Genomic DNA, 180,351 nt, shown 5'->3' with positions numbered 1-180,351 from the left:
GTCCGCGGCCAACGGTCAAAACCGCCGCCTGCGCATCCCTTCTCACAACACGGTATCAACGATATCCAAGATCCCGCGGCCCTCAGGAGAACCGCAACACCCCGCGCCCAACCCCTTCAAGGAGTGGGCCGCCAGGGCCGAAACCGATGAACCAGAAATCCGGAGACGAAGCAAACAGCGCCGAGTGCTTGGCGCCGTTTTGTGGATCGTCATCCGTTTTTTGATCCGTCGCTGCCGCGTTTGTCAGCGGCGCTGCGTCGGCGGAGCGGTTTATAAGCGCACCCCATCGAACGGCGCAAGCCCTTTTTGCATTTCCATGAAAAATTCTTCACGGAGCGACTTATCACCGTAGACCAAGCTGGAATCGGTGTATGTCCGTCCCTCCCCGGATCGAGCGTCCCGCCATGACGGTGCGCAGGGCCGGGGAAAGAGACGGTCCTGGCACGCACAACCAATTGACGCAGATACCCCTATCGGGTTGACAGTGACAAAAAGGGTGCGCATGGTCGCCTATAGAAAGTGGTAGCTCCTTGGGCGGCCGAACAGCCCGCCGCCACGACGGTCCGAAACGTGTGAGGAAGCAAATAGGAGGATGACGGTGCGTTCGAGGCTCGGTGGCCTTCCCACGCTCGCCCTGGTTGCCGCTGGTCTGGCAGGGCTCCTCTCCTACACGGTCGCACCGCCCGCCTATGCGGCGGGCGGGCGCACGGCCCCGCCGGAGCGGGTCGCCAAGGAACCTGCAAAAGAAGCCAGTGACGACGACGAGCGGTCCTCGTCCGCGCACCGTCACATCCTGTCCGTCGGACGCGGCGATACGCTGATGGACATGCTGACCGGGGCCGACGTCCCGGCGGACGAGGCGACCAACGCCATCGCGGCCCTGCGCAAGGTTTATGATCCACGCAAGCTGCAGGTCGGCCAGCAGGTCACCGTCCTGTTCGAGCCGCGCCGTGGTGGGACCAAGCGATTCGTCGGGCTGGAATTCCTTCCGGACGTGGTGCGTTCCGTCTCCGTCTCCCGCAAGGGCGACACCGCCTTCACGTCGAGCGAATCGGAGAAGGCGGTCACCCGCCAGCCGGTCGCCGCGCAGACGGTGATCCGGTCGAGCCTGTTCGAAGCGGGCAACGCCGCCGGCGTGCCGGTGTCGGTGATGATGGCGCTGATCCGCGACTATTCCTATGACGTGGACTTCCAGCGCGACCTCCAGCCGGGCGACCAGTTCGAGGTTCTGTATGAGCGGCTGGTCACCGCCGACGGCAAGAACGCCGGCGAAGGCGACGTTCTCTACGCAGCGCTGGTGCTGAGCGGCAAGGAGTACCCGATCTACCGGCACAAGAGCCGGGACGGCCGCATCGACTACTACAACCGCGACGGCGAGAGCATCCGCCGCGCCCTGCTGCGCACGCCGATCGACGGCGCGCGGATCACCTCGGGCTTCGGCATGCGCCACCACCCGATCCTCGGCTTCAGCAAGATGCACAAGGGCATGGATTTCGGTGCACCGACCGGCACACCGATCTACGCCGCGGGCGGCGGCGTGGTCGAGGAGGTCGGACCGAACGGCGCCTACGGAAACTACATCCGCATCCGCCACAACACCCAGATTGCCACGGCCTACGCCCATCTGAGCCGGATCGCCAAGAGCACGCGCCGCGGCGCCCGCGTCGACCAGGGCGACGTCATCGGTTATGTCGGTACCACCGGCCGGTCCACCGGGCCGCACCTGCATTACGAGGTGCTGAAGGGCGGCCAGCAGATCAACCCGAAGAGCATCGACCTGCCGACCGGCGACAAGCTGGAGGGCCGCGAGTTGCAGGCCTTCGAACAGACGGTGCGGTCGCTGGAGAAGACCTTCGAGCAGGCGCGCAGCGGCCTCCAGCTCGCCCGCACGCCGGGCCCGCACGAGGACAAGGGCTGCACCAAGGCGACGACCTGCTGAGGCGTCGCCTTCCTACTCCTGGTGAAGAAAGCGGCGGATGGCGCTGGCGAGGATCTGGACGCCCCTTTCCTCGTCATCCGCCATCTTGCGCAGCCGGTCGCGCATGGCCTGAACCTGCGGCTTCATCTGGGCCGCCTTGGCGATGGCCAGTTGCGCCTCTTCCGGTTTCATGTCGTTGTCGGCCATGGCCTGCTCCTTCTGCTCGCAACCAGGATGAGACAGTCGGCGCCGTCTTTCAACGGTCCGCTCACTAACGAAACAGGCCGGCGCTCTCCACAGCGTGGCCGCCGGTCCCCAGCTTGAACTCCGTGACGCCCGGCGCGCTGTCCGGATTGATGCCGCCGAGGTCGAGCCAGCCCACGCCGCGCGCCTTCAGCGCCAGAGCCGCCCGCCACAGCACCAGCCGCATCGCGCCGCTCTTGCGCCCCGACTCGCTGGACCAGCCGATCTGGTAGGTGGCCGAGCCGCCATGGATGTAGAAGAGCGCGCTCGCCGCCGGGCCGGCCTTGCCGGACCGGTCCTCCAGCGCGGCGGCCATCAGCACCCCGTCGCCCTTCCCTCCGCCCTTCAGCAGCCCGTTGCGGATGCGCACAGCCAGCGCGCCGGTCATCGGACGGAACTGCTTGCTCTGGGCCTGCTCATGCTCCTGCTTCATCAGCCAGGGAAGGTTCTTGGCCTCCCAGTCGAGGTCGATGACCAGACCGGCCTTCTCCGCCCCCTTCAGCCGCTGGCGCCAGTCGCGGGCCATCGCCGCCCGCAACTCGTCCTCGCCGCGCGACAGGTCGAGCCAGACCGTGCGGTAGCCGGGGCCGAAGCGGCGGAAACCGCAGCGTTGCAGCATCGCCTCGGCCTCCGGGCCGGCGGCCAGTTCGGGAAGCAGGCTGGCGCGGTTCAGCGGGTTGTCGGGGCAGGCCCGGCGCAGCAGACGGAAGACCGCCTCCTGGGTCGCCATGTCGGGCTCCACCCCGTCGAGCCACAGCGGGCCACGATGGATCTGGCGCTGATGGAACAGGCGCAGCGTCCGCCGCTCCAGAAGCTGCACGATCCCGATGGGCGCGCCGTCGCGCCGGATCAGGCCGAGCCGCGGCACGAAGCCGTGGGTGCGCCCCATGGCCCCGGCGTAGGCGAAGCATTGCGGCAGGGTGGAGCGGGGAACGCGGGCGAAGAGCGCGCCCCACTCCCCCACCGTTCCCTCGTTCCACAGGATGGTGACGGCGTCTTCGGTGGAGGTCGGCATCGGCGGGTCCGGCCTCAGGCGGGCGGCAGGGCCGAGGTGGCCTCTTCCAACTGGGCGAAGCTCGGCCGGTATTCGGGCTCCAGCACGTTTCGCGAGTATTCCACCGAAATGGCCGGGGCGTAGCCGGACAGGTGCGCGATCAGGCCGATCTTCATCGCCTGATAGTATTTCCCTTCGGCGTGGTAGATGTTCTTCAGGCCGCTGGCGATCGGCGCCAGGAAGCCGTAGGCGACGAGAATGCCGGTGAAGGTGCCGACCAGCGCGCCGCCGATCAGCTTGCCCAGGACTTCCGGCGGCTCGGTGATCGATCCCATGGTGTGAATCACGCCCAGCACCGCCGCCACGATGCCCAGCGCCGGCACGGCGTCGGCCACCGCCTGGATGGCGTCGGCGATCCGCTGGTGCTCGTGGTGCATGGTCTCGATGTCCTCGTCCATCAGGTCGACCAGCTCGTGCGGGTTGTCGGCCCCCAACGACATCAGACGCAGATAGGTGCAGAGGAAGGATATGGCGTGGTGGTCGCCGTAGAATTTCGGGAACTGCTGGAAGAGTGGTGAGTCCTCTGGTTTCTCGATGTGTTGTTCAAGGGCGAGCAGCCCTTTGGTCTTCGCGATCTTGAAGACCTGATACATCATGGTGAGAAGTTCGAGGAAGTCATCCTTCTTGTATTTTGGCCCTTTGAAAAGGTGGCCGAGTTCCTTGCCGGTGTGGGTGACCACCGCTTTTGGGTTGCCGATCAGGAACGCGCCGGCGGCGGAGCCGAGGATGATCATGAACTCGAAGGGCATCCACAGCACGCCCAGGTGACCGCCGCCCAGGACGTAGCCCCCGAAGACGCTGAACACCACGACGCCGAAGCCGATCATCACGAACATGTCTTCCGTCCTCCAGCGTCATTTTCCGTGCCTTGGCCGGTCCGCGTCGCGGAGCGTCGGCCAGGCGGGCGTGCTTGCGTTCTGCCGGCCCAGTGACGCAGCAATCCCTTGAGTTTTTGTAAATCCCCCGGCGTCGGACGCGATCCTAGCCGTGACAAAGGGTCGTGTCACGAAAGGAGTACCCGAAAAGCGGCCCGCTGCGGCGCCCTACGCAAAAGAAAAGGGGCCGCCCGCGGGCGGCCCCTCTTTACGCGCTCCGACAATTGGGCGAAGGCCCGCTCAGCCGATCCGCCAAGTGTCCGGAGCCTCCTCCAGACGCTTGAGGAGCGCCACGCGCTGCTGCTCGATCTCGTCCGGCAGATGGCTGCCGAAGCGGTTGAACAGTTCCTCCTGGTCCTTGGCCTCGGCCTCGGCCTCCTTCCGGTCGATGTCCATGATCTTCCGGAACTTGTCCTCGGCGAAATCGAGACCGGCCCAGTTCAGGTCCTGGTAGCGCGGCATGTAGCCGAACGGGCTCTCCGCCGCATCGACCGCACGGCCGCGGACGCGGTCGACGATCCAGCGCAGGACGCGCATATTGTCGCCGAAGCCCGGCCAGACGAACTTGCCGTTCTCGTCCTTGCGGAACCAGTTGACGCGGTAGATGCGCGGCAGGTTCTCCACCTTGCCTTCCATCGCCAGCCAATGGTTCCAGTAGTCGGCCATGTTGTAGCCGCAGAAGGGCAGCATGGCGAAGGGGTCGCGGCGGATGGCGGCCTGGCCGACGGCGGCGGCGGTCGCCTCCGAGCCCATGGTCGCCGCCCAGTAGACGCCCTCGCGCCAGTTGTAGGCCTCGAAGACCAGCGGGAAGGTCTTGGACAGGCGGCCCCCGAAGATGAAGGCGGAGATCGGAACGCCCGCCGGGTCCTCCCAGGCCGGATCGATCGACGGGCACTGCGCCGCCGGAGCGGTGAAGCGTGAGTTCGGGTGCGCCGCGGGGCGGCCCGACGCCGGGGTCCAGTCGTTGCCCTGCCAGTCGATCAGGTGGGCCGGCGTCTCGTCGGTCAGGCCCTCCCACCACACGTCGCCGTCGTCGGTCAGCGCGACGTTGGTGAAGATGACGTTGGAGTTCAGCGTCTTCAGGGCGTTCGGGTTCGACTTGATGCTGGTGCCCGGCGCCACGCCGAAGAAGCCGGCCTCCGGGTTGATGGCGCGCAGGGTGCCGTCCGGCTGCGGCTTCACCCAGGCGATGTCGTCACCGATGGTGCGGACCTTCCAGCCCTCGAACTGGGCCGGCGGCACCAGCATGGCGAAGTTGGTCTTGCCGCAGGCCGACGGGAAGGCGGCGGCGACGTAGGTCTTCTCGCCCTCCGGGCTCTCCACGCCGAGGATCAGCATGTGCTCGGCCAGCCAGCCCTGCTCGCGGCCCATCGAGGAGGCGATGCGCAGCGCGAAGCACTTCTTGCCGAGCAGGGCGTTGCCGCCGTAGCCCGAACCGAAGGAGACGATCGAGTGATCGGCCGGGAAATGGACGATGTACTTGTGATCGGCGTTGCACGGCCACGCCACGTCCGGCTGGCCGGGCTCCAGCGGCGCGCCGATGGAGTGCAGGCAACGCACGAAGTCGCCGTCGCCCAGGATGTCCAGCACCTTCTGGCCCATGCGGGTCATCATGCGCATGTTCACCGCGACGTACGGGCTGTCGGAGATCTGCACGCCGATGTGCGCGATGTCGGAGCCCAGCGGTCCCATGCTGAAGGGCACCACATACATGGTGCGGCCCCGCATGCAGCCCTCGAACAGGCCGTCCAGCTTCGCCCTCATCTCCGCCGGGGCGACCCAGTTGTTGGTCGGGCCGGCATCCTCCTTGCGCTCGGAGCAGATGAAGGTCCGGTCCTCGACGCGGGCGACGTCGCCCGGATCGGAACGGCAGAGGTAGGAGTTCGGGCGCTTGGCCTCGTTCAGCTTGATGAAGGTGCCCGATTCCACCATCTCGGCGCACAGGCGGTCGTATTCCTCCTGCGATCCGTCACACCAGTGCACCCGCTCGGGCTTGCACTTGTTCGCGATCTCCTCGACCCAGGCCAGGAGCTTCTTGTTCCGCGTGCGCGTTGTTCCGGTCATCCTTTGCCTCTCAACTCGTCTCCGGGTTCGCCGCCCCTGGTATCGGGGGCCGGCGCCCGGAGGTCTGGACGGCTGGCCTTTTCGGCCCTTATCGAAGCCGTCCTTGTTCGGTGGCGGTGTCGTTCCGCCGGCTCAAACCACCGCAGCCCGGCCTGCAGGCCGGACGGCGGTCATCCCGACGCGCCCCCCGGGCGCGCCCGATGTCCTGATTGGCAAGAGAGGGGTGGCCCCAGGGCCACAAACCCAAAACGGCAACGGGTCGGTCCGTTATGGTCCACTGACGTTTTCTCCTGGTTGCGCTCTTTTTTGCGCGCCGCTTGCCGCGGCGTCGTGGTTAGCCGTCACGATCGTCCGAATCCACCGGGTCATCCGCCACGCCGGGTGCGCTGCCGGGCGCATTCTGGCGGGCCTGCCGGGCGAGCCCGGCGAGAGTGACCCTAGCGTCTTCGGGGTTTTCCACGCTGTGATCGAAATCAACCCGCGCCATTTCGCCGCTGCGGCGCAGGTCGCAGCCGTCGGGGTCGATGCCGGTCATCGCCCAGGGCTCGGCGCCCTCGGCGGAACGCCCGGCCAGAACCGTGACGTAGAGCCGCAAGGCGTCGGCGTGGTCGGCGTTCATGTGGGCCAGGATGGCGCCCTCGGCCTCGGCCAGCGCCGCGGGGACGCCGGGCAGCAGCAGGTCGGCGCGGTCGAGCCACCGCACCCGGCCGAAGCCGGCCACCAGATGGGCACGCTCCACCGCCACGGCGTAGACGCTGAAATCGGTGAAACCGGCGTAGAGCGCCGCCCCGGGATGGCGTGCCAGGAAGCGCGCGCGGTGGCGCGGCTCCTCCGAACGCTCGGCCCGCCCGAGCACGGACAGGCGCGGCCCGGACAGCGGCTCCGCCAGCCCCGCCGTTCCGTCGAACAGCAAGCCGACGCGCGGATCACGCGCGATGTTCTTCGTGTGGTCGGCGAGCGTGGAGAGCAGGAGAAGGGGCGTGCCGTCGAGGTCGAAGGCCACCTGGACCAGCGAGGGATAGGGCCAGTCGCCCCGGTCTGCGGACCGGCCGTCCTGCTGGGCGTCATCCGCGCGGAACGCGGTGGACAGCGCCGCGAGCCCGGCACCACGCATCAGGCGCCTTGCGGCACCTCCCGTTCGGCCGCCAACGTCCGATGACGCCGCGGCGCCCGGCCCCGACGGGGTCGGACGGATGGGGGACTCGTCGGAACTCATGCCCTGAAACGAATGCGTTCTCCCGCGCAGCACCGTTTCCCCGGCGCCGCATTGGTGCCATATTGGCCCAGACAAATAGGTTGGGAAAAGCGAAAAGTTGGCTTTTCATGCCTTTGCGCCGCCTATAGGTCGTCGTGGAGCATTCGGAAAGCCCGCATTTCGAAATAAGACGAAACCATTCTTCCGTAGTAAGCGACATCAACGGCCCGGCCATCCGCTTCAGTTGGCCGCCGGCACAGGCCGTCGCCGAAAACGGGGCGTGTGATTGGGAACGCGAACGACATGTCTCACACCGTAGCGTTGGTGGATGACGACCGGAACATCCTGACCTCCGTTGCCATGGCGCTGGAAGCGGAGGGCTTCGAGGTGCGCACCTACACCGACGGCGCCGAGGCGCTGCGCGGCCTGACCCAGCGCCCGCCCGACCTCGCCGTGCTCGACATCAAGATGCCGCGCATGGACGGGATGGAGCTGCTGCAGCGCCTGCGCCAGACGAGCCATCTGCCGGTCATCTTCCTGACCAGCAAGGACGACGAGGTCGACGAGCTGATGGGTCTGCGCATGGGCGCGGACGACTACATCAAGAAGCCCTTCTCGCAGCGCCTGCTCGTCGAGCGCATCCGCACCCTGCTGCGGCGCGAGGCGGCGACCCGCGACAAGAGCGCGCCGGAACCCGGCGTGCTGCTGACCCGCGGCCCGCTGGTCATGGACGGCGCCCGCCATTCCTGCACCTGGAAGGGCCAGCCGATCGACCTGACGGTGACCGAGTTCCTTCTGGTGAAGGCGCTGGCCCAGCGCCCCGGCCATGTGAAGAGCCGCGACCAGCTCATGGACGCCGCCTACGGCGAGAACGTCTATGTCGACGACCGCACCATCGACAGCCACATCAAGCGGCTCCGCAAGAAGTTCAAGGCCATTGATTCCGACTTTGCGCAGATCGAAACGCTCTATGGCGTCGGTTACCGATACAGGGAGTGAGGTCCGCGCGCCGGACCACGCCCCCTCCCCGCCCGTCAAGCCCGGCGCCGCCCCGCGCGCCGCGTCCCGGCGCCGGGTGCGCGGCGTGCCGTCGCCGCTGACCCTGCGGATTCTCGCCGTCAACGTGCTGGCGCTGCTGCTGCTGGTCGGCGCCCTGCTCTATCTCGGCCGCTACCAGGACCGGCTGGTCCAGGCGGAGCTGGACGCGCTGGAGACGGAGGCGCGCATCTTCGCCTCGGCGCTTGGCGAGGGCGCCGTGCAGCGCGCCGCCGACGAGCCGGAGGCGGGCCAGGAGAGCTACGAGCTGTCGCCGGAGTTGGGGCGCCAGATGATCCGCCGGCTGGCCCTGGCGACGGAGACTCACACCCGGCTCTACGGCCCGGACGGGCGCCTTCTCTCGGACAGCCGCGTGCTGACCGGCTCGCCCGGCAAGATCGAGATCCAGGAGCTGCCGCTGCCGCCCTCCGGCGACCCGGCGTCGCGCGCGGTCAACGAGTTCTACGCCCGCTTCATCGACGTGGTGCCGAGCCGGGAGAACCTGCCGCTCTACCGCGAGCCGCCGGGCCACGCCGCCGAATCGGCGGCCCCGCCGCCCAACGTGGAGCGCGCGCTGGCCGGTGAGAACAGCGCGACCGTGTGGCGGCTGGCCTCGCCCGTCGCCCGCTCCAACCTGCTGCTGACGGTCGCCGTCCCGGTCCAACGCTACAAGGAGGTGCTGGGGGCGGTGCTGCTGTCGCGCAGCGGCACGGTGATCGACGAGGCGATCCGGTCGGTGCGCACCGACATCCTGCGCGTCTTCGCGGTGGCGCTTCTGGTCACGGTCCTGCTGTCGCTCTATCTGGCCGGCACCATCGCCCGGCCGATCCGCAAGCTGGCCCAGGCCGCCGACCGGCTGCGCACCGGCCATGGCCGCCACACCGAGATTCCCGACTTCACCCGCCGCGGCGACGAGATCGGGGAGCTGTCCGGCGTGCTGCGCGACATGACGGCGGCGCTGTGGGCGCGCATGGACGCCATCGAGCGCTTCGCCGCCGACGTCGCCCACGAGATCAAGAACCCGCTGACCTCGCTGCGCAGCGCGGTCGAGACGGTCAGCCGCATCCAGGACCCGGCCCGCCGCGACAAGCTGATGGCGATCATCGCCGACGACGTGCAGCGGCTGGATCGGCTGATCAGCGACATCTCCAACGCCTCGCGCCTGGACGCCGAGCTGTCGCGCGCCGCGCTGGAACCGGTGGACATCGGCGCGATGCTGCGCACGCTCGCCGACATCCACCACACCACCGCGGAGGACGAGGAAGACGAGGATGGGGTGGAGGCCGCGCCGGGCGTCGTCATCGAGCCGCCGCCCGGCGGGTCCCTGACCGTGAAGGGACTGGAGGGGCGGTTGACCCAGGTCTTCCAGAACCTGATCGCCAACGCCCTGTCCTTCTCGCCGCCCGGCGGGCAGGTCCGGCTGGCGTCGCGGCGCACCCCGGACGGCGCGGTGGAGGTGACGGTCAGCGACGACGGCCCCGGCATTCCGGAGGGCAAGGAGGAGGCGATCTTCGAGCGCTTCTACACCGAGCGGCCGGCCGGCGAGAAGTTCGGCACCCATTCGGGGCTCGGCCTGTCGATCTCCAAGCAGATCGTCGAGGCCCACGGCGGCACCATCCGGGCGGCCAACCGGCTGGGGCCCGGCGGGGAGACGATCGGCGCCGTCTTCACCGTGCGTCTGCCGCGCCCCTGACGGAGGCGCGGGAGAGATTTCCACATGGTGGATGCGGCATAGTTGCAATTTGAGAAAAGACGTATGGACAAAGTCGTGGGTGCGGCGGATGCTCAATTCCGGTCATTCCCGCGCCTGCGACGGCTGGCCTTTCGACAACCGGACGTCACCAACCGGAAGAGGGGCCATGCAAGACGCCACGTCGGACGCCACGTCGGACGCTAAGCCCGACCTCAAGCCGATCGCCCCCCGCCCGATCGGCGAGCCCGCCGCGGCGTCGGCCCGGGTGATCGATTTCCGCCGGTACCGGCTGGCCCGCCTGATCAACGACGCCAGCGTCCAACAGGGCGAACTGGCCCGGATGATGCGGGCGTCGGCCAACGAGCGGACGCAGCTCGCGCAGGCGCTCCAGGGCGCCCAGAGGCATCTGGCGACCATCGCCGACAGCTACAGCCATCTTCTGACCCGGCTGGCCCGCGAGAAGGATTTCCGCACCGCCTGCCAGGAGGCCGCCGAGCTGAACGACCTGGACGAGATGATCCGGCGCCGCGACGCGCTGGCCAGCGAGCTGCTGGACATCCGCCGCACCGGCAGCCCCCGCCTGGGCCTGATCTCGGGCTGCGACCGGCCGGGCTGAAACGGGGAACCGGGCGCCGGCCGGCGGGCCATGGCGGTTGCGCCAGCGCATTGGAGGCGGATCGGGCGGGAAAAGGATGCATTTTCGGCATCCCATTGACAGAACCGGCGGCACGCCTCACCTTCGCGGGATCATGGCAACGATTCACGGCACCTGCGTCCTGGTCGGCCCATGGAGGGACGGCCATGGAAACGGCGGCAACCGGGGCGGAACGCCCGTCGGCGTGCTGCTGCGGGGTCCGTCGGGCAGCGGCAAATCCGATCTCGCCCTACGGATGATCGACGCAGGGGGGCTGTTGGTGGCCGACGACCGGGTGGAGCTGCGCGTGGACGATGGCAGGGTGATGGCGACGGCGCCGGCGGCGCTGGCCGGACTGCTGGAGGTGCGGGGGGTCGGTATCCTGCCGATGCCCACCGCCGCGGAGGCGGAGATCGCTCTGGTCGTCGATCTGGTGCCGCGCGGCGCCGTGGAGCGCCTGCCCCACGAAGAGACCACCGCCCTGCTCGACCGGACCGTGCCGCGCCTCGCCCTCTGCCCCTTCGACGCCTCGGCGCCGGCCAAGCTGACACTGGCCGCCGCCGCCGCGCGGGCCGGCTCGCTGGGAAAGGTGCCCAACCTGCCATGACCGATCGCCATTCCTTTCAGGACCAGCCGATGGAGCGGCCCGGGGGACAGGGCGGGCAGCTCGTGCTCGTCACCGGCATGTCCGGCGCCGGCATGTCCGTCGCGCTGAAGGCGCTGGAGGACCTCGGCTACGAGGCGGTGGACAACCTGCGCCTCTCGCTGGTCCCGGCGCTGCTGGAACAGGCCGACCCGCGCCGGCGCCCGCTGGCCCTGGTCATCGACAGCCGCACCCGCGACTTCTCCGCCCACGCCATGCTGGAGGAGGTCGAGGCGCTGAAGGCCCATGAGGAGCTGGACGTGCGGCTGGTCTTCCTCGACTGCGGGGACGAGACGCTGCAGCGCCGCTTCACCGAGACGCGCCGCCGCCACCCGCTGGCCATCGACCGCCCGGTGCCCGACGGCATCCAGCTCGAACGCACCATGCTGCTGCCGCTGAAGCAGCAGGCCGACGTGACCATCGACACCACGCAGCTGTCCATCCACGACCTGCGCCGCATCCTGGCCGGCAACTTCCAGATCGGGACCCAGGCGGCGCTGCAGGTCTTCGTCACCTCCTTCTCGTTCCGGATGGGGTTGCCTCGCGAGGCGGACCTCGTGTTCGACGTACGCTTCCTGACGAATCCCCATTATGATCCGGATCTGCGACCGCTGACCGGCCTGGACCCCCGTGTGGCGGCGCGGGTGGAGGGAGACCCGGATTTCGCCGAATTCTTCCGTCATCTGACGGACCTGTTGCAGCCGCTCCTGCCGCGCTACAACCAGGAGGGCAAGAGCTACCTGACCATCGCGGTCGGCTGCACCGGCGGCAAGCACCGCTCGGTGTTCGTCGCCGAACGGCTGGCGGCGTGGCTGGACGGGCTGGGGTTGAAGGTCGGGATCAGCCACCGGGAGTTGGAACGGCAGGCCCCGCGGGCCGGCTGACAGCCGAAGGTTGGGGCCCGGGGGGAGTTGGAGCGATCCGGATAAGGGATCGTTCATAAGTACCGCCATAAGAATGTGGCTTCGGGGGAGGCTCCAGAATTGAAGGATGTCCCATGATCGGTATGGTTCTGGTAACCCACGGGCGCCTCGCGGAAGAGTTCATCGCCGCGCTGGAGCATGTGGTGGGTGAGCAGCAGCAGGTGCGGGCCGTGTGCATCGGCCCAGACGACGACATGGAGCAGCGCCGTCAGGACATCTTGAACTCCGTGGCCGACGTGGACGACGGGTCCGGCGTCGTCGTGCTGACCGACATGTTCGGCGGGACCCCGTCCAACCTCGCCATCTCCATCATGGACAAGGCGAAGGTCGAGGTGATCGCCGGCGTGAACCTGCCGATGCTGATCAAGCTGGCCAGCGTGCGCCGCCAGGAGACGCTGACCCACGCCGTGACCGCCGCGCGGGAGGCCGGTCAGAAATACATCAACGTCGCTTCCTCGCTGCTGTCGGACGGGTGACCCGATGAGTTCTCCAGACGAGAAGGCGCCCGCGCAAGGCGCCCCCGACGGCGACGGGCCGACCCCGGAGAGGAATCCCGAGATCTGCCAGACCGTCACGATCAGCAACCAGCGCGGCCTGCACGCCCGCGCGGCGGCGAAGTTCGTGAAGCTGGTCGCCACCTTCGACTGCGAGATCGAGGTGCGGCGCGGCGAGACGCAGGTGTCGGGCGAGTCCATCATGGGCCTGATGATGCTGGCCGCCGGCCCCGGCACCTCGGTGGAGCTGTACGCCTATGGCCGCGAGGCCGAGGAGGCCATGGCGGCGCTCGTGGATCTGATCACCCGCAAGTTCGATGAAGACTGACGTTCCGGCCGCCGGCCAGGGACGGTCGTTGCGCGGGCTGGGCGTTTCGCCCGGCATTGCCATCGGCCCGGCCCACGTGGTGGAGAGCGGCGCCGTCCGCGTTCCCGAATACACGCTCGCCGCCGATCAGGTGGAGGCCGAGGCCGCGCGCTTCGCCGACGCCTGCGGCAAGGCACGCCGCCAGATCCGCAAGCTGAAGGCCAAAGCGCTGACGCTGCCCGGCTCGGCGTCGGAGGAGATCGGCTTCCTTCTCGACGCCCATCTGGCGATGGTCACCAACTCCCGCCTGACGCGCGGCGTCGAGCGCCGCATCCAGCAGGAGCTGGTCAACGCCGAGGCCGCGGTCCAGGCGGAGATCGCCACCATCGCCCAGACCTTCGCGGGCATGGAGGACAGCTACCTCGCCGGGCGGATCGCCGACGTGCGCGAGGTCGGGCGGCGGCTGATCCGCAACCTGATGCGCCACGAGTATCAGGCCTTCTCGATGCTCAACCCCGGCGCGGTGATCCTGGCCGAGGAGCTGACCCCGGCGGACACCGCCCTGCTCGACCCGCGCCGCGTCGCCGGCTTCGCCACCGTGCTCGGCGGCGCCGAGGGGCACACGGCGATCATGGCGCGCTCGCTGGGGATTCCGGCGGTGCTCGGCGTCGGCGGGCTGCTGGCCGGGCTGAAGAACGGGATCACGGTCATCGTGGACGGGGTGCAGGGGCGCGTCATCATCGACCCCGCCCCCGAGGTGCTGGAGGACTACCGGCAGCGCCGCGCCGAGCGCGAGCGCGAGCGCGAGCAGCTGAAGGGCCTGCGCAAGCTGCCCGCCATCACCCGCGACAACACCGCGGTGACCCTCCAGGCCAATCTGGAGCTGCCGCGCGACCTCGACCACGCGCTGGAGAACGGGGCGCAGGGCATCGGGCTGCTGCGCACCGAGTTCCTGTTCATGAACCGCGACCAGCTGCCGGACGAGGACGAGCAATACACCGTCCTGCGCTCCATCATCGAGGGCATGGGCGGGCGCACCGTCACCGCCCGCACGATGGATGTCGGCGGCGAGAAGCTGGCCGGTTGGATGGCCGGGCGCTACGGCGAGCCGGCGAACCCGGCGCTCGGCCTGCGCGCCGTCCGGCTGGGCCTGCGCGAGCCGAAGCTGCTGGAGACGCAGCTCGCCGCCATGCTGCGGGCCGGCGTCCACGGGCCGCTGCGCATCCTGCTGCCGATGATCTGCTCGGTCGCCGAGGTGCAGCGCGTGCGCGAGATGATGGGCCAGGTGGCCCGCCGCCTGCGCCGCCGCGGCGTTCCCATCGCCGACCCGCTGCCGCCGGTGGGCGTGATGGTGGAGGTGCCGGGCGCGGCCCTGTCCGCCGACGCGCTGGCCTACGCCGCCGACTTCTTCTCCATCGGCACCAACGACCTGACCCAGTACACGCTGGCCATCGACCGCGGCGACGAGCAGGTCGCCTCGCTCTACGACCCGCTGCACCCGGCGGTGCTGCGCCTGATCCAGTTCACCATCGAGGCGGCGCTGCGCGCCCGCATCCCGGTGTCGATCTGCGGCGAGATCGCCGGCGATTCGCGCTACACGGCGCTGCTGCTGGGTCTGGGCGTGCGCGACCTGTCAATGGTGCCGCCGGCCATCCCCCTGGTGAAGCGGCGCATCCGCAAGCTCGACCTCCAGGAGGCCACCCGCCGCGCCCGGGTCATCATGGACCAGAGCGACAGCGGGCGCATCGCCGCCCTGCTGGACGACTTCAACGCCGTGGGCTGAGATGGCGGCCGAGGCGGCCGGCCGTCGCGGCCGCCGCCTCGGACCCGTCACCCCCAACTCATCTCGCCCTTGGCGACCTTGGCCCCGATGTCGAGCGCCACGCCCATGCCGAGGCCGGGGAAGCGCGCCTCCATGGCCGCCTTCAGCGCCGCGGAATCGGCGGCCTTGGGCACTTCCTCCTCGAAGGCGAGCAGATACCGCTTGGTGAAGGCGATGCCGGAGGCGTCGGTGGCGGCGTCCGGCGCCATATGGCCGGGAACCACGATCGCCGGCTGCCGCGCCGCCATCCGGTCGAGGTTGGCGATCCAGGCCGCGCGGCTTTCCACCGTCGGCGTGTCGGCGGTCCAGACATGAACGCCGGAGAACACCAGCACCCCGCCAACCGCCGCGCTCAACGACGGCACCCACAGGTAGCGGCGGTTGGCCAGCCCGTCGGCGGTGACGATCTCGACGTTCCGGCCATCCACTGTCAGCGTCGGGCCGTCGAACACATCCGGCAGGACGATGTCGGCCAGCGCCTGCGGCCCGTTCTCCTTCAGCCGCGGCCCCCAGACCTCCAGCTTCTTGGCGACGTTGCCCTTGATCGCCGCGACGGTCGCCGAGGCGGCGATCACCTTGCTGTCGGGGAAAGCCTCGCGCAGCGGCTTCAGGCTGAAGTAATAGTCGGGGTCGGACTGGCTGATGTAGATGGCGGTCAGCCGCTTTCCGCTCGCCCGGACGGCCTCGACCATGGCCCGCCCGTCCGCATAGGTGAAGCCGCCGTCGATCAGCAGCGCCTCCGACGGGCCGGTGAGGAGCAGGGGCGCCCGGAAGAAGCCGTTCGGCCCCGCCGGAAAATGTTTCCAATTCAGCGCGGTGTCGCCGGCCGCGGCCGCGGAGCCGCTGCGGGCGGCGAACGTGGCCGCGCCGAGCGCCAGGGTGGCCGTCATGAAGGTCCGTCTGGTCAGCATGGTACGTCCCCGCCGTCAGGCCACGAGTTGAGCGATTTGCGCGTCCGCGTCGCGAAAGGCCTTGTCCACCATGTCCGGCCCGCGCGACATGCCCTCGGCGTAGACGAACCGGACGTCGGTGATGCCGATGAAGGCGAACACCTGCGTCAGGTACTGGACCGGAATGTCCGCCGGCGTGCCGCGGTAGACACCGCCGCGCGTCAACGCGATGTGGACCGTCTTGCCGCTGACCAGCCCGACCGGACCAACCTCGGTGTAGCGGAACGTGACGCCGGGCCTGACAATGGCGTCAATCCAGTTCTTCAGATGCGCGGAAATGTTGAAGTTGTACATCGGGGCACCGATCACGATGACGTCGGCGGCCAGAAACTGCCGAATCAGCGCATCGTCCTGGGCGGCACGCGCGGCCTGCTCGGGGGTGCGCACGTCCGGCGCCGCCATCCGGGCGGCCACGGCGACGTCGTCGAGCGCGGCGACCGGCTCCCTGGCCAAGTCCAGGACATCCAGCGTCGCGCCGGGGTACCGCCCGGCCAGGCGGGCGGCGAGGCTGTCGGCGATGCGGGTCGAGGCCGCCCCGGTGCTGCGGGCGCTGGAATTGATCTGGAGAATCTTCATGGCAAAACCCCTGTGCGGTGATGAACGGGCAAGCAGGCCCCCGGGCGGCGGCCATCGGCACGCCGCGGGCGAAGGCGCTGCGGGAAACGGAAGAGAGTGGATGGCGTGGTGACCCGTCAGGTCGAGGCGGCGGCCTCGATCAGCGAAACCACGGCGTCGGGATGCGCGATCGGCACCATGTGGCTTGAGGCGACCTCGACGAGCCGGGCCCCCACCCGGGCCCCCATGCGGGTCGCCATGAAGCGCTGCAGGTCCGGCGCCAGCGCCCGATCATCGGACGTCAGCAGATACCAGGACGGCGTGTCCCGCCAAGCCGCGGCCTTGCACGTCTCGGTGAAGGACGCCATGGCGATCGGCCGCTGCGTCGCCGCCAGCACCCCGACGCGTTCCGGAGCGACATCCCCCGCCAAGCCCGGCCCGTAGCCCGCCGGGTCGAACCAGAGCAGGCCATCCGCGTCCGGCCTGGCGCCCCGTATGCCGGGGGACTCCGGTCCGTGCCTCTGCAGGTCGGCGACCGACTCGCCGGCGTCGGGGGCCAGCGCGGCGATGTAGACGAGACCATGGACCTTTTCCGCGGCCCCCGCCCCGCCGATCACCGCCCCGCCCCAGCTGTGCCCGACCAGGACGACCGGACCGTCCTGGCGGTCGAGCGCGCGCCGCGTGGCGGCCACGTCGTCGGCGAGCGACGTCAGCGGAAGCTGGACCGCGGTGACGGTGAAGCCCTTGGCCTGAAGTCGGACGATCACGCCGCTCCAGACATTGCCGTCGGTAAAGGCGCCGTGAACCAGCACGATGTTGCGGATGGTCATGGGGGTCGTGTCCGTCGATCCGGTTCGCGCCTGCGCCGTGCCGGACGGCGAGTCGCCGACGGACAGCGCCAGCGCTCCGGCAAGCACCGCCCGGCGGCATGGTCTGGCAACGGCGGAAGGCTTGGTCATGCCGCAGCGCTTAGACACCGCGCCGGGCCCGCCCCGGCTCGATGGCTTCGAAGAGGTTCGCCGGGGTGCCGAACAGGGCGTCCGACCGGATGGGGCGCCATGTCTGCCCACCCCCGGCCAGCAGCGCGGGCACGCCGCGCAGCCCGAATCGCTGCATCTCGACGGCGGCCGCCGCGATCCGCGCGCGGCAGGCCTCGGCCAACGCGGCGTCCTGCCCGGCGAGCAGGGCGGCCGCTTCCCGCAGCCCTTCGGCAACCAGGACGGCGCCCACCGCCTCGATGACGGAGGTGTCGACGCCATCGACATAGCGGGCACGCTGGATGGCCTTGAGCGCGTCGATCTCGCGCCGCGGCTCGGTCAGCCGCACGGCGGTCAGCGCCAGCGTGGACGGACCGGAGTCGAACCGCGCGGCGCCGGTCAGCACGCGGGCTCGGTAGGCCTCGGTGAAGGGAAGGCCGGTCAGCGCGGCGATCCGCTGGTCGTTGGCCCAGGCGTAGGCGGCGAAGCCGGGGTCCATGGCCCGTGCGCCGTCGCCGGCGAACAGGCCGGTCGGCATCAGGGTCAGGTCGATGCCGGGATCGGCGCGCAGCCGATCGAGCATCGGCGCGGCGCCGTAGCACCAGCCGCAGAGCGGATCGAACAGATAGCGGACCTCGACCATCGCAACCCTCCGGAATCAGCGTCGGCCTCTGTTGTACAAAACCCCTATTGATCGGAAAACAGCGACAGACGATAAGAACTGTGCGCTTTTTGCTGACAATCGGAGCCGGGGCCCGCGCATGGCCGAACCCATCAACCTGAACCGGCTGGCCTACTTCGCCGCCGTCGTGGACACGGGGTCCTTCACCCGCGCCGCCGAACGGCTGGGCGTGAGCAAGACCGTGGTGAGCCAGCAGGTGGCCCGTCTCGAAGCGGACGTCGGCGTGAGCCTGCTGACGCGGACCACCCGCAGCGTGCAGCTGACCGAGGCCGGCCAGGGCTTGCACGCCCGCTGTCTGGCGATCCTGCGGGAAGCCGACGAGGCCTTCGCCGAACTGTCCGACGCGGCTCAGGAACCGCTCGGGACCCTGCGCGTCACCGCGCCGAACGACTTCGGTTCCTTCATCCTGGCGCCGGTGGCCGCCGCCTTCACCCGCCGCCATCCGAAATGCCGCGTCGATCTGGTGATCACCGACGCGAAGCTCGACCTGATCGGGCAGCGGTTCGATCTGGCCATCCGCGTCGGCTGGCTCGACGATTCCAGCGCGCTGGCCCGCCGCCTCGGCACCTTCCGGCAGATCGCCGTCGCCCATCCCGCCGTTGCGGAGCAGCGCCCGGTCGCGGTCCCCGACGACCTCCCGTCCTGGCCGTTCATCGCCAACCTGTCGCTCAAGGACCCCGGCCTGTGGACCTTCCGGCGCGGCGCGGAGGAGCGGACCTTGCGGGTCCAGCCGATCCTGAGCGTCAACGCCACGCCGGCGGCGCTCGCCGCGGTGCAGGCCGGCGGCGGCTTCGCCGTCCTGCCCGAATTCCTGGTGGCGGAGGAGATCGCGGCGGGCCGGCTGGTTCCGCTTCTGCCGGACTGGAGCCTGCCGTCCGGCGGCATTCACGCCGTGTATCCGGCCACCCGCTTCCGCCCGCTGAAGGTCAGGGCCTTCGTCGACATGCTGCGCGACACGCGGAACTGGCCGACGCGCCTGCGCTGGGACGCCCAGCCGCAGCCCTGATGCGCAATCCAGAGCGAAACCCGCCCCAATCGAACGATCGCACCGGTTGTTGACAACTCCGCATTGTGGAATACTGGCACGCCCATCCGTTGAGGCGTGACGTCCGGCGGACAGACCAGAACTGGCGGGCCCCCGTCTTCAGAAACCTGGGTCTTCAGGAACACGGAAAGGCATGCAGGATGCGCTCTGGACAACGGAACGGCGGCGGTGCGCCTGAGGCCGCCTTCGATCTGAACATGGCCTTCGATCGGCGCGACACGCTGTTCACCCGGGCCGCGGAACACATGTCCGACATGGTCGCCAACCCGCCGAGCGGCCCCCACGCCTTCGACCTGCTGAACGGCGGCCTGCGCGAGTTGTCGAGCCTGATGATCCGGCAGTTGCCCCTGACCACGGCCCGCGAGGCGCGCCTTGCCCACACCCTCTGCCAGGAGGGGATCGTCGAAGACACGAAGGCCCTGGCCCTCGGCGAGGGCGTGGCCCTGTTCCTCGACCGGCTCCAGGCCGCCGCCGATCACGCGGGCATCGGGCCGGCCGCGGACCGCGGTCCGGAGTCGGACGTCCTGACGGCGGCGCCCGCGCAAAGCCTGGACGGGGTTCTCGCCACGCTGCGGGCGTGCCGCGCCGCGATGGTGGACGGGGAGACCGGCGCGGAGCGGCTGGCCCCGCTTCTGGACGAGGCCGTGGCGGCCGTGGAGTGCCTGGCGCTGCGGGACGCCGTCGCCCGCTTCGACCACGCGGCCGACGCCTTCGAGGCCGCGATGCCGAAGGCCCTGCCGACCAAGCCGACCGACCGCATGCTGGCCGCCGGAGCCAAGGCGGGGAGCGTCGCCCTGGACGCGGCGCGGCGGATCTATCAGGCTATGGCGTCGGAGTTTCTGGCACCGAGGAAAGGGGTCGGGAAGTGACGGTCGCTTTGCCCATCACGACGCCGTCGACGGGGTTTCTCAAGGATCGCATCGCCAAGCCGCTTGCCCGGGGACTGGTGACGATCCTGCGCGGCCGCCGCGGCGACCGGCCGCCCGAACCGGCGGAAACCCGCGTCGACATCCACCGCCAGCCCCTGCGCACGGCGCTGGACTGGCATCTGGAGATGATCGCCCTGTGGAAGCGGCATCCCACCTTCGGGCCGGGGCTGCACGACGACCTGAAAGGCACGGGCCTGCTGTCCCGTTGCGTCATCCTGACGGCGCAGGACGGCGGACCGCTGTGCTTCCGCTACATCGGAAATCCGACCCGCCGGGTCTTCGGCGACCGCTGGGCCGACCAGAACATCGGCAAGCCCCATCTCGAGGACGTGCACAGCGCCTACGCCCGGGCCATCGATGCGCAATACCGGGAAGCGGTGGAAGGCGGGGAGCCGGTGTACAACCATCTGGTGATCACCGGGCTTCCCCGCCCGCCGGTCAATTACCGGCACCTCCTCTTCGGCTGGTCGCTGGGCCAGCGCCGGCAGGCCCTGCTGGCGCTGATCGATTCCTGACGCGGATCGACCGCCCCATCACGCCGTCCGATTACGCCGCCTGGGCGAGGTCCGCGGCGATCTGCGCCAGATCGCCGAGGAACTGCGCGCGGCTGAAGCGCACGAGATGCATCGGCAGCGTCTTCAGGCCGATCTGGTTGTAAGTGATGGCCGGCTCCTGGTCGATGTGGCGCGGCCCCATCTTGCGCTCCGCCCACACCGGGACGATGTCCGGGTCGACGACCGAGATGAACCAGGTCGGCGACCACAGCAGCCACGCCGCCAGCTTGTTCACCCGCTGGCAAATCGGGAACAGGCCGCGGCCCTGGAAGTCGGGCCGCGTCCACCCCGCGTTCGTCCACACCACCTGACCGCGCGTGCTGTTGGCGGTGTCGGAGGTGCAGGTGCACCATTCGCCGGCCGGCGCCTGGGTGGCCGGGTCGTCGTAGAACACCGTCATGGCGTTGAAGCGGTCACCGATGGATTGCGCGCTGCAATCGTAGAGCAGCCCGGCCTGGGCGGTGACCACGTCGCCGGAGGCGGCCGTCCCGCCGATCCAGAAGGCGTTGGCCGGAGTCAGGGAGCGGCAGGCCGGATGGGCCGCGGGAAGCATCGGCTCCCAGGAGCCCGCGGCCACCGCGGCCTCGTTGACGCGCACCAGCGCCGGCATGTCGAACACGACGGAAAGCGCGACCCCGCGGCCAGCCGCCAGACCGACGAGCTCGTCGCGGGCGGCCTGGAGCAGGCCGGACAGGGGCCCCGACGGGATGGGGAGAGCCGACAGGGCGATGGAGGTCCGCTGCGTGCCGATCAACTGGGTGCCGGTCAATTGCGTGCTGATAAACATGGATGTCTCTTCCGTGGGTTGGAAAGGATTGGCGTCTGCCGCCAAGCGGGGCGCGATCCGCCCCGCACATCCACATCATCGTCTCCGCGAAACGAGTATTACTACTTTTGCGAATGCCCCTGTCCGGCACCGCGCGGCGCGCCCGATCCACCGGATCGGACGCGCCGTCCTGTCCCTCAGCTTCCGAGCAAGCCGCTCACTGGCCCTTGCCGTCCGAGGACACCGCGGCCGCCTCGCCGGAGGAGGCCGGCGTGGAACCACCGGCCCCCTTCGCCGGGCTGCCGGGCACCCACCAGCGGCGGGCCTCGCCGTCCGCACCGTCCGGCGCCCCATCCGTCGCCGCATCGGCGCGGGTCTTCAGCATTGAGAAGACGATGGAGCCGCCGACCAGGAAGGCCGTGATGCCCAGCGCCACCGCCGTCGGCATCTTGTAGATGTCGATCATCAGCATCTTGGCGCCGACCACCACCAGAACCAGCGACAGGCCGTATTTCAGGTAATGGAAGCGGTGGATGACCGAGGCCAGCGCGAAGTAGAGGGCGCGCAGGCCGAGGATGGCGAAAACGTTGGAGGTCCAGACGATGAACGGGTCGGTGGTCACCGAGAAGACCGCCGGAATGGAGTCCACGGCGAAGACCAGATCGGTGAACTCGATCAGGATCAGCACGAGGAACAGCGGCGTCATCATCCGCACGCCGTCGCGCATCACGAAGAACTTCTGCCCCTCGTACCCGTCGGTCATGCGGAAGCGGGAGCGCATGAACTTGACGATCCGGTTGTTCTCCATGTCCGGCTCGTCGTCCACCGACATCAGCATCTTGATGCCGCTGAAGATCAGGAAGGCGCCGAAGATGTAGATGATCCAGTGGAATTCCTGGATCAGCGCCGTGCCCGCGACGATCAGCACGCCGCGCATCACCAGCGCGCCCAGGATGCCCCAGAACAGCACCCGGTGCTGGTACTGCGGCGGCACCGCGAAATGGGTGAAGATCAGCGCGATCACGAAGATGTTGTCGACGCTCAGGCTGTATTCGATCAGGTAGCCGGTCAGGAACTCCAGCCCCTTCTGCGACCCTTGGAAATGAAAGACGCCAGCCGCGAAAATCATCGCCAGCGTGGAATAGGCCGCGCAGCGCATCAACGCCTCGCGGCCGGAGATCACATGGGATTTCTTGGAAAATACACCAAGATCAAAGGCCAAAAGCACGCCAACGAAGACGGCGAAGCCGGCCCACATTAAGACAATCTGGTCCATGGAACTGTCCCTTGCTTCATGCACTCCGCTCCCGCAAGCGGAGACGTCGATCGTCACATGAGCAGTCCGACATCACCGGTGCGCCACGGCGGGACGCATCGGCCAGAGGGGCCCGGACTGGAATCGCGGCCGCAAGGTCTGCGGCCGACGGAAAAGCGCGCGCAACGGCTCGGCCGAGGCGCGTCAGGACACCCGCCTCCATCGTTTGCCGTGGAGGCGTGGTGGTTGGTCAGGATGTTGGTTCGCTGCGGTCCATGCCGATGTCTCCCAAAGGCCCGTCGGGGACCGTCGTCCGGCGGTGGACCTTGTGGGGGAGCGGGACCCAGGGGGAAGAACAGGGCCAGCTTCCGCAAGGCCGCGCCAAGGCGACGGCTCTATGGGAAGTCCGACATCACAGCGCCGGGCGACGCTGCCAGAGGGGCCCGGACCTCACCCGTCATGTAGTCAGGCCCCCTCCCGGCGACAAGAGGGGGGAACGGCGTTTGCGGACCGCGATCGGTGCGATGGCCACAAGCAACGACACCATCCACCTGATCGCCCATGGGTTGTCGGTTTTCCCGCCGGATGCCGGCTTTGCGAATTCCACATCGCCCATGGATGATTCCGCACCGGTGGGTTGTTTGTAGCGATTGACGGTAATTCACGGCAGGACACCCACAACGATGCGGCGCTCCATTTTGCTCGGCTGCCTGCTGGCGGCCGGATTGGCCGGTTGCGGCCCGCGTTTCGAGACGGTCGCAAGCTATTTTCCACCGGTCAGCGAGGCGGGAAAGCTCTGTGTCGCCCAGTGCAAGCAGGCACAGACGATCTGCCAATCCGCAAAGGAGTTGGCCGTTCAGACCTGCCGGGCCGAGGCGACGACCCGCGCCCAGGGCGAGTATCAGTCCTATCTCCGGTCTCTGCCCAAGGATGCGGACAAGAAGAAGATCAGGACGTTCAGCGACTTCGACCGGAGCCCCAGCTGCTACAGCGAGCTCACCTGCTCCGCCGACTACGACGATTGTTACAAATCCTGCGGCGGCCGGATCGAGGCGCAAACCTATTGCGTCGGCAATTGCAAGGAAATGGTGCCGCCCATGCCGGATGGGTCCGCGGTCGGGCCGAGAACCACGCTCTGACACCGGTCGGGCGAGGACGGGCGGATTGCGGCTTGACCGGAGCCGTTCCGCCCGCGTAGCTTCGCACCCGACGGTTGCCCGAAAGGGCTGAAAATGGGAACACGGTGCGGACCCCGCGGCGAAACGCCGTGCAAGGGTCCAACGCCGAGGCTGCCCCCGCAACTGTAAGCGGCGAGTCGTCCATCGGAATGCCACTGGGATCGCGATCCTGGGAAGGCGATGGGCCGACGATAACCCGCGAGCCAGGAGACCTGCCGTCAGTCGTGGTCACACGCGAACACGTTCGGGCGGGGTGCACCGAAGGTCGTCGAACCGGAACTCCGTTCGCGGAGCGTCCGGTGGGACTTCGTTCGCGGTGACGTGCCACCGGCGTCCCGCCCGAGGTCTCAATGAGTGTCCGCGTTCCCCGCCTTCACCGGACGGCGTCCTTCGCCGCCCTTCTGGGAAGCCTTGCCCTTCCCGTGTCGGCCCTCCCCACGTCGGCCTTCGCCGACACCACCATCACGACGCTTCCGCCGGTCTCGGTGACCGCCAACCGCGTCCCCACCGCCGCCGAGGAAACCGGCAGCGCCCTGACCGTCATCACCCGCGAGGAGCTGGAGCAGCGCCAGACCCAGCTGCTGTCCGACGCGCTGCGCGCGGTGCCCGGCGTGGCCGTCAACCGCACCGGTCCGATGGGCACCCTGACCCAACTCCGCATCCGCGGGTCGGAAGGCAACCAGACGCTCGTCCTGATCGACGGGATCGAGGTGAACGATCCCGCCGCCGGTTCTGAATACGATTTCGCCAACCTGCTGGCCGGCGACGTGGAGCGCGTCGAGGTGCTGCGCGGCCCGCAGAGCGCGCTTTACGGCTCCGACGCGGTCGGCGGCGTCGTCAACATCGTGACCCGCCGCAGCTCCGGCGCCCCCCGGTTCCGCGCCGCCGTCGAGGGCGGGTCCTTCGGCACCGCCGCCGGTCGGGCCTCCTTCGGCACGGGGAACGACCGCTACGACCTGTTCCTCAGCGGCCAGGGCGTCACCAGCGACGGCGTGTCGGTCGCCGACAAGCGGCTCGGCAACCCGGAGAAGGACGGCTACCGCAACGGCACGCTGACCGGAAACGCCGCCGTCCGCCCGACCGAGCGCAGCGAGATCGCGGTCACCGGGCGCTACACCCGCTTCCGCACCGACACCGACGGCTTCGTCGGCGGGCGCGGCGCCGTCGATGACGGGACCAGCACCGCCGGAGAGCAGTATTTCGGGCGCCTCCAGGGCAAGATCGCCCTTCTCGACGGCAAGTGGGAGCACATCGTCGGCCTGACCCATGGCCGCCAGCAACGCGACTACCGCGACGCCGCCAAGACGGTGACCAGCCGCTACGACGGGCGCAAGACCAAGGCCGACTACCAGACCAACCTGGCTCTGAGCAGCGGCCCCGCCGACCATGTGCTGACCGCCGCCGTGGAGCGTGAGGAGGACAAGGCGATCAGCCGCAGCGCCTTCTCCAGCTTCGACCGCTCCATCGGCTCCACCGGGCTGGTGGGCCAGTACAAGCTGGGGCTGTTCGACCGGCTGACCCTGACCGGCAGCGTCCGCCACGATGGGAACGACCTGTTCCGCGACGCCACCACTTGGCGCACCACGGCGGCCTACCGGATCGAGGAGAGCGGGACCAAGCTGCGCGCCTCCTACGGCACCGGCGTCAAGAATCCCACCCTGTTCGAGCTGTACGGCTACACCGCCACCTACGCCGGCAACCCAACCCTGAAGCCGGAACGGGCGCGCGGCTGGGACGCCGGCTTCGATCAGGCGCTGTGGGGCACGCGGGCGTCGGTGGACGGCACATGGTTCGACCAGCGCATCCGCGACCTCATCACCGGCACCGGGCGGACCTCCGTCAACATGCCGGGCGAGTCCCACATCCGCGGCTTCGAGCTTGGCCTGTCGGTGGAGCCCATCGACCGGCTGACCGTCCGCGGCTCCTACACCTGGACCGACGGCGAGGATTCCACGGGGGCGGAGCTGGTGCGCCGGCCCGAGCAGCTCGCCAGCCTGACCGTCAATCACCGCTTCCTGGAGGACCGGGCGAACGCCAACCTCGGCGTGGTCTACAATGGGCGGTCCAGCGACTGGGCCTACGATCCCTTCTACAACCGGCAGGTCGTGAACCTCGCCCCCTACACGCTGGTCAACATGGCCGGCTCCTATGCGCTGTCCGAGGGGGTCGAACTCTTCGGGCGCGTGGAGAACCTGTTCGACCGCCGGTATCAGGAGGTCTGGACCTACGGCGCATCCGGCAGGGCCGGGTATCTCGGGCTGCGGCTGTCGCTGTGAGGCCCACCCGTCTCGGGCTGGCCGCCGCTCTCCTGCTGATCGCGGGAGGGCCGGCGGCGGCCTGGGAGGCGCCGCGCGCAAAACCACAGCGCATCGTCTCCCTGAATCTCTGCGCCGACGAGCTGCTGTTGCGGCTGGTCGGGCCGGAGCGCCTCGCCGCGGTGACGTGGCTGGCGCGCGATCCCCGCGCCTCCACCGTCGCGGCGCTGGCAGCGCGGGTGCCGGTCAACCACGGGACGGCGGAGGAGATCCTGCCGCTCAACCCCGACCTGATCGTCGCCGGGCGCTACACCACGCGGGTCGCGGTCGGGCTGCTGACGCGGCTGGAGGCACCTCTGCTGGAGCTGGACGTCCCGCAGAGCGTGGCGGGGGTGGCGGAGCAGATCCGCGGCCTCGCCCGCGCCGTCGGCGAGCCGGACCGCGGGGAGGCCCTGGTCGCCGACCTGCTCTCCCGCCTCGACGCCCTGCCCCCCGCGGCGCCGGGACCGCGCCCGACCGCGGTGGTGCTGCGCCCCAACGGCTTCGTCGCCGGGTCCGGGTCGCTGGTCGATGAACTCCTGACCCGCGCTGGACTGGAGAACATGGCCGACCGCCTGCCGCTGGGCAGCCAGGGCGCCCTGCCGCTGGAGGCCATCATCCTGGGTGGCGCGGACGTGTTGATCGTCGACGCCGCACCCGACGCGCCGCCGTCGCTGGCCGGCGCCCTGCTGCTACATCCGGCCCTGAGAGCCATGAAGCGTCAGGTCCGCACCCTGTCGCTGCCCTCCCGCCTGTGGACCTGCCCCGGCCCGCAGATCGCCGAGGCCGCGGAACGGCTGGCTGCCGCGCGGGAGGCCCGGCCATGACGGCTGCCGCAACGTGGGAGTCCCGCATCCCCTACCCCGCCCTGGTCGCCGGGCTGACGGGTCTGGCGCTGGCGCTTTGCGCGGTGTCGGCGGCGGTCGGCTATGTGCCGTTCGACCTGGGCGCCGCCCTGTCCGACTGGCTCGCCGGGCGCCCCACCCTGGGTGCGCTGGTGCTGGCCGAGCTGCGCCTGCCGCGCGCCCTGCTCGGCCTGCTGGTCGGCTTCAGCCTGGGGCTGACCGGGGCGGCGATGCAGGGCTGGCTGCGCAACCCGCTGGCCGAACCGGGGCTGGTCGGCGTGTCGAGCGCCGCGGCGCTGGGCGCGGTGATCGTCTTCTACAGCGGCCTGTCCGCCGCGCTGTCGCTGGCCCTGCCGCTCGGCGGCATGGCCGGAGCGGTCACCGCCGCGGTGCTGCTGAACCTGATGGCGGCGCGGGGGGCCGGAACGACGGCGCTGGTCATCGGCGGCATCGCCATCAACAGCCTCGCCGGGTCGCTGACCGCGCTGGCCCTCAACCTCGCCCCCAACCCCTACGCGGCGCTGGAGATCGTGTTCTGGCTGATGGGGTCGCTGGCCGACCGCGGCACCGACCAGCTCTGGCTCGTCCTGCCGCCGATGCTGGCGGGCTGGGCGCTCTGCCTGTCCGGCGCCCGCGCGCTCGACGCGCTGACGCTGGGGGAGGACGCGGCGCACAGCCTGGGCTTCGACCTCACCGGGCTGCGCGTCCGGCTGATCGCCGGGGCGGCGCTGGCGGTGGGCAGCGCGGTGTCGGTCACCGGCGCCGTGGGATTCGTCGGGCTGGTGGCGCCGCACCTGATGCGCCCCCTGGCCGGGGCGCGGCCCGGACGGCTGCTCCTGCTGGCCGGTCTGGCCGGGGCGTGCCTGACGCTGGCCGCGGACATCGCGGTCCGGCTGATGCCGACGCGGCCCGAACTGAAGCTGGGCGTGGTCACCGCCCTGATCGGCGCGCCCTTCCTGATCGTCCTGATCGCCCGGCTGCGGCGGGAGGAGGCGTGATGCGCATCGAAACCCACGCCCTGTCCGCCACCGCTGGCGGGCGCGCCATCCTGACGGACGTCACGCTCACCATCGAGCCCGGCGCCTTCACCGGGCTGATCGGCCCCAACGGCGCCGGCAAGACCACTCTGCTGCGCCTCCTCGCCGGTCTCGCCGAGCCGGCGGCTGGCCGCGTCACCTTCGACGGACGGACCGCCGCGCAGACCGGACGCCGGGCGCTCGCCCGCGGCATCGCCTATCTGCCGCAGAGCGGCCCGGTGCATTGGCCGCTGCGTACCGAGGCGCTGGTGATGCTGGGCCGCCTGCCCCACCGCGGCCCTCTGGGCGGGATCACCGCGGCGGACCGCGCGGCGGTGGAGCGGGCGCTCGCCACCGCCGACGCCGCCCACCTGCGCGGGCGGATCGTCGGCACCCTGTCGGGGGGCGAGCGGATGCGCGTCCTGCTCGCCCGCGCCCTGGCGACCGAGGCGCCCGTGCTGCTGGCCGACGAGCCGGTCGCCGCCCTCGACCCCGGCCACCAGCTCGCCTGCATGGCGCTGCTGCGTGACGCCGCCCGCCGGGGGAGCGGCGTGGTGGCGGTTCTGCACGACCTGACCCTGGCCGCCCGCTTCTGCGACCGGCTGATCCTGCTGTCGGGCGGCGGCGCGCTGGCCGACGGGCCGCCCGGCCGGGTGCTGACCGACGACCATCTGCGCGCCGCCTACGGCATCGCCGTCCAGCGCGGCGAGGCCGGCGGCGAACCCTTCCTGCTTCCCTGGCACGCCCTGCCATCCCCGATGCCCAAACCGGAGACCCCTTGATGAGCGATCTGACGTCCCTGCTGCGCGACGCGCTGAACGACCCGGCCACCGGCTGGAGCCTCGGCGCGTTCGGTGCCATCGCGGAGTTCATCCGCGACCCCGACGAACCCGTCACCCTGCACGCGGATGGCCCGGAGCTGGAGGCGCGGACCGCCCGCGGCGGGCTGCGGCTGCGCCGCACGCCGGCCATCCGCCCAGTGCCCTACCGGACGCGCAGCGGCGGGCTCGCCGTGGCCCTCTGCCTGCCCCGCCACGTCGGCGCGATGAACCGGCGCCGCGTGGTGACCGAGCTGGGCCCCGACCACGCGGCCATCGCCGGGGCGGACCGCGGCGCCCTGTTGTTCGACCTCGGGCTCGACGTCTTCCAGACCGACGTCTGCGTGCGCAGCGCCGACCCCGCCACCATCGCCCGCCTGCGCGCGGTCGTCGGGACGGAGTTGTTGGCGCCGGGCAACCCCCTGCCGCCCGACCTGCCGGCGCTCAGCCCCGACCGCGTCTTCATCGGCCCCTTCGGCCGGATCGAGGTAAGCCAGCCGATCCCGCCGCCCGACGGCCGCAGCCCGGAGGGCCCGCACACCCACGTCCTGCCGAAGCTGCTGGCCCACGGCCGGACCCACGCGGCGACCGTCCCGATTCCGGACGGCTGGGTGCCCAGCCTGTACCTGTCGCCGTCCGCGGAGTCCTTCGCCGCGTGGGAGCGGCTGGGGCACTGAGGACCGTTCGCTTACAAATCCGGCGGGGTGCGGGCAGGCAGGTGCAGGGTCGCCAGGGTACCGCCGCCGGTGCGCGAGGCGATGGTGAAGGACCCGCCCAGCCGGTCCGACGCCAGATTGTCCACGATGTTCAGGCCGAGCCCGACCGAGCCGGTGCCGCGGCGGGTGGTGAAGAAGGGCTCCAGGATGCGCCCGGCGGTCCCCTCCGCGATGCCGGCGCCGTCGTCGGCGACGGACAGCAGGACCGTGTCCGGCCCCGACGCCGCGGCCCCGACCGTCACCAGCCCGTGCCGCCCACCCGGAAAGGCGTGCTCCAGCGCGTTGCGGACGAGCTGCTCCAGGACCGCGGACAGGATCGCCGGGTTGCTGACCATGCGCAGGTCGGCGGGGCAGTCCACAGCCATGCGGTGCCCCAGCGGCTCCCACTGCGGGCGCAGGCTCTCCGTCACCTGCTCCAGGAAAGGGCGCAGCGCGATGGTCTGGCGCAGCCCGCCATGGTCCGCCGCCACCCCCTTGAAGCAGCGCACGATCTCCCCGGCGCGGGCGATGGTGCCGGACAGCAGGGCGGCCAGTTCCCCGGCGCTCGCCAGGAAGCGCTCCAGCTCGGCGCGGCGGAGCTGGTTGGCGGCCAGCCGCTCCGTCATCGCGGCGACCCGGTCGCCGAGGTGGGACGCGCTGCCCAGCGCCACGCCGATGGGCGTGTTGATCTCGTGCGCCACGCCGGCGACCATCTGGCGAAGCGCCGCCATCTTCTCGCGCTGCGCCTGGGCCAGCTTGCGCGTGCGCTCGCGGACCAGCGCCTCCAGATGCTCGTTCTCGTCCTTCAGGCTGCGGTTGGCCCGGCGCAGCGACAGGTGGGTGGCGACGCGGGCGCGCACGATGGCCGGGCTGAAGGGCTTGGTCACGTAATCGACGGCCCCGGTCTCCAGCCCGAAGGCCTCCTCCTCCGGGCTGGACAGGGAGGTGATGAAGATCACCGGGACGTCGGCGGTGGCCGGGTCGGTCTTCAGCAGCCGGCACACCGCGTAGCCGTCCAGCCCCGGCATCATCACGTCGAGCAGCACCAGCTCCGGCGGATCGGCGGAGGCCAGTTCCAGCGCGCGGCGGCCGGAGGTCGCGAAGCGCACCTCGTGCCGGTCCTCCAGAACGCTGGCCAGCGCCCGGATGTTGGCCGTGTCGTCGTCGACGATCAGTATGTGACCACCGCTCACGGTGTCGTCTCCCGGTCCCGTTCCCTGGTCCACGCGGCGGCGAGCCGCTCCAGCGCCGCGCGGGCGGCGGCGAACTCCAACGCCTCCACCGCCCGCCCGACTTCGTCCATCGCCTCGTCATGGCCGCGCCCGGCCAGCAGGCCGCGCACAGCGGCGAAGCGCGCCGCCGCCGACAGGCTGCCGCTGCGCAGCGCCTCCTCCAGCGCGCGCAACGCGTCCTCCAACCCGTCCGGACGTCCCGGCGGGCCCACCGGGACGTCCGGAGACGGCTCCAAACCCACCTCCACCGCGCGCAGCGCTTCCGCCGAGGCCAGCGCGGGGCCGAGCGCGGCGGACAGCGCGGCCACGAGCCCCGGCATCGCCTCCCACCGCTCCTCGCGCGCCGCCAGTTCCAGCGCCGCGGCGGCCTCGCTGGCGGCCATCGCGCCGACCGTTCCGGCGCTGCCGCGCAGCCCGTGGGCGAAGCGCTCCAGCGCCGGTCCGTCACCCGCCCGGCGCAGATGCTCCAACCGGACCGGCGCGTCGCCGTAGCGGTCGAGAAAGTCGAGGATCGCCCGGCGCAGCGTGCGCGCCCGCCCGTTCATCCGCGCCAGCGCCGGGGCGAGGTCGAACCCCGCCAGCGCGTCGGGAAGCCCGGCCCCCGCATCGGTCTCCACCGCCGGGGCGAGCGGCAGGGTCCGCGGCCGCCCGAACGGCTTCAGCCAGCGGTTCAGCACGGCGACGAGGCGGTGAGGTTCCACCGGCTTGGCGATGTGATCGTCCATGCCCGCCTCCAGGCAGCGCCGCCGCTCTTCCTCCAGGGCGTGGGCGGTCATGGCGATGATCGGCAGTCGGTCGGGACCCACATGGCGGCGGATCGCCCGCGCCACCGCGAAGCCGTCCATGTCCGGCATCTGGACGTCGGTCAGCAGCGCGGCGTAGCCCGCCCCCGGTTCCAGCGCCAGCCGCACCGCCTCGCCGCCGCTGCCGACCGCGGTGACGGACAACCCGGCGTCCTCCAGCAACTCGCGCGCGACCATGCGGTTCACGGCGTTGTCGTCGGCGACCAGCACGCGCAGGCCGCGCAGCGGTTCCTCCACCAGCAGCCCGGCCAGCACGGGATCGGCGAGCGCGGGCAACACGTTTATGGAGCCGTCCTGCACGCCGACCGTGACCGCGAAGCGGAAGGTGCTGCCCAGGCCGGGCGTGCTGTCCACGGCGATGCCGCCGCCCATCATGACGGCCAGCCGTCGGCTGATCGCCAACCCCAGCCCGGTCCCGCCGTAGCGCCGGGTGGTCGAGCTGTCGGCCTGGGCGAAGGGCTGGAACAGACGGGCGACCTGCTCCGCCGTCATGCCGATGCCGGTGTCGCGCACGGCGAAGCGCAGCTCGGTCTCCGCATCCTCCGTCCCGCGCGGCGCGGCGCTCACGGCGAGGACCACGCTGCCGCTCTCGGTGAACTTCACCGCGTTGTTGACGAGGTTGAGGAGCACCTGCCCCAGCCGCAGCGGGTCGCCCAGCAGGGCGGTCGGCACGTCCGGAGCGACCTCCAGCCGCAGGGCCAGCCCCTTCTCCTCGGCGGACAGGGCGGCGGTGCCGGCCACCATGTCGAGCACGGCGGACAGGTCGAAGGGCACGCGCTCCAGCGTCAGCATGCCCGCCTCGATCTTCGAGACGTCGAGGATGTCGTTGATGATGCCGAGCAGCGCCGTGGCCGAGGCGCGGATGCGCGTCAGGTAGCCGCGCTGGCGCGGCGGCGGCCCGGCGCGCAGGGCGAGGTGGCTGAGGCCGAGGATGGCGTTCATCGGCGTGCGGATCTCGTGGCTCATGTTCGCCAGGAAATCGCCCTTGGCCCGCGACGCCTCCTCGGCGCGGTGGCGGGCCTCCTCCACCTGTTGCTGGCGGCGCGCGATCTCGTCGAGGAAGTGGCGGATCGAGCGGGAGATGGTGGCGATCTCGTCGGTGCCGCCGTCGGGCAGCGGCGTCTCCCGCCCCTCGACCCGGTCGAGCACCGCGTCGTTCAGCCGGACCAGGCGCAGGGTCAGGAAGCGGCGCAGGTACAGATACACGCCGAGCGCCACCAGGAAGCCCAGTGCGCCCAGTCCGACCAGGATGCGGTTCTGGGTCGCGGCCAGTTCGGACAGACCGTCCGCCTCGTCCGCCGCCGCCGCGTTGATCCGTTCGAACAGCGCGTGGGCGATCTTCACGACCTCCTCGACCATCACCAGCACCTGGTTGGTCAGCGCCTTGCTGCGGGCGATGGCCGCCTGCCGCTCCATCAGGCTGGGCAGCAGGCCGGTGGGGCCGAGCAGCGCCACCTCCAGCCGCCGGTGCAGGGCGGCGAAGCGCTCCGCCTGCTCCGGCGGCAGCCCGGCGTGGAGCGCCGGCAGGGCCGACAGCGCCGCCGCCGCGTCCTTCTGGGCGCGCGCGATCTCGCGCTGGAAGCGGCTGTTGCCGGCGTGGGTGCTCTCGTTCAGCACGCGGTTGACCGTGTTGGTCCAGGCGGTCAGCGGCCCCAGCCGGTCCGGCGGCAGGGTCGGCAGCACGGCGGCGACCAGCGCGCCGGCCTCCGCCGACAGGCGGCGGGTCTCGTCCAGCGCGTCGTCGCTGCGCGCCGCGGCGTCGATGCGCTCGGCGACCAGCCGGTCGAGGTCCGCCAGCGTCGGGACGAGCGTCCCCAGCACGCCGGCCAGCGTGGCGCCGCCCTCGATGTCGGACAGGGCCTGGGCCGACCGGGTGACCGCGGTCAGATTGGCGGTCAGTTCGGCCAGGGTGACCCGCCGCTCGGGGTGGCTCGTCGCCCCGCCCAGCCGGGTCGCCTGCGACAGAACCTGCTGCAGGCCGCCGTTCAGCACCGCCCCGGTGGTGATGCGCGGCAGCGCCCCGTTGGACAGGTCCGACAGGGCGTGGCGGAACTGCGCGAGGTCGTAGAGCGCCGCACCCGACACGCCCAGAAGCACCCCCACCATCACCAGCAGGCCCAGCCCGACGCGCCGCCCGACGCCACCCCGGAAGGGCGCGCGCGGGACCGGCGCGGTCGAGGCGGGCGGGCTCGTCATCAGCGCTCGGTGATGCGGCCGTCGATGCGGGGCGACACCGTCCCGCGGTCGGTCAGATGCTGGGCCATGATCTCCCACAGCAGCTTGCCGCCGCTCCCGGGGGCGGCGCCGGGCGACTTGAGCATGCCGTAGCCGTCGCCGCCCTGGGCCAGGTAGTTGGGCAGGGCGACCGAATAGCGGACGTCCGGGTCGAGCGGCTTGCCGCCCACCGTGACGGAGACGACGCGGCTGCCCGCGGGCTGCTTCAGGTCGTAGACCACCGCCATGTTGGACGGGTGGAGGAAGCTGCCCTTCTGGTTGTCCACCCCGGCGACGCTGACCTCCAGCGCCTCGCGCAAAGCCTTGCCGGGCAGCGTCACGGCGATGATGGTGTCACGGAAGGGCAGCTCGCGCTGGATGTCGCGGCGGGTCAGCACGGTCCCCGCCTCGTACTGGCGGTTGCCGCGGATGTTGCCGCCGTTGATGAAGGCGACGTCGGTGTTGAAATGGCCGCGCATGGCGTCGGCGATCAGCGAGGCGAAGGCGTTCTCGCCGGTGCGCACGGCGGCGCGGCGGGTGTCGAGCGGGGTCGCCGTCGTCCCGATGTTGATGTCCAGCAGCTCCGACAGCCGGGCCAGATAGACGCCGACCCGCTTTTCCATCGCCGCATCCGGCGTCAGCCCGGCGAGCGGCACGATGTCGGCGCCGGCCAGCGCGGGCGGCGCCTTGCCGTCGCCGTCCAGCCGCAGGACGAAGGCCGACCCCTTCACGTTGACATGAACGCCGAAGAGCTTGCCCTTATCGGCCTCCAGCACGTCCTTGCCGGTGGCGGAGAGCTGGAGCAGCGCGTCGATGGCGGGCTCGCCGCGCAGCGCCTCCACCGCCTCCGGGGCGTTGTCCAGAATGGCGACCACATAGTTCGCTCCCTGGGCGCGCAGGGCGCGGGCCTCCGCCGCGATCGTGGCGGGCGGGCGCACCTCGATGTCCGGCACGATGTACTGGACGGTCAGCTCCGGCGAGATCGCCGAGACCACGCCGATCTTCCCCACCGGCGTGTCGAGCAGCGCCGACGGCTCCAGCCCCTCCATCACCTTGCCGGTGTTGCGGTCGATGGTGGTGGCGCTGACGAAGGGGAAGCGCGCCTCGTAGCTGCGCAGGGTCAGCTCGTCCTTGCCGAAGCCGAGGTCGCGCTTGGTCACCGCCATCATGTCGGGCTGAAGCTCGTTCAGCAGGTCGATCATGTGGGCGCCGCGGTCGAAGGTGGACAGAACGCCCGCGGTCAGCGACGCGCCGCCGTGCAGGAACAGCGTGTTGCCCTCCGCCCGCTTGGTGCCCAGCAGCGTGGCGAGGTTGGCGAGCCCGCCCTCGCCCTCCACCGGCTCGATGTCGGCCATCGTCGAGGTGAAGACGATCGACAGCTCCGCCGCCGACGCGGCCGGCGCGACAGCGCCGAGCGCCGCGACGGCACCAGCGGCCAGGACGGCCCGCCAGCCGGAAAAACGCCCCGCCCCACCATTGCCGCGCTTCGGCATGGTTACCCCCTCCTGCCATCCCTGTTCCTTCAGGATGGTTCTTCCCGTATTCCGGCGGGGAAGTTCAAGGCATATCCACGCAGGCCGATGAACATTGCGGTGACAAAAAATCTCCTGTTGCAACAAGGGACAAAGGGACAACCGGATCAGGCCGCCCCGTCCTGCCAGGGGTAGGCCAGCGGAGCCTCGCGGAAGGCGAAGCGGTCGAGATGGCGCTCCAGGGCGCCCTTGAGGGCGGTCAGATGCTCGTCCGAGCTGGCGTCCAGCCGGCACTCCAGCGCGTCCGGCCGGGCCTGGAGCGTCAGGGTGGCGTCGCCCGGCCAATCGGCGCCGCGGGCGTTGTGCGGGAAGACGACGCTCCCCGCCTCCGGCGTGTACTCCACCGTCAGATTGTGCGCCCAGTGCTTGCAGAGCTGCTGGAGGTAGCGGCTGCCGTTCGGGGTCGCGACGCGGACGCTGCTGGCGTGTCTCATGGTGATCCTTCTGTCTGGTGCCGATGATTCAGGCCGGTGATTCAGGCTAGTGATTCAGGGAAGACGCTCGATGCGCTGGGCCGCCTCGTCGAGGATCGAGACGGCGGCGTGCACCGTATCCGCATCGACGCCCTCGCGCCCCAGCCGGTGCATCAGCACGGCCTTCAGGTTCTCCATGGCGCGGCGGATCGGGGCGCCATCGGTGTGGGCCCGCCGGGTCGCCAGGGCGGCGAGGCGGGCGAACAGCGCCTCGACGGTGGCCGCGTCCTGGGCGAGCTGGGCGGTGCCGTCCGGGGTCACGGCGAAGGGTTTGCGCGCGCCGTCGGCGTCCGCCTTGGCGATGTGCCCCATCTCCTCCAGCAGCGACAGCGTCGGGTAGATCACGCCGGGGCTCGGCACATAGCCGCCGCCGGTCAGTTCCTCGACGGCGCGGATCAGGTCGTAGCCGTGCCGCGGCTCGTCGGCGATCAGCTTCAGCAGGACCAGCCGCAGCTCCGGCGCCTCGAAGACGCCGCGCCGGCCGCCGCGGCCACCCCGCCGCTCGTGACGCTCATGGCCCCAGCCGCCCTCCGCGGCGTGACGCCCACCGCCATGACGGGGACCGCCGCCATGGGGGCCATCGCCGTGCGGGCCGGGATGATGGCGGCGCATCCGGCCGCACCAGGGATTCGGAAAAAACTTCATGACGGGTGCTCTCCTGTGTTTCGATATGTTAAAGATATATCGTGACATGTCGAAACACAAGTCCCCGACACGCTTGTTCCCTCTCCCGCCCCGGGGGCGGGAGAGCGGATATCCCCAGCCACGCCCGTCAAGCATACTGCGAATGCGAGCAATTCGCATTGACGATCCGCCGCGTTCGGGACCACAGTGCGCCCGCCCATCCGGCATAGGCCGTCCCGGCAAAGTTGAAGGAGAGTCAAGGATGAAGCTGACCCGACGCCACGCCCTCGCCATGACCGCCGCCATGGTCGGCCTGGCCGCCTTGGCGCCCGTCCCGGGTTACGCCCAGGACATGACGGTGCGGCACGCGCAGGGCGAGACCCGGCTTCCCGCCAAGCTCGACCCCGTCCTGGTCTTCGACATGACCTCGCTGGACACGCTGGACGCGCTGGGCGTGGCGATCGCCGGGGTGCCCACCGGGCTGAAGCCGAAGCATCTCGCCAAGTATGACGGGCCGTCCTACGCGAAGATCGGCACGCTGTTCGAGCCCGACTACGAGGCCGTGAACGCCGCCGAGCCCGGCCTGATCATCGCCGGGGGTCGCTCCGCCCCGAAATACGCCGAGCTGTCGCGCATCGCGCCGACGCTCGACATGACGACCGACCAGACCGACTTCCTGAACAGCGCCATCGCCAACGCCGAGACGCTGGGCCGCATCTTCGGCAAGACCGCCGAGGTCAAGCGGAGGCTGGACCGGCTGCGCGCCTCCATCGCCGAGTTGAAGACGGTGGCGGGCAACGCCGGCAAGGGTCTGCTGGTGCTGACCACCGGCGGCAAGATGAGCGCCTACGGGCCGGGGTCGCGCTTCGGCATCCTGCACTCGGAGTTCGGCGTCCAGCCGGCCGCCCCCGACCTGAAGGTCGCCAACCACGGGCAAGCCATCTCCTTCGAATTCATCCTGGAGACCAACCCGGACTGGCTGTTCGTGATCGACCGCGACGCGGCCATCGGGCAGGACGGCACCCCGGCCCGGCAGTTCCTCGACAACGACATCGTCCGCCGCACCACCGCCTGGCAGAAGAATCAGGTCGTCTATCTGAACGGCGGCAACTGGTACCTCGTCGGCGGCGGGCTGCAGGCGCTCCAGCAGGACGTGGACCACCTCCTGGCGGCGCTGTCCCGGAAGTCCTGAGCCGTGAAGCCCCTCCCGCTCCCCATCGCCACGCTGCCGCTGGCCGCCATGGGCATCGGCCTGCTGGCGGCCTGGAGCCTGTTCGTCGGCGTCAGCGACGTCAGCCTTGCGACGCTGTTCGACGGCGGGGCCACGGACCAGGCGACGCAGGTGCTGCTGGTCAGCCGCCTGCCCCGGACGCTGGCGCTGATCCTGGCCGGCGCCGCCATGGCGGTGTCGGGCCTGCTCCTCCAGATGCTGGTGCGCAACCGCTTCGTGGAGCCTTCCACCGCCGGCACCGCGGAATCGGCCATCTTCGGCATGATGATGGTCTCGCTGCTGGCGCCGGGGATGCCGGTGCTCGGGCGCATGGCCGTCGCCAGCCTGTGCGCGCTGGCCGGGACGGGGCTGTTCCTGGCGATCCTGCGGCAGGTGCCGCTGCGCTCGCCGCTGGTGGTGCCGCTGGTCGGCATCATGCTGGGCGGGGTCATCACGGCGATGACCGAGTTCATCGCCTACCGCCAGGACCTGATCCAGTCGGTGCGCGCGTGGGAGACGGGGGATTTCTCCGCCATCCTGCTCGGCCGCTACGAGCTGCTGTGGCTGAGCGCCGCCCTGACCGGCGTCGCCTATCTGGCGGCGGACCGCTTCACCGTCGCCGGGATGGGGCGGGACGTCGCCACCAACCTGGGCATCGACCATCGCAAGGTGATGGCGCTGGGGCTGGTCATCGTGTCGATGACCACCGCGGCGGTGATCGCGACCTGCGGCATGATCCCCTTCCTCGGGCTGATCGTTCCCAACGTCGTCAGCCTCGTCCGCGGCGACAACATGCGCGGGTCCCTGCCCTGGGTCGCGCTGATGGGGGCCGGGCTGGTGCTGGCCTGCGACATCGCCGGGCGGCTGGTGATCCACCCCTACGAGATCCCGATCGGGACGATGATGGGGGTGATCGGCAGCGCCCTGTTCCTCTATCTCCTGCTGCGGAGGAACGGCCATGCCGGCTGACCGCCGCATCCTCTCGCCGACGGTCGTGCTGGGCGGCCTGTCGGCGCTGACCCTGCTGTCGATCGCGCTGTTCATGACGCTGGGCGCGCGGGGCAAGTGGGACTTCATCCTGGCCTTCCGCGGCACCAAGGTCGCCGCGATGGTGCTGGTCGGCTACGCCGTCGCCGTATCGACCGTCCTGTTCCAGACGATCACCAACAACCGCATCCTCACCCCCTCGGTGATGGGCTTCGACCATCTCTTCCGGCTGATCCAGACGGTGCTGGTCTTCCAGTTCGGCAGCGGGCTGGTGGCGTCGCTCGACCCGCGGCTGCGCTTCGGGGTGGAGGTGGCGTCGATGGTCGTCTTCTCCGGCCTGCTCTACTGGTGGCTGTTCAACGGGGCGGGCCGCGGCGACAACCGGCGCAGCCTGCATCTGCTGCTCCTCGTCGGCATCGTCTTCGGCGTGCTGTTCCGCAGCGTCACCGGCTTCCTCCAGCGCGTCATCGATCCCAACGAATTCCTGACCGTGCAGGACCGGCTGTTCGCCAACTTCAACCGCGTGGACGTGCAGCTGCTGGCCGTGTCGGCGCTGGTCGTTCTGGCGGTGTCGCTGGCCGGCTGGCGGTGGATGCGCACCTTCGACGTGCTGGCGCTGGGGCGCGACGCGGCGATCAACCTCGGCGTGGAGCATCGGCGCGCGGTGATGGGGGTTCTGGTGATGGTGTCCATCCTGGTGTCGGTGTCCACCGCGCTGGTCGGGCCGGTCACCTTCTTCGGGCTGCTGGTCGCCAACCTCGCCTATCTGGTGGTCCGCTCGCACCGGCACGCGCTGATCCTGCCGGCGGCGGTGCTGCTCGCCGTGCTGACGCTGGTCGCCGGCCAGCTCGTGCTGGAACGGGTGTTCGGCTACAACGCCGCGCTCAGCATCGTCATCGAGTTCGTGGGCGGTCTCGCCTTCCTGTTCATCCTGGTGCGGGGGTCGGCCCGATGATCGACGTCAAGACCGTCACGAAGCGCTACAACGGCACCGTCGTCGTGGACGGTGTGTCCCTGTCCCTGCCGGCGGGCGGGGTGATCTCGCTGATCGGGGCGAACGGGGCTGGCAAGTCGACGCTGCTGTCGATCATCAGCCGCCTGCTGCCGATGTCCTCGGGCACGGTGGAAATCGACGGGCTGGACGTGACCACCACGCCGGGCGAGGTGCTGGCCCGCCGCCTGTCCATCCTGCGCCAGGACAACCAGATCATGTCCCGCCTGACGGTGGAGGACCTCGTCGCCTTCGGCCGCTACCCGCACAGCAAGGGCCGCCTGACCGACGAGGACCGCGGGCACATCCGCAACGCGTTGCGCTATCTGGACCTGGAGCCGCTGGCCGGCCGCTTCCTGGACGAGCTGTCGGGCGGCCAGCGCCAGCGCGCCTTCATCGCCATGGTGCTGTGCCAGGACACCGAATACATCCTGCTCGACGAGCCGCTGAACAACCTCGACGTCAAGCACGCCGTGGCGATGATGAAGCTGTTCCGCCGCACCGCCGACGAGTTCGGCAAGACCATCGTGCTGGTGCTGCACGACATCAACTTCGCCTCCTGCTACTCCGACCGCATCGTCGCGATGCGCGACGGCCGGGTGGTGCACCAGGGGCCGCCGGAGGTCATCATCACGCCCGAGGTCATCCACGACGTCTACGGCGTCGAGGCGCAGGTGATGGAGAACGCCGGCCAGCGCATCGCGCTGTATTATCAATAGAGCCTTTTAGAGGCGCGGCGGGTCGAAGATCACCGAACGGTCGATGTCGGCCAGCCGCGCCCGCCCGCTCAGCGCCATGGCGACATCCAGCTCGGTCTGCAGGATGGTCAGCATGTGGGCCACCCCCGCCATGCCGCCGACCGCCAGGGCGTGCAGCACCGGCTGGCCCACCAGCACCGCGTCGGCGCCCAGCGCCAGCGCCTTCAGGATGTCGGTGCCGCGCCGGATGCCGCCGTCCGCCAGGATCGGCAGGCGGCCCGCGGCGCGGGCGGCGACCAGCGGCAGCACCTCCGCCACCGCGGGCAGCGTGTCCAGCGTCCGCCCGCCATGGTTCGACACGATGATTCCCGCCGCTCCGGCCTCGACGGCGGGGTCGACGTCGTCGGGGTTCATGATTCCCTTCAGCAGCACCGGCAGGCGCGTCTCGGCGCACAGCCAGCGCACCGTGTCCCAGGTGGCCGCGGCGTGCAGCATGCCCTGGAAGACCGGGCTGCCGGGGCGCGACGGGGTGAAGCTGTCCGGCGCCAGACCGGCCAGATTGACCGGGGCGATGCCGTCCGGCAGGCGGAAGCCGGCGCGCTGTTCGATGTTGCGCAGGCCGCTGACCGGCGCGTCCACCGTCAGCACCAGCGCGCGGTAGCCCGCGGCCTCCGCCCGCCGCACCAGGGCCAGCGTGTCCTCCGGCCGGGGCTGGGTGTAGAGCTGGAACCACAACGGCCCACCGGCCGCCGCCGCAACCTCCTCCAGCGTCACGCTGGCCTGGGTGCTGACGGTCATCCAGGTGCCGGTGAGGCCCGCCGCCTGCGCGGTCGCCCGCTCCCCGTCGCGATGGACCAGCCGGTGGAAGGCCATCGGCGCGATCAGGATGGGATAGGGCATGGCCTGCCCGAACAGCATAGTGGCGGCGCTGGCCTGCGACAGGTCGCGCAGCGCCCGCGGCATCAGGCGCATCCGGTCATAGGCGTCACGGTTGGCCTGCCGGGTGATGCCGTCCGCCCCGGTTCCCGCGATGTAGGCGCGCGTCGCCGCATCGACGCGGGCGGTGAAATGGCGCTCGTAGTCGTAGAGCGAGACGGTGTCGGCGGGAACGCTCATCGCGGATGTCCTTCAAACGCATGTGCCGCCAAACCCCTCTCCCGTCTCGGGAGAGGGTGCCCGCAAAGCGGGCGGGTGAGGGTAAAGCCGAGAATCAAAGAGCCAATCCTTGGCTGTACCCTCACCCTTCCCGCGCTTTGCGCGGGCCCCTTCCCTCTCCCGGGACGGGAGAGGGACAGCTGCCCTCCGCCAACTCACCAGCCCGTCGCGCCAACGCGCGCAGGCGCGGGTCGGGCTGGTCGGCCAGGGCGGCGGCCATGCCGCGGTAAAAGTTGGGGAAGCCGGTTTCCAGCGCCCGCGCGAACCACGCCAGCGCCTCCTCCGTCCGCCCATCCTGGAGCAGCAGCCGGGCGTGGTTGAAGCGGCCCCAGCAGTCCCCGCCCTCCGCGGCGGCCTGGAAGAGCTGGCGGGCGCCCGCCCCGTCCTCGGCCACCGCCCGCCCGGACTCATGGAACAGGCCCAGCATGTTCAGCGCCTTCACGTTGCCCCGGCGGGCCGCGGCGGCGTAGAGCCGGTAGGCTTCGGCGTCGTCCGCCGGAACGCCCAGGCCGCGGCAATGCAGATCGGCCAGATTGAACAGCGCCCAGGCATCGCCCAGATCGGCGGCCCGGCGGTAATGAGCGGCGGCCAGGACGGGATCGGCGGGCACGCCCCAGCCGTGCTCGTGGCAGCGCCCCAGCATGTTGACGGCGCGGGCGTCGCCGCTGCGGGCGGCGATGCGGAACCACTCCACCGCCCGCGCCCGGTCGGCCCCGCCGCGATCGAGGCACTGCTGCCCCAGGGCGAGTTGCACGTCGATGATGCCCGGCCCTTCCGTGGAACAGGCAGCGATCCCGGCCATCACACCTCCGCCCAGCGCCGCAGCAGGTTGTGGTAGTGGTTCACCAGGGCCAGCACGGACGGGTGCTGGTCGCCCAGCTCCCGGCGCAGGTCGATGATCGCGACGTCGAGGTCGTAGAGCATCGCCCGCAGCCCGTCGTCCTTGACCAGCGACTGCGTGAAGAGGAAGGAGGCCCAGCGCGAACCGCGAGTCACCGGGGTCACCCGGTGCAGGCTGCTGGACGGGTAGACCACCGCGTGCCCCGCCGGCAGCTTCACGCCCTTGGTGCCGTAGGTGTCCTCGACGACCAGATCGCCGCCGTCATACTCGCCGGGATCGCTGAGGAAGATCGTGGTGGAGACGTCGGCCCGCATCCGCATGCCGCCGGTGCCCGGAATGGCCCGGATGGCGTTGTCCACATGGTTGCCGTAGGTCATGTCCAGGTCGTAGCGGTTGAACATGGGCGGCAGGACGCGCAGCGGCAGGGCCGCGGAGTTGAAGGCCGGGTTGCGGCCCAGCGCCTTCAGGATGACCACGCCCAGCTCGCGGGCGGTGTCGCTCTCCTCCGGGATCTGCAGGTTGTTCTTGGCCAGCACCGCCTGGGAGCCCGCGGTGACGCGGCCGTCGACCCACGGCGACGCCTCCAGCACGGCGCGGCAGTGGGCGACCTCGTCGGCGGTCAGAACGTCGGGGATTTGCAGAAGCACGGAGAGGAATCCTTTTGCAGAAGAAGAAGGCCGGACCGGCCCCCGGAGGATGGTCCGGGACACGGTCCGGCCTACGCGGGGGTCTCCAGGCCCGGCCACAGGCCCGGCCTGGAGACCCCCGCGGATTCTATGGTTTGCAGATTTTCCGAGCCCGCCCATGTGGGCTCGGAAAATCTGCTTGCCCGGGATCAGAAGGTGACGCCAGCGGTCAGCATGAAGGTGCGCCCCGAGGCCGGCACCGCGCGCGAGGCGTTGAAGGCCGAGGCGTAGTTGCGGTGGTCGGTCAGGTTGTAGGCGTTGAGCGCCAGGGACAGGTTGTTGATCTCGTAGGACACCACGCTGTCCAGCGAGACCGTCTCCGGCACGCGGCCCGTGTTGGCGCTGTCGGCCCAGTATTCCGAGGCGTACTGGATGCCGCCGCCGACCATGACCTTGCCGGGCACGACGCCGGGGGCGAACTCGTAGGTCGACCACAGGCTGGCGTTGTGCTTCGGCACGTTCGGGGCCTCGTTGCCGACGACCGCCGCGTTGGTGCGCGACTCCCTGATCTCGCCGTCGAGGTAGGCGTAGCTGGCGTAGACGCTCCAGCCCTCGACCACCTTGCCGCTCACCCCGGCCTCGAAGCCGCGGATGCGGGTGCCGAGACCGGCCTCGGAGAAGCCGTCGGTGACCGTGCCGGTGGCCGGATCGACCGAGTAGGTGTTGCTCTTCTCGATCTGGAACAGGGCGCCGTTCAGGCCCAGCCGCCCGCCGAAGAAGTCGGCCTTGCCGCCGATCTCGTAGAGGTCGGTCTTCTCCGGGTCGAAGTCGCGCCCGTTGCGCGGGGTCTCCGCCGTGCCGTTGGTGAGCTGCGCGGCGATGTCCACGCCGATCGGCTTGTTGGAGCGCGCGTAGGAGACATAGAGCGACGCGTCCTTGGTCGGCTCGTAGATCAGGCTGGCCGACGGGCTGAGCGTCCGGGTGCTGGCGCTGCCGCCCGCCACCGTCGGGTCGGAGGCGCGGAAGGTGCTGCGGAAGTAATCCCAGCGCAGGCCGCCCTGCACCGACAGCTGGTCAAACAGCCACACCCGGTCGGTGACGAACAGGCCGGTGTTGGCGACGCTCGATTCACGCACGCCGGTCGCCGGGTAGGTGAGGAAGGCGTTGGCCGGGTAGCTGTGGCTGGGGTTGCGGATGGTCTGGGTGTTGGTGCGGTTGACCCAGGTGCCGCCGCGCCGCTCGTCCTTCTGGTAGCTGAGGTCCAGGCCGCCGTTGACCTTGTGGTAGAGGCCGAGGAAATTGCCCTCCGCCTTGGCGCCCGCGACGTTCTGGACGCCCCAGCCCTTCTGCTTGAAGGCCAGGCCGCCGCCGGCGCCGTAGGCGATCACCGGGTTGCCGCCGTTCAGGAAGAGCGTGCTGCTGGCCGCGGTCAGAGCCGCCGGGGCCGTGGAGACGAAATCGCGCTCGTAATGGCTGTAGCGGCTGTCGTTGTAGAAGGACAGGCTCTTGCTGACCTCATGGGCCAGGGTCGAAGTGACGACGTGGTTCTCGGTATCGTCGCGGTCCTGGTTGCGGACGTAGGACGTGGACCGGTCGAGCCCGAACTCGGGCGCCGGACGGAACGTGCCGTCGCGGCCGCGGATCATCGGCACGCCCATGTCCGGGATCTTGTCGCCGTCGAGGTAGGAGTAGTTCAGGTGCCAAGTCGTCGGGGTGCCCAGCCCGACGCCGAGGTCGGCGGCGATGCCCTTGCGCTTGGCCTCGACCTTCTCGCGATCGGCGACGTCCTGGTCGTGGTACAGGCCGTTGACGCGCAGCGCCGTCGTCTCGTTGATCGGCTGGTTCACATCCACCGTGGTGCGGTAGGTGGGGCCGGAGCCGACCGACTGCTCGACCTTGTAGCGCTTGTCCAGCCCGGCCTTCTTGGTGCCCTGGTTGATGACGCCGCCGGAGTTGCCGACGCCGAAGCCGTTGCCCGACGGGCCTTTGAAGACCTGCACCGTCTCGGTGTTGAAGACGTCGTGGGTGTAGACGCCGAAGTCCTTCAGGCCATCGGTGTAGATGTCGCCGCGGGCGGTCAGGCCGCGGATGCGGAACTGGTCGCCGTTCTGGCCGCCGTTGCCCTCGCCGGTCGAGATGGTGATGCCGGGGACGTTGCGCAGGACCTGCTCCAGCGTCGTCGCGCGCTGCTGCTCGATGATCTCTTCCGGAACGACGTTGACGACGCGGGGCGTGTCCTTGACCGTGTCGGGCAGGCGGGAGATGCCGGTGGGCTTGGCGTTCACGTTGCCGGTGTCGGCCGGGCGGTCGGCGCCGACCCGCACCGGGTCGAGGACGGTGGCGTCACCGGCGGCGGCGCCCGGCGCAGGCGCGGTCCCCGAACCGGCACCCGCACCGGCCGTCTGCGCCTCGGCGACCGTCGCCAGGGTGGAGAAGGACATCGCCAGCCCCGCCGTCGCGGCGGCGCCGGCGATGATGGGTCGGAGGCGGTCGGGGACATTCGATTGCAACATGAGGCTCTCCCGGAAAATCGTCGTGGCGGATGCGCCGATCAGCGGCGGCTATCTACCAAGCGGGGCGGCGCCCCCATCAACGCCGATCATTCAGAATAATTCTAAATTGCAAAATCACCGTCATTCGACCCCAGTGCATTCAGGGATATGCTGTTCGGCGGAGCCCTGTGACGCTCCGCCACGGGGACCGCACGGACCCCGGCGGTGACATAATTTGTTAAATTTTATCAGTGACTTAAAGCGTCTGTTCAGACGCTTTCAAAGACAGCGGCGGGCATGGGCCCTGCCGGACTGTTGCAAAGAAGCAACTGCGATAATAAGAATTATTCTCAATATGCGGGCCCGCCGCCGGCCAAACGTCTTTCGTACGTCAGCTCGGATTCCGCGCCGTCACGGCGGTCCGGCCGAGGCGGGCCTTCCACAGCCCTTCGGCCAGCCGCAGGGCGTCGGCGAAGGCCGGTCCGGTGGCGCCGGGAAGGGCGAACAGGGCGAAGGCCGCGGTGCCGATGATGATCCGCTCGGCCCGCGCGTCGCGCACGGCACCGGTCCACACCCCCTGCCAGTATTCCAGGCTGGTGCCGCGCGGGCGCGGTGTCGGCGGCGGCTCCTCCATGCAGGCGGGCAGGATGAGGTCCTCCGCCTCGCCGTTGACCAGACGGTGGATGGAGGAAGGGCGGAAGGGCGTGAACTGGGCGACGTCGCGCACGCTGCCCAGCACGGCCATGTGCTTCCAGCCGAGGATGCGGGCGGCGTCGCGGTGCAGTTCCCGGTAGGTCGGCTTGGCCGCGCCCAGCAGGGAGGTCTTGGCCTTGGCCGGCTTCAGCAGATGCACGGCCTCGAACACGGCGGAGCGGGTCTGGGTCAGCCGGTGCAGCCCGATCAGCCGGTAGATCTGCGGGGACAGGGCGGCCAGCGGCGCGTAGGCGATCCGCTGCGCCGCCAGCGCCGCCGCGATCTCCCGCGCATTGGTGCAGACCGGGATGCCGACGGTGGGCGCGATGAACTCGTACCGGCCGGAGGCCGCGCTGCAGCCCGTGCCGCCGTGCAGCAGCACCCGAGGCCCGGCCTGCGCGACCAGCCGCGCCGCGTGGAAGAACCAGGGCGGGTTGTGGTAATTGGGCGAGGTGAAGCAGGGCCAATCGATGTCCGCCTGGATCGTCCGGCCAAGCCCGGCGGCGACGTGCGCCCGCATCGCCCGCACCATCCCGGCCAGTTCCGGCGCGGTCGAGCCTCGCATCCGCATCATGCCGAGAAGCGCGCCGACCTGCACCGGATCGGCCTCGCCCGCCAGGATGATGGTCATCGCCTCCTCCGCCTCCTCGGCGGTCAGCGGGCGCCCGTGGCCGCCGCCGGCGACGCCCAGCACGCCGATGTGGCGGGCCAGACGGTCCTGCGCGGGGGCGTCCGGCGCGATCCCGTCCAGCTTGGCGTCGATCTGGGCCGGGGACGGCTGTCCCTCCAGCAGGCCGGCGGGCCGCACCTGGAGCGGCGGCGCGTCGATGCCGGTCGGCACATTCCAGCGGGGGTCGAAGGTCTCATCGACCACGGGGCGTTCCACCAGCGGCTCGAACAGGGCGTCGATCCCGCGGGCCAGCGCCTGGACGCGCGGGCGCAGCGCTTCGGCGAAGGGCGTCGGCACCAGACCGCGGCCCGAGCGGATGAACAGGGGATCGCCGAACTCCTCGCGCATCTGCGCCAGAAGCCGGCTGAGCGCCGAGGTCTGCAGACCGAGGTCGCGAGCGGCCAGCGTGACGTTCCGTTTCGACAGCAGCGCGTCCAGCGCGACGATCAGACGCCCACGCGACAGCCGGTTCTCCGGGTTGCCGGGAGCCGTCTGGCGCGGACCGGACGTCTCCGGCTCCGGACGCACCGCGGCGTCCTTCCTTTTGACCGTCATGTGATTTCAGCCCGAATGCGGTTGCCTGGCCGGTTCACGGCTGCATACCATGATAATGATACGCATTTGCATGACAACGCAACACGGCTGGCCCGCTCCCCGCGCCCCGCGACGGACGGGGCCGGAGGCTTGCGGTCCTTTAGTCCTCGGACTCCACAGGCTTGGGGGCTGCGGCCTGCTCCGCCTGGATCCGCTCGACGATGCGGGTCAGCGCCGCCGCGTCGAACGGGCTTTCCATGTTCAGGTCCTGGGCGAACTTGCGGATCACGCCGATGGCGCGGCGCCGGGTCACGATGTCGACGTCGCCGGGCCGCGTCCGCTCGACCACCGGTCCCTTGTAGTAGCCGCTGCCGACGCGCCACTGGCGCTGGCCGTCCGCCCGCCATTTGGTGCCGTCGGACAGCACCATGCAGCGGTTGCCCTCGGTGAAGGCATCGACGGTGGCGATCCTCTCCGGGCCGGTCTGGCTGTTGTGGATCGTCACCTGATCCCCGACCCTGAACGCTGTCATGCTGTGAACATCCTCTGTCAATCAATCGCTGTCCGACACCGGACCGCCGGAACGGAACCGCACGCCCTGGTCGCTCTCGCGCCGCTCTTCCACCGCGGCCATCAGCCGCGACTTCGCGGTGGCGCGGCTGTCCGGCGCGCCGTCCGGCGGCGGCTGGCCCGCCGCGTGCCCCGGCGTCTGGCTCCGCGCGGCGGAGCGCACGCCGTTCAGCGCCGCCAGGAAGCCGGTGGCCGGACGCATGGTCCGGCCGCCGCGCAACCCCGGCGGAGGCGCTGCCGGCGTTCCCGTTGCCGGCGTTCCTATTGCTGGCGGCGGCGACGGTTGCGGAATCGCCGCGGCGACGGGAAGGGGGCGGAACGCGGGGACGGCCTCACGCTCCTTCTCGGCCTCCACCTCCTCATGCGGCGCCCGCCGTTCGGCGGCCTCAGCATGGGCGAGGCTGGTGGCGCGCTCCACGACCAGCGTCCGGCATTCGCCGTCCAGCGTTTCGTAAACGCGCTTGGCCTCGTTCAGTTCATGCAGGTCTTCCGTTTCCAGCGTGCGGTCCAACGCGCTGGACAGCAGCCGGAACTCCAGCACCCCCGGCACCCGCGCCTCGTCCACGGCGCGCTTCAGCACGCCGACGGCCTGCAGGGTTTCACGGTCCAAAGTGCCTTCGCGCATCGACATGCTGTGGGTTGATCGGCGGGATCACCCGAAATATCGGCTGAGAACCGGTGGGGTCAAGTGCGATCCGGCACCGTTCCGGTTTCACCCTCCGGTTCGACGGCACCGCGTCTTTGCAGCCACAGGGCGACGAGCCAGCACAGCGTGGCCCAGCCCGCCCCGACGCACCAGCCCGCCAGAACGTCGGTCGGCCAATGAACGCCCAGATAGACCCGGCTGCACCCGACCAGCAGCGTCACCGCCATCGCCACGACGAGCACATAGGCCTTCTGCCGCCGCCCCTCGACGAAGCGGGCCAGCATGGCGCCCAGCGTCAGGAACACGACCGCCGACAGCAGGGAATGACCGCTGGGGAAGCTGGCGGTGAAGACGATGTCGCCATGGGGGACGATGTCCGGGCGCTCCCGCCCGATCTGGTTCTTCAGCAGGCTGCTGATCGCCATGCCGCCGCCGACCGACAGCAGCACCAGCAGCGACGCCCCGCGCTTCCCCTGAAGCAGCAGGAACCCCGCCGTCACCGCGGTGATCAGCGACAGCACGGTGATGCTGCCCAGCGCGGTGACGTCGCGCGCCGCGTTGTGAAGCCAGGGCGGCCCCAGCGGCATCGCCGGATCGCCGGCCACCCGCAGCGCCATCAGCACCGCACGGTCGAAGGCCGCCGTCTCGCCCTCGATCACCTCGCCGGCCAGCAGCGCGAAGGCCAGGATCAGCCCGGCGCTGACCGCCATGCCGACGAGAAGCCGCAATTCGTGCCGGCCGAGCCTCGTCCAGAAGCCGGGTGCCCTCAATCCTGCCAGCGCCATCGCCCGTCCCCTGCCTCCCGTCCGTCATAGACCGGTTATGGGAACGCCGGCCCGCACGGAAAAGGTCCGCCGGGCCGGAACGGCTGCGGCCAAGCGGTCGCCCGCGAACGATTGGCCCGCAAACATAAAGATATCTTTATGCTTGCGGGGTTCCGAATGCGCTGCTACACCAACGCCACAGCGGGCCGGTGCGCCCGCCCCTTTTCATTGCTGTCCCGCAAACAGCCCCCCAGGAGACCCCCCGATGGCCGCGCCCGCCAACTTCACCGACTTCAAGGTCAAGGACATCAGCCTCGCCGAGTGGGGCCGCAAGGAAATCACCATCGCCGAGACCGAGATGCCCGGCCTGATGGCGCTGCGCGCGGAGTTCGGCGAGACGAAGCCGCTGGCCGGCGCCCGCATCGTCGGCTGCCTGCACATGACCATCCAGACCGCCGTGCTGATCGAGACGCTGACCGCTCTCGGCGCGACCGTCCGCTGGTCGTCCTGCAACATCTTCTCGACCCAGGACCAGGCCGCCGCCGCCATCGCCGCCGCCGGCATCCCGGTCTTCGCCTGGAAGGGCGAGACGGAGGAGGAGTTCTGGTGGTGCATCGAGCAGACCCTTCGTGGTCCGGACGGCTGGACCCCGAACATGATCCTGGACGACGGCGGCGACGTCACCCAGATCATGCACGACAAGTATCCGCAGATGCTGGCCGAGGTCCGCGGCCTGTCGGAGGAGACCACCACCGGCGTCCACCGTCTCTATGAGATGATGAAGAAGGGCACGCTGAAGGTTCCGGCCATCAACGTGAACGACAGCGTCACCAAGTCGAAGTTCGACAACCTCTACGGCTGCCGCGAGTCGCTGGTCGACGGCATCAAGCGCGCCACCGACGTGATGGTGGCCGGCAAGGTCGCCGTGGTCGCCGGCTACGGCGACGTGGGCAAGGGCTCGGCCGCCTCGCTGCGCTCGCAGGGTGCGCGCGTCCTGGTGACGGAGATCGACCCGATCACCGCGCTCCAGGCCGCCATGGAAGGCTATCAGGTCGTCACGATGGACGAGGCCGCCCCGCAGGGCGACATCTTCGTCACCGCGACCGGCAACGTGGACGTCATCACGCTGGACCACATGCGCCAGATGAAGGACCGCGCCATCGTCTGCAACATCGGCCACTTCGACAGCGAGATCCAGATCGAGGCCCTTCGCAACTACAAGTGGGAAGAGGTCAAGCCGCAGGTTGACGAGGTCGTCTTCCCCGACGGCAAGCGCCTGATCGTCCTGGCCCAGGGCCGTCTGGTGAACCTGGGTTGCGCCACCGGCCACCCGAGCTTCGTGATGAGCGCCAGCTTCACCAACCAGGTGCTGGCCCAGATCGAGCTGTGGACCAACGCCGCCAGCTACGAGAACAAGGTCTACGTCCTGCCGAAGCACCTGGACGAGAAGGTCGCCCGCCTGCATCTGGACAAGATCGGCGCCAAGCTGACCACGCTGTCCGCCAAGCAGGCCGAGTACATCGGCGTGAAGGTCGAAGGCCCGTTCAAGCCGGACCACTACCGCTACTAAGCGGTTCCGGACGGATCGGAACGGAAAGGGCCGCCCCAGTGGGCGGCCCTTTTTCATGGGGCGGATGCGGCGCCCCGGCCAGACGATGGCCAGGTCGTCGTCTCAGCGGCGCCGGCACAGATCGTCGATCAGCCCGCGGATCGCCGTGTGGACCGCTTCCATGCGCGGCACCAGCGTGCCGCCCGCTGAACGGGCCCAGGCGTCTTCGAACGCCCCCATCAGGATGGGGTTGCCAGGCCCGGCGACGCCGGGAACGCCGACCAGATCCCGTGCGAGCGCGGCACATTCCAAAGCGACCTGCTCTTCGGTGGCCACCCTCAGGCCCAGCCGCTGGAAGAGGTCGCGGTCGCGCTCGACGGCCCGGGAGGAGATCTGCCCCCACAGGCGCCCCACCAGGGTCGCGGCGAAGGCCGCCCGGAAGAAGCCCCTTCCCACCCCCTGGAAGTCGAAGGAGCCGTCGATGGGATTGGGCATCCCGTCCACCCACGCCTGATCGGCAAGAACCGTCTGGTAGGTGATCCCCGAACAGGCGCACAGCAACGCGTAGGCGCGATCCGACGTGCCGGGATCGCGCCGCAACGACCGCAAGGTGGTTTCGTAGGGCGACGAAAAAGGGCTGGCTGGCGATGCTGCGATCCGCGATGTCGCGCGTCAGAGCGTCAGCCAGGAAAAAGTTGAGGTCGCTGGGGTCCAACACACGTCCGGCAGACGCGATCACGGCAATCGCGTAAGCGTGCGCGACGGGCTCGCGCAGATAATCGACGTGTCTCCCCATGAAGGATGGCGTTACCCGATGCGGTTCCGGTTGATGTGCTGGCCCAACGCTTGGCGCACCCCCGCCGGAAGAAGGGCATCGAACATGGTGACCTTTGCCCCCTCGCCCGGCATCATGCGCTCCGGACGGGGCGCGTTCAGATAGGCGGCACCAAGGCTTTGCGACGTCGACTCACCGGTCCGTTCGGTCCGTGTCGGCGCGACGCGGGAGTTTGTGCGGATCGCGCCTTGGGTCGGAGTGTCTGCGGCGGAATCGTTCGTCTCTTGGAAGGCCGAAAGAGCCATTGCGCACCCGCCCCCGGAAAAAAACAAAAAGGTTTCCCACTCGGGAGCACCCTGACGATCGATCAAGGCTAATCCGAACTTGCGGGTGCCGCAACACTGATTTTCATCTTATGCGCCGCGGTAAAAGGCCCTGGGCAACCCCAAGGCCCCGCCACCCCGACCCGCCATCCGGATTAGGCCGCGCCGGACGGCGTGGGTCGCATCAGCGCCGCACCATCGGCGCCAGATCCTTGCGGATGCCGGCGTCCAGCCGAGCGTTCAGATCGTCCATCATGCGGCGGACGAGGTCCTGCAAGGTCGCCTCGCGGTCGGCCACCGAGATGTTCTCCGGCACCGTGGTGGAGTGGGTCACCGTCGCCTTGGTCATGCCGCGGAAGGTCGATTCGCCAGGCAGCTCGCCGTTGACCTCGACCTCGATCCGCCCGTCATAGCGCTGGGCCTGATCGTTGGTGAAGTAGCCCTTCACCCCGCCGGTCTTGGGAAGCTGGACCTCGACGATGCTGGCGTCGCGGATGGTGACGCGGACGCGGCCCGGCCCGCCCGCGGCCTGGAGCCGCTCATTGGCCCAGCGGCGCACCGCCTCGGCGGGCGGCAGGGGGATGCGCTGGTCGACGGTGGTGCCAGCCGGCCGGTGGGCGTCCACCACGTCGACGCCGCCCGCGTTCAGGACGATCGGGCCGAAGTTGGAATAGTCGATGGGCCGGGCCGCCGGACGCGGCGGCGTGCTCTGGCAGGCCGTCAGGGCCACGGTGGCGAGAGCGGCGGCGAGAACGAAACGGCGGGTGGGCATGATCGCTCCGGTTGGACAGGACGTCGATAGAACGAAAAACGGCGCGGCACTATAGCCGCGCCGCCTCATGAGCGCATCCGGAACCTGGAGCCGCTTACTTCGCCGTCCCGTAGACCCGGTCGAGGTCCGCGTCGTCGAAGTGATAGGCGGTGGAGCAGAACTGGCAGACCACCTCGACGCGCCCGTCGTCGATCTTCAGATCCTGCACCTCGTCCCGCGGCAGGCGGGACAGCATGTCCGACACCCGCTCGCGCGAGCAGCGGCAGCCGAAGCGCAGGGCCTTGGGCTGCCACACCCGCACGCCGTCCTCGTGGAACAGGCGGAACAGCAGGTCGCGGGCCGGCAGCTCGGGGTCGAGAAGCTCGTCGCCGGTGGTGCTGGACAGCAGGACCATGGCGCGGCGCCACGCGTCCTCGTCGCCGGAGCCGAGCACCTTCTCGGTGGCGTCCTGCGGCAGGCGCTGGATCATGATGCCGCCGGCCCGCCAGGCGCCCTTGCTGCCGTCCGGCAGGGTCTCCTGGTCCACCGACACGGTCAGGCCGGTGTCGATCTGCTCCGACTGGCGGAAATAATGCTGCACGCAGTCGGCCAGCGTCTTGCCGTACAGCTCGACGATGCCCTGGTAGCGCTCGGTGTTCGGCCCCTGGTCCACGGTGAAGGCGATATGGCCCTTGCCGAGCAGGGCCGGCGCCGGGGCGATGGCCACGTCGTCGGCGGCCTTGGCCAGCGCCTCCTCGTCGAACTGGGCGTAGGCGCGGATGTCGCCGACCGAGGTGATGTCCGCCACCATCAGCCGGACCGGCCCGTCACCCTTGGTCTGGAGCGTGAAGATGCCGTCGTACTTCAGCATGCTGGACAGCAGCATGGCGAGCGTCATCGTCTCGGCCAGGAAGCGGGCGACCGGTTCCGGATAGGCGTGGCGGGTCAGGATTTCGTCCAGCGCGGGGCCCAGCTTCACCATGCGGCCGCGCAGGCGCGACGCCTCGATCTGGAAGGGCAGAACGAGATCGTCGGTGATCGGTTGGACGGAAGGATCGTCCATGATGTCCTCGAAGTTACGACAGGCCATGGCCCGGCGCCGCCATCCCGCTCATCGCGGGGGGCGGCGCCGGGCCATGACTCCAATTCCAAGGGCTCTCAGCCCCAAGTGCTCTTAAATAGTGGCGCCGAGGCACCATGCCAGTATGGCCTTCTGGGCGTGCAGGCGATTTTCCGCCTCGTCCCAGACGACCGAATGCCGGCCGTCGATCACCCCGTCGGTCACTTCCTCCCCGCGGTGGGCGGGCAGGCAGTGCATGAACAGGGCGTCGGGGGCGGCGAGCGCCATCAGCGCCTCGTTGACCTGATAGGGACCGAGGATCGCCGCCCGCTCGTCCACGTCGGTGTTGTGCATGGAGGCCCAGGCGTCGGTGACCACGCAGTCGGCGCCGCGCACCGCCTCCTCCGGCGAGGTGGTGACGGTGATCCGCCCGCCCTCGCGCTTCACCCAGTCGAGCAGCTCCGGCGCCGGACCGTAGATTTCCGGGCAGCCGAGGCGGATTTCCACGCCGAGGCGCACCGCCACATGGACCCAGCTCACCGCCACGTTGTTCACGTCGCCGATCCAGGCCACCGTGCGCCCTTCGATGGGGCCGCGATGCTCCTCGAAGGTCATCACGTCGGCCATGATCTGGCAGGGGTGCGACTGGTCGGTCAGGCCGTTGATGATCGGCACCGAGGCGAACTCGGCCAGCTCGTGCACGCGCTCCTCACCCATGGTGCGGACCATCACCGCGTCCACATAGCGGGACAGCACGCGGGCGGTGTCGCCGATGGTCTCGCCGCGGCCGAGCTGCATGTCGTCGGGCTTCAGCACCACCACGTCGCCGCCGAGCTGGCGCATGCCCACCTCGAAGGAGACGCGGGTGCGGGTCGACGGCTTCTCGAAGATCATCGCCAGCGTGCGGCCCGCGAACAGCGAGCGGTAGGCCGGGATGTCCTTCTTGATGGTCGCGGCCATGGCGAGGATCTGGCGCAGGGTCGCCTTGTCCAGCCGGTCGATGTCGAGGAAATGACGGACGGCGGACATCACACCAGCTCCTTGGCGGTCTTGGCGAGGATGGCCACGGCCTCCTCCACCTCGGCCTCGCCGATGTTCAGCGGCGGCAGCAGCCGGACCACGTTGTCACCGGCCGGAACGGACAGCAGGCCGTTGGCGCGCAGCTTCGCCACCACGTCGCCGACCGCCGGGCCGCAGGCGAGGCCGAGCAACAGCCCCTTGCCGCGCATGCCCGTGAAGACCGCCGGGTTCTCGGCCACCAGCCCGGCCAGCCGGTCCTGGAGCAGGCCGCCGATGCGCTGCACATGGTCGAAGAAGCCGGGCTCCAGCACCTTGTCCAGCACGGCGTTGCCGACCGCGGTGGCCAGCGGGTTGCCGCCGTAGGTCGAGCCGTGGGTGCCGGCGGTCATGCCCGACGCGGCCTTTTCCGTCGCGAGGCAGGCGCCGAGCGGGAAGCCGCCGCCGATGCCCTTCGCCACCGCCATGACGTCCGGCGTGATGCCGGCCCATTCATGGGCGAACAGCTTGCCGGTGCGGCCCATGCCGCACTGGATCTCGTCCAGGAACAGCAGCAGCCCGTGCTCGTCGCAGATTTCCCGCAGGCCGCGCAGGAACTCCACCGACCCGACGCGGATGCCGCCCTCGCCCTGGATCGGCTCCAGGCAGATGCCGGCGGTCTGGTCGGTCACGGCGTTGCGCACCGCCTCCAGGTCGCCGAAGGGCACGAGGTCGAAGCCGTCGAGCAGCGGGCCGAAGCCCTTGATCAGCTTCTCCTGCTGCGCCGCCGAGACCGCGGCCAGCGTGCGGCCGTGGAAGGCCTGCTCGAAGGTGATGATGCGGGTGCGGGCCTTGTCGCCCTTCTCGTAATGGTATTTGCGGATCAGCTTGGCGCCGCACTCCCACGCCTCGGCGCCCGAATTCGTGAAGAACACGGTGTCGGCGAAGGTGGCGGCGGTCAGCCGCGTGGCGAGGCTCTCCTGCCCGGCGACCCGGAACAGGTTGGAGGTGTGCCACAGCTTGTGCGCCTGGGCGGTCAGCGCCTCGACCAGATAGGGATTCGCGTGGCCGAGGACGTTCACCGCCACACCGGCGGCGAAGTCGAGGAATCGTCGCCCGTCGGTCGCGTACAGATACGGACCTTCGCCGCGCTCGAACACGATGTCGGCGCGGGCATATGTGGGCATGACGACCGGAATCACAGCGAAAACCTCCGAATGAGGAAAGCCCGGCGGACACCCTCGCCCGCCGGGAACCGTCGAATATCAAGATGTCACTTCACGCTGTCAACGGATTGGCTACGCCAACCGGCTGAATTCGGCCGAATTCGGGCGGATTTACGCCTTCAGCTTGTAGCCCGTCTTCAGCATGCGCCAAGCCAGCCACCACAGGCCGCCGTTGACCGCCAGCATGACGAGAATCCCGATCCCCAGCGTGCCGTCCGACCGCCCGATGAAGCCGTAGCGGAAGCCGTCGATCATGTAGAAGAACGGGTCGACATGGGCGATCCACCAGAACACCGGCGGCAGCGTCTCCACCGAATAGAAGGTGCCGGACAGGAAGGACAGCGGCGTCACCACGAAGTTGGTCACCGCCGCGATGTTGTCGAACTTCTCCGACCAGATGCCGCCGACCAGCCCGAGCAGCGACAGCAGCATGGAGGCCATCAGGGCGTGGAAGATCACGAACTCCGGATGGGCGATGCGCACCGGCACGAAGGCCCAGATGGCCAGGCCGGTGACCAGCCCGACCAGCAGGCCGCGCGTCACCCCGCCCATGACGAAGCCGAAGGCCAGCTCCAGCGGGGCCATCGGCGGCATCAGGATGTCGACGATGTTGCCCTGGACCTTCGCGATCACCACGGAGGAGGAGGTGTTGGCGAAGGCGTTCTGGGCCATCGCCATCATGATCAGGCCGGGGGCCAGGAACTCCAGGTAGGGCACCGTGCCGATCATCCGCACCGCCCCGCCCAGCGCCAGCGCGAAGACGGCGTAGAACAGCAGGGTGGTGACCACGGGCGCCCAGACGGTCTGCTGGTGCACCTTCAGGAACCGGCGCACCTCGCGCGCGTAGAGGGTCCACAGGCCGACCCAGTTGACGGCGCCGACCTGGCGGGGCATGGGAGGGAGAGGATGAGTCATCGCACCACGATCAACAGGATTGGACCGGACTTTAGGGCGCGGCGCCCGTTCCGGCAACCGCCCCCGGACGGGAGACAGCCATGACCCGCGACCAGCCGCCGGCCCGCAAGCCGCCGCGCCTCGTCACCGCCCAGTATCTGGAGAACGCGGCCCTGCACTATCTCCAGCGCTTCGCCAGCTCCTCGGCCAGCCTGCGCCGCGTGCTGATGCGCAAGGTCGACCGTTCCGCCCAGGCCCACGGCACCGACCCGGCGGAGGGGGCGCGCTGGGTCGAGGATCTGATCGCCCGCTACCTGCGCAGCGGCCTGCTGAACGACACGGCCTACGCCGAGATGCGCGCGGCCAGCCTGCATCGCCGCGGCACCTCGACCCGCGCCATCCGCGAGAAGCTGTCCGCCAAGGGAATCGGCCGCGACGAGGCCGACCGCGCCCTGGAGTCGCTGGACGAGGAGGTCGAGGGCGACCTGAACCTGACCGCCGCCCTGGCGCTGGCCCGCCGCCGCCGCCTCGGCCCCTACCGCCTGCCGGAGAAGCGCGCGGAGTTCCGCGACAAGGATCTGGCGGCGCTGGGCCGCGCCGGCTTCGCCTACGACATCGCCCGGCGGGTGGTGGACGCCGAAGACCCCGACTCGGTGGAGTAACCCCGTCCCCGCCGCGGCCCGTTCGCCCCGCCCGGCTGTTGTTCGGCAAACGCCACCGGTTCGGGACAGCAGACATGCGCCACGCCGCCCTCGCGGGCCTCACCCTCGCCGCCGGGCTGCTGGCCCTTGCAGGCACCGCCAGCGCGCAGGACGACGAGCGCATGGCGCTGTCGTCGGAGCTGCCGATCACCGTCGAGGACGCCGCCGCCATCGAGAAGGGCAGCGTCGACGTGAAGGTCCGTGCTTTCTTCGACCGGCTGAAGGGGGACGGAGGGCGCAACCGCCTGACCTTCGACCCGGAACTCCAGGTCGGCGTCGCCAACGGCCTGGCGCTGAAGGTCAACCCCGGCTACCGCGTCGGCAACGCCGACGACGCGCAGCAGGGCGACGTCAAGTTGTCCGCCGAATACAACATCCGCGAACCCTCGCAGGGCTGGCTGGGCCTGTCGGTGGAGCCGCTGGTCAGCATCCCCTACGGGTCGGGGAGCAAGACGACGGAGGCTGGGATCACCGGGCGCCTGACCCAGCCGCTCGGCACCGCCGCCGGCGCGCCGCGCCTGCACGCCAACCTGTCCTGGCGGCATCTGTTCGATCCTGAGCCGGGCGAGCGCGACAACCGCTTCATCATGGCCGCCGGGATGAACGCCCCGGTCGGCCCCGCCACCGCCGTGGCCTTCGACGTGGTGCGCGAGCAGTCGCAGGAACGCGGCAAGGCCGACAATTTCGTGGAGGCCGGCGTCCGGCATCTCGTCGGCGAAGACCTCGCCGTGGGTGCCGGTGTCGGCGTCGGATTCGGCCCCGATTCGCCGCGCTACCGCCTCCTGCTGGGCGTGCAGCGATCGTTCTAGACTCGCTGTCCGGACACGACAAAACGCGCGCAAAGCCTTTCGGCGATGCGCGCGGCACTCTCAACCGGGGTTCGGTGCAACCGAGAGTCGGAGTCGTCCTGGTGTGGGGCTCAGCACCCGGCCGCGGAGTTTGCCGTTCCGCGGTGACATCACCAGAATCGCCTGGATGCGCTCCGGCGCCTCCAGGCGGTCAGCCTCAGGCCGCGACGGCCTGCTGCTTGTCCTGGGCCTTGGCGATGCGGCGCTTCAGGCGGCGCGCTTCCAGGCTGAGGACGTCGTCCTTCGCGTCGAGCAGGAAGGCGTCGAGGCCGCCCTTGTGCTCGATCGAACGGATCGCGTTGGTGGAGATACGCAGGCGCACCATCTGACCCAGAGCGTCGCTCAGCAGCGCGGTTTCCTGCAGGTTCGGCTGGAAACGGCGGCGGGTCTTGTTGTTGGCGTGGCTGACGTTGTTGCCAAACTGCGTGCCCTTGCCGGTCACGGAGCACCGACGTGCCATCGGAGTGATCCTTTATTTTAGCAAATGAAACCCGGTCCCGGGCAGCATACCGCCCGAAGGAGGCGGCGTTATAGTCGAACAAGCGCGCGCCCGTCAAGGAAGGAAGAGACGGGCGCGCGCCGATCGACGGTCCCCGGGCCGGCGGGGACCGCGATCCGGTGGAATCACTCGGCGGCGGGAGCGGCGGCCTTCTTCTCCTCAGCCTTCGGGGCGGCCTTGGCCTCTTCCGGCTTCGGCGCGTCGGCCTTGGCGGCTTCGGCCTTGGGCGCCTCAGCCTTCACGTCCGCCTTCTTTTCCTCGACCTTCGGGGCGGCCTTCACGTCGGGCTTCGGGGCTTCCGCCTTGGGCGCCGGGGCGGGAGCCGCCTCGACCTTCGGCGTTTCGGCCTTCACCGGCTCCGCCTTCGGAGCGGGCGCCTCGGCCTTCGGGGTCTCCGCCTTGGGAGCGGCGGCCTTGACCGGAGCCTTGCGGGCCGCCGGAGCCTTCTTCGGCGCCGGGGCGGGAGCCGCCTCGGCTTTCACCTCGGCCTTCTTCTCCTCAGCCTTGGGCGCTTCGACCTTCGGAGCCTCCGCCTTCGGAGCGGGAACCGGCGCCGCGACCGGGGCGGCCACCGGAGCAGCCTTCGGAGCCGGGGCGGCCGGAGTCAGGGCCACCGGGCTGACGCCCAGTTCGGCGGCGATCTTCGAGGAGACGTCGAGGACGGTCTGCACCTGGTTGACGACGCGGGCCTGGGCGACGGTCGCCCATTCGCGCTGCACGGCGACGAGGTCGGCCGGGCTGCGCACCTTGGCGAATTCGCCGGCGAGCTGGGTCGTCTCGCCGATGCCGGCGGTGACGCCGTCGAGCAGGCGGCGGCAGCCATCCTGCATCACGCCGGCGACGCGGGTCGTGCGGGCCGCGTAGGTCCCGGCGTTCACCTTGCCCAGCGGCGACAGGGCGAGAGGCCCATTGGTCAGGGGATTGAAGCGTTCAAACAGATCGAGAAAGTTGGCGGCCATGTCCTAAGGTCTCCCGTTGGCGACTCGACGCGGAGGCGGTGTCGGACAAGTCAACTCCGGCTCATACCCCAGGAGACTGCGGGCAAACCTCTCGCCCAAGCGCCACGGTGGCGCTCCTTTTCCGCCCACGCCACCTTATGCACGGGAGAATCGCGGCGCAACGGAAATGTTGCGGTGCAGCATACCCGAAAGGACCTACTCCACCGCGCGTCCGAGGAACTTTTCAAGCAGAACGCGTGCAGCGGCGGTGGGGGTGATGGCGCCGCCGGTGACGCGGGATTCCAGCGCCGACAGATCGGCGCGCACGGCCGGATGCCCCTTGAAGGCGTCGACCAGCGTCTCGCGGATCTCGCTCCACAGCCAGGCGCGGGCCTGCTCGGCGCGGCGCGTGGCGCGGACGCCGGACGCCTCGGTGATCGCCTTGTGCTCCCCGATGGTCTCCCACACCGAGTCGATGCCGGCTTTCGTGATGGCCGAGCAGCTCAGCACCGGCACGCGCCAGTCGCCGTGGCGCAGCAGGGTCAGGGCGTGGCGGTAGTCCGCGACGGTATGCCGCGCCGTGTTGGCGAGGTCGCCGTCCGCCTTGTTGACGACCACGAGGTCGGCCAGCTCGACGATGCCCTTCTTGATGCCCTGAAGCTCGTCGCCCCCGGCGGGCAGCAGCAGCAGCATGAACAGGTCGACCATGTCGGCCACCGCCGTCTCCGACTGGCCGACCCCCACCGTCTCAACGACGATCACGTCGAAGCCCGCCGCCTCGCAGACCAGCATGGCCTCGCGCGTGCGGCGGGCCACACCGCCCAGCGTGGCGCCGGCGGGCGACGGGCGGATGAAAGCGTTCGGTTCGCGCGACAGGTCCACCATGCGGGTCTTGTCGCCCAGGATGGAGCCGCCGGTGCGCTGCGACGACGGGTCGATGGCCAGAACCGCCACCTTGTGCCCCCCCGCGATGACGTGCTGCCCGAACGCCTCGATGAAGGTCGACTTGCCCACCCCCGGCACGCCGGAGATGCCCACCCGCACCGAGTTGCCGGTGTGGGGAAGGAGAGTCTCCAGCAGGGCGTCGGCCTGGGCGCGGTGGTCGCGCCGGGTCGATTCGATCAGCGTGATGGCGCGGGCGAGCGCGCGGCGGTCACCCCGCAGCACCGCGTCGGCGAGCGCGGCGGGGGTGGTGAGGGCGGGGGCGGGAGCGGTCGTCATGGCAGGACCCTAGCGGGCGCGGCGGGCGCGGTGAAGCCCCTCTTCGATCCGCTGCGTCGATCGGTCGGCTTCGATGAGCGTCACGCCGCCTTCGCGGCCAGCCCGTCCAGCCAGACCTCCAGCGCGGCGAACAGGGCGACCGCCGTGGCGCAGGCGGCCTGCGCCGATTCGGGCGTCTCCAGATCGCTCTCCAGCCGGGCGAGCAGCGCCTTCCACCGGCCGGCCATGTCGATCCCGGCCGAGGCCAGGAAGCGCGCCCCGCGCGTGGCGTCGAAGCCCAGCGCGCGGGAGACGTTGGGCAGCATCGCCCGCCCACCATGGGCGGAGCCGTCGAGCACGTAGCGCGCCGCCAGCCGCGCCGGCAGGCCGTCCAGCGCCGGCAACGCCGCGGCCACCGGTAATGAGTCCGCATCCACCCCCAGATCGGCGAGATCGGCGCGCAGCAGGTCCAGCCGCTCGGCCCCCTCGCCCAACGCCCTCTCAATGGGGGCGTTGAAGCCGTGCAGGGCGATCAGGGCGTTGCGATACTCCTCCACGGTGATCGTCGGGCTGGTCAGCGGGCGCAGGACCGCCGCGCGGTCCAGCCGTTCATGAATGTCGCGGGTCGCCTCGCGCAGCGCCTGCCGTACCGGTCCCAAAGGGATGCTCCGTCGTGATGATGAGGTTAAGTGGGGGCGAGGACTTCCGGAACCGGTTCCGGCCCCTGGGAGGATTCCTGCTGCCGCGCCCACAATGCGGCATAGGCGCCGCCGCGCGACAGCAGTTCCATGTGGCGTCCCCGTTCGATCACACGCCCGGCCTCCATCACCAGGATCTCGTCGGCGTCGATCACGGTGGACAGGCGGTGCGCGATCACGAGCGTGGTGCGGCCGCGGCTGACCTCGCGCAGGTTCGCCTGGATCTCCCGCTCGGTGTGGGTGTCGAGCGCCGAAGTCGCCTCGTCGAACAGCAGGATCGCCGGGTTCTTCAGGATGGTGCGGGCGATGGCGACGCGCTGCTTCTCGCCGCCGGACAGCTTCAGCCCGCGCTCCCCCACCGTGGTCTCGTAGCCGTCGGGGAGCGCCATGATGAAGTTGTGGATGTGGGCCAGCCGGGCCGCCTGCTCGACCTCCGCCGGGCTGGCGCCGGGGCGGCCGTAGGCGATGTTGTAATAGACCGTGTCGTTGAACAGCACCGTGTCCTGCGGGACGATGCCGATGGCGCCGCGCAGCGATTGCTGGGTCACCTCCCGGATGTCCTGCCCGTCGATCAGGATGCCGCCGCCCGACACGTCGTAGAAGCGGAACAGCAGCCGTCCGATGGTCGATTTGCCCGCCCCGGACGGCCCGACGATGGCCACCGTCCGCCCGGCGGGCACGGTGAAGCTCACCCCCTTGAGGATCGGGCGCCGCGGGTCGTAGCCGAACTCCACCCCGTCGAAGCGCAGCTCGCCCCCCGTGATGTCCAGCGCCGGTGCGCCCGGCCGGTCGGCCACCTCGCGGTCCACCGACAGCAGCGTCACCATCGATTCCACGTCGATCAGCGCCTGCTTGATCTCGCGGTACACCACCCCGAAGAAGTTCAGCGGCTGGTAGAGCTGGAGCAGGTAGGTGTTCACCAGAACGAAGTCGCCCAGCGTCATCGTGCCGTTGACGATGCCGCGCGCCGCCATGCCCATGACAACCGCCAGCCCCAGCGAGATGATCGCCGACTGGCCGATGTTCAGCAGCGACAGGCTGCGCTGGCTCTTGACCGCCGCCTGCTCGTAGGAGGCCAGCGCTTGGTCGTAGCGCCGGGCCTCGTGCCCCTCGTTGCCGAAATACTTGACGGTCTCGTAGTTCAGCAGGCTGTCCACCGCCTTGGTGTTGGCCTTGTTGTCGGTCTCGTTCATGGCGCGGCGGAACTGGATGCGCCATTCCGACACGAAGAAGGTGTAGGCGATGTAGCTTCCCACCGTGGCGAAGGTCGCCAGCGCGAACCAGCCGTCGAACATCCGCCACAGGATCACGCAGACCAGCGTGATCTCGACCAGCGTCGGCACGATGGAGAACAGGGCGTAACGCAGCAGCGTCTCGATGGCGCGGGTGCCGCGCTCCAGCGAGCGGGTCAGGCCGCCGGTCTGCCGCTCCAGATGGAAGCGCAGCGACAGGGCGTGCAGATGCTGGAAGACCGACAGGGCGACCTTGCGGATCGTGCGCTGGGCGACGTTGGCGAACACCGCGTCGCGCAGTTCCGCGAAGACCAGCGACATCACGCGTGCCAGCCCGTAGGCGACGATCAGCCCCAGCGGGATCGTCACCAGCGCCCCGGCGTCGCCCGGCGACAGGGCGTCGACCGCCCGCTTGTAGAAGAGCGGAACCCAGACGTTCGCCACCTTGGCGCCGACCAGCAGGACCAGCGCCACGACGACGCGCAGCTTCGTCTCGAAGGAATCCTGCGGCCACAGATAGGGGACGAGCGAGCGCAGCGCCGCCATGTCGCCGGTGCTGGACGCGGCCTCCGCATAGGACGGGGCCGGGCTGGGGTTGCTGGTGCGGCGGCGCATGGGGGAGTCCGGGAAAAGGGTCGGTTGCCAAAAGCGGCTGCCCTAACCTAGGGCCACATGCGCCGCCAACCAAGGAAGACGCGCCGTGCGCCCGCTGCATGGCGGTCGATCGGGTCTCCCCGGTGGAACGGACGGGAGACCGACTCCGAAAAATTGCACGCGGACGAATGGATAAAACCGTATTAGACTAAAAGCCTATCTCCGTCGGCGAGGGCTGCGGAGCGATTGCCGCATAGGGCCGAACGTGCTGAAAAACCTCTCCCTGACCGCCAAACTGTCCCTTCTGAATGTGCTGGGGCTGTTCATCCTGGCCATCGTGCTGACTCTGGCCTCCAGCCATGTGCTGAGCGACCGCAGCGCCGCCTCCGCGCAGGAGCAGCGGGAGCGCAGCATGGCGCTGGCCCACATGCTGCTGAAGCAGAACGGCGCCGACTACAGCATCCGCGACGGCGCGCTCTACGTCGGGTCGGTGCGGGTTGACGGCGACACCCGCATGGTCGACCAGATCCGCGAGCTGACCGGCGGTGCGGCCACGGTGTTCCGCGGCGACACCCGCGTCGCCACCACCGTGCAGAACCCCGACGGCAGCCGGGCCAACGGCACCAAGCTGGGCGCCGGGCCGGTCTTCGACAGCGTCATCACGCAGCGCAAGCCCTACCGCGGCGAGGCCGACATCCTGGGCGAGCGCTACTTCACCTCCTACGACCCGCTGCTCGACGCCTCCGGCTCGGTGGTCGGCGTTCTGTTCGTCGGGCTGAAGCGGGCCGACGTGATGAGGGTTGTGGACGAGGTGGAGCGCGCCATCCTGGTGGTGGCGCCGCTGGTCACGCTGGCCTTCGGTCTGGTCAGCTTCTTCCTGGTCCGCCGCCAGATGGGCGCGGTGCGGGCGATGAGCGCGACCATGCACGACCTTGCCGCCGACAAGCTGGACGTCGCCGTTCCCGGCCTCGACCGCGGCGACGAGATCGGGCAGATGGCCCAGGCGGTTCAGGTGTTCAAGGACAACGCCATCCAGAAGAAGGCGATGGACGAGGCGGAGCGCGCCCGCCTGGAGGCCGAACGCCGCGCCGACGAGGCGCAGCGCGCCCGCGAAACGGCCATCGGCGAGGAGATCGCCGCGCTGATCGACGGGGTGTCGAAGGGCGACCTGTCGCGCCGCCTCGACCTTTCCGGCAAGGACGGCTTCTACCGGACCATGTCGGCGGGCATCAACCGTCTGACCGACACGGTGGAGGCGGTCATCGCCGATCTCGGCGCGGTGCTCAGCGCGCTCGCCCAGGGCGACCTCAACAAGCGGGTCGAGCGCGACTACGAGGGGGCCTTCCAGACGCTGAAGACCGACGTCAACGCCACCTCCGCCAAGCTGTCGGAGATTGTCGGCCAGATCACCCAGGCGGCGGACACCATCGCCTCGGCGGCAGGCGAGGTCTCCATCGGCTCCTCCGACCTCGCGGAGCGGACGGAGCAGCAGGCCTCCTCGCTGGAGGAGACGGCGGCGAGCATGGAGGAGCTGGGGGCGACCGTGCGCTCCAACGCCGACAACGCCCAGCGCGCCAACGGCATGGCCGCCGACGCCCGCACCGCCGCGGAGTCCGGCGGCACGGTGGCGGGCTCGGCCATCGATGCGATGAAGCGCATCGAGGCGTCGAGCCGCAAGATCACCGACATCATCGGGGTGATCGACGAGATCGCCTTCCAGACCAACCTGCTGGCGCTGAACGCGGCGGTGGAGGCGGCGCGGGCCGGCGACGCCGGGCGCGGCTTCGCCGTGGTGGCCCAGGAGGTGCGCAACCTCGCCCAGCGCTCCGCCCAGGCGTCCAAGGAGATCAAGGGGCTGATCCTCGACAGCGACGCCCAGGTCAAGGACGGGGTGGAGCTGGTCAAGAAGGCCGGCGACGCGCTGGAGGGCATCGTCTCGGGCGTCCAGCAGGTCGCCGGGCTGATCGCCGAGATGGCCTCGGCCTCGTCGGAGCAGGCGGCGGCGCTCGACGAGATCAACGCCACCGTCTCGCAAATGGACGAGATGACCCAGAAAAACGCCGCGCTCGTCGAGGAAACCACCGCGGCGGCGCAGGCGATGGCCGGTCAGGCCAACGACCTGAAGGGGCTGATCGGCTTCTTCAAGCTGGACCCGCGGGCCGTGCCGGTCGCGGTTGCGACCACCGCTTCGAGCCCGCGGCACGTCGCGCCGGTGGCGCGTCCGGCCGCTTCGGCGTCCCGCCCGACCCGCGCAGCGGCCCATTCGGGCGCCGCGCTCAAGCGCAACGTCAGCGAGGACGACGACTGGAAGGAGTTCTGAGCGTTTTCGTCAGGTCATGCGGACGCTGACGTTGCCCCCTCCCTAACCCTCCCCCTCTTCGAGGTGGAGGGGACGGATGCCGCTTCGCAGAAGGCACCCTCTCCCTCGAAGAGGGGGAGGGCCGGGGTGGGGGCAAGCCGCACCCCCCGCCTCAGTTCGCGATCGGCGTCGCCTCGATCTTGCGGCGCGGGGCGGCCTTGATCGAGGGGCCGGCGTTGTCCTCCGGCTTGGCGACGGTGGTCGTCGTGCCGCGGGCGGCCTGGACGGGCGCGCTGCCGCGCAGGCGCAGCAGATGCATCCGCACATAGGCGGTCGATCCCACCGCCTGAACCGCCACCCAGTCGGTGCCGCGGGCACGGCCCAGCACCTTCAAAGGCTGGCCGGGCGGGAAGGTGGCGATGATGGGCGCGCTGTTGCTCGGCTGCGAGCGCAGCGCGGTGGTCTTGTCGGTTTCCCACTCGCCAGAGACGGTGTCGAGCCCGGCCGGGGAGGCGCTGGCGGTCCCCTGCACCACGGGTGCGCGGTTGGTCCGCTCACCCGTCTGGCAGGCGGTCAGCATCACCGCGCAGGCCACGGCGAGGGAGACGGGAACAAGGCGCAGGCGTCTGGTCATCACGGACTCGGTTGGGTAGCCCTTTCGATCGGGCGACCATACAGGATGCGCCCCCACCCGCGCCACCGCGCCGCGGCAGAACGGCTATGCACTGTTTGTGGCAGGAAAGTGGCGCCGGCCCTTACGCCCAACGCCTAGGCGAGGACGCCCAACTGCCAGACGAAGAAGACGCCCAGCGCCACGGCGATGGTGAGGAGCTGCTTGCCCGTCACCACGCAGGCGAGAACCGCGGCCAGCGCGCCGACCAGCTGCGGGTTCCTCCAGGTCAGTTCCAGCCCCTCGCCGTTCGGCGACAGGATCATCGGCACGATGATGGCGGTCAGCACCGTCACCGGGACGAAGCCCAGCGCCTGCTTCAGCAGCGGCGGGAAGACCACGCGGTCGCCCAGCACGAACAGCGCCGCCTTGACGAAGACGGTGACCGCCGCCATGCCCAGGATCATGACGGTGTTGGTCAGGACGGTTCCGGTCATGCCGCTTCCTCCTGCCGGCCGGCCTCCAGCCCGCCGGAGCGCCAGCGCTGCAGGGCCATCCCGACGGCGACGCCGGCCACCACGGCGGCCATCAGCCCCAGCTTGTAGGGCACGTCCTGCCCCAGATAGGCCACGGCCCCCGCCGCCACCGCCGCCGCGAAGTTGGGCAGGCTGGCAAGCTGCGGCACGACGATGGCGATGAAGGTGGCGACCATCGCGAAGTCGAGCCCCAGCGACTGGAGCTGCGGGAAGGCCGCGCCGAACAGCAGACCGACCAGGGTCCAGAATTGCCAGTTCGCGTACATCGACAGGCAGGAGCCCAGGAAGTACCAGTGCCCGAGCGGCGCCCGCGGGTGCCGCGCGTAATAGCCGGCCATCACCGCGAAGGTCTCGTCCGTCAGGAAGAAGCCCAGCGTCCAGCGCCAGCGCGCCGGCAGATGGGCGACGTGCGGCAGCAGCGTGGCGGCGTAGAGGGCGTGGCGCAGGTTCACGATGAGCGTGGTCAGCCAGATCACCGCCAGCCCGGCGTGCCCGGCCACCAGACCCAGCGCGATGAACTGGCTGGACCCCGCATAAACCGACAGGGACATCAGCTGCCCCTGCCACGCCGCCAGCGGCCCGGCGGCCACCAGCGTGCCGAAGATCACCCCGAAGGGCGCCGCGCCGATGACCATCGGCAGGGTGTCGCGGGCGCCGGCGGCGAAGCTGGATCGTCTGGTCATGATCGTTCTGATGCGTCTTCTTGAACCGTTCCTTGGAACAGCGTCGGGTTGCGGACCATAGCGCTGCGACGAGCACGCCGCCCGCCTTTTATTGTCCGGGAGACAAGTCCATCCACCCTGCCGCGCGCAAAATGCCGCATGCGAACGAATGATGAAAAATTCCCGTATTTAGGGTATTTCTTCGCCACCCTCGCACCCGCCGCACCTGCCGTGGAGCCCATTCGCGTGAAGGTACCGTTCAACAACAAGGCCCGTTGGATCGACGATGCCATCTGGCATCAGATCCCCCGTCTGAAGATCGAGCCGCGGCGCAAGCTCGCCGCGTCGCTGGTCGCGCCCTTCCGGCCCCGCACCCCCGGCTTCACGCCATCCGAACGGGCGTTGAGCCTGAAGACCCAGTTGGAGACACGCGGCTACACCGAGGCGTTCCGCCTGATGACCGACGAGCAGGTCGCGGCGATGCGGCGCTACTTCGAGGAACAGCCCTGCTTCGATGGCGGCCACCGGCAATATGGCTCCTTCACCATCGACAAGGTGCCGTCACCGGACATCCAGATGGCCCGCTATGTGGAGGAGCAGTTCCTCGCCGCGCCTCACCTGCTGGACACCATCAACCACCCGCTCGTCCTGGAGGTCGCGGAGGCGTTCCATGGCTGCAAGCCGACCATCGACGGCATGTCGGTCTGGTGGTCGCTGGCCCGGCCCAACCCGCGGATCAGCACGCAGAACTACCACCGGGACTACAACCAAGTCCGCCACTTCAAGATGTTCCTGTATCTGACGGACACCGACATGGGCGGCGGGCCGCACATCTACGTCCCAGCCTCCCAGCACGGGCAGGAGCTTCTGGAGCGGCGCAATCATTCCGACGCCGAGGTCGAGGCGGTCTACGGCGCGTCGGCGCCCGTCGCGCTGACCGGGCGGGCGGGCGATTGCTTCCTGGCCGACAACAGCGGGATGCACAAGGCTCTCCAGCCGACGCACAGCGACCGGCTGATCGTCGTCACCGAATACACGCTGCTGCGCAACCGCTTCGGTCCGCTCCAGCCGGTGCTGCCGAATCCGGACCGCCGTTACGACCCCTACATCAACCGGGTCTATCTGCGGAGTTAACGATTCCGATGGGGCCGGCGTGCCGGGGGAGGGCTTTCCATCCGCCCGCCTTTCCGGCAGGCTGGTCCCATGAAACCCGATTCCTGCTTCGAGTTTCCCGTCCACACGGCGGGGGAGCGTGCGGCGGACGCGGTCATCCACGCCATCGGCGTGATCGCCGGCCTGATCGGCGCGTCCTGGCTGCTGGCCGTGACGGCGGGCCATGTTTCCGCGACCGAGATGGTGTCGCTGGCGGCCTACGGCGCCGGGCTGGTCGGCATGCTGAGCGCGTCGGCCGCCTACAACCTGGCCCAGCCGGGCCGGCGCAAGGCGGTGCTGCGGCGAGTCGACCACGCGATGATCTATGTGATGATCGCCGGCAGCTACACCCCTTTCACCCTGAACCGGCTGGACGGCGCCGCGGGACTCCCGCTGGGCGTCGCGGTGTGGGTGGTGGCGCTGGGCGGGGTGGCGCTGAAGCTGTTCGCCTCCTGGCGGTACGAACGGCTGGGCTTCGTGCTCTATCTCGGGCTCGGCTGGGCCATCCTGTCGGTGGCCGAACCGCTGTGGCGGTCGCTGTCGCCGACGACGCTGCTTCTGCTGGCGGTCGGCGGGGTGGTCTACACGGTGGGGGCCTTCATCCACACGCTGGACCGCCTGCCCTACAACATTCCGGTCTGGCACGCGCTGGTCATCGTGGCGGCTTCCTGCCACTTCGCCGCGGTGGCCCGGGAGTTCGTGGTGACGTGACGGGCGAGGGGCCTCGCGAAAGGCCCCCGCCCGCATCATCAATGCACACCCATCAATGAACCGTGGTCACCGGCTGCGTCGCCGCGCTGCGCACCTGGGCGGAGACGGGCAGGCCGTTGATGGTCAGCTCGCCGCCTTCCGCCCCCACCTTGACCGTCTGGCCGTCGGCGACGCGGCCCTCCAGGATCATGGTGGCCAGCGGGTTCTGCAGCTCCCGCTGGATCACCCGCTTCAGCGGGCGCGCGCCGTAGACCGGGTCGTAGCCGGCCTCGGCCAGCCACTGCGTCGCCGCCTCGTCCACCTCCAGCGTGATGTCGCGATCGGCGAGCATGCGGACCAGCCGGCCGAGCTGGATCGTCACGATCCCGCCCATGTGGCTGCGGTCCAGACGGTGGAACAGCAGGATCTCGTCCAGCCGGTTCAGGAACTCCGGCCGGAAATGGGCGCGGACCACCTCCATCACCTCGTCGCGCACGGCGCCGCTGTCCTGGCCTTCCGGCTGGGCCGCCAGCACCTCGGAGCCGAGGTTCGAGGTCATGATGATGACCACGTTGCGGAAATCCACCGTCCGCCCCTGCCCGTCGGTCAGGCGCCCGTCGTCGAGCACCTGGAGCAGCACGTTGAAGACGTCCGGGTGGGCCTTCTCGACCTCGTCGAACAGCACGACCTGATAGGGCCGGCGGCGCACCGCCTCGGTCAGCGCCCCGCCCTCCTCATAGCCGACATAGCCCGGAGGCGCGCCGATCATGCGGGCGACGGAGTGCTTCTCCATGTATTCCGACATGTCGAGCCGGACCATCGCCGTCTCGTCGTCGAACAGGAACTCGGCCAACGCCTTGGTCAGCTCGGTCTTGCCGACGCCGGTCGGGCCGAGGAACAGGAAGGAGCCGATCGGCCGGTTGGGGTCCTGCAGGCCGGCGCGGGCGCGGCGGACGGCGTTGGAGACCGCCACGATGGCCTCGTCCTGCCCGATCACGCGGGTCTTCAGGCGGGTTTCCATCGCCAGCAGCTTCTCCCGCTCGCCGGCCAGCATCTTGTCCACCGGCACGCCGGTCCAGCGGCTGACCACGGCGGCGATGTCGCTGTCGCGCACCTCCTCGTTCAGCATGCGGTTGGCGGCGTGGGCCTCCGCCTCCTTCAGACGCTTCTCCAGGTCGGGGATGACGCCGTAGGCCAGCTCGCCGGCCCGTCCCCAATTGCCGTCGCGCTGGGCCTGCTCCAGCTCGGTGCGGGCCTTCTCCAGATCCTCCTTGATCTTCTGCGCACCCTGGAGCTGGTCCTTCTCGGCCTGCCACTTGGCGGTCAGCTCGGCGGATTCCTGCTCCAGGTCGGCCAGCTCGCCTTCCAGATTGGCAAGCCGGGCGCGCGAGGCCTCGTCGGACTCGCGCTTCAGCGCCTCCCGCTCGATCTTCAGCTGGATGATGCGGCGGTCCAGCTCGTCGATGTTCTCCGGCTTGCTGTCCACGGCCATGCGCAGGCGGCTCGCCGCCTCGTCGATCAGGTCGATGGCCTTGTCGGGCAGGAAGCGGTCGGTGATGTAGCGGTTCGACAGGGTTGCCGCCGACACGATGGCCGCGTCGGTGATGCGCACGCCGTGGTGCACCTCGTAGCGCTCCTTCAGGCCGCGCAGGATGGAGATGGTGTCCTCCACCGTCGGCTCGGGCACGAAGACGGGCTGGAAGCGGCGAGCCAGCGCCGCGTCCTTCTCGATGTGCTTGCGGTACTCGTCCAGCGTGGTCGCGCCGACGCAATGCAGCTCGCCGCGCGCCAGCGCCGGCTTCAGCATGTTGGAGGCGTCCATGGCGCCGTCCGCCTTGCCGGCGCCGACCAGCGTGTGCAGCTCGTCGATGAAGACGATGATCTCGCCCGCCGCCGCCTGGATTTCCTGGAGCACGGCCTTCAGCCGCTCCTCGAACTCGCCGCGGTATTTGGCGCCGGCCACCATGCCGGCGAGGTCGAGCGACAGCAGCTTCTTGTTCTTCAGCCCTTCCGGCACGTCGCCCTTGACGATGCGCTGGGCGAGTCCCTCGACGATGGCGGTCTTGCCGACGCCCGGCTCGCCGATCAGGACGGGGTTGTTCTTGGTGCGCCGCGCCAGCACCTGGATGGTGCGGCGGATTTCCTCGTCGCGCCCGATGACGGGGTCGAGCTTGCCCTCGCGCGCCGACTCGGTCAGGTCGCGGGCGTATTTCTTCAGCGCGTCGTAGCCCTGCTCGGCGCTGGCGGTGTCGGCGGTGCGGCCCTTGCGCACCTCGTTGATCGCGGTGTTCAGCGCCTGCGGGGTGACGCCCGCGCGCTTCAGAACCGCGGCGGACGGCGTGCCGTCGGCCATGGCGAGCGCCAGCAGGATGCGCTCCGCCGTGACGTAGCTGTCGCCGGCCTTCTTGGCGACCGTCTCGGCCTGCTCGAACACGCGGGACAGTTCCGGCGTCAGATACACCTGCCCGGCCCCGGCGCCTTCCACCTTGGGCTGCTTGTCCAGTTCGGCGTCCACGCCCGACAGCGCCAGGGCGGGGTCGCCGCCAGCCGCCCGGATCAGGTTGGCGGCCAAGCCTTCCTTGTCGTCCAGAAGGGTCTTCAGCAGGTGTTCCGGCGTCAGCCGCTGGTGGCCGCGCCGCAGGGCCAGGGTCTGCGCCGCCTGCACGAAGCCTCGGCTGCGCTCGGTGTATTTTTCGAAGTCCATGATGTGCTCCCTTCATCGCCGACCGTCCGCGAGGCAGCCCGGTCAGTCCGATCCACGTTACCAGTGCGATCCGCAAGGATGCATGCGTCGCCGTAGATGTGGGAGAGGCCCATCCGTATGCAAGACCCCCCGGTACGCGTGGTTATTGCTTTTGTCGGACCCGCGCCGAAAGGGTGGCTTTCCGCGGCCCGCCGGAAAAGGCTAGGGTTTTCGCCCAATGCCACGGACTCCCGCCTTCATGACGGCCACGCCCACCAGCTCCCCGCGCGACCCTTCGACCAAGGCCCTGCGGCCCGCCGTGACCACCCCCCTGATGCGGCTGGCCTGGCACGGCCGCAACATGTGGCATTGGGTGGCGCGCCCGCTGACCATGGGGGTGCGGGGGATCATCCTCGACGACTCGGACCCTGGGGGCGGGGCGGCCTCGGTCCTGCTGATCCGCCACAGCTACGTCGGCGGCTGGCATTTTCCGGGCGGCGGAGTCGGAAAAGGCGAGACTTTGGTGGAGGCGATGCGCCGCGAGGTGCGCGAGGAGGTCGGGTTGACCGTGGAGAGCGGCCCGCAGCCCTTCGGCGTCTACGCCCGCTTCCGGCACGGCGCGAGCGACCATGTGGCGGTCTTCGTCGCGCGCGGATGGTCGGGAACGCTCCAGGCCGACGGGGTGGAGATCCTGGAGGCGCGCTTCTTCCCGCTGGACCGGCTGCCGGAGGACACCTCCCCCGCGACGCGGCGGCGAATCGCCGAGTTCCAGGGTCGGGAGCCTTTGGCCGAGCGCTGGTGATGGTTTTCGATTGCGACGGTTGACAGAAGCGAACCGGTCCCACCATTGTGCGATGCAATGCCCGCGACCGTCGCCGCCATACGCCGCTACCCCGTGAAGGGGCTGAGCGGCCAGGATCTTCCCGCCGTTGACCTCGTCACCGGCCAACCCATCCCCTTTGACCGGCGCTTCGGCCTGCTGCACGGCCCGGCCGCCCTGACTCCGGATGTCGAGGGCTGGCGCCCGAACGAGGATTTCTTCACGCTCGACCGGAACGAGAAGCTGGCGCTGCTCGATTCCGAGTTCGACGAGGCCACCCAGTCGCTGATCATCCGGCGCGGTGGCAAGCAGGTGTCGCGCGGGCGTCTGGACCAGCCGATGGGCCGGATGCTGGTGGAGCAGTTCTTCGCCGCCTATCTGGCCGGCGCCGCTCCCGGCCTGCCCAAGCTGGCCGAGGCCAGGAACCCGGCGCAGGGCGGCGGTTTCTCCTTCACCGACCGGGAGGAGGCCGCGGTCTCCATCCTCAATCTCGCCAGCGTGCGGGATCTGGAGGAGCGGGTGGCCAAGCAGCCGGTCGACCCGCGGCGCTTCCGCGCCAACCTGATGATCGACGGGCTGGAACCCTGGGTGGAACGCCAGTGGATCGGCGCGCTGCTGACCGTCGGCGAGGTCACCCTGCGCATCTGCGACCACAAGGATTGCCGGCCGTCCAGCGAGGTCAACCCGGCGACCGGTGCGCGCGACCTCAACACGCTCCCCATTCTGGAGCGCGGTTACGATCACACGCAGTGTGGAGTTTATGCCCGGGTGGTGCATGGGGGCCGGATCGCGGTGGGCGACCCGGTGGCGCTGGCCGACGACCTGCCGGCCTGAAAGAACGCGCAATCCTGAACACCGTCAGGCCTGAAACCCGTCAGGCCTGAAGCCGGAACTCCCCGGCCTCAGGACCGATGGTCATCAAACGGACGGTCAGGCGCTCATCGGGGTGCGTTCGTCGGCGGCCGTCTCGGACTCGTCGCCCATCTCGCCACCGTCCTCGTCCTCCGCCGAACCGCCCAGGCTGGGCTGCGGGCCAAGGCCCGCGGCGCCGACGTTGCCGCGCTGGCGGTTCTCGGATTCCTGGATCTGGTTGATGATGCGGAAATAATGCTCCGCATGCTGAAGGTAGTTTTCGGCCTGGACGCGGTCGCCGGACGAGGAGGCGTCGCGGGCCAGCGCCAGATACTTTTCATGGACCTGCCACGCGTTGCCGCGGATGCGCACGTCCGGACCATTGCTGTCGAAGGTCTGGTGACGCAGCGGAACGTTCTGCCGGCGGTTGCCGCCGCCACCTCCGCCGCCGCCACCTCCGCCACCACCGCCGCCGTTGCCACGACCGCGCGAGCGCCTGGAGTTCGGTCCTTGTCTCATTTGGCTCTTATGGCCCCATGTAAGAGAAGTGCAATCCCGCAAACGCCCTGGCTGACCATCCGGTCGCCGGGCCCGCCGCGGAACCAACCGCGGATGGGTCGCAGGGATCAAATCGACGCGCCCAACCGATCAACCGGTCTGCCTTCTCGGACGTCCGCCCAACCGCGCGGGGTTTCCGGAGGCCATGGGTACGCCCTGGGATGATCGTCCCCGGGCCATCGTCGTCCTTGCACCCTACTGGGGACCGCGCGTCAATCCAACCTTTTTTTTGGGGGGATGGGGCGAAATCACGGCCGCTTCCGCCCCAGGACGCAGCGTTCCACGCCGCCCAGATCCCGGAAGACGCCTGCCGGCTCCAGCCCCGCGGCGGCCAGCAGCCCGGCCACGTCCGCCGCCTGCCCCTGCCCGACCTCCAGCCCGGCCAGACCGCCCGGCTGGAGCAGGTCGGGCAACTGCGCAGCGATGATCCGGTAGGCATCCAGCCCATCGGCACCACCGTCCAGCGCCCGCAGCGGGTCGTGCTCCCGCACTTCCGGATCGAGCGCGGCGATGTCGGCGCTGGGGATGTAGGGCGGGTTGGAAACGACAACGGCGAACCGCTCGGCCAGCCCGGCACCCCAGTTGCCGGTCTGGAAGCGCGCCCGCTCCGCCAGCCCGTTGCGCGCCGCGTTCTCGGTGGCGGCGGCCACCGCGCCGGGGCTGAGATCGACGCCGAGGCCGCTGGCGTTGGGCAGTTCCGCCAGCAGGGCGAGCAGGATGCAGCCGGTGCCGGTGCCGAGGTCGAGCAGCCGCAGCGGCGCGCTCCGGTCCGGCAGCGCCTTCAGCACCGCCTCGACCAGCGTCTCGGTGTCGGGCCGGGGTTCCAGCGTGTCGGGGTTGAGAGCGAGGTCGATCGTCCAGAAATCGCGATGGCCGAGGATGCGCCCCACCGGCTCCCGCGCCGCCCGCCGCTCGACCAGGGCGAGGAGGCGCGCGGCGTCTGATTCGGGCACGGGGTCGTTGGCCCGGGTGAACAGGTCGTGGCGGGTGAGACCCAGCGCGTGCTCGACGAGCAGGCGCGCGTCGAGGTCGGGCGTGTCCACCCCGGCCTCGCGCAGGCGGGCCTCGGCGGTGCGGCGGAGTTGGTGAAGCGTGATGGTCATGGCCCCCTCCCCAGCCCTCCCCCGCCATAGGCGGTGGAGGGAGCTTGAACGCTGCGTCGCTTTGTCCCCTCCACCGCGCAGCGGGGGAGGGTTAGGGAGGGGGCAAGAGGTTGCCCGCCATGCCCCGCATCAAGGAAGACACGCGCGACCGCGCCCGAACCATGCGCCATGTCCCGACCGACGCGGAGCGCAAGCTTTGGGCGATTGTGCGGCGGCGCCAGATTGGTGGATGGTACTTTCGGCGTCAGCACCCGATCCCTCCCTACATCGCCGATTTCGCCTGCGTCGAAGCGCGGCTGGTGGTCGAGACGGACGGTGGCCAGCACGCTGACTCGGCCTACGACTCCATTCGGGACGAGCATCTGCGGCACCATGGCTGGCGGGTCCTACGCTTCTGGAACAACGACGTGCTGAACAACCCGGAGGGGGTGGCCCGCATCATCGGCGAGGCGCTCGGCCCCCTCCCCGACCCTCCCCCGCCGTTGGCGGGGGAGGGAGATTAGACCGCCCTACTGCAGCTCCGACAGCCGCGCCGCCTCGTCTTCCGCCGTCAGCGCGTCGATCAGCTCGTCCAGCGCCTCGCCGGCCATCACCTTCTCGATCTTGTAGAGCGTCAGGTTGATGCGGTGGTCGGTCACGCGCCCTTGCGGGAAGTTGTAGGTGCGGATGCGCTCCGAGCGGTCGCCGGAGCCCACCTGGCTCTTGCGGTCGGCGGCGCGGGCCTTGTCCTTCTCGGCGCGCTCCCGCTCGTAGAGACGGGCACGCAGCACCTTCAGGGCCTTGGCCTTGTTCTTGTGCTGGCTCTTCTCGTCCTGCTGGCTGACGACGAGGCCGGTCGGCAGGTGGGTGATGCGCACCGCGCTGTCCGTCGTGTTCACCGACTGGCCGCCGGGACCGCTGGAACGGAACACGTCGATGCGCAGGTCCTTCTCGTCGATGTGGATGTCCACCTCCTCCGCTTCGGGCAGCACCGCGACGGTGGCGGCGGAGGTGTGGATGCGCCCCTGCGTCTCGGTCGCCGGGACGCGCTGCACACGGTGGACACCCGATTCGAACTTCAGCCGGGCGAAGACGTTGCGGCCGGTGATGTTGGCGATGGCCTCCTTGTAGCCGCCGATGCCGGTCTCGCTGACCTCCATCGTCTCGAACCGCCAGCCCCGAAGCCCGGCGTAGCGGCGGTACATCTCGAACAGCTCCGCGGCGAACAGGGCCGCCTCGTCGCCGCCGGTGCCGGCGCGCACCTCCAGGATGGCGTTCTTCTCGTCCGCCTCGTCCTTGGGCAGCAGGGCGATCTGCACCCGGCGCTCCAGGGCGGGGATGCCACGGGTGAGCTCGGCGAACTCCTCCTCGGCCAGCGCCTTCATCTCGGCATCGCCCGCCGGGTCGGCGATCATGCCGGCCAGATCGGCGGCCTCCGCCTTCGCCTTCTTCAACTCGGCGATGGCCTCGGCCACCGGCGTCAGGTCGGCGTATTCCTTCGACAGCCGGGCGAAGTCCGCCGGGTCCACCGTCCCCGCCGCCATCGCGTCCCGCAGCTCGTCATGGCGGGCCACGACCCTATTGAACTTCTCGTCCAGGCTCACGTCGCTCGTCCTTATCCAAATCGCTTCCGGCACCCTGACCGGTTTCGGCCAAGCCACCGCCGGCGGGCTCGTCCAGCCGGAACAGCCGGAACAGCAGCCGTTCCGCCGCCGCCCGCTCCGCCAGACCGGCGCCGTCCGGGTCCGCCGCCATGGCGCGCAGCGCCTCCGACGGGCCGTGCAGCAGCCGGTTGACCAGCAGCCGCGTCGCCGACGCCGCGTCCAGCCCCCGCTGCTCGTCCAGCAGGCGCCGCCGCTCCATCTCGAAATGCGTCCGCAGCGCCGCCACGGCGGGCACCGCGGCGCGCTCGGCCCGGTGGCGGGCGAAGGCCGCCAGGGCCTCGTCCACGATGGTCCAGGCCGCCTGGGTCGCCGCCTCGCGCCCCACCCGCCCCTGCAACGCCACGCGCTCCAGATCGGCGAGGTCGTAGACGAAGGCCTCGTCCAGCCCGGCGACGTCCGGATCGACGTCGGCTGGGATCGCCGCGTCCACCACGAACACCGGGCGCCGGCGGCGGCGCTTCAACGCCGCCCCCAACTGCGGTGCGGAGAGGATATAGCGCCCCAGACCCGCCGCGGTCACCACGATATCCGCGCTGGTCAGCGCCGAATCGAGATCGGCCCAGGGCGCGAAGTGGCTGTCCATCCGCCGCGCCGCCGCTTCGGCCCGGCGGTCCACCGGGGCGGCGACGATCAGCCGTCCCAGCCCGGCCTCGCGCAAGCCTTCCAGCACCAGGGCGCCCATGTCGCCCAACCCCATCAGCAGGCCGGTGCAGCGCCTCAGGTCGCCGTGCAGGTCGCGGGCCACCTGGACCGCCGCCGCGACCAGCGAGGTGGCGCCCTCGGCGATCGGCGTCTCGCGCCGCACCCGCTTGGCAGCACCATAGGCGGCCTGGAGAATCCCCTCCAGCTCCGGCCCGGACAGGCCGGCGGCGGCGGCGTGGCGGTGGGCGGCCTTGACCTGCCCGAGGATGTGCGGCTCCCCGACGATCTGGCTGTCGAGCGAGCAGGCGACGGCGAAGACGTGGCGCACCGCCGCCGGGCCGGTCAGGGTGTAGAGCTGCCCGGCGAGGTCGGGCTCGCTCAGCCCCACCCGCTCCGCCATGATCCCGGCGATGGTGAGAGCGGCCTCGTTCGGGCGCTCGTGCACCGCCTGCACCTCGACCCGGTCGCAGGTGCTGAGCCACATCGCCTGGGTGATGCCGGCGGCGCTCAGCCGCTCCAGCATCGCCGGCACCTCCGCCTCCTCCGTCGTCAGACGGTCGCGGATCGCGCCGGAGCAGGACCGGTGGCTGGCGCCGATGACGAAATAGGAAGCGGTCACTCTGACTCTGGCCCAGGCCGCGGCACGGCCGACAAGGATGGTACGGTGGCCGCGGATTTAAGCACGGATGGCGCGGAGCGTCCCTAGTTCAATTTGTCCGCCCGCGCCGGTTCCGTCACTCGGCGGCGTTTTCCGCCGCCTTTTCGGTGGCCTTCTCGGCGGCTTTGGCCGCTTCGATCTCGGCGGCCTTCTTCTCGACCAGCCCGACAAGGTGGTCGACGATGTTCTGGTCCTTCAGCCGGTGGTCGGTGACGCCGGACAGATAGACCTGATGGGTGTTGTTGCCCCCGCCGGTCAGGCCGATGTCGGTCTCGCGCGCCTCGCCGGGGCCGTTGACCACGCAGCCGATGACCGACAGGGTCAGCGGCGTGGTGATGTGAGCCAGCCGCGCCTCCAGCGTCTCCACCGTCTTGATGACGTTGAAATTCTGCCGCGCGCAGCTCGGGCAGGAGATGACCGTGACGCCGCGCCGCCGCAGGCCCAGCGACTTCAGCATCTCGTAGCCGACCTGGACCTCCTCCGCCGGCTCGGCCGACAGGGACACGCGGATGGTGTCGCCGATGCCCGACCACAGCAGCATGCCCAGCCCGATGGACGACTTTACCGTCCCGGCGCGCAGGCCGCCGGCCTCGGTGATGCCGATGTGCAGCGGGTAGTCGCAGGCCTCGGCCAGACCCTGGTAGGCGGCCACCGCCAGGAACACGTCGGACGCCTTCACCGAGATCTTGAACTCGGTGAAGTCATGGTCCTCCAGGATCTTGGCGTGGTTCAGGGCGCTCTCGACCAGCGCCTCCGGGCAGGGCTCGCCGTACTTCTCCAGCAGGTCCTGCTCCAGCGAGCCGGCGTTGACGCCGATGCGCATGGAGCAGCCGTAGTCCTTGGCCGCCTTCACGACCTCGCGCACCCGCTCGGCCGAACCGATGTTCCCAGGGTTGATGCGCAGGCAGGCCGCCCCGCTCTGCGCCGCCTCGATGGCGCGCTTGTAGTGGAAATGGATGTCCGCGACGATCGGCACCGAGACCTGCGGCACGATCTGCTTCAGCGCCAGCGCCGATTCCTGGTCGGGGCAGGAGACGCGCACGATGTCGGCGCCCACCCGCTCCGCCGCCTGGATCTGCGCCACCGTGGCGGTGATGTCGGCGGTCGGCGTGTTGGTCATCGTCTGCACCGAAATCGGCGCGTCACCGCCGACGAGCACGTTGCCCACCCGGATCTGGCGGGACTTGCGGCGAAGGATCTGGCGGTAGGCGCGCACGCTGCTCATGGGCTGTGGCCTCGGGGCATGAATCGGGTCCGGCGCGTCTTATAGCGCAGCCGGCATCACGCCTGAAGTGCGGTCCGCCGCGCCGGATTCAAGGGAAAAAGCCGTTTCCGGCTTGTCGGGAACGGCCCGTCGTCAATGAGCGGGGGCGGCGCCGCGCAGGGTCGGGGCGTGCTGGTCCAGCGACACGTCGCGCAGCACCTGCCCGACCGCGCCCATCGCCGCGCCATCCACCCCGTCGGTGACGACGATCAGGCCGCCGGCGTTGCCGGTGCGCACCCGGATGCCCGAGCGGTCGGGCACGCGGTAGACGTCACCCGGCTTCAGCACGCGGGTGAAGATGATCTCGCCGCTGTTGTCCCGCACCTGGATCCAGCTGTCCTGGGTGGCGCGGAGCTGGATGCGCGAGGCGGTGTTCTGCGTGCCGTAGACCTTCGACGGCAGCGCCCCATCGGCGGCGGGCGGCGGCGCCGCCGGAGCCGCGGGCGGCAGGCTGGCGATGACCGGTGCGGCGGGGGTGAGCGGCGTCGGCTCCTGCGCGGCGCCTTCCGACTCGTCGTCTTCGGCCGGCGGCGGCGGGACGTTCACCATGGCCGACGGGGCAGCTGACGGGGGCGCGGCAGCGGGAGCGGGAGCCGCCGTGGGAGCGCTCGGCTTGGCGGGAGCGACCGGCGCCGGCTGGGCGACCACCGGAGCGGGGGCCGCGGCGGGCTTGGCCGGAGCCGCGGGAGCCTGGGCGGTCGGGACCGGAGCAGCGGGAACCGACGCCACCGGAGCAGGCGGTGACGGGACGGGCACCGCCGTGGAGGCGCCGCCTGCCTGAGGCGAAGCGGTCACCGGGGGAACCGCCGAGACGGACGGAGCTTCCGCCATCACGGTCGGCACCGAGGCCGGGGCGGCGGGCGATTCGGCCGGCGCCGGCAGAGCGGCGGTTTGGCCGCCCGTCTGATTGGCGTTGAAGGGCAGCGTGTCGAGCAGCGAGACCAGACGGTCGGGCAGGGTCGGGACCAGATCGACCATCGACCGGTCGGTCGCCGACAGATAGTACCAGCCGCCGTAGACGATGCCGGCCAGCACCATCGTGCCGAGCAGGACCGTGCCGCCGGGGATGCGGCCTTCCGGCACCGGAGTCGGGAAATAGAGCTGCTGGCTGCGCGTGCGGCCCGCCGCCTCGTCCTTGTAGCGGGTGAGGATGGTGTCGGGGTCGAGCCCCAGGCATTCCGCGTAGGAGCGCAGGAAGCCGGCGGCGTAGGTGGTGCCCGGCAGATCCTCGAACCGGCCCGCCTCGATGGCCTGCAGGTACGGGTAGCGGATGCGCAGCATCGTCGCGACCTCGCGCAGGTCGTAGCCGAGGCTCTCGCGCGTCTCGCGCAGGGTGTCGGACACGCTGGGGCCGGTCTGCGCCGCGCCGTCCTGCGCGGGGTCGTAGGAGCCGAAAACCTTGCGCTTGGCCATCATCTCAACCGTACCGTCGCCTCGGATGACTTATGGTCGCACCCCCGGCATGGGTACGCCAGCCGCGGGGTCGGCGCAACCGGGAAAGACCTTGATCCTGCCCTCTTGTATACGCCCTTCGTCCAAACCGCTGTAACAAAACGCCGCCAAGGCAAGCGCCGGCGCCGGATATGGCTCCGGGGTGGAGGAAGCGGCGGTGGCGGAAGGCTCGGGCGCGGCCTCAGATGAGGACGCCGTGGTCCTTGGCGAAGCTGCGCAGCTTGTCGCGCAGGCTGTGGTCGCCGCGCAGGTAGAGCCCGTTCATGTACTGGCGCAGCGCCGCCACGTCGAGCGAGCGCAGCATCGTCTTCACCGGTCCGACCGAGGGCGGCGACATCGACAGGGTGCGGAAGCCGATGCCGATCAGCGCCATGGCGTCGAGCGGCCGGCCGGCCATCTCGCCGCAGATGCTGACCGGGACGTTGGCGTCGCCGCAGGCCTCGACCAGCCGCCGCAGCAGGCTCATCATGGCCGGCGACAGCGGGTCGTAGCGGCCGGAGGTGCGCGGGTTGCCGCGGTCGCTGGCGAAGATGTACTGGGTCAGGTCATTGGAGCCGACCGACAGGAAGTCCACCCGCGGCAGCAGGGCGGGCAACTGCCAGAGCAGCGCCGGTACCTCGATCATCGTGCCGACGCGCACGCGGCTGGGCGGCTCGCCGCCCTGCCCCTCCAGCCGGGCGATCTCGAGGTCGAGCAGGCGGCGGGCGGCGTCGAACTCCGCCACCTCGGCGATCATCGGGAACATCACCGACAGCGGACGCCCGGCCGACGCCCGCAGCAGGGCGCGCAGTTGCTGGCGCAGCAGCGACGGGTGGTCCAGCCCGATGCGGATGGCCCGCCAGCCGAGCGCCGGATTCTCCTCCCCCTCGCTGGCCGCGATGTAGGGCAGCATCTTGTCGCCGCCGACGTCGAGCGTGCGGAAGACCACCGGCTTGTCGTCGGTCTGGTCGAGGATGCGGGAATAGAGGTCGGTCTGCGCGTGGACGTCCGGGTAGGTCGAGCGCACCATGAAGGGGATTTCGGTGCGGTAGAGGCCGATGCCCTCCGCCCCGCTGGCCTTCAGGTGCGGCAGGTCGATCAGCAGGCCGCAGTTGAGCTGGATGGAGATCGGCACGCCGTCCCGCGTCACCGAGGGTTGCGCGCGGATCGCCTCGTACATCTGCTCCTTGCGGGCGCGCAAGGCGACGGCCTCCGCGAAGGCCATCTGGATGTCCTCGGCCGGGCGGACGAAGGCCTGCCCGTGGTCGCCGTCGACGATCACCGGGTCCAGCGGCTCGATCCGGTTCAGCGCGTCGGGCGCCTGCACCACCGGGATGTTCAGCGCGCGCGCCACGATGCAGACGTGGCTGGACGGCGAGCCTTCCTCCAGGATCACGCCGCGCAGGCGGCGCTGGTCGTAATCGAGAAGCTCCGCCGGCCCCATCGACCGCGCGACCAGGACGATGTCCTCCGGCAGCGTGCCGCCGTCGGCCTCCGACTTGCGCCCGGCGAGGTGCTGGAGCAGCCGGTTGGTCAGGTCCTCCAGGTCGAGCAGACGTTCGCGGATGTAGGGGTCCGTCAGGTGGCTCATGCGGGCGCGGGTGTCGTTCTGCACCTGCTGCACCGCCCCTTCCGCCGTCAGCCCCATGCGGATCGCCTCGCGGATGCGCGACAGCCACCCGCGGTCCTCGGCGAACATCCGGTAGGTTTCCAGGATGTCCTTGGGCTCGCTCAGCCCCGCCAGCGCCGCCGCGTTCAGCAGGTCGTCGATGGCGCTGTGCATGGTGGCGATGGCCGCGTTCAGCCGCGCCAGCTCGCTCTCCGCGTCCTCGGACACCATCTGGCGGATGGTCAGCTGCGGGCGGTGGATCACCGCCAGCCCCATCGCCAGGCCGCTGGCCAGCGAGGTGCCCGACAGGCGCGCCGGCAGCAGCGCCGGATCGCCGGTGGAGGCGACCTCCTGCGGGTTGACCAGCTCGCCCTGGGCGACCAGTTCGGCCACCACCATGGCGATGGTTTGGAGCGTCTCGACCTCGACCTCGGTGTAGCGGCGGCGGTCCTTGTGCTGGATGACCAGGACGCCGCGGACCTTGCCGCCGCGCAGGATCGGCACGCCGGCCAGCGACAGGAACGGGTCCTCTCCGGTTTCCGGGCGGTAGGCGAAGCTGGGGTGCGACGGCGCGTTGTCCAGCGCGATGGGCCGCGCGTGTCCGGCGATGTCGCCGACGATGCCCTCGCCCACGCGCAGGCGGGTGTTGTGCACAGCGTCCTGGTTCAGGCCGAGCGTGGAGAACAGCTCCAGCACCTCGCCCGCCCGCATGACGTAGCAGGAGCAGACGTCCGCCCCCATCTCCATGCCGATCAGGGTGACGATCTTGTCGAGACGCTCCTGGCCGGAGCCGGAGCCGGCCATGACGTCGCGCAGCCGCGCCAGCAGGCGGCGCGAGGCGGCACCGTCGAAGCCCGGCGAACCGGCGGGGATGTCGCCCACGACGCCGTTCATCTCACGCCGCCCCCAATATGACCGGCTGGTCGGAAGCCCGGTCGGATGATGCCGGGCAGCGGGCGGCCAGCGCCGCTTCGGCCTGGGCCATCAGGTCTCCGATGATCTCGGCCACCGGCTGCTCGCGCGTGACCAGCCCGACGCTCTGGCCGGCCATCAGCGAGCCGCTCTCCACGTCGCCGTCGATCACCGCGCGGCGCAGCGCGCCGGCCCAGAAATGCTCGATCTCCAGAATGCCGGCGTCGCGCGTCGTCTCGCCGCGGTCGACGCGGGCGATGACCTCGCGCTGAAGCTCCATGAAGCGTTTGGACCCGGCGTTGGTCAGCGCCCGCACCGGGATCACCGGAAAGCGCGGGTCGATCTGCACCGACGCCTGGGCGTCGCGCGCCGAGGCCTTGATGAAGACCTGCTTGAAGCGCGGGTGCGCGATGGATTCGGTGGCGCAGACGAAGCGTGTGCCGATCTGCACGCCCGCCGCCCCCTGCTCCAGATAGGACAGGATGGCCTCGCCGCGCCCGATGCCGCCGGCCACGAAGACCGGGACCTCGCGCAGGTCGGGCAGGATCTCCTGCGCCAGGACGGTGGTGGAGACGGGGCCGATGTGGCCGCCGGCCTCCGTGCCCTCGATCACCAGGGCGTCGATGCCGATCTTGACCATCCGCCGGCCGCTGACCAGCGTCGGGGCGAAAGCCATGGCGCGGGCGCCGCCGTCCTTGATCCGCTTGATGGTGGCGCCGCTGGGGAAGCCCCCGGCGATCACCACATGGCTCACCGCCAGCTCCCGGCAGACGTCGATCAGACGGTCGAGGTCCGGGTGCATGTTGATGAGGTTGACGCCGAAGGGCTTCGCGGTCAGCGCCCGCGTGGCGGCGATCTCCGCCGCCAGCAGGTCCGGCGGCATCGAGCCGCAGGCCAGCACGCCGAACCCCCCGGCGTTGGAGATGGCGGAGACGAGATGACGCTCCGACACCCAGCTCATCGCACCGCCCATGATGGCGGTGCGCGTGCCGAGGAAGGCGCAGCCACGCTCCCACAGCCGGTCGAGTCGGGCGCCTGCGACCGCGTCGGACCTGGCGTCGGTCATCGCCGCCCCTCCCCCTTCACCCGGCTCAGGCCGCGTCCAGCCCGTAGGCGGTGTGCAGCGCGCGCAGCGCCAGCTCCGCATACTCCTCGGCGATCAGGACGGAAATCTTGATCTCGGAGGTGGAGATGACCTGGATGTTGATGCCCTTGTCGGCCAGCGCCTTGAACATGCGCTGCGCGACGCCGGCGTGGCTGCGCATGCCGACGCCGATCACCGACACCTTCACCACGTTGGCGTCGGAGACGATGCGCTTGTAGTTCAGCTCGGCCTGGGCGTCCTCCAGCACCTTGACGGCGCGGGCGATGTCGGCCTTGCCGACCGTAAAGGTCATGTCGGTGGACTTGCCGTCTTCCGACACGTTCTGGACGATCATGTCGACATTGACGGCGGCGTCGGTCAGCGGACCGAAGATGCTGGCCGCCACGCCCGGACGGTCGGCGACGCCGATGAGGGTGATCTTCGCCTCGTCGCGGCTGTAGGCGATGCCGCTCACAACTTCCTTTTCCACGATCTCGTCCTCGTCAACAACAAGGGTACCGGGAAGCGCGCTGCCGGCGGCCTCCTCGAAGCTCGACAGAACCTGCACGCGCACGCGGTGGTTCATCGCCATCTCGACCGAGCGGGTCTGCAGGACCTTCGCGCCCTGCGACGCCAGCTCCAGCATCTCCTCGTAGGTGATCTTGGAGAGCTTGCGGGCCTTGGTGACGATGCGCGGGTCGGTGGTGTAGACGCCGTCCACATCGGTGTAGATGTCGCAGCGGTCGGCCTTCAGCGCCGCCGCGAGCGCGACCGCCGAGGTGTCGGAGCCGCCGCGGCCCAGCGTGGTGATGCGCCCGCTTTCGGTCACGCCCTGGAAACCGGCGACCACGGCGACCTCGCCGGTGTTCATCCGCTTGTCCAGCTCCGCCGTGTCGATGGACACGATGCGCGCCTTGCCGTGCGTCTCGTCGCTGTAGATCGGAATCTGCCAGCCGAGCCAGGACCGCGCCTGGATGCCGAGCGACTGCAGCGCGATGGCGAGGAGACCGGAGGTCACCTGCTCGCCCGAAGCGACGATGGCGTCGTACTCGCGCGCGTCGTGCAGTTTGTCGATGTCGTTGCAGTATTTCACGAGCTGGTTGGTCACGCCGGACATCGCCGACACGACGACGGCGACCTGATGCCCCGCCTTGACTTCCTGCTCGACCTTTCGGGCCACGTTCTTGATGCGGTCGATGTCGCCGACCGACGTGCCGCCGAACTTGAGGACGATCCGCGCCATACCTCACACCATGTCTGGGCCGGCAAAAAAGCCGGCAGTCCGCGCCCCCGCTCTACCGTTGCCGGCGCGGGGCGGCGTATCCATACTCTGTCGCTCACAGCGAGGCAAGTTCGCCCCGCAATTGTTCTCGCAATCCAAGCATACGGGATTTCTTTCATGACCGCGACCGCCGGAACCGCAGGCACCGCAGGCACTGTCGACCCCCAGGACGTCGCCCGCTTTTCGGCCATCGCCGCGGAGTGGTGGGACCCCACCGGCAAGTTCCGGCCCCTGCACCGGCTGAACCCGCTGCGGCTGGCCTACATCCGAGACACGCTGTGCCGCCGCCTGGGCCGCGACCCGCTCGCGGCCGAGCCGTTGAAGGGCCTGCGCATCGTCGACATCGGCTGCGGCGGCGGCCTGCTGTCGGAGCCCGTCGCCCGCATGGGCGCCACCGTGGTCGGCGTCGACGCGGCGGAGCGCAACGTCCACACCGCCGCCGCCCACGCCGCGGAGACCGGCACCCCCGTCGATTACCGCGCCACCACCGCCGAGGCCCTTGCAGCCAGCGGCGAGCGCTTCGACGCCGTCCTGGCGATGGAGGTGATCGAGCATGTCGCCGACGTGCCGCTGTTCGTGAAGTCCTGCGCGGAACTGACGGCGCCGGGCGGCGCGCTGTTCCTGGCGACGCTGAACCGCACGCCGAAATCCTTCGCGCTGGCCATCGTCGGGGCCGAGTACATCCTGCGCTGGCTGCCCCGCGGCACCCACAATTGGCGCCAGTTCCTGCGCCCCGGCGAGTTGGCCGCCGCCGTACGCGCCGAGGGGCTGGCGATCCGCGACCTGACCGGCATCACCTACAACCCGCTGTCCGACGAGTTCCGGCTCAACCCGCGCGATCTCGACGTGAACTACATGGGCTGGGCCGAGCGGGCCTGAACGTACGGGGCGGCGGCGAGGCGTACGGACGTACATACGTACGTCCCGCCGCCAGAGCCCGGAAAGACGGCGGCACCGGGTGCCGGACAACAAAAAAACGGGAGAGCCGCCGGCTCTCCCGTTTTTCGTGTTCGCAAGAGAACGCGCCTTACGCCGCGTGGCTGGCTTCATGCTGGGTCAGCAGCGCGTAGATTGCGTCCGCCGAGTCCGAACCGCGCAGCTTCTCGCACATGGACTGGTCGCGCAGCAGGCGCGACACACGGGCCAGCGCCTTCAGATGGTCGGCGCCGGCATGATCCGGAGCCAACAGCAGGAAAATAAGATCGACCGGCTGCTCATCGATCGCATCGAAGTCGATGGGCCGCTCCAGCCGGGCGAAGACGCCGTGGACGCGGTCGAGGTTGGGCAGCTTGCCGTGCGGGATGGCGATGCCATGACCCACGCCGGTGGTGCCCAACCGCTCGCGCTCCAGGAGGACGTCGAAGATCGCCCGTTCGTGCTGGCCGGTCAGCTCGGACGCCTTGCGCGCCAAGTCCTGCAGGGCCTGCTTTTTGCTGCCGGCCTTCAGGTTCGGGAGGATGGCGTGCGGCGTGATGAGATCGAGCATGACGCTATGGGTGTGGTTGGAACAGAGACCGGACTCAGGCGCCGGCCTTCTCCGCCGGGTCCACCCAGCCGATGTTGCCATCGGCGCGGCGGTAGACCAGGTTCAGGCGGCCGTGGGCGCCGTTGCGGAACATCAGCGCGGGAGCGTCGGCGAGTTCCATGCGCATCACCGCCTCGCTGACCGCCAGGGTCGCGATGTTGGTTTCCATCTCGGCGATCACGATGGGCTGCGCCTCCTCGGCGGCGGCCTCGTCGCTCTCCACATGGGCCTCGTCCTTCTCCGCTTCCAGGATCTGGTAGCGGGCCGGGAAGGCTTCCTGCGCGGGGGCTTCGACGCTGTGGTGGTCGCGCAGACGGCGCTTGTAGCGGCGCAGGCGCTTGGCCAGCTTCTCGCACGCGGTGTCGAAGGCGGGGTACGGCTCGGTGGCCTCGGACGCGCTCTGAAGGACGATCCCACGACCGACATGCACCTGGATGTCGGCCTTGAACAGATGCGCTTCGCGCGTCAGGACGACGTTGGCCTCGATCGGCTTGTTGAAATACTTGCCGACGATGGTGTTCAGGCTGTCCGCGACGTGGGTGCGCAGAGCATCACCAACGTCAAGCTGCTTGCCTTTGACGGTCAGTTGCATTTTGGGATGTTTCCAATCTGGTCCGCGATAGACATAGGACGACGGAAGGCCGCCACGTGCGGACGGGGACCATAGTGACGGCGGTATGGGCTGTCAATCAAGGACGGCCCCCTCCCGGCCCGGTTACATGCGTGACATCTTGGCACGGCGTCGCTGCACCGATGACGGAATGCGCATCGCTTCACGATACTTCGCGACCGTCCGGCGCGCAATGTCGATCCCTTCACCACGAAGGATTTCGACGATTTTATCGTCCGACAGCACGTCCTCGGGCTTCTCGGCGTCGATCATCGCCTTGATGCGGTAGCGCACGGCCTCCGCCGAGTGGGCGGCCTGCCCGTCGGCCCCCTGGATGGCGGAAGTGAAGAAGTATTTCAACTCGAACACGCCGCGCGGCGTCGCCATGAACTTGTTGGTCGTGACGCGGCTGACTGTGCTCTCGTGCATGCCGATCGCCTCGGCGATGTCGCGCAGGATCAGCGGCTTCAAATGCGAGACGCCATGGATGAAAAAGGCGTCCTGCTGCCGGATGATCTCGCTGGCCACCTTCAGGATCGTGGTGGCGCGCTGGTGCAGCGACTTGACCAGCCAGTTGGCCGACTGGAAGCGCTCGGTGATGTATTCCTTGTCCGCCTTGTTGCGGGCGGTGCCGGAGATGCGCGCGAAATAGCGGTGGTTGACCAGCACCCGCGGCAACGTGTCCGGGTTCAGGTCGATCAGCCAGCCGCCACCCGGGTTGGCGCGCATCAGGATGTCGGGGGTGACGAGCTGGGCCGGCGTGTGGTCGAAGCTGAGCGCCGGCTTGGGGTTCAGCTTGCGGATCTCCGCGACCATGTCGGCGATGTCCTCGGCGTCCACGCCGCAGACCTTCATCAGCGCCGGCAGGTTGCGCGCCGCCAGCAGCTCCAGATGGTCGAGCAGGGCCTCTATCGCCGGGTCGAAGCGGTTCTTCTCGCGCAGCTGGATCGCCAGACATTCCTTCAGCGACCGCGCGAAGATGCCCGGCGGGTCGAAGCGCTGGCAGGCGGCCAGAACCCGCTCCACCCGCTCCGGTGCGCAGCCGAGCTGCCCGGCGAGGCTCTCGACCTCCAACCCGGTGATCCAGCCGGCCTCGTCCAGCATGTCGATCAGCGCCAGACCGATGAGCTGGTCGCCGAGGTCCGGCAAGTCGATCTTCAGCTGCTCGGTCAGATGGTCGCGCAGGCTCTTCTGGCCGGTCAGCGTGGCTTCCAGGTTGGACTCGTCGTCCTCGAAGCCGCCGCGCCCGCCGCGCTCCTGCCAGGAGCCGTAGACGTCGCTCGCCCCGTCCGTTCCGTCGGAGAAGCGGTCGTCGGAATAGACATTCTCGAAATCGGTGTCGAGCGGCGCGTCGGACGCCGACCCCATGGTTTCCGACGCGGTCATCTCCACCGTGTCGCGGGTCCGCCCGTCGGTCATCGGCGGCTGGCGTTCCTCCGGAGCGGCGAGGTCCACCGCGCCGGGCGCCCCCCCGCCGTCACCGGCCCCGTCGCCCCCCGCCTCTCCGCCACCATCGCCACCGCCCTCGCCGGGACCGCCGTCGCGTTCCAGCAGGGGGTTCTGCTCGATCTCGCGATCGACGAAGTCCGACAGTTCGATGTTCGACAGCTGCAGCAGCTTGATGGCCTGCTGCAGCTGCGGAGTCATCACCAGGGACTGGGTCTGACGAAGATCGAGGCGTTGGCTGAGCGCCATGGGCAGGGAAACCGCACTAGAGGCTGAACCGGTCGCCGAGGTAGACCCGGCGCACATCCTCGTGCGCCACGATCTCGGCCGGCTCTCCCTCCATTAGTACCACACCATCGTGCAAGATGTATGCCCGATCGACGAGGTCGAGCGTTTCACGCACGTTGTGGTCGGTGATGAGCACGCCGATGCCACGGTCGCGCAGGTGGCTGACCAGTTCGCGGATGTCGTTCACCGCGATCGGATCGATGCCGGCCAGCGGCTCGTCGAGCAGGATGAAATGCGGCTGGGAGGCCAGCGCGCGGGCGATCTCGACGCGCCGCCGCTCGCCGCCCGACAGCGCCAGCGCCGGGGCCCGGCGCAGGTGGGTGATCGAGAACTCCGCCAGCAGCTCGTCCAGCATCTGCTCGCGCGTGTCGCGGTTGGGTTCCACGACCTCCAGCACGGAGCGGATGTTGTTCTCGACCGACATGCCGCGGAAGATCGACGCCTCCTGCGGCAGATAGCCGATGCCCAGCCGCGCCCGGCGGTACATGGGCAGCGCCGTGATGTCCTGCCCGTCGAGCAGGATGGTCCCGGAGTCGGCGGCGATCAGCCCGGTGATCATGTAGAAGCAGGTCGTCTTGCCCGCGCCGTTGGGGCCGAGCAGGCCGACCGCCTCGCCGCGCTGGACCGTCACGGTCACGTCGCGGACGACCGGGCGCTTCTTGTAGGCCTTGCCCAGATGCAGGGCCACCAGCCCCTCGCTGGGGCGCACGTCGGTGGCGGGATGGCCCGCCGGGTGGGCCGACGGGTGGCCCGGCTGGTTCGGGGCGGAAAGGGTCGGGCCGCCGAGGCCCCGGTCTTCGATGTCCATGGCCATTGATTCGCTGCCGGGTCGTCAGGGCTTCGCGGCGGGCTTGGCGCCCGTCTGCGCGGTGGGCGTGCCGCCCGGCTGGGCCGTGGGTTTTCCGCCCGCCTGGGCGGTGGGCCGGCCCCCCGGGGCGCCCGGCTCCTGGCCGGGGATCAGCAGGCCCATCACCCGCCCGCCGGTGGCGGGACCGGCGATCACCCGGTTGACCTTGGTCTTCATGTTCATCTCGGCGGCGTCGCCATTGAGCTGGTTGTCGTTGCGGGTGATCTTGACGTTTCCCAGCAGCACCGCCGTCTCGTCGGCCACCGAATAGACCAGCTTGTCCGACAGCGCCACGTCGGTCGCGGTGGTCACCACCACGCTGCCGGCGCCGTCGATGCGCTCCATCTGGGTCGAGCCGTCCGGCATCTTCTTGAGCTGGCCGATCAGGATGTCGGCGCGCAGCCGGTCGCCGTTGGCGATGCGCACCGCCACGGCGTCGCCGCGGGCCACCGTCAGGTTCTTCGCCTCGTAATATTCCAGCGTGTCGCGCGCCGTCACGATGTCGGTGCGGGTGACCAGCTTGAGGTTGCGCCCGGTGACCACCGCCACCTGCTTGTCCACGTCGTAGACACCACGCTCGCCGAAGACCTCCTGGGTCGGGCTGACGATGCGCACGTTGCCCTCGGCGAGGAGCTGGAACACCTCGTTCCCCTTGCCGGGCACCTCGCGGTAATAGGCGGTCAGCACGTCGGCGTAGACGGTGCTGTCGGTGCGCTTGGCCGAGGCGTTGCCGCGCGCCACATAGGCGCGCACGTCCTGGTGCCATTCGATGGCCTGATCGGCGTTGACCTCGACCGGGTTCGGGCCGCCGCCGAGGCCGGGCAGCCCCTGGGCCGCCGCCGGAATCGCCGCCCCCGACAGCAGAAGGAACGCGGCCATCAGCGGGGCCGCAAGGGTGGCTGCACTCAACGCGTCTTTCCTCCCGGGCTTTCGGCGGCCTGGACGTCGGCCTTGGACTGGTTCAGGAACACCATCGTCTTGCCACGGTCGGACAGGCGGAAGCCCTCGGCGTTGATGACGCCCTGCGGCCCCTGGCCCACGACATGGACATCGCCCCAGGCGGTGCCTTTGCGGATGTCGGATTCCGCTTCCTCGGTGGTGAATTCGTTGCCGTCGTCGCGCATGACGCGGACATGGCCGCGCATCAGCAGGATGCCGGTGACCTGGTTGTACCAGCCCTTGTCGGAGCGGATGGTCACCCAGGTGCCGTCGGTCTGGGTCATCTCGGCCTCCGGCTGGTCGAGCAGCATGACGTCCGGCTGGTCGGCGATGCGGTCGGCCTTGGCCGCCACCAGCGAGAAGGGCTGGTTGTCCTCGTCCACCGCGATGTAGCGCGGCTTGATCATCTCCAGCTGGCCCTTGTCGGCCGAGATGCGCAGGGTCGGCAGCTCGGTCAGCGAGGGCCAGACGGCGATCAGCGCCATCACCGCCAGCGCCAGCGCCGGCAGCGCGAACTTCATGCCGGTGACGAACCGGCTGTACCCGCGGCTGACCGGGCGGATGTCCCGGCGGCGGTGGACGCGCTTGGCGGCCTCGCCCTCCGACTCCCCTTCCGGCAGCGCTCCCGGCATCGCCATGAGCTGCGCGGCAAGGGAAGGCGCATCCGCGCGCCGCTCCTGCGTGTTCACCGTCCGATCCTTCAGGTCGCTGTCCATGGCGTCAACCGTCCTCCGGCTGCCCGTCACGCCGCCCCGGCGCGCAGGCAATCGTGAATGTGCACAACACCGAGCGGCCGGTCCGCTTCCACCACGAACAGGCTGGTGATCTGCTTCGCGTTCATTTCCCGCAGCGCCTCCTCGACCAGCGCCTTGGGGCGGATCGTCTTGGGCCGCGGCGACATGATGCTGTCGGCGCGCTCCGCCCACAGCTCCGGCGTCAGGTGGCGGCGGAGGTCGCCGTCGGTGATGACGCCGGCCAGCGCGCCCGCGGCGTCGACCACGCCGACGCAGCCGAGCCGCTTGGCCGTCATCTCGAATATGACGGTGGAAAGCGGCGTATCCAAGGCGCACAGGGGCATATCCTCACCCTTGTGCATCACGTCGGTCACCTTCAGCAGCGCCCGGCCGAGCTGGCCGCCGGGGTGGAACTGCTTGAAATCCGCCGCCGTGAAGCCGCGCCGCTCCAGCAGGGCCACCGCGAGCGCGTCGCCCAGCGCCAGCATCATCGTGCTCGACGTGGTCGGGGCCAGCCCCAGCGGGCAGGCCTCCGGGGCCGGCGGCAGCACCAGCGCCACGTCCGACTGCTCGGCCAGGGAGGAGCCGGCGCGCCGGGTGATGCCGATCAGCGGGATGTCGAAGCGGCGGGTGTAGGCGACGATGTCCGACAGCTCGTGCGTCTCGCCGGAGTTGGACAGGGCGATGACCGCGTCCTGCCGGGCGATCATGCCGAGGTCGCCGTGGCTCGCCTCGCCCGGATGGACGAAGAAGGCCGGCGTGCCGGTGGAGGCCAGGGTCGCGGCGATCTTGCGCGCCACATGGCCGGACTTGCCCATGCCCGAGACGACGACGCGCCCGGCGATCGCGGCCAGCCGGTCCAGCGCGCGCACGAAGGCGCCGTCCAGCCCGTCCGCCAGAGCGGTCAGGGCCTCGGCCTCCATCCGCAGGACGCGCCGGGCGCTCGCGATGTCGCGATCGGCCGCGCCGTCGGATGGGCGATCGGCTGGGCGATCGATCAGGCTGGGTGCCAGGCTGGATGCGGTCAGGCTCGTCAAGGCGGTGCTTGCCTCTTCTGGTTGGCCCAAGGGGCCGAAAAAGGGTACTCCGACTGGCAGCCCGCGTATCCGCGACAACGCGCCAGCCGCCGCGCGGGCAGTATGCCCACCCGCGCGCGTCCGGTCAAATCAACGTCCGGAGGGCTTGACCTATTCCACCAGGGCTCTCGCCCCGGCGCCGGCCGTCGATGCGACAGCCCTCAATGCGACAGGATGTCCGGCTGCTCCCAGCCGCCGAGGTCCAGTTCGCCGCGGGCCGGCAGGAAGTCGAAGCAGGCCTTGGCGAGATGGGTTCGCCCCTCGCGCGCCAGCATGACGTCGAGCTTCTCCTTGAGGTCGTGCAGGTGCAGCACGTCGGAGGCGGCGTATTTCATCTGCTCCGGCGTCAGCTCCGCAGCACCCCAGTCGGAGGACTGCTGCTGCTTGGACAGCTCCACCCCCAGCAGGTCCTTCACCAGATCCTTCAGCCCGTGCCGGTCGGTGAAGGTGCGGACCAGCTTGGACGCCACCTTGGTGCAGTAAACCGGCTGGCAGGCGACGCCGAGATAGGCGCGCATCACCGCCACGTCGAAGCGGGCGAAGTGGAACAGCTTGGTGACCTCGGGGTCGGCGAGCAAACGCTTCAGGTTCGGCGCCTCGTACTGGCCCTTGCGGAACTGGACCAGATGCACCGTGCCGTCGCCGGGGGAAAGCTGGACCAGGCAAAGCCGGTCGCGGTGGGGGTTCAGCCCCATGGTCTCGGTGTCGATGGCGACGGCGCCGTCGCGGGCAAGGGACTTCAGGTCGAGACCGTCCGGCAGGTCGCCGTCATGGAGGTCGATGGGCATTGGGTGGCTTCCCGCTCAGTAGGACGGCCCCCGGCCACGGACCCCAGAAACGACGAACGCCGCTCTGCTACCTTTCCGTCCCGTTGGGGGAGGACCGTAGCATGCGGCGCAGCCGGGTAGATATGGTGCCCAGGAGAAGACTCGAACTTCCACGACATTTCTGCCACAGGTACCTGAAACCTGCGCGTCTACCAATTCCGCCACCTGGGCTCGGTGTGGGCCGCTTATGTAGCCGGCTGGTGGGGGCCCGTCAACAGCTTTTTTCACTTTCGCGCGGAAAGATCCGCCGGGCGCGAAATGGGCGGCGGGCGGCGCGTCAGGGCCTAGCCTCTCCGGGGAGGTTTCTATATAAGCAACCCCCGATCCGGTCGCCCCGCCCCGCTGGCGGGCGGCCCGGAGGGAAAGAATTTGCGGGCCCAACGGCACGGGAGAAGGTCGATGTCCTATCGCTCTGAAGTGGTCACGGTGTTCGGCGGTTCGGGATTCGTCGGCCGCCATCTCATTCGCCGCCTCGCCAAGACCGGCGCCATCGTGCGCGTGGTGTCGCGCCATCCGAACAAGGCCAACTTCCTGAAGACCGCCGGCTCGGTCGGCCAGATCGTGCCGATGGCCGCCGACGTGAAGGACGACCAGTCGGTCGCGCGGGCCATCCAGGGCGCGGACACCGTCATCAACCTGATCGGCACGCTGTACGAGCGCGGCGCCTGGAATTTCCAGACCGTGCATGTCGACGCCCCGGCGCGCATCGCCCGCATCGCCAAGGCCAGCGGCGTGCGCCGCCTCGTCCATGTCTCGGCCATCGGCGCCGACGCCAAGTCGGCCTCGGCCTACGCCAAGTCCAAGGCGGCGGGCGAGCAGGCGGTGGCGCAGGCCTTCCCCGGCGCCACCATCATCCGCCCGAGCATCGTCTTCGGGCCGGAAGACGGCTTCTTCAACAAGTTCGCCGCCATGGCGCAGGTGTCCCCGGCGCTGCCGCTGATCGGCGGGGCGACGAAGTTCCAGCCGGTCTATGTCGGCGATCTGGCCGACGCCATCGCCGCCGCCGCGACGCTGGATTCGGCCGCCGGCCGGACCTTCGAGCTGGGCGGCCCGCGCGTCTACAGCTTCAAGGAGCTGATGCAGCTCATGCTGCGGGAGATCCGCCGCAAGCGCTTCCTCGTGCCGGTTCCCTGGAACGTCGCGGAGACGCTGGGCGGCCTGCTGGAGAAGGTTCCGCCGATCGTCGCCCCGCCGCTGACCCGCGATCAGGTGGAGATGCTGCGGACCGACAACGTCGCCGCCGCCGGCGCGCCGGGCTTCAAGGAGCTGGGCATCGCCAACCTGTCGAGCTGCGAGGTGGTCCTGCCGACCTACCTGTCGCGCTTCATCGTCGGCGGCCGCTCCAACACGACGCCGCGCGACGCCGGCAACCATTCCGGCGCGCACTGATCCCACAGGCCCGCGCCATCGACACGAAAGCCCCGGCTCGTCGCCGGGGCTTTCGCCGTTTTCGGTTCCGGCGAACCCGCGCAAGGGTGCCCTGCGGCGCACGGCCTTGATTCCCGCGCCCGCCTGCCGCATCTGGCCCCTTCATCGGGGCGACGGAAGGGGCGCGGAGGATCATGCAGGCCGCAACGCAGGATTTCACCATACGGGAATTCGCCGACCGCGCCCCGGGCGCCCGGCTGGCCTCCCTGGCGGCCTTCTTCGTCAACGGCTCGGTCTTCGGCGTCTGGGCGACCCAGATCCCGGCGATCAAGGACCATCTGGACCTCAGCCCCGGCGTGCTCGGCGTCGCCCTGCTCTGCCTCGCCGCCGGGGCGCTGACCGCGATGGTCGGCAGCGGCCCGCTGCTCGGCCGCGTCGGCAGCGCCCCGGTGATCCGGCTCACCGCCGTGGCCTTCGCCCTAATCCTGCCGCTGCCGGCGCTGATGCCGGACCTGCTGTCGCTGTGCGCCGTGCTGTTCCTGTTCGGGGCGGCGGGCGGCACCATGGACGTGGCGATGAACGCCCACGGCGCCCTGGTGGAGCGCCATCTCGGGCGGCCGATCATGTCATCGCTGCACGGCATGTGGAGCCTGGGCGGCCTGTTCGGCGCCGGGGTCGGCGGCCTGCTGCTGCAAGTCCTGCCGCCGCCGGTCCAGGCGTCCCTGCTCGCGGCGACCCTGCTGCTCCTGTTCGTCGCGCTGCACCGCCGCTTCCTGCCCGGAAGCGCCGATCAGCAGGCCGAGCCGACGGGCCTCGCCCTGCCCGACCGCGGCACGTTGCTGCTGGGCGCGCTGACCTTCCTGGCCTTCATGAGCGAGGGCGCGATCCTGGACTGGAGCGCCGTCTATCTGCGCGAGGATCTGGGGGGTGCGGCGTCGATCGCGGCGCTGGGCTTCGCCGTCTTTTCCGGCGCCATGGCGGTGGGCCGCTTCTGCGGCGACCGGCTTCGCCAGCGGTTCGGCGGGCCGCTGCTGGTCCGCGCCGGGGCGGTTCTGGCCTTCGCCGGTCTGGCGGTCGCGCTGACCGGCGGCGGGCCGGTGGTGGCGGTCGCCGGCTTCGGGCTGACCGGGCTCGGCCTGTCGAACGTGGTGCCGGTGCTGTTCAGCGCCGCCGGGGCCAAGGCGGAGGGGGAGGCCGGTCAGGCCATCGCCGCGGTGGCGACCCTCGGCTACGCCGGGGTGCTGACCGGCCCGGCCCTTCTGGGTTTCGTGGCGGAGGCCAGCACGGTGGGCTTTTCCTTCGCCCTGGTCGCCGCGCTGGCGCTGGTCATCGCCGCGGCCTCCTCGCGCGCCGTCGCCCGGCAGGGCTGAGGCGCGCGGGAGGGGTTCCGGTCAGAGATAGAGGAACGCCAGCATCCCCGTGCCGATGGCGATGCGGTACCAGGCGAAGGGCGCGAAGCCATAGCGCCCGACGAAATCCACCAGCACCTTGACCACCAGCGCCGCCGCGACGAAGGCGGTGACGAAGCCGACCCCGATCAGCAAAGCGGAGTCGACGTTCATCAGGCTCCAGTTCTTGTAGAGGTCGTAGACCGTGGCGCCGGCCATGGTCGGGATCGCCAGGAAGAAGGAGAACTCCGCGGCGGTCCGCCGATCCACCCCCATCAGCAGCGAGCCGATGATCGTGGCGCCCGAGCGCGACACGCCCGGCACCAGCGCCAAGCACTGGCACAGGCCGATCTTCAGGGCGAGCGGCGCCGGGAAACGCTCGATCTGGTTGTAGCGCGGCACCGGCACCAACCGTTCCGCCATCAGGATTCCGATGCCGCCGACGATCAGCGCGATGCTGACCACCGTCGGGTTGAACAGCACCGCCTTGATGACGCCGTGCAGCGCCGCCCCCAGCACCATCGCCGGCAGGAAGGCCAGGATCACCGCCATGGCGAAGTGGCGGGCGCCCGGATCGTCCTTCAGCCCGGTGACCACGTTCCACAGCCGGGCGAAATAGACCGTGCAGATCGCCAGGATCGCACCGAGCTGGATCACCACCTCGAACACCTTGCCCGGCGGGCCTTCGAAGCCCAGCAGGGTGTCGAAAATGATCAGGTGGCCGGTGGACGAGACCGGCAGGAATTCGGTCAGCCCTTCGATCAGGCCGAGCAGAGCGGCGTCCAGATATTGGTCGATCAGCATGCGGCGCGTGGCCTCTGACAGGATGGCGGATGGCAATGTCCGGCTTATAGCAGCGCAACATGGCGAAGGCGACGACCCATGGGGCGATACCCCGAATTGGGCGATAGTCCCGGATCGGTCCTAATTTTCTTGCTTGTTTTTCAGGCTCTCCGGCACTCTGCGGAGGCTTCCGCGACATCGAGTCACGGTTTGGTCAGCCATACTGCCCTAACGACGAAAATATGCTCGCGCGGCGCCTTCGCTTGCGGTATATGACGTTCAGACCGCGTGACCGCGGGCTTTCGTTTTCACTGCGGCCACGCCCCTCCCCGTGCCCCATCGGCGCGAAAAAGGGTCGCCCGGCCGCCGGCGCCGTCCCCATGCACGGGACACGGGAAGAAGGAGCAGGCGTTATGGCGAACCAGAGGATGTTGGGCTTCGTGCACACCGCGCAGCGGATGCCCGACAAACGCCCGGCCGCGGAGCGCCGCCAGGATTTCGCCGAGATCTACGCCCGCTTCAGCGACGACCGCGCCAACGAGCAGGCCAACCGCTGCTCGCAGTGCGGCGTTCCCTTCTGCCAGGTGCATTGCCCGGTCTCCAACAACATCCCCGACTGGCTGAAGCTGACCTCCGAAGGCCGGCTGGAGGAGGCGTACGAAGTCTCCCAGGCCACCAACAACTTCCCGGAGATCTGCGGTCGCATCTGCCCGCAGGACCGTCTGTGCGAGGGCAACTGCGTCATCGAGCAGTCCACCCACGGCGCCGTCACCATCGGCTCGGTCGAGAAGTACATCAACGACACCGCCTGGGATCAGGGCTGGGTGAAGCCGCGCACGCCGTCGCGTGAGCTGGGCGTCTCGGTCGGCGTCATCGGCGCCGGTCCCGCTGGCCTCGCCGCCGCCGAGGAACTGCGCGCCAAGGGCTACGAGGTGCACGTCTACGACCGCTACGACCGCATGGGCGGCCTGCTGGTCTACGGCATCCCCGGCTTCAAGCTGGAGAAGTCGGTGGTCGAGCGCCGCGTGAAGCTGCTGGCCGACGCCGGGGTGATCTACCATCCGAACTTCGAGGTCGGCCGCGACGCCTCCCTGCCGGAGCTGCGCCGCAAGCACGTCGCCGTGCTGGTCGCCACCGGCGTCTACAAGGCGCGCGACATCAAGGCGCCGGGTTCGGGCCTGGGCAACATCGTGGCAGCGCTGGACTATCTGACCACCTCCAACAAGGTCAGCCTGGGCGACACGGTGGAGGCGTACGAGAACGGCTCCCTGAACGCCGCGGGCAAGCATGTGGTGGTTCTGGGCGGCGGCGACACCGCCATGGACTGCGTGCGCACGGCCATCCGCCAGGGTGCTGTATCGGTCAAGTGTCTGTACCGCCGCGACCGCAAGAACATGCCGGGCTCGCAGCGCGAGGTCGCCCACGCCGAGGAAGAGGGCGTGGAGTTCATCTGGCAGGCCGCCCCGGAAGGCTTCACCGGCGACACGGTGGTGACCGGCGTGCGCGCCGTGCGCATCCATCTGGGCGTCGCCGACGCCACCGGTCGCCAGACCCCGCAGGTGATCGAGGGGTCGGAGTTCACCGTCCAGGCCGATCTGGTCATCAAGGCGCTCGGCTTCGAGCCCGAGGACCTGCCGAACGCCTTCGACGAGCCGGAACTGAAGGTGACCCGCTGGGGCACGCTGCTGGTCGATCATCGCACCAAGATGACCAACATGGACGGCGTGTTCGCCGCCGGCGACATCGTGCGCGGCGCCTCGCTGGTGGTGTGGGCCATCCGCGACGGCCGCGACGCGGCGGAGGGCATCCACGCCTATGCCAAGGCGAAGGCCGAGGCGCCGGTCGCCGTCGCGGCGGAATAAAGCCGCAACAATCCATAATTCCGCGGGTTCCAGGGGTCCATTTCGGCCCCTGGCGGGGGTGAAGGGGCGAAGTCCCCCTTTCGAACAGACTGCCCCCGTCAAACAGACTGACTGAAAGGGTCCACCGATGACCACCGAGTTGAACCAGGGTGAGCAGTTCGTCGCCGACTTCCGCGCCAACGCCGCGGCGCTGACCACTGCCAACGCCTACAACCCGGAGGATGAGCACGACGCCTGCGGCGTCGGCTTCATCGCCGCGATCGACGGCAAGCCCCGCCGCTCGGTGGTCGAGAAAGGCATCGAGGCGCTGAAGGCCGTCTGGCACCGCGGCGCCGTGGACGCCGACGGCAAGACGGGCGACGGTGCGGGCATCCACGTCGCCGTGCCGCAGAAGTTCTTCAAGGACCATGTGAAGGTCATCGGCCACCGCGCGCCGGACAACAAGCTGGCCGTCGGCCAGGTCTTCCTGCCGCGCATCAGCCTGGACGCGCAGGAAGCCTGCCGCTGCATCGTCGAGACCGAGATCCTGGCCTTCGGCTACTACATCTACGGCTGGCGCCAGGTGCCGATCAACGTCGACATCATCGGCGAGAAGGCCAACGCGACCCGTCCGGAGATCGAGCAGATCATCGTCGGCAACAACAAGGGCGTGTCCGACGAGCAGTTCGAGCTCGACCTCTACATCATCCGTCGCCGCATCGAGAAGGCGGTGAAGGGTGAGCAGATCAACGACTTCTACATCTGCTCGCTGTCGGCCCGCTCGATCATCTACAAGGGCATGTTCCTGGCGGAGCAGCTGACCACCTTCTACCCGGACCTGCTGGACGAGCGCTTCGAGTCCGACTTCGCCATCTACCACCAGCGCTATTCGACCAACACCTTCCCGACCTGGCCGCTGGCCCAGCCCTTCCGCATGCTCGCCCACAACGGCGAGATCAACACGGTCAAGGGCAACGTCAACTGGATGAAGGCGCACGAAACCCGGATGGAGCATCCGGCCTTCGGCACCCACATGCAGGACCTGAAGCCGGTGATCGGCGTCGGCCTGTCGGACTCCGGCTCGCTCGACACCGTGTTCGAGGTGATGGTCCGCGCCGGCCGCACCGCCCCAATGGTCAAGATGATGCTGGTGCCGCAGGCGCTGACCAGCTCGCAGACCACGCCCGACAACCACAAGGCGCTGATCCAGTACTGCAACTCCGTCATGGAGCCGTGGGACGGCCCGGCCGCGCTGGCCATGACCGACGGCCGCTGGGTCGTCGGCGGCATGGACCGCAACGGCCTGCGTCCGATGCGCTACACGATCACCACCGACGGCCTGATCATCGGCGGGTCCGAGACGGGCATGGTGAAGATCGACGAGACCCAGGTCATCGAGAAGGGCCGCCTCGGCCCGGGCGAGATGATCGCCGTCGACCTCCAGTCCGGCAAGCTCTACCGCGACCGCGAGCTGAAGGACCATCTCGCCACGCTGAAGCCGTGGGACAAGTGGGTGCAGAACACCACCCACCTGGACGAGCTGGTGAAGACCGCCTCGCTGAAGGGCGAGCCGTCGGACATGGACAAGGCCGAGCTGCGCCGCCGCCAGCAGGCCTTTGGCCTGACCATGGAAGACATGGAGCTGATCCTGCACCCGATGGTGGAGGACGGGAAGGAGGCCATCGGCTCGATGGGCGACGACAGCCCCATCGCCGTGCTGTCCGACAAGTACCGCGGCCTGCACCACTTCTTCCGCCAGAACTTCTCTCAGGTCACCAACCCGCCCATCGACAGCTTGCGTGAGCGCCGGGTGATGAGCCTGAAGACGCGGCTCGGCAACCTCGGCAACATCCTGGACGAGGACGAGACGCAGACCCGCCTGCTGCAGCTCGAATCGCCGGTCCTGACGACCGCCGAGTTCCGCGCCATGCGCGACTACATGGGCGACACGGCGGCCGAGATCGACGCGACCTTCCCGGTCGACGGCGGTCCGGAGGCCCTGCGCGACGCGCTGCGCCGCATCCGCCAGGAGACGGAGGACGCGGTGCGCGGCGGCGCCACCCACGTCATCCTGACCGACGAGGCGATGGGCCCGGCGCGCGCCGCCATCCCGGCGATCCTCGCCACCGGTGCCGTGCACACGCACCTGATCCGCTCCAACCTGCGCACCTTCACCTCGCTGAACGTGCGCACGGCGGAGGGGCTGGACACCCACTACTTCGCCGTGCTGATCGGCGTCGGCGCCACCACGGTCAACGCCTACCTCGCGCAGGAGGCCATCGCCGAGCGTCACCGCCGCGGCCTGTTCGGCGCCATGCCGCTGGAAAAGGGCATGGCCAACTACAAGAAGGCCATCGACGACGGCCTGCTGAAGATCATGTCCAAGATGGGCATCTCGGTCATCAGCAGCTACCGCGGCGGCGGCAACTTCGAGGCCATCGGCCTGTCGCGCGCGCTGGTCGCCGAGCATTTCCCGGCGATGGTCAGCCGCATCTCCGGCATCGGCCTGAACGGCATCCAGAAGAAGGTGCTGGAGCAGCACGCCACCGCCTACAACGAGGAGGTCGTGGCCCTGCCGGTCGGCGGCTTCTACCGCTTCCGCAAGTCGGGCGACCGCCACGGCTGGGAAGGCGGCGTGATCCACACGCTGCAGCAGGCGGTGACCAACGACAGCTACACCACCTTCAAGAAGTACAGCGAGCAGGTGAACAAGCGCCCGCCGATGCAGCTCCGCGACCTGCTGGAGCTGCGCTCCACCAAGGCCCCGGTGCCGGTGGACGAGGTGGAGAGCATCACCGCGATCCGCAAGCGCTTCATCACGCCGGGCATGTCCATGGGCGCCCTGTCGCCCGAGGCCCACGGCACGCTGAACGTCGCCATGAACCGCATCGGCGCCAAGTCCGACAGCGGCGAGGGCGGCGAGGATCCGGCGCGCTTCCGCCCGGACAAGAACGGCGACAACTGGAACAGCGCCATCAAGCAGGTGGCCTCGGGCCGCTTCGGCGTCACCGCCGAGTACCTGAACCAGTGCCGCGAGCTGGAGATCAAGGTCGCCCAGGGCGCCAAGCCCGGCGAGGGCGGCCAGCTCCCCGGCTTCAAGGTGACCGAGATGATCGCGCGGCTGCGTCACTCGACGCCGGGCGTGATGCTCATCAGCCCGCCGCCGCACCACGACATCTACTCGATCGAGGATCTCGCCCAGCTCATCTATGACCTGAAGCAGATCAATCCGGATGCGAAAGTGACGGTGAAGCTGGTCAGCCGTTCCGGCATCGGAACGATTGCCGCGGGCGTCGCCAAGGCCAACGCCGACATCATCCTGATCTCCGGCAACAGCGGCGGCACCGGCGCTTCCCCGCAGACCTCGATCAAGTTCGCCGGCCTGCCCTGGGAGATGGGCCTGTCGGAGGTCCATCAGGTCCTGACGCTGAACCGCCTGCGCCACCGCGTGCGGCTGCGCACCGATGGCGGCCTGAAGACCGGCCGCGACATCGTGATCGCCGCCATGCTGGGTGCGGAGGAGTTCGGCATCGGCACGGCCAGCCTGATCGCCATGGGCTGCATCATGGTCCGCCAGTGCCACAGCAACACCTGCCCGGTCGGCGTCTGCGTGCAGGATGACAAGCTGCGCCAGAAGTTCGTCGGCACGCCGGAGAAGGTCGTCAACCTCTTCACCTTCCTGGCCGAAGAAGTGCGCGAGATCCTGGCCGGCCTGGGCTTCCGCTCACTGAACGAGGTGATCGGCCGCACCGACCTGCTGCATCAGGTCAGCCGCGGCGCGGAGCATCTCGACGACCTCGACCTGAACCCGCTGCTGGCCCAGGTCGATCCCGGCGAGAACGCCCGCTACTGCACGCTGCAGGGCCGCAACGAGGTGCCGGACACGCTGGACGCCCGCATCGTCGCCGACGCCCGCCCGCTGTTCGAGGAGGGCGAGAAGATGCAGCTCGCCTACAACGCCCGCAACACGCAGCGCGCCATCGGCACGCGGCTGTCCTCGATGGTGACCCGCAAGTTCGGGATGTTCGGGCTGCAGCCCGGCCACATCACCATCCGCCTGCGCGGCACCGCCGGCCAGTCGCTCGGCGCCTTCGCGGTGCAGGGCATCAAGCTGGAGGTGATGGGCGACGCCAACGACTATGTCGGCAAGGGCCTGTCGGGCGGCACCATCGTCGTCCGTCCGACGACCTCCAGCCCGCTGGAGACCAACAAGAACACGATCATCGGCAACACGGTCCTCTACGGCGCGACGGCGGGCAAGCTGTTCGCCGCGGGCCAAGCCGGCGAGCGGTTCGCTGTCCGCAACTCCGGCGCCACCGTGGTGGTCGAGGGCTGCGGCTCCAACGGCTGCGAGTACATGACGGGCGGCACGGCGGTCATCCTCGGCCGCGTCGGCGACAACTTTGCCGCCGGCATGACGGGCGGCATGGCCTACGTCTACGACCTGGACGACAGCCTGCCGCTGTACATCAACGACGAGAGCGTGATCTTCCAGCGCATCGAGGTCGGCCATTACGAAAGCCAGCTCAAGCACCTGATCGAGGAGCATGTGGCGGAGACGCAGAGCCGCTTCGCCGCCGAGATCCTCAACGATTGGGCGCGTGAGGTGACCAAGTTCTGGCAGGTTGTTCCGAAGGAAATGCTGAACCGCCTGGAAGTGCCGGTCCATCTGCCGAAGGCCATCTCGGCGGAGTAAAACCCGCGGCGTAAATCTCAGGTCGATTGCGCATATGCGAAACGGCGGTCCGGGGCAACCGGGCCGCCGTTTTTCACGCCGGCCGCGCCATGGCCGTCCTTTTCAGGGCGCCGTTCCCTGGAATAATCTGGTTGGGAATAATCTGGTTCGGCACGGGTTGTTAGGACCGCCTGGGGGCATCCGCAACCACACGGGAGGGCGTCATGCCGGCAGAGGACGGCTTGCGCATCAACATTCGCTTCGCCACGGCGGCCGACGGGCCGCGCTGCGCCGACATCTTCCTGCACGGGCGTCGCGCCGCCTTTTCCTGGCAACCCCAGGACCGGTTCGGCCTGGACGACTACTACGACTGCGTGGATGGGGAAGAGGTGCTGGTGGCCGAGTTGGACGGGGCCGGAGCCGGCGCCTGGGCGACGACCCGGCTGGTCGTCGGCTTCATCTCCGTCGATGCCGGCGACCGTTTCATCCACACCCTGTTCATCGACCCGCTGTGGCGCGGGCAGGGCATCGGCAGCGCGCTGCTGCGCGAGGCGTTGAGCCTGCTGCGCGGCTCCGCCGAACTGGCCTGCGCCTCGCGCAACGCGGCGGCCCGCGCCTTCTACGAGCACAACGGCTGGACCCCGGTCCCCGACGCCGGTCCGGAGGGCGACGCCGCCCCCCTGGTGGTCTACCGCAAATCCGCCCTTTGACACCCTCCCGGCACGGTTGATCCATAAGCCGAAGGAGCGGCGTCACAGGCCAAAGCGCAGACTGTTTTCCACGCTTCCCATACGCTACAGTCCGGCCCGGCATGCGGACACTCCATCACCACCCCCTCCATCCCTTGTCCCGCGTCGCGCGGGTGATGCTGGCCGAGAAGGGTCTTCCCTTCGACTCGGTCATCGAGAAGCCGTGGGAACGGCGCGAGGATTTCCTGATGCTGAACCCCGCCGGCGAGCCGCCGGTGCTGGTGGAGGAGGACGGAACCGTCGTGGCCGGCGGGCTGCCCGTTCTGGAGTATCTGGAGGAGGCCTACCCCGACGTGGCGCTGATGCCGCGGGAGGTGGCGGCCCGCGCCGAGGTGCGCCGGATCGTCGACTGGTTCACCCGGACCTTCGACCGCGAGGTGACCGAGAATCTGGTCGGCGAGAAGCTGATCAAGCGGCTGTCCGGCCAGGGCCACCCCTACGCCCCGGCGATCCGCGCCGGGCTGGCGAACATCCAGTACCACATGGAATACATCGCCTTCCTGTCGGAACGTCGCCCTTGGCTGGCCGGCTCCAGCTTCACGGTGGCCGACATCGCGGCGGCGGCGGCGCTGTCCTGCGTCGATTACGTGGACAACGTGCCGTGGGACAAGGTGCCGGAGGCCAAGGACTGGTACGCCCGCATCAAGTCGCGCCCCAGCTTCCGCGGCCTGCTGACCGACAGCATCCCCGGCTGCCCGCCGCCCCGCCATTACGCCGACCTGGATTTCTGAATTTCCACACCATCCTTGCGGGAAAATACCGGACCAATCTCTCCCGATCCGATCTGTCCGACCGGGATAGGCCCCGCCAAAGGAGGGAACCCCATCCGTACCGGTCTGTTTCGCTTTTGTAGCAGAACGGCAGAGGAGGATGGGGGCATGGCCCAACACGACTACGTGCGTCACACGCTCGATTGCCTGGAGGAGGCGCAAGCGGCCCTGCGGCTTGCCCAACGCAAGGGCCAGATCGCGCCGGAGGACGAGGACCAGCTGTCCCGCCGCCTCGAAGGAATCACCGAACGCATCGCCCAGGTTCAGGAGATGCATTGAGCCGGGCCCGGCGCGGCCTGCGGCGACTCCGTCGCCTCAGGCTACGCCCGCCATCCGCAGCGCCACGCCGGCCAGCGCGCAGGCGCCCAGGGTGGGCAGCATCCCCGCCTTGAAGCGGAACACCGCCAGCACCGCCGCCACGGTCAGCGCCAGGGCGGGCAGGTTGACGCTGGCGAGAACGGGCAGGTCCAGCCTCATCCCGGCGACGGACACCGGTTCCAGGCGGGCGAACAGCGTGTGCAGGGCGAACCACAGCGCCAGATTCAGAATCACCCCGACCACCGCCGCGGTGATCGCCGACAGGGCGGCGCCGAGCATCCGGTTGCCGCGCAGCGCCTCGACATAGGGCGCGCCGAGGAAGATCCACAGGAAGCAGGGCACGAAGGTGACCCAGGTGGTCAGCAGCCCGCCCAACACCCCGGCCAGCAGCGGCGGCAGCGCCCCCGGATCGCGCAACGCGCCGAGGAAGCCGACGAACTGCACCACCATGATCAGCGGCCCCGGCGTCGTCTCGGCCATGCCCAGCCCGTCGAGCATCTCGCCGGGACGGAGCCAGCCATAGGTCTCCACCGCCTGCTGCGCCACATAGGCCAGCACGGCGTAGGCGCCGCCGAAGGTCACCACCGCCATCTTGGAGAAGAAGACGGCGATGCCGGTGAACGTGTTGTCCGGCCCCAGCGTCAGCAGCAGCCCCAGCACCGGACCCAGCCACAGGGCGAGGCAGACCGCCCCGACCCGCAGCGACCAAGCGGCGGAGGGCCGCGCGTGGTCCGGCGTATCCTCGCCCAGCAGGCTGCTCCCGTGCGTGGACGCAGCCGCCCCGTGGGGCATCGGCCGGAAGGCGGAGACGCCCAGCCGCGCCCCACCCAGTCCGATCAGCGCGGCGGTCAGGATGATAAGGGGAAACAGGACGTCAAAGGCGAAGATCGCCAGGAAGGCCGCCGCCGACAGGGCGACCATTGCCCCATTCTTCAGCGTGCGCCGCCCGACGCGGACCACCGCCTCCAGCACAACGGCGAGCACCGCCGCCTTCAGCCCGAAGAACAGCCCCTGCACCGCCCCGGTGTGCCCCAGCGTCGCGTAGATCAGGCTGAGCGCCATGATGGCCAGCGCGCCGGGCAGGACGAACAGGACGCCGGCGATCAGCCCGCCCACCGTCCGGTGCATCAGCCAGCCGATGTAGACGGCCAACTGCTGCGCCTCCGGCCCCGGCAGCAGCATGCAGTAGTTCAGGGCGTGGAGGAACCGCTCCTCGCCGATCCACTTCTTCTCGTCCACCACGATGCGGTGCATCATGGCGATCTGGCCGGCCGGCCCGCCGAAGCTCAGCGCCGCGATCCGCGCCCAGACCCGCGTGGCCTCGCCGAGGCTCACCCCGTGGCCGGCGGTGTCCGCACCGGGTGCGTTGGCGCTGTCCGCCTGGGTCATGCGTCGTCTCCGGAGCACGCGAAGGGGCGCCATTCAGACCACAAGGGACGGTCCGCCGCCAGCGCGGAGATGTGACGGAAATATTGCGCCGGTCAGGAGGGCGCCGCCGCGGGCAGGACCAGCTCCACCCGCAACCCGCCGAGCGGCGAATCGCCCAGCCGCAGGTCGCCGCCGTAGAGCCGCGCCACGTCGCGCACCACGGCCAGGCCGAGGCCGCTGCCCGGCGTGCTTTCGTCCAGCCGCACGCCGGGGGCCAGCACGGCGTCGCGCCGGTCGGCGGGCAGGCCCGGTCCGTCGTCGTCCACCACCACCGCCAGCATCCCGCCCGCCTCCAGCCGCGACGCCACCTCCACCCGCGACCCCGCCCATTTCATGGCGTTGTCCAGCAGGTTGCCCAGCATCTCGTCGAGATCCTCGCGCTCCCCGGCGAAGACATGCTCGCGCGGGACGCGGACGGTGACCGCCACCCGTCCTCCCCCCCGGCCTCCGCCCTGGAGCTTGTCCATCACCCGCGCCAGCGCCGCGGCGCGGTCGGCCACCGGGGTGGCGACGCCGGGCAGGCCGCGGGCGGCGGCGGCGCGGGCGCGGGCCATGTGGTGGTCGATGTGGCGGCGCATCTCCGCCACCCGCCGGGCGGCCGCCTCCCCCTCCGCCTCGTTCGCCAGCACGGCGAGGTTCGTCTTCAACGCGTGGGCGAGATTCCCGGCCTGGAGCCGCGCCCGCACCACCACCTCCTCCGAATGGTCGAGCAGGGCGTTCAGGTCGTCGAGCAGCGGCTGCACCTCGCGCGGGGAGTCGCCGCCGAAGCGCTTCCGGCGCCCGGCCCGCACCGCCGCCAGTTCGGCGCGCAGCCGCACCAGCGGGCGCAGCCCCACCGACACCTGGACCACCGCCGCGGCGATCAGCGCCAGCGCCAGCGCCCCCAGCGACAGCCAGAGCACCCGATTGAAGTCGGCCACCACCGCCCGCAGTTCCGCCTCATCCTGCGCCACCGCCATGCGCAGGGGTGCGGTCCCGTTGGGAAGGGTCACCGCGCGCTCCAGCACCGACAGATGGCGCCCGGCGGGCCCGACGACGCTGTGGCGGTGGATGTCGCCGTCGGCAACCTCGTCCGGCGGCAGGGCCAGCGCCTCGTCCCACAGCGAGCGGGAGCGCAGGAGCGGCGCATTCCCCGGCCCGACCTGCCAGTAGAGCCCCGACAGCGGCCGGCGGAAGCGCGGGTCGCTGAGCGGCTGGCGCAGCACCGGCGCGCCGTCCGCCCCCAATTCGGTCAGCGCGGCCAGTTGGTCGAGATGGTTGGTCAGCTCCGCCTCGAAGCGGCGGGCCACATGGTCGCGGAACAGGCCGGACAGCACCAGCCCGGCCAGCGCCAGAGCCAGCGCGATCCACACCGCCGCCCCGGCCAGCAGGCGGAAGCGCAGCGACCCGGTCAGCCGCCGCCCATCCCCGCTCACGGCGCCTCCAGCTTGTAGCCGAGCCCGCGCACGGTCTTGATCAGGTCGGCGCCCAGCTTGCGGCGCAAGCGGCCGACGAAGACCTCGATGGTGTTGGAATCGCGGTCGAAATCCTGGGCGTAGATGTGCTCGGTCAGCTCCGTGCGCGAGACGAGCTGCCCCTTGCGGTGCATCAGGTAATCGAGCACGCGGAACTCGTGCCCCGTCAGATCCACCGTCTGCCCGTCCAGCGTGACCCGGCCCGAGCGGGTGTCCAGCACCACCCCGCCGCAGGCGATCTCCGCCGAGGCGTGGCCCTTGGAGCGGCGGATCAGCGCGCGGATGCGGGCGAGCAGCTCCTCCATGCTGAAGGGCTTCGCCAGATAGTCGTCGGCCCCGGCGTCGATGCCCTGGACCTTCTCCGTCCAGGCGCCGCGGGCGGTCAGGATGATGACCGGTGCTGTGATCCCGCCCGCGCGCCAGGAGCGCAGCACCGTCAGCCCGTCGACCCGCGGCAGGCCGAGGTCGAGCACGATGGCGTCGTAGGGCTCCGTCTCGCCGAGGAACTGCCCCTCCTCGCCGTCGGCGGCGCGGTCCACGGCGTAGCCCTCGCCCTCCAGCCGCTCGGCGAGCTGCTGGGCGAGCGCCGGATCATCCTCGACGACGAGCAGGCGCATGGCGCTCACCTCTTCCCATGATGGCTGCCCTCGCCCTTCCCGTTGCGCCCGCGCACCCGCAGCAGGTCGCCGGTGGCGGCGTCGTATTTCAGCTTCAGGACGCGGCCTTCGGCGGTGATGGTCTTGATCTCGTAGACGATCTGCCCGTCCTCGTCCTCGAACTCGACGTCCAGGATGTCGCCGGGGAAATCGGCCTGCGCGCGGGCCACGATGACCTCCAGCGGCAGCGCCCGGCCCGACCGGAACGCTTCCCGCGCCCGCTCATGGTCGCGGTCGTCATCGGCCGCCGCCGGCAGGGCGGCACCGGCGAGGGCGGCGAGGAGGGCCAGGGACAGCAGGACGGCGCGGGCGGCGTTCATGGTCGGAACCGGCGGGCGAAAGGACATCCCCAGTTAGCACAAAGCGGGCTGAACGGCACCTGAACGAACCGCTCAGGCTCCGTTCAGCGGGGGCGGCGCAGTCTCCACGGCAACGACCCCACCGGACCGGAGACCGCCGATGATCCGCAGGATGCTGACCCACACCGCCGCCGCGACGCTCGTTATCGCCGTGGCGGCCTTCGCCTTCCAGGCCCTTGCCGGTGGGGAGGGCGTCGCCCGCACCGCCGGGTCGCTGGCCACCGCCATCGCGGGGGGCGATCATGACGCCGACTGATCCCCGCCCCACCACGGCGCGCCGCACGCCGGGTCGGCTGCTGTTCCTGTTCGCCTTCCACGCCGCACTGTCGGGCGCCTTCATCGTCGCCTACCTCACGGGGGACGAGGACACCTACGCCATGCATCAGGTCGCCGGCTACACGGCGCTGGCCGCGCTGGCGGTGCGGCTCCTGGCCGGGGTGCTGATGCCGGTGGGGCCGCTGCGCCTCCCGCGCCCCTCCCTGAGCGTGACATTGGACTGGCTGCGCCGGGTGGCTTCGGGCGAGGCGCGGGCCTGGGGGCAGCGCCGCCCGCTGCTCGCCTGGATGGCGCTGGCGCTGCTGGCCGTGGTCGGCGCCGCCACGCTCAGCGGAGCGATCGCCGACTTTGTCATCCCGTTCGAAAAACTGCACGAGGCGCTGGGCGAGGCCTCCCTGCCCGTCGTGCTGGCCCATGTCGCCCTGGTCGTCGCGTTGCTCGGCCTGAAGACCGTCGCCGGCCGGCGCGCCCGCTCCAACATCCGCCACGAGGTCACCGCACCATGATCCGCTTCCTTATGCCGACGCTGGCGGTCTTCGCCGTGGGTGGGGCCATCGCCGCCACCGCGAACCCGGCCCGCACCGCCCTGCTCGACGGCTACGCCGCCCAGGCGAAAGCGCAGTCGGCGACCTTCGCCGGCTTCTCCGCCGAGCGCGGACGCGCCCTCTATCTCGGCCCGCACACCGGCGGCAAGCCGGAGACAAACGCCTGCGCCGCCTGCCACACCCCCAATCCCACCGCCCAGGGCCGCCACCAGCGGACCGGGCGCGCGATCGAGCCGATGGCCGTCTCCGCCACCCCCAAGCGCTTCACCGACCCTGCGGAGGTGGAGAAGCGCTTCGACCGCGACTGCCCCAACGTCCTCGGCCGCGCCTGCACGGCGCAGGAGAAGGGCGACTTCATCACCTATCTCGCCGGACAGTGAGGACCCCCACCATGCCCCGCCGGCTCGCCGCCGCGTCCGTCCTGCTTCTGCTGTCCGGCGTCACCTCCTCGGCCAACGAGTTCGAACGCGTCCGCCCCGTCACCAACGACGCCACCCGCAAGGAATGCGGAGAATGCCACATGGCCTTCCAGCCCGGTCTGCTGCCGGCGGGAAGCTGGACCCGGATCATGGACGGGCTGGACGACCATTTCGGCGAGAAGGCCAGCCTGCCGCCCGGACCGGCGACGGAGATCCGCGCCTATCTGACCGGCAACGCCGCCGGACGCGGCGATCCAGCGCTGCTGCGCATCACCGAACAGCGCTGGTGGCTGCGCGAGCACCGCTTCCGCCCGGAGGTCTGGCTGCGCAAGGACGTGCTGTCCAAGGCCAATTGCGAAGCCTGCCACCGCGACGCCGCCCGTGGCCTCTATGACGATGACTGACGGGACAAAGCGTTGCCGCGACGGTTGTCTTCGGGAGCGATCAGAGAGGGAGGAGCATCATGGACCACGACACCTTCAACATGGGCATCCGGAAGTACCTGAAGGTCGTCGGCGTCACCTCGCAGCGCGAGATCGAGCGCGCCGTGACCGAAGCGATCGAGTCCGGAAAGCTGAAGGGCAACGAGACGCTCCAGGCCCGCGTCGTGCTGACCGTCGAGGGCATTGGGCTGGAGCATGAGATCAAGGGGGAGATCGCGTTGGAGTAGCGGGGAAGTGCTTGCGACGCCCCCACCCAACCCTCCCCCGCTAACGCAGGGGAGGGCTTAAAAAAACCTCCCTCCCCCGCCCAGCGGGGGAGGGCCGGGGTGGGGGCAACGGCGCCCACACCTCACCCCATCACCAACCCGCCATCCACATACAGCACCTGCCCCGTCATGAAGCGGCTCCAGCCGGACGCCAGGAACAGCACCGGGCCGGTCACGTCCTCCGGCGTGGCGATGCGGCGCAGCGGAGTCTGTGCAACGATGGCGTCCTTCACGTCCTCCTTCGTCGCCCGGCTGGCGTCGGTGGGGTAGACCAGCCCCGGCGCCACGCAATTGACGCGGATGCCCAGCGGCCCCAGCTCCGCCGCCAGATTGCGGCTGAAGCCGACCAGCGCCGCCTTGGCCGTGGTGTAGTCGTGATAGGGCACGGTGGGCCGGGCGACGAGGTCGGTCGCCATGTTCACGATGCTGCCGCCGGGCCGCCGCCGCATCACCGGCAGCACCGCCCGGCAGACGTTGTAGGTGCCGAGCAGCGCCCCATCCACCTGCCCCCGGTAGTCCGCCCAGTCGGTGTCCCAGAACAGCTTGCGCTTCTCCGGGTCGAAGGCGTAGGGGCGGAAGGCGTTGTTCACCACCACGTCGATCTTGCCGAACTCCTCCGCCGTGCGCTCCACCATGCGCTGCACCGCGTCGGCGTCGGTCACGTCGGCCTGCACCGCCCAGGCGTCGCCGCCCGCCTCGCGGCAGGCCGACGCCACCGCCTCGGCGGCGTCCCCATTCTGGAGGTAGTTGACGGCGACCGCCGCCCCCTCCGCCGCGAAGGCCTTGGCGATGGCCGCGCCGATGCCGCGGCTGGCGCCGGTGACGAGGACGGTCTTGTCGCGGAAATCCATGGCGGGCCAAGCCTTCCTTACTCGGGGATCAGGTCGGACTGGACCAGCTTGCCCATGTCGAGGTCCGCCGCGATCAGGCCGAGCTGCTTGAAGGTGTCCGCCCCCTTCTGCATCAGTTCCGGGTCGAAGTGGCCGAGGCCCTTGGCCTTGGTCGTCTCCGACACGCTGGATTCGTTGCGCAGCTTGATGATGGCGAGGTTGGTGGCCTCGTCACGGCCGTTGATGGCGCGGGTCACGGCGAGGCGGGCGGCTTCCTCCGGCTCGGCGATCATCCAGGCGGCGCTGTCGCGGTAGGCGGCGAGGAAGCGCTTCAGAACGTCCTTCTTCGTGCGGTAGGTCTCCTCCGTCACCACGAAGATGTCGGAGGGCAGGTTCAGCGTGTCCTTGACCTCGATGACGTTGATGTCCTTGAGCCCCTTCTGCATCCCGACATACAGGCCGGTGTCGGTCGCCGCGGTGGCGTCCACCTGCCCCTGGATGACGGGGGCGAAGTTCAGCAGGCCGGTCACCTCGATGGTCACGTCCTTTTCGCTCAGCCCCACCTGATGCAGCAGCACCTGGAGGTTCTGGCGCGTGCCGCTGGACAGGCTGTAGACGCCGATGCGCTTGCCCTTGAGGTCTTCGGGCTTGGTGATGTTCCGCTCCTTCGGCGACACCACGTTGAAGACGTTCTGCGGGTAGATGTTGTAGATGGCGATCAGCTTCTCGCCCTTGTCGAGCGCCAGATAGAAGGAGGCCGGGTCGGTGAAGGCCACGTCGGCCTGACCGGTCAGCATGTTCTGGATGGCCGAGCCGCCGCCGGTGCCCGGCACATAGCCGAGATCGATCCCCTTGGCCTTGAAGAAGCCCTTGTCCGGCTCGGCCAGCAGGTTGGTGATCTCGCTGATCGGCTGGCTCCAGCCCGCCACGGTCACCTTGTCGAGCGCCAGCGCGGGGGAGGACAGCAGGAAGGCGGAAACGGCGACGGCACCCAGGGTGCGCAGGAACCCGAACATCGTGTGATTATCCTTTCCACGGACGGCGCAGCAGCCACCGTTCGAGCCCGGCGGCGGCCTGATAAACGATCATGCCCAGCACCGTGATGACGATGAACAGGGCGAACATCATGGTCGAATCCATCATCCCCTGCGCCGCGATGATCGAGGCGCCCAGCCCCTGCCGGCCCCCGATGAACTCGCCGACGACGGCGCCGACCAGCGCCAGCACCACGGCGACGCGCAAGCCCGCCAGGATCACCGGCAGGCCGGAGGGAATCTTGAGGCGCAGCAGGGTTTGCAGGCGCGTCGCCCGCAGCATCCGGAACAGCTCCCGCTTGTTGGGATCGACCTGCTGGAGGCCGGTCATGGTGTTTTCCAGCAGCGGGAAGAAGCAGATCAGCGCCGTGATGACGACGGTCGAGGTCATGCCGAAGCCGAACCAGACGATGAACAGCGGCCCCAGCGCCAGCTTCGGCACCACTTGGCTGGCGAGGATGTAGGGGTAGAACAGGCGGCGCAGCACCGGCACCTCGGCCAGCAGCACCCCGGCGAGGAAACCCACGGTGCAGCCGGCGGCGAGGCCCATCGCCATCTCCGCCGTGGTGACCCAGAGGTGCGGCAGCAGATAGCCCCCGGCCAGCCCGTCCCACAGCGTGCGCAGCACCGCCGAGGGCAGCGGCACGACCAGCGCCGACACTCCCGCCACCCGGCAATAGACCTCCCACCCCGCCAGCAGCAGGACGAGCAGCAGGGCGGAGGCGGCACGCACCATCACGACGCGCGCTCCAGTGCCACGCCGGAGCCCGCGCCATCCATGGCGTGGCGCAGCTCCAGGCACAGGGCGTTGAAGCGGGGGCTGTAGCGGACGTCGCGCCCGCGCGGGCGGGCCAGCGGCACCGGCAGGGCGTGGCGCAATTGCCCGCCCTCCATCACCGCCACCCGGTCGGCCAGATAGACCGCCTCCGCGATGTCGTGGGTGACGAACAGCACGGTGGTGCGGTGCCGGGCGCAGAGCTTCAAGAGGTCGTTCTGCAACTCCTCCCGCGTGATGGCGTCGAGCGCGGCGAAGGGCTCGTCGAGCAGGAGCAGCGGCGGTTCGGTGACCAGCGCGCGGGCCAGAGCGACGCGGCTCTGCTGTCCGCCCGACAGTTGGCTGGGGTAGCGCCCTTCGAGTCCGGACAGGCCGACGAGGTCCAGCAGCTCCTCCGCCTTGCGGCGGTCCGCCGGCTGCGGACGGCGCGTCAGCGACACCGGCAGCAGCAGGTTGTCGAGCACCGTCCGCCACTCCAGAAGCGTCGGCGCCTGGAAGACGAAGCCGACCTGGGCACCCGGCCCCCGCACCGGCTCCCCCTGGATGCGGACGGTTCCGGTCGAGGGGGCGAGCAGCCCGGCGACCAGCTTCAGCAGGGTCGTCTTGCCGCAGCCGCTGCGCCCGACCAGCGCGTGGAACTCGCCCTCCCCGATGGTCCAGTCGATGCGGTCCAGGATGGTGCCGCCGCTCGGGACGCCGTAGCCGGCCTGTTCGATGCTGACGAAGCTCATGGCCGGGCGCCTCAATCCGTGTAGGGAGCGAACGCGTCCGCCGCCCGTTCCGCCGAGCCTTCGATCTCGGTCATGGTGACGAGGTCCAGCAGGTTGAACCGCCCGTCATGGTGCCAGCCCGCTTCCGGCGCGGTCATGCGGCCGAGCGCGCAGAGGCGCGTCACACCGACCGCCCCCAGCGCTCCGGCGAGCGCGAACAGCTCCTCCGGCGCGGCGGCGATGCCCACGGTCTGGAGGAAGGCGCGGTAGGGCGCCAGCCCCGGCACCGCCTCGGCCAGCCGGTCCACCGCCACCACCGTCACCGTGCGGTTCAGCCCGCAAGGCGAGAGACCGTCCGCGGCGTCCGTGTAGGCGACCGCCCAGCTTCCCGCCGGATCGCCCAGCAGGGCGCGGCTGGGGTCGGCAAAGCCCTTCGTCTCCTCCGCGTTGCGCCAGGACGCGACGCTGCCCGCCTCGCCCATCGACAGAGGGCGGCGCGGGAACTTGCTGCCCAGCGCGTCCAGCTCGTGCGCCAGATAGCCGGCGAATTCACGCGGCGACACCCGCCCGCCGCGCTCCACGAAAAAGGTCTGGGGCGAGTAGCAGCCCTGCTGGTCGTAGCGCGCCACGTCGTAGGCCGCCTGCCGCGCCACCGCCCCCGCCTTCCCGGCGTCGAGCGCGGAGCGGGCGACCATGCCGAAGCTGATCTTGTGACCGTAGGGCAGGAAGCCCGTGGTGATCGGCACCCGCGCCCGGATGGCCTCCAGCGCGTCGTTGCCGCCATAGGCGACCACTGTGTCGGCGCGGCCCAGCCACGCGCGCTCCGCCGCTTCGTCGCCGCCCTTCCACCAGACGATGGCGATGCAGTCGGCCAATTGCGGATCAATCTCCGCCAGGATCTGCGCGAACCAGCCGGCGAACAGCGGCTCGGCGCTCGGCAGCTTGCCGACCGTGCCGGCCTTCACCAGCAGGCCGGAGATCAGGCTCCACAGCGGCAGGCCCGGCACGTTGCCCGCCCAGACATGCAGCAGCAGTTCCGGCCCGAAGGCGCGGGCGAAGCCGCCCTTGGGCATGGGCTGAAAATCGTCGAGCACCGCCGGGTTGGCGAAATCCTCGGCGATGAATTTCCGAAGCTCCGGCCCGCGGAAGGTCTTCAGATAGCCGGTCAGCCCCAGCCGGACCATCTCCGCGTCGTAGCCGGTGACCAGCGGCAGCAGCCGTTCCGCCTTTCGCCGCCACGGGTCGTCGCGGTCGAGCAGCCGGGCGACGGCGCGGTCGATGGTGGCGGCGATCTCCGCGACGGTGCGGTTTCTCAAGAAAGTCCGCGCGTTGGCCCGCACCCGCTCCGCCAGTTCGGCGATCTGGGCCTCGCCCAGCACCGGCACCGCCACGTCGAGCGTCTCGGCGCCGCGCCGGAAGGTCAGCGTCCGCCAGTCCACCGCGTCGGCGGACAGTCCCGGCAGATGCCCGGCGCGTTCCATCAAGTCGCCCGCGCCGCTTTGAGGAAGTCTTCGACCGCCATGGAGCAGCCCTTGGCGTCCGCCCCATCGGCCCGGCCAAGAAGCTGGAAGCCGCCATCCACCTCCACCCCCGCATCCTCGGTCAGGATGGCCGACGCGCAGTTGAAATGGGCCAGATCGTGATGGACCAGAACGCCGACGCTGCCGCGCGGCACCTCCTGCCCGGTCAGCGGGTTGATGACCCGGCTGCGGATCCAATGCGGGCCGGACTTCACCGACGGGCAGGCCTCGTTGCCGTCGTCGTAGAACTGGGTGCTCAGCTCGGTCATGCCGTACATGTTGATGCACAGCCGGCGCGGCACGCCGAAGGTCGCGGACAGGCGGTCGTAGAACTCCTCCGCCGCCATCTCGCGCGACTGGCCCTTGAAACCGCCGGTGTCGAGGATGCGGCTGCCCGCCGGCAGGGCGAAGCTCCGCCCCCGCTCGGCCAGCGCGTCCATCAGATGCACGACGCTGAAGCTCGCCCCCAGCAGGGCATAGGGTTCGCCGGTGGCCTCGGCGCGGGACAGCTCGGCGGTGGCCCCGTCCACGTCCAGCCCGGCGTCGGAGACGAAGTACCGGCTCTCCGCCGTCCCGAATTCGCTCTTGGCCAGCGCCAGATAATGGGCGAGCGAGGAGTTGGGCATCGCCTGCTCGGTCGGGAACAGGATGCCCATGCGCAGCCGATCATGCTCACCCATAAAGCGGCGGCGGAAGTTGACGGTCATCGAGCGGTCGTAGACCGCCAGCGTCGGGTGATGGCTCTTGCCCCGCACGCCCTTGGTGGTGCCGCTGGTCATGAAGACGTGCGGGCATTCCTCCGGCGGGCGCCCGCTCAGCGTCAGGTCCTTGAAGGCGCTGATCGGCACGGCGGGCACGTCGCGCCAGCTCTTCACCGTGCGCAGGGTGCGCGCGCGCTGGGTGGCGAAGCGGCGGTAGGGGGCGTTGGTCTCGAACTGGTGGGCGAAGACGGCCAGCGCCATGCGGTTGAACGCCTCCTCGTCCGCCTCTCCGGCGGCGATGAAGGCCAGCAGCTCTTCGACAAGTCGGGCTTCGGTCACGTCCGCACACCTTTTGCAACGCCAACAAACTGTTGCCGGGACAAGCGGTGTCTGGATGGAATGGGGGTACGCCGTGCCGCCCTTCAGTCCCGTCCCTACGCCGGTATGACCCGGATCAGGTTCGATGGGTCACCGCGTTGTCCGGATGAAAGCGCCGGACCGGCGGAGTCTCAGCCTCCTAGCGAGGCCCCCCAGGGAACATTCGCAAGCTAAGGGACCGGCCCCCGCCCGTCAAGGAGGTCGGGCTCTGAGACGGACTGCTCAAGGATGGCCGGCGCTCCGCCCGTGGCAGCCCCACAACCGCCGTGATAGGATCCGCGCCCGCGGGCGGCCGACGCCGGCGGCAGAACGGGGAACGGGATGGTGAGGATCGAGGACTGCACGCTGGTGTTCGCCGACACGGCGAACCACGCCCTGGTCGAGATGGCCATCCGGGACAGCATCGCCGCCTGCCGCTTCTCCAGCGTCCTGCTCCTTTCCGACCGCGACCCGAGGATTCCCGGCGTCGATTTCCACCGCATCGCCCCGATCAACGACATCGACGACTATTCGGACACCATCAACGTCCGCCTGCGCCGGCTGGTGACGACGAAGCATGTCCTGATCGCGCAGTGGGACGGCTTCGTCGCCGATCCGCAGGCCTGGACGGAGGCGTTCCGCGCCTTCGACTACATCGGCGCCCGCTGGGGCTGGTACGACGACGGCATGACGGTGGGGAACGGCGGCTTCTCCCTGCGCTCCGCCGCCCTGCTCGACCGGCTGCGCGACCTGCCTTTCGAAGCCGGCATCCCCGAGGACCACGTCATCTGCCGGACCGAGCGCCCGGCGTTGGAGAAGGCCGGCATCCGCTTCGCCCCGGAGACGGTGGCCGACCGCTTCGCCTTCGAGCGGACGCCGGTGCCGGGACCGGCCTTCGGCTTCCACGGCCTGTTCAACTTCGGCAAGGTGCTGGGGGACCGCGCGCTGGAGGAGCGGATCGAGGTGATGGACGGCCCGCTCCTCGACCGGCGGGAGTACACGGACCTGATGACCAGCCTCGCGCTGTCCGGACGCAAGGCCCCCTTCGCCTCCATGGTCCGCAAGCTGGTGGCGCGGCGGGACGAGACGGTCCTGCGCTCCCAGATCACCGAATGGACGACCGGTGCCGCGCGGGACTATGTGCTGGCCCTGGCCGATGCCGTGCAGACGACGGCGGCGCCGGGGTCGCGCTGGCCGGCGGTGACCACGCCGCAGCGCCGCCAGCCGAAGATCTACGACTGCTTCACCTTCCACAACGAACTCGACCTTCTGGAGCTGCGCTTCCGCGAGCTGTACGACACCGTCGACCAGTTCGTGATCGTCGAGGCCAAGCAGACCTTCACCGGCGCGACCAAGCCCCTGCATTTCATGGAGGAGCGCGACCGCTTCCTGCCCTTCCTGGACAAGGTGAAGCTGATCGTCGCCCCCGACTTCCCGGAAACCGACAATCCCTGGGTGCGCGAGCGGGCGCAGCGGAACGCCATCGCGCTCGGGCTGGACAAGGTGGAGCCGGACGACATCGTCGTCGTCTCCGACGTGGACGAGATTTTGCGCGCCCGCTCGCTCGCGTCGCTGCGCGACAGTTCGGCGATGATCGCCGGGTTCCGCGTGCCGCTGTTCTACTTCAAGGTCAACTTCATGAACGTGGAGGGCGAGAACTTCTCGGTCTTCCCCGTCGCCGTCCGCGGGCTGATGGCCCGGATGACCACGCCGCAGCAGATCCGGGAGAGCCGCGGCACGCTGGACCGCTACACCCCCGAGACCCGGCCCGCCTACGTGGACATCCTGCCCCACGCGGGCTGGCATTTCTCCTACATCGGCGACGACGCCGCCATCCGGCACAAGATCCAGAGCTTCTCGCACCAGGAGCTGAACCGCGACGACATTCTCGACGGCATCGACGTGCCGCGCTTCCTCGCAGAGGGCAGCGACCTCTTCAACCGTCCCGGCTACCGCTGGCAGTCCGTGGAGCTGAACGACTATTTCCCGGCGAACCTCCTGGGTGACCGCGAGCGCTGGTCGGACTTCATCGCCGAGGAGGTCGGCGGCCGGGTCACCTGGAAGTAGCCGGCGCTCTTTCCCCTACACCTCCCGCCGCAGCAAAGACAGGGCGGCCATCGCCATGACCTGCGCAGAATGGACCATATCGTCGATGTCCACATACTCGTCCGGCTGGTGGGCCAAGTCGAGGATGCCGGGACCGTAGGCGATGCAGTCCTTGAGATGCCCGACCCGCGCGATGTGCTTCTGGTCGTAGGTGCCGGGGGACACCACCTGCGCCGCCGGGCGGCCCAGCACCGTCTCGATGGCCGCCCCCACCGCACGCACCACCGGCGCATCGGCGTCGGTCAGGGTGGGCAGGAAGGCCAGCACCTCGCGCAGCTCGTAATCGAAGCCGGTGCGTTCGCGGCGCAGACCCTCCAGGATGCCGACGATCTCCGCCCGTACCTCCTCCGGGTCCTCCTCGATCAGGTAGCGGCGGTCGATGACCATGCGGCAGCGGTCGGGCACCATCGGGCTGGGCAGGCCGCCATGATCCTCCGGCTGGCCGCCGTGGATGGCGTTGATGTTCAAGGTGGACTGCCGCGCCCCTTCCGGGACCACCGGCATGGTCGTGCGCTTGGCGGCCAGACGGGGGATCAGCTCCGTCTCGATCCGGTGCAGCACGGCCCCCATGTGGCGCACCGCGCAGTTGCCGAGGAAGGGCATGGAGCCGTGGGCGACGCGGCCCTTCGTCTCGATCTCCGCCCACCAGACGCCGCGGTGGCCGATGCACACGCGGTCGACGTTCAGCGGTTCCGGGATGATGACGTGATCGACCCGCGGGCGGGAGAAGTAGCCGAGCGTGGCGAGATGCCCGACCCCGCCGTAGCCGCCGGACTCCTCGTCCACCGTGCCGGAGATTTCCAACGCGCCGGGGAAGGGGATGCCCGCCTCCAAAATCGCTTCCACGGCGATGATCGAGGCGGCGATCCCGCCCTTCATGTCGCAGGCGCCGCGGCCGTAGACGCGCCCGTCCTTTACGACGCCTTCGAAGGGATCGACCGTCCAGCCCTGGCCGGCGGGCACCACGTCGATGTGGCCGTTGAAGTGCACGCAGGGGCCGGGCTCGCGCCCCTCGACGCGGGCGACGACGTTGGTGCGCGGGTAGCGGTCGCTGTCGCCCGGCGCGCCGTCGGCCCGCACATACTCCACGGCGAAGCCGCGCCCGGCCAGCCGGCGCCCGAGGAATTCCGCGCAGTCGGTGTAGACGTCGCCGGGCGGGTTCACGGTCGGGATGCGGATCAGGTCGCGGGTCAGCGCGACGAGGTCGTCGCGCCGCTCCGCGATGCGGCGGAACAGCGACTCCCGTTGATCGAGCGGCATGCATCCCCCCTGCGCACAATTGGTTGTGCGGAAGGATCGGTCATGCCGGCGCGCCTGTCGAGCGGTTCCGCGCCTCACTCCGCCGCATGATGCCGCAGCCGTCCGTCCTGATTGGCCTGCCCGTTGCGGAGCTGCTCCTCGTACCAGCGGCGGTGATGGTCCTTGGCCCAGTTCTCGTCCACCACGCCGCTGCCCATGGCGTCAAACGCGCCCTCCATGCCGATGGTGCCGATGTAGATGTGCCCGATGATCAGCGCGATCATCAGCGCGGCCACCACCCCGTGCGCCACATGCAGGATCTGCATGCCGCCGATCCCGGTAACGGCGAAGGGCATCATCAGCAGGAAGCCGGTGAGCGACAGCGCGAACCCGCCGAACACCACCGCCCAGAAGACGCCCTTCTGACCGGCGTTGAAGCGCCCGGCCTCCGGATGCTCGCCGGACTTGCTCAACACGCCGCCGAGCGTCTTCAGCCAGACGAGATCGGCCTTCTCCGGGATGTTGTCGCGCACCCACAGCACGAAGATCATCAGCAGGCCGAGGACGAAGGGCACGCTGAAGAAATTGTGCATGTACTTGCTGGCCTCGGCCAGCATCGTGAAGTTCGGGTGGCCGATCAGCGGGATCAGCAGCATGCGCCCGAAGGTCAGGATCAGCCCGGTCAGCGCCATCAGCAGGAAGCTGACCGCCGTCGTCCAGTGGGCGAAGCGGTCCATGCCGCTGAAGCGCGGCACCGGGCGCCCTGACCGACCGCCCTGGATGCGGATGGTGCCGCGGATCAGGTAGAAGATCGCCAGCACCGCGATCGGCCCCAGGATCAGCGCGCCGGCGATGATCTTCAGCCAGACCATGCGGAACTCGCGCCATTCCCGCCCTTCCGGCTGGACCAGGACGCCCAGCTTCGCGTCGGGAATGCTGACCCGCCCGGAGAGCTTGCCGTCCGGCGTCTGGTAGAGCTGCACCTCGTCCTTCGAGGTCGGCGAGGTCGGCCCCGGCGTCTGGTAGAACTGCGCCTGCACCGCCGGGGCGGCGAGCAGCAGAACGAACAGGACCAGCAGGGGGCGCAGGAGCTTCGTCATGGCGCGTCCTTCCCTAGAGAGTGTGCGCTTTGCCTTGGCGGGGGCTTTGCGTTGGAATGCTGTTGCCCCCTCCCCGGCCCTCCCCCGCTGCGCGGGAGAGGGGGCTGTACGCGAAGCGGCGGCAGTCCCCTCCACCGCGCCAGCGGGGGAGGGTTAGGGAGGGGGCAAAACCCCACCCTCTCAGCTCCCGCCGGTGCCCTCGCGGCCCGGGCTGAAGGCGTCGCCGCGGTCGTTCTGGCCATAGGCGGTCGACCAGCCCCAGGCGCCGGAGCCGTAGCCGCGGCGCACCGTCCGCTCCTTGTAGATGTCGGCCAGAACGTCCCCGTCACCGGCCATCAGCGCGCGGGTGGAACACATTTCCGCGCAGAGCGGCAGCTTGCCCTCGGCCAGCCGGTTGGTGCCGTACTTCTGGTACTCCTCCATCGTGTTGTCCTCTTCGGGACCGCCGGTGCAGAAGGTGCATTTGTCCATCTTGCCGCGCCCGCCGAAGTTGGTCGCTTGCGGGTACTGCGGCGCACCGAAGGGGCAGGCGTAGAAGCAGTAACCGCAGCCGATGCACAGGTCCTTCGAGTGCAGCACCACCCCGTCCGCCGTCTGGTAGAAGCAGTCCACCGGACAGACCGCCGCGCAGGGCGGGTCGTTGCAGTGCATGCAGGCCATGGAGATGGAGCGCTCGCCCGGCACGCCGTCCTTCAGCGTGATGACGCGGCGGCGGTTGATGCCCCAGGGGATGTCGTGCTCGTTCTTGCAGGCGGTGACGCAGGCGTTGCACTCAATGCAGCGTTCCGCGTCGCACAGGAATTTCATGCGGGCCATGGTTGTCTGTCCTCCTTGCGCGTCAGGCCGGTTCGACGCGGCACAGCGTCACCTTGGTTTCCTGCATGAAGGTCATGGGGTCGTAGCCGTAGGTCGTCACCCCGTTGGCCGGCTCGCCCAGAACGATGGGGTCGGTGCCGGGCGGGTAGTTCTCCCGCAGGCTGTTGCCCTGCCAGTAGCCGGAGAAGTGGAAGGGCATGAAGACCGTGCCGGTGCCGATGCGTTCGGTCACCAGGGCGCGCATCCGCGCCTTGGAGCTGTCCTCCGGCCCGTAGACCCAGACCATGCCGCCATCGCGGATGCCCAGACGCTCGGCGTCCTTGGGGTTGATCTCCACGAACATCGTCTGTTGCAGCTCGGCCAGCCATGGGTTGGAGCGGGTCTCCTCGCCGCCGCCCTCGTATTCGACCAGCCGTCCGGAGGTCAGGATGAAGGGGAAGCGCTGGCGGATGTCGCTGTCCGCGATCTTGAACTGGAGCGAGCGGGCGAGCTGCGGCAGGCGGTAGTCGCGCCGATCCTCGATCGCCGGGTATTCCTTCACCAGCTCCGGCCGCGGCGAGTAGATAGGCTCGCGGTGCAGCGGCACCGGGTCGGGCAGGTTCCAGGCGACGGCACGCGCCTTGGCGTTGCCGTGCGGCGAACACCCATGCTTCAGCGCGACGCGGATGATGCCCATGGACAGGTCGGTCTGCCAGCTCACCTCGTCCACCTTGTCGCCGCCGATGGCCTGGATGACGCGCATCTCCTCCGCCGTCAGGTCCTTGTCCCAGCCCAGCTTGCGCAGCATCGCCATGGTGAATTCGGGATAGCCGTCCTCGATCTCCGACCCCTTGGAATAGGAGCCGTCGGCGAGCAGGCTGACGCCGTTGCGCTCCACCCCGAAGCGGGCGCGGAAGACGCCGCCGCCCTCCATCACATGCTTGGAGGTGTCGTAGAGCACGGCGCAGCCGGGGTGGCGAAGCTCCGGATGGCCCCAGCAGGGCCAGGGCAGGCCGTAATACTCGCCCTTCAGCGGGCCGCTGGTCGCCTGCATGGTGATCTTGTCGAAGTCGGCCTGATGCTTCATGTGCATCTTCAGCCGCTCCGGCGACTGGCCGGTGTAGCCGGTGGACAGGCAGCCGCGGTTGATCTCGCGCAGGATGTCCTCGGGCACCGGGCGGGTCTCCTCCACCGTGATGTGCTTGAACATCTCGTCGGCGAAGCCGAACTTGCGGGCGAGCAGATAGATGATCGTGTAGTCGTCCTTGGACTCGAAGATCGGCTCCACGACCTTCTCGCCCCACTGCATCGACCGGTTGGAGCAGGTGCGCGAACCGTCCGTCTCGAACTGCGTGCAGGCGGGCAGGATGTAGGTGCCGTTCTTGCGTTCCTTGAAGGCGGCGAAGGTGGTCGGGTGCGGATCGGCGATGACCAGCAGGGACAGCTGCTCCAGCCCCTTCAGCATCTCCGGCATGCGGGTGACGGTGTTGCCGCCGTGGCCGAAGACGACCATCGCCTTCAGCGGCGACGGCTGCTGGATTTCCTCCGGCTTGTAGGTGACGCCGTCGAACCAGCGGGTGGTCGGGATGCCCTTGGCCTCCATCAGCTCCTTGGAGGAGAAGCGGGCCTTCATCCAGTCGTAGTCGACGTCCCAGACGCGGCAGAAATGCTTCCACGCCCCCTCGGCCAGCCCGTAGTAGGAGGGCAGCGTGGAGACGTCGAGCCCGAAGTCGGTGGCGCCCTGCACGTTGCAGTGGCCGCGGTAGATGTTGGCGCCGCCGCCGGCCACCCCGATGTTGCCCAGCGCCAGCTGCAGGATCGACAGGGCGCGGACGTTGGCGGTGCCGGTGGTCTTCTGGGTGATGCCCATGCACCAGATGACGGTGGACGGCCGGTTCTTCGCCAGCGCCTCCGCCACGCGGTAAAGCTGCTCGCCGGGCACGCCGCTGACCCGCTCCACCGTGGCGGGGTCCCACTTCTTCACCTCGGCGCGGATCTCGTCCATGCCGTACACGCGCTGGCGGATATACTCCTTGTCCTCCCAGCCGTTCTCGAAGATGTGCCAGAGGATGCCCCAGGTGACCGGGATGTCGGTGCCGGGACGGATGCGCACATAGTCGGTGGCATGGGCGGCGGTGCGGGTGAAGCGCGGGTCGATGACGATGAAGGGGGCGCGGTTGTGCTCCTTGCCGCGCAGCATGTGCGGCAGCGAGACGGGATGGGCCTCCGCCGGGTTGCCGCCGATGATCAGCAGCGCCTTGGAATTCTGGATGTCGTTGTAGCTGTTGGTCATCGCGCCGTAGCCCCAGGTGTTCGCCACCCCGGCGACCGTGGTGCTGTGGCAGATGCGCGCCTGATGATCGACGTTGTTGGTTCCCCAGAAGGCCGCCAGCTTGCGGAAGAGATAGGCGCCCTCGTTGGAGAATTTGGCGGAGCCCAGCCAGAATGTGGCGTCCGGCCCGGACTGTTGGCGGATCTCCAGCAGCTTGGTCCCGATCTCCTCGATGGCCTGATCCCAGGAGATGCGCTGCCACTGGCCGTCGACCAGCTTCATTGGGTACTTCACCCGCCGCTCGCCCTTGGTCAGCTCGCGCACCGAGGCGCCCTTGGCGCAGTGCGCGCCCTGGCTGATCGGGCTTTCCCAGCCCGGTTCCTGCCCGGTCCAGACGCCGTTCTGCACCTCCGCGATCACCGTGCAGCCGACCGAGCAGTGGGTGCAGACGTTCTTGCGGGTGACGACCTCGACGTTGGGCAGGGTCGGCCCGGCCTCGGCCTTCTGGATCATCGCGGCGGGCAGCGCGCTCAGAGCCGCCATGCCCCCGGCGGCGAGGCCGGAGGTCTTCAGGAAGCCGCGGCGGTCGACGGTTTCCCCCAGCCCGGCGGTGCCCGCGGACAGTCCGTTGGCCGACAATCCGTTCAGGCGGCGGGCGAGGGAGGCGCGGGTGGCGGCGGTTCCGGCGTTGCGCTTGACGAGCATGGGGCGGCCCTTTGGATAAGAAACGTCGCGGTCAGAGTCGGTTCAGCGCGTAGAAACGCTTCACATGGTCGGTTTCGCGGTAGCGGGACTTCACCTGCTCCTGCGGCGATTCCACCGCCTCCGCCGGGGCGGCGCGCAGGGTCGCGGCCGCAGCGGCGGCCCCAGCAGCCCCCAGTCCGAGGCCCTTCAGCAGGCTGCGGCGTTCCAGTCCGGTTTTCTTCTGGCTCTCGTCACGGTGCATGGATCGTGCCCTCCCGCTGGTCGGCCCCGCGCGGCGCGCCCGGAGGGACGGACGCGATCATCGCGAAGGCGTTGGTCTCGATGTCCAGGAACAGCCGCCCGAAGGTGCCCACGGGCCGGTAGAAATGCGCCGCCGACGCCTCCTCCAGATCCTGGAAGAAGCGGCCCGCCCACGGGGCGAGGTGGCGCTCGAAGAAGCGCTTCTGGCGCGGCAGGTCCGGCTCGCCGCCCGCCGTGCCGACGGTCCCGGCGGCCATCGCCCCCATGATCTCGACGATGGCGGCGATGTGGTCCTCGGGCTCGCTGACGCCGGGGGCGCGCTCGATGCCCAGCGCCTGCATGTCCTCGCGCAGGCGGGCCAGCGGCCGGTCGATCAGGAAGCCGGTGCGGTAGTAGGAGGCGAAGGGAACCAGCTCGCCCCGCGTCACCCCGAGGAACAGCTCATGATACTCGCGCTCGGCCCGGTGTTCGCCGTCCGGGGCGTCGGCGAGCGTACGGGCGCGTACGGCCAGATCGCTGATGGCCCGGCCGAGCGGCGAACCGTCCCCGGCCAGAGCGCCGACCGTGGCCAGCAGGTCGCGCGACGGCGGACGCGCCAACAGGTGGGCCAGCAGGCCGTACGCCTGCGCCCGCAGCCGATCCGCGTCGTCGATGATGGCCGTTTCCGCCATGCCCTTGCCCCGCTTCGCCTTTTCCGTGGCCGGTTAAGGTCCGGCTCATCAGGGACAACAGCGGGAATGCTCAAAGGTTGCGCAGTCTAAGCGGGGTGGACTTGCCTTCGCGCCTCGGTGCTGCCCCCCCTTAACCCTCCCCCGCTTTCGCAGGGGAGGGGACTGCCGCCGCTTCGCGATCATCTCCCTCTCCCGCGGAGCGGGGGAGGACCGGGGTGGGGGCAGCACTGTCCACTTCCTCAGACTCGTCCACCTCGGCAACCACCACCTCCTCCACCTTCTCCTCCTCCGCCGGCTTCTCGTCGGTGGCGATGCGGTCCAGCAGGTCGGCAATGCGGTCGGTGTCGAGCAGCTTGCCGTAGCCGGGGGCGTTGCAGTCCCAGTCATACTCGGCGAAGCCGCGGAAGCCCGCGATCACCGGGTCGCTGGTCCAGGCCTTGCGCAAGGCCAGCCGTTTCAGCTCCTGCGGGACGTTGCTGGCGAGGAAGCCGGTGTAGTCGCTGTCCGCGCCCAGGCTCTCCACCGGCGGCAGGCTTTCCGGGTCGAAGGGTTCCGGCGGCGGAGCGGCGATGGCCTGCGGTTCCTCCACCGCGTCCCGCTCCTCCGGCGGTTCGGGGACCTCGACGGGCGCCGTGCGCGCCTCCTGCTTGCGCCGCGACCAGCGGGACAGGAAGCCTTCGGACCCGTCATCCAGGGCGCGGTCATCCATGGCGCTGATCCTTTCCAGAGTGAGCAACCGGGGCACGGCGGGCCAGCGCCTCCGGGTCGGCGCGGTCGCGCTGGCGCTTGTAGAAGGGCCGTTCGGTATGGTGCCGGGCCACGAAGTCGCACATCCATTCCGAAAGATCGGGCGGCAGTGGAATCGCTTCGATCAGGTCGTCGCCCGCGTCGGAATGGGCGTCGACCTCGCCGGGATCGACGGTGACGGCGAGCAGCCGCAGCCCCGGCTCCTCCGCGCAGCGGCGCAGGATGACGTAGAGCATCGGGTGGCCGCCCTTCAAATTCTCGACGTAGTTCTCCGTCTCGCCGGGATGGAGCACGATCTCCGCCGCACCCGCGTAATAGCCGGTGCGCTCGCCATCCTGCGCCAGCACGGTCCAGGGCGCGCGGTCGGGCAGCGCCGGCAGTGCGCCGGTCACCCGCCAGCGGGCGTCCACCCACGGGTTGTCGATGCGCTGGCGCTCCACCGTGATGCCGACGCCGCGCCGTTCGGCCTGTCCGGTCATGACCGCGTCCCCTCTGCCTTGCGGACCAGCCGCTGTTCCCAGACCCGCCGCACCGGCTCGAAGCCCGCGTCCATCCAGCGGTCGATCCAGGTCAGGAAATGCCGGGTGAAGCTCTCCAGCACCGCCACGGCGTCGGTGTCGCCGAAGCCCTCCTCGCGCAGCGCCGTGCGGTCGGGGTGTCGCCCCGGGTCGGGGTCGTCGGGGTCGCCCAGCACCTCCAGTTCTGCCCCGACCACGGCCCAGGCGGGCAGCCCGTCCTCGGCGCCGGGGCCGAGCGCGACGGTCACCCCGCCGGCCACCGCGCCGTTCAGCAGCAGGCGGCCCGCGCCGTCGAAGCGGATGCTCTGGTTCGGCGGCCCCAACGCCTCCAGCGCGTCGGCCAGCGCGACCAGGGTGACGGCGGCAAGGCCATCCCCCGCGTCCGGGCGGTCGGGAACCAGCACCACCGCCACGTCCAGCCGGTCGCGCCGGCCGCTGTGGACGAGCGTGCCGGGCGCCGCCCCCTCCGCGGCGAAGCGGCGGGCGGTGGCGAAGGGGCCGTCCGCCTCGGCGGGCCAAGGCTGGAAAATGGGCGGCAGAGTCGGGGCGTCGGTCGGGTCCATGCCCCTGATAACGCGCGAACGGGAGGGTTGGTGCCAACGCCTGTTGGTGGGAGGGACGGCCTTGCCACCCCTTCCTTCAAAAGGAGTCCGCCGCCTTGCTCGCCGCCCTCATTTCTTCCGGTCTCGTCTCTTCCGGCCTTGTCGCCGGGCTTTTGATGACCGGCAACGTCATCGCCCAGGAAGTCAACAAGGAGTCGCTGTCCAACGACATCAAGGTGCAGCAGAGCCAGGAGCCGCCGCCCAACGAACAGGGCGTCCGCGCGCCCAAATCCAGCACCAGCGGCGAGACCCAGGGAGCGGAGTTGCAGCAGGCCTTGACCGACCTGCGCCGGGCGCCGCCCGACCTTCACGGCAACCCGGTGCCGCGCCCCAACCAATGGGCCAGCGAACCCGACATGGGGCACGAGCCGACCCGCTCCGAAAACCCGTCCGACCTGAGCAGCCAGGAAGCCAAGTAGGGCGAATCACCGACGTTCCGCACGACGCATTCTTTTCCGCTTGATATGCTCCAATCGAGCATTTATGGTTTTGCTCACAGCGAGCATTAAAGGAAGGCGCCATGCGCGACACCACCGGCCTTGCCTACACGCCCGACATCGCCGCGGCGACGCAGCCGATCTACGAGCGCATGAAGCGCGTGATGCCCGCCGTCGAGTGGCCGTTCCACGCTCCGCTGGTCCACGAGATCAACCGCCTGAAGCGCGAGCGCAACGCGGTGATCCTGGCGCACAATTACCAGACGCCGGAGATCTTCCACGGCGTGGCCGACATCGTCGGCGACAGCTTGGCGCTGGCCGCACGGGCGACCGAGACCGACGCCGACGTGATCGTCGTGGCCGGCGTGCATTTCATGGCGGAGACGGCGAAGCTGCTGAACCCGGCCAAGACGGTGCTGATTCCCGACACCGGGGCGGGCTGCTCCCTGGCCGAATCGATCACCGCCGCCGACGTGCGGCTGCTGCGCGAGCGCTATCCGGGCGTGCCGGTGGTCGCCTACGTCAACACCTCGGCCGACGTGAAGGCGGAGGTGGACATCTGCTGCACCTCCGGCAACGCGGTGGAGGTGGTGGAATCGCTGGGCGCGCCGCGCGTCATCATGCTGCCCGACGAGTATCTGGCGAAATACGTCGCCACCCAGACCAGCGTCGAGATCATCGCCTGGAAGGGCCACTGCGAGGTGCACGAGCGCTTCACCGGCGACGAGATCCGCGAGTTCCGCGGACGCTTCGACGAGTTGGTCGTCATCGCCCATCCGGAATGCCCGCCCGACGTCCTGAAAGCCGCGGACTTCGTCGGCTCCACCGCCCGCATGGTCGATTTCGTGGCGGACCGCCGGCCACCGCGGGTGCTGATGGTCACCGAATGCTCGATGAGCGACAACATCGCCGCCGCCGCGCCGGAGACGGAGTTCGTGCGGCCCTGCAACCTGTGCCCGCACATGAAGAAGATCACGCTGGCGAACATCCTGGACAGCCTGCGCACGCTGGAACCGCAGGTGACCATCGCCCCGGAGGTGGCCGACCGCGCCCGCCGTTCGGTGGAACGGATGCTGGCGGTGAAGCCGCGCTGATCTCGTATTCCCTCTCCCCTCTGGGGAGAGGGTCAGGGTGAGGGGGTTGCACTTGTGCCGAACGCACCGCCACGCGAATCCCCCTCACCGGCTCTCAGCGGATGCCAGAGGCATCCGCCCGCCGCCGTCAGCGCTGGCCTTTGGCCAGCGCGAAAGGCCCTTCGGGCCACCCTCTCCCCGGAGGGGAGAGGGCTAGATTCTCCATCGAGAGAACCCACCCATGCCCACCCCTTACACGGTCCGCGATTCGGAGGTGGTCGTCATCGGCTCCGGCATGGCCGGGCTGACCGCCGCCCTGCATCTGGCGCCGCGCGCCGTCACGCTGCTGACCAAGACGCCGGACCTGCCGGGCGGCTCCAGCAACCACGCCCAGGGCGGCATCGCCGCCGCCATCGGCCCCGGCGACGGGCCGGAGGCGCACGCCGCCGACACAGTGGCCGCCGGGGCCGGCTTCGTGGACGCGGACCGCGCCCTGCTGCTGACCCGCGAGGGGGCGGAGCGGGTGCGGGCGCTGCTCCGCGCCGGGCTGCCCTTCGACCGCGACGCCGGCGGCGCCCCCCTGCTGGGGCGGGAGGCGGCGCACGGGGCGGCGCGCATCGTCCATGCCGGCGGCGACGCCACCGGGGCGACGCTGGTCGCGGCGCTGGCCGAGCGGGTGCGCTCCACTCCGTCGATCCGGGTGGAGAGCAACGCCTTCGCCGTCGATCTGGCGGTGCGCCACGGGCGGGTCTGCGGCGTGCTGGCCTGCCACGCCGAAGGTTGGGTGTTCCACCGCGCGCCGCGCGTGGTGCTGGCGACCGGCGGGGTCGGTGGGGCCTACGCCCGCACCACCAACCCGCCGGAGGCGACCGGCGACGGGCTGGCGCTGGCTGCGCGGGCCGGGGCTCTGCTCGCCGATGTGGAATTCGTGCAGTTCCACCCCACGGCGCTCGCCGTGGACGCCGACCCCGCCCCGCTGCTGACCGAGGCGCTGCGCGGCGCCGGGGCGCTGCTGCTCGACCGGCGCGGGGTCCGTTTCATGGCGGCGGAACACCCGTTGGCCGAGTTGGCCCCGCGCGACGTGGTGGCCCGCGCCATCGGCGCCCGCGTCGCCGCGGGGGAGCCGGTGCGGCTGGACCTGCGCCCGGCGCTGGCCGCCAGGCCGGACGGCTTCCCCACCGTGCTGGCGCTCTGCGCCGCCCACGGGCTGGACCCCTGGCGGGAGCCGGTGCCGGTCGCCCCGGCGGCGCATTACCACATGGGCGGGGTGGTCACCGATCCCGCCGGGCGGACCAGCCTGGACGGGCTGTGGGCCTGCGGCGAGGTCGCCTGCACCGGCGTCCACGGCGCCAACCGGCTGGCCAGCAATTCCCTGCTGGAGGCGCTGGTGTTCGGTGCGCGGGTGGCCCGCGACGTGGCCGGGCGGGACCTGCCTCCCCTGCCGCCCTTCGCCCTGCCCGACATCCCGGCCGTCGCCGGGGAGATCGGGGCCGGCCTGCTCGACGCCATCACCGACGAATCCCGCCGCACGCTCTACCAGGGCGCCGGGCTGGTGCGCGACGGGGTGGGTCTGTGGACCGCCCGGCGCAAGCTGGACCGGCTCGCCGTGGCGCTCGACGCGCTGTGCGGCGTCGGCCCGGCGGACCTCGCCGCCGTCCGCCGCTGGGGCGAGGCGCGCAACCGCCTGCTGACCGGGCGGCTGATCGTCCACGCCGCGCTCGCCCGCAGCGAAAGCCGCGGGGCGCATTTCCGCACCGACTTCCCGCAGGAAGACCCGGCGGCGCAGCGCCACCGCTTCACCCTCACCGACCTAACCGGGGCCGCCGGCCCCCTGACCGGAGACGCCGCATGCTCCATCCTCTGACCTATGAGCCGATCGTCCGCGCCGCCCTGGCGGAGGACCTCGGGCGGGCCGGCGACATCACCACCGACAGCATCGTCCCGGCGGACGCCGTGGCGACGGCGCGGGTGGCCGCCCGCAGGGACGGGCGCGTCGCCGGGCTGGAGGTCGCCCTGTCCGCCTTCCGCATGCTCGACCCGGCGGCGGAGCTGCGGGTGGAGCATGGCGACGGCGCCGACGTGGCCCCCGGCGCCACCATCGCCACCGTGACGGCCCGCGCCCGCGCCCTGCTGACGGCGGAGCGCACGGCGCTGAACCTGTTGGGCCGCCTGTCCGGCATCGCCACCGCCACCCGCGCGCTGGTGCGTGAGGTCGAGGGGACCCGCGCCCGCATCGTCTGCACCCGCAAGACCACCCCCGGCCTGCGCGTCCTGGAAAAGCACGCGGTGCGGCTGGGCGGCGGCTTCAACCACCGCTTCGGGCTGGACGACGCGGTTCTGGTCAAGGACAACCACATCGCCGTGGCCGGCGGCATCCGCCCGGCGGTCGAGCGCGTCCGCGCCGCCATCGGCCACATGGTGAAAGTGGAGGTCGAGGTGGACACGCTGGCCCAACTGGAGGAGCTGCTGACCCTGCCGGTCGACGTCGTTCTGCTCGACAACATGGACCCGCAGACGCTGCGCCGCGCCGTCGCCATGGTCGACGGCCGCATGGTGACGGAGGCGTCGGGCAACGTCACCCTGTCCACCGTGCGGGCCATCGCCGAAGCGGGCGTCGACATGATCTCGGTCGGCTGGCTGACCCACAGCGCGCCGAATTTGGACGTTGGTTTGGACATGTAGGGTGGGCGTTCCCGATCTGTCGTTTGGGCCGCGGGCGGTGTACGGTCCTGCCGGTGGCAACAACGGCGGACCGAAGGCGCGCAGGATGTCGGACCTCAAGCTCAACCTCGGCTGCGGCGACACGCGGCTTCCCGGCTATGTGAATGTGGACAAGTACGGCACCTTCGGGCCGGACATCCAGGCCGACCTGGAAGCCGTGCCCTGGCCGTTCGAGACGAACAGCGTCGCCGACATCCAGCTCATCCACGCGCTGGAGCATATGGGCCAGACGACCGGGCAGTTCCTGAACATCATGACGGAGATGCACCGCGTCTGCCGGCACGGCGCGCGGATCACCATCAAGGTGCCGCACCCGCGCAGCGACGGCTTCCTCGGCGACCCGACCCATGTCCGGCCGATCACGCCCAACGTGCTGAGCCTGTTCTCGATGGAGGAGAACCGGAAGTTCATCGAGCGCGGCTGGCCGAACACCCGGCTGGCCATGCATCTGAACGTGGATTTCCGCATCCTGTCGGTCGGCTACAAGCTGATGCCGCGCTGGCAACAACGGCTGAAGGCGGGGCAGGCCACCAACCAGGACATCGCCGAGGCCATCGAGAGCCAGAACAACGTGGTCGACGAGATCACCATCGTGCTGGAGGCGGTGAAGGACGCCGCCTGACCCGGCCGCGGCGTCCACACATCCCTCATCTCGCCCTGGCTTCAGGGACGGGATCGAACCTGCGGAGCGGCAGCCGTCACTCCGCCGGGTGGCCCATGAAGTTCCGGTACTGCACGGTGTTGTCCTGGCTCAACCGGACCGAGGGTGCCGCGTAGGTCTGGTCGGCGGTGCGGCCCAGCGTGCCCTCCAGGATCACGCTGGCGCCGATGGCGAGGACGACCGCGGTGGCCAGGGCCATTCCGAACGCTTTCATGAGGCTTCCCTCCTGCTGTGGACCGGCGCGGACGATGGGGAGGCCGGTTGGGCGGTGCCGATCCCGGAAATGCCGCGCGCGCCCTCCGCCACCGCGCCCTCGGCCTTGGCGATGCGGGTGTAGAGCGCCAGCGCCTGCGCCACCACCTGATCCATGTTGTAGTAGCGGTAGGTCGCCAGCCGCCCGACGAAATGGACGTTCGGCGTCGCGTCGGCCAGTTCCTGGTACTTGCGGTAGAGGGCGGCGTTCTCAGCGCGGGGGATCGGGTAGTAGGGGTCGCCCTCCGCCGACGGGTATTCGTAAGTCAGGCTGGTCCGCGGGTTGGTCTGGCCGGTCAGGTGCTTGTATTCGGTGATGCGGGTGTGCGGAACCTCCTCGCCGGGGTAGTTCACCACGGCGACGGGCTGGAACCATTCCTGGTCCACCGTCTCGTGCCGGAAGGTCAGCGAGCGGTAGGGCAGCTTGCCGAAACGGTACTCGAAATACTCGTCCACCGGGCCGGTGAAGATCAGGTTGCGGTAGCGCGCGTCGCGCACCACGTCGCGGAAATCGGCGCCCAGGCGGATGGTGATGTTCGGGTGGTCGAGCATGGTCTCGAACATCCGCGTGTAGCCGTGCAGCGGCATGTTCTGGAAGCTGTCGCCGAAATAGCGGTCGTCGTCGTTGGTCCGCGTCGGCACCCGCGCCGTCACCGCCTTGTCGAGCTGCGACGGGTCGAGGCCCCATTGCTTGCGGGTGTAGCCGCGGAAGAACTTCTCGTACAGCTCCCGCCCGACCGCGCCGACCACCACATCCTCGGACGTGCGGACGTCGGCCACCGGCTCCGCGCGGCTCTTGAGGAACGCCGCCACGCCGGCCTCGTCGAGGTCCAGGCCATACAGTTTGTTGACCGTCGTCCGGTTGATCGGGATGGGGACGAGCTGCCTGTCGACGTGGGCGAGCACCCGGTGCTCGTAGGGGCGCCACTGGGTGAAGCGGGACAGATAGTCCGCCACCGGCTGCGAATTGGTGTGGAAGATGTGCGGGCCGTAGCGATGGATCAGCACGCCCGCGTCGTCGTGATGGTCGTAGGCGTTGCCGCCGATGTGCGGGCGCCGGTCGATCAGCAGCACCCGCTTCCCCAGCCCGGCCGCCAGCCGCTCCGCCAGCACGCTGCCGGCGAAGCCGGCGCCGACGATCAGGTAATCAAAGACCGCCGGTCCGTCCGTCCGCCCCACATACGCCGGAGCAGCCCCATCGAAATCACGCATAAGCTCTGCCTTCCTCGTCCTGCCAAAAGGCGGACAAGGGGAGCACGCCGTCCGGCGCCCCACCCGTCCGCACATCCTGCGAACGGTGGAACCCGCCGGTGGTTCCGGAGGAAGGCGGTGGAGACGGAGGTACCCGGGGCTGGGTACCTCCCGTGGCGTCAGCCCCCGAAGACGGTGTTGAGCTGCGCGCCGACGCGGACGAAGGTGGTCCGCTTCGACACCTCCTTCAGCTTGGTGGCACCGATGTAGGTCATCATGCTGCGCACGCCGCCCATGATCTCCTGCATCGTGCCGTCGATCGCTCCGCGGTAGGGGACCTCCACGGTCTTGCCTTCCGACGCGCGGTAGGAGGCGACGCCGCCCGCGTACTTGTGCATCGCCGTGTCGGACGACATGCCGTAGAAGGTCATCGCCACCGGCACCTTGCGCCCGTCGCGCTCCTCGTAACGGATGTCGCCCTCGCACTCGTCGTGGCCGGCCAGCATCCCGCCGAGCATCACGAAGTCCGCACCGGCGCCGTAGGCCTTGGAGATGTCGCCCGGCACCGTGCAGCCGCCGTCGCCGCAGACCTGCCCCTTCAGCCCATGGGCGGCGTCGGCGCATTCGATGATGGCGGAGAGCTGCGGATAGCCGACGCCGGTCATCTTGCGGGTGGTGCAGACCGACCCCGGCCCGATCCCGACCTTGATGATGTCGGCCCCGGCGAGCACCAGCGCCTCGGTCATGTCGCCGGTCACCACGTTGCCGGCCATGATGACCATGTCCGGGTTCTCCGTCCGCAATCGGCTGATGACGCGCACGAAGCGCTCCGTGTAGCCGTTGGCGACGTCCAGACAGAGCTTGGCCACCGGGGCCTTGGCCTTCACCGCCTGGAACTTGTCGTAGTCGGCCTCGGTCGTGCCCAGCGAATAGAAGACGTTGGCCGTGTCCTCGTCGCGGAAGAAGGGGATCAGCGCGTCGGCCGGGTAGTGCTTGTGCAGCGCGGTCATCGCGCCGAAGCGCGACAGGGCGCGGGCGACGGCCATGGTGCCGACCACGTCCATGTTGGCCGCGATCAGCGGGAAGCCCGTCCATTCCAGCCCGCTGTGGACGAAGCGGAAGGTCCGCTCGATGTCCACGTCGTTGCGGCTTTCCAGGGTGCTGCGCTTCGGGCGGATCAGCACGTCCTTGAAGTCCAGCTTCAGATCGTTCTCGATGATCACCGGCGGGTCGTCCTTGTCGTTCTTATCGTTGTGGAAGCGCCATTGCCCCCACCCCGGCCCTCCCCCGCTGGGCGGGGGAGGGAGATATTCGCGAAGCGGCGGCAGTCCCCTCCCCCGCCCAGCGGGGGAGGGTTAGGGTGGGGGCCTCACCCCTCGCCCAACACCTCCAACAGCGACAGCGCCACAACCTCCGTCGCCTTGAACAGGTCGGACAGCGGCAGGCGCTCGTCGGCGCGGTGGGCGTTGGCCTCCTCGATGGTGTGGGGGCCGGCGCCGAACAGGGCGATGGGCACGCCCGCGTCCGAGTAATGGCGCGCGTCGGTGTAGAGCGGCACGCCCTTGGTTTCCACCGGCTCGCCCATCACGCGGCTGGCCTGGGCGCAGAGGACGGCGGCCAGCCGGTCGGTGCCGGGCAGCGGGGTCAGCGGGCGGGCCAGCAGGATGCGGCGGACCTCGACGCGGGCCGTCGGGAAGGCTGCAGCAGCCGCGGCGATGACCGCGCGCAAGGTCTCCTCCACCGTCTCCGGCGCCTCCTCCGGGATCATGCGGCGGTCGAGGCGCAGGGTCACGCGGTCGGGAACGACGTTGGTGTTGATGCCGCCCTTGATGAGGCCGACCGTCAACTGCGGCGAGCCGATGCCGCCCACCGCCGACACGGTGTCCGCGTAGCCCTTGCGGTGCTCGTAGAGCGCGCCGAGGATCGCGGTGGTCGCCTCCAGCGCGTCGATGCCGGTCATCGGCAGGGCGGCGTGGGCGGATTTTCCGGTGACCTCGACCTCCAGATGCAGGCAGCCATTGTGCGCGGTGACGACGCCGTAGCTGAAGCCCGCGGCGATGGCGAGGTCCGGCTTGGTCAGCCCCTCGTCGAGCAGCCATTTCGGCCCGATCTCGCCGCCCGCCTCCTCGTCGTAGGTCAGGTGCAGCTCCACCGTGCCGCGCGCCAGCCCGGCCTTCTCCAGCGCCAGCAGGGCGTAGGTGTAAGTGACGAAGTCGGACTTCGAGACGGCGACGCCGCGCCCGTACATCCAGCCGTCCACCACCTCCGCCCCGTAGGGGTCGCGGGTCCAGCCCTCGCCCGGCGGCACCACATCGCCGTGGGCGTTCAGCGCCACCGTCGGCCCGTCGCCGAAGCGGCGGCGCACGATCAGGTTGGTGGCGGAAATCATGCCGTTGGCCCGCACCAGATCCGCCGGGACCGGGTGGCGCTCCACCGTCAGCCCCATGGCCTCCAGCAGCGCGGCGGCGCGCTCGGCGTGGGGCGCGCAGTCGCCGGCCGGGTTGTCGGAGGGCACCTTGACCAGTTCGGCCAGGAAGCGGACCTGCGCGTCGCGGGTCTGTTCCAGGAACGCATGGATGGCCTGTTGGGCGGCGTCGGTCATGCTGTCGCGGTCTCGTGCTCGAAGTGGCGGATGATGTCCAGAAGGACGCGCACCGAGAGGTCGGCGTCCTCCGCGGTGATGGATTCGGCGGGGTTGTGGCTGATGCCGCCCTTGCAGCGGACGAACAGCATGCCCATCGGCAGCAGGCCGGCGAAGGCCATGGCGTCGTGCCCGGCGCCGCTGGGCAGCGACAGGGGACGGACGCCGGCGCGGACCACCGCCGCCTCGATCTGCCGCCGGATGCCGGGGGAGCAGGGGGCGGCCGCCGCGTCGTGGGTGGTCTCCACCGTCAGTTCCACGCCGCGGCGGGCGGCAATCGCCTCGAAATCGGCGAGGATGGCGGCGCAGGCGTCGCGCCGCACGGCGTCCTCCGGCGCGCGGACGTCGAGGGTGAAGGCGACTTCGCCGGGGATGACGTTGACGGCGCCCGGCTTCGCCTCGATCCGGCCCACCGTCGCCACCAATCCGGCTTCGGGGGCCTTGGCGTCCGAGGCCGCGGCCACCCGCTCCGCCGCCAGGGTCATCTCGGCGGCGGCGGCCAGCGCGTCGCGGCGCAGCGCCATGGGCACCGTGCCGGCATGGCCGGCCATGCCGCGCAACCGGATGGCGAAGCGCGTGGCGCCGTTGATGGCGGTGACGATGCCGACCGGCAACCCTTCGGCCTCCAGCACCGGCCCCTGCTCGATGTGGACCTCCAGAAAGGCCAGCGCCTCGCCCGGCTTGCGGGCCGCCGTGGCGATGGCCTCCGGGTCGCCGCCGAAGGCGCGCAGCGCGTCGGCCATGCGCACGCCGTCGCGGTCGCGCGTCTCCAGCGCCGCCCGGTCGAAGCGGCCGGCCACGGCGCGGCTGCCGGTCAGGGTCACGGGGAAGCGCACCCCCTCCTCGTCGCCGAAACCCAGCACCTCGATGGCGAAGGGCAGGCGCTCGCCACGCCGGTCCAGCTCCGCCACCGCCGCGACGGCGGCGAGCACGCCCAGATTCCCGTCATACCGGCCGGCGTTGCGCACCGTGTCGATGTGGGAACCGATCAGCAGGGCCGGCGCGCCCGGCACGGTCCCCTCGTAGCGGCCGACCACCGTCCCCGCCGGGTCCAGCCGGGCGTTCATCCCGGCCTTGCCCATCAGCTCCATCAGCCAATCCGCGGCGGCGCGGTGCTGCGGGGTCAGGAACAGGCGGGTCAGCAGCCCCGGCTCCTCCGTGAAGCCGGCGAAGGCGTCCAGCCGCGCCATCAGGTCCGCGCCGAACGTCGTCATGGCTCGATGTCCTTGGGCAGCAAATCCTGGAGACGGAGCCAGGTGATGCGCTCGACCTGGGCCAGCGCCGTGGCGAACTCCTCCTCCGGCCCGTTGGACAGGCGGGTTTCGAAGGCCTCCAGGATGTCGGCGCGGCTGCGGCCCTTGACAGCCAGGATGAAGGGGAAGCCGAAGCGCGCCTTGTAGGCGTCGTTCAACTCGGTGAAGCGGGCGAACTCCTCCGGCGTGCAGCGGTCCAGCCCGGCGCTGGCCTGCTCCGCCGTGCTGTCGGCGGTCAGCTCGCCGCGCAGCGCCAGCCGGCCCGCCAGATCGGGATGGGCGTTCAGCAGCGCCAGCTTCCGGTCATGATCGGCGGCGCGCAGGACGGCGACCATGGCGGCGTGCAAGCCCTCCGCGTCGTCCGGCAGGTTTCCCCCCTGATTGACGGCATCCCAGGTGCCTTCGGCGACCCAGGGCGAATGTTCGAACACGCCGCCGAATCGGGCGACGAAACTTGCACGGTCCATCTCGCTCGGTCGCATCCCGGCCTTCCCTGATCGGTCTCCTGCCCCACAGCATACCCGCAATCGCCGGGGTCCGCTTTTTCGATCCGTTTGAAAGTCTTTTTGCGCAGGCCCCGTCCGGACCGCGCGGCGGTGCGGCATGGGGTGCGGTATAAGGTCTCTTCGCGGCATTCCATGGCGAGGAGAAACCCATGTCCGGAAGCGGGCGCCTGACCACCCATGTTCTCGACACGACGCACGGACGGCCCGGCGCCGGGATCACCGTCACCCTCTACCGCATCGACGGGGACCGGCGGGAGCGGCTGACGCAGACCCGCACCAACGCCGACGGGCGCTGCGACGCGCCGCTTCTGGCCGGGGCCGACCTGACGCCGGGCGTCTATGAACTGGTGTTCGAGGCCGGCGCCTATTTCCGCGCCTCCGGCCTGGAGATCGTCGAACCCGCCTTCCTCGACGTGGTGCCGATCCGCTTCGGCGTCGCCAACGCGGACCAGCATTACCATGTGCCGCTGCTCGTCTCCCCCTACAGCTACTCCACCTACCGGGGAAGCTGATCGGTCCAGGCGGCGAGCAGGCGGCGCTCCTCCGGCGTGATCCCGGTGACGTTGCCGGGGGGCATCGCGTCGGACAGCGCCGCCCAGACGCGGATCTGCGGGGCGTGGCGGCCGATCGCCTCCGCGCTGTCCAGCGTGACGCCGCGCGGCGCCACGCCGATCCCCTCCCACACCGGCTGCGCCGCGTGGCACATGGAGCAGCGGGACAGCACCACCTCCTCCACCTGCGCGAACTCGACCCTGGCCGGTGCTGCGGCGGCGCTCTCGGTCCGCGCGCCGGCGGCGCTCAGGCCCACGATGACGGCGACGCCCGCGGCGGCCACCGCCCAGGTCCACCAGGGCGCCGGCTTGCCGGCGTGGCGGCTGTTGAAGAAGTGGCGGATCACCGCCCCCACCACCAGCACCACCGCCACGATCACCCAGCTGTAGCGCGTGCCGAAGGCCAGCGGGTAGTGGTTGGAGATCATCAGGAAGACGACCGGCAGGGTAAGGTAATTGTTGTGCAGCGACCGCTGCTTGGCCTGCTTGCCCAGCGCCGGGTCGGGCACCTGCCCCGCCTTCATGGCGGCCACCGCCTTGGTCTGGTTGGGGATGATGATGCGGAAGACGTTGGCCGACATCATCGTGCCGATCAGCGCGCCGACATGCAGCATCGCCGCCCGCCCGCTGAAGAGGTGGCTGAGGCCCCAGGCGACCAGCACCAGGAAGACGAAGCCCGCCGCCGCCAGCTTCACGTCGTCCTTGCCGAGCGGCGACTTGCACAGCCGGTCATAGACGTGCCAGCCCAGCCCCAGCGCGCCCAGGCTGAGCAGCACCGCGCCCCACCAGGGGATGTCCAGCACCGCCGGGTCGATCATGTAAAGCGCGGCGCCGTGGTAGTAGAGCACCGACAGCAGGCAGAAGCCGCTGAGCCAGGTGGCGTAGGCTTCCCATTTGAACCAGGTCAGCTTCTCCGGCAGCTCCGGCGGGGCGACCGTGTATTTCATCATGTTGTAGAAGCCGCCGCCGTGGACCTGCCACGCCTCCCCCGCCACGCCGTTGGGCAGGCCGTCGCGCCGCCGCAGGGACAGGTCGAGGTGGATGAAATAGAAGCTCGACCCGATCCAGGCGATGGCTGTGATGACGTGCAGCCAGCGCACCAGAAAATTGACCCACTCCCAGACGATCGGCTCCATGCGTCGCGGCCTCTTCCGTTCGGTGATCCCCACCCTGAACTCTACGGTTGCCGCAGCGCAGCGGGGAAGCGGATGCGTGCGCCAGCACTTTCAAAAAAAACGGAAAGGTGGGAGGATTCCCCATGGCGTGTGGGGAAAGGGCCAAGAAGCGTGGCGCTGCTGGAGAACATGCGGGTGTTCGTGCGGGTGGTGGAACTGGGCAGCCTGTCCGCCGCCGGGCGCAGCCTGCGCCTGTCGCCCGCCGTGGTCAGCCACCGGCTGCAAAGCCTGGAGGAGCATCTGAACGCCCGCCTGCTCAACCGCACCACCCGGCAGGTGCAGTTCACCGAGGCCGGCAAGGTCTTCTTCGAACATTGCCTGGAGGTGCTGGAGGCGGCGGAGCGGGCGGAGAGCAGCGTCGGCGCCATCGGCGGGGCGCCGGTCGGCAGCCTGCGGGTGACGGCGCCGCTGGGCTTCGGGCGGCGCATCCTCGCCCCGATGGTGCCGCGCTTCCACGCCGCCTACCCCCAGGTGGACCTGCGGCTGCGCCTGTCCGACCATCTGCTCGACCTGCTGCGCGAGGCGACCGACGTCGCCATCCGCATGGCGCCGCTGAAGGATTCCAGCTTCGTCGCGCGCAAGATCGCCGACCTGCCGCGGGTGCTCTGCGCCGCGCCGTCCTATCTGGAGCGGCGGGGCGTGCCGGCCCGGCCGGAGGAGCTGCTGTCCCACCACTGCCTGCTGCTGCGCTTTCCCGGATCGCAGCAGTTCCAGTGGACGCTGACCACGCCGCAGGGCCCGATGACCCTGCCGGTGTCCGGCCAGTTCGACGCCGACGACGGCGACGTGCTGACCGGCTGGGCGCTGGCCGGGGAAGGCATCGTGCTGAAACCATTATGGGAAGTCGCCGACCATCTGCGCCGTGGGGATCTGCGCGTCGTCCTGCCGCACTGCCCGCCGGAGCCGGTGACGCTCGCCGTGCTCTACCCCCACCGCAACCTGCTGCCCGCAAAGATCCGCGTCTTCATCGACTTCTTCGCGGAGCAGGCGCGCGCCGCCCTGGCGGAAACGGCGCCGGCCGAGGCGGAACCCCATGCCGCGCCCTGACCGTTCCCGCTTTTCCCCCGCTTTTCCAACGGCGTGCTATGATGCCGCCACGCCGCGCGGCGGGGTTCGCCGCAGGGAAGGACGAGAATGACCGCACAGCCGCCCGCCAAGCCGATCCCGCCGAAGCCCGCCAAACCCATCCGCAAGAAAACCCGCCGCGCCACCCAGCGGCTGACCATGACGGACGTGGCCAACGCCGCCGGCGTGTCGCCCAGCACCGTCTCACTCTATCTGCGCAAGCCGGAGGCGGTGTCGGAGGAGCTGGCGACCCGTGTGCGGACGGTGATCGATCAGCTCGGCTACGTGCCCAATCTGGTGGCGGGCAGCCTCGCCGCGGCGAAGAGCCGGACGGTGGGGGTGATCCTGCCCTCCATCACCAACTCCTTCTTCGCGGAGACCTACAACACGCTGCAAAGCGCCTTCCAGACCGCCCATTACCAGACGCTGCTCGGCGTCAGCGAGTTCGATCCGGAGCGCGAGGAGGAGCTGATCCGCGCCTTCCTCGCCTGGTCGCCCGCCGCGGTGGTGGTCACCGGCCTGCACCACACCGAGCGGACGCGCGCCATGCTGCGCTCCTCCGGTGTGCCGGTGGTGGAGATGTGGGACATCCCCTCCGCCCAGACCCCGGCGGTGGACATGACGGTCGGCTTTTCCCACTTCGAGGTCGGGCGCCGGCAGGCAAGCCACCTTTACGACCAGGGCAGCCGCAAGGTTGCCTACATCGGCGCCGCCGTGCACCAGGACATGCGCGTGCGCAGCCGCACTGACGGCTATGAGGACGAGGTGCGCCGCCGCGGCCTGCACGAGCCGATCGCCTTCACCGCCCCCGACACCGCCTCGACCCCCGTCGGCATCTGGCTGATCGACGAGGTGTTCGCGCTGCATCCGGACATCGACGGGGTGGTCTGCTCCAACGACGCCATGGCGCTGGGCGTGCTGTTCGAGGCGAACCGGCGCGGGCTGAGCGTGCCCGACGATCTGGCGGTGATCGGCTTCGGCGACCTGACCTTCAGCGCCGCCTGCCTGCCGCCGCTGTCCACCGTCCGCCCACCGCAGCGCGAGATCGGCGAACTGGCCGCCGGCCAGATCCTGGCCCGGCTGAACGGCACCACGGTGGCCCAGCCGCACCACGGGCTGGATTGCGAGCTGGTCGTCCGCGACAGCACCCGCCCGGACGCCGATGCGGGCGTGGAGCGGCAGACGGCGGAATGAGTTTATCCCGGAAGGACAGGGCCGACGATTGTCCCTTGTCCACGGTTCGTTCCCCTGCTTCCTTCCGGCCCATCGTGGTTAACACACCGGAATAGGGCGATGGATGGAGTCGCGGTGATCCGCGCCACCCTGCCGACGCTGCCGGACACGCCCGGCGTCTATCGGATGATCGGGGCGGACGGGCGCATCCTGTATGTCGGCAAGGCGAAGAACTTGAAACGCCGGGTGGCCAGCTACACCCGGACGGACGGGCTGCCCAACCGCACCCGCCGCATGGTGGCGCTGACCCGCTCCATGGAGTTCGTCACCACCCACACCGAGGCGGAGGCCCTCCTGCTGGAGGCGAACCTGATCCGCCGCCTGCTGCCGCCCTTCAACGTGCTGGTGAAAGACGACCGCTCCTTCTCCTACATCGCGCTCGGCGAGGGTCACGAATTTCCACGCCTGATGCACCATCGCGGCAGCGCCGACCGGCATGGGAAGAAGCGCGACCTGTTCGGCCCCTACGCCTCCCCTGCCCTGGTCGGCATGACCATCGGGGCGTTGCAGCGCGCCTTCCTGCTGCGCAACTGCGACGACGCCACCTTCACCGCGCGCACGCGGCCCTGCCTTCAGCACCAGATCAAGCGCTGTTCCGCCCCCTGCGTCGGCCGCGTCACGGCGGAGGACTACGCCGCCCAGATGCAGGGCGTGCGCGACGTGCTGACCGGGCGCAGCGCCGCCGTCCAGGCGGAGTTCGCCCGCCACATGATGGACTGCTCCGACCGGCTGGCCTACGAGGACGCCGCCCGCTGGCGCGACCGCATCCGCGCCCTGACCGCCCTGCAGAGCCGCCAGGACATCAATCTGGAAGGCGTGCTGGAGGACGCCGACGTGCTGGCCGTCCATGCCGAGGGCGGGACCGCCTGCGTCCAGGCCTTCTTCTTCCGCGGCGGGCGCAACCAGGGCACCCGCGCCTTCTTTCCCCGGCATGACGGGGAGGACGAGCCCGCCGCGATCCTCGCCGCCTTCGCCGCGCAGCTCTACGAAGGCGCGCCGCCGCCCCGCCACCTGCTGCTCAGCCACGCCATCGCAGAGCGCGCCCTGCTCGCCGAGGCGCTGACGCTGGCCGCCGGGCGGCGGGTCGAGGTGGAGGTGCCCCAGCGCGGCCCGAAGCGCCGCGTCGTCGAGCACGCCCTGACCAACGCCCGTGAGGCGCACGGGCGGCGCATGGCCGAACGCTCCGCCCAGGGCAAGCTGCTGGCCGGGGTGGCGCGCGTCTTCGGCCTGCCCAGAACTCCGGCCCGTATCGAGATCTACGACAACTCGCACATCCAGGGCGCCTTTCCGGTCGGCGCCATGGTGGTCGCCGGGCCGGAGGGCATCCAGCGCAACGCCGGGCGCCGCTTCCACATCAAGGACCCCGCCGCGGCCGGCGACGATTACGCGATGCTGCGCGAGGTGCTGACTCGCCGCTTCGGGCGCGCCCTGCGCGAGGACCCGCAGCGCAGCGGCGGCCAGTGGCCCGATCTGGTGCTGATCGACGGCGGTCTCGGCCAGCTGAACACCGCCCGCGCGGTTCTCGACGGGCTGGGCATCGAGGGGGTTCCGCTGGCCGCCATCGCCAAGGGACCGGACCGCGACGCCGGGCGCGAGCGCTTCTTCCTGCCGGACCGCGAGCCCTTCCGGCTGGAGCCCAACGACCCGGTCCTCTACTTCCTGCAACGGCTGCGCGACGAGGCCCACCGGACGGCCATCGACGCCCACCGCACCCGCCGCCTGAAGGCGATGGACCACACCCGCATCGACGGCATCCCCGGCGTCGGCCCGTCGCGCAAGAAGGCCCTGCTGCATCATTTCGGCAGTTCCACCGCGGTGGCCTCGGCCGGGCTGAAGGATCTGGAGGCCACCCCCGGCATCAGCGCCGCGCTGGCCCGGCGGGTGTTCGAGCATTTTCATGGGTAGTTTTCATGGGTAAGTTGATGCCCCCTCCCTAACCCTCCCCCGCTCTCGGCGGACCAAAGGTCCGCCTGCCGCGTCAGCGCAAACCTCTGGTTTGCGCGAGAGCTTCGCAGGGGAGGGGACAAACCTCCCTCTCCTGCGAAGCGGGGGAGGGAAGGGGCCCGCGGCAAAGCCGTGGGAAGGGTGGGGGACAAAGTGCCGCGCGAATTATTCCAAGGACACCGATGCAGCCGCCGCTCATCAGTCCTGCGTTTGCGCGGTTTTTGGTTAGTGCTTCCTTAACCCGGCGGGATCATGGTCCGCCCACCGCAAACAGAGCATATGCACAAGGCGCCTGACCATGGGCCAGAAGACCATCAAGTTCTCCGACAAGAACGGTTACCGCGACGTCGAACTGGACAGCCTGCCGCGCAACGTGCGCGCCGCCGTCACCGACATGGCCGCGAAGAACCCCGTCGCCAGCATCATCGTCGACCAGACAGGCATGCTGTACCGCATTCACCTGACCGAGCCGGCGAACGTCTATCTGGACGTGCTCTCGGTCGCCTGAGCCACAGCACATCTTATATGGAAACGGCGGCGCACCCGGTGCGCCGCCGTTTCCATTTCAGCGTGTCGTCACGAGCGTTCCGTCACTCCGGCAGGACGGTAAGGGTCTGGTCCAAAGCCGCGCGCGGAACCGTCGAGCCGAAACCGGACAGGATCGCGCGGGCGTGCCCCGGTGCCAGACCGGTCATCCGGGCCAGATCGCCGGCGTCCAGCCCCTGCTGTTCGGCGGCGTGGCGGATGCGGGTGATGGCGTCGCGTTTCTCCGTACGGTCCATGGCGCTGCTCCGTTTGCGGACGTGGTGGTTCATGCGGTCCTCCTGTGCCGATCCTCCCGGGCCAATGGGGGAAAGCGGGGCTCTGCGGCTCCTCAGTGCGGGCGGCCTTCCAGGCGGCGCAGGGCGCGGTCGAGCGTGCTCACGGGCATCATGAACACGGTGCCGCCCAGAACCGCCCGGACATCCTCGATGTCCAGGCCAGTGGCGGCCGCCACGCCCCGCTCGTCCAGGCCGCGGTCCTCGGCGATCACGGCGATCCAGCCCGCCAGCGTGCGGGCCTGGGCCATCCGGGCCGGATCGGTGAGCGGGTGACGGCGCGCCGACAAGCTGCGGCCCCGGGGGTCCGCAAGGTCGGTTGGGGTTAGCATGGGCTCCTCCCAAAGAGCGTTGGCCTAATCGTAGGGCCTTCTTTTTCGGGCTATGGTGCGCTTCCTCCGTCCTGCGCACAATCCATCCATCGGCGTAATGCCCTTCGCCCGATGCCCCCCTGGCAAAAGGTTCTGCGACGAAAAGTCCCGATTCCGCCCCGCTGTTCCTCAGGCCCCAACCCAGCGCCGCGTCGGCCCGGTGTCGACATGGACGAAGTTCCGCTTGGCGTAGCAACCGGCCCCGCCGTCACCGAAGGAGAGGGCGCAGCGGTAGAGGTCCACGGCGCGCCGACCCTGCAAACGCAGGTCGACCGCCCGCCCTTGCAGATGCAGGCTGCCCGACGCCGCCCCCTTCACGCGGCGGTTGGTTTCCTTGGAGCGGAAGGCCGACAGCACCTCGAATGGATGCTGGCTGTCCAACTTTTCCTGCATTTCCGACATCCGGTTCAGCAGGGCGAGGTCGATGCGGTGACAGTCGTCGCTGCGATGGTCGCGCAGAACCCAGTCGATGCGGGCCATCGCCTCCGCGATCGGGCGTCCCTCCGCCCAATAGACGCCGTCGAAGCTTTCTCCCGTCAGACAATTGTAGATCCGCAGCGTGCGCTCCGGCGCCGGCTCCCACGCCGCGGCGCTGCGGCTGTTGCAGACGCCGACCGCGACGGCAGCCCCCAGCCCGAAGATGCCGCGGCGCGTCAGCGCGGCGGCGGCGGACTGGGCCATCCGGGATTTTGGAGACGACGCTTGAGGGTGGGAAGCGGGAGAGCGAAGGGACGAAGCGTTCAGGGACGGCAAAAAAGACGAAGACAGAAAAGGCATGGAACCACCGGTGCGTTGCGTTACCGAAGCCGTGAACAGGGGAAACCGGAAAATGTCGGCACGCGCTGATGACGGCGGGGGACGCGCGTCGGTGAGCCAGGCGTGCCGTGGGAACGGGAAGGGCCTTCAGCCATCGTTCGGACCCTTCCCTGTCGAGTCCCCTGTCCGGCGGCGGGTAACCCGGACAATGGCCCGACCGTTCCGCCGCGGCGGGTAGCATACGGTAGTTTACGCCCCGTTCGGCGGGGGTGGTCCCCGCCGCCTTCGGCCGGGCCGCCTCCACCTTCGGATGAACGCCCCACCCCAACGAACAGAGATCGGAGCGGACTTCGGGAATAGCGCCCGGCCTAAAAGCACAGGGCTGATGGACATCAATTTTTCCCGATGAAAGAATGCCGGCAACACATCGACCCACCCCTTTTGAGAAAGATCGCACGTCGTCTGTCTCAACGTTCGGGAGATGTCACGAATGACCGAGGAAACGCCGCCCGCGCAGGGGTGGGCATTGGATGATCGTGCCGTCAGGACTCAGCTTGAGCGGATTTTGGCGAGCGACCATTTCGACGCGTCGGAGCGCAACCGCCGCTTCCTGCGCTATGTGGTCGAAGAGTGCCTGGACGGACGGGCGCAGCAGATCAAGGCCTACTGCATCGCCGTCAGCGTCTTCAACCGCGAGCCGAGCTTCGACCCGCAATCCGACCCCATCGTGCGGCTGGAGGCCGGGCGGCTGCGCCGCAGCCTGGAGCATTACTATCTGACCGCCGGCCGCGACGACCCGATCCGCATCGTCGTGCCGAAGGGCGGCTACGCCCCCCGCTTCGAGCGGATGAGCGAAGAACCGCCCGCCGCCCTGCCCGCCCCCCGCGCCGTGCCGGCCGGGGACCCGCCCCGGCGCGCCATGTCTCCGCGCCTCGCCGGGCTGGCCGCCGTGGTGCTGATCGCGGTCGCGCTGGCCGGCCTGCTGGTCGGCCGGACCCTCGCCACACCCACCGAGCTGGAGGAGGCGCTGGCGCTCGGCCCCCACCCGATCATGGCCGGCGTGGAGCCTCGGGACAGCGAGCCCGTGGCACCCGCGCCCACACCCGCATCGGTACCCCCGTCGGCGCTCCCGTCGGCGCTCCCGTCGGCAAGGGACACCACGTCCCTGACCCTCGTCGTCGGTCCCTTCCGAACCACCGGGCAGTCGGCGGAGGACGCCGCCCTCGCCGCCATGCTGACCGACGAGATCGCTGGCGGCCTCGCCAACCGGACCGACCTGCCGGTGCGGATCGATCCGCCACCGACCGCTGCCCCGCCCCATCACGGACTTCGCCTGTCCGGCAGCCTTCAGGGTCACGACGCGGCGGTGCGTCTGGTCGTGCATCTCACCGACCTCGCCACCGGGACGGTGCTGTGGTCCACCAGCCTGGACCACCCGTCCGGACCGCAGGGCGTGCCGATGCCGCAGGCCTTGGCGGCCGGCATCATCGAGCCGATGACCGCTCCGCAAGGCCCTCTGCTGCCCGCCGTCACCGCGCGCCTGCGCGCCAAACCGGCCGCCAGCCTGTCGCCGCGCGAGTGCGCCGCCCTCGCCACCGGACGGCACGAGACCCAGCCGGCCGAGCGGAGCGCCTTGAGCGGCTGCCTGACCTCCGCGGCCAGCGCTCTCGCGACCAGCGCCGGCGAGGCGGCCCGCTTCTGGTCGGCGCTGTCCCTTCTGCAATCGGACGCCTATCGGGTGGACCGGAACGAGGCCGCCCTGAATGACGCGCTGGCCGCCGCCCTGCGCGCCACCGAACTGGAGCCGGCCGGTCTGCGCCCGCTGACGGCGCTCTACACCGCCTACTGCCTGCGCGGTCAATACGGCCCCTGCTTCGCCGCCGGGCACCGCGCCCTTCAGGCGTCGCCCGGAAACGCCCATGTGCTGGGCGACCTCGGCCTGTGGCATGTCGAAGCCGGACAATCCGCGAAAGGCCTGCCCCTGCTCGAACAGGCCATGGAGCGCGACCCGGCGCAGCGGGAACGGCTCCTGCCCGCCTACAGCCTCGCCCTCCAGCGCCACGGCCACCCGGACAGCACCAAGCTGGAGTTCGAGGTGACCGCCGCCGCGCCTGCCCAGGCCGCCCTGGCCGTCGCCTATGTGGAGATGGGCCGGATGGACGAGGCCAAGGCGGCGGCGACACGGGCCCTGGCGGCGGACCCCGATTTCGCCCGCCGGGCGGCGCGGGAGCAGCGCATCCAGCCGCTGCCCCCGACGCTGGACGCGGCCATCCGCAGCAGCTATGCCATGGTCGGACTGGCCGCGCCCGCGGGTGAGAGCGTCACCCGGTAGCTCTCATACGACGTCGTATGATGAAACCGACGACGCCGACGACGCGTCAGCCGGTGCCCGGCTGGACGGACCCGTCATCCTCTTCGGCCCGACGCCGCAGCTCGTCGGACGTGGTTCCGGCGGGAACGGCGTCCTGGAGCGTCCCGTCGCCGGGCGTCTTGGTCTTGTCATCCAACGGGGCATCCTTCCCGGCCCCCGCCTCGGGCGGGTTGTCCGGTGTCTTCTCATCAGCCATGGCGAACCTCCGTTTTGTTGTGCTTCCAACGAACAACGCCCGTGGTGCCCGTGGGGGTCCCATTCACGGCTGGGGTGCGCTGTCCGGAGAGTCGTCCGTGCCCGGCGCCCTCTCCTTTGGCGCCTTATCCTTTCTGGTTTCGGCACCCGGCCCTTCGATGTTCTGGAAGCCCATCTTTTCCTCGTCGATGTCGGGGTCGGCGCGGGTGTTCTTGATGTCGAGCGGCTCGTCGCGCTGGTCGCCGTAACGCTTGTCGGTGCTCATGAACAATTCCTATCCGTGAGTGAGGCTTGCATCTCCGCCCTTCCCAACAGGGTGCCGGAACACCTGTTGCGGCCCCTCTTTCCCGTGGCCCCTTGCCGATGGAGGCCCGGCTGCACACATCACGGCGTCATAATCGCGTATAAAGTTGACCCGGACGGTCAGGCAATCCTTGACCGCGCCGCGGCACTTCCGTAGGGACTCGCGCGGTGGACCATGCCGGACATTGCCGGTATGAAACCGGCACCCGACCATCAAGCACCCCGCCCCGGCCGCGCGTCCCGCGCACCGGCGGCCCGAACGGAGAGCGTCATGCTCAACGAAGCCACGCCCACCGTCGCCGTTCCGGCGGCGCGGGACATCTTCTCCCTCCCCCGGCACCGGACGGAGGCCCGGCGGCCGGCGCCCTTCCTGCCGATGACGCGGGCGGAGATGGACCGGCTGGGCTGGGATTCCTGCGACATCGTTGTGGTGACGGGCGACGCCTATGTCGACCACCCCAGCTTCGGCATGGCGATCATCGGGCGGCTGCTGGAGGCGCAGGGCTTCCGCGTCGGCATCATCGCCCAGCCGGATTGGAGCAGCGCGGAGCCGTTCAAGGCGCTGGGCAAGCCGAACCTGTTCTTCGGGGTGACCGGCGGCAACATGGACTCGATGGTGAACCACTACACCTCGGACCGCCGCCTGCGTCACAACGACAGCTACACTGCCAACGACGAGGGCGGCAAGCGGCCCGACCGCGCGGTGATCGTCTACAGCCAGCGCTGCCGCGAGGCCTACAAGGACGTGCCCATCGTGCTCGGCGGCATCGAGGCGAGCCTCCGCCGCATCGCCCAGTACGACCATTGGAGCGAGAAGGTCCGCCGCTCCGTCCTCGTGGATTCCAAGGCGGACATCCTGTGCTACGGCAACGCCGAGCGCGCGATCATCGACGTCGCCCACCGCATCGCCGCCGGGGAGAAGGCGCGGGAGATCGACGACGTCCGCGGCACCTCCATCGTCCGCAGCCGCGTGCCGGACGGCTGGACCGTCATCGACAGCAGCAGCATCGACGAGCTGACCCCCGCCGCTCCCCGCGCCGCCGGGGCCGACCGCACGGTGGTGCGCCTGCCCTCCTTCGAGCAGGTCAGCGCCGACAAGGTGCTCTACGCCCACGCCTCGCGCGTGCTGCACCAGGAGAGCAACCCCGGCAACGCCCGCGCGCTGGTGCAGCGGCACGGCGACCGCGAGGTCTGGCTGACCACCCCGCCGATCCCGCTGACCACGGCGGAGATGGACGGGGTCTACGGCCTGCCCTACGCCCGCGCGCCCCACCCGGCCTACGGCGACGCGCGCATCCCGGCCTGGGAGATGATCCGCTTCTCGGTGAACATCATGCGCGGCTGCTTCGGCGGCTGTTCCTTCTGCTCGATCACCGAGCATGAGGGGCGCATCATCCAGAGCCGGTCTGAGGGCTCGATCCTCAAGGAGATCGAGGAGATCCGCGACAAGGTGAAGGGCTTTACCGGGGTCATCTCCGACATGGGTGGGCCGACCGCCAACATGTACCGCATGGCCTGCAAGGACCCGGAGATCGAGAAGGTCTGCCGCCGCCCGTCCTGCGTCTTCCCGGACATCTGCAAGAACCTGAACACCGACCACAGCGACCTGATCCAGCTCTACCGCAAGGCGCGCGCCATCCCCGGCGTGAAGAAGATCAACATCGCCTCGGGCCTGCGCTACGACCTCGCCGTCCGCAGCCCGGAATATGTGAAGGAGTTGGTGACCCACCATGTCGGCGGTTATCTGAAGATCGCTCCGGAGCACACCGAGCCCGGCCCGCTGTCCAAGATGATGAAGCCGGGCATCGGCACCTACGACCGCTTCAAGGAGATGTTTGAGAAGGCGGCCAAGGCGGCGGGCAAGAAGCTCTACCTGATCCCCTACTTCATCGCCGCCCACCCCGGCACCAGCGACGAGGACATGATGAACCTCGCCCTGTGGCTGAAGCGGAACGGCTTCAAGGCCGATCAGGTGCAGACCTATCTGCCCTCGCCCATGGCGCTCGCCACGGCGATGTACCACAGCGACCGCAACCCGCTGCGCCCGATCCGCCGCGAGGGCTCGGAGACGGTGTTCTCGGCCAAGGGGCTGAAGCAGCGCCGCCTGCACAAGGCCTTCCTGCGCTACCACGACCCGGAGAACTGGCCGGTGCTGCGCGACGCGCTGAAGGCGATGGGCCGCAGCGACCTGATCGGGCCGGGCGAGCACCAGCTCGTTCCGGCCTGGCAGACGACGGGGGGCGTGGGAAAGACGGACAAGCCGAAGCCGGGCAAGACCTTCTACACCCAGCAAGCGGGCAAGGGCCGCCGCGCGCCGGCCAAGGCCGGCAAGCCGATGGGACGGGTAAGGTAGCCAGTCACTCCCTCTCCCGCCCCGGGAGAGGGAAGGGGCCCACGCGTCAGCGTGGGAAGGGTGAGGGTACCGGCAAGGATCAGCGCCTCGATTCTCGCACGACCCTCACCCGCCCGCTTTCGCGGGCACCCTCTCCCGGGGCGGGAGAGGGGATAGGGGCTCAGCAGCCGTTGAGGGCCTTGATGCGCTCGATCAGCGCCAGCCCGTCGCGCTCGGCCAGCGCGACCTCGGCGGCGCCGTCGCAGGCGCGGCCGCTCACATGGACATAGTGGTAGCGCACGCGCACGGCATCCCGTCCGGCGGCCTCCGCGGCCAGCAGGCGGATGGGGACGCTCATGTTGCCGTAGAAGCGGTTCATCGACGCGATGTCGTAGGCCCCGCTGCCCCGCTTTTCGGGAATGACGTAGGTGTTGGCCCGCGCGGCGTCCGCCTGCCCCAAGGCGTCATAGAAGGCGCGCACCGCCGCGACCCGGTCGGTCGGTTGGGGGCGGTGCGTCGGCGGAGTGAATTGGGCCGGGTCAGCGCTCGGGGCCGCCTGCGGGATGGGCGCAGGGTTGGCCGCGGGCTGACCCGGCCGGACCACCGCGGTTGCCGGCGCCGGCTGCGGTGGAACGAGGCTCGACGGGGGAGAAGACGGCTCCACCGCTGGAGAAGGACTGGGCTGCGGCACGAGCCGCAGGGGGCCTTGGGTGGCCGCCTGGGAGGCCGTCTGCGCCGTGGCCACACCGGCCAGCAGGCATGAGCCCACCGCCGCCGCGAGTCCCAGACGCCTCACACGGTTGCCCATCGCACTCTCCTGTCGAAAAGCGTCAAATCCATAGCAAATCCCCGTTTGCCGGAGGATTGTCCGGAACGGTCCTCTGGCTTGCATTCCGGCGGGGTGGGCTCTAGCGTGACCGGCATGACCGATGCACAGACCACCCCGATCCAACGCCTCGCCGCCCCGCAGGCCGTTCTTCTGGAACAGCCCAGGCACGGCGTCCCGCAAACCAGCGAGATGCTGTTCGGTGAAACATGTACGCCGCTCGATCGGGATGGCGACTGGGTGAAGGTGGAAAACCGCACCGACGGCCATGTCGGCTGGCTTCCCCCCGGCACGGACCTGACGGAGCCGGTCTCCCCGACCCACCGCGTGTCCGGGCGCGTGGCGAACCTGCACCCGGCGCCCACCCACAAGGCGGTGCCGGTGGGGGCGCTGAGCTTCGGCAGTCTGGTGACCGTAGCGGAACAGTTGGATAGCGGCTGGGTCCGGCTCGACAACGGGCTGTGGACCTTCGGCAAGCGGCTGGAGCCGGTGGCCGTGCCGCAGGACCGCGTCCCGGTGGAAACGGCGCTGCGCTTCCTGGAAACCCCCTATGTCTGGGGCGGGCGGAGCGCCTTCGGCGTCGACTGCTCCGGCCTCGTCCAGGTGGCGCTGCGCGCGGCGGGGATCACCACCCACCACAGCAGCGGGATGCAGCGCAACGACGACCGGCTGGGGCCGATGGTCTCAACGGACGGGCAGGGGATGGACTACCGCCGCGGCGACGTCGTGTTCTTCCCCGGCCATGTCGGCATTATGCTGGACGGCGCCACGCTGCTGCACGCCACCGTCTTCACCATGTCAGTCGTGACCGAGCCCCTGGCCGACGTGACCGCCCGCGCCGAGGGCATCACCGGCGTGCGCCGCCCGGCTCTCTAGCGCCCAGCCGATCAAAAGCAGCGTCGGGCCGTCGCCCGCCGCCACGCCCCGCTCGGCCATGGCGCCCAGCGTCGTGCGGTGGTGGCGTTCGTCGGGACGGCAGCCGTTCTCCACCGCCAGCACCGGCGTGTCGGGGGACAGCCCGCCGGCGGTCAGGCCGCGCCCGACGCGGCGGGCGGCCTCACGCCCCATGTAGATCGCCAGCGTGCCTTTGGGGTCGGCCAGCCGCGCCCAGTCCGGCTCGGTCGCGTCGCCTTCGCTGGCGTGGGCGGTGACGAAGGTGACGGCGCGCGACACGCCGCGCTTGGTCAGCGACAGCCCGGCGCTGGAGGCGCAGCCGAGCGCCGCGGTGATGCCGGGGATCACCGACACGCTGATTCCGACACGCTCCAGATGCTCGATCTCCTCGCCGGCCCGGCCGAAGATCATCGGGTCACCGCCCTTCAGCCGCACGGTGCGCCGCCCCGTGCGGGCCTGCGCCGCGATCAGATCGTTGATGGCCTCCTGCGAGTGGGAATGCTGGCCCGACCGCTTGCCGACGCAGATCAGTTCCGCCCCCGGCTGCGCCAGGGCGAGGATGCCCGGCCCGACGAGATGGTCGTAGAGGATCACCTCGGCCTGCGCGATGGCCCGCGCCGCCGCGACGGTCAGCAGGTCGGGGTCCCCCGGCCCGGCACCAACCAAAGTGACGTGGGGCGTCCGCCCGGAGACCTCCGGGATGGCGCGGGCGACGCGGCGGGCCGTGCGCGGACGCAGCGCCGAGCCGAACGCGGCGCGCAGGGCGACGATGAAGTTGAAACGCTTGCCTCCGGACCGGGAGACAAGACCGTCAAGCCACATGGCTGCGCTGGGCATCGGCAAGGATCTCCTTCAGTTCGGGGATGCAGGAGCCGCAGTTGGTCCCGGCCCGCAGGGCCGCTCCGACCTCCTGGACCGTGGTCAGACCTTGGCTTTGGATGGCGGCGATCAGGCGGTTGACGCCGACGCCGAAGCAGGAACAGACCGTCCGTCCCTCGTCGGCCGTGGGAACCGGCGAGCGGCCGGAGAGCAAGGCGCGGCGGGCGGCACCGTCCAGCGCCTCCGCCGACAGCAGTTCGACCAGCCAGCCCCGGCTGGGCAAACCACCGGAGGTGGACAGGAACAGGCAGGCCTCAAGCCGGTCGTGGGTCACCCAGGCGCGACGCAGCACGCCGCGGGCCGCGTCGCTGTAATCGACCGTCGCCCCGGCGAAGCCGAACGCCAGCGTCTCCGGAGCGGGCAGGGCGCCCTCGCCGGCCAGTTCGATCAGGTGGCCGCCGGGGACGGCGCGGCGCGACCAGTAGCCGCCATGGGTGGGCTCCACCGGCTCGCGGGCGATCAGGAAGCCGGTCCAGGCGGCGGGGTAGGGGGTGAGCGTCATCGGCATCCGCTTCAGGTCCGGCTGGCCCGACATGGGGTCCACGGCCATGTCGTCGACCAGCCGCCCGACGACGCAGGCGGCGGTGAAGCGGTCGGTCCAGTGCATGGGCAGGAAGGCGTCCCCCACCCGCTGCGCCTCGGTCACGCGCAGCCGGGCCAGGGCCGTGCCGACGGGAGTCGAGAGGCTGACCAGGGCGCCGTCCGCCAGGCCGCGCGCCGCGGCGTCCTGCGGGTGGAGGTCCAGGCAGGGCTCCGGCGCGTGGGCGGACAGGCGCGGCGACAGGCCGGTGCGCGTCATGGTGTGCCACTGGTCGCGCAGGCGGCCGGTGTTCAACATCAGCGAACCCGGCTCCACGGAGCGGGGCAGGGGGCGGGAGATGACCGGGATGAAGCGCGCCCGCCCGTCCTCGGTGAAGAAGCGCCCGTCGGTGAAGAGACGGCGCGTCGGACCCTCGCCGACCCGCCGCGGCCAGGGGGCGGGAGCGAGCGTTTCAAATTCAGCGTCGGACAGCTTGGCGAGGCCGCCGATGTCGAAGGCGCGCGTGCCGTCGTTCTCGAAGGCGGAGAGGGCGGCGTGCTCGCGAAAAACGGCGGCGGGCGTCTCGAAGGGGAAGGCGTCGGCGAAGCCCATCGCGCGGGCGACCTGGGTGACGATCCACCAGTCGGGCCGCGCCTCGCCCGCCAGGGGACGGAAGGCCCGCTGGCGGGAGATCGTCCGGTCGGAGTTGGTGACGGTGCCGTCCTTCTCGCTCCAGCCCGCGGCGGGCAGGCGGATGTGGGCCAGCCGTGCCGTGTCGGTGTCGGCGATGCAGTCCGATACGATGACCGTCTCGCACCGCGCCAGCGCGCGGCGGACGCGGGCGGCGTCGGGCATGCTGACCGCCGGGTTGGTCGCCATCACCCAGACGGCGCGGACCGTGCCCTGCTCGACCGCGCGGAACAGGTCCACCGCCTTCAGGCCGGGCTTGTCGGCCACCCGCGGCGCGTTCCAGAAGCGGCGCAGCCGGTCCACCGACTCCGGCTCGAACCCCATATGGGCGGCGAGTTGGTTGGCGAGGCCGCCGACCTCCCGACCGCCCATGGCGTTGGGCTGGCCGGTGACCGAGAAGGGCCCCATGCCCGGCGCGCCGATCCGCCCGGTCAGGAAATGGACGTTCAGGATGGCGTTGACCGTGTCCGTCCCCTGGGAGGACTGGTTCACCCCCTGGGAATAGACGGTGACGGTGCGGCGGACCGTTGCGACCTCAGCGTAGAAGGCCTCGATCTCGGCCAGCGGCAGACCGCAGCGGGCGGCGACATGGGCGGGGGAGGGGGCGTCGGCGCGGGCGGCCTCCAGCGCCTTGGCCAGACCGGCGGTGTGCTCGGCCACGAAGCGGGCGTCCAGAACGCCGTTGTCGGCGAGATGGACGAGCAGCCCGTTGAACAGCAGGGCGTCGGTGCCGGGTCGGATGGGCAGGTGACGGTCGGCCCCGTCCACCGTGGCGGTGCGGCGCGGGTCGATGACGACGATGCGGGTGCCGCGCGTGTGCTTGGCCGCCAGCAGCCTCTGGTTCAGGATCGGGTGGCACCAGGCGAGGTTGGAGCCGACCAGCACGACCAGATCGGCTTCCTCCAGATCCTCGTAGGTCACCGGCACCGCGTCGGCGCCGAAGCCACGCTTGTGGCCCGCCACGCTGGAGGCCATGCACAGGCGCGAGTTGGTGTCGATGTTGGCGGTGCCGAGGAAGCCCTTCGCCAGCTTGTTGACGGCGTAATAGTCCTCGGTCAGCAACTGGCCGGAGACGTAGAAGGCCACCGAGTCCGGGCCGTGCTTGGCGATGGTGTCGGACAGGCGCGTTGCGACGGCGGCGATGGCCTCGTCCCAGGCGACGCGCCGCCCGTCCACCTCCGGGTGGAGCAGCCGTTCGGCGAGGCCCAGTGTGTCGGGCAGGTTGGTGCCTTTGGAGCAGAGCTTCCCCCGGTTGGCCGGGTGGTCGGGATCGCCGGAGACGGAGACGGTGCCGTCGCTGAAGACGGAGGCCAGCACGCCGCAGCCGACGCCGCAGTAAGGGCAGGTGGTGCGGATGGGCTTCCCCGCCGCGATTTCCCTCTCCCCTCCGGGGAGAGGGGAGGGTGAGGGGGTTGCGCGTGGCGGTGCGTCCGGCACAAGCGCAACCCCCTCACCCCGACCCTCTCCCCAGAGGGGAGAGGGAGAGGTTGGGAGTCTCTCTTCACCCATGGCCGCAGCCTCCGCGGCCCGGACGGAAGGCCGCCAGCCCGAGCTGCACCGCGCCGTCCACCACCCGCACCGGGCAGTGGCCGGCGCAGCCCTCGTCGGGGCCGACCGCCTCGCCGCTGGCAAGGTCGATCACCCAGCTGTGCAGCGGGCAGGTCACCCTCGCCCCGTGGACGATGCCCTGCGACAGCGGGCCGCCGGCGTGCGGGCAGCGGTCCTCCAGCGCGTAGACCTCGTCCGTCACGGTGCGGAACAGGGCGATGTCGCCGAAGCCGGTCCGCACCACGCGGGACCCCTGGCGGGGGATGTCCTCGACCGAGCCGACGGTGATCCAGGAAATGCTCTGATCCATGTCTCGTTACCCCACCTGAGCGAGCGGCGCGAATTCGTGACGGTCGACCGACCCGCTGGCCCGCTCGGCCCACGGATCGTCCTGCGAAAAGCTCTGGGAGAAGAGGAAGCGGGCGTTGAGCGCCGCGCGGCCCTCGGCGTCATCAACCAGCCGGCGCTTCACGTACTCCAGCCCGACGCGCTCGACCCACGGGGCGGTGCGCTCCAGGTAACGGGCCTCTTCGCGGTAGAGCTGCATGTAGGCGCCGGTGTATTCCAGCACCTCCGCCTCGGTCTCCACCTTCACCAGAAGGTCGCAGGCCCGGACATGCATGCCGCCGTTGCCGCCGACATGCAGCTCGTAGCCGCTGTCCACGCAGACGACGCCAAGGTCCTTGATGGTGGCCTCCGCGCAATTGCGCGGGCAGCCGGAAACGGCCAGCTTCACCTTGTGCGGGGTCCAGGTGCCCCAGGTCATCCGCTCCAGCTTGACGCCCAGGCCGGTGCTGTCCTGCGTGCCGAAGCGGCACCATTCCGACCCGACGCAGGTCTTCACCGTGCGCAGCCCCTTGGCGTAGGCGTGGCCGGACACCATGCCGGCGGCGTTCAGGTCCGCCCACACCGCGAGCAGGTCCTCCTTCTTCACGCCGAACAGGTCGATGCGCTGGCCGCCGGTCACCTTCACCGTGGGGATGGCGAACTTGTCCACCACGTCGGCGATGGCGCGCAGCTCCTTGGCGCTGGTCAGCCCGCCCCACATGCGCGGGACGACGGAGTAGGTGCCGTCCTTCTGGATGTTGGCGTGGACGCGCTCGTTGATGTAGCGGGAGCGGCTGTCGTCCTTGTAGTCGCCCGGCCATTCGCAGAGCAGGTAATAGTTCAGCGCCGGGCGGCAATGGTGGCAGCCGTCGGGCGTGCGCCATTCCAGCCGCTGCATCACGTCGGGGATGGTTTTCAGTTCCAGCGCGGTGATGGCCCGGCGCACCTCGTCGTGGGTGCGGTCGGTGCATTTGCACATCGGCTTGGCCTTCGCCTCGCCCGCGTAGCCGTCGCCCAGCGTCAGGGCCAGGAGCTGCTCCACCTGACCGGTGCAGCTTCCGCAGGAGGCCGAGGCTTTGGTATGAGCCCGCACCTCGTCCAGGTTGGACAGGCCCTTCTCGGTGATCGCCGTGACGATGGTGCCCTTGCACACGCCGTTGCAGCCGCAGATCTCCGCACTGTCGGGGAGCGCCGCAACGGCGGCCTTAGGGTTTGCTGCCCCCTCGCCTCCAAAGCTCTGGCCGAAGATCAGGGTGTCGCGGACCGGCGCCACCTCGGTCCCGTCCTTCAGCATCTGGAAGTACCAGCCGCCGTCCTTGGTGTCGCCGTAGAGCACGGCGCCGAGGATGCGGTTCTCCTTGACCACCACGCGCTTGTAGACGCCACGGGCGGCGTCGCGGAACACGATGTCCTCGCAGTCCTTGCCGCCGGTGAAATCGCCGGCCGAGAAGACGTCCACCCCCGTCACCTTCAGCTTGGTCGAGGTGACGGAGCCGGTGTAGGCGGCCTCGGTGCCCCCGGCCAGCCGGGCGGCGGCAACCTTGGCCATCTCGAACAGCGGGGCGACGAGGCCGTAGGTCTGGCCGCGGTGCTCCACGCACTCGCCGACCGACAGGATCGCCGGGTCGGAGGTGGTCATGGCGTCGTCCACCTGGATGCCGCGCCCGCAGGCCAGCCCCGCCGCCTTGCCCAGCGCCATGTTCGGGCGGATGCCCACGGCCATGACCACCAGATCGGCGGGAAGCTCCTGCCCGTTTTTTAGGCGAACCCCGGAAACTTTCTCGATGCCCACAATTTCAGCAGTGTCGGCGCCGGTCAGCACGGTGATGCCGCGGCGCTCCAGCTCGTGCCGCAGCAGCGCCCCGGCGGAGCGGTCGAGCTGCCGTTCCATCAGCGTGTCCATCAGGTGCAGGACCGTGACGTCCATGCCCTTGACCGTCAGCCCATTGGCCGCCTCCAGCCCGAGCAGGCCGCCGCCGATGACCACGGCGCGCCCGCCCTTCGCCGCCGCCTCCAGCATCGTGTCGACGTCGGCGAGGTCGCGGAAACCGACGACGCCGGGCAGGGTGGAGCCCGGAACCGGGATGATGACGGGGGTGGAGCCGGTGGCGATCAGCAGTTTGTCGTAACCCACGGTCAGGCCGGACATGGCCGTGACGGTGCGGTTCGCCCGGTCGATCACCTCCACCCGGTCGCCGGTCAACAGATTGATTCCGTTGGCCTCGTACCAGTCGCGCCCGTTCAGCACGATCTGCTCGAAGGTCTTCTCCCCGGCCAGCACGGGGGAGAGCATGATGCGGTTGTAGTTGGGATGAGGCTCGGCGCCGAAGACGGTGATGTCGTAACGGTCCGGCGCCTTGGCCAGCAGTTCCTCCAGCGTGCGGATGCCGGCCATGCCGTTGCCGACGACGACCAGCCGTTCGCGCTTCGTCGGTGGATTGGTGTGCGTGCTCATGCTGTGTGCCCTCTTGCGAGGCCGCGAGGCCGAAAAGAAAAAGGCGCCCGAAGCCCTGGGGACTCCCGCGGGATTCCCAGGGTTTCGGACGCCGTTGTCCGGGTGGTTCGCCGTCGAACCGGCCATGGCGCCGTTGCCCTGGCCCTGATCTGCCCGTCCTTCTGGCAATCCGCGTGCCAACATCGGCACCAAGGTATGAGAAAGGGACCAGAACGGCGGATTTCCGCCGTTTTTACGACCTCGCCCGGGCGGATGCGGGACGGGAATGTCGGGACCGGAACACGCGCTTTTATCCCGCTTCGACCAAAAAGCGGTCCGAAAGCCGACAATTTGTGCAACGCGTCACCACCAAGGTACTAGCACAAAGAATAGGCAACTCGCGTCAAAGCCGCAGAAACAAAGACTTTTGGCTCTGTTTGGACGCCTATTCAGCCTTTGGCATGGTCCTTGCGAGAGGAACGGCGGGACGCGCCAACGGCGGTGCGTCCATCCCATACGCCCAAGGTTGGGCCCCTCGGCACCGTCGCTGACCCGGTTCGACAGCCCTTCATGGCTGGCGAGCCCTCAACGGCGCGTCGCCGGTGGGGCGTTGGATCGAGGTCGGGTGTGCCGCGTGGGTCCGGAACGAGAGATGGAGCGACCAACGTGACGCGAGACGTGATCCGAGCCGTGACCCGACTGCCCGCCTCCCCCCGCACCGCCCTGCTGTCCGCCGCCGCCACGCTGGCGCTGACGCTCGGGTCCGCCCAGGCCGCTCCGCTCGACGTGGAGAAGGACCAGCTCAAGCTGGGCTTCATCAAGCTGACCGACATGGCCCCGCTCGCCATCGCCGCGGAGAAGGGCTTCTTCGAGGACGAGGGCCTGTCGGTGACGCTGGAGCCGCAGGCCAACTGGAAGGTGCTGCTCGACCGCGTGATCTCCGGGGAGCTGGACGGCGCCCACATGCTGGCCGGTCAGCCGCTGGGCTCCACCATCGGCTTCGGCACCCAGGCCAACGTGGTGACCGCCTTCTCGATGGACCTGAACGGCAACGGCATCACCCTGTCCAACGAGGTGTGGGAGCGGATGAAGCCCAACCTGCCCAAGGGGCCGGACGGCAAGCCGCTGCACCCGATCAAGGCCGACGCGCTGAAGCCGGTCATCGCCCAGTACCGGGCGGAGGGCAAGCCCTTCACCATGGGCATGGTCTTCCCCGTCTCCACCCACAATTACGAGCTTCGCTACTGGCTGGCCGCCGGCGGCATCAACCCCGGCTATTACGCGCCCAACGACGTGTCGGGGCAGATCCAGGCCGACGCCCTGCTGTCGGTCACCCCGCCGCCGCAGATGCCGGCGACTCTGGAGGCCGGGACCATCTTCGGCTACAGCGTCGGCGAGCCGTGGAACCAGCAGGCGGTGATGAAGGGCATCGGCGTGCCGGTCATCACCGACACCGAGATCTGGAAGAACAACCCGGAGAAGGTCTTCGGCGTCACCGAAGGCTGGGCCGTCAAGAATCCCAAGACCCATCTGGCGCTGGTCAAGGCGCTGATCCGCGCCGCCATGTGGCTGGACGAGAACGACAACGCCAACCGCGCCGAGGCGGTGAAGATCCTGGCCAAGTCGGAGTATGTGGGGGCCGACGCCAAGGTCATCGCCAACTCGATGACCGGCACCTTCGAGTATGAGAAGGGCGACAAGCGGGCGGTTCCCGACTTCAACGTCTTCTTCCGCTACAACGCCACCTATCCCTTCTATTCCGACGCCGTCTGGTACCTGACGCAGATGCGCCGCTGGGGCCAGATCGCCGAGGCCAAGCCGGACGCCTGGTACGACGAGACCGCCCGCAAGGTCTACAAGCCGGAGATCTACCTGAAGGCCGCGCGGCTGCTGGTGGAGGAGGGCAAGGCCAAGGAGGCCGACTTCCCCTGGACCAGCGACGGCTACAAGCCGCTGGACGAGGGCTTCATCGACGGCATCGCCTACGACGGCCGCAAGCCCAACGAGTACCTGACGAAGCTGCCCATCGGCCTGAAGGGCGGGCAGGCGGTGCAGGGCGGCCAACTGGTCGGCGGTTGACACTGCGAACTTCCGAATTCCGCGCAGTGGCTGCGACGGGCCCCCACCCTAACCCTCCCCCGCTACGCAGGGGAGGGAATCCACTCCTCCCCCTGCGTAGCGGGGGGAGGTTGGGAGGGGGGCATCGGCGCCCCGCGCCAAACAGAAAGATCACCCCATGACCAGCGTGACCGAAACCTCCACCCTCTCCTCCGCCGAGGCGATGCGCGCCCGGCGCAAGGCCCGTCTCGCCCACACGCTCAACCGCACCGCCGCCACCCTACAGATCGTCGGGCTCGGCTGGCTCAGCCCGCTGCTCCGCATGGCCGCAGGCGACAGCCCGCGCCAGCAGGGGCAGGAGCTGTGGCAGCAGATGGGCGTGCCGCTGACCGCCCTGATGCTGTTCCTCGCCGCCTGGGCGTGGCTGGCGCCGCAGGTGAACACCAGCCTGGGCGCCATCCCCGGCCCGGCCCAGGTGTGGGAGCAGGTGGGCGTCCTCCACGCCGACCATCAGGCCGAACGCGCCAAGGAGGCCGCCTTCTACGACCGGCAGGCCAAGCGCAACGCCGAGCTGCTGGCCAAGGACCCGGCGGCCGAGGTGAAGACCCGGCCCTACGCCGGCAAGCCGACCTATCTGGACCAGATCGTCACCAGCCTGAAAACGGTCTTCACCGGCTTCCTGCTGGGCGCGCTGATCGCGGTGCCGCTGGGCGTGGCCTGCGGCCTGTCGCGCACGGTCAACGCGGCGATGAACCCGCTGATCCAGATCTTCAAGCCGGTGTCGCCGCTGGCCTGGCTGCCGCTGGTCACCATGGTGGTCAGCGCCACCGTGTCGAGCGACAACCCGACCTTCGAGAAGTCCTTCCTCACCTCCGCCGTCACGGTCACGCTCTGCTCGCTGTGGCCGACGCTGATCAACACGGCGGTCGGCGTGTCCTCCATCGACAAGGACCTGATGAACGTCGGCAAGGTGCTGCAGCTCTCCGGCCCGACGATGGTGCGCCGGCTCGTGCTGCCCTCGGCGCTGCCCTACATCTTCACCGGTCTGCGGCTGTCGCTGGGCGTGGGCTGGATGGTGCTGATCGCGGCGGAGATGCTGGCCCAGAATCCCGGCCTGGGCAAGTTCGTGTGGGACGAGTTCCAGAACGGCTCCTCCTCCTCGCTCGCCCGCATCATGGTGGCGGTCTTCACCATCGGCCTGATCGGCTTCCTGCTCGACCGCGTCATGCTGGCCTTCCAGGCCGCCGTTTCCCACACCGGCACCCGCTGAGGAGTCCCCGGGCATGGCCATCCTTGAGCTGAAGAACGTCGCGAAGTCCTACGGCGGGACCGAGGTGCTGCGCGGAATCGACCTGTCCATCGCGGAGGGTGAGTTCGTCGCCATCGTCGGCTTCTCCGGCGCCGGCAAGACCACGCTGGTCAACCTGATGGGCGGGCTGGCCGCCCCCGACGCGGGCGAGGTGCTGTTCCGCGGCGAGCCGGTGCGCGGGCCGGGGGCGGAGCGCGGCGTCGTGTTCCAGAACTACTCGCTGATGCCCTGGCTGAGCGTAAAGGACAATGTGGCGCTGGCCGTGGACGCCGTGCACAAGGGCAAACCGTCGCCGGAGCGCGGTGTGCTGACCCGCCGGGCGGTGGAGACGGTGGGGCTGGGCCACGCCACCGACCGCCGCCCCAAGGAGCTGTCGGGCGGCATGCGCCAGCGCGTCGGCTTCGCCCGCGCGCTCGCCATGAACCCGGAGATGCTGCTGCTCGACGAGCCGCTGTCGGCGCTGGACGCGCTGACCCGCGCCAAGCTGCAGGACGAGATCGAGGCGATCTGGCGCAAGGACCGCAAGACCGTCGTCCTCATCACCAACGACGTGGACGAGGCGATCCTGTTGGCCGATCGCATCATCCCGCTGACGCCGGGTCCGGGGGCGACGCTCGGCCCCGCCTTCGCGGTGGACCTGCCGCGCCCGCGCGACCGCACCGCCGTGAACCACGACCCGGACTTCAAGCGCCTGCGCGCCGAGGTCACGGCGTGGCTGATGGAGGCCGGGGCCAGCCGCGCCGCCGCCACGGTGGACGAGAGCCTTACCCTGCCGGCGGCGACGCCGATCACCGCCGCCCCGCCGCCGAAACCCTATCTGGCCGGGCAGAGCGGCGGCCTGTCCGACGACCGTTACGTGGAGTTCAGCCGGGTCACCAAGACCTTCGCCACGCCGAAGGGGCCGCTGACGGTGGTGGACGGCTTCGACCTTAAGATGCGCAAGGGGGAGTTCATCTCCCTGATCGGCCATTCGGGCTGCGGCAAGTCCACCGTCCTGTCGATGGTCGCCGGGCTGGCCGACGTGTCCAGCGGCGGCATCGTTTTGGACGGCCGGGAGGTCGACGGCGCCGGTCCCGATCGGGCGGTGGTCTTCCAGGCGCCCAGCCTGTTCCCCTGGCTGACCGCGCTGGAGAACGTCATGCTGGGGGTCGACCGCGTCTACCCGCAGGCGGGCCGGGGCGAGCGCAACGACATCGCCCGTTACTACCTGTCGCGGGTCGGGCTGGGCAATGCCATGCACAAGACGGCGGCGGAGCTGTCCAACGGCATGAAGCAGCGCGTCGGCATCGCGCGGGCCTTTGCCCTGTCGCCGAAGCTGCTGCTGCTGGACGAGCCCTTCGGGATGCTGGACAGCCTGACCCGCTGGGAGCTTCAGGAGGTGCTGATGGAGGTGTGGGCGCGCACCCAGGTCACCGCCATCTGCGTCACCCACGACGTTGACGAGGCGATCCTGCTGGCCGACCGTGTGGTGATGATGTCCAACGGGCCGAACGCCCGCATCGGCCACATCCTGGAGGTGGACATCCCCCACCCCCGGACCCGGCAGGCCCTGCTGGAGCATCCCCGTTATTACGCCTACCGGGAGGAGTTGCTGAACTTCCTGGAAGGCGGGCACCACGGGACGGTGAAGGCGGCGTGAAGGGGAGGGCGGAGCGGCCATGGCGAACAAACCCCTGACCATTCTGGTGGCCGGCCCCGACGCCGACGCCACACGGCCGGTGGAGGACGGCTTGGCCGGGGCGGGGGGCCGCGACCGGATCACCCTGGTGCATGGCATCACCGATCTGCCGGCCCGCGTCGCCGCGCTGGCGCCGGACGCGGTGGTCGCTGTTTTGGAAACATCGGCCCCAGCGGTGTTGGACGGCGTCTTCCGGCTGGCCCGGTCGGGAGCCTGCGCCGTCGTCCTGTTCGCCGACAAGGCCCCGCCGGGGGCGGCGGCCCAGGCGGCCGAGGCCGGGGTGGCCGCCTTCGTCCTCGACGGGCTGCATCCCGCCCGCGTGCGGCCGATCCTGGAAACCGCGCTGGCCAGATTCGCTGCTTTTGAAACGCTGAAACGCGAACGCGACGAGGCGCGTTCGCAGCTCGCCGACCGCAAGCTGATCGAGCGGGCGAAGGGCATCCTGATGCAGCAGAAATCCCTGACGGAGGAGGCGGCCTACACCGCCTTGCGCAAGGCCGCCATGAAGCAGGGCCGCCGCATCGCCGACATCGCGCAAAGCGTCATCACCGCGGCCCAGATCGGGCTGTGAGGCGTTTCACTTCAAGCCCTTAGTCAATTGATTATACTGAAACGCAAATTCACTTCTCAGACCGGGTGATCAAGGTTCGGTCGGACCGGTGACGGTGCGTCCCCTCAATAGTGCCAAAGAGCGCGAGTCGCGGCAAGCCGTCCGCATGGCCCCGGCTCGCAGGCCGGGGAACGGGACGGCGCCGACGCGTCAGCGACGATGCGACCCCGCCCGCTCCATCAGGCCAGTTCCATCAGAATCGATGCGGTTCAGGCGGTCTGTGGAACCCGTGCGATCACCTTGATCTCGAAATCGAAACCGGCCAGCCACGTCACGCCGACCGCGGTCCAGTTGGGATAGGGCTCCCGCGGAAACATCCGGTCCTTGACCGACAGGACGGTCTCGAACTGCGCCTCCGGATCGGTGTGGAACGTCGTCACGTCCACGATGTCGTCGAAGGTGGCTCCGGCCGCTTTCAGGACCTCGCGCAGATTGTCGAAGGCCCGTTGAACCTGCTTGGCGAAGTCGGGCTCGGGCGAACCGTCCTCGCGGCCGCCGACCTGTCCCGACACGAAGAGCAGATCGCCCGACCGGATGGCGGCGGAGTAGCGGTGGATCTCGTAGAGCGCCTGCCGGCCGGCAGGAAAGAGGGCGTCGCGCTTGGACATCGAAGTCTCCCGTTCGGATTGGACCTGGAGCAGGAGATAGCCGCTTGGGAACTGCGCGATTAGACGTTGAAATCGGCACGAGCTGATGCAGAATCGCCATCAATGACGCGCCCCTCCCTGAACGACCTCAGCGCCTTCGTGGCCGTCGCCACCCATCGCAGCTTTCGCCGCGCGGCGGATGAGCTGGGAACGGCGCCGTCCACGCTGAGCCACGCGATGCGCGGCCTCGAGAATCGGCTGGGCGTGCGCCTCCTCAACCGCACGACCCGCAGCGTGTCGCCGACCGAAGCGGGGCTCGAATTGCTCGGCCGTCTGACGATCGCGCTGACCTCGCTGGATGAAGCGCTCGACGCGGTCACCGCCTTTCGCGGCAACGTCGCCGGACGGGTCCGGATCAACGCGCCGCGCGTCGCCGCTGCGGTTCTCGTCCGCGGCGTCCTTCCCCGCATGGTCGAGCGGTTTCCCGACGTGACGGTGGACATCGTCGTCGAGGGGCGGCTGGTCGACATCGTGTCCGGCGGCTTCGACGCTGGCGTCCGCCTGATCGAATCCATCCCGAAGGACATGATCGCGGTGCCCTTCCCGGACCCGATCGGCTTTGTCTGCGTCGCCTCCCCCGCCTATCTCGACCGCGCCGGGGAGCCGACGACGCCCGATGATCTGCAGCGCCATCGCTGCATCGGGCACCGTCTGCCCGGCGGCCGGCTGTACCGCTGGGAGTTCGAGCGGGCCGGGCAGGAGTTGACGGTCGACGTCAACGGACCGGTGGTCCTCGACGATGAGGAGTTGATGGCGGAGGCCGCCGCCCAGGGGCTGGGGATCGCCTATGTGGCGAACTGGGCGGCCGAAACCGCGCTGGCGGAGGGGCGGTTGCGGACCGTTCTGCCCGCCTGGATGCACAAGCCGGAGCGGGCGGCGGTGTATTACCCCGGACACCGCGCCGTACCGCCAGCCCTGCGGGCGTTCCTCGACGTCGTCAAGACCATGCCGGTCGGTGCGGCAACGCATTGATGATCCTCCAAACCAGCGGGTGCCTGGAGCCTACGGTCGCCACTATGATGGCGCCCCGTTTGGTTCAGGGGAGTGGGGCATGCTGGTCCGGCAGGGTGAACATCGTGGCGTGTCGGCGGACCGCAGTCTGGCCTGGTCGCTGGCGGGCATCGCCGGCGCCGTCAACGCCGCGGGATTCTACGCCGCCGGCCTCTACTCCTCGCACATGACCGGCACCGTCTCGACCATGGCCGATCATCTGGCGCTGGGTGAGATGGGCGCCTTCGGCGTGGCGCTGGCCATCGTGGCGACCTTCATCGCCGGGGCAATGGTGTCGGCAATGCTCATCAACGCCGGGCAGCGCCGCGGCCTGTCGGCGATCTACGCTTACAGCGTCTGCCTGGAAGCCCTGCTGCTCGCCGGGCTCGGCGCCGCCGACGTCTGGCTGCACGAGTTGCGCGGCGCCGCGCTGGTCATGGGGTTGAGCTTCCTGATGGGGTTGCAGAACGCCATCGTCACGCGCATTTCCAACGCCCGCGTCCGCACCACCCACGTCACCGGCATGATCACCGACATCGGGATCGAACTCGGCAACCTGATCGACGATCTCTACCACCGCAACGGCCGGGATCGCATCCGGGTGACGCTCGACAAGCTGAAGACGCATCTGCCGACCGTCGGGTCCTTCTTCCTGGGCGGCGTCTTGGGAGTTCTGGGCTACAGCGCCTGGGGCGCCATGCTGTTCGTGACGCTGGCGGCCATCCTCGCCGGCTTCGCCGCCCCGGTGATTTTCGCCGAATGGCGGACGGCGGAGTAGAAGCGTTTCAAATTCAGCGTTGCCGGACGCCGCTTTCAAGTGTTGACACAACATGACCGATTCCGAAGGCCCGATCCCCGACATCATCGCCCCCGGCCTGGACGCCCTGTTCGTCGGATTCAATCCGGGAACGCGCTCCGGCCGGCTCGGCCACAATTACGCGGGACCGGGCAACCAGTTCTGGAGACTGCTGGCCGCGGCCGGCCTGACGCCGCGCCTGTTGCGCCCGGAGGAGGACCGGCTGTTGCCGGAGTTCGGGCTGGGCTCCACCAACCTCGTGGCGCGGGCGACGGCGAGCGCCGCCGATCTCAGCCGCGCGGAGTTGCGCGGCGGCGTGCCGCGGCTGCGCGCGCTGGTCGCGGAATTCCGGCCGCGGGTGATCGCCTACACGGGAAAAGGAGTCTATCTCGCCGCCGCCGACCGCGCGCGGGCGGAGTGGGGCGTGCAGCCGGACCGCCTGTTCGACGGTCCGGTGGACGTCGTGCTGCCCTCGCCCAGCGGGCTCGCCCGCCTGCCCTTCGCGGAAAAGCTGCGCTGGTTCCGCGAGGTCAGGCGGGTCATCGACGCTGAAGTTGACACCCGCCGCTGACGTCAGCGGGTATCCGTTACAAATTCAGCGTTGCTGACGGTCAGGCCAGCAGCTCATCGAGAAGGGCGTGGAGGCGGCGCAGCTCCTGCCATTGCGCCTCGCTGAGCTGCTTGCGGTGGGCCCGCAGCTCGCCGGCATCGACGGCGGAAAAGTCCTTGGCGATGCGCTGGACGGCGGAGACGAAGCGCACCGCCGGGGCCGGCTGAACCCGCGCCGTTGCCGCGGACTCTGGCTCGCCCCCGCCCATCTGGGCGCGCTTGGCCTCGCGCAGCGCCTTGACGGTGCCGCCGTCCTTGATGGTGTCCCACAGCTTCCTTTGCAGCACCGGATCGTCCACCGCGGCGATCTCCGTCAGGATGCTTTTCGGGACGGAGCGGTGACGCGTTTCAAATTCAGCGACGATGTCGGCCGGCAGACGCAGCAGCGACAGGGTGCGCGTCACCTCCGCCTGGCTGCGCCCGATCACCTGCCCCAGCGCCTCGTGCGTGTAGTCGTGCCGCTCGATCAGCCGGGCGAAGGCGCGGGCCAGCTCCATGGCGTCGAGGTCAACGCGCTGGATGTTCTCGATCAGCGCCAGTTCGTCGGGATCGCCGTCGGTGACGATGGCGAAGATGGTTTGGCGCCCGGCCAGCCCGCAGGCGCGCAGGCGCCGCTCACCGGCGATCAGCCGGTAGTCCCCATCGCCGAGATCCTGGACGAGGACCGGTTGCTTCAGCCCGTGGCGGGCGATGGAGTTGGCCAGCTCCTGCAGCGACTGGTCGTCGAAATGGCGACGCGGCTGGTCGGGATTGGGGTGCACCCGGTCGAGATCGACCTCGATCAGCCGCGGGAAGTCGGCGGACAGCCCGAACAGCGCGTCCCCGCCGCGCTGCGCCGCCTTGTCGAAAATGCGGGTGCTGGTCCGTTCGAGTTTACGAGACATGGGCGTCTTCCGCAGTCTGGAGGTGGGCGGCCAGTTCACGCGCCAGTTCGCCGTAGGCCTGGACGCTGTTGGAATTCGGATCGGCCTCGATGGCCGGACGGCCGGCGCCCGACGCCTGGGCGAACAGGGTGGCGCGCGGCACCGCGTTCAGAACGCGGGTGCGCCCCTCGTAATGCTCCTGAATCTCGCGCAGGCTGGCTTGATCCTGCGTCAAGCGGGACGAGAACATGGTCGGCAGGATGCCGAAGATGTTCAGCGACGGGTTCGAACGGCGGCGGATCTTGGCGATGGTTTCCAGCAGCAGCGGCACGCCGAGCCCGGCGAACACCTCGGTCTGCACGGGAATCAGCACGAGGTCGCTGGCCGCCAGCGCGTTGATGGTGAGAAGGCCGAGGTTGGGCGGGCAGTCGATCACGATGACGTCGTAACGGTTCCGCACCTCCGCCAGCTTCTCCTTGAGCACCAGGGAGTTGTCCGGCTCGGCCACCAGCTCGGTCTCCGCTGCGGCCAGCCCGATGCTGGACGGGGCGAGCATGACGGCGCCGCCGCACACCGGCTGGAGGATGCTGTCGAAGGACGCCCCGCCGCGCACAACATTATAGATGCCCTTGCGCTGGGTTTCGATCTCGCCGGGGTCGAGCCCCATATGGACGGTGGCGTTGCCCTGGGGATCGCTGTCGAGAAGCATCACCTTCAGCCCCAGCGTGGACAGCGCGTAGGACAGGTTGACCGCCGTCGTCGTCTTGCCGACGCCGCCCTTCTGGTTGGCCACCGCCACCACGGCGCGCTGAATCTTGGGCATCCCGGTGTTCTGCGGCACGGCGGCCATCCCGCCCTGGCCCGCCAGGAAGCCGGCGACCTGCTGGGGGATGCGCTCCGCCCCGCTTTCCCACCGGCTGATCCGGGAACGGTCGTAGCGGCGGTTCAGTGCGCCGTTGAGCCAAGTCGCAAAGCTCAACTGGTCCTCGGCGCGCCGTTCGCGGATGGCGCGCAGTTCTTCCCCGTTCATCGGGCCTCCGGCTTTCCCTGTGTGTGGTCCTTTCTTGCAAAATTTGACGCAACTGGTCAAGCCGGAGCGCGCCGAATTGCGTCAAACGGCGGCAGGATCCTGGGTCATGCGACGTCGTATGGGACTATGGTCATAGAAAAGCGCCGCCATCATCGGCCATTCCGCACGCCGGAAAACCGTTCCGGTGGCGAATCGAATGGGACCCCGTCAAGCCCATTTTCCAAAGCGTTACCAATTCAGCGTTGGCTGGCGGGAGCGGTTTCGATTCGGGCCTTGAATCGCCTGGATTCTGATGTTTCAAATTCAGCGTTGGTCTTCGATTCGCTGGTTTGTGTATGCGTTGCAAGATCTGCGCGAGACTCGTCGAGTCGGCTAAGCCCTGGAAAGCCTTGGGTTTCCGAGTCGAATGTTACCAATTCAGCGTCAGACGCGAGTCGTCTTTGTTTCAAATTCAGCGTTGGAGCCGGTTGACAGTTGACGGTCCCGGTCGGAAAACCTCGATCCGCGTCGATGCTCGCTCCGGTGGAGGATCAGGGTCCGGATCACCCTCGAATGCCCGGTTGGCGATTCTTCGCCCCTGCCGACGTTGCGTTTTCAGCGAAGGGGGTCGCGCCAGTACTCGCGCAACCGGTCTAACCGGAGAATCCTATAGGGACTCATATAGGACATGGTTGCGAGTTCAGCGTGGATAACCGCCTTTCGTGACTCGTCTTCAGCGTGGATGAGCGAGTCCCCGTTGCGACTTCGGCGTCCTCGCCGTTGCGGAATCAGCGAGCCGATCCGGCCCGTTTCGCCCGTTGCGATTCCAACTCAGCGTGGACAAGCCGCCGAGGCTGTGGACAAGCGCTCCTCCGGGGCTGGGCAATCCGTTGGCGACGCTGATTTTGAAACGCCGGCTCGGCGGTTGCCGGCCGCGGCCGGGCCGGTGGGGAGGGCGGTGGCGAGGTCGGGTGGGCGCTTCGCTGAAGTTGAGTCGGAATCTGCAGCTTCCGTTGCAACTTCAGCGATTCGTGGGATGGACGCGCTTCACAGCCACCACATTTTGTGTTTTCTGAAATGACAGGAACGTGACCGAACGAGGCCGGAGGGGTCCCATGGCGAAAATCCACGAGCAGCTTACCCTGGAGGGATTCGAGGCGGTTCTTGCCCGCACCGAAGACCCCAAGGAGCGCCGCCGTGTGATGATGGCCCATGAAGCGCTGTCCAACGAGATGGACGCGATCGGCTATCTCCACGCCGGCTTCTGCCAAGCCTCCCTGCCGCACCGCAAGCCCAAGGACGAGACCGCCCCCTGGGTGCGCAACAACGGCAAGTACCAGCTCGTCGTCCGTCCCGGCATCCTGCCGCTGCGCGACGGCACGGTCCTGGACGTCGGCGTTCCCTACGGCGCCAAGGCGCGCCTGATCATGATCTACCTGCAGACCGAGGCCCGCAAGACGCGCAGCGCCCACGTCGATCTGGGGCCGAGCATGAGCGCGTGGCTGCGCCGCCTCGGGCTGGCTCCGACGGGGGGCGAGCGCGGCAACTACAAGCCGGTGCGCGAGCAGGTGCTGCGGATCGCCCGTAGCGAGTTCACCCTGCGCACCACCACCGGACCCTCGACGGCGGAGATCTCCGACCAGCGCCTGATCGACGGCATCAAGCTGTGGCGCGACGAGGAGGACACGCCCGACCTCTTCCGCACCGGCGGCGAATGGGTGCGCTTCGTCCGCCTGACCCAGAGCTTCTTCGAGCATCTGATGGAACACGCCGTCCCGCTGGACGAGCACGCCATCGCCAAGCTCAAGAACTCCGCCCTGGCGCTCGACGCCTATGTGTGGCTGGTCCACCGCCTGCACCGGCTGGACAAGCAGACGGTGGTGCCGTGGCACGCCCTGTCGCAGCATTTCGGCTCGGTCAGCGAGCACCGCGTCCTGGCCTTCCGCCTGAAGGAAGCGCTGAAGGACGTCATGGCCGTCTATCCCGACGCGAACATCGAGCCGACTTCCAAGGGCCTCGTTCTGCGCCCCTCGGCGCCGGCCGTGCCGTCGAACAAGCACCTCGTCCTGCGCCCCGTCCGCGGCTGAGGACGCGCGGGCAAGGACGCGTGGACCGAGGTTGCGGTTGTGTGCCGCGGGCGGATCGGCCCGAAGGGCGACGAGCGCTGTTGAAAGACACGACCAGGGCGTGACATTGTTCACCGGTTGCAACCATCCGGCGTGGTTCCCGCATCGGATGCCGTGAAAGGACCGGGTCCAATGTCCTACAGGGTCGACGACGATCTCTACCCAGCGCGCGCCGTGGTCTCGATCGAGGCCACGTGGGGAAGCCGGAGCTTTGTCGGCTCAGGCTTCCTGGTCGGCCGCAACGACGTCATCACCGCGTCCCACATGGTCTACAACGCCGCGCTCGGCGGCAAGCCGAGCAGCCTGAAGATCTACCCGTCCTACAATCCCGGCAAAACGGACAACGTCGCCTACGGCGTGGCCAAATCCCAGTTCTTCACCAATTTCGACCCGGATTCGGACGGCAAGCTCATCACCGGCGATTTCTACCGCACCACCCAGAGCGGGTCGGAGATCGACGTGGCCCTGCTCACCCTGTCCCAGCCCATCGGCGACACCTACGGCTATTTCGGGATCGACTGGAGCTACGGCGGCGGTCCGGCCAGCGTGCTGGGCTATCCCGCCAAGTACGGGCGTTACGAGACCTTCGACAGCGGCACCATCCGCCGCTCGGCCGTCGATACGGTCTACTATGTGAACGGGGATCTGGAGATCAATCCGGGGAATTCCGGCGGACCGATCTATTACAGCTCCGGAGACAAGGTCTTCGCCGTCGGCGTCGTGTCGACCGCCGTCGGGGCCACCGCGCTCGGCGGCCACGCCTATTGGCTGAAGGACGCCCTGTCGGCCAACGACTCCTACATCTCGAACGCTCCGCCGGCTCCCGAATCGGAGCGGCGCGCGGTGGTGAACGACGGCACCTCCAGCCGCGAGGTGCAGATGGAAATCTATGTCGGTCCGGTCGCCACGCTGAAGAACCTGTTTCTGGGCGGCAGGTCCATCGAGATCATCGTCGGCAGCAACGTCGGCGATTTCTTCAACCTGGGCGCCGGCGACGACGCCGCGGACGGCAAGGACGGCGACGACGTTCTGGACGGCGGCACCGGCTCGAACTTCCTGACGGGCGGTTCCGGCACCGACACCTTCTTCCTGGACGGGCGCGGCGGTGGAGTGACCTGGTCCACCATCACCGATTTCGAGCCGAACGAGTGGGCCACCGCCTGGGGATGGAGGCCGGGGGTCTCGACGCTCACCTGGGAGGCCATGGCGGGCGCCGAGGGGTTCAAGGGCGCCACGGCGCACATCGACTTCGACGGCAACGGCAGCATCGACGGCAGCATCACCTTCACGGGGAAAGCCGTCGGCTCGGTCATCACCATGCCGGGGCAGGTCGGCGCCGACAGCTATCTGGCCTTCCGTCTGGCCTGACGCCGCCCGGAACCGGCGGCGCTACAGCGGCAGCAGCTGCTCCCGCTCCGCCGTCGCCTCCGGCGTCGCCAGCGCCCCGCGGGTGACCGTCACGGCGCTGCGCCCGCCGCCCTGCGGCATGACGCGCACCTGGACGCCGATCCGCTCCACCAGCGCTGGGACGTGGCTGATGACGCCGACCTGCCGCCCGGTGGCCTGGAGCGCCTCCAAACAGGACAGCGCCAGATCGAGGCTGCCAGGGTCCAGCGTGCCGAACCCCTCGTCGATGAACAGCGTGCCGATCCCGGCGCCGCCACCCCCCGCCATGGCCGACAGGCCGAGTGCCAGGGCCAGCGACACCAGGAACATCTCGCCGCCGGACAGGCTGTGCACGCCGCGCCGCTCGTCGCCCATCTCGCCGTCCACCACCTGGATCTCCAGGTCGGCCCCGCCCACCCGCTCCAGCCGGTAGCGGCGGGCGAGATCCGCCAGATGGTGGTTTGCCTGCACCAGAAGCAGGTCGAGGCTGAGGCTCTGAGCGAAGTTGCGCAGCTTCCGCCCGTCGGCCGAGCCGATGAGCTGCGCCATGGTCGCCCACAGCGCCTGCGTCTTGCGCTGGGCCTCCACCCGGTCGAGCACGGCGGCGAGGCGGCCGCGGTTCTCCGTGTCGGCGCGCAGCCGGGCCTGGGCCTCGCCCAGCCGGCCGCGGGCCTCCTGCAGGCGCCGGCCGGCCTCGGGCATGGCCTCGCCGGCCTCCGGCGCACCGAGTGCGGGCCGGCCGGCGGCGTGATGCTCCTGACGCAGCCGCGTCCGTTCCGCGACCAGGAGCGCGCCCTCGCGCCGCGCCGACTCGAGGGCGGCGAGAGTCCGCTCCTCCTCGGCCAGCCAAGCCTCGTCCCGGACCAGATGGGCGCGCGCCGCCTCCACGCCGACACCGCAACGCTCCGCCGCCGCGGCCAGGGCGTCCGCCGCCGCGTCCGCCTCGGCGGCGCAACGGCGGGCGGAGTCGCCACGCGCGGCGACGGTCTGTTCCGCCCCGGACAGGCGGGCCGCCGCGTCCTGCCGGGCGATCGTGGCTTGCTCGACCAGGGCTTCCGCCCGTTGGCAGGCGTCGGCCAAGTCCTTCTTCACCGCGGCCACCGCCCGTCCGCCCAGCAGGGCCGCCCGCGCCGCGCGCCGCTCCGCCATCGTCGCGGCCAGACCCTCGCACCGCCGCCGTGCCGCCTGTTCGGCCTGCCGCGCCCCCTCCAGCGCCGCCGCCTTGGCGCCGGCCTGCCGCTCCAGGGCCTCCACGTCGCGTTGCGCCTGGACCAACCCCTCGCGCTGGCGCAGCACCTCGGCGACCCGCTTGCCGATCGTCTCGCGGAACGCGTCGGGATCGCGGTCGAGGCCGCTCTCCCAGCCCGCCAGCCCGGCGAAGGGCTGGGCCAGTTCCGCCCGCGCCGCCGCCCGTGCGCCCGCCGCCTGGTCGCGCCGCGCCACGGCCAGGGATTCGGCGTGGCGGGCGGAGTCGCCCTGACGGGTCCGCGTCTCGATCGCCCGCTCGGCATCGGCCAGCGCCGCGTCCCGTTCCCGGCACGCCTGCACCGCCGCGTCGAACCGCGCCTTGTGATCCAGCGCCTTGGCCTCGGCCCGACCGGCCTCCGCCAGCTCCGCGTCCACATCGGCCAACCGCCGGGTGACGGTTTCCGCGTCCGGTTCGGTGGGCAGGTCGAAGCCCGGCGCCTGTTCCGCCCAGCGCTCCGCCGCGGCTGTCCGCTCCGCCGCCAGGGCGGCCAGCCGTCCATCCAGGACCGCCGCGCGCTCCCGCGCCGCCCGCGCCGCGGCGCTGTGGGCGCCCTGATCGGTGGCCAGCCCGGTCACCTCGGCGTGCAGCGCGGCGACGTGGCGCTCCTGCTCCTCGGCAAGCCGGTCGAGCGGGGTGTGGCCGGCGCTCCAGGGATGCTCCGTGGCGCCGCAGACCGGGCAGGCCTCGCCCTCCGACAGTTGGGCGCGCAGCGACGCCACATCCTCACTGCGGGCGAGGCGCAGGCGATGGAGGGTGCCGTCCGCCTCCGCCAAGGCCGCACGGCGCCGGTCCAGCCGGGCCTTGCTGTCCGTCGCGCGGGTTTCCCCCTCCGCGGCGGCGGTGCGCTGGCGCTCCCGTTCCGACCCGGCCTCCGCGGCGTCCGCCGCCAACCGCGCGGCCCGCTCCGCCAGTTGGGCCAAGGCCGCCAGTCCGTCACGCCGCTGCGCCAGCGCCGTGCGGCGGCCGTGCAGGGTGTCCAGCGACTCCACCGCCTCGCCCTTCAGCGCGGCCAGGGTCCGCTCCGCCTCCTCCCGCCGCGCGGCAGCGTCCTGGCGGACGGCGGTCAGGCGGGTCCGTTCCGTCTCATGGCCGGCGGCCTCCGCGGCGGCGCGGTCCGCCTCCCCCTCGGCGTCCTGCGCCGCCCGCGCCGAATCGCGGTGGCGCAGCAGCAGCGCGTCCCAGCGCGCCCACTGGTCGGCCACCGGAACCAGCGCCGTCTGGCCGGCCAGCCAGCTCTCCCGCTCCGCCGCGTCGGCGCGGGCCTTCTCCAGCGCCGTCCCGATGGCGGTGCAAGCCTCCCGAATCCCGTGACCGTCCGCCTCCGCGGTCGCCGCGTCGGCGAGCGCCCCGGCCTGTTGGCCGGCCAGCGCGGCGATCTCGGCGTCCAGCGCCGCGGCTCGCTCCAGCTCCGGCTCGGCGGCCTCGATGGCGCCGCGGGCCGCCTCGTAGGCGCCGCGCACCGCGCGATGACGCGCCTCCGCCTGGACCAGCCGCTCCTGCGCCTCCGTCACCGCGGCATGGGCCCGGTCCAGCGCCTCCCGCGCCTCCGCGGCGGCCGCGGCGCAGCGGTCCGCCTCGCTCAACCGGGCCCGCATCGGCTGGAGACGGCGCAGCAGAGCGGCCTCCTCGCGCCGCGTCCCGGCCTCCTCCCAGACCCGCTCGGCTTGCAGGCTCGCGGCGGCGGCCTCGTTCTCCGCTTTGGCCAGCCGGGCGTCCTGCTCGTGCCAGGCGACCGCGGCGCGGGCCTGTTCGAACGCCGCTTCCTCCCGGCGGATCGCCTCGGCCGCCGCGCCGGCCTCGGCGTCCAGGGCGGTGCGTTCCTCGTCGCTCAGCACGCCGATTCCCGCGCCTTGCGCCTCCAGCGCCTCCAGCGCCCGATGCTCCTCGCGGGAGCGCTCATGCGCGGCGACGGAGATGCGGGAGTAGATCTCGGTGCCGGTCAGCAGCTCCAGCAGGGCGGAGCGCTCGGTCGCCGGGGCCTTCAGGAAGTTGGCGAAATCGCCCTGGGCCAGCAGGACGGCGCGGCGGAACTGCTCGAAGCTCAGCCCCAGCCGGTTGGAAATCTCGTCCAGCACGCTGGTTTTGCCGTCGCCCAGCCGCTTGCCATCGGCCAGCGCGGTCAGGCTCATCGTCTGCTTCTGCAACTGGCCGCGCGCGTTCTGCCGCGCCCGCCGCAGCTCCCAGCGCGCCCGGTAGGTGGCGCCGTCGATCCCGGCGAAATCCACCTCGGCCCAGCCGGCCCCGGCGCCGCGGCGCAGGACGCTGCGCACGTCGGTGGTGCTGATGGCGTCGGTGTCGCCGCTGGCGCCCAGCGCCACGCCGCGCCCGTCCGGCAGCCGCGGCATGCGGTCGAACAAGGCGAGGCACAGCGCGTCCAGGATCGTGCTCTTGCCCGCGCCGGTCGGACCGGTGATGGCGAACAGGCCGGCGTGGCGCAGCGGCCCCCCGGCCAGTTCCACCGCGAAGGTGCCGTCCAGGCTGGCCAGATTGCCGCCGCGAATCGCCAGAATTCGCATCACGCACCCTCCTGCACGGTCGCCACCAGTTCGTGGAAGGCGGCAAGCAAGGCCGGTTCTGGCTCGCCCTCGTGATGGCGGCGGTAGAGCCGCAGGAAGACGTCCTCCGGCGCCAAGTCGGCCAGATCGGCCAGAGGCACCGATTCGGCCAGCGCCGCGCCGCTTCCGGTCAGCCGCAGGGCCAGCTTGACCAGCCGCGCCGGGCGCCCGGCCAGCGCCGCGACCACCTCCTCGCGCAGGGCCGGCCGGGGCGCCGGCAGTTCCACCGAGACCTCTATGTAAGGCCAAGCCTCGCGCGGCAGCTCCTCGTCCAGTTCCAGCGTAGCCAGCGCCGTCAGCGCGTCCTCCGGCGCCGTGAACCGCCCGCCGCCGGGGATTCGCCGGATGGCGACGAAGCGGGGCACCCGCAGCGATTCGACATTAGCCAGCCGTCCCTCCGCGAAATCGGCCAGCACCACCTGATGCGGGTAGGGCTCCTCGTCCACCGCCAGCGGCAGGGGGGAGCCGCTGTAGCGCACCGATTCGCGCGTTCCCACGGCCTGCGCCCGGTGCAGGTGCCCCAGCGCCACATAGGCCGCGTCCTCCGGAAAGACGTCCACCGGCAGCGCGTGCTGGTTGCCGCCCAGGATCTTGCGCTCGCTGAGTTCGGACAGAGCGCCGTCACGCATGTAGCAATGGCCGGTGAGGATCAGCGCCTCGCCGGACCGCAACGCGCGCCGCCCGGCCTCCGCCGCGTCGGCGTAGACCCGGCGCACCCCTTCGACCAGCGGGTCGGCGCCGGCCGCGATCTCCTCCTCGCTCAGCGGCGGCAGGTCGGCGGGGCGCAGATAGGGCACCGCGACGCAGCGCGCGGCGACCGCTCCGTCGCGGCCGGTCAGCGGGATCACAAGCCCCTCCGGCGCGACGGCACCGTCCTCATCGACCGGCAGGGCGCCGACCACCCGCACCCCCATCTCGGTCAGCAGGGGGGAGGACGCCTCCAACCGGCTGCCGCTGTCGTGATTGCCGGCGACCACCACGATGTCCAGCGCCGGGCAGCGCGCCTTGGCCGTCGCCAGGAACCGGTAGAACAGGCCGAGCGCCGGGATCGGCGGGTTCTGCCCGTCGAACACATCCCCGGCGATGACCAGCGCGTCGACGGCCCGATCCTCGAGCCGGTCGAGAAGCCACTCAAGGAATCGCGCGTGTTCGTGCTCGCGCGCGAAGCCGTGCAGAGTCTGCCCGAGGTGCCAGTCGGCGGTGTGGAGAAGACGCATGGGGAAAAGCGGGTCCATCGGAAAGGGACCGGCATTCTACGAAAGCGCGGCGGCGAACGCGCCGTGTGAAAAAGGCAGCGGGGAAAAATCGCCGATGGGCGAAAAAAGTGCTTGCCACCCTCGGGGCACCCCGCATATAAAGCGCCTCCCGACGCGGTGGCCGCCAACGAGGCGCCGACGGGTCGGAAACACAGAGACAATCTGGCCCTGGCGGCCCACTCCTTGAAGGGGTTGGGCGCGGGGTGTTGCGGTTCTCCTGAGGGCCGCGGGATCTTGGATATTGTTGATACCGTGTTGTGAGAAGGGATGCGCAGGCGGCGGTTTTGACCGTTGGCCGCGGAC

The 180,351-nt window shown here is 69.9% G+C and carries 165 protein-coding genes, 1 tRNA gene, 1 pseudogene and 2 riboswitches; of the genes and pseudogenes, 67 read left to right on the top strand and 100 right to left on the bottom strand.

The genetic code is table 11. The annotated features are described in order from the left end of the window. Positions 1-598 precede the first annotated feature (598 nt). A complete protein-coding gene (locus FBZ83_RS24280; protein ID WP_145689276.1) occupies positions 599-1,939 on the top strand; it encodes a peptidoglycan DD-metalloendopeptidase family protein in 1,341 nt (446 codons plus the stop codon). Between the two features lie 12 nt (positions 1,940-1,951). On the opposite strand, the gene FBZ83_RS31545 is transcribed toward FBZ83_RS24280, so the two are convergent. The 5 genes and pseudogenes from FBZ83_RS31545 to FBZ83_RS24260 all read right to left on the bottom strand — a co-directional run bounded on the left by FBZ83_RS31545 (position 1,952) and on the right by FBZ83_RS24260 (position 7,268). After that, complete coding sequence (locus FBZ83_RS31545) at positions 1,952-2,125, bottom strand: hypothetical protein (protein ID WP_186466180.1); 174 nt, start codon at positions 2,123-2,125, stop codon at positions 1,952-1,954. A gap of 64 nt (positions 2,126-2,189) precedes the next feature. Continuing rightward, a complete protein-coding gene (locus FBZ83_RS24275) occupies positions 2,190-3,176 on the bottom strand; it encodes a GNAT family N-acetyltransferase (RefSeq protein WP_145689275.1) in 987 nt (328 codons plus the stop codon). 14 nt (positions 3,177-3,190) lie between these two features. Continuing rightward, positions 3,191-4,051, bottom strand: coding sequence for a flagellar motor stator protein MotA (gene motA / locus FBZ83_RS24270; protein ID WP_035682389.1), 861 nt, complete (start codon positions 4,049-4,051; stop codon positions 3,191-3,193). 279 nt (positions 4,052-4,330) lie between these two features. Beyond that, positions 4,331-6,163 (bottom strand): annotated as a pseudogene (locus tag FBZ83_RS24265) (phosphoenolpyruvate carboxykinase (GTP)); the annotation flags it as partial. A gap of 325 nt (positions 6,164-6,488) precedes the next feature. Beyond that, positions 6,489-7,268, bottom strand: coding sequence for a HugZ family protein (locus tag FBZ83_RS24260; protein WP_145689273.1), 780 nt, complete (start codon positions 7,266-7,268; stop codon positions 6,489-6,491). Positions 7,269-7,652: 384 nt separating this feature from the next. On the opposite strand from FBZ83_RS24260, the gene FBZ83_RS24250 reads away from it, so the two are divergent. The 8 genes from FBZ83_RS24250 to ptsP (FBZ83_RS24215) all read left to right on the top strand — a co-directional run bounded on the left by FBZ83_RS24250 (position 7,653) and on the right by ptsP (FBZ83_RS24215) (position 14,861). Beyond that, a complete protein-coding gene (locus tag FBZ83_RS24250) occupies positions 7,653-8,348 on the top strand; it encodes a response regulator transcription factor (protein WP_145689272.1) in 696 nt (231 codons plus the stop codon). Further along, positions 8,320-10,077, top strand: a complete 1,758-nt coding sequence (locus tag FBZ83_RS24245; RefSeq protein WP_145689271.1) for a stimulus-sensing domain-containing protein — start codon at positions 8,320-8,322, stop codon at positions 10,075-10,077. The genes FBZ83_RS24250 and FBZ83_RS24245 overlap by 29 nt, the downstream gene beginning before the upstream one ends. A gap of 166 nt (positions 10,078-10,243) precedes the next feature. Then, complete coding sequence (locus FBZ83_RS24240; RefSeq protein WP_145689270.1) at positions 10,244-10,693, top strand: hypothetical protein; 450 nt, start codon at positions 10,244-10,246, stop codon at positions 10,691-10,693. 133 nt (positions 10,694-10,826) lie between these two features. Continuing rightward, the gene (locus FBZ83_RS24235) at positions 10,827-11,318 is read left to right on the top strand and encodes an HPr kinase/phosphorylase (protein ID WP_145689268.1); all 492 of its coding nucleotides are present in this window, start codon (positions 10,827-10,829) and stop codon (positions 11,316-11,318) included. Then, positions 11,315-12,238, top strand: a complete 924-nt coding sequence (gene rapZ / locus FBZ83_RS24230) for an RNase adapter RapZ (RefSeq protein ID WP_145689267.1) — start codon at positions 11,315-11,317, stop codon at positions 12,236-12,238. Before FBZ83_RS24235 ends, rapZ begins: the two co-directional genes overlap by 4 nt. A gap of 113 nt (positions 12,239-12,351) precedes the next feature. After that, positions 12,352-12,753: a PTS sugar transporter subunit IIA gene (locus FBZ83_RS24225; protein ID WP_014199776.1), complete on the top strand. Its 402-nt coding sequence runs from the start codon at positions 12,352-12,354 to the stop codon at positions 12,751-12,753. A gap of 4 nt (positions 12,754-12,757) precedes the next feature. Further along, positions 12,758-13,099 carry an HPr family phosphocarrier protein gene (locus FBZ83_RS24220; RefSeq protein ID WP_145689266.1) on the top strand — a complete coding sequence of 114 codons (342 nt, stop codon included), beginning with the start codon at positions 12,758-12,760 and terminating at the stop codon, positions 13,097-13,099. Continuing rightward, complete coding sequence (gene ptsP, locus FBZ83_RS24215) at positions 13,089-14,861, top strand: phosphoenolpyruvate--protein phosphotransferase (RefSeq protein ID WP_145689265.1); 1,773 nt, start codon at positions 13,089-13,091, stop codon at positions 14,859-14,861. The genes FBZ83_RS24220 and ptsP (FBZ83_RS24215) overlap by 11 nt, the downstream gene beginning before the upstream one ends. Positions 14,862-14,908: 47 nt before the next feature. Here the strand turns inward: ptsP (FBZ83_RS24215) and FBZ83_RS24210 are convergent, their stop codons facing one another. The 4 genes from FBZ83_RS24210 to FBZ83_RS24195 all read right to left on the bottom strand — a co-directional run bounded on the left by FBZ83_RS24210 (position 14,909) and on the right by FBZ83_RS24195 (position 18,025). Next, complete coding sequence (locus tag FBZ83_RS24210; protein WP_186466179.1) at positions 14,909-15,811, bottom strand: MBL fold metallo-hydrolase; 903 nt, start codon at positions 15,809-15,811, stop codon at positions 14,909-14,911. A gap of 15 nt (positions 15,812-15,826) precedes the next feature. Further along, positions 15,827-16,426, bottom strand: a complete 600-nt coding sequence (locus FBZ83_RS24205) for an FMN-dependent NADH-azoreductase (protein ID WP_145689264.1) — start codon at positions 16,424-16,426, stop codon at positions 15,827-15,829. Positions 16,427-16,542: 116 nt separating this feature from the next. Beyond that, positions 16,543-17,364, bottom strand: coding sequence for an alpha/beta fold hydrolase (locus FBZ83_RS24200; RefSeq protein ID WP_145689263.1), 822 nt, complete (start codon positions 17,362-17,364; stop codon positions 16,543-16,545). A 10-nt stretch (positions 17,365-17,374) separates the two neighbouring features. Further along, positions 17,375-18,025, bottom strand: coding sequence for a DsbA family protein (locus FBZ83_RS24195; protein ID WP_145689262.1), 651 nt, complete (start codon positions 18,023-18,025; stop codon positions 17,375-17,377). A 118-nt stretch (positions 18,026-18,143) separates the two neighbouring features. Between FBZ83_RS24195 and FBZ83_RS24190 the strand changes: the two genes are divergently transcribed. The 3 genes from FBZ83_RS24190 to FBZ83_RS24180 all read left to right on the top strand — a co-directional run bounded on the left by FBZ83_RS24190 (position 18,144) and on the right by FBZ83_RS24180 (position 20,553). Continuing rightward, positions 18,144-19,070, top strand: coding sequence for a LysR family transcriptional regulator (locus tag FBZ83_RS24190; RefSeq protein ID WP_145689261.1), 927 nt, complete (start codon positions 18,144-18,146; stop codon positions 19,068-19,070). 179 nt (positions 19,071-19,249) lie between these two features. Next, on the top strand, positions 19,250-19,978 hold the full coding sequence (locus FBZ83_RS24185) for a hypothetical protein (protein ID WP_145689260.1): 729 nt from the start codon (positions 19,250-19,252) through the stop codon (positions 19,976-19,978). Next, a complete protein-coding gene (locus FBZ83_RS24180) occupies positions 19,975-20,553 on the top strand; it encodes a hypothetical protein (RefSeq protein ID WP_186466178.1) in 579 nt (192 codons plus the stop codon). Before FBZ83_RS24185 ends, FBZ83_RS24180 begins: the two co-directional genes overlap by 4 nt. A 31-nt stretch (positions 20,554-20,584) precedes the next feature. Here FBZ83_RS24180 and FBZ83_RS24175 read toward each other — a convergent pair whose 3' ends face one another. Both FBZ83_RS24175 and FBZ83_RS24170 read right to left on the bottom strand, forming a co-directional pair. After that, the gene (locus FBZ83_RS24175; protein WP_145689259.1) at positions 20,585-21,379 is read right to left on the bottom strand and encodes a hypothetical protein; all 795 of its coding nucleotides are present in this window, start codon (positions 21,377-21,379) and stop codon (positions 20,585-20,587) included. A 196-nt stretch (positions 21,380-21,575) separates the two neighbouring features. Further along, positions 21,576-22,616 carry a TerC family protein gene (locus tag FBZ83_RS24170; protein ID WP_348982518.1) on the bottom strand — a complete coding sequence of 347 codons (1,041 nt, stop codon included), beginning with the start codon at positions 22,614-22,616 and terminating at the stop codon, positions 21,576-21,578. Positions 22,617-23,296: 680 nt separating this feature from the next. Here FBZ83_RS24170 and FBZ83_RS24165 point away from each other — a divergent pair. The 6 genes from FBZ83_RS24165 to FBZ83_RS24140 all read left to right on the top strand — a co-directional run bounded on the left by FBZ83_RS24165 (position 23,297) and on the right by FBZ83_RS24140 (position 29,441). Then, the gene (locus FBZ83_RS24165) at positions 23,297-23,752 is read left to right on the top strand and encodes a hypothetical protein (protein WP_145689257.1); all 456 of its coding nucleotides are present in this window, start codon (positions 23,297-23,299) and stop codon (positions 23,750-23,752) included. Positions 23,753-23,806: 54 nt separating this feature from the next. After that, positions 23,807-24,025: riboswitch (cobalamin riboswitch) on the top strand. A 116-nt stretch (positions 24,026-24,141) separates the two neighbouring features. Further along, positions 24,142-26,067, top strand: coding sequence for a TonB-dependent receptor plug domain-containing protein (locus tag FBZ83_RS24160; RefSeq protein ID WP_145689256.1), 1,926 nt, complete (start codon positions 24,142-24,144; stop codon positions 26,065-26,067). Continuing rightward, positions 26,064-26,912, top strand: a complete 849-nt coding sequence (locus FBZ83_RS24155) for an ABC transporter substrate-binding protein (protein ID WP_145689255.1) — start codon at positions 26,064-26,066, stop codon at positions 26,910-26,912. Before FBZ83_RS24160 ends, FBZ83_RS24155 begins: the two co-directional genes overlap by 4 nt. Continuing rightward, complete coding sequence (locus tag FBZ83_RS24150) at positions 26,909-27,928, top strand: FecCD family ABC transporter permease (RefSeq protein WP_145689254.1); 1,020 nt, start codon at positions 26,909-26,911, stop codon at positions 27,926-27,928. Before FBZ83_RS24155 ends, FBZ83_RS24150 begins: the two co-directional genes overlap by 4 nt. Further along, a complete protein-coding gene (locus FBZ83_RS24145; protein ID WP_145689253.1) occupies positions 27,928-28,728 on the top strand; it encodes an ABC transporter ATP-binding protein in 801 nt (266 codons plus the stop codon). Before FBZ83_RS24150 ends, FBZ83_RS24145 begins: the two co-directional genes overlap by 1 nt. Then, entirely contained in the window at positions 28,728-29,441 is a 714-nt protein-coding gene (locus tag FBZ83_RS24140) for a DUF6925 family protein (protein ID WP_145689252.1), read from the top strand. Before FBZ83_RS24145 ends, FBZ83_RS24140 begins: the two co-directional genes overlap by 1 nt. A gap of 11 nt (positions 29,442-29,452) precedes the next feature. On the opposite strand, the gene FBZ83_RS24135 is transcribed toward FBZ83_RS24140, so the two are convergent. The 5 genes from FBZ83_RS24135 to FBZ83_RS24115 all read right to left on the bottom strand — a co-directional run bounded on the left by FBZ83_RS24135 (position 29,453) and on the right by FBZ83_RS24115 (position 36,358). Beyond that, positions 29,453-30,652: a sensor histidine kinase gene (locus FBZ83_RS24135; protein WP_186466177.1), complete on the bottom strand. Its 1,200-nt coding sequence runs from the start codon at positions 30,650-30,652 to the stop codon at positions 29,453-29,455. Continuing rightward, positions 30,649-33,690: a hybrid sensor histidine kinase/response regulator gene (locus tag FBZ83_RS24130; RefSeq protein WP_247888452.1), complete on the bottom strand. Its 3,042-nt coding sequence runs from the start codon at positions 33,688-33,690 to the stop codon at positions 30,649-30,651. Before FBZ83_RS24130 ends, FBZ83_RS24135 begins: the two co-directional genes overlap by 4 nt. Continuing rightward, positions 33,690-35,201, bottom strand: a complete 1,512-nt coding sequence (locus tag FBZ83_RS24125; RefSeq protein ID WP_145689250.1) for a bifunctional metallophosphatase/5'-nucleotidase — start codon at positions 35,199-35,201, stop codon at positions 33,690-33,692. Before FBZ83_RS24125 ends, FBZ83_RS24130 begins: the two co-directional genes overlap by 1 nt. 146 nt (positions 35,202-35,347) lie before the next feature. Then, entirely contained in the window at positions 35,348-35,674 is a 327-nt protein-coding gene (locus FBZ83_RS24120; RefSeq protein WP_145689249.1) for a DUF2218 domain-containing protein, read from the bottom strand. A gap of 54 nt (positions 35,675-35,728) precedes the next feature. Further along, positions 35,729-36,358, bottom strand: coding sequence for a PadR family transcriptional regulator (locus tag FBZ83_RS24115; protein ID WP_247888451.1), 630 nt, complete (start codon positions 36,356-36,358; stop codon positions 35,729-35,731). A 241-nt stretch (positions 36,359-36,599) separates the two neighbouring features. Here FBZ83_RS24115 and FBZ83_RS24110 point away from each other — a divergent pair, with 241 nt between their 5' ends. Genes FBZ83_RS24110 through FBZ83_RS24095 form a run of 4 tightly spaced genes read left to right on the top strand, consistent with a single transcriptional unit; the run spans position 36,600 to position 40,244 of the window. Next, entirely contained in the window at positions 36,600-37,529 is a 930-nt protein-coding gene (locus tag FBZ83_RS24110) for a siderophore ABC transporter substrate-binding protein (RefSeq protein WP_145689248.1), read from the top strand. A 3-nt stretch (positions 37,530-37,532) separates the two neighbouring features. After that, the gene (locus FBZ83_RS24105) at positions 37,533-38,516 is read left to right on the top strand and encodes an ABC transporter permease (RefSeq protein ID WP_247888450.1); all 984 of its coding nucleotides are present in this window, start codon (positions 37,533-37,535) and stop codon (positions 38,514-38,516) included. Continuing rightward, the gene (locus FBZ83_RS24100) at positions 38,506-39,489 is read left to right on the top strand and encodes an iron chelate uptake ABC transporter family permease subunit (RefSeq protein WP_145689247.1); all 984 of its coding nucleotides are present in this window, start codon (positions 38,506-38,508) and stop codon (positions 39,487-39,489) included. The genes FBZ83_RS24105 and FBZ83_RS24100 overlap by 11 nt, the downstream gene beginning before the upstream one ends. Continuing rightward, on the top strand, positions 39,486-40,244 hold the full coding sequence (locus FBZ83_RS24095) for an iron ABC transporter ATP-binding protein (RefSeq protein WP_145689246.1): 759 nt from the start codon (positions 39,486-39,488) through the stop codon (positions 40,242-40,244). The genes FBZ83_RS24100 and FBZ83_RS24095 overlap by 4 nt, the downstream gene beginning before the upstream one ends. Before the next feature lie 6 nt (positions 40,245-40,250). Here FBZ83_RS24095 and FBZ83_RS24090 read toward each other — a convergent pair whose 3' ends face one another. The 8 genes from FBZ83_RS24090 to FBZ83_RS24055 all read right to left on the bottom strand — a co-directional run bounded on the left by FBZ83_RS24090 (position 40,251) and on the right by FBZ83_RS24055 (position 49,235). Continuing rightward, the gene (locus FBZ83_RS24090) at positions 40,251-41,339 is read right to left on the bottom strand and encodes an alpha-hydroxy acid oxidase (RefSeq protein WP_145689245.1); all 1,089 of its coding nucleotides are present in this window, start codon (positions 41,337-41,339) and stop codon (positions 40,251-40,253) included. A gap of 121 nt (positions 41,340-41,460) precedes the next feature. Then, entirely contained in the window at positions 41,461-42,180 is a 720-nt protein-coding gene (locus FBZ83_RS24085) for a tetratricopeptide repeat protein (protein ID WP_145689244.1), read from the bottom strand. Next, a complete protein-coding gene (locus FBZ83_RS24080; protein ID WP_145689243.1) occupies positions 42,180-42,866 on the bottom strand; it encodes a Fe2+-dependent dioxygenase in 687 nt (228 codons plus the stop codon). Before FBZ83_RS24080 ends, FBZ83_RS24085 begins: the two co-directional genes overlap by 1 nt. 188 nt (positions 42,867-43,054) lie before the next feature. Further along, entirely contained in the window at positions 43,055-45,358 is a 2,304-nt protein-coding gene (locus FBZ83_RS24075; RefSeq protein ID WP_145689242.1) for a TonB-dependent receptor, read from the bottom strand. Between the two features lie 370 nt (positions 45,359-45,728). Continuing rightward, on the bottom strand, positions 45,729-47,255 hold the full coding sequence (locus FBZ83_RS24070) for a glycosyl transferase family protein (RefSeq protein ID WP_145689241.1): 1,527 nt from the start codon (positions 47,253-47,255) through the stop codon (positions 45,729-45,731). Between the two features lie 139 nt (positions 47,256-47,394). Then, entirely contained in the window at positions 47,395-47,766 is a 372-nt protein-coding gene (locus FBZ83_RS24065) for a hypothetical protein (RefSeq protein ID WP_145689240.1), read from the bottom strand. A gap of 21 nt (positions 47,767-47,787) precedes the next feature. Next, positions 47,788-48,435, bottom strand: a complete 648-nt coding sequence (locus FBZ83_RS24060; RefSeq protein ID WP_247888449.1) for a hypothetical protein — start codon at positions 48,433-48,435, stop codon at positions 47,788-47,790. Positions 48,436-48,488: 53 nt separating this feature from the next. Further along, positions 48,489-49,235 carry a phosphatase PAP2 family protein gene (locus tag FBZ83_RS24055; RefSeq protein ID WP_145689239.1) on the bottom strand — a complete coding sequence of 249 codons (747 nt, stop codon included), beginning with the start codon at positions 49,233-49,235 and terminating at the stop codon, positions 48,489-48,491. A gap of 244 nt (positions 49,236-49,479) precedes the next feature. Between FBZ83_RS24055 and ahcY the strand changes: the two genes are divergently transcribed. Continuing rightward, entirely contained in the window at positions 49,480-50,784 is a 1,305-nt protein-coding gene (gene ahcY, locus FBZ83_RS24050; RefSeq protein ID WP_145689238.1) for an adenosylhomocysteinase, read from the top strand. Positions 50,785-50,886: 102 nt separating this feature from the next. On the opposite strand, the gene FBZ83_RS24045 is transcribed toward ahcY, so the two are convergent. The 7 genes from FBZ83_RS24045 to FBZ83_RS24015 all read right to left on the bottom strand — a co-directional run bounded on the left by FBZ83_RS24045 (position 50,887) and on the right by FBZ83_RS24015 (position 56,809). Next, entirely contained in the window at positions 50,887-51,372 is a 486-nt protein-coding gene (locus FBZ83_RS24045; RefSeq protein WP_145689237.1) for a hypothetical protein, read from the bottom strand. A gap of 198 nt (positions 51,373-51,570) precedes the next feature. Continuing rightward, the gene (locus FBZ83_RS24040; protein ID WP_145689236.1) at positions 51,571-51,909 is read right to left on the bottom strand and encodes a hypothetical protein; all 339 of its coding nucleotides are present in this window, start codon (positions 51,907-51,909) and stop codon (positions 51,571-51,573) included. A gap of 136 nt (positions 51,910-52,045) precedes the next feature. Beyond that, positions 52,046-52,633, bottom strand: a complete 588-nt coding sequence (locus FBZ83_RS24035) for a hypothetical protein (RefSeq protein WP_145689235.1) — start codon at positions 52,631-52,633, stop codon at positions 52,046-52,048. Positions 52,634-52,727: 94 nt separating this feature from the next. Continuing rightward, positions 52,728-53,675, bottom strand: a complete 948-nt coding sequence (locus FBZ83_RS24030; protein ID WP_247888448.1) for an Hsp33 family molecular chaperone — start codon at positions 53,673-53,675, stop codon at positions 52,728-52,730. Between the two features lie 111 nt (positions 53,676-53,786). Beyond that, positions 53,787-54,701: an ornithine carbamoyltransferase gene (gene argF / locus FBZ83_RS24025; RefSeq protein ID WP_145689233.1), complete on the bottom strand. Its 915-nt coding sequence runs from the start codon at positions 54,699-54,701 to the stop codon at positions 53,787-53,789. Next, on the bottom strand, positions 54,701-55,855 hold the full coding sequence (locus FBZ83_RS24020; protein ID WP_145689232.1) for an aspartate aminotransferase family protein: 1,155 nt from the start codon (positions 55,853-55,855) through the stop codon (positions 54,701-54,703). Before FBZ83_RS24020 ends, argF begins: the two co-directional genes overlap by 1 nt. A 150-nt stretch (positions 55,856-56,005) precedes the next feature. Continuing rightward, positions 56,006-56,809, bottom strand: coding sequence for an ABC transporter permease (locus FBZ83_RS24015; RefSeq protein ID WP_094306504.1), 804 nt, complete (start codon positions 56,807-56,809; stop codon positions 56,006-56,008). An 80-nt stretch (positions 56,810-56,889) separates the two neighbouring features. On the opposite strand from FBZ83_RS24015, the gene FBZ83_RS24010 reads away from it, so the two are divergent. Together FBZ83_RS24010 and FBZ83_RS24005 are read left to right on the top strand one after the other, a co-directional pair. Further along, positions 56,890-57,450, top strand: coding sequence for a regulatory protein RecX (locus FBZ83_RS24010; protein ID WP_145689231.1), 561 nt, complete (start codon positions 56,890-56,892; stop codon positions 57,448-57,450). Between the two features lie 74 nt (positions 57,451-57,524). Then, entirely contained in the window at positions 57,525-58,298 is a 774-nt protein-coding gene (locus tag FBZ83_RS24005; RefSeq protein WP_247888447.1) for a hypothetical protein, read from the top strand. Positions 58,299-58,494: 196 nt separating this feature from the next. Here FBZ83_RS24005 and rpmB read toward each other — a convergent pair whose 3' ends face one another. The 5 genes from rpmB to FBZ83_RS23980 form a co-directional block, all read right to left on the bottom strand. Further along, complete coding sequence (gene rpmB / locus FBZ83_RS24000; RefSeq protein WP_014198082.1) at positions 58,495-58,797, bottom strand: 50S ribosomal protein L28; 303 nt, start codon at positions 58,795-58,797, stop codon at positions 58,495-58,497. A gap of 164 nt (positions 58,798-58,961) precedes the next feature. Next, a complete protein-coding gene (locus tag FBZ83_RS23995; protein ID WP_145689230.1) occupies positions 58,962-59,795 on the bottom strand; it encodes a phasin family protein in 834 nt (277 codons plus the stop codon). Between the two features lie 195 nt (positions 59,796-59,990). Then, on the bottom strand, positions 59,991-60,995 hold the full coding sequence (gene meaB, locus FBZ83_RS23990) for a methylmalonyl Co-A mutase-associated GTPase MeaB (protein ID WP_145689229.1): 1,005 nt from the start codon (positions 60,993-60,995) through the stop codon (positions 59,991-59,993). An 80-nt stretch (positions 60,996-61,075) separates the two neighbouring features. After that, positions 61,076-61,633, bottom strand: coding sequence for a biliverdin-producing heme oxygenase (locus FBZ83_RS23985; RefSeq protein ID WP_145689228.1), 558 nt, complete (start codon positions 61,631-61,633; stop codon positions 61,076-61,078). A 26-nt stretch (positions 61,634-61,659) separates the two neighbouring features. Then, positions 61,660-63,519 carry an ABCB family ABC transporter ATP-binding protein/permease gene (locus FBZ83_RS23980; protein WP_145689227.1) on the bottom strand — a complete coding sequence of 620 codons (1,860 nt, stop codon included), beginning with the start codon at positions 63,517-63,519 and terminating at the stop codon, positions 61,660-61,662. A gap of 244 nt (positions 63,520-63,763) precedes the next feature. On the opposite strand from FBZ83_RS23980, the gene FBZ83_RS23975 reads away from it, so the two are divergent. Next, the gene (locus FBZ83_RS23975; RefSeq protein WP_145689226.1) at positions 63,764-65,818 is read left to right on the top strand and encodes a methyl-accepting chemotaxis protein; all 2,055 of its coding nucleotides are present in this window, start codon (positions 63,764-63,766) and stop codon (positions 65,816-65,818) included. A gap of 151 nt (positions 65,819-65,969) precedes the next feature. On the opposite strand, the gene FBZ83_RS23970 is transcribed toward FBZ83_RS23975, so the two are convergent. The 3 genes from FBZ83_RS23970 to FBZ83_RS23960 form a co-directional block, all read right to left on the bottom strand. Next, a complete protein-coding gene (locus FBZ83_RS23970; RefSeq protein ID WP_145689225.1) occupies positions 65,970-66,431 on the bottom strand; it encodes an SH3 domain-containing protein in 462 nt (153 codons plus the stop codon). Positions 66,432-66,565: 134 nt separating this feature from the next. Continuing rightward, entirely contained in the window at positions 66,566-66,904 is a 339-nt protein-coding gene (locus tag FBZ83_RS23965; protein ID WP_200479606.1) for an AzlD domain-containing protein, read from the bottom strand. Further along, positions 66,901-67,626: an AzlC family ABC transporter permease gene (locus tag FBZ83_RS23960; protein ID WP_145689224.1), complete on the bottom strand. Its 726-nt coding sequence runs from the start codon at positions 67,624-67,626 to the stop codon at positions 66,901-66,903. The genes FBZ83_RS23965 and FBZ83_RS23960 overlap by 4 nt, the downstream gene beginning before the upstream one ends. Before the next feature lie 225 nt (positions 67,627-67,851). Here FBZ83_RS23960 and FBZ83_RS23955 point away from each other — a divergent pair, with 225 nt between their 5' ends. Together FBZ83_RS23955 and trhA are read left to right on the top strand one after the other, a co-directional pair. Further along, positions 67,852-68,739, top strand: coding sequence for a phytanoyl-CoA dioxygenase family protein (locus FBZ83_RS23955; RefSeq protein ID WP_145689223.1), 888 nt, complete (start codon positions 67,852-67,854; stop codon positions 68,737-68,739). Between the two features lie 69 nt (positions 68,740-68,808). Beyond that, a complete protein-coding gene (gene trhA / locus FBZ83_RS23950) occupies positions 68,809-69,468 on the top strand; it encodes a PAQR family membrane homeostasis protein TrhA (RefSeq protein WP_145689222.1) in 660 nt (219 codons plus the stop codon). 52 nt (positions 69,469-69,520) lie between these two features. On the opposite strand, the gene clpB is transcribed toward trhA, so the two are convergent. Next, entirely contained in the window at positions 69,521-72,151 is a 2,631-nt protein-coding gene (gene clpB, locus FBZ83_RS23945; RefSeq protein WP_137104552.1) for an ATP-dependent chaperone ClpB, read from the bottom strand. Between the two features lie 238 nt (positions 72,152-72,389). Here clpB and FBZ83_RS23940 point away from each other — a divergent pair, with 238 nt between their 5' ends. Together FBZ83_RS23940 and FBZ83_RS23935 are read left to right on the top strand one after the other, a co-directional pair. Next, entirely contained in the window at positions 72,390-72,932 is a 543-nt protein-coding gene (locus FBZ83_RS23940; protein ID WP_145689221.1) for an NUDIX domain-containing protein, read from the top strand. Positions 72,933-72,989: 57 nt separating this feature from the next. Further along, a complete protein-coding gene (locus FBZ83_RS23935) occupies positions 72,990-73,784 on the top strand; it encodes an MOSC domain-containing protein (protein ID WP_145689220.1) in 795 nt (264 codons plus the stop codon). Between the two features lie 96 nt (positions 73,785-73,880). Here the strand turns inward: FBZ83_RS23935 and FBZ83_RS23930 are convergent, their stop codons facing one another. Together FBZ83_RS23930 and prmC are read right to left on the bottom strand one after the other, a co-directional pair. After that, the gene (locus FBZ83_RS23930) at positions 73,881-74,321 is read right to left on the bottom strand and encodes a DUF4167 domain-containing protein (protein ID WP_145689219.1); all 441 of its coding nucleotides are present in this window, start codon (positions 74,319-74,321) and stop codon (positions 73,881-73,883) included. Positions 74,322-74,608: 287 nt separating this feature from the next. Further along, on the bottom strand, positions 74,609-75,463 hold the full coding sequence (gene prmC, locus FBZ83_RS23925) for a peptide chain release factor N(5)-glutamine methyltransferase (RefSeq protein WP_145689218.1): 855 nt from the start codon (positions 75,461-75,463) through the stop codon (positions 74,609-74,611). A gap of 119 nt (positions 75,464-75,582) precedes the next feature. On the opposite strand from prmC, the gene FBZ83_RS23920 reads away from it, so the two are divergent. Next, positions 75,583-75,966, top strand: a complete 384-nt coding sequence (locus FBZ83_RS23920) for an endonuclease domain-containing protein (protein ID WP_145689281.1) — start codon at positions 75,583-75,585, stop codon at positions 75,964-75,966. Positions 75,967-75,972: 6 nt separating this feature from the next. On the opposite strand, the gene prfA is transcribed toward FBZ83_RS23920, so the two are convergent. The 7 genes from prfA to FBZ83_RS23885 all read right to left on the bottom strand — a co-directional run bounded on the left by prfA (position 75,973) and on the right by FBZ83_RS23885 (position 85,949). After that, positions 75,973-77,046: a peptide chain release factor 1 gene (gene prfA, locus FBZ83_RS23915; protein ID WP_145689217.1), complete on the bottom strand. Its 1,074-nt coding sequence runs from the start codon at positions 77,044-77,046 to the stop codon at positions 75,973-75,975. Further along, entirely contained in the window at positions 77,021-78,367 is a 1,347-nt protein-coding gene (gene hemA / locus FBZ83_RS23910) for a glutamyl-tRNA reductase (RefSeq protein WP_145689216.1), read from the bottom strand. The genes prfA and hemA overlap by 26 nt, the downstream gene beginning before the upstream one ends. 115 nt (positions 78,368-78,482) lie before the next feature. Beyond that, the gene (ispG, locus tag FBZ83_RS23905; RefSeq protein WP_145689215.1) at positions 78,483-79,631 is read right to left on the bottom strand and encodes a flavodoxin-dependent (E)-4-hydroxy-3-methylbut-2-enyl-diphosphate synthase; all 1,149 of its coding nucleotides are present in this window, start codon (positions 79,629-79,631) and stop codon (positions 78,483-78,485) included. A gap of 132 nt (positions 79,632-79,763) precedes the next feature. Then, positions 79,764-81,083, bottom strand: a complete 1,320-nt coding sequence (locus tag FBZ83_RS23900) for a helix-turn-helix domain-containing protein (protein WP_145689280.1) — start codon at positions 81,081-81,083, stop codon at positions 79,764-79,766. Between the two features lie 220 nt (positions 81,084-81,303). Next, complete coding sequence (gene ptsP / locus FBZ83_RS23895; protein WP_145689214.1) at positions 81,304-83,604, bottom strand: phosphoenolpyruvate--protein phosphotransferase; 2,301 nt, start codon at positions 83,602-83,604, stop codon at positions 81,304-81,306. Between the two features lies 1 nt (position 83,605). Next, on the bottom strand, positions 83,606-84,688 hold the full coding sequence (locus tag FBZ83_RS23890) for an NAD(P)H-dependent flavin oxidoreductase (RefSeq protein ID WP_145689213.1): 1,083 nt from the start codon (positions 84,686-84,688) through the stop codon (positions 83,606-83,608). Between the two features lie 25 nt (positions 84,689-84,713). Next, a complete protein-coding gene (locus FBZ83_RS23885; RefSeq protein ID WP_040133868.1) occupies positions 84,714-85,949 on the bottom strand; it encodes an aspartate kinase in 1,236 nt (411 codons plus the stop codon). 156 nt (positions 85,950-86,105) lie between these two features. On the opposite strand from FBZ83_RS23885, the gene ubiG reads away from it, so the two are divergent. Further along, positions 86,106-86,867, top strand: a complete 762-nt coding sequence (ubiG, locus tag FBZ83_RS23880; RefSeq protein WP_145689212.1) for a bifunctional 2-polyprenyl-6-hydroxyphenol methylase/3-demethylubiquinol 3-O-methyltransferase UbiG — start codon at positions 86,106-86,108, stop codon at positions 86,865-86,867. 148 nt (positions 86,868-87,015) lie between these two features. Here the strand turns inward: ubiG and ptsN are convergent, their stop codons facing one another. The 9 genes from ptsN to FBZ83_RS23835 all read right to left on the bottom strand — a co-directional run bounded on the left by ptsN (position 87,016) and on the right by FBZ83_RS23835 (position 94,451). Next, positions 87,016-87,474, bottom strand: coding sequence for a PTS IIA-like nitrogen regulatory protein PtsN (gene ptsN, locus FBZ83_RS23875; RefSeq protein WP_014198055.1), 459 nt, complete (start codon positions 87,472-87,474; stop codon positions 87,016-87,018). 34 nt (positions 87,475-87,508) lie between these two features. Next, a complete protein-coding gene (hpf, locus tag FBZ83_RS23870) occupies positions 87,509-88,105 on the bottom strand; it encodes a ribosome hibernation-promoting factor, HPF/YfiA family (RefSeq protein WP_145689211.1) in 597 nt (198 codons plus the stop codon). A 123-nt stretch (positions 88,106-88,228) separates the two neighbouring features. Next, positions 88,229-89,818 carry an RNA polymerase factor sigma-54 gene (rpoN, locus tag FBZ83_RS23865; RefSeq protein ID WP_145689210.1) on the bottom strand — a complete coding sequence of 530 codons (1,590 nt, stop codon included), beginning with the start codon at positions 89,816-89,818 and terminating at the stop codon, positions 88,229-88,231. A gap of 16 nt (positions 89,819-89,834) precedes the next feature. After that, positions 89,835-90,671, bottom strand: coding sequence for an LPS export ABC transporter ATP-binding protein (lptB, locus tag FBZ83_RS23860; protein ID WP_145689209.1), 837 nt, complete (start codon positions 90,669-90,671; stop codon positions 89,835-89,837). 18 nt (positions 90,672-90,689) lie between these two features. Next, the gene (locus FBZ83_RS23855; RefSeq protein WP_145689208.1) at positions 90,690-91,613 is read right to left on the bottom strand and encodes an LptA/OstA family protein; all 924 of its coding nucleotides are present in this window, start codon (positions 91,611-91,613) and stop codon (positions 90,690-90,692) included. Further along, complete coding sequence (gene lptC / locus FBZ83_RS23850; RefSeq protein ID WP_145689207.1) at positions 91,610-92,359, bottom strand: LPS export ABC transporter periplasmic protein LptC; 750 nt, start codon at positions 92,357-92,359, stop codon at positions 91,610-91,612. The genes FBZ83_RS23855 and lptC overlap by 4 nt, the downstream gene beginning before the upstream one ends. Before the next feature lie 26 nt (positions 92,360-92,385). Further along, positions 92,386-93,414 carry a KpsF/GutQ family sugar-phosphate isomerase gene (locus FBZ83_RS23845; protein ID WP_145689206.1) on the bottom strand — a complete coding sequence of 343 codons (1,029 nt, stop codon included), beginning with the start codon at positions 93,412-93,414 and terminating at the stop codon, positions 92,386-92,388. Positions 93,415-93,614: 200 nt separating this feature from the next. Beyond that, positions 93,615-94,241 (bottom strand): ribonuclease D, encoded by a 627-nt coding sequence (locus FBZ83_RS23840; protein WP_145689205.1) that lies wholly within the window; start codon positions 94,239-94,241, stop codon positions 93,615-93,617. A gap of 123 nt (positions 94,242-94,364) precedes the next feature. Next, a tRNA-Leu gene (locus FBZ83_RS23835) sits at positions 94,365-94,451 on the bottom strand. 228 nt (positions 94,452-94,679) lie between these two features. Between FBZ83_RS23835 and FBZ83_RS23830 the strand changes: the two genes are divergently transcribed. Both FBZ83_RS23830 and FBZ83_RS23825 read left to right on the top strand, forming a co-directional pair. Beyond that, the gene (locus tag FBZ83_RS23830; RefSeq protein ID WP_145689204.1) at positions 94,680-95,669 is read left to right on the top strand and encodes a complex I NDUFA9 subunit family protein; all 990 of its coding nucleotides are present in this window, start codon (positions 94,680-94,682) and stop codon (positions 95,667-95,669) included. A gap of 173 nt (positions 95,670-95,842) precedes the next feature. After that, entirely contained in the window at positions 95,843-97,018 is a 1,176-nt protein-coding gene (locus FBZ83_RS23825) for an MFS transporter (protein WP_145689203.1), read from the top strand. 21 nt (positions 97,019-97,039) lie between these two features. Here FBZ83_RS23825 and FBZ83_RS23820 read toward each other — a convergent pair whose 3' ends face one another. Further along, positions 97,040-97,840, bottom strand: coding sequence for an undecaprenyl-diphosphate phosphatase (locus FBZ83_RS23820; protein ID WP_145678734.1), 801 nt, complete (start codon positions 97,838-97,840; stop codon positions 97,040-97,042). 392 nt (positions 97,841-98,232) lie between these two features. Here FBZ83_RS23820 and FBZ83_RS23815 point away from each other — a divergent pair, with 392 nt between their 5' ends. The 5 genes from FBZ83_RS23815 to FBZ83_RS31540 all read left to right on the top strand — a co-directional run bounded on the left by FBZ83_RS23815 (position 98,233) and on the right by FBZ83_RS31540 (position 106,133). Further along, a complete protein-coding gene (locus tag FBZ83_RS23815; protein WP_145689202.1) occupies positions 98,233-99,681 on the top strand; it encodes an NAD(P)-dependent oxidoreductase in 1,449 nt (482 codons plus the stop codon). Positions 99,682-99,808: 127 nt separating this feature from the next. Continuing rightward, a complete protein-coding gene (gltB, locus tag FBZ83_RS23810; RefSeq protein WP_145689201.1) occupies positions 99,809-104,356 on the top strand; it encodes a glutamate synthase large subunit in 4,548 nt (1,515 codons plus the stop codon). A gap of 203 nt (positions 104,357-104,559) precedes the next feature. Continuing rightward, the gene (locus FBZ83_RS23805) at positions 104,560-105,045 is read left to right on the top strand and encodes a GNAT family N-acetyltransferase (RefSeq protein WP_145689200.1); all 486 of its coding nucleotides are present in this window, start codon (positions 104,560-104,562) and stop codon (positions 105,043-105,045) included. Positions 105,046-105,146: 101 nt separating this feature from the next. After that, complete coding sequence (locus FBZ83_RS23800; protein WP_145689199.1) at positions 105,147-105,815, top strand: glutathione S-transferase family protein; 669 nt, start codon at positions 105,147-105,149, stop codon at positions 105,813-105,815. Between the two features lie 147 nt (positions 105,816-105,962). Then, a complete protein-coding gene (locus FBZ83_RS31540) occupies positions 105,963-106,133 on the top strand; it encodes a hypothetical protein (RefSeq protein WP_014198041.1) in 171 nt (56 codons plus the stop codon). Positions 106,134-106,169: 36 nt separating this feature from the next. Here FBZ83_RS31540 and chrA read toward each other — a convergent pair whose 3' ends face one another. The 4 genes from chrA to FBZ83_RS23780 all read right to left on the bottom strand — a co-directional run bounded on the left by chrA (position 106,170) and on the right by FBZ83_RS23780 (position 110,030). Beyond that, on the bottom strand, positions 106,170-107,561 hold the full coding sequence (gene chrA, locus FBZ83_RS23795) for a chromate efflux transporter (protein WP_145689198.1): 1,392 nt from the start codon (positions 107,559-107,561) through the stop codon (positions 106,170-106,172). Positions 107,562-107,653: 92 nt separating this feature from the next. Further along, positions 107,654-109,015, bottom strand: coding sequence for a sensor histidine kinase (locus FBZ83_RS23790; RefSeq protein WP_145689197.1), 1,362 nt, complete (start codon positions 109,013-109,015; stop codon positions 107,654-107,656). Next, positions 109,012-109,671 (bottom strand): response regulator, encoded by a 660-nt coding sequence (locus tag FBZ83_RS23785; protein ID WP_145689196.1) that lies wholly within the window; start codon positions 109,669-109,671, stop codon positions 109,012-109,014. Before FBZ83_RS23785 ends, FBZ83_RS23790 begins: the two co-directional genes overlap by 4 nt. Before the next feature lie 5 nt (positions 109,672-109,676). Then, positions 109,677-110,030 (bottom strand): PepSY domain-containing protein, encoded by a 354-nt coding sequence (locus FBZ83_RS23780; protein WP_145689195.1) that lies wholly within the window; start codon positions 110,028-110,030, stop codon positions 109,677-109,679. A gap of 139 nt (positions 110,031-110,169) precedes the next feature. Here FBZ83_RS23780 and FBZ83_RS31535 point away from each other — a divergent pair, with 139 nt between their 5' ends. The 5 genes from FBZ83_RS31535 to FBZ83_RS23760 are packed head-to-tail and all read left to right on the top strand — an operon-like array spanning position 110,170 to position 111,979. Continuing rightward, the gene (locus tag FBZ83_RS31535) at positions 110,170-110,325 is read left to right on the top strand and encodes a hypothetical protein (RefSeq protein ID WP_186466176.1); all 156 of its coding nucleotides are present in this window, start codon (positions 110,170-110,172) and stop codon (positions 110,323-110,325) included. Continuing rightward, on the top strand, positions 110,312-110,851 hold the full coding sequence (locus FBZ83_RS23775; protein ID WP_145689194.1) for a hypothetical protein: 540 nt from the start codon (positions 110,312-110,314) through the stop codon (positions 110,849-110,851). Before FBZ83_RS31535 ends, FBZ83_RS23775 begins: the two co-directional genes overlap by 14 nt. Then, positions 110,848-111,270, top strand: a complete 423-nt coding sequence (locus FBZ83_RS23770) for a DUF1924 domain-containing protein (protein ID WP_145689193.1) — start codon at positions 110,848-110,850, stop codon at positions 111,268-111,270. The genes FBZ83_RS23775 and FBZ83_RS23770 overlap by 4 nt, the downstream gene beginning before the upstream one ends. Positions 111,271-111,281: 11 nt before the next feature. Beyond that, on the top strand, positions 111,282-111,713 hold the full coding sequence (locus tag FBZ83_RS23765) for a diheme cytochrome c (protein WP_145689192.1): 432 nt from the start codon (positions 111,282-111,284) through the stop codon (positions 111,711-111,713). 59 nt (positions 111,714-111,772) lie between these two features. Beyond that, a complete protein-coding gene (locus tag FBZ83_RS23760; protein WP_137104577.1) occupies positions 111,773-111,979 on the top strand; it encodes a DUF6494 family protein in 207 nt (68 codons plus the stop codon). 122 nt (positions 111,980-112,101) lie between these two features. Here FBZ83_RS23760 and FBZ83_RS23755 read toward each other — a convergent pair whose 3' ends face one another. From FBZ83_RS23755 to FBZ83_RS23730, 6 genes are read right to left on the bottom strand one after another with little or no spacing between them, the layout of a single operon-like run. After that, on the bottom strand, positions 112,102-112,869 hold the full coding sequence (locus FBZ83_RS23755; RefSeq protein WP_145689191.1) for a 3-oxoacyl-ACP reductase: 768 nt from the start codon (positions 112,867-112,869) through the stop codon (positions 112,102-112,104). Between the two features lie 17 nt (positions 112,870-112,886). Continuing rightward, entirely contained in the window at positions 112,887-113,864 is a 978-nt protein-coding gene (locus tag FBZ83_RS23750) for an ABC transporter substrate-binding protein (RefSeq protein ID WP_145689190.1), read from the bottom strand. A 7-nt stretch (positions 113,865-113,871) separates the two neighbouring features. Further along, positions 113,872-114,618: an ABC transporter permease gene (locus tag FBZ83_RS23745; protein ID WP_137117205.1), complete on the bottom strand. Its 747-nt coding sequence runs from the start codon at positions 114,616-114,618 to the stop codon at positions 113,872-113,874. Then, on the bottom strand, positions 114,618-115,388 hold the full coding sequence (locus FBZ83_RS23740; RefSeq protein WP_186466175.1) for an ABC transporter ATP-binding protein: 771 nt from the start codon (positions 115,386-115,388) through the stop codon (positions 114,618-114,620). The genes FBZ83_RS23745 and FBZ83_RS23740 overlap by 1 nt, the downstream gene beginning before the upstream one ends. Before the next feature lie 11 nt (positions 115,389-115,399). After that, complete coding sequence (locus FBZ83_RS23735) at positions 115,400-116,848, bottom strand: acyl-CoA reductase (RefSeq protein ID WP_145689188.1); 1,449 nt, start codon at positions 116,846-116,848, stop codon at positions 115,400-115,402. After that, positions 116,848-117,927 carry a long-chain fatty acid--CoA ligase gene (locus FBZ83_RS23730; RefSeq protein WP_145689187.1) on the bottom strand — a complete coding sequence of 360 codons (1,080 nt, stop codon included), beginning with the start codon at positions 117,925-117,927 and terminating at the stop codon, positions 116,848-116,850. Before FBZ83_RS23730 ends, FBZ83_RS23735 begins: the two co-directional genes overlap by 1 nt. A gap of 74 nt (positions 117,928-118,001) precedes the next feature. After that, positions 118,002-118,131: riboswitch (TPP riboswitch) on the bottom strand. A 156-nt stretch (positions 118,132-118,287) separates the two neighbouring features. Here FBZ83_RS23730 and FBZ83_RS23725 point away from each other — a divergent pair. After that, positions 118,288-120,012, top strand: coding sequence for a DUF5672 family protein (locus FBZ83_RS23725; protein ID WP_145689186.1), 1,725 nt, complete (start codon positions 118,288-118,290; stop codon positions 120,010-120,012). Positions 120,013-120,027: 15 nt separating this feature from the next. Here FBZ83_RS23725 and FBZ83_RS23720 read toward each other — a convergent pair whose 3' ends face one another. The 9 genes from FBZ83_RS23720 to FBZ83_RS23680 form a co-directional block, all read right to left on the bottom strand. Then, the gene (locus FBZ83_RS23720) at positions 120,028-121,311 is read right to left on the bottom strand and encodes an acetylornithine deacetylase/succinyl-diaminopimelate desuccinylase family protein (protein ID WP_145689185.1); all 1,284 of its coding nucleotides are present in this window, start codon (positions 121,309-121,311) and stop codon (positions 120,028-120,030) included. Positions 121,312-121,385: 74 nt separating this feature from the next. Beyond that, the gene (locus FBZ83_RS23715) at positions 121,386-122,390 is read right to left on the bottom strand and encodes a formate dehydrogenase subunit gamma (protein ID WP_145689184.1); all 1,005 of its coding nucleotides are present in this window, start codon (positions 122,388-122,390) and stop codon (positions 121,386-121,388) included. 180 nt (positions 122,391-122,570) lie between these two features. Further along, positions 122,571-123,206 (bottom strand): formate dehydrogenase FDH3 subunit beta, encoded by a 636-nt coding sequence (gene fdh3B, locus FBZ83_RS23710; protein WP_137141567.1) that lies wholly within the window; start codon positions 123,204-123,206, stop codon positions 122,571-122,573. A gap of 22 nt (positions 123,207-123,228) precedes the next feature. After that, positions 123,229-126,162, bottom strand: a complete 2,934-nt coding sequence (locus FBZ83_RS23705; RefSeq protein ID WP_145689183.1) for a formate dehydrogenase subunit alpha — start codon at positions 126,160-126,162, stop codon at positions 123,229-123,231. Positions 126,163-126,193: 31 nt separating this feature from the next. Beyond that, positions 126,194-126,403, bottom strand: a complete 210-nt coding sequence (locus FBZ83_RS23700) for a twin-arginine translocation signal domain-containing protein (protein ID WP_145689182.1) — start codon at positions 126,401-126,403, stop codon at positions 126,194-126,196. Next, on the bottom strand, positions 126,393-127,073 hold the full coding sequence (locus tag FBZ83_RS23695) for a TorD/DmsD family molecular chaperone (protein ID WP_145689181.1): 681 nt from the start codon (positions 127,071-127,073) through the stop codon (positions 126,393-126,395). Before FBZ83_RS23695 ends, FBZ83_RS23700 begins: the two co-directional genes overlap by 11 nt. Positions 127,074-127,203: 130 nt before the next feature. Then, positions 127,204-127,782, bottom strand: a complete 579-nt coding sequence (locus FBZ83_RS23690; RefSeq protein WP_247888446.1) for a DUF3306 domain-containing protein — start codon at positions 127,780-127,782, stop codon at positions 127,204-127,206. After that, a complete protein-coding gene (locus FBZ83_RS23685; protein ID WP_145689179.1) occupies positions 127,775-128,299 on the bottom strand; it encodes a DUF3305 domain-containing protein in 525 nt (174 codons plus the stop codon). Before FBZ83_RS23685 ends, FBZ83_RS23690 begins: the two co-directional genes overlap by 8 nt. Beyond that, complete coding sequence (locus FBZ83_RS23680; protein ID WP_145689178.1) at positions 128,296-128,901, bottom strand: biotin/lipoate--protein ligase family protein; 606 nt, start codon at positions 128,899-128,901, stop codon at positions 128,296-128,298. The genes FBZ83_RS23685 and FBZ83_RS23680 overlap by 4 nt, the downstream gene beginning before the upstream one ends. Positions 128,902-128,996: 95 nt before the next feature. Between FBZ83_RS23680 and FBZ83_RS23675 the strand changes: the two genes are divergently transcribed. The 5 genes from FBZ83_RS23675 (at position 128,997) to FBZ83_RS23655 (ending at position 133,793) form a co-directional block, all read left to right on the top strand. Continuing rightward, positions 128,997-129,359, top strand: coding sequence for a hypothetical protein (locus FBZ83_RS23675; protein WP_145689177.1), 363 nt, complete (start codon positions 128,997-128,999; stop codon positions 129,357-129,359). A 101-nt stretch (positions 129,360-129,460) separates the two neighbouring features. Next, complete coding sequence (nadA, locus tag FBZ83_RS23670) at positions 129,461-130,471, top strand: quinolinate synthase NadA (protein ID WP_145689176.1); 1,011 nt, start codon at positions 129,461-129,463, stop codon at positions 130,469-130,471. Between the two features lie 220 nt (positions 130,472-130,691). Then, positions 130,692-132,314 carry an L-aspartate oxidase gene (locus tag FBZ83_RS23665; protein WP_145689175.1) on the top strand — a complete coding sequence of 541 codons (1,623 nt, stop codon included), beginning with the start codon at positions 130,692-130,694 and terminating at the stop codon, positions 132,312-132,314. Further along, the gene (gene nadC / locus FBZ83_RS23660) at positions 132,299-133,132 is read left to right on the top strand and encodes a carboxylating nicotinate-nucleotide diphosphorylase (protein ID WP_145689174.1); all 834 of its coding nucleotides are present in this window, start codon (positions 132,299-132,301) and stop codon (positions 133,130-133,132) included. The genes FBZ83_RS23665 and nadC overlap by 16 nt, the downstream gene beginning before the upstream one ends. A gap of 85 nt (positions 133,133-133,217) precedes the next feature. Beyond that, positions 133,218-133,793, top strand: coding sequence for a class I SAM-dependent methyltransferase (locus tag FBZ83_RS23655; protein WP_145689173.1), 576 nt, complete (start codon positions 133,218-133,220; stop codon positions 133,791-133,793). A 76-nt stretch (positions 133,794-133,869) separates the two neighbouring features. Here the strand turns inward: FBZ83_RS23655 and FBZ83_RS31530 are convergent, their stop codons facing one another. From FBZ83_RS31530 to uraD, 6 genes are all read right to left on the bottom strand, one after another. Further along, a complete protein-coding gene (locus FBZ83_RS31530) occupies positions 133,870-134,046 on the bottom strand; it encodes a hypothetical protein (protein WP_186466174.1) in 177 nt (58 codons plus the stop codon). Further along, on the bottom strand, positions 134,043-135,296 hold the full coding sequence (gene glf, locus FBZ83_RS23650; protein WP_145689172.1) for a UDP-galactopyranose mutase: 1,254 nt from the start codon (positions 135,294-135,296) through the stop codon (positions 134,043-134,045). Before glf ends, FBZ83_RS31530 begins: the two co-directional genes overlap by 4 nt. 158 nt (positions 135,297-135,454) lie before the next feature. Beyond that, entirely contained in the window at positions 135,455-136,498 is a 1,044-nt protein-coding gene (locus tag FBZ83_RS23645; RefSeq protein ID WP_145689171.1) for a GMP reductase, read from the bottom strand. 146 nt (positions 136,499-136,644) lie between these two features. Next, entirely contained in the window at positions 136,645-137,877 is a 1,233-nt protein-coding gene (locus FBZ83_RS23640) for a M20/M25/M40 family metallo-hydrolase (protein ID WP_145689170.1), read from the bottom strand. Beyond that, positions 137,874-139,130, bottom strand: coding sequence for an allantoate amidohydrolase (locus FBZ83_RS23635; protein ID WP_145689169.1), 1,257 nt, complete (start codon positions 139,128-139,130; stop codon positions 137,874-137,876). Before FBZ83_RS23635 ends, FBZ83_RS23640 begins: the two co-directional genes overlap by 4 nt. Continuing rightward, positions 139,127-139,636, bottom strand: a complete 510-nt coding sequence (gene uraD, locus FBZ83_RS23630) for a 2-oxo-4-hydroxy-4-carboxy-5-ureidoimidazoline decarboxylase (protein WP_247888445.1) — start codon at positions 139,634-139,636, stop codon at positions 139,127-139,129. The genes FBZ83_RS23635 and uraD overlap by 4 nt, the downstream gene beginning before the upstream one ends. A 188-nt stretch (positions 139,637-139,824) precedes the next feature. Here uraD and uraH point away from each other — a divergent pair, with 188 nt between their 5' ends. Then, positions 139,825-140,187 carry a hydroxyisourate hydrolase gene (gene uraH / locus FBZ83_RS23625; RefSeq protein ID WP_145689167.1) on the top strand — a complete coding sequence of 121 codons (363 nt, stop codon included), beginning with the start codon at positions 139,825-139,827 and terminating at the stop codon, positions 140,185-140,187. Here the strand turns inward: uraH and FBZ83_RS23620 are convergent. Beyond that, positions 140,172-141,362, bottom strand: coding sequence for a urate hydroxylase PuuD (locus tag FBZ83_RS23620; RefSeq protein WP_145689166.1), 1,191 nt, complete (start codon positions 141,360-141,362; stop codon positions 140,172-140,174). The genes uraH and FBZ83_RS23620 overlap by 16 nt on opposite strands. A 150-nt stretch (positions 141,363-141,512) precedes the next feature. Here FBZ83_RS23620 and FBZ83_RS23615 point away from each other — a divergent pair, with 150 nt between their 5' ends. The 4 genes from FBZ83_RS23615 (at position 141,513) to FBZ83_RS23600 (ending at position 146,151) form a co-directional block, all read left to right on the top strand. Further along, positions 141,513-142,448 (top strand): LysR family transcriptional regulator, encoded by a 936-nt coding sequence (locus tag FBZ83_RS23615; protein ID WP_145689165.1) that lies wholly within the window; start codon positions 141,513-141,515, stop codon positions 142,446-142,448. A gap of 87 nt (positions 142,449-142,535) precedes the next feature. Beyond that, positions 142,536-143,660: a LacI family DNA-binding transcriptional regulator gene (locus FBZ83_RS23610; protein ID WP_145689164.1), complete on the top strand. Its 1,125-nt coding sequence runs from the start codon at positions 142,536-142,538 to the stop codon at positions 143,658-143,660. Between the two features lie 99 nt (positions 143,661-143,759). Continuing rightward, positions 143,760-145,604: an excinuclease ABC subunit UvrC gene (gene uvrC, locus FBZ83_RS23605; RefSeq protein WP_145689163.1), complete on the top strand. Its 1,845-nt coding sequence runs from the start codon at positions 143,760-143,762 to the stop codon at positions 145,602-145,604. 337 nt (positions 145,605-145,941) lie between these two features. Further along, a complete protein-coding gene (locus FBZ83_RS23600; protein ID WP_014198000.1) occupies positions 145,942-146,151 on the top strand; it encodes a hypothetical protein in 210 nt (69 codons plus the stop codon). 82 nt (positions 146,152-146,233) lie between these two features. Here the strand turns inward: FBZ83_RS23600 and FBZ83_RS23595 are convergent, their stop codons facing one another. The 3 genes from FBZ83_RS23595 to FBZ83_RS23585 all read right to left on the bottom strand — a co-directional run bounded on the left by FBZ83_RS23595 (position 146,234) and on the right by FBZ83_RS23585 (position 147,513). Then, complete coding sequence (locus FBZ83_RS23595) at positions 146,234-146,458, bottom strand: hypothetical protein (protein ID WP_247888444.1); 225 nt, start codon at positions 146,456-146,458, stop codon at positions 146,234-146,236. 59 nt (positions 146,459-146,517) lie between these two features. After that, complete coding sequence (locus FBZ83_RS23590) at positions 146,518-146,793, bottom strand: hypothetical protein (protein WP_145689162.1); 276 nt, start codon at positions 146,791-146,793, stop codon at positions 146,518-146,520. Between the two features lie 168 nt (positions 146,794-146,961). Further along, entirely contained in the window at positions 146,962-147,513 is a 552-nt protein-coding gene (locus FBZ83_RS23585; protein ID WP_145689161.1) for a YcbK family protein, read from the bottom strand. A gap of 565 nt (positions 147,514-148,078) precedes the next feature. On the opposite strand from FBZ83_RS23585, the gene FBZ83_RS23575 reads away from it, so the two are divergent. Further along, the gene (locus FBZ83_RS23575; RefSeq protein ID WP_247888443.1) at positions 148,079-149,920 is read left to right on the top strand and encodes a hypothetical protein; all 1,842 of its coding nucleotides are present in this window, start codon (positions 148,079-148,081) and stop codon (positions 149,918-149,920) included. Positions 149,921-149,966: 46 nt separating this feature from the next. Here FBZ83_RS23575 and FBZ83_RS23570 read toward each other — a convergent pair whose 3' ends face one another. Next, complete coding sequence (locus FBZ83_RS23570; protein ID WP_145689160.1) at positions 149,967-150,155, bottom strand: hypothetical protein; 189 nt, start codon at positions 150,153-150,155, stop codon at positions 149,967-149,969. A gap of 63 nt (positions 150,156-150,218) precedes the next feature. Next, positions 150,219-150,419, bottom strand: coding sequence for a hypothetical protein (locus FBZ83_RS23565; RefSeq protein ID WP_145689159.1), 201 nt, complete (start codon positions 150,417-150,419; stop codon positions 150,219-150,221). A gap of 414 nt (positions 150,420-150,833) precedes the next feature. On the opposite strand from FBZ83_RS23565, the gene FBZ83_RS23560 reads away from it, so the two are divergent. Further along, complete coding sequence (locus FBZ83_RS23560) at positions 150,834-152,810, top strand: YgiQ family radical SAM protein (RefSeq protein ID WP_348982517.1); 1,977 nt, start codon at positions 150,834-150,836, stop codon at positions 152,808-152,810. A 160-nt stretch (positions 152,811-152,970) separates the two neighbouring features. On the opposite strand, the gene FBZ83_RS23555 is transcribed toward FBZ83_RS23560, so the two are convergent. Next, the gene (locus FBZ83_RS23555; protein ID WP_145689157.1) at positions 152,971-153,597 is read right to left on the bottom strand and encodes a hypothetical protein; all 627 of its coding nucleotides are present in this window, start codon (positions 153,595-153,597) and stop codon (positions 152,971-152,973) included. 114 nt (positions 153,598-153,711) lie between these two features. On the opposite strand from FBZ83_RS23555, the gene FBZ83_RS23550 reads away from it, so the two are divergent. Next, complete coding sequence (locus tag FBZ83_RS23550) at positions 153,712-154,491, top strand: NlpC/P60 family protein (RefSeq protein WP_145689156.1); 780 nt, start codon at positions 153,712-153,714, stop codon at positions 154,489-154,491. On the opposite strand, the gene cobA is transcribed toward FBZ83_RS23550, so the two are convergent. The 4 genes from cobA to nirB all read right to left on the bottom strand — a co-directional run bounded on the left by cobA (position 154,414) and on the right by nirB (position 160,928). Then, complete coding sequence (cobA, locus tag FBZ83_RS23545; protein WP_432612499.1) at positions 154,414-155,346, bottom strand: uroporphyrinogen-III C-methyltransferase; 933 nt, start codon at positions 155,344-155,346, stop codon at positions 154,414-154,416. The two genes, FBZ83_RS23550 and cobA, sit on opposite strands and share 78 nt — an antisense overlap. Further along, on the bottom strand, positions 155,321-157,915 hold the full coding sequence (locus FBZ83_RS23540) for a nitrate reductase (RefSeq protein ID WP_247888442.1): 2,595 nt from the start codon (positions 157,913-157,915) through the stop codon (positions 155,321-155,323). Before FBZ83_RS23540 ends, cobA begins: the two co-directional genes overlap by 26 nt. Before the next feature lie 184 nt (positions 157,916-158,099). After that, positions 158,100-158,456, bottom strand: a complete 357-nt coding sequence (nirD, locus tag FBZ83_RS23535; RefSeq protein ID WP_145689153.1) for a nitrite reductase small subunit NirD — start codon at positions 158,454-158,456, stop codon at positions 158,100-158,102. 6 nt (positions 158,457-158,462) lie between these two features. Then, on the bottom strand, positions 158,463-160,928 hold the full coding sequence (gene nirB / locus FBZ83_RS23530) for a nitrite reductase large subunit NirB (protein ID WP_145689152.1): 2,466 nt from the start codon (positions 160,926-160,928) through the stop codon (positions 158,463-158,465). A 669-nt stretch (positions 160,929-161,597) separates the two neighbouring features. On the opposite strand from nirB, the gene FBZ83_RS23525 reads away from it, so the two are divergent. The 4 genes from FBZ83_RS23525 to FBZ83_RS23505 all read left to right on the top strand — a co-directional run bounded on the left by FBZ83_RS23525 (position 161,598) and on the right by FBZ83_RS23505 (position 166,523). After that, positions 161,598-162,986, top strand: coding sequence for a CmpA/NrtA family ABC transporter substrate-binding protein (locus FBZ83_RS23525; RefSeq protein ID WP_186466173.1), 1,389 nt, complete (start codon positions 161,598-161,600; stop codon positions 162,984-162,986). A gap of 157 nt (positions 162,987-163,143) precedes the next feature. Beyond that, on the top strand, positions 163,144-164,235 hold the full coding sequence (locus FBZ83_RS23515; protein WP_145689150.1) for an ABC transporter permease: 1,092 nt from the start codon (positions 163,144-163,146) through the stop codon (positions 164,233-164,235). A gap of 13 nt (positions 164,236-164,248) precedes the next feature. Continuing rightward, positions 164,249-165,913 carry an ABC transporter ATP-binding protein gene (locus tag FBZ83_RS23510; RefSeq protein WP_145689149.1) on the top strand — a complete coding sequence of 555 codons (1,665 nt, stop codon included), beginning with the start codon at positions 164,249-164,251 and terminating at the stop codon, positions 165,911-165,913. Between the two features lie 19 nt (positions 165,914-165,932). Then, entirely contained in the window at positions 165,933-166,523 is a 591-nt protein-coding gene (locus FBZ83_RS23505) for an ANTAR domain-containing response regulator (protein ID WP_145689148.1), read from the top strand. A 248-nt stretch (positions 166,524-166,771) separates the two neighbouring features. On the opposite strand, the gene FBZ83_RS23500 is transcribed toward FBZ83_RS23505, so the two are convergent. Then, positions 166,772-167,170 carry a RidA family protein gene (locus tag FBZ83_RS23500; protein ID WP_145689147.1) on the bottom strand — a complete coding sequence of 133 codons (399 nt, stop codon included), beginning with the start codon at positions 167,168-167,170 and terminating at the stop codon, positions 166,772-166,774. Between the two features lie 102 nt (positions 167,171-167,272). On the opposite strand from FBZ83_RS23500, the gene FBZ83_RS23495 reads away from it, so the two are divergent. From FBZ83_RS23495 to FBZ83_RS23485, 3 genes are all read left to right on the top strand, one after another. Further along, positions 167,273-168,181 carry a LysR family transcriptional regulator gene (locus FBZ83_RS23495; RefSeq protein ID WP_145689146.1) on the top strand — a complete coding sequence of 303 codons (909 nt, stop codon included), beginning with the start codon at positions 167,273-167,275 and terminating at the stop codon, positions 168,179-168,181. A 79-nt stretch (positions 168,182-168,260) separates the two neighbouring features. Continuing rightward, complete coding sequence (locus FBZ83_RS23490; RefSeq protein ID WP_145689145.1) at positions 168,261-168,977, top strand: YoaK family protein; 717 nt, start codon at positions 168,261-168,263, stop codon at positions 168,975-168,977. A 52-nt stretch (positions 168,978-169,029) separates the two neighbouring features. Next, positions 169,030-169,566 (top strand): mismatch-specific DNA-glycosylase, encoded by a 537-nt coding sequence (locus tag FBZ83_RS23485; protein WP_145689144.1) that lies wholly within the window; start codon positions 169,030-169,032, stop codon positions 169,564-169,566. 40 nt (positions 169,567-169,606) lie between these two features. On the opposite strand, the gene FBZ83_RS23480 is transcribed toward FBZ83_RS23485, so the two are convergent. Both FBZ83_RS23480 and FBZ83_RS23475 read right to left on the bottom strand, forming a co-directional pair. Continuing rightward, positions 169,607-170,488: a ParB/RepB/Spo0J family partition protein gene (locus tag FBZ83_RS23480; protein WP_145689143.1), complete on the bottom strand. Its 882-nt coding sequence runs from the start codon at positions 170,486-170,488 to the stop codon at positions 169,607-169,609. Further along, the gene (locus FBZ83_RS23475; protein ID WP_051140539.1) at positions 170,478-171,497 is read right to left on the bottom strand and encodes a ParA family protein; all 1,020 of its coding nucleotides are present in this window, start codon (positions 171,495-171,497) and stop codon (positions 170,478-170,480) included. Before FBZ83_RS23475 ends, FBZ83_RS23480 begins: the two co-directional genes overlap by 11 nt. Before the next feature lie 1,094 nt (positions 171,498-172,591). On the opposite strand from FBZ83_RS23475, the gene FBZ83_RS23470 reads away from it, so the two are divergent. Together FBZ83_RS23470 and FBZ83_RS32400 are read left to right on the top strand one after the other, a co-directional pair. Further along, complete coding sequence (locus FBZ83_RS23470) at positions 172,592-173,563, top strand: replication protein RepA (protein WP_014197970.1); 972 nt, start codon at positions 172,592-172,594, stop codon at positions 173,561-173,563. Between the two features lie 171 nt (positions 173,564-173,734). Then, positions 173,735-174,970 (top strand): trypsin-like serine peptidase, encoded by a 1,236-nt coding sequence (locus FBZ83_RS32400; protein ID WP_145689142.1) that lies wholly within the window; start codon positions 173,735-173,737, stop codon positions 174,968-174,970. Positions 174,971-174,991: 21 nt separating this feature from the next. Here FBZ83_RS32400 and FBZ83_RS23460 read toward each other — a convergent pair whose 3' ends face one another. Together FBZ83_RS23460 and FBZ83_RS23455 are read right to left on the bottom strand one after the other, a co-directional pair. Further along, entirely contained in the window at positions 174,992-178,753 is a 3,762-nt protein-coding gene (locus FBZ83_RS23460) for an AAA family ATPase (protein ID WP_145689141.1), read from the bottom strand. Further along, the gene (locus FBZ83_RS23455) at positions 178,753-180,009 is read right to left on the bottom strand and encodes an exonuclease SbcCD subunit D C-terminal domain-containing protein (protein WP_145689140.1); all 1,257 of its coding nucleotides are present in this window, start codon (positions 180,007-180,009) and stop codon (positions 178,753-178,755) included. The genes FBZ83_RS23460 and FBZ83_RS23455 overlap by 1 nt, the downstream gene beginning before the upstream one ends. Positions 180,010-180,351 lie beyond the last annotated feature (342 nt).

It is taken from the genome of Azospirillum brasilense (assembly GCF_007827815.1).
Lineage (GTDB): Bacteria > Pseudomonadota > Alphaproteobacteria > Azospirillales > Azospirillaceae > Azospirillum > Azospirillum brasilense_C.
This window is presented reverse-complemented; position numbering and strand designations above follow the sequence as displayed.

Bases quoted from the DNA above. Each gene is read 5' to 3' on its own strand.
- FBZ83_RS24070 (WP_145689241.1), bottom strand. From the start codon at position 47,255: ATGACGGTCAAAAGGAAGGACGCCGCGGTGCGTCCGGAGCCGGAGACG.
- FBZ83_RS24275 (WP_145689275.1), bottom strand. From the start codon at position 3,176: ATGCCGACCTCCACCGAAGACGCCGTCACCATCCTGTGGAACGAGGGA.
- chrA (WP_145689198.1), bottom strand. From the start codon at position 107,561: ATGACCCAGGCGGACAGCGCCAACGCACCCGGTGCGGACACCGCCGGC.
- ptsP (WP_145689265.1), top strand. From the start codon at position 13,089: ATGAAGACTGACGTTCCGGCCGCCGGCCAGGGACGGTCGTTGCGCGGG.
- meaB (WP_145689229.1), bottom strand. From the start codon at position 60,995: ATGACGACCGCTCCCGCCCCCGCCCTCACCACCCCCGCCGCGCTCGCC.
- FBZ83_RS23460 (WP_145689141.1), bottom strand. From the start codon at position 178,753: ATGCGAATTCTGGCGATTCGCGGCGGCAATCTGGCCAGCCTGGACGGC.
- FBZ83_RS23600 (WP_014198000.1), top strand. From the start codon at position 145,942: ATGGGCCAGAAGACCATCAAGTTCTCCGACAAGAACGGTTACCGCGAC.
- nirB (WP_145689152.1), bottom strand. From the start codon at position 160,928: ATGAGCACGCACACCAATCCACCGACGAAGCGCGAACGGCTGGTCGTC.
- FBZ83_RS23705 (WP_145689183.1), bottom strand. From the start codon at position 126,162: ATGCTCGTCAAGCGCAACGCCGGAACCGCCGCCACCCGCGCCTCCCTC.
- argF (WP_145689233.1), bottom strand. From the start codon at position 54,701: ATGTCCGCCGTCCGTCATTTCCTCGACATCGACCGGCTGGACAAGGCG.
- FBZ83_RS23765 (WP_145689192.1), top strand. From the start codon at position 111,282: ATGCCCCGCCGGCTCGCCGCCGCGTCCGTCCTGCTTCTGCTGTCCGGC.
- FBZ83_RS24175 (WP_145689259.1), bottom strand. From the start codon at position 21,379: ATGTTTATCAGCACGCAATTGACCGGCACCCAGTTGATCGGCACGCAG.
- FBZ83_RS23760 (WP_137104577.1), top strand. From the start codon at position 111,773: ATGGACCACGACACCTTCAACATGGGCATCCGGAAGTACCTGAAGGTC.
- FBZ83_RS23840 (WP_145689205.1), bottom strand. From the start codon at position 94,241: ATGCCCATCGACCTCCATGACGGCGACCTGCCGGACGGTCTCGACCTG.
- FBZ83_RS23690 (WP_247888446.1), bottom strand. From the start codon at position 127,782: ATGGATGACCGCGCCCTGGATGACGGGTCCGAAGGCTTCCTGTCCCGC.
- uvrC (WP_145689163.1), top strand. From the start codon at position 143,760: ATGGATGGAGTCGCGGTGATCCGCGCCACCCTGCCGACGCTGCCGGAC.
- FBZ83_RS24205 (WP_145689264.1), bottom strand. From the start codon at position 16,426: ATGAAGATTCTCCAGATCAATTCCAGCGCCCGCAGCACCGGGGCGGCC.
- FBZ83_RS24185 (WP_145689260.1), top strand. From the start codon at position 19,250: ATGCGCTCTGGACAACGGAACGGCGGCGGTGCGCCTGAGGCCGCCTTC.
- FBZ83_RS23595 (WP_247888444.1), bottom strand. From the start codon at position 146,458: ATGAACCACCACGTCCGCAAACGGAGCAGCGCCATGGACCGTACGGAG.
- FBZ83_RS23620 (WP_145689166.1), bottom strand. From the start codon at position 141,362: ATGGAGCCGATCGTCTGGGAGTGGGTCAATTTTCTGGTGCGCTGGCTG.
- FBZ83_RS23680 (WP_145689178.1), bottom strand. From the start codon at position 128,901: ATGGACCCGACCGACGCCCCGACTCTGCCGCCCATTTTCCAGCCTTGG.
- rapZ (WP_145689267.1), top strand. From the start codon at position 11,315: ATGACCGATCGCCATTCCTTTCAGGACCAGCCGATGGAGCGGCCCGGG.
- FBZ83_RS24225 (WP_014199776.1), top strand. From the start codon at position 12,352: ATGATCGGTATGGTTCTGGTAACCCACGGGCGCCTCGCGGAAGAGTTC.
- FBZ83_RS24260 (WP_145689273.1), bottom strand. From the start codon at position 7,268: ATGCGTGGTGCCGGGCTCGCGGCGCTGTCCACCGCGTTCCGCGCGGAT.
- FBZ83_RS24075 (WP_145689242.1), bottom strand. From the start codon at position 45,358: ATGTTGCAATCGAATGTCCCCGACCGCCTCCGACCCATCATCGCCGGC.
- FBZ83_RS23940 (WP_145689221.1), top strand. From the start codon at position 72,390: ATGACGGCCACGCCCACCAGCTCCCCGCGCGACCCTTCGACCAAGGCC.
- FBZ83_RS24160 (WP_145689256.1), top strand. From the start codon at position 24,142: ATGAGTGTCCGCGTTCCCCGCCTTCACCGGACGGCGTCCTTCGCCGCC.
- FBZ83_RS23735 (WP_145689188.1), bottom strand. From the start codon at position 116,848: ATGGAACGCGCCGGGCATCTGCCGGGACTGTCCGCCGACGCGGTGGAC.
- FBZ83_RS23585 (WP_145689161.1), bottom strand. From the start codon at position 147,513: ATGGCCCAGTCCGCCGCCGCCGCGCTGACGCGCCGCGGCATCTTCGGG.
- FBZ83_RS24090 (WP_145689245.1), bottom strand. From the start codon at position 41,339: ATGAGCGTTCCCGCCGACACCGTCTCGCTCTACGACTACGAGCGCCAT.
- ubiG (WP_145689212.1), top strand. From the start codon at position 86,106: ATGACCGCGACCGCCGGAACCGCAGGCACCGCAGGCACTGTCGACCCC.
- FBZ83_RS24145 (WP_145689253.1), top strand. From the start codon at position 27,928: ATGCGCATCGAAACCCACGCCCTGTCCGCCACCGCTGGCGGGCGCGCC.
- FBZ83_RS23725 (WP_145689186.1), top strand. From the start codon at position 118,288: ATGGTGAGGATCGAGGACTGCACGCTGGTGTTCGCCGACACGGCGAAC.
- FBZ83_RS24015 (WP_094306504.1), bottom strand. From the start codon at position 56,809: ATGACTCATCCTCTCCCTCCCATGCCCCGCCAGGTCGGCGCCGTCAAC.
- FBZ83_RS23665 (WP_145689175.1), top strand. From the start codon at position 130,692: ATGCCCACCCCTTACACGGTCCGCGATTCGGAGGTGGTCGTCATCGGC.
- FBZ83_RS23685 (WP_145689179.1), bottom strand. From the start codon at position 128,299: ATGACCGGACAGGCCGAACGGCGCGGCGTCGGCATCACGGTGGAGCGC.
- FBZ83_RS23610 (WP_145689164.1), top strand. From the start codon at position 142,536: ATGACCGCACAGCCGCCCGCCAAGCCGATCCCGCCGAAGCCCGCCAAA.
- FBZ83_RS24055 (WP_145689239.1), bottom strand. From the start codon at position 49,235: ATGGCGCTGGCAGGATTGAGGGCACCCGGCTTCTGGACGAGGCTCGGC.
- lptC (WP_145689207.1), bottom strand. From the start codon at position 92,359: ATGGACAGCGACCTGAAGGATCGGACGGTGAACACGCAGGAGCGGCGC.
- FBZ83_RS24250 (WP_145689272.1), top strand. From the start codon at position 7,653: ATGTCTCACACCGTAGCGTTGGTGGATGACGACCGGAACATCCTGACC.
- rpoN (WP_145689210.1), bottom strand. From the start codon at position 89,818: ATGGCGCTCAGCCAACGCCTCGATCTTCGTCAGACCCAGTCCCTGGTG.
- FBZ83_RS24020 (WP_145689232.1), bottom strand. From the start codon at position 55,855: ATGCCCACATATGCCCGCGCCGACATCGTGTTCGAGCGCGGCGAAGGT.
- FBZ83_RS24100 (WP_145689247.1), top strand. From the start codon at position 38,506: ATGCCGGCTGACCGCCGCATCCTCTCGCCGACGGTCGTGCTGGGCGGC.
- FBZ83_RS23715 (WP_145689184.1), bottom strand. From the start codon at position 122,390: ATGACGAAGCTCCTGCGCCCCCTGCTGGTCCTGTTCGTTCTGCTGCTC.
- FBZ83_RS24140 (WP_145689252.1), top strand. From the start codon at position 28,728: ATGAGCGATCTGACGTCCCTGCTGCGCGACGCGCTGAACGACCCGGCC.
- FBZ83_RS23475 (WP_051140539.1), bottom strand. From the start codon at position 171,497: ATGAACGGGGAAGAACTGCGCGCCATCCGCGAACGGCGCGCCGAGGAC.
- FBZ83_RS23500 (WP_145689147.1), bottom strand. From the start codon at position 167,170: ATGTCCAAGCGCGACGCCCTCTTTCCTGCCGGCCGGCAGGCGCTCTAC.
- ptsN (WP_014198055.1), bottom strand. From the start codon at position 87,474: ATGCTCGATCTCATCACGCCGCACGCCATCCTCCCGAACCTGAAGGCC.
- FBZ83_RS24130 (WP_247888452.1), bottom strand. From the start codon at position 33,690: ATGACGAGCCCGCCCGCCTCGACCGCGCCGGTCCCGCGCGCGCCCTTC.
- FBZ83_RS23805 (WP_145689200.1), top strand. From the start codon at position 104,560: ATGCCGGCAGAGGACGGCTTGCGCATCAACATTCGCTTCGCCACGGCG.
- FBZ83_RS31540 (WP_014198041.1), top strand. From the start codon at position 105,963: ATGGCCCAACACGACTACGTGCGTCACACGCTCGATTGCCTGGAGGAG.
- gltB (WP_145689201.1), top strand. From the start codon at position 99,809: ATGACCACCGAGTTGAACCAGGGTGAGCAGTTCGTCGCCGACTTCCGC.
- ptsP (WP_145689214.1), bottom strand. From the start codon at position 83,604: ATGAACGGCGTCGTGGGCGACATCCCCGCCGGTTCGCCGGGCTTCGAC.
- FBZ83_RS24120 (WP_145689249.1), bottom strand. From the start codon at position 35,674: ATGAGACACGCCAGCAGCGTCCGCGTCGCGACCCCGAACGGCAGCCGC.
- FBZ83_RS23570 (WP_145689160.1), bottom strand. From the start codon at position 150,155: ATGGCTGATGAGAAGACACCGGACAACCCGCCCGAGGCGGGGGCCGGG.
- FBZ83_RS23960 (WP_145689224.1), bottom strand. From the start codon at position 67,626: ATGACCAGACGATCCAGCTTCGCCGCCGGCGCCCGCGACACCCTGCCG.
- FBZ83_RS23965 (WP_200479606.1), bottom strand. From the start codon at position 66,904: ATGACCGGAACCGTCCTGACCAACACCGTCATGATCCTGGGCATGGCG.
- lptB (WP_145689209.1), bottom strand. From the start codon at position 90,671: ATGGCCATGGACATCGAAGACCGGGGCCTCGGCGGCCCGACCCTTTCC.
- FBZ83_RS23495 (WP_145689146.1), top strand. From the start codon at position 167,273: ATGACGCGCCCCTCCCTGAACGACCTCAGCGCCTTCGTGGCCGTCGCC.
- FBZ83_RS24220 (WP_145689266.1), top strand. From the start codon at position 12,758: ATGAGTTCTCCAGACGAGAAGGCGCCCGCGCAAGGCGCCCCCGACGGC.
- FBZ83_RS24210 (WP_186466179.1), bottom strand. From the start codon at position 15,811: ATGCTGACCAGACGGACCTTCATGACGGCCACCCTGGCGCTCGGCGCG.
- FBZ83_RS24035 (WP_145689235.1), bottom strand. From the start codon at position 52,633: ATGCCCACCCGCCGTTTCGTTCTCGCCGCCGCTCTCGCCACCGTGGCC.
- FBZ83_RS24150 (WP_145689254.1), top strand. From the start codon at position 26,909: ATGACGGCTGCCGCAACGTGGGAGTCCCGCATCCCCTACCCCGCCCTG.
- FBZ83_RS23745 (WP_137117205.1), bottom strand. From the start codon at position 114,618: ATGGTGCGTGCCGCCTCCGCCCTGCTGCTCGTCCTGCTGCTGGCGGGG.
- FBZ83_RS23510 (WP_145689149.1), top strand. From the start codon at position 164,249: ATGGCCATCCTTGAGCTGAAGAACGTCGCGAAGTCCTACGGCGGGACC.
- FBZ83_RS23640 (WP_145689170.1), bottom strand. From the start codon at position 137,877: ATGACCGACGCCGCCCAACAGGCCATCCATGCGTTCCTGGAACAGACC.
- FBZ83_RS23455 (WP_145689140.1), bottom strand. From the start codon at position 180,009: ATGCGTCTTCTCCACACCGCCGACTGGCACCTCGGGCAGACTCTGCAC.
- FBZ83_RS23700 (WP_145689182.1), bottom strand. From the start codon at position 126,403: ATGCACCGTGACGAGAGCCAGAAGAAAACCGGACTGGAACGCCGCAGC.
- FBZ83_RS23635 (WP_145689169.1), bottom strand. From the start codon at position 139,130: ATGACGACGTTCGGCGCGGACCTGATGGCGCGGCTGGACGCCTTCGCC.
- FBZ83_RS24115 (WP_247888451.1), bottom strand. From the start codon at position 36,358: ATGAAGTTTTTTCCGAATCCCTGGTGCGGCCGGATGCGCCGCCATCAT.
- FBZ83_RS23590 (WP_145689162.1), bottom strand. From the start codon at position 146,793: ATGCTAACCCCAACCGACCTTGCGGACCCCCGGGGCCGCAGCTTGTCG.
- FBZ83_RS24170 (WP_348982518.1), bottom strand. From the start codon at position 22,616: ATGTGGGCCGGCTTCGCCGTCTTCGTTGGCGTGCTTTTGGCCTTTGAT.
- FBZ83_RS23490 (WP_145689145.1), top strand. From the start codon at position 168,261: ATGCTGGTCCGGCAGGGTGAACATCGTGGCGTGTCGGCGGACCGCAGT.
- FBZ83_RS24065 (WP_145689240.1), bottom strand. From the start codon at position 47,766: ATGACAGCGTTCAGGGTCGGGGATCAGGTGACGATCCACAACAGCCAG.
- FBZ83_RS23800 (WP_145689199.1), top strand. From the start codon at position 105,147: ATGCGGACACTCCATCACCACCCCCTCCATCCCTTGTCCCGCGTCGCG.
- FBZ83_RS24110 (WP_145689248.1), top strand. From the start codon at position 36,600: ATGAAGCTGACCCGACGCCACGCCCTCGCCATGACCGCCGCCATGGTC.
- FBZ83_RS23770 (WP_145689193.1), top strand. From the start codon at position 110,848: ATGATCCGCTTCCTTATGCCGACGCTGGCGGTCTTCGCCGTGGGTGGG.
- FBZ83_RS23775 (WP_145689194.1), top strand. From the start codon at position 110,312: ATGACGCCGACTGATCCCCGCCCCACCACGGCGCGCCGCACGCCGGGT.
- prmC (WP_145689218.1), bottom strand. From the start codon at position 75,463: ATGACCATCACGCTTCACCAACTCCGCCGCACCGCCGAGGCCCGCCTG.
- FBZ83_RS23830 (WP_145689204.1), top strand. From the start codon at position 94,680: ATGTCCTATCGCTCTGAAGTGGTCACGGTGTTCGGCGGTTCGGGATTC.
- nadC (WP_145689174.1), top strand. From the start codon at position 132,299: ATGCTCCATCCTCTGACCTATGAGCCGATCGTCCGCGCCGCCCTGGCG.
- FBZ83_RS24085 (WP_145689244.1), bottom strand. From the start codon at position 42,180: ATGGCCGGGATCGCTGCCTGTTCCACGGAAGGGCCGGGCATCATCGAC.
- FBZ83_RS31535 (WP_186466176.1), top strand. From the start codon at position 110,170: ATGATCCGCAGGATGCTGACCCACACCGCCGCCGCGACGCTCGTTATC.
- clpB (WP_137104552.1), bottom strand. From the start codon at position 72,151: ATGGACTTCGAAAAATACACCGAGCGCAGCCGAGGCTTCGTGCAGGCG.
- FBZ83_RS23750 (WP_145689190.1), bottom strand. From the start codon at position 113,864: ATGTTCGGGTTCCTGCGCACCCTGGGTGCCGTCGCCGTTTCCGCCTTC.
- fdh3B (WP_137141567.1), bottom strand. From the start codon at position 123,206: ATGGCCCGCATGAAATTCCTGTGCGACGCGGAACGCTGCATTGAGTGC.
- FBZ83_RS23885 (WP_040133868.1), bottom strand. From the start codon at position 85,949: ATGGCGCGGATCGTCCTCAAGTTCGGCGGCACGTCGGTCGGCGACATC.
- FBZ83_RS32400 (WP_145689142.1), top strand. From the start codon at position 173,735: ATGTCCTACAGGGTCGACGACGATCTCTACCCAGCGCGCGCCGTGGTC.
- glf (WP_145689172.1), bottom strand. From the start codon at position 135,296: ATGCGTGATTTCGATGGGGCTGCTCCGGCGTATGTGGGGCGGACGGAC.
- FBZ83_RS24060 (WP_247888449.1), bottom strand. From the start codon at position 48,435: ATGTCGATGCGCGAAGGCACTTTGGACCGTGAAACCCTGCAGGCCGTC.
- hpf (WP_145689211.1), bottom strand. From the start codon at position 88,105: ATGCAACTGACCGTCAAAGGCAAGCAGCTTGACGTTGGTGATGCTCTG.
- FBZ83_RS23755 (WP_145689191.1), bottom strand. From the start codon at position 112,869: ATGGATTTCCGCGACAAGACCGTCCTCGTCACCGGCGCCAGCCGCGGC.
- FBZ83_RS23825 (WP_145689203.1), top strand. From the start codon at position 95,843: ATGCAGGCCGCAACGCAGGATTTCACCATACGGGAATTCGCCGACCGC.
- cobA (WP_432612499.1), bottom strand. From the start codon at position 155,346: ATGCCCAGCGCAGCCATGTGGCTTGACGGTCTTGTCTCCCGGTCCGGA.
- FBZ83_RS31545 (WP_186466180.1), bottom strand. From the start codon at position 2,125: ATGGCCGACAACGACATGAAACCGGAAGAGGCGCAACTGGCCATCGCC.
- FBZ83_RS23555 (WP_145689157.1), bottom strand. From the start codon at position 153,597: ATGGGCAACCGTGTGAGGCGTCTGGGACTCGCGGCGGCGGTGGGCTCA.
- FBZ83_RS23920 (WP_145689281.1), top strand. From the start codon at position 75,583: ATGCCCCGCATCAAGGAAGACACGCGCGACCGCGCCCGAACCATGCGC.
- rpmB (WP_014198082.1), bottom strand. From the start codon at position 58,797: ATGGCACGTCGGTGCTCCGTGACCGGCAAGGGCACGCAGTTTGGCAAC.
- FBZ83_RS23480 (WP_145689143.1), bottom strand. From the start codon at position 170,488: ATGTCTCGTAAACTCGAACGGACCAGCACCCGCATTTTCGACAAGGCG.
- FBZ83_RS23815 (WP_145689202.1), top strand. From the start codon at position 98,233: ATGGCGAACCAGAGGATGTTGGGCTTCGTGCACACCGCGCAGCGGATG.
- FBZ83_RS24245 (WP_145689271.1), top strand. From the start codon at position 8,320: ATGGCGTCGGTTACCGATACAGGGAGTGAGGTCCGCGCGCCGGACCAC.
- FBZ83_RS23980 (WP_145689227.1), bottom strand. From the start codon at position 63,519: ATGCGCCGCCGCACCAGCAACCCCAGCCCGGCCCCGTCCTATGCGGAG.
- FBZ83_RS23995 (WP_145689230.1), bottom strand. From the start codon at position 59,795: ATGGCCGCCAACTTTCTCGATCTGTTTGAACGCTTCAATCCCCTGACC.
- FBZ83_RS23935 (WP_145689220.1), top strand. From the start codon at position 72,990: ATGCCCGCGACCGTCGCCGCCATACGCCGCTACCCCGTGAAGGGGCTG.
- FBZ83_RS24165 (WP_145689257.1), top strand. From the start codon at position 23,297: ATGCGGCGCTCCATTTTGCTCGGCTGCCTGCTGGCGGCCGGATTGGCC.
- FBZ83_RS24125 (WP_145689250.1), bottom strand. From the start codon at position 35,201: ATGCCGAAGCGCGGCAATGGTGGGGCGGGGCGTTTTTCCGGCTGGCGG.
- FBZ83_RS23930 (WP_145689219.1), bottom strand. From the start codon at position 74,321: ATGAGACAAGGACCGAACTCCAGGCGCTCGCGCGGTCGTGGCAACGGC.
- FBZ83_RS23820 (WP_145678734.1), bottom strand. From the start codon at position 97,840: ATGCTGATCGACCAATATCTGGACGCCGCTCTGCTCGGCCTGATCGAA.
- FBZ83_RS23550 (WP_145689156.1), top strand. From the start codon at position 153,712: ATGACCGATGCACAGACCACCCCGATCCAACGCCTCGCCGCCCCGCAG.
- FBZ83_RS23565 (WP_145689159.1), bottom strand. From the start codon at position 150,419: ATGAGCACCGACAAGCGTTACGGCGACCAGCGCGACGAGCCGCTCGAC.
- trhA (WP_145689222.1), top strand. From the start codon at position 68,809: ATGAAACCCGATTCCTGCTTCGAGTTTCCCGTCCACACGGCGGGGGAG.
- FBZ83_RS23900 (WP_145689280.1), bottom strand. From the start codon at position 81,083: ATGGCCAAGCGCAAGGTTTTCGGCTCCTACGACCCCGCGCAGGACGGC.
- FBZ83_RS24095 (WP_145689246.1), top strand. From the start codon at position 39,486: ATGATCGACGTCAAGACCGTCACGAAGCGCTACAACGGCACCGTCGTC.
- FBZ83_RS23655 (WP_145689173.1), top strand. From the start codon at position 133,218: ATGTCGGACCTCAAGCTCAACCTCGGCTGCGGCGACACGCGGCTTCCC.
- FBZ83_RS24240 (WP_145689270.1), top strand. From the start codon at position 10,244: ATGCAAGACGCCACGTCGGACGCCACGTCGGACGCTAAGCCCGACCTC.
- FBZ83_RS23740 (WP_186466175.1), bottom strand. From the start codon at position 115,388: ATGAGCTTCGTCAGCATCGAACAGGCCGGCTACGGCGTCCCGAGCGGC.
- FBZ83_RS23780 (WP_145689195.1), bottom strand. From the start codon at position 110,030: ATGAACGCCGCCCGCGCCGTCCTGCTGTCCCTGGCCCTCCTCGCCGCC.
- FBZ83_RS23505 (WP_145689148.1), top strand. From the start codon at position 165,933: ATGGCGAACAAACCCCTGACCATTCTGGTGGCCGGCCCCGACGCCGAC.
- FBZ83_RS23890 (WP_145689213.1), bottom strand. From the start codon at position 84,688: ATGACCGACGCCAGGTCCGACGCGGTCGCAGGCGCCCGACTCGACCGG.
- FBZ83_RS24010 (WP_145689231.1), top strand. From the start codon at position 56,890: ATGACCCGCGACCAGCCGCCGGCCCGCAAGCCGCCGCGCCTCGTCACC.
- FBZ83_RS24200 (WP_145689263.1), bottom strand. From the start codon at position 17,364: ATGACCAAGCCTTCCGCCGTTGCCAGACCATGCCGCCGGGCGGTGCTT.
- uraH (WP_145689167.1), top strand. From the start codon at position 139,825: ATGTCCGGAAGCGGGCGCCTGACCACCCATGTTCTCGACACGACGCAC.
- FBZ83_RS24030 (WP_247888448.1), bottom strand. From the start codon at position 53,675: ATGGACGATCCTTCCGTCCAACCGATCACCGACGATCTCGTTCTGCCC.
- ahcY (WP_145689238.1), top strand. From the start codon at position 49,480: ATGGCCGCGCCCGCCAACTTCACCGACTTCAAGGTCAAGGACATCAGC.
- nadA (WP_145689176.1), top strand. From the start codon at position 129,461: ATGCGCGACACCACCGGCCTTGCCTACACGCCCGACATCGCCGCGGCG.
- FBZ83_RS24005 (WP_247888447.1), top strand. From the start codon at position 57,525: ATGCGCCACGCCGCCCTCGCGGGCCTCACCCTCGCCGCCGGGCTGCTG.
- ispG (WP_145689215.1), bottom strand. From the start codon at position 79,631: ATGAGCAGCGTGCGCGCCTACCGCCAGATCCTTCGCCGCAAGTCCCGC.
- FBZ83_RS23720 (WP_145689185.1), bottom strand. From the start codon at position 121,311: ATGCCGCTCGATCAACGGGAGTCGCTGTTCCGCCGCATCGCGGAGCGG.
- FBZ83_RS23695 (WP_145689181.1), bottom strand. From the start codon at position 127,073: ATGGCGGAAACGGCCATCATCGACGACGCGGATCGGCTGCGGGCGCAG.
- FBZ83_RS23785 (WP_145689196.1), bottom strand. From the start codon at position 109,671: ATGCGCCTGCTCGTCGTCGAGGATGATCCGGCGCTCGCCCAGCAGCTC.
- FBZ83_RS23470 (WP_014197970.1), top strand. From the start codon at position 172,592: ATGGCGAAAATCCACGAGCAGCTTACCCTGGAGGGATTCGAGGCGGTT.
- uraD (WP_247888445.1), bottom strand. From the start codon at position 139,636: ATGGACCGTGCAAGTTTCGTCGCCCGATTCGGCGGCGTGTTCGAACAT.
- FBZ83_RS23560 (WP_348982517.1), top strand. From the start codon at position 150,834: ATGACGCGGGCGGAGATGGACCGGCTGGGCTGGGATTCCTGCGACATC.
- FBZ83_RS24195 (WP_145689262.1), bottom strand. From the start codon at position 18,025: ATGGTCGAGGTCCGCTATCTGTTCGATCCGCTCTGCGGCTGGTGCTAC.
- nirD (WP_145689153.1), bottom strand. From the start codon at position 158,456: ATGGATCAGAGCATTTCCTGGATCACCGTCGGCTCGGTCGAGGACATC.
- FBZ83_RS24190 (WP_145689261.1), top strand. From the start codon at position 18,144: ATGGCCGAACCCATCAACCTGAACCGGCTGGCCTACTTCGCCGCCGTC.
- FBZ83_RS23515 (WP_145689150.1), top strand. From the start codon at position 163,144: ATGACCAGCGTGACCGAAACCTCCACCCTCTCCTCCGCCGAGGCGATG.
- FBZ83_RS31530 (WP_186466174.1), bottom strand. From the start codon at position 134,046: ATGAAAGCGTTCGGAATGGCCCTGGCCACCGCGGTCGTCCTCGCCATC.
- FBZ83_RS23485 (WP_145689144.1), top strand. From the start codon at position 169,030: ATGACCGATTCCGAAGGCCCGATCCCCGACATCATCGCCCCCGGCCTG.
- FBZ83_RS24235 (WP_145689268.1), top strand. From the start codon at position 10,827: ATGGCAACGATTCACGGCACCTGCGTCCTGGTCGGCCCATGGAGGGAC.
- FBZ83_RS23575 (WP_247888443.1), top strand. From the start codon at position 148,079: ATGACCGAGGAAACGCCGCCCGCGCAGGGGTGGGCATTGGATGATCGT.
- FBZ83_RS23970 (WP_145689225.1), bottom strand. From the start codon at position 66,431: ATGACCAGACGCCTGCGCCTTGTTCCCGTCTCCCTCGCCGTGGCCTGC.
- motA (WP_035682389.1), bottom strand. From the start codon at position 4,051: ATGTTCGTGATGATCGGCTTCGGCGTCGTGGTGTTCAGCGTCTTCGGG.